The organism is Janthinobacterium darwini (assembly GCF_051380905.1).
GTDB lineage: Bacteria > Pseudomonadota > Gammaproteobacteria > Burkholderiales > Burkholderiaceae_D > Janthinobacterium.
This window is the reverse complement of record NZ_JBNYXX010000001.1, coordinates 2,477,063-2,700,973: the sequence shown is the minus strand read 5'-3', so window position 1 is coordinate 2,700,973 and position 223,911 is coordinate 2,477,063. Positions and strand designations below refer to the sequence as shown.

The following is a 223,911-nucleotide window of genomic DNA, read 5'->3' as shown; positions in this document are numbered from 1 at the left end:
ACCTGGCCGCCATCCAGGTAGCCAAGGGCTTCAGCTCCGTGGCGTATGGCGCCAACACCCTGGGCGGCGCCATCAATCTGATTTCGCGCAAACCCGCAGCGCGCCTTGAGGGCGATACCTCCATCGGTTTCGGCTCGGGCAGCGAGCGCCAGGTGTCGGCCAACGTGGGCACCAACCAGGGCCTGTGGTATCTGCAGGCGGGTGTGTCTTACATCGACAGCGACGGTTTCCCCCTGTCGTCCGACTTCCGTCCCACGGCCACGGAAGACGGCGGCATGCGCAACAACGCCTACCGCAAGGACCATAAACTGTCGTTCAAAATGGGCTACACGCCCGGGGGCGGCGACGAGTATGCGCTCAGCTACTACAAGCAGCATGGCGAAAAGGGCCAGCCGCCATCGACTAATCCCGTCGGCGCGCGCTACTGGCAATGGCCGTACTGGAACAAGGAAAGCCTGTATTTCGTCTCGCAGACGCGCCTGGGCGAGGTCGAGCGCCTGAAATTGCGGCTGTACCACGACAGCTACGACAATGAAATCACGTCCTACACGAACGGCAGCTACGCGACGCTGAAGACCAGCGGCCAGGGCAGCGTCAGCGGCGGGCGCAGCATCTATAACGACCGCACGAACGGCGGCGCAGTGGAGCTCGAATCGTTCCGCCTCGCCACGCACAGCCTGCGTTTCGTCGCCAGCGTCAAGGCCGACGAACACCAGGAACTGGACGCCAGGGGCGTGCGCAATACCTGGTACAAGGATGTCCTGTGGACCCTGGGTGCGGAAGACAGCATCGCCCTCAATGCGGCGACGGAGCTGTCGCTGGGCGTGTCGCGCAATGCACTGCGCCCGGACACCGTCTACAGCGCCGGCAATGCGTATACCTTGCCGAGCAATCAATCGGCCACCGACCTGCAGGCGGGCCTGTTCCACAAGATTGGCGCAGAGGCGCGCGTGTATGCCACCGTGGCGCGCAAGTCGCGCCTGCCGACCTTGAAGGACCGCTACTCGCAGCGCCTGGGCACGTATATCGAAAACCCGGCCCTGCGCGCGGAAGAGGCGATGAATTATGAGCTGGGGTATCAAGGAAACTCGCAGGGCGCCAAGGTGGAAGTTGCGCTGTTCTACAGCGACGTGAAGGACAAGATCCAGAGCGTGGCGAATGTCTCGGGTGTGCGCGCGCAGATGCGCAACGCGGGCAGGGCGCACATCAGCGGCGTGGAACTGGGCTTGCGCGGCCGCGCCGGCGCCTGGCTGGATGTCGGCGGCAACTACACGTATACGGACATGAAGAATGTCAGCGACCGCGCCATCCGCCTGACGGACGTGCCGCGCCACAAGCTGACGGCGCACGCCGTGCTGCATGCTGCGCGCCAGGTCGACGTGGTGGCCGTCGCGGAATCGAACAGCGGGCGCTGGGTTTCGAACACTTTGGCACTCGGTGGTTTTACGACGCTGAACCTGAAGGCCGTCTACCGCCCCTTGACGGACTTGACCCTGGAAGCGGGCGTGGCGAACCTGGGTGACCGCAATTACGCGCTGTCCGACGGCTTCCCCAGCGCCGGGCGCACTTGGCTGGCCAATGCGCAGTACCAGTTCTGATTTTTGACTGTTCAATGAAAGGACTCAGCATGTTCAAGAAAATATTTGCTGCTTGTACAGCGGCGTCGTTGCTGGCGTCGGCACCGGCCGCGTGGTCGGCACCCGCTGGCGCGCGCGACAACATGAGCCACGCGCTTGCCGTGACGGGCATGGTGGAAACACCTTTGATTCTGAAGGTGGCTGACCTGCGCCAGATGCCGCCCGCGAATGGCGGGGAAATCGCCGTCACACGCCATAATGGCGACAAGGCCGAGACCATCACCAGCTATCAGGGTGTGCGCCTGCGCGACATCCTCGACAAGGCGGTGCTCGATGCGCCGGGCCATAACGACGTCAAGAAGATCGCCATCATCGCCACGGCGACCGATGGCTATGCGGTGGTGTTTTCCTGGGGCGAGCTGTATAACGCACCGGCCGGCGAGGGCGTGATCGTCTACTACGAAAAAAACGGCAAGGCGCTCGACGACAACGATGGTGAAATCGCCCTCATCTCGGCGAAAGACATTCGCACGGGGCCGCGCCATGTGAAATGGTTGAACGGCATCGAGGTGCGCAAGCTGGTGGAGTAATGAGAAACGCCGCCGTGGAGCCTTCCCCGGCGGCGTATTTTTTACCGTCGCTGCTTACCTTCCCAGCGCTGTTCGCATCGCCTGGCCCGCCACGTCAAACAATCCCCGCGCCGCTGGCGTCAAGCCCAGCATGTGCATAGCCGCGTGGATCATGCCGTCGAGCTGCACGCATTGCGCCGCGACGCCTTCGTCTTGCAAGCGCCGTGCATACGCCGCGCCTTCGTCATGCAGCGGATCAAATTCGCACACCAGCACGGTCGCCGGCGGCAAGTCCTTCAGCGAGGCGGCCCGCAGGGGCGCCGCGTAGGGATGCGCGCCATCGGCCGGCTCGTTCAGGTACGCCGACCAGCAAAAACGCATCGCTTCGCGCGTCAGCGAATGGCCCTCCGCATAGCGCTGGTAGGACGGCGTGTCGAAAGCGAAATCGAGCGCCGGGTACAGCAGCAGCTGGTGCGCCAGCGCGGGACCGGCCTGGTCGCGTGCCATCAGTGCCGCTGCCGCGGCCAGGTTGCCGCCCGCACTGTCGCCGCCCACGGCCAGGCGCTTCACGTCGATGCCCAGCGCCGCGCCATGCTCGGCGACCCAGCACAGCGCCCCGTAAAAGTCGTTCAGCGGTACGGGGAACTTGTGCTCTGGCGCCAGCCGGTAGTCGACGGAAAAAATCACGCAGCCGGTGGCGTTGGCAAGCGCGCGGCACGGATTGTCGTACAGGTCCAGCGAACACAGGCACCAGCCGCCGCCATGCGCGAAGACGATGGCGGGCAGAGGCTTTCCCGTATCCGCGCCGGCCGGCACGTAGGCGCGCACGGTCAGCGCATGTTCGCCCGGCAGCACGTAATCCTTGATCGAGGCGACGTCTTCCAATGGCCCGTGCAACTGGCGCAGCCCCGTTTCCGTGGCGGCGCGCAGGTCTGCCAGCGAGGCGGGCGGCGGCGCATCGTTTGCCTGTGCCAGGAAGGCCGCTACTTGCGGGTCCAGGCTCATGCCGGCGCTCCCGCCAGGAAGGGCAGCAGGTGGGCGATGAACGCTTGCGGCTGTTCTTCCATGATGAAGTGCCCGCATTCGGCGACGATGGCGCCTTGTAAAATGTCGGCCTTGCCCTGCATGGTCAGCAGGGGCGCGTCATTCGTCGCGTGGTCGGCGCCGATGGCCAGCACGGGCATGGCCAGGCTCTTTTTCGCCCGTTCCAGGTTTTGCCGGATGGTTTCGGGTATGGCCCGGTAGTAGGCGAAGCCCGCGCGCAGGGCGCCCGGCGTGGCGTAGGCATCCGCATACACGTCGACGGCCACCTTGTCGCGGCGGTACGACCAGCGGTCGAAAATGAAGCGGATGTATTCGCGCTCCTTGCCCGCCGTGAGCATTTCCGGCAAGTCCAGTACCTGGTTGAACATGAAATGCCACAGGAAGATGTTGTCGGACGGCGCCACGAAGATGGGCGGCGCCGGCGCGAGGCCGGGAATCACGGCTTCCGTCAGCGCCAGTTTCGTCACGGCCTGCGGGAAGTCGCTGGCCAGTGCATAGCCCACCCACATGCCGATGTCGTGACCGACCACATCGTAGTGCGCGTGGCCCAGGGCCAGCATGGCGCGGTGCAGGGTGGCCGCCACGGTGCCCGTATCGTAGCCATCAGCCGGGCGGCTGGAGTGGCCGCTGCCTGGCGGGTCGATGGCGATGGCCTGGTAGCCATTGGCCGCCAGGGCCGCCATCACGTGGCGCCAGGCATACCAGGTCTGCGGCCAGCCGGGAATCAGCAGCACGGGTTTGCCTTCGCCGGCAATCACGCAATGCAGGCGCTGGCCGTCGATGCGGACGTAATCATGTGTAAATTCGTGGGTAAAATCGTTCACGGGGTTTCCTTGTTTAGTTATGCTCGATGCCGAGCAGGGTGTTGATTTGTTGCGCGCTGACGGGGGCGCCGGCGAAGTCGTCGAAGATCTTGCCCGTCACGGGAATGATGTGGGCATTGATGAAAGCCACGCCCTCGCGCGCACCCACTTCCTGGTCCTTCAGGCAGCATTCCCATTCCAGGGTGGCCCAGCCCGCGTAATCGTTTTGCGCCATCTTCGAAAAGATCGCCTTGAAGTCGACCTGGCCATCGCCCAGCGAGCGGAAGCGCCCGGCGCGGTTTTCCCACGACTGGTAGCCGCCGTAAATGCCTTGCCGTCCCGTCGGATTGAACTCCGCATCCTTCACATGGAACATGCGGATGTGGTCTTTGTAAATATCGATGAATTCCAGGTAGTTCAGCTGCTGCAGCACGAAGTGGCTGGGGTCGAACAGCATCTTGCAGCGCGGGTGGCGTCCCACGCGCTCGTAAAACATCTCGAAGCTGATGCCGTCATGCAGGTCTTCGCTGGGGTGGATTTCGTAGCACAGGTTGACGCCCTGTTCCTCGCACACGTCGAGGATAGGCAGCCAGCGGCGCGCCAGTTCGTCGAAGGCCGTTTCGATCAGGCCGGGTGGGCGCTGCGGGAACGGGAACAGATATGGCCAGGCGAATGAGCCGGAAAATGTGCCCATTTCCGTCAGGCCCAGGCGCTTCGAGGCCATGGCCGCCAGCTTGACCTGCTCGATGGCCCATGCCGTGCGTGCCGCCGGCTGGCCACGCAGGTGTTCCGGCGCGAAGCTGTCGCACAGCGCGTCGTAGGCCGGATGTACGGCCACCAGCTGGCCGAGGATGTGCGTTGTCAGTTCGCTAATGACCAGGCCGTGGCTGGCCAGCATGGCGACCAGTTCGTCGCAGTATTGCTGGCTGTGGGCGGCTTGCGCCACGTCGAACAGGCGCGCATCCCAGGCGGGAATCTGCAGGGCCTTGAAGCCCATGCCGGCCGCCCACTCGGCGATGGCAGGCAGGGTGTTGAAGGGCGCCGTATCGGCGGCGAATTGTGCCAGGTGTAGGCTGGGTCCTTGGATGGTTTTCATATCGGCTCCTATTGTTTGTCGATCGACAAAGAATAGGTGAAATTTTTTGCGCGGTCAAGGTGCAACTGCAAAATAAATCACGAAGGCGGCTTGCATGTCAGGCGTTATACTGGCCGCCAGTTTGCAAGCAGAGGATGAAAATGGCAGGAAGACCGAGGGAATTTGACCGCGCGCTGGCGCTGGCAAAAGCGCGCGACGCATTCTGGACGCGCGGCTACGAGGGTGTGTCGATGGCCGACCTGGTGGCGGCGCTGGGCATCGCCTCGGCGCGCATCTATGCGGCGTTTGGTTCGAAAGAGCAGCTGTTCCGCGAAGCCGTGGAGCTGTACGAGTCGGGTGAGGGCGCGTTTGCCGTGCATGCCTTGGCCGCCAGCTTGAATGTGCGCGACGCGGTGGCGCGCATGCTGGAAGAAGCCGTGCTGCTGTACACGCGCAGCGGCCAGCCGCAAGGCTGCATGGTGGTCACGGCCGCCACGAATACGAGTGCGGAAAACGCCGGCATCGCAGACTGGCTGGCGCAACACCGCCGCGCGCGCACGCAAGCCGTCATCGAGCGCTTGCGCGCGGCGCAGCTGGCGGGAGAATTAAAAAAGGAAGCGGATGTGCAGGCGCTGGGCGATTACTATGCGGCCTTGCTGCACGGCCTGTCGGTGCAGGCGCGCGACGGCATTCCCGCCGAACGGCTGCTGGCGCTGATTCAGCCTGCCATGGCGCCGCTGGCGCTGGCTATGATGTAAATAGTCACAGGGTTCAGGTTTTGACGTCGATCAGGCTACCCAGGGCCTGGTCGGCTGCCTTGACGACATTGGCCGACAGGTTGAAACCTGCCTTGTAGACCAGGTTATCCGTCAGTTCAGAAGCGAGGCCCACGCCGTTCGGCCGGCTGTCAGCCGTCTTGGCCGCAGTCGCATTGGCGCCGCTGACGCTTTCGCCGGCGGCCAGCTTGCGCCCTTCGACGGAGAGGGTGACGCCCGTGCCGGCCGGGCTGGCTTCCTGGAAGTTGGCCGACTGTGGCTGGAAGCCCGGCGTATTCGCATTGGCGATATTGTTGGCGGCCACATCCAGCGCGCGCTGGTTGGCGGTCAGCCCCGAGGTGCCGGTGGTGAGGGCGGATATGGACATGGCAGCTCCTTCAGAATGCACCTAGTTTACTCCTGCCAGCGGGAAAAGTGTGGTGGTGCAAGGCAACAATTTTTCCTGGCGGTACTTGCCGGAAAAGGAGGTGCATGAGGTGATTTTTCATATTCTCCTGTGGCATTTCACTGCCTGGAGTGGCACGGTAGTCTTCCGCCGAGTCCGCCATTTCCTGCATGCATCGTTTCATTCTCCGGAGGTGTGCTGCTCAACTTGTGTCGGCCAGCGGCGCAGCAGCATGCCGTGCCAGCTGTATTCGGTCGATGAAAGCGTTGCTTGGCCAGGCGCCGGCACCAGCGCGAGTACCGCCGCCGATGCGCAATAGGCGCACCGCGCACGATAGTTGTCGCCGAAACGGGGGATGGGCGAATATACTAGGCGAAAAGGGAGGCGTAGCGCTTCCCGTCCGCCCTTATCATCCAGCGAGAATTCACCCTTATGGCGTCATCCCCAGAAAACCTCAGCATGGCCGTGTTTTGCGACTTCGAGAACGTCGCGCTCGGCGTGCGAGATGCAAATTACGAAAAATTCGATATCAAGCCCATCCTTGAACGCTTGCTGCTCAAGGGCAGTATTGTTGTCAAGAAGGCATATTGCGATTGGGACCGTTATAAAAGTTTCAAGGGCACCATGCATGAGGCGAACTTCGAACTGATCGAAATTCCCCACGTGCGCCAGTCCGGCAAGAATTCGGCCGACATCCGCCTGGTGGTCGATGCCCTGGACCTGTGCTACACCAAGGCCCACGTCAACACCTTCGTCATCATCAGCGGCGATTCCGACTTTTCGCCGCTGGTGTCGAAACTGCGTGAAAACGCCAAGCAGGTGATCGGCGTGGGCGTCAAGCAGTCGACCTCCGACCTGCTGGTGGCCAATTGCGATGAATTCATTTTCTACGACGACCTGGTGCGCGAGAGCCGCCGCACGGCCGCCAAGCGCGACGCGCGCGAAAGCCCGGCTGCGGCCACCAAGCGCTCGCCCGACGAAGAAGTGCGCCGCAAGGAAAAATACGAGTCGCGCAAGACGGAAGCGATCGAGATGGCCGTCGAAACTTTCGACGCGCTGGTTTCGGAGCGCGGCGACAGCGGCAAGATCTGGGCCTCGATGCTGAAAGAAGCGATCAAGCGCCGCAAGCCGGACTTCAGCGAGTCCTACTACGGTTTCCGCACCTTCGGCAACCTGCTGGAAGAAGCGCAGGCGCGCGGCTTGCTGGAATTTGGCCGCGATGAAAAATCGGGCGCCTATGTCTACCGCAGCAGCGGCCTGGTGGCCGTGCCGGCCGCCGTGAACGCGGATGCAGCCGGCGAGGCAAGCGGCAATGGCGAGACCGGCGTGACGGCGGAAGAGGGCAACAGCCGCGAAGGCGGCAACCGCCGCGATTCGCGCCGCAATGGCCGTGGCGGCCGCAAGCAGAACGAGCATCGCCGCGGCGAAGCGCCACAGGCCTTCGTGCCGGTGGCCGACGCCGAAGCAGTCGTCGTCGAGCAGTATGCGCCGACGCCGCAGCCGGAAGTGCAGCACGAGGTAGCCGAAGCGGTGGCCGAGGTGGTGGCCGAAGAAGGCAACGCCAAGCGCGGTTCGCGCCGCAATGGCCGTGGTGGCCGCAAGAATAGCGATGGCGCCCGTGAAGCGCGCGCCGAAGCGGTCGAGGTGGCGTCGGTGGAAGCCATGCCTGCGCCAGTGCCTGAACCTGTAGCCGAAGTGATCGTGGAAGCCGTCGCCGAAGCGAAGACTAAGGCCAAGCCGCGCACGCCGGCGCGCAAGACCGCAGCAGCCAAAAAGCCGGCCAAGAAGGCGGTCGACGTCGAGGTGGAAGCGGTGCCTGTCGTTGAAGCGGCGCCGGCGGAAGCGGCCGTCGTGGCGGAAGACAAGCCGGCCAAGGCGCCGCGCAAGACGCCGGCACGCCGTCCCGCGCGCAAGAAGGCGGAAGCGGCTTGATTGAAACCCCAACGCAAGAACTGGGGGCAGACCCGGCGGGTCTGACCCCGGAATTTTGCTGCGTCTTGGCAAAGCGGCATTAGTCCATGTATCACGGTGAACGGTTCAACAGCATTTCCCATACGGTGGGCGCCGCGCTGGCGGCCATCGGCGGCGTCATCCTGATCGTCGCGGCGGCCCGCACGGGCGACCCCTGGAAAATCGTCAGCTGCAGCGTGTATGCTGCCATGCTGCTGACCTTGTACCTCACTTCCACCCTGTATCACAGCGTGCGTGGCAAAGCCAAGGCCGTGCTGCAGCGGCTCGACCACTGCGCCATCTACCTGCTCATCGCGGGAACCTACACGCCCTTCATGCTGGTGACCCTGCGCGGGCCGTGGGGCTGGTCGCTGTTTGGCGTCGTCTGGGGCCTGGCGCTGCTTGGCATCGTGCAGGAATATATGTACGCGAAAGGCGCGCGCATCCTGTCGCTGGTAATTTACGTGGCCATGGGCTGGCTGGTCGTCATCGGCATCAAGCCGCTGCTGGCGGCGCTGGAATGGAACGGCTTCCTGTGGCTGGTGGCAGGCGGGCTGTGCTACACGGGCGGCATCGTTTTCTACGCCACCGATCACAAACTGCGCCATGGGCACGGCATCTGGCACCTGTTCGTGCTGGCCGGCAGTAGCTGTCACTTTATCGCCATTTTGTTCTACGTTGCCTGACGTTGCCTGTCGCCATCACTGTTGCTGCGATTCCTTTATAATGGCGCAATATGTGAAACACGGGCAATAATAAGGCAGCAATGGATATCAATTCGGACGACTTGAAAATCTTCGTCACCGTCATCGACAGCGGCACCCTGAGCGCGGCCGCCGTGCATCTGGGACAAACCACCTCGGGGGTCAGCCGCGCCCTGTCGCGCCTGGAAGACAAGTTGGCCACCTCGCTGCTGACGCGCACCACGCGGCGCATGGAGCTGACGGAAGAAGGGCAGTTGTTCCTGGACAAGGCGCGCGCCATCCTCGCCTCGATGGAAGATGTGGAGGAGTCGATCCGCATCCGCCGCCAGAAGCCGGCCGGGCGCTTGTCCGTGGATGCCGCCTCGCCCTTCATGCTGCATTGCGTGGTGCCCCATGTGGCCGAGTTTCGCGCCATGTACCCGGACATCCGCCTGGAGCTGACCAGCAACGACCAGATCGCCGACCTGCTCGAGCACCGTACCGATATCGCCATCCGCATCGGCGCCCTGGTCGACTCGACCCTGCATGCGCGCCCGCTCAGTGCCAGCCCGCTGCACGTGCTGGCCACGCCCGCCTACCTGGCGCGCCACGGCGTGCCAGAAACGCCGGAAGCGCTGTCCGGCCATGCGCTGCTGGGTTTTGCGCAATATGAACTGGGCAATCACTGGCCGCTGCGCCACGACGCCGGCAACAGCCTGCAGATCGTGCCCGCGCTGGCGGCCTCCAGCGGAGAGACCCTGCGCCAGCTGGCGCTGCATGACCAGGGCATCGTCTGCCTGTCCGACTTCATGACGAAGGACGACATCGCTGCCGGCCGCCTGGTGCAGGTGCTGCAGCCGTTCTATACGGGCTACCGCCAGCAGATCCACGCCGTGTATTACCGCAACACGCAGCTGGCGCAGCGCATCAGCTGCTTCCTCGAATTTTTGCAGCACAAGCTGTAGGCATGATGGAGCGAGGCATGCAATGTCCGACTTGCGGCGAGTATGGCGACCTGCTGCACGCAACGGTCAAGAAAACGGGGCAGGCGGTGATCGTTTGCACAGAGTGCGATTTGCTGTGGGCGCATCCACAACAGGATATCGATCCGGCCCGTGCATCAGATGTGGAGTTGTTTTTGGCGCAAGCGGGTCTCGAACCCGATTGGCAAGAGCTGTAATTGGGTGCCAGGGTGCCGCCGCCCCCTAGTGCATGACGTGCGTTTCTTCCGCCCGCAGCAGAGCTTCGACTTCGTGCGCCGGCAGCGGGTGGCTGAAGTAATAGCCTTGCGCTTCGTCGCAGCCGTGCTGGCGCAGGTAATCGAGCTGCGCAGCCGTTTCCACGCCTTCGGCTACCACGCGCAACTTTAAATTGTGCGCCAGGGCGATGATGGAGACGACGATGGCAGCATCGTCCGCGTCGCGCGCCACGTCACCGACGAAACTGCGGTCGATCTTCAGCACGTCGATGGGGAAGGTGCGCAGGTAGGCGAAGCTGGAATAGCCGGTGCCGAAGTCGTCGATCGACAGCTGCACCCCCAGCGCCTTCATGTCGTGCAGCTGGCTGACGGCCAGCGCCACGTCGTGCATGAACAGGCTTTCCGTCAGTTCCAGTTCCAGGCAGGCGGGCGGCAGGCCCGTTGCAAGCAGCACTTCGGAGATCGAGGCGACCAGGTTCGGCTCGTTGAACTGGCGTGCCGACAGGTTGACGGCCAGACGCAGCTTGTCCAGTCCCGCCGCGTGCCAGCTTTTCACCTGCGCGCAGGCCTGGCGCATGACCCAGGCACCGATCGGCACGATCAGGCCCGTATCCTCTGCCAGCGCGATGAAGCGCTGCGGCGCCACCATGCCCAGGTCCGGGTGCTGCCAGCGCAGCAGCGCTTCCACGCCGACAATGCGTCCGCTGGCCAGGTCCACTTGCGGCTGGTAATACAGCACGAACTGCTCGCGCTCCAGCGCGTTGCGCAGCGCCGTCTCGATGCGCAGGCGCTCCAGGGTGGCCTGGTTCATGGCCGTCGTGTAGAACTTGATGTTGTTGCGGCCCTGTTTCTTGGCGCAGTACATGGCGATGTCGGCTTGCTCGATCAGGTTCTGCGTCTCGCCATTCAAGGTCACGTCGCCCGGGGCGTCGTAGCGCGACATGTCGTAGACGGCCACGCCGATGCTGCAGGTGACGAAAAATTCCTTCCCATCTAACAATACCGGCTGCGCCACGGCATCCATCACGCGCTGCACGATGGCGCCGCTGAGCACTTCGTCGGCCTGTTCGCACAGGATGGCGACGAATTCATCGCCCGACAGGCGCGCCACCGTATCGCTTTCGCGCAGGCTGGCCTGCAAGCGCGTGGCGATGGTTTTCAGCAGCAGGTCGCCGGCCTTGTGACCGAGGCTGTCATTGACGAACTTGAAACGGTCGAGGTCGATCAACAGTACCCACAATGCGCGGTTCTTGCGGCGCGACAGGGCCATCGCCTGGGCCAGGCGGTCGCGCAGCAGGGCGCGGTTGGGCAAGCCCGTCAGCACGTCGTGGTGGGCGATGTGCTGGATTTGCTGTTCGACCAGCTTGCGTTCCGTGATTTCGGACCCCGTACCCCGGTAGCCGCGAAATTCGCCCAGTTCGTTGAACAGCGGTTCGCCATTGATGCTGAACCAGCGCAACTGGCCATCGCGGTCTTTCATCGCATATTCGAGGTTGGAAAAGGGCAGGTGCGCTTCCAGATTGGCGATATGCTGCTTGCCCCAGCGCGAGTTGCGCATCTCCGGGTTGTTTTCCCAGCGCGTCATGCCGATGAAGCGTTCCAGCGGCATGTTCGACTTGTCCGTGAAACCGCTGGTGATGTGGGTGAAGCAGAAGTTGGCATCCTGTTCCCAGTACCAGTCCGAGGACAGGGCCAGCAGGCGGCGGAAGCGCTTTTCGCTTTCCTGCAAGGCGCGCTCCGTGCGCTGGCGCGCCCGCACGTCGGCGCTGAGCAGTTCATTGCTGCGCTTGAGGTCGGCCGTGCGCTGTTCCACCAGCAGCTGTACGCGGCGCGAGCGCTGCGTCAGTGTCTGCACGAAGGCCGCCGTCAGCACGCTGAACAGCAAACCCGTGATCAGGGTGAGCAATGAGCCCAGGTGGTCGGCCAGGAAGGGGCGCGGAAGGGCCACCACGCGCACATGCCAAGGCCGGCCGGCGGAGGAAAAGGCCCGGTCATAATGGCTGTGATAGGCAAATTGCAGCCAGCGTGGCAGCGACTTCCAGGCGTCGCCCGCTTCGTTGGCAGGCGCCTGGCCATGCCGGAAGATCAGCTGCTGCGGATCGGCGCCGGCGTCGGCGTAAACGCTGAGTTCGAGCTGCGGGTCGCCCAGCAGGTCGGCGCCGGCGAGGATCTTCTGCACCAGTTCCCCGGCGCGGACGACGACCGCGGTATCGCCGATCAGCGCCGCGCGCCGCTGCTGCACCGTTTGCAAGGGCACGCCGTGGCGGTACACGGGGCGCAGGATGACGAAACCCTGCTGCGGTCCCTGCGCCAGGGCCAGCAGGCCAGTGGCAGTGGTCTGGCCGCTGATGATGGCCTGTTCCAGCGCGCCGGCCAGCAAGCCGTCAGGGCGCACGTTCAGGCCGAAGGCGGGACGGTTGCCCTGCAGCGGTTCGAGATAGTCCACCACCAGGTAGCTGGCGCGCTTCGTGGCGGGCACGATGACGCCATCGCGCATTTCCGTCATGGCGTAATCGGGGGTGATGCGTCGCAGCTCGGCCTCGAAGGCCGCGCGCTGGGCATGCGGCACGATGCGGTGGAAGTTGAAAGCCTGGATGAAAGGGTGGCGCTGCAGCAGCGGCGTGGTGAAGGCGTGGAACTGCTCGCGTGAGACGGGCACGACGGCGGCAAACAGCTGGTTCGTCGTGGTCAGTACCTCGACCGCGTCATCGAGTCCCTGCTCGATGGCGGCCACGCGCGCGCCGGCGCGCTGCTGCAAGCTCAGGCTCATCTTGTCGTATTCGAGCTGGCTGATGGCGGCGAACAGCATGGCGGTGATGCCGACGCCGCTGGCAAAGGTCAGCGCAGCCGCGGCAGAAATCGACAATGGCAGGCGGCCACGCAGCATGGTTTTTCCTATCTCACTTCATGGACACTTGAATTGGGCGGCGCCTGCCGGCCCCGCGCTGGCCGTAGTTTGTCATAAACCACATTCATCATGCAGATTTTGCACCAAATTACTGCTAATAAGCAACAACATCCATGTCCATGGCGGGGGAAGACGGCAGTCAGTCTCTGCCCGCGCCTGACTGCCGGCGCATACGCCACAACTGCCATGCCGGCAGCCAGCGGTTCAGGAAAGCCATGCCGCACACCCGCCGCCAGCGCACCAGGCGCACGACGCGCAGTGCACGGCCCGCGCCTAGCTTGTCTGGCCTGGCGGCGAAGACGATGCGGTTATTGCCCGCGATGCCGTCGAAGTGGCAGACGGCGCCGCGGAAGGTGAGCATCAGGCGCGCGAGCATGGCGGGATAGTGTTCGTCATAACTGAACAGGTTTGCCACCAGCACGCCGCCGGGCAGCAGGGCGCGCAGGCAGTCCGTATAGAAGCGCGCGCTGCCCAGTGCGGGCGGCAGGCCTGTTTCATCATAGCCATCGAGCAGCAGCACGTCGGCGCAGCCCGGATGCTGGCGGATATAGCTGACGGCGTCCGTTTCGATGATGCGCAGGCGCGCGTCGTCGGGCGGCAGCATGAACTGCTCGCGCAGGGCGATCACGTCGGCGCGCAATTCCAGCACGGTGATGCGCGCTTCGGGCAGGTGGCGGTGGCAGAATTTCAGCAGCGAACCGCCGCCCAGTCCCACCATCAGGATGTGCCGGGGACGCGGCACGAACAAGGTGAAGCACATCATGGCGCGCGCATAGCGCAGCAGCAGGTGGTCAGGGCGAGACAGCAGCATTTCGCTCTGGATCATGCCTGGCTGGAATTCCAGGCGGCGCCGGTCGCCGCAGGTATGCACCTGGGGCGCGCGTACGGCAGGTAATTTGCTATCCGACATAGGACGACTTCGCTGAGTGGACTGGGGGAGATGCTTTGTTGCATTCAGAGAAATCTGATAAGCTCCCGTGAGCATACCCGATTAATCCGCACCGAGCGTCCGTATATGGCAGAGGCGGGCTCGCCACTTGCCGTCCGACGTGCGGTGTGGCGCAGCGCAAGGCAGTCTACGGCACGCGGCGCCACGGCCGCGCAGTCGGGCACCATGGAGACAAGCATGTTTTTGGATCACCCCATCATTACCGCGACGAATAGTTTTACCGAGCCTGACCGCATCGAGCGGCTGACGCGCGTATATGGTTACGCAGCGGCGCTGGCCGACGTGGCCGCCAATGTCGGATTCATTGAAAAAGTGGCCCAGATCCACGATCACAAGGGTACCCTCATCGTGTTCTGGCATGAGGCGCCCAACGAAGTGGAAAAGCAGTATTTCGTGCAGGCGTGGGCCAGCAAGGTGGGCGACGGCAGCACGAATGTCGAACACGAAATCTGACCTGGCGCACCGCGCCTGCGCATCGATAGCGTAGCCCATGGATATCAAGACCCTGGTACTGGCCCTGGCGCTCGGCAACCTGAGCCTGTGCGCGGCCCTGTTCTTCTTCGAGTACGAGCGCAAGAAGTCGCTCAGCATGTCCACCTGGGCGGTGGCCAAGCAATGCCAGGCCGTGGCCTGGTGTTTGCTGTATTTCCGTGGCGTCTTGCCCGATGTGCTGTCCATCCTGCTTGGCAACAGCCTGCTGTTTGCCGGCATGGCGCTGGACGCGGGCGCGCTGTGGCAGGCGGCCGGCCGCAGCGGCTGGCGCCGCACCATGCTGCCGGCGCTGGGCCTGTCGGTGGCGCTGTTTGCCGCCTGCTACCTGTTTGACGTGGCGCCGCTGCTGCGCAGCGCCGGCGGTTCGCTGATCGTGGCCGGTTTTTTCATTGCCGGCGTGGCCGCGTTGTGCCTCAAATGGCGGGAGGCGAGCATGCTGCGCCGTTTTCTCGTCGTCAGCATGGGTATGCTGTCGCTGCTGATCGCCGCGCGCGGCGTGCTCGCTGCCGCCATGCCGTATGTTGACGCCGAGCCGCTGCAGCTGGCCGGTTTTGGCGCCCTGTACCTGATGATGCTGACGAACGCCTTCGGCTATCTGCTGTTGTCGCGTGAAAAACTGGGCGGCGAACTGGCGCGCCTGGAAGTGCTCGACGCGGCCACGGGCGTGCCGAACCGGCGCGGCTTTTACCAGGCGCTGGCGCCGTGGATGGCGCTGGCGCGCCGGCCCGGCCTGCCGACGGCGCTGGTGGTGCTCAATATCGACCATTTCAAGCGCGTCAACGACAGCTACGGCCATCCGGTGGGTGACGCAGTGCTGAAAACCATCGTCGATACTTGCCGCCAGCAACTGCGCGACAGCGACCTGATGGGCCGCCTGGGCGGCGCCGAATTTGCCATCCAGCTGCCGCGCACGACCCTGGCCGATGCGCTGATGGTGGCCGAGCGCATCCGCGCCGCCGTCGAAGTGCTGCCCGTCAAGACGGAGCGCGCCGTGCTGCAACTGACGGCCAGCCTGGGCGTGACCACCATCCGTGCCGAGGACAGCACCGTCAGCCTGTTCAAGCGGGCCGACGAGGCGCTGCAGGCTGCTAAACAGGCGGGCCGCAACAGGGTGGTTGAAGCGCAGGGCGCGTGCACGCTGGACGTGTAGCGCCCCTATTTCTTGGGCGACCCCAGCCAGCTGGGTTCTTTGCCGCATTCCTTGCTCAGGAACAAGGCGTCGAGGCCAGGATCGCAGCGCCTGTCGGGCGCCTTCATGGGCTCCACGCTGAACCATTCACTCCTGGGCAGGATCTTTTCTTCGCGTGACGCCACCGGCGGCGCGGGCGGCAGGCTGTCTTGCCACCTTGGCGCGGCGGCAGGCGCAGGTGGGGTGGCCCAGTTTGCATCAACCTGCACTTCGCGGGCCTGTGGTTTGCTCGCGTCCTCGCGCGGCGCCTGCGTGCTTGCCTGTGCGGCGGCACACAGGACGCTGGCGAAGACGAATAATACGGTGCGCATGGCTGCGCTGCTTGATCGATTCATGGTCTGTCCTTGGTCGGTAGCGGGAGGGTCTGCCCTGCAGTATGACGGAATCTGCAAGCAAAAAGACAAGGAATTGCAACGGCATGTTACCAAAGGGACTATAGTTATGGGTAGCAAGCAGGTGCACTGCAGCAAGGTGAGCGAGGCGCGGGGCGCCGGCATGCGGACGTGTGTATTCCCTAACTTTCATTTAAGCTAAGCAAGTTATGCTGTGGGGTGCACGCTAGGCCCCTCTTGTCGTCCGCACCGCAGTTCCCCTTTTTTACTCTTGCCAGGCCCATAATGAAAATGCTTAAATCCCTGCCTGTTTGGCCGCTTGCCGCCCCCCTTGCCGGCTGGCTGTTCCTGTTCGGTTCCACGTTCAATGTCGGCGGCGCTTACCAGATCCTGCTGGTGGCTGGCTTGATCGGCAGCGTGCTGGCCGCCGTGTACCATGCGGAAGTGGTGGCGCACCGCATCGGCGAACCGTATGGCACCCTGGTGCTGGCGCTGGCCGTGACCCTGATCGAGGTGGCGCTGATCGTTTCGCTGATGCTGGCCGGCGGGCCGGAAACGACGGGACTGGCGCGCGACACCGTGTTTGCCGCCATCATGATCATTTTAAACGGCATCGTCGGCATCTGTTTGTTGCTGGGCGCCGGGCGCCACAGGGAACAGACCTTCGGCCTGCTCGGCGTGAGCGCGTCGCTGGCGACCCTGGCGGCCATCGCGATCCTGACACTGGTGCTGCCGAATTACACCTCCAGCGCCGCCGGACCATATTACAACTCCAGCCAGCTCATTTTCATTGCCGTCATCTCGCTGGTCCTGTACGGCACTTTCGTGCTGGTGCAGACGGTGCGCCACCGGGACTACTTCCTGCCCAAGGAAGCCGTCGGCGACGAAGAGGTGCATGCTGCGCCGCCCACGCCCACCGTCGCCTGGGTCAGCGCCGGTGCGCTGCTGGTGTGCCTGGGCGCCGTGGTGTTGCTGGCCAAGTCGCTGGCGCCCGCGCTGGAAACGGCGATTGCCGCCATGGGGGCGCCGAAAACCCTGGTCGGCATCGTCATCGCCGCCATCGTGCTGCTCCCCGAAGGCCTGGCCGCCGTGCGCGCGGCGCGCGCCAACCGTTTGCAAACGAGCTTGAACCTGGCGCTCGGCTCCGCCCTGGCCAGCATCGGCCTGACGATTCCCGCCGTGGTGGTGGTATCGCTGGCGACTGGCCTGACGATCACCCTGGGACTCGATATCAAGTCGACAGTGCTGTTGCTGCTGTCGCTGATGGTCGCCACACTGTCGCTGGGCACGGGCCGCACCACGGTCATGCAGGGCACGGTGCACCTGGTGATTTTTGCTGTCTATTTGTTTACCACCATCGTGCCTTAAACGTCGTCGCCGCGCGACTTCTTGTCACAATCCTGTCACGCCGCTGTCATACGATGGGGGTAGTGTGGTAGGATTTTTAAATCGTTTAAATGATTTATATAGTTTAGCAACTGAGTTTGCCAACTTTTCCGGTTGGCACAGCAATGACAAGACAAGAGGCCAGTATGTATGCAGCGGTGGACCTAGGGTCCAACAGTTTTCGTTTACACGTCGGCAAGCATGATGGAGACACCATACGCGTAGTCAAGAGCGTGCGCGACCCGATACGCCTGGCCGCCGGCCTGGACGCCAATGGCGACCTGACCGAGGCGGCCATGCAGGGGGCGCTGGCCTGCCTGCAGCGCTTTCGCGCCATCCTCGCAGGCTTCGAACTCGATGCCGTGCGCGTCGTGGCCACGTCGGCCATGCGCGTGGCGCGCAATGGCGCCGTCTTCCTGCCGCTGGCCGAGCAAGCCATAGGCTACCCGATCGAGATCATCTCGGGCGAAGAAGAGGGGCGCTTGATCTACATGGGCGTGGCCAATGCGCTGGCCATTCCTGGCGAACGCCGGCTGGTGATGGATATCGGCGGCGGTTCGACCGAACTGATACTGGGGCGTGGCAACGATATCGAACGGGTCGAGTCCTTCAGCCTGGGCACCGTCAAGCAAAGCCTGTCGTTCTTCATCGGCGGGCGCATCGACGCACCGTCGTTCGAGGCGGCCATCCTGTCGGCGCGCAGCCATTTCGAGGATGCCGCGCCGCCGTACCGCCCGCAGCACTGGAAGACGGCCTACGGCTCTTCCGGCACCATCCGCACGATCGCCGACATCATCGCCCGCAACAAGCTCGGTGATGGCTTGCTGTCCGGCACCAGCCTCGATGCGCTGGCGCGCCGTTTCATCGAACTGGGCCACACCAGCCGCATCGACATGCCCGGCTTGCGCCCCGACCGCGCCAGCACCATCGTCGGCGGCCTGGCCATTTTGATCGGCCTGTTCCGCGAACTGGCCATTCCCGTCATGACGCCAATCGAGGCGGGCCTGCGCATGGGCGTGATGTGGGATTTGTACCTGCGTTCGACCAAGCGCGACCGCCGCGAACAGTCGGTGCAGGGCTGCATGGAGAAATTTCATATCGACCAGCAGCGCGCCGGCCGGGTGGCCGAGCAGGCACTGGCCATGTACGCGCAGCTCAAGCCCACGTCCGACGCCCTGGTGAAATGCCTGCGCTGGAGCAGCCTGCTGCACGAAGTGGGCCTGGCCGTGTCGCAGACGGGTTACCACAAGCACGCATCCTATATCGTGGAAAATGCAGACTTGCCCGGTTTTACCACGCGCGAACAGAAGACCATGAGCCGCTTGATCCTGGCGCAGAAGGGCAACTTGCGCAAGATCGGCGAAGTGCTGTCCGATCCCGATTTCGCCAAGGCCGTGCTGGCGCTGCGCCTGTCGATTCTGCTCATGCATGCGCGCATCGAAGCCGATTTCAGCGAACTGCGCCTGCGCATGAAGAGCCGCATCGAGCTCGACATCAAGCGCGGCTGGGTGGCGCACCATCCCACCGTGTCGTTCTGGATCGAGAAGGAGCAGGAATTCTGGGATGAGGTCGGGGTCGATTTCACCATCCGCGCCAGCGCCTAGGAGGTCATGCCGTGCGCATGACTTGATGTGTAGCATGCAAGATTTTAAAAAACAGTATATATTGTTTATATTATTTGTTAAATTGGAAAATCCATGACCAAATCCACCCCAGTGAAAAAAGCCGAGGGCGCGCCCGTATCGATGTTCCCCACCAGCGCCTCGATCAATGCGGCAGCGGCAAAGAGCGCACCGGCCGCCAAGCCTGTCGTGAAGCCAGCTGCCAAGCCGGTGGCAAAAGCCGCAGTCAAGCCAGTGGCCGCCAAGGCCGCCGCAGCGAAGCCTGTTGCCGCCAAGCCTGCCGTTGCCAAGGCGCCCGCCGCCAAGCCGGCGGCCAAGGCCGTCGTCGCCAAACCAGTTGTGGCCAAGCCAGTCGCCAAAGCCGCTGCCAAGCCGGCCGCCAAGGTTGCGGCCAAGGTTGCTGCGAAACCCGCCGCCAAGGCTGCGGTCAAGCCGGCAGCGAAAACTGCCGTCAAACCGGTGGCCAAAGCTGCCGCCAAGCCTGCACCAGCGAAAAAAGCGCCGCTCGCCAAGGTCGCCGCCGTCAAGGAAAAAGCCCGCAAGCCGAAACTGGTGCGCGACAGCTTCACCATGCCGGAAGCGGAATATGAAGTTTTGGGCCAGGTCAAAAAAGCTTGCCTGAAGGCCGGTTTCGAGATCAAGAAAAGCGAATTGCTGCGCATCGGCGTGGCGCTGATCAGCCAGATCGACCTGGCGACCCTGCAAAACGTGCTGGCCGGCTTGCCGCAGCTGAAAACGGGCCGTCCGAAGAAGGATTGATGACGCGAGCGGAGGGGCCGCCCCCCGCTTGCCCGTTCTGGTTTACCATGGGGGCTGTGATAGTTCCCCCGTGGTTGCCATGTCAGAAGAAACCAGTATTGAACGCGCCGGCTTCGTCGAGCGCGCCATCATCCGCCACCGCGCGCACCAGTCCATTGATGCCATCGACCATGTCGCCGAGGAAATCCCCGTCGCGCTGGTCTTCAATGGCATTTCCCACGTCGTCATGATGGCCACCCCGCGCGACCTGGAAGCATTTGCCTACGGCTTCGCGCTGACGGAAGGCGTGGTCGCTTCCGCCGGCGCTATTTTCGATTGCGAAGTGGTCCTGCGCCCTGACTCCGCCGAAGTGGCTTTGAGCATTGCCCAGGAGGATTTCGTGCGCCTGAAGGACCGGCGCCGCCAGCTGACGGGCCGCACGGGCTGCGGCGTGTGCGGCATCGACAGCATCGACATGCTCGATTTGCAGCCCGAAGCGCTGCCGCCGCCTCTGATCCACGTCGACTTGCCGGCCGCGCTGGCGCGCGCGTCGGGCGGCTTGCACGAACACCAGGCGCTGATGCGGGCAACGGGTGGCGTGCACGCGGCCGCGTGGTGCACGCCCGAAGGCGATATCGTCCACGTGTTCGAGGATGTGGGCCGGCATAACGGCCTCGATAAACTGATAGGCCATTTGGCACTGAGCGGCACTGACATGCGGCGCGGCTTCGTATTCCTGTCCAGCCGCGGCAGCTACGAGCTGGCGCGCAAGGCGGCGCGCATGCGGATCCCGCTGCTGGCGACGATCTCCGCCCCCAGTTCGCTGGCCATTGCCATTGCCACGCAGGCGGGCATGAAGCTGGTCGGCTTCTGCCGCCAGGATGCGTACGTCGATTACACGCCCGGGATCACCTTGTAAGTTCCGCTGCGTTCCAGCAGCACGGGGACAGATTTCGACGTCGGCGTGCCGGCGCCGTCCGCCGTGCTGGCGAGCGGCACCAGCGCGTTCGTCTCCGGGTAATACGCGCCCAGGCAGCCGCGCGGGATGTCGTAGTCCACCAGCCGGAAACCATCGGCACGGCGCGCCACGCCATCGTCCCAGGCGCCGATCAAGTCCACCAGGTCGCCATCGGAAAAGCCCAGCATGGCGATATCGTCCTTGTTGGCGAAGACCACCTTGCGCGTGCCGTACACGCCGCGGTAGCGGTCATCCATGCCATAGATGGTGGTGTTGTACTGGTCGTGCGAGCGCGTGCTCATCAAGACCATCAGGCGCTCGCCGTGGCGCGCGCGGGCGCGATGCAACGGCGTGTCGAGGTCCAGCGGGGCGACGAGGAAGCTGGCCTTGCCGCTGGCCGTCTTCCATACGCGTTCGCGCGAGGCCACCGTCAGATGAAAGCCGCCCGGCTGGGCCACCCTGGCGTTGTAGTCATAAAAGTCGTCAAACACTTTCTCGATGTCGTCACGGATACGTGCATAGTCGGCCGCATACGCGCGCCAGTCCACCAGGCCGTTGCCCAGCGTCGCTTCGGCCATGCCGGCCACGATGGCCACTTCCGAGCGCAGTTGTGGCGAGGCGGGCGCATTGCGGCCGTACGAGATATGCACCATGCTCATCGAGTCTTCCACCGTCACGCCCTGCGCCACGCCGTGCTGCAGGTCGATCTCCGTGCGCCCAAGGGTAGGCAGCAGCAAGGCTTCCTTGCCGATGACCAGGTGGCTGCGATTGAGCTTGGTGGCCACTTGCACCGTCAGCGCGCACTGGCGCAACGCGGCAAAGGTCAGCGGCGTGTCGGGCGTGGCGGCCGCGAAATTGCCACCCAGCGCAATGAATACCTTGACGTCGCCGCGCTGCATGGCTTCGATGGTGGCCACGACGTCGTGGCCGTGCGCGCGCGGCGGCGCGAAGCCATACACCTGGCCCAGGCGGTCGAGGAAGGCGTTGGTGGGCTTTTCCTCGATGCCCATGGTACGGTCGCCCTGCACGTTCGAGTGGCCGCGCACGGGGCATAGGCCCGCGCCCGGCTTGCCGATCTGGCCGCGCAGCATCATCAGGTTCGACAACATGCGGATGGCTGCCACACTGTGCTTGTGCTGCGTCAGGCCCATGCCCCAGGTGGCGATAATGCGCTGGCCCTTGATGAAGATGTCCGTCAGCGCCCCGATCTGCGCGCGCGCCACGCCCGACTCCCGTACCAGCAGTTCCCAACTTTCTGCGCGCAGGTCGTCGCGGAAGGCCTCGAAACCGCTACAGTGTTCATCGATGAACGCATGGTCGATGACGGCGGGCTCGCCGCTGGCCTGCGCCGCATCGTCATGCTCGACGACGCGCTTGGCGACAGCCTTGATCAGGGCGAAGTCGCCGCCCAGGGTGGGTTGCACGAAGAGGCCGGCCAGGCGCGTGCTGCCCAGGGTCGCCATTTCCAGCGCGCTTTGCGGGTCCATGAAGCGCTGCAAGCCCCGTTCGCGCAGGGGATTGATGGAAGCGATTGAGCCGCCGCGGCGCGCGCAATCGCGCAGTTCGCCCAGCATGCGCGGATGGTTGGTGGCGGGATTCTGGCCGAAGATGAGGATGGTGTCGGCCAGTTCGAAGTCGGCCAAGGTCACCGTGCCCTTGCCGATGCCCACGGTGGCCGGCAAGCCGCGGCTGGTCGCCTCGTGGCACATGTTGGAGCAGTCGGGGAAGTTGTTCGTGCCGTACAGGCGCGCCATCAGCTGGTACAAAAAGGCCGCTTCGTTGCTGGCGCGGCCCGACGTATAAAACGCGGCCTGGTTCGGGTCGGGCAGGGCGCGCAGGTGGCGGCCCACGAGGGCGCAGGCGTCTTCCCAGGTGATGGGCACGTAGCGGTCGCTGGCAGGGTCGTACACCATCGGTTCGGTCAGGCGGCCGTGCTGCTCCAGCGCGTAGTCCGACTGTTCCAGCAACTGGGTGACGGTATGGCTGGCAAACAGCTCCGGGCCGGCGCGGCGGCTGGTCGCTTCGGCGGCGACGGCCTTGGCGCCGTTTTCGCAAAAGGCAAACGTGGAAGCGTGGTTGCGGTCCGGCCAGGCGCAGCCGGGGCAGTCGAAGCCGTCCGGCTGGTTTTGCGCCAGCAAGGCTTTCAGATTGCCGGGCGTGACCCGTTCCTGGCGCAGGCTGATGACCACGTGTTTCAATGCATCCCAGCCGGCGGCCGGCTTGGCATAGGGCGTGATGTGGGGCGCTTCGTGTTCGTCCATGGTGGCTTTCCGGAAGGGGCGTGTGGTAATTATGCACGATCCCCGAATGACATTGACTAGCGTCATGGAAATGACATTCGGCTGTCATTTTCCTGACATATTAGGCAAGTACGCTGGAGTCGTCTTGATCACAGGGATGAAACCATGCAAAACATAATCGCATCAAACGAAGCCAAGGCCCGGCCGGTTCAACTGGTGCTGAGCCAGGCCACTACAGCGGCGGAATTGCGCGAAGTCCAGCGTTTGCGTTACAAGGTGTTTATCGAGACCATGGGCCTGACGTCGCTGGCCAACGCCGATGGCCTCGACAGCGATGAATTCGACGCGCACTGCGATCATCTGATCGTGCGCGACGCCGATACCCTGAAAGTGGTGGGCACTTACCGCGTGCTGAGCGCGGCCAAGGCGGCCAAGATTGGCCGGCTGTATTCGGAAAACGAGTTCGACCTGAGCCGCCTGAAGAACCTGCGCGGACGCATGGTCGAAGCGGGCCGCGCCTGCATCCACCCGAAATACCGGGGCGGCAGCGTGATCATGCTGCTGTGGTCGGGCCTGGCCGAGTACATGCGCCGCGAGCGCTGCGACTACCTGGTCGGCTGCGCCAGCATCAGCCTGGCCGATGGCGGGCATAACGCCGTCGCCGTGTACCAGGCGCTGGCGGAAAAGCACATGGCGCCGGCGGAATACCGCGTCACGCCGCACCTGCCTTTCCCCATCCACCAGGTGGAAGCTGCGCACAAGCCGCAAGTGCCGCCGCTGATCAAGGGCTACCTGCGTTCGGGCGCCTGGATTTGCGGCGAACCGGCGTGGGATCCTGATTTCGAAAGCGCCGACATGTTCATGATGATGCCGCTGGCGAATCTGGACGAGCGCTATGCACGCCATTACGGGGTGGTGCCTGGTTAAGGCTGCCGAGGCGAATGCCGGGCAGTGAGGCCAGCTTCGCTACTTCCAGCGCGGCCAGCCAGGCATCGGTCATGGCGCGCTGCGCCGGCGCGCCAATTTCACCGGCGCGCCAATTTCACCTGCGCGCCGCGATGGCCGCTTGCGAGCCCATTTCAATGAAGGCCGTGGCGAGGATGGCGCGATGACGTCGGGGCGCATGTCGCCCAGGAGCGTCGCCGGGCTGCGCTTGAGATCGCTGGTTAAAAGCTGACCTTGATGCCTGCGGGGACTATGCGTGTTGTGTCAGATCAAAGGTGAGTGCTCATGCTGGCTGGCAGAGGGCAATGCGGAGTGAATGCGAGGGGGGGGATGGCGCTGGAGCGGGTGGGCAGAGAAACGGTCAGCATGGTTTGGGCTGGGTCTCTTCGCTATCGTGCTCGGATGTTGTACTGTGAGCGAACTACGCGAATTTCATGGCAAAAGTTCATGGCGCCGGGGACCTGGGTGCCTGGCATGGCATTACAACAGCGGGTGACTCAATGGACTGGCGTGGCGGACAGTTCCTTCAGTTCGCGGATGGTGATGTCCGATTTTTCATGCATGCGCAATAAAATCGTTGCACCGACCGACAGTTTGCCGTGACGAATCTTGCTGATGATGGGGGGCTGGACTTCCAGAACACGGCACAGTTCCGCATCATTTTTCAGGTTCATCTTCTCGATCAGGGTATCGAGCAGCTTGTTGGGCACAAAACTCGATGGCTCGAGCGCCCGCGCCCGGTTCATCGCTTCAATCATTTCCAGCTTCTTTTGCCGAACGTTCATTTACTCCTCCTTCAGGTTATGCAAGGGACGGGACCACACTGATGCGGCCCCGGCTAAAGTTCGTCATCGCAGTACGGCTGTCTGGGTGACGTGACAACATTCGCGTTAAAACATTGATAACCAGGCAAGTGTTTTCAATAATACTACGATAACAAAACTTGTGACAGATGGTCAGTTAAATTAACTGATTGTTTGATCAATTTGGTTGACGGTTGTTGTATTTTGTAAGCCGTTTTTCGTCAGGATCATGGTTCTGTCCGCCATTTCGGCGGCGGCCAGCGAATGCGTGACCATGATCGCGCAACTGCCGTTGGCCTTGATTTCGGCGCGTAGCAATTGCAGGATGCTGTGCGCCGTATCCGGATCGAGGTTGCCGGTAGGCTCATCGGCCAGCACCAATGCCGGCTTGTGCACGAGCGCGCGGGCAATGGCCACGCGCTGCATTTCGCCGCCCGACAGTTGCTGCGGAAAGTCGCCGCCGCGTCCGCCCAGGCCGACCGCTTCGAGCATGCTGGTGGCACGCTCCTGGGGCAGTCCGTTGAGCAGCAGCGGCAGGGCCACGTTTTGCAGCAGGGTCAGGTGCGGCAAGACGTGGAAGGCCTGGAAAATAAAGCCCATGCGGGCGCGACGCAGCCGGGTGGCGGCGGCGTCATCGAGGCTGGACATGGCTATGCCGTCCACCAGGATAGGATGCGCTTCGGTACCCGCATCGGGCGTATCGAGGCCGGCGATCAGGTTCAGCAAGGTCGACTTGCCGACGCCCGAGTCACCCATGATGGCGATGAATTCCCCGGCCTTGAAGCGGCAGGAAATGTTGGCCAGCACGGGACGGGCATGGGCATAGGACTTCGACAGATGGCGCAATTCGAGCATGGTGTTAACGGCTATCGTAAAGGGTGGCACGCGGGGGAGAGGGGGGCCTGGGAACTGCAAAGGGGCGCGGATTGTTTGGCCGGCAATGTGTAGTATACGACAGGCTTATCATTTTTGCTGGCTAATACCAATTTTGTTTGCACACTGTTAGTTTGACCTTAAGTTACCTGTCGCACGGCCGGCTTGTGCGGATTCCGCTATGATGGGAAAAAGTCATCGGCAAAGGCGCCCGCAAACCGCTGTGGCAGGGGCGGCGCCCGGTGGCTGACCGTGCAAGTCCATTGTGAACCTTGATAAACGACGCCAGCCCATGACCATGCCATTCGCCCAACACCAGTCAGAGTTGTATCACCCCAACAACGTCCGGGTGGCCAGCGCCACTCCTGCCACAATAGTCGAGATCAGCAGCGGCCTGCTGGCGCGCGATGCCTGGACCTCGTCCAAGTACCTGTACGACGCCTTGGGCTCGAAACTGTTCGAAGCCATTTGCGCCTTGCCCGAGTACTATCCCACGCGCACGGAGGCCGCCATCTTTGCCCGTCACGGCGCCGAGATCGCGCACGCCGTAGGGCCCGGCAGCACCCTGATCGACCTCGGTGCGGGCAATTGCGCCAAGGCCGCCAGCCTGTTCCCCCTGCTGCACCCGGCCCAGTATGTGGCCGTGGATATTTCCTATGATTTCCTTAGCGAATCGCTGAGCCGCCTGCAGCAGCGCTTTCCGCACATCGAGATGACGGGCCTGGGCCTGGATTTTTCCAGCCGCCTGGACTTGCCCGACAGCGTGCGCGAGGCGCGGCGATTGTTCTTCTATCCTGGTTCGTCGATCGGCAATTTTGCTCCCGAGCAAGCGACCGCCTTCCTGCGCCGCCTGCGCGCGAATGCGGACGGCGATGGCGGCCTGTTGATCGGCGTCGATCTGATCAAGGATGATGCCGTCCTCGACGCCGCCTATGACGATGCGCTGGGCGTCACGGCCGCCTTCAACCTGAACATGTTGCGCCACGTGAACGGCCTGATTGGTGCGGACTTCGATGTGCGCGCCTGGCAGCATCATGGCTTTTTCAACGCCGACGAGCGCCGTGTCGAGATGCACCTGGAAGCACGCAGCGAGCAAGTTGTCCATTGGAAAGGTGGTCAGCGGCGTTTCGCGAAAGGCGAGCGTATCCATACAGAAGACAGCTACAAATACACGCGCGCGACCTTCGTCGGCTTGCTGGAGCAGGCGGGGTTTTCCACAGTGCAAGTCTGGACGGATCCGCAGCAGTGGTTTGCCGTCATTTACGCGCGCGTGATCCGGGATTGAGAAGGAAAAGATGCTGATCGATCATTACAACAAGGTGCGCCAGCACTCGCTGCGGCTGGCCGAACCCCTGTCCGACGAAGATTGCGGCGCCCAGTCGATGTCGGACGCCAGTCCCGTGAAATGGCATCTGGCGCATACCACCTGGTTTTTTGAAACGTTTATCCTGGAAAGCATGGAAGCGGCGTTCGCGCCATTCCACCCCGCCTTTCGCGTGCTGTTCAATTCCTACTACAACGGCGTGGGCGAGAAGCATCCGCGCGCGCAACGGGGCTTGCTGACGCGCCCTGGCATGGCGCAAGTACGCGCCTACCGGATGGATGTCGATGCGCGCATCGCCCGTTTGCTGGCGGGCGAACTGGCGCGACCCGAGCGCGAACGCCTGACCATGCTGCTGGCGCTGGGCCTTGAACACGAGCAGCAGCACCAGGAGTTACTGCTGACGGACGTGAAACACTTGCTGGCGCAGAGCGCCCTCTTTCCCGCTTACCTGGACAGCGCGCTTGCGCCAGCGCAAGAACATGCGCAGCCCACGGTCTGGCTCCCGTTTGACGGCGGCCTGGCGCAGATCGGCCATGCGGGCGATGGTTTTTGCTTCGACAATGAATTGCCGCGCCATCCGCAGTACGTGGCGCCGTTCGAACTGGCCAGCGCGCTGGTGACGAATGGCGAATTTCTCGCCTTCATCGAGGCGGGCGGCTACCGCATGGCGCACTTGTGGCTGGCCGAAGGCTGGGACTGGGTGCGCAGCCAGCAGCTCGTATGCCCGCTGTACTGGCAGCGCGACGAGGCGGGCCACTGGCAGGAATTCACCTTGTTTGGCTTGCGCCCGCTGGACCCGCACGCGCCGGCTACCCACCTGTCGCTGTTCGAGGCGGATGCGTATGCGCACTGGGCCGGCGCGCGCCTGCCGACGGAAGGGGAGTGGGAAGTGGCGGCGCAAGGCGTCGCCGTGGAAGTGGGCCAGCTGCATCCGGCCCCGGCCACCTTGGGCGCAGGCTTGCGGCAAATGTTCGGCCACTGCTGGCAGTGGACCAGCAGCAGCTACGCGCCGTATCCCGGCTACCGCACGGCGCCGGGGGCGCTGGGCGAGTACAACGGCAAGTTCATGTTGAACCAGTATGTGCTGCGCGGCTCGTCGTGCGCCACGCCGGTCGGCCATGCACGCGCCAGCTACCGCAATTTCTTCCCGGCTGGTGCGCGCTGGCAATTTTCCGGCATCCGCCTGGCGCGCCAGGTGGAATAGCTTGCTTACTGCAAGCGCGGAACGGACGGGGCAGGGCGGGGTGGCGCCTTGCGGTCGGCGTTTTGCTCCAGCTTGAACTGGCTGACGAGGGTCTCCAGTTCGCCTGCCTGTTCATGCATCGCTGCCGCCGCTGCTGCCGCCTCCTCGACCAGGGCCGCGTTCTGTTGCGTCGTCTGATCCATCTGCATGATGGCGGCATTGATCTGCTCGATACCTTCGCTCTGCTCGTGGTTGGCGACGCTGATTTCACCGACGATGGCGCTGACCCGGCCCACGCTGGCCACCACTTCTTCCATCGTGGCACCCGCCTGACTGACCAGCTGCGCGCCCTGTCCTACGCGGGTGACGGAGTCGGCAATGAGTTCCTTGATTTCCTTGGCGGCCTGGCTTGACCTCTGCGCCAGGTTGCGCACTTCGGACGCCACCACGGCAAAGCCACGGCCTTGCTCGCCGGCCCTGGCCGCCTCGACTGCCGCGTTCAGGGCCAGGATATTCGTTTGGAAGGCGATGCCGTCGATGACGGCGATGATGTCGACGATCTTGCGCGAGGAAGCATTGATGGCATCCATGGTGCCGATCACTTCCGCCATGGCCGTGCCGCCGCGCTGCGCGATGGCCGACGCCGAGCGGGCCAGGCTGTCCGCCTGGCGCGCATTGTCGCTGTTGCTGCGCACGGTACCCGTCAGTTCGATCATCGACGAGGCCGTTTCTTCCAGCGCGCTGGCCTGCGCTTCCGTGCGGGCCGACAGGTCGGCATTGCCGCTGGCAATCTGGCTCGACGCCACGGCGATGGTGCCCGTGCCGCCGCGCACCTGTCCTACCAGGGTGGCCAGGTTGGTATTCATGTCGCGCAGTGCCTGCAGCAGCTGGCCCGTTTCATCCTTGCCATCGGCCGCGATTTTACTGCTCAGGTCGCCTGCGGCCACGGCTTGCGCCACGCGCAAGGCATACGCGATGGGTGTGGTGATCGAGCGCGTGACCCTCCAGGCGAAGAGCACGCCCAGCAGCAGGGCGGCTGTGCCCAGGCAGGCCATCAGCACATTTGCCGCGGAAATATTCTGCTGGATTTGCTGGCCGCCATGCACGACCACTTGGCGCTGCAGCTCGTTCAGTTGGTTGACCGTTTTTTGCAAGCGGTTCAGGGCGGGCAGGGTATCGTCGCGCACATGCACGGCTGCTTCCGAACGCTGTCCCGCCATCAGCAGCTTGTCGGCCTGGCTGAACGAGACGACATAGGCCTTGCGCTGCTGCTTCAGTGTGGCCAGCAGTTCCTTGCCTTCAGGCAGCACGATCAGGCGGTCGAGGATGGCCAGCGCATCGCTGATGGTGGCCTTGTTCGCGTCGATTTCGCCGTGGATGGCGTTGGCGCGGGCCGGATCTTCATGGATGAACAGCTCCAGCACGAGCGCCGCGTTCGACCGCGTGGTGCTGCGGATGGTGGCAATGGCATCGGCCTTGGCCCAGTCTTTCTCAATGATCGCTTCGCTGAGCGCGCCGATCTTGTCCAGTCGGAAAAGGCCCGTGCTTACCAGCACTGCCATCAGCAACAGCACCACGCCAAAACCGGCACCCAGGCGTACGCCTATCTTCATATCCGTCAATTTCATACTGATTCCCTCGGTAGCTAATGATCTGTCTCCGGTGGTCTTCTTATGAAACGATTATACGGTCGGCGATACCTGATTTGCACTATTAATTGCTCAATAGAAATGAAAAAGCGGCACGGCGATCAAGCCGTACCGCTTTTTCTCCCTATGAGGGATGCCCGAGTCGCGCTCAGGCGGCGCTGGCCGCCAAGTCGGCCGCTGTTGTTTTTTCGGCTTCCGTCTGCCCGATGCGGCGGTTCACGGCCGACAGCACGGCCTTGAACGAGGCGGTGACGATATTGCTGTCGATGGCGGCGCCGAACAGGGTCGGGCCGTTGTCGAGGCGCAGTTCCACGTAGCAAGCCGCTTGCGCGTTGGCGCCTGAGCCGATCGAATGCTCATGGTAATCCATCAATTTGATGTCCAGGCCCAGCGCATTGACGAAGGCATCGATGGGGCCGTTGCCGCCGCCTTGCAGGGCCAGCGGGGTCTGGCGGTGCGACAGGCTGATGTCGATCTGCACGGATTCATCGCTGTTCGTGTCTTCCACCATGCGGTGCGAGGCGTAGGCGTACGGCGCCGTCTGCTCCAGGTATTCCTTCTGGAAAATTTCATGGATATCCTGTGCGGCGATTTCGCGGCCCGTGGCATCGGCCACGGCTTGCACGGCGCGCGAGAATTCGATCTGCAGGCGGCGCGGCAAGACCAGGCCGTATTCCTGTTCCAGCAAATACGCCATGCCGCCCTTGCCGGACTGGCTGTTGACGCGGATCACGGCGTCGTAGCTGCGGCCCAGGTCGGCCGGGTCGATCGGCAAGTACGGTACTTCCCAGATGCTGTCCGGTTGTTGCTTGGCAAAACCTTTCTTGATGGCATCCTGGTGCGAGCCGGAAAACGCCGTGAAGACCAGGTCGCCCGCATACGGGTGGCGCGGGTGGACGGGCAACTGATTGCACTCCTCCACGCACTTGCGCACGGTGTCGATGTCGGAGAAATCCAGACCCGGGTGCACGCCCTGCGTGTACAAATTCATCGCCAGGGTGACCAGGTCGACGTTGCCGGTGCGCTCGCCATTGCCGAACAAGCAGCCTTCGACGCGGTCGGCGCCCGCCATCACGGCCAGTTCGGCCGACGCGACGGCCGTGCCGCGGTCGTTGTGCGGGTGCACGCTGATGATGATGGAGTCGCGGCGCGCCAGTTTGCGCGACATCCATTCGATCTGGTCCGCATACACGTTCGGCGTGCTGCATTCCACGGTCGATGGCAAGTTGATGATCATCTTGTTGGCCGGCGTCGGCTTCCAGATGGCGCTGACGGCGTCGCAGATATGCTTGGAGAAATCGAGCTCGGTGGTGGAAAACGATTCCGGCGTGTATTCAAAGCCCCATTCCGTTTCCGGATGCTGGGCTACCAACTGTTTTACCAAGGTGGTGCCGGTGGTGGCGATATTCGTGATTTCTTCGCGCGACATGCCGAACACGACCTTGCGAAACACGGGCGCCACCGAGTTGTACAGGTGGACGATGGCGCGCTTGGCGCCGACGACCGATTCCACCGTGCGGCGTATCAATTCTTCGCGCGACTGGGTCAGCACGATGATGGTGACGTCGTCCGGGATGCGGCCTTCATCGACGAGTTTGCGCACGAAGTCGAAATCCGTCTGCGATGCCGATGGGAAGCCCACCTCGATTTCCTTCAGGCCGATGGCGATCAGCATCTCGAAGAACCGCAGCTTCTTTTCCGCGCTCATGGGCTCGATCAAGGATTGGTTGCCGTCTCGCAAGTCGGTGCTCATCCAGATAGGCGGTTTGCTGATGATCTGGTTTGGCCATTGACGGTCGGTCAATTTGACGGGAGGAAAGGCGCGGTATTTGGAAGCTGGGTTTTGCAACATCATGATCGGGTACTCCTGAAGATAGGGGGAAATCAATGGTTGTGGCGCAAGCTTGCCGGGCGGCCACGCAACACTAGGCCAGGCAAGCGGTCGGTAGTTTTAGCAGGCAAAGCAGGGCAACGGCGCCAGCGGTGGCGGTCGCGTCAGAAGTTACGGGTGTAGCGGGGGATGGTGCAAACATCATCAAACCTTCCAGGGTTTTTGAAACACGCCGGCGTGTGGCCAGGCGAAGCAATGCGGCAAACTTATGCGCGTGCTAGGTGTAGTCGCGATAGCGACAGCAGGGAAGGGGAGGAATGTTTGAAGGAGGACATGCACTTAATGTACGGGAAGTTGGGCGCGGCTGTCAAGCGTTTCCGTGCTACATGTAATGTACCTGCGTCGCCCCGTCCGGTGCATCGTGCGCCATGCGCGCCAGGATGCGCTGCAGGAGGGCCGCATCGCGCGGCAGCCGCTCTTCCAGCACTTGCCACCCCATGAATTGTAACTGTTGCGGCATATCCACCAGGCCAGTGATGGCATCCCAGAAGGCATCCCAGTTCATGCCGTAATTGGCAGGAAAGGCCAGCGCGGCTGCCAGGGTGGCATGCAGCTGGCGCGCGGTGTTGATATCGCTCAAGTCGATGCTGATATGGGCTGGCCTGTTCACAGTATGCCCTTGAGCAGGTTCTGCAGGTTTTGCCGCATGCCACCCACCACTGTTTCGTGCCGCTCCAGGATGGAGGAAGCATCGTTGAACGGTGCCGGGTCGAGGTACAGGCGCGGCAAGTCGGCCACGGCCACGCCGCGGGATCCGCCGCGCAGGATGTCGTCCACATGCTTGTTGATCGAGTTGACGGCCGCCTGGATGCGCGGCGTCGCTGACGCGGCCAGGCAGGCGGCCAGCGCGGCATCGAGGTGGGCGCGCGTGGGCGCTTGCGGCAGCACAGGCGCGGCAATCTGTTCCAGCGGCGACATGTTGGCGGCTGGTCTGCGGTAGGCATGCAGGGTATCGAGCGCCATCAGCCGGTGCGGGCCACCGCGCTGCAGCCAGCCAGCGATGCGCGGCCAAGGCGTGCCCAGCAGCGCCGCCGCCACGCCCCATTGCCCCGCCACGGGCGAGCCGACATAGTCGTCGATCCAGGCCAGGGCGGCTGGATTGCCCGTGTAGGCCAGCAAGATGGCGTTCGACGAACGCAGCGCGGGCGCCTGCGTGGCGAGGATGGCGGTCAGCCAGGCGAGGGCGCCATCGGGAGGATAGCTGGATAACTGTTGTGCAAATGGGGCGCTCAGGGCGCGGCTGTCGGAAAATTGATATTCGTCGGACATGTCATCGAAGGGTGGGGAGCCAACGGCCAGTCTAACAGCCGGGGCAGCGCGCACGGAAACATTGTCACCGCAATCATTTAAGACAGCCTTCAGTGCGGGCAACCCCGCTTGCGCTACAATCGGAACTCCTTTGTTGCCACTGCCGCGCGCAGTTCTCTTCTGCCATTATGTTTCCTAAACGCCTGACCCTGCTTGCCCTGGCCGCCTTTGTGCTGGCCGGTTGCGATACCACCGCCCCGAAACCCGTACAAGTATTGACGCCACCCGAGCCCATCGTCGTGGTACCGCGCAAGATCAAGATCGGCCTGGCGCTGGGTGGCGGCGCGGCACGCGGCTTTGCGCATATCGGGGTGATCAAGGCGCTCGAATCGCAGGGCATCCATGCCGACATTGTCACCGGCACCAGCGCCGGCAGCGTCGTGGGCGCCTTGTATGCGGCAGGCAACTCCGGCTTTGCCTTGCAAAAGATGGCCTTTGACATGGACGAGGCGGCCATTTCGGACTGGGCCTTGCCCCTGTTCGGCAAGTCGTCCGGCGTACTCAAAGGCGAAGCGCTGCAAGGCTATGTCAACAAGGCTGTCGGCGGCTTGCCCCTGGAAAAGCTGAAGATTCCGTTTGGCGTGGTGGCGACCGACCTGAAAAACGGCCAGCCGATCCTGTTCCAGCGTGGCAACACCGGCATGGCCGTGCGCGCCTCGTCGGCAGTGCCCGGTGTGTTCCAGCCCGTGACGATAGCCGGCCACACCTATGTCGATGGCGGCCTGGTCGCTCCCGTGCCCGTGCGCTTTGCGCGCGACATGGGCGCCGATTTCATTATCGCCGTGAATATCTCGTCGCAAACGGATACGCAAAAGGCCATCAGTTCGATGGAAGTGATCATGCAGACGTTTGCCATCATGGGCCAGCGCATCAACCAGTTCGAGCTCAAGGATGCGGACGTGGTGATCCAGCCAAGCCTGGGCACCATGAAGGGCAACGATTTTAACAGCCGCAACCAGGCCATTCTGGCGGGTGAGCAGGCGACGTTTGCCGTCATGGCGCAGCTCAAGCAAAAGCTGAAAGCCAAACGCGAGCAGTAAGCGATAGCGCTGCTGCGCATTTCGTATACAATTTTGATTCAACATAACAAGGATGCACCATGCAATCGAAACCGATTTTGACCCTGGACGACGTAAAGAAAATCGCTGCCGCCGCCGAAGCGGAAGCGGTCAAGAATAACTGGGCGGTCACGATCGCCATCGTCGATGACGGCGGCCACCTGCTGTGGCTGCAGCGCATGGATGGCGTGGCGCCGATCTCGTCGCACATTGCTCCATCGAAAGCCAAGACGGCGGCACTGGGCCGCCGCGAGTCGCGCATCTATGAAGAGATGATCAATGGCGGCCGAGTATCATTCCTGAGCGCGCCGGAAATCGACGGCTTGCTCGAAGGCGGCGTGCCCATCGTGTTTGATGGTCACTACGTGGGCGCCGTTGGCGTCTCGGGCGTCAAGTCGGCGGAAGACGCGCAAATCGCGAAAGCCGGTATTGCTGCGTTAGTGTAATTAATAAGGGCCATGGCCTTGCAAGCCGCCCCGCGCAAGCCGGGCGGCTTTTTTCATGGGGCGGTGGGTTTATGCTGCTGTGCAAAAAAATGCCGGCCATTCCACATTTTCTTCCTTGTGGAAAAGCTTCCTTTTGGTTATAATTCAAAGGTTTAGCCAATCACACATATACCGTAGCGACTACCCATCCCCTCATTCAAAATGACCGTTGAAACACCCTGAGTGCATCTGGCTCGGGTATCTAGGCGGTCGGTCTGACGTGGCGCAGCTACGGTAACTTTATCAGGAGTTGCCCTTGCCGCCATTTTTTTCTGGCCCTGCCGTTCCAGCCATATTAGCGCTTGCTGATGGAACGATCTTTAAAGGTTTTTCGATCGGTGCCGCCGGTCATACCACGGGCGAGGTTGTTTTCAACACCTCCATGACCGGGTATCAGGAAATCCTTACCGACCCAAGCTATTGCCGCCAGATGGTCACCCTGACCTATCCGCATATCGGCAATACGGGCGTGAATCCGGAAGATGTCGAGTCTTCCAAGGTACACGCCGCTGGCCTCATCATCCGCGATCTGCCATTGCTGGCATCCAATTTCCGTTCCACCCTCTCCCTGTCCGATTACCTGAAAGCTGAAAATATCGTCGCCATCGCCGGCATCGATACACGCAAGCTCACGCGCATCCTGCGTGAAAAAGGTGCGCAGGGCGGCGCTATCCTGGTCGGTACGCAAGGCAACGAGCCATCCGCCGCGCAAGCGCTGGAACTGGCCCGTTCCTTCCCTGGCCTGGCCGGCATGGACCTGGCCAAGGTGGTATCAAGCAAGACTGCCTATGAATACCGCGAAACGGAATGGGCCCTGGGTGCAGGCTACGGCCAGCTGGCGGACGCCGACGCGAAATACCACGTGGTCGCCTTCGACTACGGCGTCAAGCGCAACATCTTGCGCATGCTGACGGCACGCGGCTGCAAAGTCACCGTGCTGCCGGCGCAGGCGAGCGCTGCCGACGCCCTGGCTTTGAACCCGGACGGCATCTTCCTGTCGAACGGCCCCGGCGACCCGGAACCGTGCGATTACGCCATTGCGGCGACCAAGGAATTGATCGAGAAGGGTATCCCGACCTTCGGCATCTGCCTCGGCCACCAGATCATGGCGATCGCTTCCGGCGCGAAAACGCTGAAGATGAAGTTCGGCCACCACGGCGCCAACCACCCGGTACAAGACCTGGAAACCAAGCAAGTCTTGATTACCTCGCAAAACCACGGTTTCGCAGTCGATGCGGCAACCTTGCCCGCAAATTGCCGCGTGACCCATGAATCGCTGTTCGACGGCTCCCTGCAGGGCTTTGCCCGCACGGACAAGCCGGCCTTCTGCTTCCAGGGCCACCCTGAAGCGTCGCCGGGCCCGATGGATGTTGCTTACCTGTTTGACCGCTTCATCAACTTGATGGCTGCGGAGGAGAAAAAGAAAAATGCCTAAACGTTTAGATATTAAAAGTATTCTGATTATTGGCGCTGGCCCGATCGTGATCGGCCAGGCCTGCGAATTCGATTATTCCGGCGCGCAAGCGTGCAAGGCCCTGCGCGAAGAGGGCTATAAAGTCATCCTGGTCAACAGCAATCCTGCGACCATCATGACGGACCCGGAAATGGCCGACGTGACCTATATCGAACCGATCACCTGGTCGGTCGTTGAGCGCATCATCGCCAAGGAGCGTCCTGACGCCATCCTGCCGACGATGGGCGGCCAGACGGCGCTCAATTGCGCGCTGGACCTGTTCAACAATGGCGTGCTGGCAAAATACAACGTCGAGCTGATCGGCGCGTCGCCGGAAGCCATCGACAAGGCCGAAGACCGTTCCAAGTTCAAGGACGCGATGACCAAGATCGGCCTCGGCTCGGCCCGTTCCGGCGTGGCGCACTCGATGGAAGAATCGTGGGCCGTGCAGCGCACGCTGGGCTTCCCGACCATCATCCGTCCATCGTTCACCATGGGCGGTTCCGGCGGCGGCATCGCCTATAACGAAGAAGAATTCGAAACCATCTGCAAGCGCGGCCTGGAAGCCTCTCCGACGAAAGAGCTGCTGATCGAAGAATCGTTGCTGGGCTGGAAAGAGTACGAGATGGAAGTGGTGCGCGACAAGGCGGACAACTGCATCATCATTTGCTCGATCGAAAACCTTGATCCGATGGGCGTGCACACGGGCGACTCCATCACGGTGGCTCCTGCGCAAACCCTGACGGACAAGGAATACCAGATCATGCGCAATGCCTCTCTGGCAGTGCTGCGCGAGATCGGCGTCGACACGGGTGGCTCGAACGTGCAATTCTCGATCAACCCTGTCGATGGCCGCATGATCGTCATCGAGATGAACCCGCGCGTATCGCGTTCGTCGGCCCTGGCATCGAAAGCGACGGGTTTCCCGATCGCGAAAATCGCCGCCAAGCTGGCCGTCGGTTTCACCCTGGACGAGCTGCGCAATGAAATCACGGGCGGCGCCACGCCGGCCTCGTTCGAGCCGTCGATCGATTACGTCGTCACGAAGATCCCCCGTTTCACGTTCGAGAAATTCCCGACCGCCGACCACCACCTGACGACGCAGATGAAATCCGTCGGCGAAGTGATGGCCATAGGCCGTACCTTCCAGGAATCGTTCCAGAAAGCCTTGCGCGGCCTGGAAGTGGGCGTGGACGGCATGAATGAAAAGACCAAGGACCGCGAAAAGATCGAAGAAGAACTGGGCGAGCCCGGTCCTGAGCGCATCTGGTATGTGGGCGATGCGTTTGCCCAGGGTTTCACCTTGGAAGAAGTGCACAACCTGACCAAGATCGACCCATGGTTCCTGATACAGATCAAGGAAATCGTCGACCTGGAACTGTGGCTGGACACGCAGAAGCTGGACAACCTGGACAAGAACACCTTGTACAAGTTGAAACAGAAGGGCTTCTCGGACCGTCGCCTGGGCTTCCTGCTGCAGACATCGGACACTGCCATCCGCGCCAAGCGTCACGAGTTGGGTATCCGTCCCGTCTACAAGCGCGTTGACACCTGCGCGGCGGAATTTTCGACCGACACGGCGTACATGTATTCCACGTACGACGAAGAGTGCGAATCGAATCCGACCGACAAGAAAAAGATCATGGTGCTGGGCGGTGGCCCGAACCGTATCGGCCAGGGTATCGAGTTTGACTATTGCTGCGTCCACGCTGCCCTCGCCATGCGCGAAGACGGCTATGAAACCATCATGGTCAATTGCAACCCAGAAACGGTTTCGACCGACTACGATACCTCGGACCGTCTGTACTTCGAGTCCCTGACCCTGGAAGACGTGCTGGAAATCGTCGCCATCGAAAAACCGGTGGGCGTGATCGTGCAGTACGGCGGCCAGACGCCATTGAAACTGGCGCTGGATCTGGAAGCGAATGGCGTGCCTATCATCGGCACTTCGCCCGACATGATCGATGCGGCCGAAGACCGCGAGCGTTTCCAGCAAATGCTGCACAAGCTGGAACTGCGCCAGCCGCCTAACCGCACCGCGCGCACGGAAGCCGACGCTCTGGCGCTGGCGCAGGAAATCGGCTACCCGCTGGTCGTGCGTCCATCGTACGTGCTGGGCGGCCGCGCCATGGAAATCGTCCATGAGCAACGCGACCTCGAGCGCTACATGCGCGAAGCCGTCAAGGTATCGCACGATTCGCCCGTGTTGCTGGACCGCTTCCTGAACGACGCCATCGAGTGCGACGTCGATTGCATCTCCGACGGCGAAACCACCTTCATCGGCGGCGTGATGGAACACATCGAACAGGCTGGCGTGCACTCGGGCGACTCGGCTTGCTCCTTGCCACCGTACTCGCTGTCGCAAGAAACCATTGATGAGCTGAAACGCCAGACGGCGCTGATGGCCAAGGGCTTGAACGTGGTCGGCCTGATGAACGTGCAATTTGCGATCCAGAAACAAGAGATCGATGGCGAAATGAAAGACGTCGTCTTCGTGCTGGAAGTCAATCCACGCGCTTCGCGTACCGTGCCTTTCGTGTCGAAAGCCACCGGTTTGCAGCTGGCGAAGATCGCCGCCCGCTGCATGGTCGGTCAGTCGCTGGCTTCGCAAGGCATCACGCAGGAAGTCGTGCCGCCATACTTCAGTGTCAAGGAAGCCGTGTTCCCGTTCGTCAAGTTCCCTGGCGTGGACACCATCCTGGGCCCTGAAATGAAATCGACGGGCGAAGTCATGGGCGTGGGCCTGACGTTCGGCGAAGCGTTCGTGAAATCGCAACTGGGCGCCGGCGTGAACCTGCCAAAATCGGGCAAGGTCTTCATCAGCGTGAAAGCATCAGACAAGCCGCGCGCCGTGCAAGTGGCGCGCGATCTGGTCGAGTCCGGTTTCACCGTGGTCGCCACCAAGGGTACCGCCGCCGTGATCGCTGCTGCCGGCATCGCCGTCACGCCAGTGAACAAGGTGATCGAAGGTCGTCCGCACATCGTCGACATGATCAAGAACCATGAAATCGTGCTGGTGATCAACACCGTGGAAGAAAAGCGCAGCGCCATCGTCGATTCGCGGGCCATCCGCACCTCGGCCCTGGCCTCGCGCGTAACGACCTACACGACCATCGCCGGTGCGGAAGCGGCCGTCGAAGGCATCCGTCACCTCGATGAGTTGCGTGTGTACGATTTGCAAGGCCTGCACAAGACCCTGCAGCAAGCTGAATAGTCCGCGTGTCATTTGCAGTGGCCGCCGTTAGGCGGTACACTGCATACTTATCAACCACAGAGTTCCGTGCAGAGCAGCGCGCGGCCTCTGTGGTTTTCACTTGGTAAGTCCGTTAAGCGCGACAAAACGCTGCAACGGCGCCGATAACTAGCAGATAGTAGAGATAACATGACCTCAGTCCCATTGACCAAATACGGCGCAGAACTTCTGAAGGAAGAGCTGCATCATTTGAAGACCAAGGAACGCCGCATCGTCATCGATGCGATCGCCGAAGCGCGCTCGCACGGAGATTTGTCGGAAAACGCCGAGTACGATGCCGCCAAGGAACGTCAGGCCTTCGTCGAAGGCCGTATCGCCGAGCTCGAAGGCAAGCTGGGCGCAGCGCAAATCATCGACCCGACCGCGCTCGACGCGGAGGGCCGCGTGGTGTTTGCCTCCACCGTGAACCTGGAAGACCTGGAATCGGGTCAGAAAGTCACTTACCAGATCGTGGGCCTCGATGAAGCCGACCTGAAAAAGAACAAAGTGTCCGTGACGTCCCCGATCGCCCGCGCGCTGATCGGCAAATACGCCGGCGACGTGGTGGAAGTGCAGGCGCCGTCCGGCCCGCGCGAATACGAAATCCTGGAAGTACTGTACATTTGATGCTGAACCGCGTGCGCCTCCTCGTTGCCACCCTGTGGGCGGGCAGCCTGTGGACCATCGGCTTCATCGTGGCGCCGACCCTGTTTGGCACCTTGAGCGACCGCGTGCTGGCTGGCAATATCGCCGGCAGCATGTTCCGCGCCGAGGCCTGGCTGTCCATCGCCTGTGCCTTGGTGTTTCTGGCCTTGCTGCAATGGGGCGCGGGCGCGCTGGAGCTGAAACGCCGGCGCCTGCTGGCCGCGCTGGTGCTGTCCATGCTGGTGTGCGCGCTGCTCAGCCATTTCGGCATCTCGCCCCTGATGGCTGAACTCAAGGCGCAAGCCCCGTCTGGCATCATGGACGAAGCCATGCGCAGCCGCTTCGGCATGCTGCATGGCGTGTCGACCCTGATCTTTGCCGTGCAAAGCTTGCTGGCGGGCGTGCTGATCTGGAAACAGCAGTAATCGCTGCCGTGCTTGTCGGATTACGCGCTGCGCGCTAATCCGACCTACATGACAATACGTAGGTCGGACTAGCGAGGCCGTAGGCCACGCGTCATCCGACGCCGCAGCGGCAATAAAAAAGCGGAGCAGGGGATATCCCGTGCTCCGCTTCTTGTTTCAAGCCCGGCAGCCTTGCGGTTGCCGGGTGAACAGGCTTACTTGCTGCCCAGTGCGCTTTTCTTGGCGCTTTTCTGACGTGGCTTGGCACGCTTGATGGAACCGCCTTCGGTAACGCGCTCATTGCCCTTGATCATGACTTTCGTCACGCTGGGGCGCTTGGTGCCGCTGGCGCTGGCCTTGACGATGGTCACTTCGCGCATGCCTTTGCCGGCGCTGACCTTCTCCTTAACCACTTCTTTTTTCGGACGGTAGATTACCAGCAGTTTGCCAATATGTTGTACCGGGGCGGCGCCGAGATTGCCGCAAATCGTATCGTACATTCCGACGCGGGCTTCGCGGTCGTCGCCGAACACGCGGACTTTAATCAGACCGTGCGAATCCAGGCCAAGGTCGATCTCTTTGAGGACAGCAGGTGTCAAGCCCGCTTCGCCAATGATGACGATAGGCTTCAGCGCGTGTGCTTCGGCGCGCAGTGCGCTGCGCTCTACGGGTGTAAGTTTTAGCATAATAATATTTAGTAATTCCCTTAAAAGCAGTATTCTACGCGAATGGCAAAGAAGAAATTAAACAAAAACTGGTTGCACGACCACATAAATGATCCTTATGTGAAGTTGGCGCAAAAAGAGGGCTACCGCGCCCGGGCAGCATACAAGCTCAAAGAAATCGATGAAGACGAAAAACTGATCAAACCTGGCCAGGTGATTGTCGACCTTGGTTGTACTCCAGGCAGCTGGGCCCAGTACACGCGGCGCAAGCTGGCTGGCAAGGACGGCGGCGGGGTCAATGGTACCCTGATTGGCCTGGACATGCTGGAAATGGAGCCGATCGCCGACTTCCACTTCATTCAGGGCGACTTCCGCGAGGCGCGCGTGCTGCGCCAACTGGAAGTGGTGTTGCAAGGGCGCAAGGTTGACGTGGTCCTCTCGGACATGGCGCCGAACCTGTCGGGCATCGCCACGGCGGACGCCGCGCGCATGGAACACCTGATCGACCTGGCCATCGAATTTTCGCAATTGCATTTGAAACCATCGGGCGTCTTGCTGGTGAAATGCTTCAAAGACATGGGTTTCAGCCAGATCGTGGAAAAATTCCGCGCTGAATTCAAGGTCGTGGTGCAGAAAAAGCCCAAGGCTAGCCGCGATAAATCGTCGGAAATCTTCCTGATGGGCCGTGGAATCAAGAATCCCCTGAAAAATGCCGTGCAAGAAGATGATTCCGCCCTTGATATTTAAGAGGGAATCCGCACATGGGAACGAGAAGTGCAGTAGCGTCTGATGGCATAAAAGCCTAAATTGTTTATACTGCATTTTTTTTGCGTGAACGCGGTTTTTTCGCGCGCACGGATCGGCGGGCTTTGGCACGGCCCGCTTATTGCGAGTAAAATCGTGTTTCTAGCTATTGGTAAAGAGATGCGCACTGCATCCAAGGAGTCTTCGTGAATAACATGTTTTCCAAATCTGCCATCTGGGTAGTCGTATTGCTGCTGTTGTTCATGCTGTTCAAGCAATTCGACAGTCATGGCGCCACAGGCGGCAGCAAGGCCATCGCTTATTCCGATTTGCTGGATGAAGTCAAAGCCAAGCGCGTCAAGGATGTCGTGATCGAAGGTTCGTCGATCACCGCCAAGCTGATGGACGACACCAAGGTGCGTACCACCGCCACCAGCCTCGACAAGGGCCTGATCGGCGACCTGCGCGACAATGGCGTGCATTTCGATGTGCGTCCGCCTGAGGAAGCGTCGTTCCTGCAAACTATTTTTGTATCCTGGTTCCCCATGCTGCTGTTGATCGGCGTCTGGGTGTTCTTCATGCGTCAGATGCAAGGCGGCGGCAAGGGCGGGGCATTCTCGTTCGGCAAGTCGAAGGCGCGCATGATGGATGAAGCCAGCAACACCGTCACCTTCGCCGATGTCGCCGGTTGCGACGAAGCGAAAGAAGAAGTCAATGAAGTGGTCGACTTCCTCAAGGATCCGAGCAAATTCCAGAAACTGGGCGGCCGCATTCCCCGCGGCGTGCTGATGGTCGGTCCTCCGGGCACGGGTAAAACCCTGCTGGCGCGCGCCATCGCCGGCGAAGCCAAGGTACCGTTCTTCTCGATTTCCGGTTCTGACTTCGTGGAAATGTTCGTCGGCGTGGGTGCTAGCCGTGTCCGCGACATGTTCGAAAACGCGAAAAAGCATTCGCCATGCATCATCTTCATCGATGAGATCGACGCTGTCGGTCGTCACCGCGGTGCCGGCATGGGCGGCGGCAATGACGAGCGTGAACAGACCTTGAACCAGTTGCTGGTCGAGATGGACGGTTTTGAAGCGAACTCCGGCGTGATCGTCGTGGCCGCCACCAACCGTGCCGACGTGCTCGACAAAGCCTTGCTGCGTCCGGGCCGTTTCGACCGCCAGGTCTCGGTCGGCTTGCCCGATATCCGCGGCCGCGAGCAGATCTTGAACGTGCACATGCGTAAAGTGCCTATCAGTACTGACGTGAAAGCCGATATTCTGGCCCGCGGCACCCCCGGTTTCTCGGGCGCCGACCTGGCCAACCTGGTCAACGAGGCAGCCCTGTTTGCCGCCCGCCGCAGCAAGCGCCTGGTGGAAATGGCTGACTTCGAAGATGCAAAAGACAAGATCTACATGGGTCCTGAGCGTAAATCGATGATCATCCGCGAGGAAGAGCGTCGCAATACGGCTTACCATGAGTCCGGTCACGCCGTCGTCGCCAAGCTGCTGCCGAAAGCCGATCCCGTGCATAAAGTGACGATCATGCCGCGCGGCTGGGCCCTGGGCCTGACCTGGCAGTTGCCGGAACACGACAACTTGTCCGCCTACAAGGACAAGATGCTGGAAGAAATTTCCATCCTGTTCGGTGGCCGTATCGCCGAAGAGATTTTCGTGGGACAAATGTCCACCGGCGCGTCGAACGACTTCTCACGCGCCACCAAGCTGGCCCGTTCCATGGTGACCCGTTTCGGCATGTCCGACAGCATGGGCGTGATGGTCTACGAAGACAGCGAAAACGAAGGTTTCTTCGGTGGTGCCACCAAAACGATTTCGGAAGCGACCCAGCAAAAGGTCGATGCTGAAATCCGCAACATTCTCGACAAGCAATATGCTTTGGCGCGTACCTTGCTGGAAAGCAATCGCGACAAGGTCGAAATGATGACCAAGGCCTTGCTGGAATGGGAAACCATTGATGCAGAGCAAATCAATGACATCATGGCCGGCCTGGAGCCGCGTCCACCGAAAGTCATTCCACCACGCCGCAATGCGGGCGGTGATAGCGGCACAGGCGGCATTTCGCCTAACGTGACGGCGCCAGCCTGATAGCGACCACTGCTTGATCGGTGCGTGAAATAAAAGGGTAAGGAGCAATCCTTGCCCTTTTTCGTTGCCGCAGCAGTTTTTTCCCGACGACTACAAAGATTCACATGCGACACTATTTGCAATTCGGCCGTTTCGGTTTCAACCTGCAGGGTACTCAGGCGCTGGTGATGGGTATCCTGAATATCACGCCCGATTCTTTTTCCGATGCCGGCCAGTACCAACACCTGGAATTTGCCCTCTCGCGCGCGGAGCAGATGATAGTCGACGGCGTCGACATCATCGATATTGGCGGCGAATCGAGCCGTCCCGGCGCGCTGCCGCTGCCGCTGCAGGACGAGCTGCAGCGCGTCATGCCGGTGCTGTACGCCTTGCGCGACTGCGGCAAGCCCTTGTCCGTCGACACATATAAACCCGAAGTGATGCGCGAAGCCATTCTGGCGGGTGCCGACATGATCAACGACATCAACGGTTTCCGCGCGCCGGGCGCCATAGCGGCCGTGCAGGATAGCGATTGCGCGCTGTGCATCATGCACATGCAAAACGTGCCAGTAACCATGCAAGCCCAGCCCCAATATGAGGATGTGGTGCGTGAAGTCATCGACTTCCTGCGCGAGCGCATAGCGACGATGACGGCCGCCGGCATAGACCGCGAGCGCCTGTGCGTCGATCCCGGCTTTGGCTTCGGCAAGACGGTGGAGCAGAACTATGCCTTGCTGCGCGCCACGCGCCAGTTGCGAAGCGAGCTGGACCTGCCCGTGCTGGCCGGCCTGTCGCGCAAATCGATGATAGGCGCCGTGACGGGGCGTCCCGTCGAGCAGCGCCTGGCGGGCAGCGTTGCCGGTGCGCTTGCTGCGGTAGCGCAAGGTGCGGAAATTATCCGCGTGCATGATGTTGCTGAAACCGTCGATGCGCTGAAGGTCTGGCGCATGGCGCACTGAAGCTGTAAGATTCATTATAAACAACAAAAAGAGAAATATATGACGCGTAAATATTTTGGCACCGATGGTATTCGCGGCCTGGTGGGCACGGCCCCGATCACCCCCGATTTCGTCATGCGCCTCGGTTATGCGGCCGGCATGGTGCTGGCCAAGTCGCAGGGCGGCAAGGCGCGCCCGACTGTGCTGATCGGCAAGGACACGCGCATTTCCGGCTACATGCTGGAAGCGGCGCTGGAAGCTGGCCTGTCGGCGGCCGGCGTGGACGTGATGCTGGCCGGCCCCATGCCGACGCCGGCGATCGCCTACCTGACGCGGGCGCTGCGCCTGTCTGCCGGGGTGGTCATTTCCGCGTCGCACAATCCGTATCACGACAACGGTATCAAGTTCTTTTCCGGCCAGGGCACCAAGCTGCCCGACAGCGTGGAACTGGAAATCGAAGCGGCGCTCGACGAGCCCATGGCCTGCGTGCCATCCGACAAGCTGGGCCGCGCCAAGCGCCTGGACGATGCCCAGGGCCGCTACATCGAATTTTGCAAGAGCACCTTCCCGAACGAACTGGACTTGCGCGGCCTGAAGATCGTCGTCGATTGCGCGCATGGCGCCGCCTACCATATCGCGCCGCACGTGTTCCATGAGCTGGGCGCGGAAGTCATCGCCATCGGCAACAAGCCCGATGGCTTCAACATCAATGCGGGCTTTGGCGCCACGGCAACCAAGGCCATGGCCGAAGCCGTTGTCGAGCACGGTGCCGATCTCGGCATCGCCCTCGATGGCGACGCCGACCGGCTGATCATGTGCGACGCCACGGGGCGGCTGTATAACGGTGACGAGTTGTTGTATATCATGGTCAAGGACCGCCTGGCGACGGGCCCCGTGGCCGGCGCCGTAGGAACGTTGATGACCAATATGGCGCTGGAAGTGCTGTTCAAGCAGCAGGGCATCGGCTTTGCGCGCGCCAAGGTGGGCGACCGCTATGTGCTGGAAGTCATGAAGGAAAAGGGCTGGATACTGGGCGGCGAGGGCTCCGGCCATTTGCTGTGCCTGGACCGCCACACGACGGGAGACGGTATCGTCTCCGCGCTGCAAGTCTTGTCCGCGCTCAAACGCAGCGGCCAGAGCCTGCAGCAATGCCTGGCCGAACTGGTGCTGTTTCCGCAAACCCTGATCAACCTGCGCGTGGCGCCCGGTTTCGACTGGCAACAAAATGCCGCCATGGTGGCCGAGAAAGCATTGGTCGAGGCTGAACTGGGCGACACAGGCCGCGTGCTGATCCGCGCTTCGGGCACCGAACCGCTGATCCGCGTGATGGTCGAGGCGAAAGATAAAGTGCAGGCCGAGAGCATGGCGCGCCGCATTGCCGATAAAGTCGCCGCGTGATAGGCAAGAACCGATAGTTATTTCCATCTAATTCGTCTATGGCAATTGACGAAATTGGGTGGGGGCGTTATTATCTTGTCTTCGGAGTGTGGCGCAGCCCGGTAGCGCACCTGGTTTGGGACCAGGGGGTCCAAGGTTCGAATCCTTGTACTCCGACCAAAGTCATAAGCGGGCTGTCAGAAATGACAGCCCGTTTTCTATTCCGCGCAGGCATTTCATTGCTAGCGCGCATGGATTAAAATACTGCACCTCTCCGCCCATCGTTCAACGGATAGGACAACGGTCTTCTAAACCGTGAATGGGGGTTCGATTCCCTCTGGGCGGACCAGTTTCATACTGGCCACGGCTTGCGCCATGCGGTGGCATCCTTCTCTCTTCCTGTCTATACGCACGCGGCCTTATGGCTGCGCAAACAGCACCACGCTCAGCAAATACAGCAGCGGCACCGCGCACAGCAGCGCAGACAATACGGACAATACTTTCTTGCTCGCCAGGCGTGCCAGGCGCAGCCTTTCACGCGCAGGCAAATGCTGGCGGATCAGGTCGCGCGCGCGTGGCTGGAATGGGGATTCATGCATGGAAGCTCCTTCGCAAGGGTGGCGGTGGTGCCAGCCAGCATAGCGAGAGAGGCATAAAGACGGTGTAAAGAGTCGGGCGCCGCGTGTATGCGGCGTGTAAACGCTGCGCTTATTTCTCGCTGTCGTCGGGACTCTTGCCAAACAGGCGGTCCTTGGCATTAAGCAGCTTTTGCACCTTGGCGCCCATTTTCATCAGTTGCGCCATCGATTCCGGCGACAGGCGCTGCAAGTCGTCGAACCAGGTGTTGGCCAGGTCGACCAGTTCATACATTTCGCGCATGCGCTCTTGCGCATACTGGTCCACGGGTTCCGTGGCCGGCGCCAGCAGCGATTCGCGCAGCACTGTCAGGGTGGGCGCCACTTCGCGGCGGCGGCGTTCGGCGGCCACCACGCGGAAGATTTGCCACACATCGCCCAGCGAGGAAAAATATTCGCGCCGGTCGCCGGGGATGCGCGACTGGCGAATCAAGCCCCAACCTTGCAATTCCTTCAAACCGATGCTGACGTTCGAGCGTGAAAAACTCAGGTGTTCCGCGATTTCGTCCGCGTGCAAAGGAAGCTCCGAGACAAACAACAAGGCGTACACTTGTCCCACCGTACGGTTAAAGCCCCAGCGGCTGCCCATCTCGCCGAAATGGCTGACAAAGGTCAGGATCAGCGGCGTCATGTGGATATTTTGAGTTTTCATAATTATCTGAATTTTTTCACGCCACACCCGCAGGGTCAATTGATTTATGTCATGTTTCGCAGTATTATACAAAAAATCGAATTTACAGAAAATTCTGAAAACTCAAAAAGTTTAGAGATGCCTTCCACGCCACTATCCTTGCCCCGCTTTATTCTTCCCCGTGTTGCCAGCCTGGCGCAAGGTGGTGCCGCCTTGCTGTGGCTGCCGCAAGCGGCCTTGCTGGCCTGGGCCGTGCAAGACATGCTCGACGGTGCGCCTTGGCGCGCGGCCCTGCTGCCGGCCGCTGGCGTGCTGCTGCTGGGCGTACTGCGCGCCGGCTGTGAAGCGTGGGGCGCGCGGCGCATGTATGCTGCGGCGCGCGAGCACCTGTCCAGCCTGCGCGGGCAAGTGGCGCAGGCGCTGGCGCGCCGTTCGCCGCTTGACCGCCAGCGCGCGCAGTCGGGCCAGGCGGCCAGCGTCATCGCCGAGCAGGCCGAAGCCATCGTGCCGTATCTGGTGCGCTACAAGCCCGCGCGCTGGAAGGTGATGCTTGTGCCCCTCGTGATCCTCGCCGTGGTGACGCCGCTGTCATGGATTGCCGCCTTGATCCTGCTCATCGCCGCGCCCCTGATTCCCGTCTTCATGGCCCTGGTGGGCATGGGCGCGCAAGCGGCCAGCCGCGCGCAGATGGTGGAAATGGGCAGCATGAACGCCTTTCTGCTGGACCGCCTGCGCGGTCTGGCCACCTTGCGCGCGCTCGATGCCGTCGACGCCACGGCCGCAAGGCTGGATGTCTCGTCGCAATCCGTGCGCCGGCGCACGATGGTGGTGCTGCGCATCGCCTTCCTGTCGTCCGCCGTGCTGGAATTGTTTTCCGCGCTGGGCGTGGCCATGGTGGCGGCGTTCATCGGTTTCTCCTTGTTGGGCAGCATCAATTTCGGTACCTGGGGTCGGGAACTGAGTCTGGGGCAGGGCTTGTTCATCTTGCTGCTGGCGCCCGCATTCTTCGAGCCGCTGCGCGAACTGGCCGCCGTCTGGCACGACAAGGCGGCCGGCGAAGCGGGCTTGGCCGGCTTGCACGACTTGGCGGGGGAGGGCGTGCCCTTGCCTGGCGCCGGGGTGGCAGTTGCTGCCGTTTCTGCCGCCGCCATGGCGGTGGCGCCACCTCCCGCCGTCGAGATCCATCAACTGCGCTTTGCCCACCCTGGCGAAGCGCCCGTGTTCGAGCAGTTCAAGCTGACTGTGCGCGCCGGCGAGCACGTGGCGCTGGTGGGCGCCAGCGGTGCCGGCAAGACCACCTTGCTGTCTTTGCTGGCCGGCTTGCTGCCCGTCAGCGGCGGCGAGATCCGCATCGGCGGCGTCCGGCTGAATGACAGCACCGTCAATACCTTGCGCCAGCGCATGGCCTGGATGGGCCAGCGTCCGCACGTGTTTGCCGCTTCCGTCAGCCAGAACGTGACCCTGGGCCGCGTTGGCGCAAATGCCGCGCACGTGACGCAGGCGCTGCACCTGGCCGATCTGGCCGCCGTGGCGCAGGCGCAGCCGGCCGTCATTCTCAGCGATGGCGGCCAGGGCTTGTCCGGCGGCGAAGCCGTGCGCCTGGCGCTGGCCCGCGTGGCCCTGCATCCGCACGCCGATTTGCTGCTGGTCGATGAACCGACGGCCCACCTGGACAGCGAAACGGCGGCACGCGTGACCGATGCCTTGCTGGAATTGGCCAAGGGCAAGACGATGATTGTCGCCACGCATGACCCCGTGCTGGCTGGCCGTTTGCAGCGCACGGTGCAGGTCGATGCGCAGGCGCAAGTGCAGGAGCATAAGGAAGAAGCGCGCGCATGAAAAATTCACTTGTAGCGAACCCTGTCCTGCGGCAATTGCTGCTGGCCCAGCCGGGCAAACTGATCGGTGGCGCCATGCTGGCGGCCCTGACGGCGGTGGCCGGCATGGCATTGCTGGGCCTGTCCGGCTGGTTCATTACGGCCACCTCTATCGCTGGCTTGCACGCTTCGACGGCCTTGCTGTTCGATGTGTTCGGTCCTTCGGCCGGCATCCGCCTGCTGGCCATCGGCCGCACGGGTTCGCGCTATGCGGAGCGCCTCGTCACGCATGACGCCACATTCGCCGCGCTGGCCAGCATCCGCGTGCAGCTGTTCCGTGGCTGGTCGCGCCCGGAAGCGGCCAGCCGCTTGCTGCGCCAGCCGGCCAAACTGCTGTTCCGCCTGACGGCCGATATCGATGCGCTCGAAGCGCTGTACCTGCGCCTGCTGGTGCCAGCTTTCACGGCACTGTGCGCGGCCTTGCTGGCGGGCGTGGCGCTGGGCGCAATGCAGTGGCAGCTGGGCCTGGGCCTGGCCGCGTGGCTGCTGGCCGCCGGCGGGGGCATCAGCTGGCTGGTCGCGCGCGCTGCCCGCCGCCCAGCCATCGTGCGCTCGCGCGCCATCGAAAAACTGCGTTCCGGCACCATCGACCTGGTGGCGGGCCAGACGGACCTGGTCATGGCGGGGCGCATCGACGCCCAGTGCGCCGCGCTGGGGCAGATTGATCGCTCGCTGGCGCAAGCCGATTTCGCCCTGCAGCGCCTGGAGACCGCAGCTGGCGCCGCTTACGGCGTGGCCGGCAGCGTGACCCTGGCCGGCGTGCTGCTGGCCGTGGCCGCGCTGGTGCAGCAGCAGGCGCTGAACGTGCCGCTGGCAGCCCTGGCCCTGCTGATCGCCCTGACGGCCGTGGAGCCGTTTGCGGGACTGCGCCGTGGCGCCCTGGAAGCGGGCCGCATGCTGCTGGCCATGCGCCGCCTGGCGCCGCGGCTCGATGCTCAAGAGATCGCCGCTCTGCCGGTTGACAGCGCGCCGGGCTTGCGCCTGGAACATGTGAGCGCCGCGCATGCGGGCAGCAATGTCGCCATTTTGCATGACGTATCGCTGCACATCGCGGATGGCGAAAGAGTGGCCTTGATCGGTCCCAGCGGCGCGGGCAAGTCCACCTTGCTGGCCATCGCCGCGCGCGAGCTGGCGCCGTTGTCGGGCAAGGTGAGCGCGCCGCGCGCCTGCCTGTTTACCCAGAAAACGGAACTGTTCCAGGACAGCCTGCGCGATAACCTGCGCCTGGCCGACCCGTCCGCCAGCGATGCGCAGCTGTGGGCTGCGCTGCAATCTGCCGGCCTGGACGAGGAAGTGCGGGCTTTCGCGGGCGGCCTCGATACCTTGCTGGGCGAAGGCGGCCTGGGCTTGTCTGGCGGGCAGGCGCGGCGATTGGCACTGGCGCGATTGTTCCTGCACGAATCGACCTTGTGGCTGCTGGACGAAGCCACCGAGGCGCTCAATGCGCAGGTGGCAATCGATGTCCTGCAGCGCCTGCGCGCGCGCAGCGACGGACGTACCTTGCTGATCGCCACCCACTTGCGGCGCGAAGCGGCGCTGGCGGACCGGCTGGTCAGCCTGCGCGATGGCCGCGTCGTGGCTGACGCGCACCGTGGCACGCAAGCCTTCGAGGCGGCGCTGGCCGGCTTGCGCGGCGATTGAAGAAGAATAGGGGAGCCACAGGCGGCGCTGACTGACAATTTTACAACACCGGCGCCAAGCGGACTACAGCAGATAGATGCCAAGTTTACAATCACAGTAGGGACACACCAAGGAAATCATATGGACTTCGATATTGTCGCTTTATCCAGACTGCAGTTTGCGCTGACAGCTCTGTACCACTTTATATTCGTTCCGCTGACGATAGGCCTGTCAGTGATCCTCGCCATCATGGAGACGGTGTATGTGATGACGAACCGCCCCATCTGGCGCGACATGACCAAGTTCTGGGGTGTCTTGTTCGGCATTAACTTCGCCATGGGCGTGGCGACGGGCATCGTCATGGAATTCCAGTTCGGCATGAACTGGAGCTATTACAGCCATTATGTGGGCGACATTTTCGGCGCGCCGCTGGCCATCGAGGGCTTGATGGCCTTCTTCCTGGAAGCGACCTTCGTCGGCCTGTTCTTCTTCGGCTGGGACAAGCTGTCGAAGCGCGGCCACCTGGTCACGACCTGGCTGGTGGCCATCGGCTCGAACTTTTCCGCCCTGTGGATACTGATCGCCAACGGCTGGATGCAAAATCCCGTCGGCGCGGCCTTCAATCCACAGACTATGCGCATGGAAGTGACGGACTTCGGCGCCGTGCTGACAAATCCTGTAGCACAGGCGAAATTCGTGCACACCGTGTCGGCTGGCTATACGGCTGCGGCGATTTTCGTGCTGGGTATTTCCGCCTGGTATTTGCTGAAAGGCCGCCACGTGCAGCTGGCCAAGCGCTCGATGACGGTGGCTGCCTCGTTCGGCCTGGCCGCCGCGCTGTCGGTGGTGGTGCTCGGCGATGAAAGCGGCTACCTGTCGTCCGAACATCAAAAGATGAAGCTGGCCGCCATCGAAGCCATGTGGACCACGGAGCCGGCGCCTGCCGCCTTCACGGCCTTCGGCTTCCCTGACGCGAAAGCGCGCGAGACGCATTACGCCGTGCATATTCCGATGGTGATGGGCTTGATCGGCACGCGTTCGCTGACGACGGAAATCCCCGGCATCGAGCAATTGGTCGATCGCGGCGAGCTGCTGATCCAGGATGGCATCAAGGCGTATGACGCGCTGCAAACCATCCGCAGCGTGGCGCCAGGCAGCCCCGTGCCGCAAGAGGCGAAGGACATGTTCGAGTCGAAAGGCCAGTCCATGGGTTATGCCCTGTTGCTGAAACGCTATGTCGATGATCCGCGCCAGGCCACGCCCGAGCAGATCCGCAAGGCCGCGCTCGACACCGTGCCGCCCGTGGCGCCATTGTTCTGGTCCTTCCGCGTGATGGTTGGCCTGGGCATGTTCTTTATCTTGCTCACTGGCACGTTCTTCATCCTGTCGACGCGCCGCACCCTGGACAAGCACCGCTGGCTGCTGAAGCTGGCCGTATTCGCCATCCCGCTGCCGTGGGTGGCGATTGAAGCGGGCTGGATCGTGGCCGAAGTGGGCCGCCAGCCGTGGGTGATCGAAGGCGTGCTGCCAACGGCCGTGGCTGTCTCTAACCTGGGCGCTTCGACCCTCTTGATCACGATTGCCGGCTTTGCCGCCATCTACACCGTGCTCTTGGTTATTGAAATGAAGCTCATGCTCAAGGCCATCCGCAAGGGGCCGGAAGAGAAGGCGCCGGCCCCCGTGCCAGCGGCCGCAGCCATTCATACTCAACGCGCCTAAGGAGGGCCAGACCATGATTTTGCATGAAATGATTTCTTACGAAACCCTGCGCCTGATCTGGTGGCTGCTGATCGGCATCTTGCTGGTGGGCTTTGCCATCACGGACGGCTTCGACCTGGGCACGGGCATCTTGCTACCCTTCGCCGGCAAGACGGACCTGGAACGCCGGGTCATCATCAACAGTATCGGCCCCGTATGGGAAGGCAACCAGGTGTGGCTGATCCTCGGCGGCGGCGCCATCTTTGCCGCCTGGCCGCAGCTGTACGCCGTCTCGTTCTCGGGTTTTTACCTGGCCATGTTCGTCATCCTAGTGGCGCTGATCGTGCGTCCCGTGGCCTTCAAATTCCGCAGCAAGCGCGAAGACCCGCGTTGGCGTGCCCGCTGGGACGCGGCCCTGTTCGTGGGCGGCTTCGTACCGGCCCTGATCTGCGGCGTGGCGATAGGCAATGTGCTGCAGGGCGTGCCGTTCCGTTTCTCGCCAGACATGCACATCTTCTATGACGGCACGTTCTTTGCGCTGCTCAACCCGTTCGCCTTGCTGTGCGGCCTCGTTTCGGTAGCCATGCTGGTGATGCACGGCGCCACCTGGCTGCAAGTGAAAACGGACGGTGCCGTGTCTGACCGTTCGCGCCGCTACGGCAGCGTGGCGGCGATTGCGACCGTCGCACTGTATGCACTGGCCGGCGTGGCCCTGTGGCTGTGGGTCGATGGCTACCGCGTCACCAGCGCCGTCGTCGTCGATGGCCCGTCGAACCCCATGCTGAAAACGGCGGAAGTGCACGTGGGCGCCTGGTTCCTCAACTTTGCCGCTCATCCGTGGACCTGGATCGCCCCTGCGGTGGGCCTGCTGGGCCCCTTGCTGGCCTTCGCCTTCCTGCGCGCGCGCCGCGAAGTGCCTGCCTTGCTGGCCAGCGCGGCCAGCATCGCCGGCATCATCCTCAGCGTGGGTGCGGCCATGTTCCCGTTCATCCTGCCATCGTCGATCGATCCGCGCGCCAGCCTGACGGTGTGGGATTCATCGTCCAGCCACATGACCCTGTTCATCATGCTGGTCGTAACGGCCGTCTTCATTCCCCTCATCGTGGCTTACACGACCTGGGTATATAGAGTGCTGTGGGGTAAGGTTGACGGCAAAGCCATCGAAGACGAAACCGGTCACGCTTACTAAGAATTAACGAAAAGGAAATAATTATGTGGTATTTCGCCTGGATACTGGGTCTTCCGCTGGCGGCGACGTTCGCCGTGCTCAATGCGATGTGGTATGAAGTTGCCGATGGCGACACGACGCCCGAGCAGTACCGCGACACGCCCAAATAGGCGCGTGTCGGCTTGACTGGCCCCGCCTGGCGCAAGCGTGCGCGGCGGGGCTTTTGCTTTCTATTAAAGCAAAATGAATTCGCCGCGGATGCGCAGCTTCATGCCGCGCGGGGCGTCGGCGCCCGCCGCCACGGCCCAGGCCGTGATCCATTGCGCGCAGCGTTGCCGCTCCGCCGCATCGTGCAAGCGCTGCAAGCGCGCATCGGCCTGGTCGATGCGTTGGGCCAGGTACAGGCGCTGGTTCATGGGATCCGTCTTTTTGCTGTAATGCTGCATGGCAATTCCTTTCCGCGTGGTAACTTCGTTTGCTCATGGCATAGCCATGTACGCGGGGGCGGGGCGTCTGGATTCAGTTCAGGCAAAAAAGCCACCGCAAGGGTGGCTGGTCGGGTGTGCTCTCAGGCTGGCGCCTTGCTGGCCGGTTTGGGGGTGGCAATGGCGATCGGGTCGCTGGCCGGAAAGCTTTCTTTCAGTGCTTCATCGAGCGCTTGTTCGGCATGGCTTTCGCTGGCCGGCGTGGGCGAATCGCGTTCTGGTGGCGGGGTGGGCGTGGTGGCGGCGTTGGTGCTCGAATGCATGGTAATCCCCTTGCGGTGGTGCGCCTCGCGGCCGGGATGACCATGGCGCATGCTGATGTTTCCAGCCTAGCACATCGCGCAAAAAGAGCGCGCCCGCTGCGCCTGCGGAAGGGAAGGATGACGGCGTCTGCTACACTGCGCTCCACATTTATCGACGGAACTGCCATGACTTCGAACTCCCTGCCGTACCGCGCCACCGCCTTTGACGCCTGTGCCTGGCTGGCGCAACAGACGGGCACCCCGTGGACCCTGGCGCGCCTGCTGGAGCAGGGCGGCTTGCCATACGTCTGGCTCGATTACAGCGACGAGTGGGCCGAACTTTTCCATGACGGCGTGACGCGCTACGCGGCGCCCGTCGTGTTCATCGGCGACAAGGAGCACCTGGCCTCGGGTGCAGACGATGTGTGGCTGCGCTTTACGCGCGACTCCGGCAATATCGCCATCGAACTGAAGGCACCGGGCTTGCGCGTGCCGGTAGATGGCTTGCATTTCCAGGAACGCGATCTGCTGCGTTTGCTCAAGGACTTGCAGCATCCGCAGCCGGCAGAGGCCGAGATTGACAAGGCGCCGGTGGTCTTGCCCAGCGCCTTGAAGGGCCTGGGACGCGAACAGATTTTGATTGCCTTTGCCGGCGTGGGCAAGGTCAATCTGGACCAGGGGCTGGCCAGTGGCGTAGGCATCTTTGGCGACGATGGCGCGCGCGTGCGCAAGAATTCGCGGGGCGGCAAGAACAGCCACCTGTGGCATCCGGTGACGTTGGCATTCGGCTTGCACGATGTGCATCGGGTGCCGATGGCGCACCTGAAGAAGGCGTTCGCCACGCAGCCCTTGCTGCGCGAATGGAAGGCGGACTGGCTGGAATCGCTGCGCCTGCTGGGCGAGTGAGCTTACAGCTCGATGGGCGCCACCTCGGTGCCGATGTCGGGTGCCGCGTAATGCATGCTGAAATACACGAAAGCGCCGATATTGAGGGCGACCGTGATCCAGAACAGGATGCGGAACGAGCGCTTGCTGGACTTGTGGCGCAGCCATTGCTGGGCCAGCACGGCCCCCGGCCAGCCGCATAGCAGTCCCAGCAGTAGCAAGGTGCGTTCCGAGGTGCGCCAGCGGCCCTGTTTGGCAGCCGACTTGTCGATCGCATAGGCAACGAAGCAGCTCAGGCTCAGCACGCCATACACGAGGGCGACCAGGGCGGGAATGTGGAAAAAGAACGTGGCCAGTAAATACAGAGCGACAAAGAACAGGATGACAAAGTAGGGCATAGGATGTGCAGACTTGAGCGGAGGGCGTGAGTATCCCACACGGGGAGCGATATTGCCGCCTAAAACAAACAGCCTTGTGCCGTATCCACATGCACGGCGCGGCGCCTGGCGTGGCCCGTCTTCAGCGCTTCGCGCTCGCTGGACAAGGAAATGCCTTCCAGTGCCAACAGGGTTGCCTTGGCATGCAGGCCGCCCGCAAAACCCGTCAGTTCGCCCGTGGCGCCGATGACGCGGTGGCAGGGGGCGATGATGGAAATGGGGTTCTTGCCGTTGGCGGCGCCCACGGCGCGCACGGCGGCGGGGCGGCCGATCTGGCGCGCGATCTCGCCATAGCTGCGGGTTTGGCCATACGGTATCGTCAGCAGCGCGCGCCAGACTTCTTGCTGGAATGGCGTACCGGAAAAATCGAGCGGCACATCAAAGCATTGCAGCGTGCCGGCAAAATAGGCGCGCAGCTGGCGTGCCGTTTCCTGCAGCACGGTGCAACCGTCATCGACGCGCATCTGGCCCAGGCGCACGCGGTTCGGCGTGTCGTTTTCCCACAGGATGGCGGCCAGCGCCGCCCCGCGCGCCACCAGGGTCAGCTCGCCCACGGGCGAGGGCACCACGAGGCAGTCGTATTCCATGTTTCTTCCTTGGATCAGATGGCGCCAGTGTAGCAGGATGGCGGCATGCCGCGTATTGCGTGTAGGATGGCGTTTTTCGGCACGGAGCACTTGCTGTGACAAACATTGCCACTTATGACGCCATCCGCGCGATTGCCTTGCGGCTGGTGCAGGAACACTACCCCACGGCCGTGGCGGCCATCATCGGCGGCTCGTTCGCCACGGGCCGGCAGACGCCCACTTCCGATATCGACTTGCTGCTGCTGTTCGAGCACGTCGATTGCGCCTGGCGCGACACCCTTGTCGCCGAGGGACGCACGGTGGAACTGTTCGGGCATGACCAGGGCACGTTCACGTACTTTTGCCAGGAAATGGATGCACCGGGCGGCACGGTGCCGCTGGCGATGATGGTGGTGGAAGGGGAAAATATCCTCACTGGCAGCGATGCCTACGCCCGGCTGCACGCGCTGGCGCAAGGCATCGTCGTGGCCGGGCCGCCCGTGCTCGAGGTGGACAATGTGCAGCGGCGCCGCTACGCCATCACCACCGGGCTGGAAGACCTGGTCGACAGTCGGCACCCGGGCGAGGCGCTGGCCGTGGCTTGCCAGCTGTATCAAGCGCTGGCCGACCTGCACCTGCGCGCGGCCGGCGAATGGAGCGGCGGCGGCAAGCACCTGTTCCGCCGCCTGCAGGCATTCGACGCCGATGTCGCCGCCCAGCTCGATGGTGCCCTGCGCCTGGTTGCCAGCGACTTGCCGGCCGGCCAGCGCGCCTTCGAGCAGCTGAGCGCCGTCGTGCTGGCGCCCGTGGGCGGACCCTTGCTGGAAGGATTTACCTTGCCCGCACCCGCCCACTGGCGTGCTTAGAGCCTATCCCAGTAGATGAATATATCTCCTGCTGGCGCCCCTCGGAAGCGGGGACTGCGTTGATCGTCGTCGCGTGGCTCGCCACGCTTCCTCCTCACGCCTTGTCCGCGCTCCTGAGGAATTGCCAGCAGAAGACGCTCCCTACCGGGATAGGCTCCTAAAATACCGTGCGCACGGACAGGCTGATGTTGCGCGGCTCGCCCCAGAACACGCCGTCGAAGAAGCCCACGTTGCGGTAGTACTTTTTATCGAGCAAGTTATTCACGTTCAGCTGCACGCTGGCGTGGCTGTTGAGCGCGTAGCTGGCCATGGCGTTGACCAGCGCATAGCCCGCTTGCGGGATGTTGGTGATGGTTCCTGATGGCGGGCGGCCGTACCACGATTCGCTGTAGGTGGCGCTTTGCGCCGTCATGCTGGCGCCTGCTTTCAGGCCAGCCAGGCGGCCGTCGAAGCGGAAGCTGGTGGCCAGGCGCAGCAAATGGCGCGGTTGCGTGGTGGCGGCGCGGCGGCCATCGGCCTCGGCCGCGTGCAGATAGGTGTAGCCGCCGCTCGCTTCCCAGGCGGGCGTGATCTGGCCGGAGACGTCGAATTCCACGCCCTTGGCCGTGATGCCGGCGCCATTGGCCACCATGGCCTGGCCACCGTCGGGCAGCAAAAATCCTGGCGGCACGCTGCGGTCGAGTTCCGCTAGATTCTTTTTCTTCGTGTGAAACACGGCGGCCGACGCGTTCAGCTTGCCTTCATAGAATTCGCCCTTGATGCCCAGTTCCGCATTGTCGCCCGTTTCCGGCGCCAGGAACTGGTTGTTGCGGTCCTTGCTCGATTGCGGGTTGAACAGCTGCGTGAAGCTGGCGTAGGCCGAATATTGCTTGTTGATATCGAACACGGCGCCCACATACGGCGTGACTTCATTGCGCGTTTCCGTAAAGTCGCCGCTGCCCGTGTACACGCCTTGCGTATTGTAGTTGCGCGTATCCGTGCGGTAAGTGCTGCTGCGCGCGCCGATGATCACGTGCAGCGGGTCGGCCAGGCTCAAACGCGTGGCCACATAGCCGCCCGCCAGGCGCGTCACGGTTTCCGTGTGCGCGCCGTCCGGGTGGAAGACGGGGCGGGGGATGTTGCCCGTCCAGCTGCGGTAATCGGGGATAAAGGCCGGGTAATTGATTTCCGCCTCGCCGCCCAGCGAGCGGGCGCGCTGGTTGCCGCCGTTCCAGCCGGCGATGGCCGTATGCTTGCGTCCCAGCAAGGTGAACGGTCCGCTGGCGTAGACGTCGAAATTGTCGCTGGTATTCTTGCCCGCGCCCCAGGCGCCCGTCCACAGGCGCATGCCTGCACCGGTGGCCGGGTCGGGGTAACCCGCGCCCGCGTAGGCGACGGTGGTGCGGTTCGTGCTTTCCGTGCGCGCATAACCGAGGTGCATATTCCAGTTGCCGGGCAGGCGCTGGTCCAGCGACGTGAACAGCGTATGCTGCTTGTTGGCCCAGGTGCTCCATGGCGTCGTGAAACTGGTGTTGCGCGGCAAGTTGGCCAGGCTGCCATCCGCATTCCAATAGGGCACGGCACCCCAGGTGGCGCCTGTCGGCTTGTTGTCCTGGAAGTCGACGCCGGCCGTCAGCAGGGTGCCGGGACGCAAGTCCGCCTCGACGATGAGCATGCCGACTGTCTTGCGCTCGTGATACATATCCAGGTAGGAATCGCGTTTTTGCCAGGCCAGGGCCGTGCGTGCGCGCACGCTGCCTTCGGCGTTCAGCGGCGTGGACAGGTCGGCCTCGAAGCGCTGGTCATCCCAGCGTCCCATGATGAGTCCGGCGCTGGCCTGGAATTCCTTCGTCGGCCGCTTGCGTATCATGTTGATGGTGGCCGACGGATCGCCCGTGCCGCCCATCAGGCCGGTGGCGCCGCGCACGACTTCGATGCGGTCATACAGGATGGTGTCTTGCAGCGGCGCATTGCCGCCGCGCGCCATGCCGTCGATCTGGAGATTGTTGATGCCGAAGCCGCGCGCATAAAACGTCGTGCGCTCCGTGTCGTTCTGGCCTACCTGAATGCCCGTCGTCTGCGCCAGTGCCTGGTCCAGGCGCACAGCGCCCAGGTCGTCGAGCAACTGGCGTGTGATGATGCTGACCGATTGCGGCGTTTCGCGCAGGGACAGGTCCATGCGCGTGGCGCTGCGCGCTTCGCCTGCCGTGTACGATTGCGTGCCTTCCGTAGTCGCCGTCGACTGGCCCAGGACGGTGACGGCCGGCATGGTCACATCGGTCGCAGCGGCGTCGGTGGCCTGTGCCGGCAGGGCCACGCCGGCGGCAAGACTGAGCAGGCTGATGTGTAATAAACGGGGCAGGGGGCGCAAGGCGGGCTGGCGCGAAGTAGAGAGTTCGGTAGTCGATTGCATTATTTTCCTGGCATATTTTTAGTCGTGTTTTCCTATCTCGTCTGGCGAAGTGCGCAGTAGCTGGGGGGTGGCATGACGCTGGCCCGTGGTCTGGCTTGGATAGCAGTTCCACCGCAAGGCCCGGCGCGAACGGGTAGTGGAAAAGAAGGGCGCGCGATTTCCGTCGCATTGCGAATAGGAATCATTATCAATATAGATGATATTTGCTAAATAATCAAGCGAGCGCACCAAAAGAGTGCAGGCAGGCCAGGAGCGGCGCATTGGCTGGCCTTCTGCGATAATGTGGGGCTGATAAAATATTTTCCTTATTGAAAGAAATGCATGCGTACATGGATCGCTTGTGCCGGATGGTTGTGTGTCGTGTCGCTGGGCCAGGCCCAGGAGCACGCGCCGCCGCCAGCTGTTCCCGCGCCGCTGCAGAGCGCCAGCATGCCGCCCGCCATTGATGCCATGCCTGCCACATCTGCTGCGCCGACGCTGCCGACGGTGCCGGCGCCCGCAGAAGACGCCTTGCCCTCGCAAACGGTGACGATCACGGCCAACAGCGACGCCAAGGCGCCGCGCGTCCGTTTCACGGCGTACCGCGAGAGTTATCTGACGGCCAGGAAAGTGTGGCAAGTGTCGAGCGGCAGTGTGGTCATGGCCCTGCGCCTGATTCCGGCCAAGCTGAGCGCCACCATCGACGATGTGCGCGTGGCCCTGCAAGGCAATGGCGCCCCTGTGCCGATCAAGGTGTCCGACGGCGGCGTGTTTGTCGTGCCGCTCAATGAGGACATTGCCGCGCAGGATGGCACGTTCCTGGTGAACAAGGGCAGGGGCGAACTGACGGCAAATATCGTGCTGCAGCCGTCCGTGGCGCGCGATGCGTGGAATGTCACGCGCGTGGGGCAAGTCCTGCGCGACGCGCGGCGCGCCGTGCGGGCCATCACGCCGTGGTACAAGCGGCCGTTCGCCAGCGATGTGCAATCGCTGGCGTTTTGCGCGGCCGAGCGGGGCAGCGCCTTGCAGTTGATGGATGGTGAACAGCTAATCGCTACCTTGCCCATGCACGAGCCGGCCGTCAACGACATCAACCAGCCCGTGTTTTGCAAGATTTTCGACGGCGAAGACAAATACCCGGGACACTACCGCGTGGTCTTGCCCGAGCAAGCCACGGTGCTGCTGCTGTAGTGTCTAGTTCGGCTGGCGCTGTACCAGCTCCAGGGCCGCCGCCAGGGCCAGGTCCATGGTGGCCTGATGAAAGATCAGCCATTGCGGCAAGAGCGATAGCGCATGGCGCCCCTGTTCCAGGTCGCCTTCATCGACGGCGGCCCACGCATGGTGCAATCCGCTGAGCACGCGCGCATGCTGTTCGCGGTGGTTGGCCAGCGAGGGAAAGGCGATTTGCTCCATCAAATCCTCCTCTTCGCGGAAATCGCGTTCGACGGCCGCAATCAGGTCGCGAAACGCCATGCTGAAATGCTGGTCGCTCAACTGCCCCAGCCGCGCAAGTTCTTGAAACAGCGCCTCATGCGCTTCGTCAATGGCGGGAACGCCCAGCGCCATCTCATCCTTCCAACCCGATATACCCATGCCGATGCTCCCGGTTAAGTCCGTCGCGATGTGGAGCGGACTGTTCCAGTGTGGGCGCAGCAAAGGTGGAAATCCATGATCTGGATCAAAAGTATGGCGAAGTGGAGAAAGTGTGGGCTACTGATCAATTTAAACAAAAAGTGGGGAACAAATTCCCACGTGCTACAAGGCGCTTTTGGAACGTGCATGCCACTAGCGAGCGCCGCTGAAAAACGCCGTCAGCAGCGCTTTCTCAGGCCCGCGTATTACTTAGTGCTTGGGCCAGTGGGCCCACAGGGCCTGCGCATCGACATTCGGCACCTGCAATTGCTGCCCGGCCGACAACTGCATGGTATCCCTCAACACGAGGGGGGCGAGCATCAAGGCCGACAGGGCAAGGCAGGCCAGCACTTTAAGCGTCAACATGGTCGTCTCCCGGTGTCCCGGTGGCGGCGCGGGGATGCGGCGCCTGCCGGTCACTTCCTTATGTACTACCATGCTTGCAGTTTAGTTCATCTGATTGTAATTTCAACTTATTGCTGTGATGCACCGCACCAGTTCGCCTATTGCCAGGGTCTTATTTTGCCTTGCGGCGGCGCCGCGGCTTGTCTGTTGGCGGAAGAAAGGAATCGAACCACACCTGCGTCAACTGCTGCGTATTTTTCGCCGCTTCACGCTTGACGGCGGCCGTGGCATGGCCGCGTGCCGTGCTGGCGATGCGGTTAGCGGCGCTCAGGTACATGCTCATCCAGGGGTTCTTCATGGCTAGTCTCGCAGAAAGTGGGTGGGGCGGCGCTTGTGCCGCGATGTCCCTACTCTAATCCGATGGCTGGCGCTGACTGTGCGCCCGCCCACATAGCCGGGCGGCGCCGGCAATGTGCTGAGGCAGATCAATACACGTCGCGGCGGTAGCGTCCGGCCGCCAGCAGGGCGTCGAGACCTTCCTGGCCCAGCACTTCTTGCAGTACAGCATCGATGCCAGCCGCCATGCCTTGCAGGCTGCCGCACACGTAGACGATGGCGCCTTGCGCAAGCCAGTCACGCAGTTCATCCGCGCAGGCGCGCAGGCGGTCCTGCACATATTCACGTTTGCCACCTTCCTTGCCATCGCGCGAAAAGACGCGGTCCAGGCGTGCCAGGTGGCCAGTGTCGAGCCAGCCTTGCAACTCTTCGCCGCAGACGCTGTCAAAAGCTTGCTGGCGCTCGCCGAACAGCAGCCAGTTGCGTGCCAGCCCCGCCCGCCGGCGTGCGCGCAGGTGCGCCCGCAGGCCCGCCAGGCCGGAACCGTTGCCAATATAGATGCAGGGCACGTCGACCAGGGCGGGCGCGAAGGCGGGATTGGCTTGCAGGCGCAGGCGGATGGTGGCGCCCGGCGGCGCGAAGCGCGTCAGCCAGCCGGAACAGAGGCCAAAGCCCTGGTTGTCAATGCCCGCATGGCGTTCCTGGCGCACCAGCAACTGCAGTTCGCCATCCGATGGCAGCGAAGCGAGCGAATAGCTGCGCGGCGCATATTGTGCAAAATGTGCGTCGCCCTCGCTGCCGTCCGCGTTGCACCCGATGATTTCGGCCAGCGCACCCGCTTCCCAGGTGGCTTCGGCCGGGCCTGTCAAGGTGATTTCATGCAGTTCGCCGCCCAGGCTGCCCGGGTTGAGCAGCACGCGGCGCAGCAAACGCCACTCGTCATATGACGCGTCTTCCTGCACGCCGATGGCGTCGATGGCGCTGCCGCTGCAGCGGGCCAGCGCTTGCGACCAGTCGGCCAGCGCGTTCGCGTCGTGTTTGTCGACTTCGATCAGGGGGAACAATGGCGTTGCGCCCAGCGTTTGCAACTGTTGCGCCAACGCATGGCCAAAGCCGCAGAAGGCGCTGTAATGGCGGTCGCCCAGGGCCAGCACACCCACTTGCAAGCCAGCCAGCGGCGTGCCCGATGTTTGCTGCAACAGGCGCGCGAAGCGGCGCGTGCCGTCCGGCGCCTCGCCTTCGCCAAAGGTGCTGGCGACGATCAGGGCCCGTTCGTACTGGCGCAATTGTGCGGGATCAAAGCGGTCCAGCGATTGCACATCGACGGCCACGCCCGCCTGCTGCAGGGCGCGCGCGCTTTCCAGTGCCAGGCGCTCGGCCTGGCCCGACTGGCTGGCGTAGGCCACCAGGGTGACCAATCCAGTATTTTTCTTGCCCGTCGCGCCGGCGCCCAGCATGGCCCGCTGCGCCTGCACAGCCCGTTTTGCCTTGCCGCGGCCCAGGTACAGCATCCAGCCCGTGATGGCGAACAGGGGCAGGCCCAGGCTGGCCACGGTGACGATGATGCGGCCCGGCAGGCCGAAATACGTGCCCATGTGCAACGGATAAATGATGTTGACGAGGCGCGCTCCCAGCGCCTGCTGGCTGTACGGGTCGTTTTCCGTGACCGTGCCATCGGCCGGCAGAATACTCATGCGGCTGCGCGCCCGCTCGTGCGGCACATCGCTGGCCAGCCACGTGAATTGCACGGCTTCTCCGGAACGGGTGGGCAGGCGCACCGTAGCCAGGGTCCAGCCGGGGGCGTGCTGCTGGAAGCTGCTCCAGGCCAGGCCGATGTCGACGGCGGGCGATTGCTCCTTGGGCGCGCCTTTCTTGCCTGGTGCTTGCGCCACCCGTGGGGGCTTGCCTGCCCAGGCGTCGATGTTGTCGCGCACCACGTCATAGCTCCAGTAAATGCCCGTCAGGGTCAGTGCCACGTAGACGAGCAGGCACCAGGTGCCGGCCACGGCGTGCAAGTTCCACAGGAAGGAGCGGCCTTTCAAGGCCGGGTCGACGGTCAGCCAGGTGCGCCAGTCCAGCGGGCGGCGCGGCCAGCGCAGGTACAGGCCGGACAGCGCCAGGCCCAGCAGGCACAGCGCCAGCGCGCCCGCCACTTGCCGGCCCGGATCGCGGGGCAGCAGCAGCCAGCGGTGCAATGACTCCGTCCACTCGAAAAAGCCCGCGCCCGCCAGCGCCGGCTGGGTGGCGCCCGTGTACGGATGTACATAGATGGACTCGCCACGCCGCTGGCCATTCTTCGGCATGAAGAACAGGCGCGGCGCGGCGCCTGCCTGCGCATACACGGTGATGGACGCCACGCGCTGGCCGTGTTCGGCTGCGGCAATGCTGCTCAGCTGGGCGGGCGTCAGCGGCGCGCGGGTTTCCACGGCCACATGGCGCACGCCGGGATTCATGATATCGAGCAATTCCTCCTTGAAGGCCAGGGTGGCCCCGCTCAGGCCGATGATCACCAGCACCGTGCCGGCCGTGATGCCGATGAACCAGTGCAGTTGAAACCAGACCTGCTTCCAGCTCCAGTGCCAGCGCCTTTGTTGCGGCGCGGCGGCAAGCGGGCGCTGCTGGCGGGTATCCGAAGCAGCGTCAGCGCTGGCGCGCAGCTGGGGTTGTGGAAGGGCGGAGGTCGTCATGGCGGCTTTCGATAGCGCTGCCATGCGGGGCGTCAGGCATGGCAGGGAAGAAGGAAGGCTGACATATTAACGCAAACGAGAATCATTCGCAAATGATGGTGTGCATTTTCGCGGGGCGGGGCCGTCGTCTTGCCCATCCCTGTCTGGCCATCCTCCTGGCCATTCTCGTTTGCCTGATCGGGCGCCAGAGGCGCTACAATAGGGATACTGTTCACTAGTTACCATTGCTGCCATGACCACTTCCACACCGAATCTCGTCGTCACTCCATCCGCCCACCCCTTGTCCGACGCCGAGCGCGCCGCGCGCATGGTCAGTCCCGCCTTCGGCCGCATCTTCACGGACCACATGGTGGTAATTCCTTACCGTGACGGCAAGTGGCAGCAGGGCGAACTGAAGGCTTACGGCCCGCTGATGCTGGACCCGTCCGCCTCGTCCCTGCACTATGGCCAGGCCATTTTCGAAGGCTATAAAGCGTTTGCCCAGCCCGATGGCAGCATCAAGACTTTCCGTCCAGAGCAAAATGCCGCGCGTTTCAACCGTAGCGCCGCGCGCCTGGCCATGCCGGCCATCCCTGCCGAGCTGTTCCTGGAAGCGGGCGACGCGCTCATTTCCCAGGATCGCAACTGGGTGCCGAAGAACACGGGCGAGAGCCTGTACATGCGTCCGCTGATGATCGCCACCGATCCTTACCTGGGCGTGCGTCCATCGGAAGAATACCTGTTCGTGCTGTTCGCCTCGCCGGCCGGCGCCTATTTCCCGAAAGGCGTGAAGCCCGTCACCGTGTGGATCAGCGAAGACTTCGTGCGCGCCGCGCCGGGCGGCACCGGTGAAGCCAAGTGTGCAGGCAACTACGCGGCCAGCCTGATGGCCCAGTCGCAAGCACAAGAGAAGGGCTGCGACCAGGTCGTGTGGCTGGACGCCGTGCACCGTGAATTCATCGAAGAAATGGGCGGCATGAATTTGTTCTTCGTCTACAAGGATGGCGAGAAAATCACCGTCGTGACGCCGGAACTGACGGGCACCTTGCTGCCAGGCATTACTCGCCGCAGCCTGCTGGAAATGGCAAAAGACCTCGGCTATGCCACGGAAGAGCGTAAATTGTCCGTCCAGCAATGGCGCGACGATATCGCCTCGGGCCGCATGACGGAAGTGTTCGCCTGCGGCACGGCCGCCGTCATCACGCCCGTGGGCGTGGCCAAGGCCAATGGCTTTGAAATGACCATCAACAACAATGAAAATGGCGCCGTCACCCTGGCCCTGCGCGAAGCGCTGCTGGGCTTGCAGCATGGCACGGCTCCTGATACGCATGGCTGGATGCACACCGTTTGCTAGTAGATGTCACCTGACCAAACCTACTGCGCGTCGCGCTTTGCGGCCGGCGATGCTCACCGTACTAGAGTACGGTTGCACTTCTCGGCCACAAATCACTGACGCTCGCTACGGTTTTGTCAGGTGTCGTGACTGATGTTGTTCGTTTTGACCCCGCCGGCACTTTGTTGTCGGCGTTTTTACATCTTGAAGGAAATACGATGAAAATTCGCTCTGTCTTGCCCGCGCTGGCCGCCATTTTCCTCAGCCTGTCGGCCGGTGCCGTCCACGCGGCCGACGCCACCTGCGCCATTCCCCGCAACGTCAGCTACTACGATTACGACGTCAAGCCGTCGGACGAGAAAAACGCCTGCTACAAGCAAAGCACGAACGTGCCCACGGATTCCTTCATCCTGGCGCTGTCGTGGTCGCCCGGTTTTTGCGACAGCCAGCGCCGCCGAGGCGAAGTGTCGAAAAAAGCCGCCTTCCAGTGCGCCGAGAGCAACCACTTCGGCTGGATCGTGCATGGCCTGTGGGCGCAGTCGGCCAATCCGGCCACCTGCGAGGATATTTCCGTGACGCCGCCGCGCAAGACGGAGCTGCATCCGCGTTACTGCAAGGGCAATCTGCCGAAGCTGGCGCCGTCCGAGATCTTGCCCTACATGTGCATGCAGCCCGGTGAAGCCTTGCTGCAGGGCGAATGGGAGAAGCATGGCGCCTGCGATTTCGCTACGGCCAAGGAATATTTCGAGAAAGAACGTGAATTGTTCCAGGCCTTGAAATTGCCGGACAGCACCATGCCAAAGAATGAGCTGTTCCAGTGGATGAAGCAGCACAACCCGCAACTGAAGGGCCGCTGGCTGGGCTATGAAAAGCACTCGGGCGAGTTGCGCATTTGTTATTCGAAAGACTACAAGGTCATCGACTGCCAGAAGTGATGCAGGGGAATCGGCGGGCCTGCCCGGCAGAGTCCATCCATCCATGCTAGTGTCTTGCCTGCGGCGAGTTGCCGCGCACGCTAGGCATGACGAACAGGCAACATGATGAAGCAGAAAAACGGGGCGCAGCCCTTCCTCGTGGGCGAGGACGGCTTGCCGCCCGATGCCCGGTTATGGGCCATGCTGGCGCTGGCCATTGGCGTGGGCATGGCCTCGCTCGATACGGCGATCGCCAACACGGCCTTGCCGGCCATCGCCAGCGAGCTGCACGCGACGCCGGCCGCTTCCGTCTGGATCGTGAATGTGTACCAGTTGGCCATGGTGGCGACCCTGCTGCCGTTTTCCGCCCTGGGCGAGATCGCCGGCTACCGTCGCGTGTTTATCTCCGGCATGTTTTTATTTACCCTGGCATCGCTCGCTTGCGCACTGGCCTGGTCCTTGCCGTCGCTGGTGGTAGCAAGGTTTTTTCAAGGCGTCGGCGCCAGCGCCATGATGAGCGTCAATACGGCGCTGCTGCGCGCCCTGTACCCTAAAAATTTGCTGGGCCGCGCGTTCGGCAACAATGCGCTGGTGGTGGCTGTCGCGTTCGCCATCGGGCCCACGGCCGCCTCGCTGATCCTGGCGACGGCGTCGTGGCCGTGGCTGTTCGCCATCAATGTGCCGTTGGGCGTGATCGGCTTCTTCCTCGCCAGCCGCATGCTGCCGGCGACAAAACTATCAGGGCACACGCTCGATGCGCGTACGGCGCTGTACAACGTGGGCGCCTTCGGCTTGCTCATTTTGCTGTTTGGCGATGCCGCCCATCACGCGTCCAGCGCCGTCCTGCTGCCGGAACTGGTGGCCGTGGCCGTGTTCTTTGTCTTGCTGCTGCGCCGCCAGGCGGGGCACGTGGCGCCTATGCTGCCCATCGACCTGTTTCGCCGCCCCCTGTTCCTGCTGTCATCGCTGACGGCCATCTGCACGTTTGCCGCGCAAGGACTAGCCTTCGTCTCGCTGCCATTCTATTTTGAAGTGACACTGGGCCGCTCACCCGTCGAGACGGGTTTTTTGATGACGCCTTGGGCCGTGCTGGTAGCCGTGATGGCGCCCGTGGCCGGGCGTTTGAGCGACCGTTATTCACCGGGCGTGCTGGGCGGCATCGGCCTTGCTGCGCTGGCCGGCGGCTTGCTGACATTGGTGTGGATACCGGCCCATCCGAGCGCTTTTGACATCGGCTGGCGCATGGCCTTGTGCGGCATCGGTTTCGGCTTTTTCCAGGCGCCCAATTTGAAAGCCATCATGGGCAGCGCGCCGCCCGAACGGGCTGGCGGCGCCAGCGGCGTGGTAGCCACGTCGCGCCTGATCGGACAGGCCACGGGCGCGGCGCTGGTCGCGTATTGTTTTACTGTTTCCGCCGCCAAGGGCACGACCTATGCGCTGTGCCTGGCGGCAGGATTCGCCGCCGTGGCCAGCATCGCCAGCTTTTCGCGCCTGGTGGTGGCGCAGCCGGCATGGCCGCAAGGCAGGCGCGACTGACGGGGGTGGGTCAGACGTCGATGGCCTTGTCTGACTGCATGCGCTTGCGCAACTCGAACTTCTGGATCTTGCCCGTCGAGGTGCGGGGCAGGGGGCCAAAATAAATGGCCTTCGGCACCTTGAAACCGGCCAGGTTGTTCTTGCAAAAGGCGATCAATTCCGCTTCCGTCACGGTGCCGCCTTCGCGCAGTTCGACGAAGGCGCATGGCGTCTCGCCCCATTTCTCGTCCGGCTGGGCGATGACTGCGGCGGCCAGCACTTGCGGGTGGTGGTACAGCGCATCTTCCACTTCCACGCTGGAAATATTCTCGCCTCCGGAAATGATAATGTCCTTGCTGCGGTCCTTCAGCTTGATATAGCCGTCCGGATACATGACGCCCAGATCGCCCGTGTGGAACCAGCCACCGGCGAATGCTTCCTGCGTCGCCCTTTCATTCTTCAGGTAACCCTTCATGCAGATGTTGCCTCGGAACATGATTTCGCCGATCTGCTCGCCGTCGGCCGCCACGTGCTGCATGGTTTCCGGGTCAATCACGGCGACCGCGCTTTGCAAATGGTAGCGCACGCCCTGGCGCGACTTTAATACCGCCCGCTCTTCCTGGCTCAAAGCCGCCCATTCGTCCTGCTCGGCGCAGATGGCGGCCGGGCCATATACTTCCGTCAAGCCATACGAGTGGATCAGATCAAAGCCCATGGCTTCGATCTTTGCCACCATGGCCGCTGGCGGCGGCGCGCCGGCCACCATGCCGCGCACTGACCAGTCGATTCCTTCGCGCCAGTTGGCGGGCGCGTTGGCCAGGGCTGCGTGCACGATGGGCGCCGCGCAATAGTGGGTGATGCGCAATTCGCGCATCAGGTCGAACACCAGTTTCGGCTCGAACTTGCGCAGGCACACGTTGACGCCGGCGCGCGCGGCGATGGTCCACGGGAAGCACCAGCCATTGCAGTGGAACATGGGCAAGGTCCACAGGTAGACGGCATGCTTGGGCATGTCCCACTCTAATATGTTTGACAGGGCATTCAGGGCCGCGCCCCGGTGATGGTAGACCACGCCTTTGGGGTCGCCCGTGGTGCCGGACGTGTAGTTGAGGGCGATGGCATCCCACTCATCTGCTGGCGGCTGCCAGTCGTAATCGGGGTCGCCGCTGGCCAGCAAGCTTTCGTAGTCGAGGTCGGAAAAAGCCTCCACTTCCGGTCCCAGCACGTCATTGACCTGGATCACGCGCAGACCCGGGATCTGCGCCGCCATCTGGCGCGCCAGCTCGGCAAACTCCGTGTCGGCCAGCAAGACTTTCGCCTGGCCGTGGCGCAGCATGAAGGTCAAGGAGGCCAGGTCGAGGCGGATATTCAGTGCGTTGAGGACGGCGCCGGCCATGGGCACGCCAAAGCTCGCTTCCACCATGGCGGGCGTGTTCGGCAGCATCACTGCCACCGTGTCGCCCGTGCCCACGCCCAGCTTGATGAGGCCGGAGGCCAGGCGGCGCGTGCGCGCATACGTTGTGCGCCAGGTCTGGCGCACGGCGCCATGTGCAATTGCCAGGCGATTGCCATATACTGCGGCTGCCCTGGCGATATAGTCGAGCGGGGTGAGGGCGGCGTAGTTGGCGCTGTTTTTGCCGAGGCCGGTGTTGAAATCAGGTGTCATGCTTGTCTCCTGGTAAATAATATTGGCACTGGAATTCTGTAGCTCCCTGTTTCGGGATTGATACCGGCTAGCATAGCACCGGCACTTGGAAATCACTGTCATCTTAGTGACAGGTCTGAAAGATGGAATGGATAGCAACGATAGTGTAGACCGTGCGGTGCCAGAACTCGATAGCCACGATTGGTTCAAGGCCCTCGATACGCGGCATCAGGCTCTGTTGCGCGCCGGCAGCGTGCTCCGGCATTACGAGGCGGGCGCCTTCATCACGCGGCGCGGCGAACCGTCGGCGCACTGGATAGGCGTGCACACGGGTTTGATCAAGCTGGCCGTCTACAACGCCGATGGGCGCGGCGCCACGTTTTCCGGCGTGCCGGCGGGCGGCTGGTGCGGCGAGGGCAGCGTGCTCAAGCGCGAACTGCGCCGCTATGACGTGGTGGCCGTGCGCGCCGCGAACATCATCCTGGTGCCGGTGGAGCTGTTTCATCTTCTGCTGGCCGAAAGCTTGTCGTTCAATGCCTTCGTCATCCGCCAGCTGAACGAACGCATGGGCCAATTCATCGCCACCATCCAGAACCAGCGCCTGCTGGCCGTCGACGCGCAAGTGGCGCAAGCGATCGCGCAGCTGTTCCACCCCATGCTATACCCGCGCACCTCCAGCGTGCTTGAGCTGTCGCAGGAAGAAATCGGTTTGCTGACCGGCATTTCGCGCCAGAGGGTGAACCTGGCCCTGGGCCGTCTTGCCGAATTGAAGCTGATCAGCATTGCCTACCAATCCATCCGCGTGGTGGACCTGGACGGCTTGCGCCGCTACGGCGTGGCGTCGCTGTGATGACAGACTGCTTGCGCGATGTGTGGCATGCTGATGGCTTGTTCACCAGATTGACCTGACGCATGGCCCTCGTTTCCGATCATCCCTTGCACTTGCTGGGCTTGCGCTTTCCGCTCAGGCTGCGCGTGACCGTGCGCCAGGGTTTTGTAACCTTGCACAATGAAATCACCACCAAAAAACTGGGCAGCGGCGACAGCTTTGTCGTGCCCGCTTTCTTGCGCTTTGCCTGCGACGTGATGCCGGGGCGAGGCAAGCCGGCCGTGTTCACCCTGGCGCTGGAAGGCGACGCGCCGGAAGGCAGCCACGGCGGCGGCAAGCGCTGGAGCCAGGCGCTGGCGCAGCACATCTTTGATACGCCGCAAGGCAAATGGACTGCGGCGCGTCTGGCGGCCCTGTGGCAAGTGACGCCGCACAAGGCCAGGGCGCGCCTGTTTGCCGAGGGTGAGGCTTTGCTCAGCCTGGTGCGCGAACAGCGCCTGGCGCACGCGCTGCATACGGCGGCGCAAGCGGGCGCCGATGGCGAAGGCGGCGAGCGCGACCTGGCGCAAGTGGCGGCCGGTTCCGGTTTCGCCTCGATCCCCGCGTTTTGCGACGCCTGCGTGGACGTAGCGGGCGTGCGCCCCAGCCTGTTCCTGCGGGGACAGGCGGGCGCGCTTGCGCAACGCGAAAGCCATACTCCGCTATAATCGGCGGCATGGGATCTTTATTGAAGCGCAAACAATGGCATCTGTGGTTCGCCTGCCTGGCGATACTGCTCAATGCGCTGTCGCCGTCCCTGTCATATGCGTTTGCCTCGCTGCACGCGAACACGAACAATGCCGCCGTCGAGATTTGCTCGGCCAGTGGCGCCGTCTACACACAGGCGGACCTGGCGCCAGCCGTCAAATCCACCACCGACTCCGTACTGCACCACATCGAGCACTGCCCGTTCTGCATGAGCCATGCGGGTAGTGTGGGCCTGCCACCGTCATCATCGCCGCTGGCCGTCATCACGGGCCACGACCACTATCCGCCCCTGTTCTACCAGGCGCCCCGGCCCCAGTTTGCGTGGCTGGGCGCCCGCCCGCGCGGCCCGCCCGCGCTGGCCTGAGCATCGCTGTTCTACCTGCCGCACTGCGGCAGGGCATCTATCCTTAATTTGTATTCACTACGCCCATTGGGCTGGAATTACCATGAAACGTCGTCTTTTCCTTCTCGCCGGCACGGCGGGATTGCTCACGCTTGCCGCTTGCGAACAAGCACCGAAACCCCATTACAACGGTCTGGACTTGACGGGAGGCGATTACAAGCCCGACTTCAAATTGAGCGGCCCCGATGGCAAGGTCTACACCCTGGCCGATTTCAAGGGCAAGTATGTGATGGTCTTCTTTGGCTTCACGCAATGCCCGGACGTGTGCCCGACTGCCCTGTCGCGCGCGCTGGAAATCCGCCAGAAACTGGGCGCCGATGGGGATAAACTGCAAGTGATCTTCATCAGCATCGATCCCGAGCGCGACACGCCCGAGTTGCTGGGCGAATACATGCGCGCCTTCGACCCCAGCTTCCTGGGCTTGCGCACGGACCCGCAGGCGACGGCGCAGACGGCCTTCAACTACAAGGTCTTCTACCGCCGCGTTCCCAGCGGCAGCTCGTACACGATGGACCACACGGCCATCAGCTATGTGCTCGATACCGAGGGACGCATGCGCCTGGGCTTGAAACACCAGCTGACGGGCGACGAGTGCGTGCAAGACATCAAGACCCTGATGAAATCGAAATACACCTTATAACAACACCGAGGAAATAATCATGACCCATTTGAAAACCCTGCTGGCCACGGCCCTGACCGTGCTGTCTTTCTCCGCCGTCGCACAAAACAGTGTGCAGATTACCGACCCGTGGGTGCGCGCCACCGTGCCGCAGCAAAAAGCCACGGGCGCCTTCATGCAGATCACGGCGCCGAAAGCCATGCGATTGCTGGAAGTGCGCTCGCCCGTGGCCGGCGTGGCGGAAATCCATGAAATGAGCATGACGGACAATATGATGCGCATGCGCCAGGTCAAGGAAATCGCCTTGCCGGCCGGCAAAGCCGTCGAACTGAAGCCGGGCGGCTACCACGTGATGCTGCTGGAACTCAAAGGGCAAGTAAAGGCGGGCGACAAGATCCCGCTGACCCTGGTGCTTGAGGGCGAGGACAAGCACCGCGAAACCATCGAAGTCAATGCCGTGGCACGTCCGCTGGGTGCGACCTCGACTTCACCCGCGATGCCCGCGATGAAACACTAACTCTGCCGCAATGCGCTTGAAAAGCCCGGTGCGCCGGGCTTTTTTGCGTCCATTTGAAAGTTAAACGGCTGTTTGATACAATGGAGGGCAATATTAAACAGCTGTTTAAATAATGGGAATGGCATGACGGAACAGATGGAAAACGATAAGGTCGGCGAACCGGCGCGTGCGCGTATCCTGCAGGCGGCGGCGGACCTGTTTGCCGAGGAGGGCTACAAGGCCGCGTCCGTGCGCAGGATATGCGAGGCGGCGAGGGTCAATGTGGCGATGGTCAATTACTATTTTCATAGCAAGGAAGAGCTGCACCTGGCCGCCTTCGACCATGCGCGCGAGCTGGCGCGGGCCTCGGCCGCCGACGTGGCGGCCGCCAGCGCGAGGGCGCAGCTGCCGCCTGTGGAACAGTTGCGCCTGGCCATCGAGGCGTTGGTGTCCGATATGCTGCGCTCGGGGTCGGCGTCGCTCTTCAGCCGCCTGGTGGCGCGCGAACTGATCGAACCGACGGCCGCCATCCACAAGCTGGCCGAACGTAATGTGCGCCCGCAGCATGCCTTGTTCACGGGTTTGATCCGTGGCGTGGTGGGGCCTTCCATGCCGGCGGACGTGGTGCAGAAATGCGTGTTCAGCGTGATCGGCCAGGCCGTGTTCTATGCCCGTTCGCGCATCGTGCATGAACTGGTGGTGCCGGAAATGACGTATGACGAGGCGGGCATCGCCAGCATCGCGCGCCATGTGTCGCAATTCTCGCTGGCGGCCCTGGCTGGCTTGCGCCGCCAGTGTGACGATGCGCAGGCGGGCGCATGAAGGCCCGCAACCTGACCCTGGTGCTGGCCGGCCTGGCCATGCTGGGCCCGTTCGCCACCGATACATTTTTGCCATCATTTCCCGCGATCGGCATGCATTTCGACGTCGGCAGCGTGCTGGTGCAGCAAACCCTGAGCGTCTACCTGGCCGCCTATGCCTTCATGACCTTGTTCTACGGCACCTTGTCCGACTCCTTCGGCCGCCGTCCCGTGATCCTCGCTTCCCTGCTGATCTTTGCCGTCGGCTCCATCGGCGCCGCGTTTGCGCCCAGCTTTGGCTGGCTGCTGTTCTTCCGTGGCATGCAGGGCGCCTCGGCGGGAGCGGGCAGGGTAGTCGGGCAAGCCATCGTGCGCGACACCCTGTCGGGCGCGGCCGCGCAAAAGATGCTGGCCAATATCATGATGGTGTTCGGCATCGCGCCCGCCATCGCCCCCATCATCGGCGGCTGGCTGCACGTGGCCTATGGCTGGCAATCAACGTTCGTGTTCACCTTTTCCGTCACGGTGCTGCTGGCGTTCGCTTGCCTGAAAGGCTTGCCGGAAAGTTTATCCGTCGAGCAACGCCAGCCTTTCCATCCAGGCAACATCGCGCGCAATTACTGGCTGGCGTTGCGCCACCGGGCATTTCTCTTGCGTTCGCTGGCCGTGGCCTTCGCCTTCGGCGGTTTCGCCCTGTACATCGCGTCCGCGCCGCATTTCATCCTGGAATTGCTGCGCCTGCCGGAAACGGCGTTTGGCTGGATGTTCATCCCCATGGTGGCCGGTTTGGTGCTGGGCTCGGCGCTGTCGGGCAAGCTGGCCCATGCTGTGAAAAGCACCGTGCTGGTGCGCTGGGGCTTGCTGGCCATGGCCGCCACGGGGGCGATCAACATAGGCTACAACCACTGGTTTAGCGCCAGCATCCCCTTTGCCGTCGTGCCGGTGATGCTATACGCCTTCGGCATGTCGCTGGCCTTGCCGGGCATGACCATGTCCACGCTCGACATTTTCCCGCAGATGCGGGGCCTGGCCGCCTCCTTGCAAAACTTCGTGCAAATGCTGGTGTTTGCGCTGGTGTCCGGTTTTGTCGCACCCTTGCTGTTCGACAGTGCCTTCAAGCTGGCGCTGGGACAGGCTTCGGCCGTGGCGCTGGCCGCCGTGTTCTGGTGGCTGGGCAGCCGCCAGGCGGCGGGGCAGGGCGCATCTGCCATTATTAAAACAATATGATAGGCCTTGGAAAATAGTGGCATGCTTCCTGCTTTGTTACACTGTGACAATCAGACCCGTGCTGCGGGCGCCAAAGCACGCGCGCGGGTCTAAGCAGTTTTGCAACTTTACCTTTGGCTATCATGCACTTGATTAACTCCAGTTTGAACCACGCCTTGCGCGTGCCGCTGGCTGCGGAAATCCACTCGCGGCCGTTTTTGCAGCTCGATGCCCCCGAGCTGATCACCCATCTGGCCGTCTACAAGGATGACAGCGCGGCACCGGGCGCGTCGAATATGGCGGCCCAGCACGCCACTTTGGCTGCCCTGTGCACGCATTTCGGCGTCACGCCCCCGACCACCGAAGCCAAGTATTTTTATTACGACTTTGGCCGTTTCCGCCTGAAATGGGAATGCCACACGGAATTTGCCACGTTTACCTTCGCCGAACATGGGGGCGCCGCCTTGCCACTGGAGCAGGCGTTCGAGCGCATGCCGTTGGAACAGTTGCCGCAGCAATGGCTGGCGGGCTTGAAGGGCAAGCTGATGGTGGCCGCGCACGTGGTGCTGGAGCAGGCGACGGAGCCCGCCGAGATTTTCATGCAGGATTTGTCACGCGTATTCGAGGGCAATACCTTGGCCGGCAGCAAGGTGTTGCAGGGGGGCGAATTGTGGACGGACTTCACCATCCAGTCAGACGGCTTCAGCCGTTTCGTCATCCGCGATGCGGGCATGCGCTCGCAGCAGTCGGGCCGTTTGGTGCAGCGCGTGCTGGAAATCGAAACCTACCGCATGATGGCCTTGCTGGGTTTGCCCTACGCCATGCAGGCGGCGCCATCCTTGAACGCCATCGAGAACGAACTGGCGACCTTGGCCGCCGCCATGGTCGACACGGATGACGCGCCGGGCCTGGCCAAGGGCGACGAGGGCCTTGCGGAGCAAGCCTTGCTTGACCGCATCACGCGCCTGGCGGCCCGCATTGAAAAGCTGTCACTTGACAATAGCTACCGTTTTTCTGCCTCGAAAGCCTACATGGGCCTAGTCAAGGCGCGCATCGAGGAATTGCGCGAAGTGCGCATCGAGGGTATTCCCACGGTCGAGGAATTCATGGATCGCCGCTTGACGCCCGCCATGAATACCTGCGAAGCGATGGCCAGCCGACAGGAAGCGATGGCGCAGCGTATCGCCAACACGAATGATTTGCTGCGCACGCGCGTGGGCATCGTGCAGGAATTGCAAAACCGGCAAATCCTGCAATCGATGAACGCCCGCGCGGCGCAGCAGCTGCAGCTGCAGCAAGCGGTGGAAGGCCTCTCCGTGGCGGCAATCTCGTATTACGTGATAGGCCTGTTCAGCTACACGGGCAAGGCGGCCAAGGTGATGGGCTTGCCCGTGAACCCTGAAATCCTCGTCGGCGCCCTGGTGCCCTTCGTGGCGGCCGGCGTCTGGCTGGGGCTGCGGCGCATGCACCACAAGCTGCACGCGCACTGAGCGGGACGACAGGGGGGGCAACATTTTTGCTATCTTCCGGCATTCGACCGTCAGGTGTTCTGAAAAGGAAAATGCGTGCTACCGAATGTTGGAGATGTTTACTGTGTGTTTTCGTCCGAGCTGCAGCAATATGTGGCTTGCCAGGTCACCCGCATCAAGGATGCGTCCTCGTCCAGGCCGCTCGCTGCCGTGCTGGAGCTGGACTGGAGCGGTGACGCCTTGCCCGATGCGGCGGCCGTGCAAGCCATGCAGCCGCTTGTGTGCGACTATTTCTTCTGGAATAAGCGCCACGATCACTGCTATGCCACGGCGAATGTGCCGCCTGGACATACCCTCGTTGGCAATATCGCGCCGCTGGTCGATGTGGAAGTCAATAGCTACCGCAGCGGCTGGAACGTGGGGGACAGCGTTGTACGCCAACGCCGCTGGGAGCGCATCGATCCGGTGCGGCGCCAGCAGTTCAAGGCAGCGTCGCGCGAGCATGAAGTGACGCTCGGCGGCCAGGCCTTCCGGCAGGATGCGACGAAAATCAATGACAGCGTCTTGCAGGCGCTGGGCGACATGTCCGAGCTGGAGCAACTGCCTTGCCTGATGTCGATCGAGACTGGTGACGGCACGCAGGCATTGATGGAGTTTATCCAGGGCAATCCCTTCATCAATGAACTGCACTGGCAATCATCGACAGTGCATGTGCTCGATTTCAGCGGCAGCGGCCTGGAACGCCTGATCCTGCAGCCAGATGGCGTCACCAGCCTGGTCTTGAACAAAGGCTTGAGCCTTCTCGCGCTGCGCAGCGCGCCGTCGCCGTCGTTGCGCATCGACGATGGCGCGGATGGCCGCCATCTGACACTCCAGTGTACGCACGCGCTGCCGCCGTTCCACGGTCTCGACCGGCTGGGTGGCCTGTCGCTGGTGAGCATGAAAGAAGTTGATTTGGCACAAGTGGCACAGCGCTTTCCTCATCTGACGGCCTTGCGGATCTGGGGCAAGCCGGGGCTGGCGTCGCATATGAGCAGCCTTGCGCAGCTGACCCAGCTGCAAATGTTTACCACCTATGATCTGTTCGGTTTCAAGGCGGAGGACTTTCCTCTTGCCACACAATTGCCGAAGCTGGCAACCCTGAGGATGACCAGCTTGCCCGCGGATGCGGCCAAGGTCATCAAGGCCGGTTACAAGAAAGCGGCGGCGCTGGGACTGGACTTATCGGTGACCAAGGCGCGCAAGCCGGAATGGCTGGCTGAAAACCTGCTCAACCCCTTCCGCGACTGGGATGGCCGCGAGCATATTTCTCCCGCGTATGCGAAAAAGGCGGCACTGGCCTACAAGAACATGCTGGCCGTGACGCGCAGCATCGATGCCGCCATGGAGGCAACGGCCGCCACTGCGGCGCTGGAGGCCATGGTCGCCGCCTATGTGGACGCCTTCAACAAGATGGACCGGCGCTCTGGCATCATCGAGACGGTGGAACGCGAGGAAATTTACGTGGTGCTGGTGGCGTTGCTGGCTCAGCTGGTACAGCAGCTGGGAGAGCAGGGTGCTGCGCTCGTCGACGAAGCGGCCTTGCTGGAGTTGTTCGACCATTTGCGCGATTTTTAGCTCCTTTCGCACTCTAGAAAAAAAGTTCTAGACAATCGATTCTAGAATGGGTATTCTGGCTGCATGTTAAAAAATACTTCCACTCCCCATCCCACGGCCGCCGAACTGGACTTGCTGCGCATCTTGTGGCAACGCGGTCCTTCCGACGCCCGGGCCGTGTACGACGCCCTGGCTGCAGAGCGTGCCGACGCCAGTTACGCCACCGTGCTGCGCCAGCTGCAATTGATGCATGGCAAGGGACTCTTGAGCCGCGATGAAAGCCAGCGGCCGCAGTTGTATGCCGCCGTCGACGCGCAGGAAAAGTTGCAAACCAGTTTGCTCAAGGATTTGATCGGCAAGGTGTTTTCCGGTTCCGGCAAGGCGCTGGTGCTGACGGCGCTGCGTGAACACGTGAGCGACGCGGAACGCCTGGAAATTGAAAAGGTACTGCGCAGCAAGGATGGCAAGGCGCCATGAACCTGGACATGCGCTTGGGCATAGATTTGGGCAACCTTGTCCCGGCGCTGGGCTGGGTCTTGCTGTACTTTGTCTGGCAGGGCGTGATCGTCGGCGCCGTGTCCGCTGTCCTGCTCTGGCTGCTGCGCCACGCCAGCGCGCGCTGGCGCTATGCGGTCTGCGCGCTGGCGCTGCTGCTATGCCTGTGTATTCCCTTGCTTCATCTGCTTACTCTCCTGTCTGGCACATCGCTGGCCCAGTTGCCGATGGCCGCGCCGCCCGCCTGGCGCGCCGCGCTGCAAGCGTGGATGCCGGCCCTGGTGCTGGCCTGGAGCGCGGGCGTTGGGCTGATGAGCTTGCGCCTATGCCTGGGCCTGGCATGGGTCGGCAAGCTGCGCCGCCAGGCAGTGGCCGCGCCGGCCATCTGGCAGACGCGCCTCGATGCGCTGGCGCTGCGCATGGGCTTGCGCGGCAGTCAGCAAGTGCCGCTGAAGCTGCACGCGGGACTGTCCAGCCCCGTGACCGTGGGTTTCTGGCGCCCCGTCATCCTGCTGCCAGCCGCCTTGCTAAGCGGCATGCCCGTCGCCCTGCTCGAAGCGCTGCTGGCGCATGAGCTGGCGCACGTGCGGCGCTGGGATTACCTGGTCAATCTGCTGCAAAGCGTGGCCGAGGCGCTGCTGTTCTTCCATCCAGTCGTCTGGTGGCTGTCGGCGTGCATGCGGGCCGAGCGCGAACAGGTGGCCGACGCTCTGGCTGCACAGGCACTGCAAGACCCGCAGCAGCTGGCCACGGCGCTGCATGCGCTGTCCTTGCACGCTGCCACGCCGAGCCAGCCCGGCTTGCTGATGTCGGCCCGGGGCGGAGCGCTGCTGACGCGCATCGAACGCCTGATGGCGCCCGGCCCCGACACGGCCGGCTGGAAACTGGCCGTGCCCGCCTTGCTGCTGGCCTGCGCCACCTTGCTGCTGCAGGTGCAGGGCAAGCCTGCCGTCAGCGGGGCGACCCTGGCCGAGGCCGCCGCCGGCATGCTGGCCTTGCCCGTCAGCGCGAAACATATGCTGGTGTTCGACGACGCCAGCGGCAAGGTATTGATGGCGAAAGATGCGGACGCCGTCGTGCCCATCGCCTCGATCACCAAGCTGATGACGGCCATGGTGGTGCTGGACGCGGGGCTGGATCCGGATGAACAGCTGCGCATCGTGCGCGCCGATGGCGACTCTTCGCTGCAGCGCCACAGCCTGCTTGCCGACGGCGTGGCCGTGTCGCGCGGCGCGCTGTTGCAACTGGCGCTGCTGCCGTCCGAAAACCGCGCCGCCGCCGCGCTGGCGCGCACCTATCCCGGTGGCAGTGCGGCGTTTCATCAGGCACTGCAGGCAAAGATCCACAGCCTGGGCCTGGTGCGCACCACCCTGACAGACCCGGTCGGCAGTTCTCCCGCGAATACTTCCACGGCCAGCGAGGTGGCCAAGATCGTGGCGGCGGCCGCGCGCTATCCGGACATTGCCCGCATCACTAGCCACCCGCAGGCCAGCGTGGCCGTCAATGGCAAGACGCGCACCCTGCACAACACGAATCCGCTGGTAGGCGGCAAGGGCTGGGACATTTTGCTGTCCAAGACGGGCAGCAGCCACGAGGCGGGCAGCTGCCTGACCATGCGCATGCGCAGCGGCGGCAAGCACGTCACCGTGGTGCTGCTGGACGCCGATGGCGCGCAGCGGCGCTCGCTCGACGCCGGACACATCCGCGACACCCTGGCCGACAGGACTGGCCGCATGTAGTGATACCCCCCCCCCCCGGGCGCCAGTGCGGGCGCCCTTCTTTTTACACTCTGGAGATGAAGATGACACTATTGGCGAAGTTGATGCTGGCTACGGTTGCGACCATGGCGGCAGGTACGGTGCAGGCGAAGACGCCGGCACCGGTGCAGGATAAACCGGTCAATTGCGATAATTGCAAAGAATGGAATGCGCCCGTCAAGCCGTTCAATATCCATGGCAACAGCTGGTATGTGGGCACGGCCGGCCTGTCCGCCGTGCTGGTGACGAGTCCGCAGGGCCATATCCTGCTCGACGGCGCGCTGCCGCAATCGGCACCCCTGATCATCGCCAGCATCAAGGCGCTGGGTTTTCGCATCGAGGACGTGAAATACATCCTCAATTCGCATGCCCATTGGGATCATGCGGGCGGCATCGCCGCGCTGCAGCGGGCCAGTGGCGCCACCGTCATGGCCAGCGCAGCGGCGGCCCCGGTGTTGCAAAGCGGCACCAATGGCAAAGATGATCCGCAGTACCAGGCCGATCCCGTCGTGCACGTTGCCAAGATAAGCAAGGTCAGCCTGGTGGGCGAGGGCGATACCGTCAAGGTGGGCCCTTTGACCTTGACGGCCCACATGACGCCGGGCCACACGCCCGGCGGCACGACATGGACCTGGACGTCGTGCGAAGGCCAGCGCTGCCTGGATGTGGTGTATGCGGATAGCCTGAACCCGTATGCCAGCGGCGATTTCCGCTATACGGGCAAAGGCGCGGGCAAGGGTGGCTCACCTGACGTTTCGGCCTCGTTCGAAGCGAGCATCGCCAAGGTGGCTGCCTTGCCATGCGACATCATCATCCCCGTGCATCCGGGCACGACGGACGTGCTGGGCAAGGCCGCCAAGCGCAGCGGCACGAACAATCCCCTGATCGACGCCAACGCCTGCCGCGCCTATGCAGCCGAAGCGGGCGGCATGCTGGCCAAGCGCCTGGCGAAAGAACGGGGCGTTGCGTTACCAGCCGAAGCCAAAGACGCCGCGCACGCGCATTAATCGTTTTACTCTGCCGCCTGCTGCTGTTTTTGCAGGCGTTTCAGGAACACCGTCATTTCCTTGACGGCTTGCAGGTCGCCTTTCTGCTGGGCCACAGTCACGCCCGTCGTCCAGGCGGCCTGCGCTTCGTCCAGCCGGCCCAGCTGCTGCAAGGCCTTGCCCAGCAGTTTCCAGGCGGCGGAATAGCCCGCTTGCTGTTGCGTCGCCTGCGCCAAGTGCAGGGCTGCTTGCCCGGCGTCATGCTCTTTCAGACAGGCGTCGCCCAGGCCGAAGCGCAGCAGGGCGCTGTCGCGTCCCTGCGCCAGCAGTTTTTCCAGCTTTTCACGCATTCCCGGCCTCATCTTGATATGCAAGTATATTCTTGCATATTAACGCTTCGGCCTGCAAGTAACAAGCCGGCGTTCAATTGGCCACATCCACCACCAGCTTGCCGCGCGCGCTGCCATCGATTTGGGCTACATGCGCATCGTGCACCGTGCGCAAGCTAAAGCGGCGTGGATCAAGCCGCACCCGCAGCTTGCCCGCGTCGATCAGCTTGTTAGCTTCGCGCAAGATCGCGCCATGGCGCGCATGGCCCTCGCCGCTCAACAGGGGCAATAAGGTGAACACGCCCGAGTAGCTGGCCGCGCGCGCCGTCAGCGGGCTCAGGGCGAACGTGCCCCAGCCCAGGCAACTGACGACATGGCCACCATAAACCTTCGCTGCCCGGAAACTGGCGTCCAGGGTGGCGCCGCCCACCGTATCGTAGACGATGTCGAAGCCGGCGCCGCCCGTGTGTTCGGCCACGTAGTCATCCACCGTGCTGGTGCGGTAATCGATGAAGCGCGCGCCCAGCGCCTCGATGGCAGCGCGGCTGGCGGCGCTGCCCGTGGCATACACCGTGGCGCCAAAGGTGAGCGCGAGCTGCACGGCCATGTGCCCAACGCCGCCGGCGCCGCCATGCACCAGTACGGTGTCGCCCGCCTTCACATGGGCGCGGTCGACCAGCCCTTCCCAGGCCGTGATGAAAACGAGGGGCAGGGCGGCCGCTTCGCGCATGCTCAGTGCTGGCGGCACGGGCGCGAGCAGGGCAGCGTCGAAGACGCCATACTCGGCCAGTGAACCCTGTACGCCGGCTATGCCGCCCGCCATGCCATAGACTGTTGCGCCAACGTGAAAAGTCGTCACGCCCTCGCCCACGGCCGCCACCGTGCCGGCCACGTCGATGCCGAGGATGGCGGGCAGGCGGGGCCGGGCGTGCGGGGCGGCGCTGGCGGCGATTTTCGTGTCCAGCGGATTGACGCCGCTGGCGGCGATGCGCACGAGGACTTGCCCGGGGCCGGGCTGTGGCACGGGCAGGTTTGCTATGGTCATGGGGGCGGCAAAGCTGGTGAGGACGAGGGCTTGCATGGGGTTCTCCTGTGGTTGATGCCCCAGTCTAGGCGGCGACGGCACAAAGAAAAACGGGGCGCGGCCCGATGCACTATTTCAGTATCGTGGATAATCGCCGGCATCAAGGAGTTCACAGGGAGACAGACATGGACAGGCTGGAAGCGATGCAGGTGTTTTGCGCGGTGGTCGAGGCGGGCGGCTTCAGCAAGGCAGCGCAGCGCCTGGGCATCTCGACCTCGTCCGTGACGAACCAGGTGGCGGCGCTGGAAAAGCACTTCGGCGTACGGCTCTTGCAGCGCACCACGCGCAGCATGTCGCTCACGGCTGAAGGCCTGCAGTGCCATGCGCAGGCGCGCCAGATGCTGGCCGACATGGCGGCGCTGGAAACGAGCCTGCTGCAGGCGGCCGAGCGGCCATCGGGCAGCTTGCGCGTGGATATGCCCAGCAGCATCAGCCGCAACCTGGTGGCGCCCGCCTTGCCCCGCTTTATCGCCGCCTATCCCGACATCGCCCTGCGCCTGACGGTCAGCGACCGCCTGGTCGACATGGTGGAAGAGGGCGTCGACGTCATGCTGCGCATCGGCGAGCCGCAGGATTCATCGCTGGTGGCGCGCAGCCTGCTGGCAATGGATTATCTGTGCTGCGCCTCGCCCGCCTTTGTCGCCCGGCATGGCATGCCGCGGTCGCCACAGGAACTGGATCAGTTTTCCTGTCTGCATTTCCTGTACCCGAAATCGCGCCAGGTGCGGCCCTGGCTGTTCCAGGACGGGGGCGCGGGTGAACCGTATGCCCACACGCCTGCGGCCACCCTGGCCTTCGACCATATCGAATCGATGATCGCCGCCGCCCAGGCCGGTTGCGGCATCGTCCAGGCGCTGTCCGTTTCCGTGTTGCAGCCTTTGCGCGACGGCAGCCTGGTGCCCGTGCTGCAGCCATTTCGCACGGCTGGCCCCGACGTGTGGGCGCTGTTCCACCCGCGCCAGTTGCGCGCGGCCAAGGTGCAAGTGTTTGTGGACTTTCTGGCGCAGGTTTTTCGCGGCCAGCACGCCATCCAGGCCGCATTATGATAATATAAATGAGAATTATTCTCATATGGAGCATGGCGTGGTATCGACTGCCTGGACGCGGCAACTGTCTTCCGAACTGACCTTGTCGGCCGGTTCCGTGCTGTCGCCCACTCCCATCACCGTCAATACGCCCGTGTTCGAGGGCTTGCAAGTCATCGTCTCGCTGAATGGCAAGTTGAGCGGCAGCGTGGATGGCCACGCGCCGTTCCCCATTACCGATGCGGGCGTCTACCTGGTGCTGGCGCGGGGCCGCCACGAAGGCTGCGACCGCTTTGAAGCGAATACCTTGCAGCGCTACGTGAAAGTGGGACTCGACGCCGGCCATGCGCAGCGCAGCGGTTTCGACCTGGAACGCCTGGCCGTCACGGGCGGCCAGCAGCTGCACCGTGATGGCGTGCTGGTGATGCGCCAGGTGTTGACGCCGGCCCTGCGGGCCATCGCCACGCAGATCCTGATGTGCCCCTTCGACGGCGCCGTGCGCGACATGTACATGGCGGGCAAGGCGCTGGAGATGGCGGCCGTGGCCAGCGACCGGGTACTGGGACGGTCGCGGGGCGGCGCTAGCGGCGCGGACTTGAGCGCCTTCGAGATTGAGCGCTTGCAGCAGGCGCGCGAGCTGGCCGAGCAGCATTTCCAGCAACCGCTGGGTTTGCCTGAAATAGCCAGATTAAGCGGCTTGAACGTAAAGAAGCTGACGGCCGGCTTTCGCCAGCTGTTTGGCGTCAGCGTGTTCGAGTATGTGCAGGATTACCGTCTGCAGGAAGCCTATCGCATGCTCAGCGCGGGCGGCTATACGGTGACGCAGGTGGCGTGTTTTGTCGGCTATGCCATTCCCCATTTTTCCACCTTGTTTCGCAAGCGTTTCGGCATGCCGCCCAGCCAGCTGGCGCGCGCATAGCTGGCTGCATCTTTTCCGTTTTTCGTAAGGCGAAGGCCCGATAACGAAAGCAGCCGATGCTTCCGGATTCTATGATGAATGATATTCATTCTCATTTAAAGCCTGGAAGGATTCACCGTATGTCACGCTCGCAGCCCCACCGTTTGCCGCGCCTTGTGCGCGCCGTTCCCATTCCCCTTGTGCTGGTCCTGGCTTGCCGCGCCGCCTATGCTGCCGAAGCGCCTGATGCGCCGCAAGCCATGCAGGGTGTGACGATCGAAGCGCAGCGCTTGAAAATCGCCACGCAAAGCACGACATCGAGCAAGACCGATACGGCGCTGATCGAAACGCCCGCTTCCGTTTCCGTCATCACGCGCGACCAGATGGATGCGCAGAGCATCCAGTCCGTCGGCGAGGCGCTGCGGTATTCGGCCGGCGTGCTGGCCAGTCCGTCGATGGCTGCTTCGCAGCGCTATGATCGTTTCGATAACGTCAAGATCCGCGGCTTCGACGTGGGCAGCAACGGCATGCTGCGCGACGGCTTGCGCGGCACCACGGTGCAAGCCTGGCCCAAGGTCGAGCCGTATGGCCTGGAAGCGGTGGAAGTGTTGCGGGGCCCCAGTTCCGTGCTGTATGGCCAGAATTCGCCGGGCGGCATCGTCAACCAGATCAGCAAACAGCCCCTGTTTCAGCCATACCGAGAGCTGCAATTGCAGATGGGCAACTTCCACCGCAAGCAGGTGCAGGGCGATGTGAGTGGCCCCGTGGGCGAGGGTAGCGACTGGGCTTACCGCATGACGGGCTTGCTGCGCGATAGCGATTCCCAATTCACAGGCGTGCCGGACGACAAGGTGTATATCGCGCCCGCCCTGAGCTGGCGCCCCAGCGCGGCCACCAGCCTGACCTTGCTGGCCGACTACACGCGCGACAAGTTCGGTCCGCCCGCCGTGGTGGCGCCCATCCAGGGCACCCTGTTGCCGAACCGCCATGGCCGCCTTCCCTACAACCAGATGCTCAACGAAAAGGGCCTGGACAATCACCGCGTGCAATATTCGCTGGCCTATCTGCTGGAACACCGCATCGATGACGTGTGGAGCGTCCATTCCAAGTCCCGCTATGGGCGGGTCAACCTGATCACGGAAACCATCCAGGGCCGCCTGCTGGCCGACCAGCGCACCTTGCGCCGCACGCCCTATTTCTTCGATATCGATGGCGAGAGCTGGTCGCTGGATAACAATGCTAAGGCCAGTTGGCGCAGCGGCGGCGCCGAATTCGAGACTCTGGTGGGCCTCGATTACCGTCACACGAAAGAAGATTATGTGCTCAATGGCGGTCCGGCCGGCGCCGAGATTGATATGTACCAGCCCGTCTACCTGGGCCATATGCTGCCCACGCCCGAGCGCTATGCGAGCACCGTGCAAAGCTCGGACCAGTACGGCCTGTACGCGCAGCAACAGATCAAGCTGGCGCGGCAATGGGTGCTCAGCGCGGGCATACGCAAGGATTGGTCGGACACGTCCACGCGCGACCGCCTGGACGGCGTCACGCCGCCGTCGCAAAAGGATGATGCGCTGACGTGGAAGGCTGGCGCCGTCTATCTTGCCGAGAACGGCCTGGCACCTTACGTCAGCCTGATGACCTCGTTCAACCCCGTGCTGGGCAACGATTTCTATGGCAAATCCTACGACCCCACCAAGGGCAAGCAGGCGGAAGTGGGCGTGAAATACCAGCCGCCCGGTTTCGACGGATTTTTCACGGCATCCGTGTTTGACCTGCGCCAGGAAAACGTGCAGACCCTGGATCCGAACAATTCGCTGAATCGTTTGCAGACGGGCGAAATCAAATCGCATGGCGTGGAACTCGATGCGCTGGCCAATCTCACGCGCAATTTCAACTTGGCGGCCAATGTCACGTGGAACCGCCTGGAAGTGAGTAAAAGCAATAACGTCAATGAAGTGGGCAAGCGTCCCGTCGGCATGCCGGAGACCATGGCCAGCGTATGGGGCAAGTACAAACTGGTGCAAGGCCCGCTGGCGGGACTGGGCATCGGCCTGGGCTTGCGCTACACGGGCGCCACCAAGGCCGACTCCGCCAACCGCATCGACGTGCCGTCCTACCTGCTGACGGACCTGGCGCTGGACCTGGATCTGCTGCGGCTGTCGCCGTCTCTGCGGGGCACGCAGCTGGCGCTGAACGTGACAAATCTGAGCAACAAGCATTACTACGACAGTTGTTCATCGAGCAATTGCAGCACGGGCGATGCGCGCCGCCTGCTGCTGACCGTCAAGCATGCGTGGTGATGCCATGAGAAAAATCTTGTCCATGCTGGCCGCCGCGCTGCTGTCCTGCATCAGTTTGTCAGTTGAGGCCGTCACCGTCACCGACCTGGCGGGACGCACGGTGAACGTACCCGACCAGGTGCAGCGCATCGTGCTGGGCGAAGGCCGCCTGATCTACACCTTGTCCATGTTGGAAGGAAAAAATCCCTTTGCTCGCCTGGTGGGCTGGCAGGGCGATTTCCGCCACCTGGATGTGCAGGGCTACGCGGCCTACCGCAAGGTCTTCCCGCAAGCGGAGCAGGTGCCCCTGGTGGGCGCCACCTCGGCCGACAGTTTCAGCGTGGAAAAAGCCCTGTCCTTGCGGCCCGACTTGGCCATCCTGGCCCTGTCGGGCGGTCACGGCCCCGCGCCGGGCAGTGACGCCGTGCGCCAGCTGGAAGCGGCCGGCGTGCCCGTGATCTTTGTCGACTTCAGCAACCATCCGCTGGCAAATACCGTGCCCAGCATGCGCCTGATGGGCAAGGCACTGGACCGCCAGGCGCAGGCCGCCGCCTTCATCGCCTTTTACGAAGAGCAGGTGGGTAAAGTTGCGCGCGCCGTGCAAGCGGCGCAGGCCAGGCCCGGCTTTCGCCGCCCCAGCATCTTTGTCGACATGCTGGCGGGCTTGCAAGGCTGTTGCGGTTCTCCCGGCACGGGCAATTTCGGCGAGATGATTGCCCTGGCCGGTGGCGAGAATATCGGCGCCGGCAAGATCCCCGGCCCCATAGGCACCCTGAACCCGGAATACATTCTGTCGCGCGATCCCGACGTGTATGTGGCGACGGGCGTGTTCGCCAGCGGGCAGGGGGGCGTGACCCTCGGTTACCAGGCCACCTTGGCGCAGGCGCGCAGCAGCCTGCGCGCCGTGGCCTCGCGCACGGAAACGGCCCAACTGAGCGCCGTGCGCGAAAAAAATGGCAGGCGCTCGCATGGTCTGTGGCATGTGTTCTACGACTCGCCCGAACACCTGGTGGCAGTGCAGGCGCTGGCCAAGTGGCTGCATCCGGCGCTGTTTGCGGACCTGGACCCGGCCCGCACGCGCCTTGAAATGTATCGCCGTTTCATGCCGATTCCCGCCATGGGCGTGCTGTTCGTGGACATGCTGCCTTGAGCGCCGTGCTGACACAAGAGCTGCCTGCCATGGCGGCGGGCAGGGCGTACCGCCAGCGCCATGTGCGCCGCGTCATGCTGGTGGGTGCGCTGCTGTGCGCGCTGGCCGTCTCGCTGGCGGCCGATATCGCCACGGGGCCGTCCGGCATGGGCATGTCCCGTTTGTTCCAGGTACTGCTGCAGCCCGATGGCGTGCCGCGCATGGAGCAGGTCATCGTGTGGGATGTGCGTCTGCCATATGCGCTGATGGCCGTGCTGGTGGGCGCTGCGCTGGCGCTGGCGGGTGCCGAGATGCAGACCATCCTCGTCAATCCGCTGGCCAGCCCGTTCACCCTCGGCGTGTCGGCCGCCGCCTCGTTCGGCGCTGCGCTGGCCATCGTCCTGAACTGGAGCTTGCCCGGGGTGCCGCCCCAGTACGTGGTGTCGGCGAATGCCTTCCTGTTCGCGTTTGCGTCCGTCGGCTTGCTGCACCTGCTGACGCGCTGGCGCGGCTTCGGCGTGGAAAGCCTGGTGCTGTTCGGCATTGCGCTGGTGTTTGCCTTTAATGCGCTGGTGGCGCTGCTGCAGTTTGTCGCCAGCCAGGATAGCTTGCAGCAACTGGTGTTCTGGACCATGGGCAGCCTGTCGCGCTCCTCCTGGGACAAGATCGCCATCCTGGCCGCGACGCTGGCCGTGATCGCGCCATGGGCCGTGCGCGACAGCTGGGCCATGACGGCGCTGACCATGGGCGAGGACCGCGCGCGCAGCTTCGGCGTCGATGTGCGCCGCTTGCGCATGCTGTCCCTGCTGCGTATCAGCCTGCTGTCGGCGCTGGCCGTGTCCTTTGTCGGCACCATCGGTTTCATCGGCCTGGTGGCGCCGCATATCGCGCGCCTGCTGGTGGGCGAGGATCATCGCCTGCTGTTGCCCGCGTCCGCGCTGGCCGGCGCGCTGATCCTGTCGCTGGCCTCGATCTGCAGCAAATCGCTGATCGACGGCGTGCTGATCCCCGTCGGCATCGTCACGGCGCTGGTCGGCATCCCGTTTTTCATGGCCATCGTCATGCGCCAGCGGGGAGGTGCGGCATGAGCGGCCTGCTGGTGCGCAATGCCTGCGTGGCGTATGGACGGCGCGACGTGCTGCGCGGCGCCAGCCTGCCGCCCTTGTTGCCGGGCAGCGTGACTGCCCTGATCGGCCCGAACGGGGCCGGCAAGTCGACCCTGTTGCGCGGCATCGCCGGCTTGCAATCGATGCAGGGCGCCCTGCTGCTCGATGGCGTGGACCTGGCCTGCGGGCCGCAAGCCCTGCGCGCGCAAAGCATGGTGTATCTGCCGCAAAGTCTGCCCTCGCGCACGCGGCTGGGCGTGTTCGAGGCTGTGCTCAGCGCCGCGATGGCGGGGCGCAGCGAAGGCTGGCTGGGCGCCAGGGTCGATGCGGCGGCCGTGGCCAGGGTGGAGGCCGTGCTGGCGCGCCTCGACTTGCTGCCCCTGGCCAGTCGCCAGGTCGAGGCGCTGTCGGGCGGCCAGCGCCAACTGGTGGGCCTGGCCCAGGCGCTGGTGCGCCAGCCCAAGGTGCTGCTGCTGGACGAGCCCACCAGCGCGCTGGACCTGTATCACCAGTTCCAGGTGATCGAGGCGATAGGGCGCGCCACGCGCGAACATGCTTTGATTACCGTCATCGTCCTGCACGACATCAACCTGGCGCTGGGCTGCGCCGACCAGGTGATGGTGCTGCACGATGGCGTGCTGGCGGCGTCGGGCGCACCGCATGCCGTGATTGACACCGCCCTGATCGCGCGCGTCTACCGTGTACGAGCCAAGGTGCGCCAGCTCGATACGGGTGCCGTCGTCTGCGTGGAGGGGACATTGTGAGCGACTGGCGCGATTTGTCGGCCTTGCTGGCCCCCGTTCGGAGCCGCTTGCTGGGCGCTGGTGCGCTGCAGGCGCTGGCCGCCCTGTGCGGCGTACTGCCATATATCGCCATGGCGCAGTTGGGCGCCTTGCTATTGGCATCGGATGTCGATGCTGGCCAGGCCTGGAATGTGCTGTGGCTGGCACTGGCTGCGCTGTGCCTGCGTCAACTGACGACGGCGCTGGGCCTGCACTTGACGCATCTGGCCGATGCGGACTTGCAGTGCCAGTTGCGCCTGCGGCTGGCGCGGCAGTTGTCCAGAGTGCCGCTGGGCTGGTACGCGGGCAGCAATGCGGCCAAGGTCAACGAAATCGTGCAGCGTGACGTGGCTGCGCTGCACCGCCTGGTGGCGCATGCGCCGTCCGACCTGGCCGCCGTGGTCGTCGCGCCCGTGGCATGCCTGGCCTGGCTGCTGCAGACGGACTGGCGCATGACGGCCGTTACCCTGGTCGCGCCAGCCCTGGCCTGGTGGCGCTATCGGGGCATGGACGCAGCAGCCTTCCGCGAGGGACAGGCACAGTTGCAGCGCACTGGCGGCGAACTGGCGGCAGCGATGGTGGAACTGGTGCAGGGCATGGCCGTCTTCAAGACGTATGCGCAGGAGACGCTGCCGCAAGCACGCTTCCATGCCGTGGCCGGACGCTATGCGCGGCAGTTTTTGGCCTGGGTGCGGCGCTGGGGCGGCATGGCTGCGCTGGTCGATGTGCTGCTGTCGCCGCCCGTCGTGCTGGCTTTTGTCGTGAGTGGTGCCTGGCTGGGCGCGCAAACCCGGGCGATGTCGCCCGCGCAGATGCTGCCGTTTGCCTTGCTGGGCATGGCCTTGTGCGCGCCTGTCGCCGCGCTGGGGCACGGCGCCGATGACTTGAAGGGAGGTTTGGCGGCGGCGCGCAGGATCGGCGCCTTGCTGGCCGAGGCGCCCATGCCGCAGGCGCAGACGCCGTTGCTGCCGGCTGGCGACGATGTGCGTTATGAACAGGTGCGTTTTGCCTATCCGGGCGGTATCGATGTTTTGCATGGCATCGATTTATGCCTGCCTGCGGGCAGCGTGACAGCCCTGGTGGGGCCGTCGGGCGGCGGCAAGTCGACCCTGGCCATGTTGTTGCCGCGCCTGTGGGACGTGACGGCAGGCGCCGTGCGCATCGGCGGCGTCGATGTGCGCCAGATCGATCCCGCCGTGCTGTATGCGCGTGTGGGTTTTGTCTTGCAGCACACGCAAGTGCTGCGCCTGTCCGCGCGCGACAACATCCGCCTGGGGCGGCCGGATGCGAGCGACGCCCAGGTGGAAGCGGCGGCGCGCGTCGCGCACATCCATGCTCGCATCACGGCCTTGCCGCAAGGGTATGACACCTTGCTGGGCGAAGGCCTGGCGCTGTCGGGCGGCGAGGCGCAGCGCCTGGCGATCGCCCGCACCCTGCTGGCCGATCCCCGTATCGTCGTGCTGGACGAGGCGATGGCGGCCCTCGACCCCGAGTCGGAAGCGCAGGTGCAGGCCGGCCTGTCGGCCTTGCTGGCGGGACGCACGGTGCTGGTGGTGGCGCACCGGCTGCAAACTATCGTGCATGCCGACCAGATAGCACTGCTCGATGGCGGACGCCTATGCGAGCGGGGCACGCATGCGCAGCTGCTGGCCGCGCGGGGCGCGTATGCGGCCCTGTGGGCGGCGCAAAGCCTGGTTGACGAGGTGGCGGCATGATCGCCACCGTGCGTTTGCTGTTGCGCATGCTTGATGGCGCGGCCGCCGGCAAGTTGCGCCTTGCGCTGGCGCTGATGGCGGCCAACAGTATCCTGGGTGCGCTGGCCCTGTGCATGCTGCTGCCGCTGCTGCGCGCCTGGCTGGCGCCGCAGCCGGGGCAAGCGGAAGGTGCATGGCTGGTACTGTTTCTGCTGTCGGCAACGGCCAGCGCCGCGCTGCGCCATGTCACGCGATTGAAAGGCTATGCCGCCGGCGCCCACTGCGCGCATGCGCTGCATCGGCGCCTGGCCGATAAAATCGTGCGCCTGCCGCTGGCCTGGTGCACGCCGCGCCGCGCCGGCGATATGCGCCAGCTGGCCTCTGGCGGCGTGATGGCCGTGATGGGCGCGCCCGCGCACTTGCTGCAGCCCCTGTTCGATGCCGTGCTGGCACCGCTGGTGGTAGGACTGCTCTGGCTGGCCATCGACTGGCACCTGGGTGCGGTGCTGCTGCTGGCCATGCCGCCCTTGTTGTTCGTGTATCGCTGGGCGCTGGCCTGCGGCAGCCGGGCCGAGACGGCGCTGGCGGCCAGCAGCGCCGAAACGAATGGCCGCGTGCTGGAATATATCGCGGCGCAACCCGTGCTGCGCGCCACGGGCCGCTCCGAGCTGGGCAGCGCCATGCTGGAACAGTCGCTCATGGAGCAGCGCCAGGCGGAACGGCGCTCCCAGCATTTGCTGTTCCCCGCCGCCCTCGGTTTTACCGTGGCGGCGCAGTTGGCGTATGCACTCTTGCTGGCCATCGGCTTGCGCCAGGTGTTGGCCGGCACCCTTGATGTGCCGGCGCTGCTGGCGACATTGATCGTCGCCACCGTGCTGGCCGAGGCGATGGCCGCCGTCGTGCATACGGGCGCCGCCCTGCAACAGGTAGCCCACACCTTGCGCCAGTTTGATGGCTTGCTGGCGGAGCGGGAATTGCCCGTGCTGGCGTTGCCCGGCCGTGTGCCGGAACAGGACGCGCCAGCCGTCGAGGCGCGCGATGTCTGCGTGCGGCGCGACGGACGCCCCATCGTCGATGCCGTCTCGCTGGAGATTGGTCAGTGTTCCCTGACGGTGCTGGTGGGCGCTTCCGGCTCGGGCAAGACGACCTTGCTGCAATTGCTGTGCCGCCAGCTGGATCCCGATAGCGGCGTGCTGCTGGCCGGCGGCATCGATATGCGCACCAATGACGACGCCGCGCTGGCAAAACTGGCGACACCGATGTTCCAGCATACCTGGCTGCTGCCGGCCAGCTTGCGCGACAATCTGAGCCTGGGCCGGCAGATTGTGGCGCAGGATATGCTGGCGGCCCTGTCGGCGGCCGGTCTGGCATCGCTGGCGCAGTCCTTGCCGCAGGGCTTGGACACTGTGGTAGGCGAAGGCGGCTGGACCTTGTCGGGCGGGGAGCGCCAGCGGCTGGCGTTCGCCCGCGCGTTGTTGAAACCCGCGCCGCTGATGCTGTTCGACGAACCGCTGTCGGCGCTTGACGCCATCAGCGAACGGCGCGCTATCGCCACCCTGGCCGACCTGGCGCGTACCCATGCCGTGGTGGTCGCCACGCACCGTCTGGCGATTGCCGCACAGGCAGACCAGATTCTGGTGATGCAATCGGGGCGCATCGTCGAACGGGGCACGCATGCGCAATTGCTGCGGCAGGGTGGCGTGTACAGCGGCATGCAGCGCCAGGCGGGCCAGGCACGGGGATGGCATTTGGGAGCTTAGATCTTTATTGAGAGTTGATTATCATTTATAATGCAATTCATTTGCATTTAATTCTCTTTCAGGATTTCCCATGCCCCTCTTTTTACAGCGCCCGATGGCGCTGCTGCTGGTCGCTGCCAGTCCGCTGGCCCTGGCGGACGGACCCGCTGTGCAGGACGTCGTCACGGTCAGTGCGGAGCGCCAGCATTACCGCAGCCTGTCCGCCACGGGCGCCACCAAGACGGATGCCTTGCTGATGGATTTGCCGCAAAGCGTGCGCGTGCTGAACAGCGACCTGCTGCGCGACGCGGGCGTGACGACACTGGCCGGTGCGCTGGACCTGGCCAGCGGCATCGCGAAGCAAAGCCCGCTGGGCGGCCTGTGGGACAGCTACGCCATGCGCGGCTTCACGGGTGACCCGAATTTCGGTTCCGACTACATGGTCAACGGTTTCAGTTCCAGCCGGGGCTACAACGGCATGCGCGACGCCGGCAACACGCAGAACGTGGAAGTGCTGAAAGGCCCCGCTTCGGCCCTGTACGGCCGGGGCGAGCCGGGCGGTACCGTTAATATCACGACGAAAAAGCCGAAGTTCGCGCCCGAATACAGCGCCGATGTGTCCTTCGGCAGTTTCCAGACGCGCCGCGCCGCGCTGGACTTGACGGGGCCCTTGAGCGACAGCTTTGCTTACCGCCTGAACGCGGCGCATGAAGAAGGGCACAGCTTCCGCGATACGCTGCACGTCGAGCGCAGCCTGTTTTCTCCCTCCTTCCTCTGGCTGGTGGGCGAGCACACGACCGTGTCCTACGAAATCGAAGCGGTGCGGCAGCGCGCGCCGTTCGACCGGGGCGTGGTGGCTGTGAATGGCAAGCTGGGCGCCGTGCCCGTGTCGCGCTTCCTGGGCGAACCGGACGACGGCCCCATGACGGTCAAGTCGCTGGGGCAGCAGTTATTTATCCACCATGCGCTGTCCGACGACTGGACGTTGCAGGCAGGTGCCTCTTACCGCGACAGTGCATTGAACGGCTATTCGACTGAGGCGAACAAGCTGTTGGCCGATGGCCGCACCCTGAACCGCCAGCGCCGCCACCGCGATTTTTCTGCCATCGACGTGTCGGCCCGCGTTGAATTACTGGGCAAGTTCAAAACGGGCGCGCTGGCGCACGAGGTGCTGGCCGGTGTCGACGCCTATCACTTCGACGACCACCGGGTGCAGCTGCGGCGCAATCCCACCGCCGCGTATGCGTATGCCATCGATATTTTTGCACCCGTGTATGGCGGCAAGGCCGCTCCGCTGGCCCTGTCCATCGACACGCAGGAAGGGCAACAGGCACGCGGCCTGTATGTGCAAGATCAACTGGACCTGGGCGCGCAGTGGAAGGCGCTGGTCGGCGTGCGCCGCGATACATACACGCAGGACGTCACGAACAATCGCCTGAACGTGAGCAACCGCCAGTCGCTGTCGGCCACCAGCCCCCGCGCGGGCCTCGTCTACCAGCCGTCAAAAATGTGGTCGCTGTATGCGAGCGCGGCCAAGGGCTTCCGTCCCAACAGCGGCATCAGCATAGACAACCAGGCCTTCCCTGCAGAGCGCAGCCGCTCGTATGAGCTGGGCGCGAAGCTGGATACGGGCAAACTGACGGGCACCGTGGCCGTGTACGACATCCGCAAGAGCAATGTGCTGACGACGAATCCCGCCAACACGGACTTCGCCATTGCGGCGGGCGAGGTGGGCAGCCGGGGCCTGGAGCTGGACGTGTCGGGCGAAGTGGCGCGCCGCTTGCGTGTCTCGGGCGCCTATGCGTACACGGACGCCACCGTCACGCGCGGCGACAATACGATTTTGACGGGCAGCCGCTTCGCCAACGTGCCGCGCCACAGCGCCAACCTGCTGGCCACGCAGCAATTCGCGCTGGGCACGGGCACGGCCAGCGTGGGCGGCGGGGTGCAGTACGTGGGCGAGCGCCTGGGCGACGTGGCCGTCAGCAGCAGCTTTACCCTGCCGGCCTATACGACGGCCAGGCTGCTTGCTTCCTATTCGCCGACTGCGAAGCTGCGCCTGGCTTTGAGCGTGGAAAACCTGTTCAGCCGCAGCTACTATGCGAGTTCCTATAGCCAGCTGTGGGTGGCGCCGGGGGCCGAACGCACGGCGACCCTGAATGCGCATTACAGGTTTTGATTTGCAAAATGCCGGGGCATTGTTTAGAACCAGCAGCATAAAGCTGGGGTCAGAGCCGACGGGTCTGACCCCGGATTTTTGCCTGTGCGGCAAGTGACGCCTACGACACTCCAACGCACCAAGGCACCAATACATAGACATAAACTAATGACTGTTTCCACATCCCTAAATTCCCCCGTCACCCTGCGCACCCGCATCGCCGTGATCGACGTCATGCGCGGCCTCGTCATGCTGATCATGCTGTTCGACCATGTGCGCGAAACGGTCTTCCTGCACCACCAGGTCGGCGACCCGATGGATGTGGCCAGCGTCGATCCGGCCCTGTTCTTCACGCGCCTGGCCGCGCACTTTTGCGCGCCCATGTTCGTCTTCCTGACGGGCTTGTCGGCCTGGCTGTATGCGCATCCGGCCGCCGGCCCCCGCAGCGCGGCCGGCTTTTTGTTCAAGCGGGGCTTGCTGCTGGTCGTGCTGGAACTGGTGTTCGTCAACTTCGCCTGGAGCGGGGCGTTTCCGCCCGCCGTGCTGTATTTGCAGGTGATCTGGGTCATCGGCCTGGCCATGATGGCGCTGGCCGTGCTGCACAGGTTGCCATTGAAAGTGCTGGCGCTGCTGGGCGTGGCGATCATCGCGGGCCAGCATCTGTTCACAGGACTGCGCGCGGAGGAGGGGAGCCTTGGCCACTATCTGTTGACGGTACTGCTGCAACGCGGTTATCTGGTGACCGATGGCGCCATGAAAATCAAGGTCAGCTATCCGCTGCTGCCGTGGATAGGCGTGATCGTGCTTGGTTATGCGGCCGGACCCCTGTATGCGCGCAGCCGTTCGCCGGAGGGGAGAAGACGCCTGCTGCTGGCGCTGGGCGGTGGCAGCTTGCTGCTGCTGGCCGTGCTGCGCGGCTTCAATCTGTATGGCGAAACCCTGCCGTGGGTGGCGGACGAGACGGCCGTGCGCACGGCCATGAGCGTGCTGAACTTCACCAAGTATCCGCCTTCGCTGGACTTTTTGCTGTTTACCCTGGGCCTGGGCTTGCTGGGCCTGGCCTGGCTGGAAAGCGTCGACAACTGGTTTACACGGGCTTGCGCCACCTTTGGCGGCGCGCCCATGTTTTATTATTTGCTGCACCTGTATCTGCTGCTGGCCATCGGCATCACCTTGACGGCGGTGCTGGGCGCCAATCATGGTGCCCGCTATGGCGTCGAACATATCTGGCAAGTGTGGCTGATCGCGCTGTCCCTGATGCCCTTGCTGTACTTTCCCTGCCGCGCGTTTGCTAATTACAAGCGCACGTCGAAGCAGGCGTGGGTGCGTTATTTCTAGGCTAGTCTATTGCGTGAGAATGGCTATTTGATCAGCGCCAGCACCTCGCGGAAACGCGGGTGCTTGCAGTCGCGCAGCCATTCAAAGGCCAGCATTTCCACCGTCACCAGATGGGCGCCCAGCTTGCCCAGGCGGGCCAGTGCCGCATCGCGGCTGGCGCCCTGACGCGAACCGACGGCATCGATGGCGATGATCACCTCATACCCCAGCTCCAGCAGGCCGATGGCCGTCTGCAGCATGCACACATGGGCTTCGCAACCCGTGACGAGGATCTGTTTGCGTCCTGGTGGCAGGATGGCTTGCAAGCCGTCGGCACAGGCGCCGAAATGCGTCTTGTGCAAGGTCTGTTCGCACAGGGCGGCGATTTCTTCCACGTTCGGTCCCAGTCCCTGGCGGTTCTGTTCCGTGCCCAGCACGGGCACGTCGAGCAGGCGGGCGATCTTTGCCAGGCGCAGGTTCTGCGCCAGCACCAGGCCCGCATCGTGGATGGCCGGCATCAAGCGCCCTTGCAGGTCGACAATGACCAAAACAGCCTGGTTCGCATCCATCAGCATGGCATTCTCCTTTATTTACGCGGTAAGTGGCGACAGTGTAGCGCGCCGCAGCTTGCTTAAGCGGGCCAGCTGGGGCTGGCCGCGTCTCCCATCAGGTAGGCGTGATTGAGGTCGATGGCGGTACGCAGGTAATTCCACAGGGCGCTGACCCTGGCGATATTGCGCCGTTCGCTCGGTGAAATCATCCAGAAGGCGCGCAGCAAATCGATCTCGCCCTCGAGCACGGGTACCAGTTCGTTCGACTGCTGGGCCACGAAGCAGGGCAGGATCGCCAGCGCCTGGCCCGCGCGCGCCGCGTGGTACTGGGCGATCACGCTGGTGCTGCGAAACGCGCGCAGCGAATCGGGCGCCACATTGTCCATGTAGCGCAGCTCCGCGCTGAAAACCAGGTCGTCCACGTAGCCGATGATGGGGTGCTGCGCCAGCTGCGCCACGCTGGTAATGGGCGCGTGGCGCGCCAGGTAGGCCGGCGTGGCATACAGTTTCAAGCGGTAGTCGGACAGCTTCGTCACGACATACGGGCCAGAGAGGGGGCGCTCGATGGAAATGGCCACGTCCGCCTCGCGCTTGGACAGGCTGACGAAACGGGGTACGGCGATCAGATCCACGCTGATGTGCGGGTATTTCCCGCAAAACTGCGCCAGGTGGGGCGCCAGCACGATGGCGCCGAAGCCCTCGGTAGCGCCCAGGCGCACCTGGCCCGACAGCAGGCGGTTATGTTCGCCCAGTTCCTCGGTGGCGGCAAACACCGTGCTTTCCATCGTTTCCGCGTATTCCATCAGCCGGTGGCCCTCGGGCGTCAGCTGGTAGCCCACGTAGTTGCGGTCGAAGAGCTGCGTGCCCACCTGCTCCTCGAACTTGCGCATGCGCCGCGACACGGTGGAATGGTCGATGCCCAGCTTTTTCGCCGCATCCACCAGGCCAGCGCTGCGCGTCAGTTCCAGGAAGACCCGTACATTGTCCCAATCGAGCATGGCAATCCCTCTCTGTGCATTTTTGCAAAGGAATTATGCATTAATTTCACTTGAGTGCATATTTTTACACATGCAGAATGCATCTAAACATATAAGAAAACCCATCCACCTGGAGACACGCATGAAAAAAACCGTACTGGCCATGGGCGCGCTGGCGCTTTCCCTTTCCTTTGGCGGCGCGCAGGCGCAGATTTCCGATGGCGTCGTCAAGGTCGGCATCCTGACCGACATGTCCGGCCCGTATTCGGCCATGGGCGGGCGCGGCTCCGTCGTCGCCAGCCAGATGGCCGTCGAAGATTGCCTGAAAGCCGAATGCAAGGGCATGAAGATCGAAATCCTCTCGGCCGACCACTTGAACAAGGCGGACATCGCCGCCTCCAAGGCGCGCGAATGGATAGACCGCGACAAGGTCGACGCCATCGCCGATCTCACCAACTCCTCGGTGGCCCTGTCCGTGCAAAAGCTGATGAAAGAGAAGGGCGGCATCGCCATGTTCAGCGGCCCTGCCACCGGGCGCCTGACGAACGAGGATTGCTCGCCGAACGGCTTCCACTGGATGTTCGATACCTATTCGCAGGCGGCCGGCACGGCGGCGGCACTGACTAAATTAGGGCAGAAATCGTGGTATTTCGTCACCGTCGATTATGCGTTCGGCCATTCGCTGGAAAAGGATGCCAGCGAAGTCGTCAAGCGCAATGGCGGCACGGTGCTGGGTGCCGTGCGTCATCCGCTCAACGCGTCCGATTTCTCGTCCTTCCTGGTGCAGGCGCAAGGCTCGAAAGCGCAGGTGATCGGCCTGGCCAATGGCGGCGCCGACACGGTATCCGCCATCAAGCAGGCGCGCGAATTCCGCATCGGCAGCGGCAAGGACCAACGGCTGGCCGCCTTGCTCGTATTCCTCTCCGACGTGCACGCGCTGGGGCTGGAAACGGCCCAGGGCCTGGTCTACGCGGACGGTTTTTACTGGGATTTTGATGACCGCAGCCGCGCCTTCGCCAAGCGTTTCGAGGCGCTCAACAAGGGCGCCAAGCCAACCATGGTGCAGGCGGGCGTGTATTCCAGCGTCTACCACTACCTGAAATCGGTGGCGGCCGCCAAGAGTGACGACTCGAAGATCGTCGCCCAGAAAATGCGCGAACTGCCCATCAAGGATGCCGTCATGAACAACGCCTCCATCCGTCCCGATGGCCGCGTCATCCACGACATGTATCTGGTGCAGGTGAAAACCCCGGCCGAATCGAAAGGCGCGTGGGATTACCTGAAGGTGCTGTCTACCATCCCCGCCGACCAGGCCTTCAAGCCTATGGATGCGGCCGCGTGCAACCTGGTCAAGAAATAATTTTCGGCTGAGCAGCAGAGGGCCGGGGTCAGTTCCTTCGGAATCGGAATTTCCCCCACTGGGGGAAATTCCCCCGGCGGGCCTGACCCCAGTACTCATTTGCTCAGCCGCACCCTATGAATATCGCACACCCGGAGCAAACCATGAACCAAGCACTCACCCAAGTCCCAAGCATCCCCCTGCATATCGGCGGCAAGCACCACGCTTCAATCAGCACCGAGTGGCGCGACGTCGTCAACCCGGCCACGCAGGAAATCGTCGCCAAGGTGCCGTTTTCCACGCCGGACGAAGTCAAGCTGGCCGTCGCCACGGCCAAGGAAGCATTCAAGACGTGGCGGCATACCCCGCTGGCCGCGCGCATGCGCATCATGCTCAAGTACCAGCACCTGATCCGCGAAAATATCGGCACTCTGGCCGCACTGATCACGCGTGAGCACGGCAAGACCCTGCCCGACGCGGAAGGGGAAGTCATGCGCGGCCTGGAAGTGGTGGAGCACGCGTGCTCGATCGCCACCCTGCAGCTGGGAGAAATTGCTGAAAACGCGGCCACCGGCGTCGATGTCTACAATATCTACCAGCCGCTGGGCGTGGGTGCCGGCATCACGGCCTTCAACTTCCCCGTCATGCTGCCGTGCTTCATGTTCCCCATCGCTATCGCCTGCGGCAATACTTTTGTCCTGAAACCGTCGGAGCAGGATCCGTCGTCGACCATGTACCTGGTCGAACTGATGTACCAGGCGGGCTTGCCGGCCGGCGTGCTGAACGTCGTGCATGGCGGTGCCGACGTCGTCAACATGCTGTGCGACCATCCCGACATCAAGGCCGTGTCCTTCATCGGCTCCACCCACGTGGGCACGCATGTGTACCGCCGCGCCAGCGAATCTGGCAAGCGCGCGCAATCGATGATGGGGGCGAAAAACCATTGCGTGGTGCTGGCCGACGCTAACAAGGAACAGGCGATCAATAACCTGATCGGCGCCGCCTTCGGCGCGGCCGGCCAGCGCTGCATGGCCAATTCCGTGGTGGTGCTGGTGGGCGAGGCGCGTTCCTGGCTGCCGGAAATCGTCGCCCGCTCGCAAGCGTTGAAAGTGGGGCCGGGCAGCGACCGCACGGCGGACCTGGGGCCGATGGTCTCGAAAGCGGCCATGCAGCGCGCCGAAAAGCTGATACAGGCGGGCGTGGACGAAGGCGCGGAATTGCTGCTGGACGGCCGTGGCCTCAAGGTGGCCGGCTACGAGGGCGGCAACTTCATGGGGCCGACGATTTTCTCGAAGGTGGCAGCATCGAATTCCGTCTACACGCAGGAAATCTTCGGCCCCGCCATGTGCGTCGTCGAGACGGAAACCCTGGACCAGGCCATCGCCTTCATCAACGCGAACCCGAACGGCAACGGCACCTCGATCTTCACCTCGTCCGGCTGGGCAGGGCGCAAATTCCAGAACGAGATCGACGTGGGGCAGGTGGGTATCAACGTGGCCATACCCGTCCCTGTCGCCTATTTCAGTTTTACGGGGTCGCGCGCGTCGAAACTGGGCGACCTGGGCCCGAACGGCAAGCAAGCCTTGTACTTCTGGACGCAGACCAAGACCGTCACGGCGCGCTGGTTCGCCCCGGACGACGGCGGCAGCGGCGTCAATACCACCATTTCGATGAAATAAGGGGCGGTGATGAGCGCAAACATCGTTTTTATCGGCCTCGGAAACATGGGGCTGCCCATGGCGCAGAACCTGGTGCGGGCCGGCCATGCCGTGACGGGCTTTGACTTGCTGCCGGCCAGCGTACGGCAGTTTGCCGATGGCGGCGGCCTGGTGTCTGATGACCAGGCGGCGGCGATCCAGGCGGCCGACATCGTCATTACCATGTTGCCTGCCAGCCGCCACGTGCTGGGTGCTTATTTGGGTAACCCTTTGGGTGGGACTGGCATCCTGGCGCAGGCGCGGCCCGGCACCCTGCTGATCGACTGTTCGACGATTTCCACCGAAGCGGCGCGCCAGGTGGGCCGCGCTGCGCAGGAGAAGGGCATGCCCATGCTGGATGCGCCCGTCTCGGGCGGCACGGCGGGCGCCACCAACGGCACCCTGACCTTCATGGTGGGCGGCGAAGAGTCCGCGCTGGCGGCGGCGCGACCCTACCTGGAGATCATGGGCAAGGCGATTTTCCACGCGGGCGGCTCGGGTTGCGGCCAGACGGTCAAGATCTGCAACAACATGCTGTTGGGCATACTCATGATCGGCACCAGCGAAGCGATACGCCTGGGCGTGGCCAATGGCCTGGACCCGAAGGTGGTGTCGGACGTGATGGCGAAAAGCTCGGGCCGCAACTGGACCCTGGAAGTGTACAACCCGTGCCCCGGCGTGGCGGAGAACGTGCCCGCGTCGCGTGGCTACACGGGCGGCTTTGGCGTCGACCTGATGCTGAAAGACCTGGGCCTGGCCGTGGAAAGCGCGCTGGCCAGCGGTGCGAGCGTGCCGCTGGGCGCCTTGTCGCGCAATTTATATAGTGTGCACAGCAAGGCGGGAGCGGGCGCGCTGGATTTTTCCAGCATTTATCAACTGCTGGGGGAGAAAGCTTAAGGCTGTTGTGCCTGCAGGGCGGCCAGATCCGCCCTGGCTTTTTCCAGCTTGCCTTCCAGCTTGGCGATCTTTTTCGGCTGCTTGTTCGCTTCCTGGGCCAGGCGCAGCGAACGCTCCGTCTGGTTCACCTTCGCCTGCGCCTTCAGCACCTTCTTGTTGTGACGTTCGACCAGCATGTTGTCGCGGCAGTGGGCGTTGACTTCGTCGAGCGCGCGCGTGAGGCCCGCGACCTTGTCGGACAAGCCCTGTTCCTGCGCCTGGCGCAATTCGCTGCGGATGCTTTCGCGCTTGGCGGCGCAGCCCGTCAGTTGGGTGTCGGCGGCGCTGGCAGTGGTGCTGGCGCTGGCGCTGGCGACGAGGGCGACGAGCAAGGTCAAGGCGGTTTTCGATAGGCGATTCATGGCGTTCCTGGGCAGGTTGGTTTAGTTGATGCAATGTAAGCCTGCCGGCGTACCCTGTCAAACTTCCCGTGCAGTGCGCGCCTCCCGTGCGGGGCATCGGCTACCATGCGTATTTTCTTCCTCCCGACTCCCTCGCATGCACAAGAATTTGATTCCGCTGGCGCTGTTGCTGCCGCTGGCAGTCCTGGCGCAAACTTCCCCCACTTTGCTCGACCTGCAGTTGCTGGCCATCGAAGCGCGTGCCGATGCGCCGGCCAGGGACCCGGCCAATATCGCCGCATTTGCCGAGACACGGCGTGCTGCCGAAGCGGGCGATGTGGTGGCGCAGCTGGAACTGGCACGCAAGCTGCAGCTGGGCGTCGGTGCGCCGCAAAGCACGGCGCAGTCGATGGCCTGGCTGCGCAAGTCGGCCGAAGGCGGCTATGCGCCGGCACAAGGAGACATGGGACTGGCCTATACCGTAGGCGGCAAGGTGCCCATCGACCGCGTGCAGGGCGAGTACTGGCTGCGCAAGGGCGTGGCGCAAGGCGACGTACTGGCGCAAACCATTTTGGCGCTGGAATTCATCGACGGCGGCAGCAGTGCCGAAGAACAGGCGCTGGCCATCATCTGGCTGAAGGCGGCGGCGAACGAACAGCACTTTGTACCCGCCTACAATGCGCTGGGCGAGCACTTGATGCGCACCGCTACCGATGAGCAGCAACGTGGCGAGGCCTTCGCCTGGTATGACAAGTCGGCGCGTGAAACGGATCCGGCGGGCATGCGCAACCTGGCCCGCGCGCACGAGCTGGGCCTGGGTGTGAAACAGTCGGACAAGTGGGCGCTGATCTGGTATGAACGGGCCGGATGGAGCGGCGACCTGCCCGCCATGCGGCGCATGATTGACGTGTATGTCAAAGGCGAACTGGGACAACAGGCGAATGCCGAAGAGGCCGCCGAATGGCGAGGCAAGCTGGCTGAGAAGGAAAAGAAATGAAGACTATCCTGTTCATCTTGGGCCTGACGCTGGCGCAGCCCGTGCTGGCGCAGCAGGCGTCCAGCAAAGCACCGCGCCAGCATCCGGCGCTGGCCGAATTCGATATGTCCGGCCTCGATGACATGCGCGCGCGCGTGCAGGCCGTGATCAACCGCCCGGCCGACCTGTCGCCGGACAAGGTCGCCGCCTTCGAGAAGGCGCGTATCGCTGCCGAAGGGGGCGACACGGTCGCCCAGCTGGACCTGGCGCAACTGCTGCACGAAGGCGAGGGCACGCCGCGCGACCGCGACCTGGGTCTGGCGTGGATGCAGAAATCGGCGGAAGGCGGTTATGGTCCGGCGCAGGCTTTCCTGGGCGTGGCGTACACGCTGGGCCAGGGCATGGCAATCGACCGCAAGCTGGGCGAATACTGGTCGCGCAAGGGTGCAGCGCAAGGCGTGGAGCTGGCCAATTTCACGCTGGCCATGCACTTCGAAAACATCCGCAGCAGCGTGGAAGAACAGGCGCACGCGCTGCACTGGCTGAAGTTTTACGCCGAAAAGGGCTTCATCCCCGCCTACAATGAAATCGGCTACCGGCTGATGATGACGGCGCACGATGACGCGCAACGCAAGGAAGCATTTGGCTGGTACATGCAGGCGGCCAAGGTGCTCGACCCGCCCGGCTTGAACAATGTGGCCTACTCGTACGAAGTGGGGCAGGGCGTGCCGCAGAGCGACGAGGCGGCTTTGGGCTGGTACGAAATGGCTGCCATCGCGAAAAGTCCACCGGGCCAGACGGGCTTCGCGCGCCTGCTGGAGCAGGGCCGTGGCGGACCCACCCGGCAGGGGCCGGCGCCAGCGCCGTTCACGCTGTACCTGCTGGCCGCGAAGCAGGGCGATGTGGAAGCCATGGAACGGCTGGTCCAGGTGTACGCTAAGGGTGAACTGGGACAGCTGGCCGATCCCGCGCAGGCGGCGCTGTGGCGTGAAAAGCTCAGACTGGCCAAGACCCCCTGACTGGGCATGACGGAGTGGGGGCGGCATGCTATCATCATTGTTATCGATAACAATATGAAGAGACATTCATGAATCCCGATTTCCGCTCCAGGGAAATGCTCGAAAAGCATATCCTGCACACAATGCACTTTTATCACCCGCGCGCCATCGATGCGAGCGGCGGCTTTTATCACTTCTTCCGCGATGACGGCACGGTGTATGACGCCAGCACGCGCCACCTGGTCAGCAGTACGCGCTTCATCTTCAATTACGCCATGGCTTACCGCCGTTTCGGCGACGACGATTACCAGGCGGCCCTGCGCCACGGCGTGGCCTTTTTGCGCGACGTGCACCGCGATCCGGTCACGGGCGGCTATGCTTGGCAACTGAAATGGCAAGACGGCGGCAAGACGGTGGAAGACGGCGCCAACCACTGCTACGGCCTGGCCTTCGTGCTGCTCGCGTATGCGCACGCCTTGCAAGCGGGTATGCAGGAAGCACGCGCGTATCTGGACGAGACGTTCGAACTGATGGAGCAGCGCTTCTGGCTGCCCGAACACGGCCTGTATGCGGACGTGGCCAGCGCCGACTGGGCCACCCTGGACGGCTACCGGGGCCAGAACGCCAATATGCACGCCTGCGAAGCCATGCTGGCCGCGTTCGAGGCGACGGGCGAAGCGCGCTACCTGCATCGCGCCGAAACCCTGGCACACAATATCACCGTGCGCCAGGCCGGCCTGGCCAATGGCATGATCTGGGAGCACTACAAGTCCGACTGGTCGATCGACTGGGACTACAACCTGCACGACAAGAGCAATATCTTCCGCCCTTGGGGCTACCAGCCCGGCCACTTCACGGAATGGGCCAAGCTGCTGCTGATCATGGAGCGCCACGCCAAGTTCATGGCTGGCCCGTCCGACTGGCTGCTGCCGCGCGCGCGCGCCCTGTACGACACGGCGCTGGCCAAGGCCTGGGATGGCGTGCATGGCGGCATCCACTACGGCTTCGGCCCGCACGATGAAATCTGCGATGGCGACAAATACTTCTGGGTGCAGGCGGAAAGCTTTGCGGCCGCCGCCGTGCTGGCCGCGCGCACGGGCGACGACGCCTACTGGCGCAGCTACGACAAGATCTGGGACTACAGCTGGACGCATTTTGTCGACCATGAACACGGCGCCTGGTACCGCATTTTGACTCCGGAAAATCGCAAGATCAGCGACGAGAAAAGCCCGGCCGGCAAGGTCGATTACCACACCATGGGCGCCTGCCATGAAGTGCTGAACGTGATTGGTGGTGCCGCATGAACGCCACTTTCCCTCCTTTTGTTTCAGCCGGCGAAGCGCTGACGGATATGCTGCGCACGGGCGCGGATACCTGGAGCAGCCAGGTGGGCGGCTCGACCTGGAACGTGGCGCGCGTGATGGCGCGCCTGGGCGTGCCCAGTGCCTTTGCCGGCGCCGTCAGCCTCGACGTCTTCGGCGATGCGCTGGCAGCGGCCACCAAAGCGTCGGGTCTGGACATGCGCTTCTTGCAGCGCTGTGCGAAGTCGCCGCTGCTGGCCATCGTGCACGAACTGCATCCACCCACGTATTACTTCATCGGCGACGACAGCGCCGACCTGCATTTCGACGCGGCGCTCTTGCCGGCCGGCTGGATGCAGGGGGCGCAATGGGTGCATTTTGGCGGCATCAGCCTGGCGCGCGAACCGCTGGCGGGCAAGCTGGTGGCGCTGGCGCAGGAACTCAAGGCGGCTGGCGTGAAAATCAGCTATGACCCGAATTTCCGCGTCATGATGGATGAGCGCTACGACGCCACCCTGCGCCGCATGGTGGAACTGGCTGACGTCGTCAAAGTGTCGGACGAAGACCTGGCGGGCCTGTTTCGCCACGATGATATCGATGGCGCGTTTGCCGTGCTGCGCGGCTGGAATCCGCAAGCCACGTATCTGTATACGCGTGGCGCGCAGGGCGCCGCCCTGTACCAGGGCGAACAGACATGGCAGGCGGCGCCGCCCGTCATCGAGGTGGTCGACTCGGTGGGGGCGGGCGACGCCAGCATCGGCGGCTTGCTGTATAGCCTGATGTACCGGCCCGATGCCGATGGTGGCCAGCACTTGCGCTTCGCCGTCGCGGCCGGTGCGGGCGCCTGCCTGGCCGCTGGCGGCTCGCCGCCCTCCGTGCAATTGGTGGAATCCTTGCTGGAGCGCACTATATTGGGATGATGTGGGCATGGTGTGTGTATTCAGCAGCGCCAGTGCGCCCTTCTTGCAATAAAAGGCGTAAGATTTGCTTTCTTGCCATGTCAAGAGCCTGTCCCTGGAGTGCATTCATCTGCGGGGACAGGCTGCAAGTCATGGGCTGAAAAATATGCCGTTCCTCCCAGTGCCATGCATGGCGCTACCTGGCCGGATCTGTGCGCTTTACAGAGCATGGGCGCTGAGAAGGAAGTCCGCATGCATAAGGTCCGGAAATTTTTCAATCCCAGGAGCTTCAAATTCAAGATGGCTGTGCTCGTGGGCGTGCTGGTGCTGTGCGCGACAGGTTCTGTTGCGCTCACATCGCTCTCTGTCGCGCAAGGGCAGATGGCATCCGTCATCGGCAATCAGCAATATGCCTTGCTGGCCAGCGCGGCCGCATATATCGACGACGATTTGAATGCGAAGAAAGCACTGCTCAGGGTGCTGGCGGAAGGGCTACCCGCAGACGTGCTTGAACATCCGCAGCGCATGCAGGCATTTATTGAACATCATCCAAGCCTGCGCGAGGAATTTTTCAATCTCGTCGCCTTTGATGCTACGGGAAAATTGATTGCCAGCATGAATGACCGGAGCGTAGTCGGCAAGCTCAATTTCGCCACGCGTGACTACTTTATCGATACCGTCAAATTCAGGGAGGGCGTGATATCGCGTCCATTCAGGAGCATGCTGTCGGGCAAGCCCATCGTGCTGGTAACCGAACCGATCTATGACGAAGCCGGTCAATTGCGGTATATCATCGCTGCCGGTATCAATTTGCAAAGCCCCACATTTTTCGGCCAGTGGGAGCAGCTCAAGCCGGGCAAGAGCGGCTATCTGTTCATGTTGACCCACGACGGCACGATCCTCCACCATCCTGACCCGGCGCGCGTCCTGAAGCGGGTGAGTGAGGAAAAGGGTGGGGCGACGCCTTCCACCGTGGCTGCATTGCGTGGATTCGACGGCTGGATGCAGGGTAAAACCAAGCTGGGCGTGCAGGCAATTATCACGTACAAGCATTTGCGCGCGGCAGATTGGATCATCGGCGCCGTCTACCCTGAAAGCGAGGCATTCACGCCGATCACCGATATTTATGCCAAAGTCATCATTGCTTCGTCAGGCGTCGCCTTGCTGGCCAGTTGTGCCGGCTGGTTCGCGGTGCTGCTGCTCTTGCGCCCCTTGGGCGATCTGGGCCGACATGTTGCGAACATACGCTCAGGCAATGCCGATATTGAGGTTTTTGATATCGCCCGCAAAGACGAATTCGGAAAGCTGAGCCGTGCATTCTATGCGCTGTCGCTGCAGAGGGAGGCTGCGGAGAGCAACCTCGCTGCTTTGGCGCGCACTGACATGCTGACCGGCCTGCACAACAGGCGCATGTTTGACGAGGCGCTGGCTGCGGCATTGACGCGTGCCCGGCGCGCTGGTATGGGCCTGGCGCTGGCTTATCTGGATATCGATTATTTTAAATCAATAAATGACACATATGGGCATGGCATCGGCGACCTGGTATTGATTGAATTTGCCAAACGGCTCAAAGCTTGCATCCGGGCCTCGGACACGGTGGCACGCCTTGCAGGCGATGAGTTTGTGATCATTTTTGAACAACTGACGGATCAGTCCGAACTCGCGATACTGGGCAAGAAAATCGTGCAAGAGATGGTTGTGCGCTTTGATTGCAGCGGTATCGGTCTGCATGTCGCCACCAGTGTCGGCCTGGCGTTCTGCGCCCGGGGCGATACGACGGAAGAGGCTTTATTGACGGCGGCCGATACGGCGCTCTACAAGGCAAAAAGCGCTGGCCGCAACGGTTATGCCATCACTTCGGTCGGCAGCCTCGCCTTGACCGAGGCGCTGTAGGGGCGGGTGCGCCGGCAAGGCGAGTGACTGGCATCGCCTGTTCTGGCAGCGTCAAGGCCTGCGCTGGCCTTTTTCCGCCGGCGGCGCAAATCTACCCGACGATGCCCGCTCTACCAGGGTAAATTCCATCAAGCGATGCGTGGCCGGCACGGTTTCCCCCGCGCGGCGCTGGCGTATCTCTTCGATGACGAGATTGACGGCGGCGCGCGCCATATCGGCAATGGGCTGGTGGATGGTGGTCAGCTCGGGCCAGACGGTGCTGGCGACGGGTGTGTCGTCGAAGCCGCACACGCTCAATTGCGCCGGTACCTGCAAGCCCATGCCGTGCGCCACGGCCAGGGTGGCGGCGGCCATGTCGTCGTTGCTGGCGAAGATGGCGCTGGGGTACGGTTGTTGCGCCAGCAACTGGCGTGCCGCGTCGAGACCCGAACGATAGGTAAAGTAACCTTGCGCCACCCTGTGCGGCGGCACCTGCAAGCCCGCTTCCCGCATGGCGTCCTCGAAGGCCTGGCGGCGTAGCAGGGCGGGCGTATGCGCCGGATCGCCTTCGATGAAGCCTATGTCGCGGTGGCCCAGCGCGAGCAGATGGCGCGTCATGGCCAGCGCGCCTTCGTAGTCGTCGATGCGCACGGCCGACACATCGGGAGAGGGGCGCGCCGTGGCAACGGCGATGGCGGGGATACCCATCTGATTCAGCTGCGCCAGCACTGCGGGCGAATCGCACAGGGGCGGCGGCACCAGGATGCCATCCACGCCGGCCGCCACCAGGCAGGCGATGCCGGCGCGCTGGCTGTCCAGGTCTTCGCAGCGCTCGAGCAGCAGCTGGCCGCCGCCCTGACGGCATTGATCCATGGCGCCGACCAGGAATTCACTGAGGAAGGCGGCGCTGGGGTTGCTGTATAGCAAGCCGATGCGCAGGGTGCCTGTGCGGGCCGCCCTGGCCGCCAGGTTGGGTTGATAGTGCAGGCTGGCGATCGCCGCCTCGACCTTGTCCCGCGTGGCCGTGCTGACGCTGGCGCGTCCGTTGATGACGCGCGATACCGTCATGGCCGACACGCCTGCCACGCGCGCCACGTCATGCACGGTCGCGCCGCTGGCGGTATCGGGGGCGGCGTGCGCCGCCTTATTCGAGGTGGCCACCGAATTTCAGCTTGCCGCTGATGCGCATGCCGTGCAATTGTCCCTCTTCCAGTTCGGCGGCGCTGGTGCGCTGCGCCGTGTCGCGCCGCGCCAGTCCCACCGACAGGATATCGAGCATCATCAGCTGCAGCAGCCGCACGATCATGGGCACGAAATTGAGGTTGCCCTCCGGGTGGTTCAGGGTCAGCAGCACGTCGGCCAGCTTGGCCAGCGGCGAACCGCTGGCGGTAATGGCCAGCACGCGCGCGCCGCAGCCCTGCGCCACCTTGACGGTGCGCAGCAGCTCGGGCAGGGCGCCCGAGCGGGAAATGACCAGCGCCACGTCGCCGGGCTTGAGCATGGCGGCGCTCATTTCCTGCGCCTGCGGATCGGCAAAGAAGCTGCTGATGATGCCCAGGTTGAGCAGCTTCTGCTGCATGTCATCGGCCACCACGCGGGCGCTGCCCACGGCCAGCAATTCCACGCGCTGCGCGCCGCGCAGCAGTTCGATGGCAGCCGTCAGCGCCTTCACGTCGAGCATGTCGCGCAGTGCCAGCGCGGCCGAGGCGTTATTGCCCAGCACCTTGCGCGCCAGTTCGGCGTCGGAGTCCGAAATCTCCACATGGCAGTGGGCCACCGTGATGGCGCCGCCCGTAAGGCCGGAAGCGAGCTTCAATTTGAAGTCGGCCAGGCCCTGCACGCCGATCGAGCGGCAAAAGCGCATCACGGTCGGCTGGCTGACGCCGACCCTTTGGGCGATCTCGGCGATCGGCAGGGTCAGCATGGCGTTTGGCTCCTTCAGCACCCAGTCGGCCACCTTGCATTCCGAGGGGCTCATGCGCCCGCGCGCCTGGCGTACGGATTCAAGCACGGGTGCGCCGGAATGGGCGCGCTTGAGCTTTTGCGCCAGGATGGCGGCGATGCCCAGAAAGGTCGGCAGTTCGGCTGTGATCAAGAAAGTGGGGATCTGCGCCAGGTATTCGTTCAGGCGGCCCTTTTGCTCGAAGCGGGCACGGAACTGCGACTGTTCGAACAGGGGCCCCAGGCGCGGCACGATGCCGCCGCCTATATAGATACCGCCCAGCGCACCGAGGGTCATGGCCACGTTGCCGGCGATGGAGCCAAGGATGGCGCAAAAGCAGTCCACCGCTTCGATGCAGATGTCGCATTCATTGTTCAGGGCACGGCTGGTGATGTCGGCCGCCAGCAGCGGTAGGGCATCGGGCTTGCCGGCGCGCTCTGACAGGGCGCGGTAGATCAGTTCCAGCCCGCGCCCGGAGGCGAGACGCTCGGCCGAGACGTGCGACAGCTCGCGCCAGGCAAAGGACAGCACGTCCATCTCGCGCTGGTCGCAGGGCGCGAAGCTGACGTGGCCGCCTTCGCTGCCCAGCGCGATCCAGCGGTCTTCGGCCGGAATCATGCCCGATACGCCCAGGCCCGTGCCCGAACCGAGCAGGCCGATGACGCTGTCGGCGCGCGCCATGCCGCCACCGATCTGCAGGCGCTGGTCGGGCCGAAGATAGGGCAGGGCCATGGCCAGCGCCGTGAAGTCATTCACCACCAGCAAAGTATCGAGGCCCAGCGCGGCGCGCATGGCCTCGATCGAGAAGAACCAGTGATGGTTCATCATGCGGATATTGTCGTCGTCGATGGGATTGGCGATGGCAATGGCCGCATGGCGCACGCGTGCCGAACCGGCGGCGCGCGCCTCGCTGCTATCCATATAGGCGGTGATGGCGTCGAGCAGCGAAGCATAGTCGTCGCAGGGCAGCACGGCTACCGCTTCCAGGTGGCCCTGGCGGGTTTCGAGCACGAAGCGGGCATTGGTGCCGCCGATGTCGGCCAGCAGGCGTGGCCCTTCACTGAAACGCTCCGCCGGATCGCTGCCTGCTACTTCCATTTTTTCATCAATTTTCATGGCGGTGCTTTGTCTCGTCTGCGTGCGCGGTCGTGGCGGCGCACTATCGTTATGGGCAAAAACCAAGGATTTTAATTCGTATACGTGCCGCGTGCCGAAAAATGCAGGGGGCCTGCGCAAATGCCTGTCCACTGTGCCAGATAGGTGGGCGGCAGTGGAAAAAACAGGGCAGTCAAGCCGCACATCAGTACGCAAATAAAGTGTCGCAGAGTAGTCGTAGGATTACAACATAATATGTTGATATTTGTTCGTAGTATAGTTACTATGTCCCTGCTGGAAAGAATTCTGGCCAGTACATTCGGCCACGAATGACTAGATAAAAAATAACTACTGAGGAGACTTACCATGCTGCATAGCACCATGTTGAAGGCCGTGTTGAAAACGCTGCCAGCTGCCATCGTCTTAGCCATCGCCAGCGGTTCCGCTGCCGCCGACCCAATGTACCCAAGTGATTCCGAAGGCTTCCATGGCTACCTGCGCGCTGGCGCCGGCAGCAATACATCGGGCGACGGCGGTTCGCAAGGCTGCTTCGGCCTTGGTGGCAATACCATGAAATACCGTCTGGGCAATGAGTGCGACGCCTACACGGAATTCGGCTACACCAAGTCCGTCGCCAAGTCCGGCGGCGTGAACTACCTGGCCACCATCTGGGTCAATGCCTACGCGCCAAATTCCGATTTCGGCGACAACAAGCTGGGCATCGTCAAGGCCTATGTCGAAGCGCAGGGACTCGATTTCCTGAACGGCGGCACGGCCTGGATCGGTAAGCGCTTCTACTACCGTCCTGACATCCACATGCTGGATCTGCAATACATCAACATGAACGGCACAGGCGCCGGCCTGGACCGCATTCCTGCAGGCCCGGGTAAATTCTCGTATGCCTTCTTCAAGGACAACGATATCAATACCGTGTCGCCGACCGGCGTCGTGAGCACCAAGTCTGCCGTGCGCCAGAACTTCATTTTCGGCGAAATTCCCGTCAATGAAAACGGCACGCTGGACCTGGCTGCGACCTACATCATCGGTGAAGGCAAGGACAACGACGCTTTTGGCCAGAAACACAATGGCTGGCAGTTGTCGGCATTCCACCGTCAAGGTAAAGTATTTGGCGGCGGCAATACCTTCGGCGTGCAATACGGCGTCGGTCCTGGCACCGGCAAGGGCGCGCAGTTCGGCGCTTCGGGCGACACCAATTTCGGTTCGGACGTGAAACGCACGCGCATCTTCAATGACATGGCGATCCAGCCGATGGCCAACTTCGGCATGGAATTCGTCGCCCTGTGGCAAAAAGACGAGTCGAATGCCACCGGTTCCTCGACCTGGACCTCGGTTGGCGTGCGTCCCGTGTACGCGTTCACCGACAACTTCAAGCTGGTGGGCGAACTGGGCACGGACCGCGTAACGCAAGCGGGCGGCCTGCCAGCCAAGCGTTTGACCAAGCTGACCATCGCACCGACGATCTCCGCCGGCCCTGGCCTGTGGTCGCGTCCTGAACTGCGCGCTTTCGTCACCTACGGCAAATGGAACGATGCGGCCACCGCGTCGGTCAATGCATCGAACAACGGCGGCCCGATCTATAACAACAATACCAGCGGCACGTCGTATGGCTTCCAGGTAGAAACCTGGTTCTAAACACCGAACCAAACCTGTTGCGCGGCGCGCTTTTCGGCCACACATGAGTGCCGCGCGCGACGGTTTTGTTCAGCGTTGATGTTTGTAAGTTCAGATCAACCTGGCGCATCCTTCGCGGATGTGTTTTTGGCGCCGCCCCGTGATATAAATACAATGTAAGCATGTCATGGATCACGGCGCCGTCTTTTCACTGATGATGATGCCCGTTTGCAAGCGGGTCTGAGCACAAGAGCGCCGGTACAGGCGCACTATCACCTTTTTCGGCCACCGTATGCCGAAGCCCCCTAAAAGCTTGATCAAAAAAGGAATGTGGAGATGAAACTGAAATTCAAGATTACCCAACTGGCCGCACTGACCACCCTGGCATTTGCCGGCAGCGCTTTTGCAACCGACGTGGAAGTGTTGCACTACTGGACCTCCGGCGGCGAAGCGAAGTCCGTGGGCCAGTTGCAGCAAATCGTGAAGGAAAGCGGCTTTGGCTGGAAAGACTTCGCCGTGGCTGGTGGCGCTGGCGAAAACGCCGCGACCGCGCTGAAAACCCGCGTCATTTCCGGCAACCCGCCAACGGCCGCTCAGATCAAGGGACCATCGATCCAGGAATGGGGCGCGGAAGGCGTGCTGGCCAATATCGATGATGCAGCCATTCCAGGCAAATGGGATGCCGTGCTGCCGAAAGTTGTCGCCGACATCATGAAATACAAGGGCCATTACGTTGCCGCCCCTGTCAACGTCCACCGCGTCAACTGGATGTGGGTGAATCCGGAAGTGCTGAAAAAGGCCGGCGTGACCACCACCCCGACGACCTGGGATGCGTTCTTCGACGCGGCCGAGAAAATCAAGAAATCGGGCGGCATCGCGATTGCCCACGGCGGCCAGCCATGGCAGGACGCCACCGTGTTTGAATCCGTCGCGCTGGGCGTGGGCGGCACCGAATTCTACAAGAAGGCCATCCTCAAGCTGGACCAGAAGGAATTGACCGGCCCGACCATGCTCAAGGTGTTCGACACCCTGGGCAAGGTAAAGACCTACATCGACAAGGATGCGGCCGGCCGCGACTGGAACCTGGCCACTGCCATGGTCATCAACAACAAGGCTGGCTTCCAGTTCATGGGTGACTGGGCCAAGGGCGAGTTTACGGCTGCCGGCAAGGTGCCGGGCAAGGATTACCTGTGCGTGGCAGCGCCTGGCACGGACAAGGCCTATACCTTCAACATCGATTCGTTTGCCATGTTCACGCAAAAGGATGCGAATGCGAAGAAAGGGCAGATCGCCCTGGCCAACGCCATCATGAATCCGAAGTTCCAGTCGATCTTCAACCTGAACAAGGGTTCCATCCCCGTGCGTTCCGGCGTTTCCAAGGACAAGTTTGACGCTTGCGCCCTGAAATCAATGGAAGACATGGATGCCACCAACAAGACCGGCGGCCTGGTGCCATCGTTCGCCCACGGCATGGCGCTGCCATCGGCCACCCAAGGCGCCGTGACCGACGTCATCGCCAAGTTCATGAATACCAACATGAGCTCGAAAGACGCGGTTGCAGCCCTGGCCAAAGCGGCAAAAGTGAAGTAATCACGCCGGCGCCGGCACTCCCGCCGGCGCCCGCAGTATCGCATGCATCGCAGGCGCCCGCCCTGGCGTTCGTCCAGGCCGGCGCCACACGCAGTTTTACTTCTACGGCTGTCCTATGTCCATACGCAAGCAATTCGACCGATGGATACCGCAGATGGTGCTGGGCCCCACGCTCATCGCCAGCTTGGTATTTGTCTATGGTTTTATCTTTTTGACCGGTTGGCTGTCGCTGACCGAATCGCGGCTGATGCCGAACTACGAGTTCGCCGGCCTGGTGCAATACGTCGAGCTGTTCGACAATGAGCGCTGGTGGACCTCGCTCAAGAACCTCGGTATCTTTGGTGTCCTGTTCATCGGTTGCAGCATCGCCATCGGCCTGTTCCTGGCGATCCTGCTGGACCAGAAAATCCGCGCCGAAGGCGCGCTGCGCGCCATCTACCTGTATCCGATGGCGCTGTCCTTCATCGTCACCGGCACGGCCTGGAAATGGATGCTCAATCCCAGCCTGGGCCTGGAAAAAGTCATGCACGACTGGGGCTGGACGTCGTTTACCTTCGACTGGCTGGTGAACTCCGACATGGCCATCTACACGGTGGTGATCGCCGGCGTATGGCAATCGTCGGGCTTTGTCATGGCCCTGTTCCTGGCCGGCCTGCGCGGCATCGATGATGAAATCATCAAGGCGGCGCAAGTCGATGGCGCGTCCTTGCCGACGATCTACTGGCGCATCGTGATTCCCGCCATGCGTCCCGTGTTCTTCAGCGTGCTGCTGATCCTCGCGCATATCGCCATCAAGAGCTTCGACCTGGTCATCGCTTTGACCGCCGGCGGACCTGGCAATTCGTCGTCCGTGCCGGCCATCTTCATGTACCAGTTTTCCTTCACCCGCGGCCAGCTGGGCCTGGGCTCGGCATCGGCAATGATGATGCTGGCCACCATCGTGGCCGTGCTCGTGCCGCTGATGTACCTGGAAACGCGCAGCGCAAAGGCGATGAGATGACACCTACACGTAATAATCGCCTCACCCTCGGACGGGTGGTTGTATACCTGCTGCTGATTCTGTTTGCGGTGTACTACATCGTGCCCCTGTACGTGACCCTGTCGACGTCGTTCAAGTCGCTCGACGAGATCCGCAGCGGCAACCTGCTGGCCTTGCCGCACGTGTGGCAGTTCGAGTCCTGGTCCAAGGCCTGGTCTTCGGCCTGCACGGGCGTCACCTGCGACGGCATGCAGCCGTTCTTCTGGAACTCGATCAAGATGGTGATTCCCGCCGTGCTGATTTCGACCTTCCTGGGCGCCTTCAATGGCTATGTGTTCGCGCACTGGCGCTTCCGTGGTTCGGAAATCCTGTTTGCCGCCTTGCTGGTGGGCTGCTTCATTCCGTTCCAGGTGGTGATCCTGCCGATGGCGCGCCTGCTGGGTGAATTTGGCCTGGCCAATACCACCACGGGCCTCGTTTTCGTGCATGTGGTGTACGGCACGGCCTTCACGACCCTGTTCTTCCGTAACTACTATATCGGCGTACCGGAAGAACTGATCAAGGCAGCGCGCATCGACGGCGCCGGCTTCTTCCTGATCTTCCGCAAGATCGTGCTGCCGATTTCGGGTCCGATTTTCGTCGTCTGCATCATCTGGCAGTTCACGCAGATCTGGAACGACTTCCTGTTCGGTATCGTTTTCGCCAGCGGCGATTCGCAGCCGATCACGGTGGGCTTGAACAACCTGGTCAACACGTCCACGGGCGTGAAGGAATACAACGTCAACATGGCCGCCGCGGTGATTGCCGCGCTGCCGACCCTGCTGGTCTATCTGGTCGCAGGCCGTTATTTTGTGCGCGGTCTGACCGCAGGCGCAGTCAAAGGTTAAGGAAATAATATGTCCAGTTTATCGATACGCGGTATCCGCAAGGTGTACACGAATGGCGTCGAAGTCCTCAAGGGCATCGACATCGAGATCAAGGATGGCCAGTTCCTGATCCTCGTCGGCGGCTCCGGCTCCGGCAAATCGACCTTGCTCAACATGGTGGCCGGCCTGGAAAGCGTCACCTCGGGCGAAATCCTCATCGACGGCAAGGTCGTCAACGACCTGCCGCCAAAGGACCGCGACATCGCCATGGTGTTCCAGTCCTATGCACTGTATCCGTCCATGACGGTGCGCGAAAACATCGCGTTTGGTTTGAACGTGAAAAAAGTGCCGAAGGCCGAGCAGGAAGAAATCGTCGCCCGTGTCGCCGAAACCCTGCAGATCACACACTTGCTCGACCGCCGTCCGGCGCAGCTGTCGGGCGGCCAGCGGCAGAGGGTCGCCATGGGGCGCGCCATTTCGCGCAAGCCCTCGCTGTTCCTGTTCGACGAACCGCTGTCGAACCTGGACGCCAAGCTGCGCGTGGAAATGCGCGCCGAGATCAAGCTGCTGCACCAGCGCCTGAAGGCCACCATCGTCTACGTCACGCATGACCAGATCGAGGCGATGACCATGGGCGACCTGATCGCCGTCATGAAGGATGGGGTGGTGCAGCAACTGGGCACGCCGCAGGAGATCTATGACAATCCGGCCAACCTGTTCGTGGCCGGTTTCATCGGCTCGCCATCGATGAACTTCATCACCGTCAAGCCTGTCATCGAGGGCAACGAGGTGTTTGTCGCCATCGAGAATGCGGGCAAGAGCATGCGCCTGGCCCTGCCATTTGCCGCCGACAAGCTGCGCAGCTATGCGGGCCGCGACGTGATCCTGGGCGTGCGCCCGGAGCAGATCACGGACATGAGCAGTGCGCACGGCGACGTGGGCCAGGAACTGGGCTGCCTGATCGACCTGGTCGAGCCAACCGGCCCCGATACCTTGCTGACGACGCGCCTGAACGGTGCTGCCGTGACTTGCCGCACGCATCCGCGCGAAGCCGTGCTGCCGGGGCAGACCATGCAACTGTCGTTCAACCTGTCGAAGGCGGCCATGTTTGATCCGGCCAATGGCGAACGCATCGCGTAAGCAGTATCTGCATAGATAACGGCCCGCCTGTCAGCTGACAGGCGGGCCGTTGTTGTTTACGCCGGCGCGCCTATTTGGCCAGCGATTGCTTGTACGCGATGGCGTAGCGCAGCTTGCCCGTCGGCGTGACCAGCTCGTCCAGCGCCCCCTGCTTGAACACACCCGTCCAGCCCAGCGTTTGCGCCGTCATGCCGCCGCTGACGATATCGTTCGCCTTCAGGCCCGCCATCGCCATCGATGCGCTCCTGATGGTGCCCATGTAGCTGCTGGCATCGCGCATGTCGGTCTTTGCCAGGTCAATGCCGGCCTGCTTGCGCAGCCAGTCTGCCCAGTAGAATTCGAGGAATTCCGTGGCCGTCGATGGCACCACGTAGCCGGCGTCGCGCGTGAAGTAGACGAGCGAGCGGTATGGGTCATCCCCCAGGGCTTTCAAGCCGATGGAGGCCGGCAGCTGGCTGGTATTGATGGCCTTGTTGCTGCCATCTTTCAGCCAGACCTTGTTTGCCTTCTTCATCTGCGTCCAGAAATCGTCTTCATTGAGCTTGCTGAAATTGTCCGTCACCTTGACCCACACTTTCAGCTGATGGTTCTGGCCATTGTCTGCATCCCAGAAAGTGGAAAACGTGTGGTGGCCATCGGTCAGGTACAGGGTGCCGTTCGGGCCGATCACGACAGTCTTCATGTCATGCGGACGGCTTCCCACGGCCGCCTTGCAGCGGTAGGCGGCCGGTGGCGCGGCCAGGGTGGCGCCGGCCACATTGGCCGTGTTGGGCAAGACGTCGCCCTGGCCATTGGCTACACACAGGTCGGCGAACTTCTTTGGTTTGGCGATGTCGGCGATGTGCTTTTCTTCGGCGGCATAGCGTCCCAGCTTGTAATACACCTGGTCGTAGCCGATGGCCAGCTGGGTGGGATGCAGTTCATCGAGGCGCACCTGCAGAATGCGCGGATGCGCTGCGCTGCCCACCACGGTGGCCATCAGCGCCTGCTGGCGGGCACTGAGCGCCGCTGCCGTGGCGACGGCCGCATCCCTGGCCCACGCCACATTGCTGAAGGACAGGGCCAGCAGCAGGGCGCTGGCAGTGTGCGTCGTGTGCATGCGACTCTCCATTATCGTTTGCGCCTCATTCCAGCAGCGCGCTGGGCACGCGCGGCGAAGACATCAGGTCACGAAAGGCGGCCCAGTGCTCGGCACGCGTGGCGCCCTGGCGCTCGACATAGGCTTTCGCCATGTCCTGGCCCAGGTTGTAATTGATGACATAAGCACCCATGGCATCGTAGAACTGCAGGCGTTGCGCGGATTTTTCGGCCGGATACAGGCGCACATTGACCAGCCATTCCAGTGCTTCTTCGCGCGTGATGCTACCTTCGAGGTACTGGCGCGCGATGTCGTTGTCGGCGTAGCCGAGTTTGGCCAGCAGCGCATTGAGTTGCGCATAGCGGGGCGCCAGCGCAGGGTCCAGGCCGGCCAGCGGGTATAGCACCTGCTGCTCGAAATTCAGTCGTTCCGTCTCCGTAAAACTCAGTTCGATGCCGTAATTGGCCGTGCCTTCGGCGATCAAGGATTGCGGCGAATACAGCGGATAAATGCAGTACTCCATCCAGCCCTTGCCGCGTACCAGGTCGCGCTCCAGCAGCACATTGTAGACATGGTGGCCCGGATAAGCCTCGTGGCAACCGAGGTCGACCGCACGGTCTATATACACGGGCAAGTCCGTATTGATCTGGATCACGCTCTGGTAATTGCCCTTGTACCAGTTGTAGCCGCTCCAGGGTTTATCTGTCACAAATTCCAGCACGAAATCTTCGCCTTCGGGCAGGGCGATGTACTGCAAGGTGCGCTCGCGGCCCGCGCGGATGGCCGCATCCATGACGGCGCGCAGCTTGTCTGCGGGAATGACGAGTTGCGCGCGCAAGGCGTTGACCCTGTCGCACACCGTGCCGTCGCCGGGCAGCAGGGCATCGATCTGCGCCACCAGCTGTTCGTACCAGGCACGGTCGTGGTGCGGCGAGACAGCGTCGTACAGGCGCGTGCTTTCCGTATCGAAATCGAGGCGTGCGCCTTGCAGCATGTCCACCTTGGCCAGTACGGCTTGCAACTGCTTGCGCAGGTTGAGGGCGCGCAGGCAGTGTCCGTCAGCCAGCAGGGCCAGCGCTTCATGCGCAGCAGCCTTGATGTCGCTCAAACCCTGTTGCTGTTCGACCGCTTCAGCCTGCCAAACGGGCGGGCCGTAATAGGCGTCGACATACGAGGCATCGTGCTGGCCCATGGCCAGGACCAGCTTGACGTAGCGTTCGGCCACGTGGGCAAGAATGGGGGAATGGCTGTCGTTGATCGTCATGGCGGCGCGGCAGGGGCGGAAATGGTCAGGCGCTTATTGTATAGCGCAATGCCAGGGGGCGGTTTCACTGATGGGCTGCGCCTGGCGGTGCAGCCCGTGCAACCATGTCCGCTGGCGGCCTCCTAGAACTCGACCGGGCGTCCTGCGCGCATCGCTTGCGTCATGGCCAGGCCGATGCGCGTCGCCTCTGTCGCGTCGTGCAAGGTCAATGACAGGATGCGCCGGCCCAGCGCCGCATCCGTAAACTCCTGCGCCTCGATCAGAAAAGCGTCAGCGAAGCGGGCATAGAAGTCTGGCGTGCATTCATTGCGTACGCCATGCGCATCCGAGATTTCCACGCGGTTCAGGCGCGGATTACTGCCTACGGCCAGGCGGCCGCCCGTGCCGAACACTTCCGTCAGGGTTTCATGGCCATGCGCCATGGTGCGCGACGCCATGAAGCTGGCCATGCTGCCATCGGCAAACTCGACCGTTGCCAGGCCATTGTCGACGTCGCCGTACGCCTGCAAGCCCGTGTGGATGGCGTTGGTGCCGCTCGCATACACGCGTTTGGGCACGGGGTTGCCCAGCAGCCAGCGCGCCAGGTCGATATCGTGCACGCTGCAATCGAGAAAGATGCCGCCGCTGGTGGGGGCGAAGCGCATGAAGGCGCCGCTGGGGTCGTTCTGGTCGCAGGTTTGCGAACGCACAAGATAGGGCTTGCCGATCAGGCCCTGGGCGATCTTTTGCTGCGCGTCATGGTAGCTGGCGTCGAAACGGCGCACGAAGCCGATCATGATGATTAACTGCGGATGGCGCGCCGCTTCCGCCTCTACTTTCAGGCAGTCGCCCAGGTCCAGCGACAGCGGCTTTTCGCAAAACACGTGCTTGCCTGCGCGCAGGGCGGCGATGATCTGCTCCGCATGCAGCGAGGTGGGCGTGACGAGGAACACGGCGTCCAGGCCAGGGTGGGCCAGCAGGGCATCATAGTCGGCATAGCCGGTGGTGACGCCCAGCTGGCTGGCCGCCCAGTCGAGTTCGGCCGGCACGGGGCTGCAGGCGGCCACCACTTCGGCGTTGGGCACGCGCTGCGCCAGGTTGATGGCGTGACGCTGGCCCAGTCGGCCCAGGCCGACGATGCCGACTTTTAATGTTGGGGATGACATGGTGTCTCCAGATATTTTTATTATTGGTTTATAAATTGACTACGCGCTGTTCGCGCCACGACAGCGTGGCCGCCTCGGCCAGTTCCAGAGCCTTCAAGCCATCATGGACGGTGGTGCGCAGCGGCGTGCCGTGGCTGAGGGCGTCAAAGAAATGCGCCATTTCCTGCGCGTACGCCACGCGATAACGTTCCAGGAAAAAATCTTCCGGCTTGTCCACGCTGACGTTGACAGCACCGTACGCCGTCACTTCCGTCGGCTTGTGGTTGCCCGCCTGCAGCATGCCGGCACTGCCCAGCACTTCGAAGCGCTGGTCGTAGCCATACGCGGCGCGGCGCGAGGCATTGATCTGGCACAAGCGTCCTTTTGCCGTGCGGATGGTGACGACGGCGGTGTCCAGGTCGCCCGCCTCGCCGATGGCCGGGTCGACCAGGCAGCTGCCCGTCGCGTGCACGCTGACGGCTTCATCGTCGAGTATCCAGCGGAAGATGTCGAAATCGTGGATCAGCATATCCTTGAAGATGCCGCCCGAGACCTTGATGTAGCTCACGGGTGGCGGGCCCGGATCGCGGCTGGTAACAATGAGCAGCTCCGGCGTGCCGATTTCGCCCGCTTCGATACGTGTCTTGACGGCATTGAAGGTGGGATCATAGCGGCGCTGGAAGCCCAGCATGCACATGACCTTGGCTTCCTTGACGGCGGCGGCGCAGGCGCGTGCCCGGTCTAGCGTCAGGTCGACGGGCTTTTCGCAAAAGATGGCCTTGCCAGCAGCGGCCGAGCGCAGTATCAGGTCCGCGTGCGTGTCCGTGCTGGAAGCGATGACGACGGCCTTGACGGCCGGGTCGGCCAGTGCCGCTTCCACGGTGGCACTGCTGCCGCCGTGCAGGCCGGCCAGCGCGGCGGCCGCTTCCTGGTTGACGTCAACCACGTATTTGAACTGCACGCCGGGTTGGGCGGCCAGGTTGGCCGCGTGGATTTTGCCGATGCGTCCGGCGCCGAACAACGCTACTTCAATCATCATGTTCTCCTGGGGTGTGGATTTCTTCGATGTCGAGTTCTAATTTGTATGCCAGCGCGATGAATAGCGCCTGGCACAGGCAGATGGTGCTGGTCAGCGAGCGGAAAGCGAAGGCGCTGCCCTCGGTGACGGTCAACAGCGCGTCGGCGGCCCGTGCGAGCGGCGCCAGCTTGCTGTCGGTAATCACCAGTACCTTGGCGCCCTTGTCTTGCGCTGCCTTGATGCACTGCTGGGTTTCCTTGCCGTAAGGCGAGAAACTGATGGCGATCGCCACATCGCGTTCGCGCACGCTGCGCATCTGCTCGCGGTGCATGCCGCCCAGTCCGCTAATCAGGTGCACGCGCTTGTCCGTGTGTTCCAGCGCGTAGGCGATGTAGGAGGCGATCGGAAACGACCGGCGTACGCCGATCACATAAATATTTTCAGCCTTGAGCAGCAGGTTGACGGCCGCTTCCAGCTGCGCGTCGTCGAGGCCGGCGGCCAGGTCGTCGAGGCCGGCACGGCTGGCGCCGACGAATTCGCGCGTCAGGTCGCCTGCGCTGAGCGCGGCGTCGCGCGTGGAAATGAGCTTGCGGATGCGCTGCTGGTAGTCGGGCGTGGCGCCGGCCTGGTCTGTGTATGCCTGGCGGAACACATCTTGCATTTCACTGAAACCCGTGTAACCGAAGCGCTGCGCGAAACGCACGATGGCCGATGGCTGCACGTCGCAGGCGGTGGCGATATCGCTGATGCGCTCAAGCATCAGGCTGGCGCGGTGCTTTTCGATGTATTGGGCGATGACTTTCAACTGGCGCGACAGATTGTCGTACTCGGCGGCAATGTGCTGCATCAGCTGTTCGATGGGGGCGGTGGCTGCCATGTTGTTTCCTTTGTGCTCTATGTACTGACTGGGCCGCGATGGTCGATGCACGCGGCTGGTTCTGGCGAGAATTATAGGAGTGAATGCAGAAAATAGAAATGATTTTCTATTTAAATATATTTTGAAAATTTTATTGCATTTGTCTTTTTTGTGGCCTAAGCTGTGCGCAGTGCATCGGGTCTTGCCGGTTTTCCGGTTCCCCGCTGACACGCGACAAAAGCTGGCAACTATAAAAATTAATCCTTCAAGGAGACATTCATGCAAAGCAATAAGCGTAAGGGATTTCTGAAGAGCCTGGCCATGCTGGGCCTCGGCCTGGGACTGGGTCTGGGCATGAGCGCCAGCCACGCGGCGGGCGAGAAATTCGTGTTGATCAGCCATGCGCCTGATTCCGATTCCTGGTGGAACACGATCAAAAATTCCGTCAAGCAAGCAGGTGAAGACTTCAATGTCACCGTCGACTACCGCAACCCGCCGAATGGCGACCTGGCCGACATGGCGCGCCTGGTCGAGCAATCGGCAGCCCGCAACTACGACGGCGTGATCGTCAGCATCGCCGACTTCAGCGTGCTGCAAAAACCGCTGGGCCTTGTCGCCGCCAAGAAGATTCCGTTTGTCACGATTAATTCCGGCACCCTGGCGCAAAGCGAGCAGCTGGGCGCCGTGATGCACGTGGGCCAGCCTGAGTACGAGGCTGGCAAGGGTGCCGGCGAAAAAGCCAAGGCGGCCGGCATCAAGTCCTTCGTCTGTGTTAACCACTATGCGACGAATCCATCGTCGTTCGAGCGTTGCCGCGGCTTTGCCGAGGCCATCGGCGTCGATTTCAAGGCCGCCACCCTGGATGCGGGCGAAGATCCCACCACCATCGAAAGCAAGTTGAGCGCCTATCTGCGCAACAACCCGAAAACCCAGGCCGTGCTGGCGCTGGGGCCCACCTCGGCCCACGCTTCGTTGAAAGCATTGGAAAAAATGGGCTTGAAGGGCAAGATGTGGTTCGCCACCTTCGACCTGTCCGATGAAATCTCGAAAGGCATCAAGGATGGCAGCATCCAGTTCGCCATCGACCAGCAACCCTACCTGCAAGGCTATATCCCCGTTGCCGTGCTGGCCATCATGAAGCAGGACAAGACCACGGACCTGGCCAAGGTACGCGAAAAGCTGATCAATAACGCCAAGTTCAAGGCGCGCCTGGCCGAATATGGCCTGGCACCATCGTATGGCCCGCGCCATATCGGTTCCGGTCCTGGTTATGTCACCAAGGACAATATCGGCAAGGTGGAGAAATACGCCGGCCAGTTCCGTTAAGCCCCCGCTTTTCAATTCCACCAATACCTTAGTCGTTGTCCCCGCGCGCAGGCCATGCTTGCCGGCGCGCGGGTCCTGCCGCCCTGGAATGGTTGTTTAGGCTGGCAGGTTGCTATAAAACAAGGGAGACATAGCATGAGTACCGTGAAATTAAGCGTGAAGCAGGGTGGCATGGCCGCCTCGGGCACGCCGCCGCAAAAGCAGGGCGCCGATGAACGCGTGGGGCAGGTCAGCTGGCTCAAGCGGCTGTTCAGCCGCCCGGAATTCGCCTCGATCTCGGGCGCCATCCTGGTGTTCGCCTTCTTCATCCTGACGGCCGGCGACTCTGGCATGTTCAACCTCGACGGCGTGATCAACTGGGCGCAAGTGGCCGCCTACCTGGGCATCATCGCCATCGGCGCCTGCGTATTGATGATCGCCGGCGAATTCGACCTGTCGATCGGCTCCATGATCGGCTTTGCCGGCATGATGATCGCCATCCCTTCCGTCTACTTCCACTGGCCCGTGTGGGCCGCCATCCTGTTCGCCTTTGCCGGTTCGATGGCGCTGGGCTGGCTCAACGGCTACCTGGTCATCAAGACGCGCTTGCCGTCGTTTATCGTCACCCTGGCCTTTTTGTTCATCCTGCGCGGCCTGACCCTGGCCCTGTCCATCATGTTTGCCAACCGCACCATCGTCAGCGGCATCGGCGCGCTGGCCGCCGACGACTGGCTGGCCCTGACGCTGTTCCATGGCGAAGTGGGCACCTCCTTGTTCGCCTGGATGGCCAAGGCGGGCTGGATCACGGCGCTCGACAATGGCGCGCCATTGGTCAAGGGCATACCCAAGGTCATCGTCTGGTGGGCCGGCCTGGCGCTGGTGTCCGGCTTCGTCCTGGCGCGTACCCGCATCGGCAACTGGATTTTCGCCGTCGGCGGCGACGCCAACGCTGCCAAGAATGTGGGCGTGCCCGTGAAAACAATCAAGGTATCGCTGTTTGTCTTCACCGCTTTCTGCGCCTGTTTGTTTGCCACGCTGCAAGTATTTGACGTGGGATCGGCTGCCGCCGACCGCGGCATGCAGAAGGAATTTGAAGCCATCATCGCGGCCGTCATCGGCGGCGCCTTGCTGACGGGCGGCTACGGTTCCGTCGTCGGCGCCTGCTTCGGCGCGCTGATTTTCGGCGTGGTGCAGATCGGCATTACTTATACCAACATCAATTCGGACTGGTTCCGCGTCTTCCTCGGCGTCATGTTGCTGATCGCGGTACTGTTCAACAACTTTGTCCGTGCCCGCGTCACGGAAGCGAGATAAACCATGAGCGAATACATCCTTGCGCTGGAAAATATCAGCAAACGTTTCGGCTCCGTCATCGCCCTGCAAAACGTCACCCTGCGTTTGAAACCGGGCGAGGTGCATTGCCTGCTGGGCGACAACGGCGCCGGCAAGTCGACCCTGATCAAGACCCTGGCCGGCGTGCACCGGCCCACCAGCGGCGACTACCTGGTCGACGGCAAGAGCGTCAGCTTCAATTCGCCGAAAGAGGCGCTGGACCTGGGCGTGGCTACCGTCTACCAGGACCTGGCGCTGGTGCCATTGCTGTCCGTGGCGCGCAATTTCTTCATGGGGCGCGAGCCGATCAGGAAAATGTTCGGCGTGCTGCCCGTGATGGATATGGAGTACGCCGCCACCACGGCGCGCGACAAGCTGGCCGACATGGGCATCATGGTGCGCGACCCGCACCAGGCCGTGGGCACCATGTCGGGCGGCGAGCGGCAATGCCTGGCCATTGCCCGCGCCATTCACTTCGGCGCGCGCGTGCTGATCCTCGACGAGCCGACGGCCGCGCTGGGCGTGAAGCAGTCGTTCAATGTGCTGAAACTGATCTACAAGGCGCGCGAACGGGGCTTGTCCGTGATCTTTATTACCCACAATGTGCATCATGCCTATCCCGTGGGCGACTCGTTCACCCTCTTGAACCGGGGCAGGTCGCTGGGTACCTACACCAAGGAAACCGTTTCCAAGGACGAAGTACTCGACATGATGGCGGGCGGTGCGGAAATGCAAACGCTGATGGCTGAACTCGACGGTGTCACGATTTAAGGATAACCATGAATAACCCGACACAATTTGCCCAGGGCCGCGCGCTGGACGTGATTTGCCTGGGCCGCCTGGCGGTGGACCTGTATGCGCAGCAGATCGGCAGCACCCTGGAAGACGTGACGAGTTTCGCCAAGTACCTGGGCGGCTCGTCGGCGAATATCGCCTTCGGCACGGCCAGGCTGGGCTTGCAGTCCGCCATGCTGTCGAAAGTGGGCGACGACCACATGGGACGTTTCCTCACCGATACTTTGTCGAAGGAAGGCTGCGACGTCAGCCATGTGGGCATCGACCGCGACCGCCTGACGGCCCTCGTCATGCTGGGCATCAAGGATAAAAACACCTTCCCCCTGATCTTCTACAGGGAAAATTGCGCCGACATGGCCATCGACGCGTCGTCGGTGGATGCGGCCTTCATTGCGTCGAGCAAAGCGCTCCTGATCACCGGCACGCATTTTTCTACGAGCGCCATGCACGCCGTCAGCACGCAGGCGCTCAAGCTGGCGCGTGCCAACAACGTGCGTACCGTACTCGACATCGATTACCGGCCCGTGCTGTGGGGCTTGTCGGGAAAGGCCGACGGCGAAACGCGTTTCGTTTCCAACGAAGGCGTGACCCGCCACCTGCAGGCGATTCTGCCGCAGTTCGACCTGATCGTCGGCACGGAAGAGGAATTCATGATCGCCGGCGGCGGTGCCGATATCATGGCCAGCTTGCGCGCCGTGCGGGCCGCCACCCTGGCCACACTGGTGGTCAAGCGGGGCCCGCTGGGCAGCGCTGTCATCGACACGACCATTCCGCACAGTCTCGACGAGGCATACAACTACCGTGGCGTGCGCGTGGAAGTGCTGAACGTGCTGGGCGCCGGCGACGCTTTTCTTTCCGGCTTCTTGAAAGGCTGGCTGCGCGGCGAGGATTACGAGGCGTGCTGCCGCTATGCGAATGGCTGCGGCGCCCTCGTCGTGTCGCGCCACGGTTGCGCGCCGGCCATGCCGTCGCCAGTCGAGCTCGACTATTTCCTGGCCCATGCGGCGACACTGACGCAGCCGGACCAGGATGCGACCCTGTCGCGCCTGCACCGCACGACTGTAGCGCGCAAGCAATGGGATGAGTTGTGCGTGTTTGCGTTTGATCATCGCACGCAGTTCTTTGAGCTGGCACAACAAACGGGCGCAGCCGAATCGCGTATCTCGGCTTTGAAGCAATTGATGGTGCAAGCCGTGGCCCAGACGGAAACGGCCTTGCAGCTGGCTGGCAAGACGGGCGTACTGATCGATGGCCGCTATGGTGTCGATGCGCTCAACGATGCGACGGGGCGGGGCTGGTGGATAGGCCGTCCCGTGGAATTGCCGGGATCTAACCCGCTGCAATTTGACTGGGGCCGTTCCATCGGTTCGCACCTGCTCAGCTGGCCAAAGGAACACGTGATCAAATGCCTGGTGCAGCTGCACCCCGATGATGCCGTGGAAAACCGGCTGGAACAGGAAGCGCAGATCAAGGCCCTGTATGACGCGGCGCAAGTGAGCGGTCACGAACTGTTGCTGGAAGTGATACCGTCGGACGCCTTGCCGCAGAGTGACGATACCGTCTTGCGTGCCGTCAAGCGCCTGTATAACCTGGGCATTTACCCCGAATGGTGGAAGCTGGAAAGCATGTCGGCCCGGCAATGGCAAGCCATCGATGCCTTGGTGCACGAGCGCGATCCCTATTGCCGTGGCGTCGTCTTGCTGGGCTTGAATGCTCCGATCGAAAAACTTGCCGCCAGTTTTGACCAAGCCAGTGCCAGCACGACGTGCCGCGGCTTCATGGTAGGACGCACCATCTTCCAGGAACCGAGCCGCCGCTGGCTGGCAGGCGAACTCGACGATGCGGGCCTGATTGCCGCCGTGCGCGCCAACTTCGAACAGCTTATTGGCCTGTGGCAGCGTACGCGCAAGCACCTGGAGCGTGCAGCATGAGCGCCACGATCAGATTGACCATGGCGCAGGCGCTGGTGCGCTACCTGGCTGCCTTGCGGGTGGAAGGGGGCGAACCATTATTTGGCGGCGCCTTCGCCATCTTTGGCCACGGCAATGTCGCTGGCCTGGGCGAAGCGCTGTACCAGTATCGCGACAGCTTTCCCACTTACCGCGCCCACAACGAACAGGCGATGGCGCACTCGGCTATTGCGTATGCGAAAGCCCACATGCGCCGGCGCATGATGGCCGTCACCAGCTCCATCGGCCCGGGCGCCACGAATCTGTTGACGGCCGCCGCCCTGGCGCATGTGAACCGCTTGCCCGTGCTCTTGCTGCCAGGCGACGGGTTCGTCTCTCGCGCACCGGACCCGGTGCTGCAGCAGCTGGAAGATGCCACGGATGGCAGCGTGTCGGTGAACGATGCCTTCAAACCGCTGTCGCGCTATTTTGACCGCATCGTGTATCCGGAACAGTTGCTCACGGCCTTGCCACGCGCCATTGCCGCCTTGACGGATCCGGCCGCCTGCGGCCCCGTGACTTTGTCTCTGCCGCAAGACGTGCAAACGATGGCGTATGACTATCCGGTCGACTTTTTCGAGCCGAGAGTCGTGCGTTTCCGCGCGGTGCCGCCGGTGGAATCCGAACTGGAAGAAGCGGCGCTGCTATTGAAAAATGCGAAACAGCCGCTAATCGTGGCCGGTGGCGGCGTGCTGTACGGCAAGGCCAGCGCCGCCTTGCAGGCGTTCGCCGAGCGCCACGGCATTCCCGTGGCGGAAACCCAGGCGGGTAAAAGTTCCTTGCCGTGGGACCACCCTTTGCAGCTGGGCGCCATCGGCGTGACGGGCTCGCCCGCCGCGAACGCGCTGGCGGCGGACGCGGACGTGGTGCTGGCCATCGGCACGCGCCTGCAGGATTTCACGACCGGCTCGCACTCCCTGTTTGCGCAGGCGCAGTTGCTCAGCCTGAACGTCAACAGTTTTGACGCGCTGAAACGCCGTGGCCTGGGCTTGCAGGCGGACGCGACGCTGGGCTTGCAGGGACTGTCGCGGCTGCTGGGCAGCTGGAACAGCGCGGGCCACTGGCTGGACCGGGCGCAGCAGGCGGGCAATGCCTGGCGCGCGACAGTTGCAGGCATCACCGGCCAGCGGGAAGTCGCCGGCTTGCCGTACGACGGTGAAGTCATCGGTGCCGTGCAGCGTTCATCCAGGGATTCCACCACCCGCGACATCGTCGTCTGCGCGGCAGGCACCTTGCCGGCCGAGCTGCACAAGCTGTGGCGTACCAGTACGCCGGGCGGCTACCACATGGAATACGGCTATTCGTGCATGGGCTATGAAATCGCCGGCGGCCTCGGCGTCAAGATGGCCAAGCCGGATGCCGAGGTGATCGTCATGGTGGGCGATGGCAGCTATCTGATGATGAATTCGGAAATCGCCACCTCCGTCATGCTGGATAAAAAGCTCATCATCGTCGTGCTGGATAACCGCGGCTATGGCTGTATCAACCGATTGCAGCAGGCGTGCGGCAATGCCTCGTTCAACAATATGTTGCCCGACAGCGCACCCGTGGTCGACTTCGCCCTGCATGCACAATCGCTGGGCGCCATGAGCGAACACGTGGACTCGATTGCTGAACTGGAACAGGCCATGCTGCGCGCCCGCGCCGCCTCGCGCACCTACCTGATTTGCATTAAGACGGACGATACGCGCACGACAGAAGAGGGTGGTTGCTGGTGGGAAGTGGCCGTGCCCGAGGTGTCCACCCAGCCAGGCGTGCAAGCTGCGCGCGCCCGTTATGAACTTGACCGCCTGAAACAAAGGAATTGAGATGAACACTTGGAATGTCAAGATCGGCATCAACCCGATCTCGTGGATGAACGACGATTTGCCAAGCCTGGGCGGCGAAACGCCCCTGGAGACAGCGCTGAAAGAGGGCGCCGAGATTGGCTACGTGGGTTTCGAGCTGGGCAACAAGTTTCCCAAGGATGCCCCCGCGCTGAATGCCGTGCTGGGCAAGTATGGCCTGGCGTGCGTGTCCGGCTGGTATTCGGGCCGGCTGGCGCACCGCTCGGTGGAAGAAGAGATCGCTTCCGTAGCCTCGCATTTACGCTTGCTTGCCGACAGCGGCGCCAGCGTCATGGTCTACGGCGAAGTGGCCGACGCTATCCAGGGCGAAGCCCGCCCCCTGTATAAACGTCCACGTTTCCAGACGCAGCAGCAATGGCAGGCATATGCGGACAAACTGACGGCCTTTGCCGCCCACCTGCTGGCGCATGGCGTGCGGCTGGCCTACCATCATCACATGGGTGCCTACGTGGAAACCCCGGCCGACGTGGATCAACTGATGGCCTTGACGGGGCCGGAAGTGGGCTTGTTGTTTGATACGGGTCATATCACGTTTGCCGGCGGCGACGCGGTGGCGGTGTTAAACAAGCATATCGATCGCATCTGCCACGTGCATTGCAAGGATGTGCGCCCCAACGTGGTGAAACTGGCCCGCAATGGCCACTGGAGTTTCCTGCAGGCTGTCATCAATGGCGCCTTCAGCGTGCCTGGCGACGGCTGCATCGACTTTCCGGCGATCCTGAGGCGTTTGTATCTGCACGGCTACGAGGGCTGGCTGGTCGTGGAGGCGGAGCAAGACCCGGCCGTCGCGCCCAGTTACCAGTACGCCAAGATGGGCCACGATTACCTGGCCCAGCTCGTCGGCGCCATTCCCCGCCTGGGCCGGGAGGCAGCATGAGCCCGCTGCTGGTCAAGGCGCGGCCTGGCGCCACCATCGTCGAGGTCACGCCCGAGTCGGCAGGCTGGACGCATGTGGGCTTTGCCGCGCACCGCCTGGCTGCAGGGGAACAGTTGAATCTGGACACGGGCAGCCGCGAACTGTGCATCGTCGTATTGACGGGCACGGTCACCGTCCAGGCGGGAGAGCAGAGCTGGGAGGCCATCGGCGGGCGCGCCAGCGTCTTCGAGGACCGCTCGCCATATGCCGTGTATGTCCCCCTGGAGGCGAAGGTCAACATCACGGCGGTGGACGCCGCCGAAGTGGCCTTGTGCAGCGCGCCAGCCACAACGCACCGCCCGGCACGCCTGATCGAACCGGCCACCATGACGCGCTCCGTGCGCGGCAAGGGCGCCAATACCCGCTATGTGTGCGACATCCTGCCGCAGACGGCAGAGGCCGATGGCTTGCTGGTGGTGGAGGTGCTCACGCCGTCCGGCCACTCGTCCAGCTATCCGCCCCATAAACATGACAGCGACAACGTCCCGCTGGAAAGTTCACTGGAAGAAACGTATTACCACCGCCTCAATCCCGAGCAGGGCTTTGCGTACCAAAGAGTCTACACGGATGACCGCTCCATCGACGAGGCCATGGCAGTGGAAAACCACGACGTGGTGATGGTGCCCAGGGGTTACCACCCCGTGACCGTGCCGTATGGCTACGACGGCTATTACCTGAACGTGATGGCCGGCCCGAAACGCGTGTGGCATTTTAAAAACGACCCGGCCCATGAGTGGCTGATGAATACCAAATAATCGAGGATCCTGCTATGACAACGCAACAGATCGGCCACTTTATTGGTGGCAACCCCATGGCTTCGCGCTCCGAGCGTACGAGCGACGTCTTCAATCCCGCCACGGGCGCCGTCACGGCCAAGGTGTCGCTGGCGACTGCCGCCGAGCTGAACGCGGCCGTGGCCGCTGCCCACGCGGCCTTTCCCGCCTGGTCGCAAACCTCGCCCTTGCGCCGCGCGCGGGTCATGTTCAAATTCAAGGAATTGCTGGAAGAACATGCGGATCAATTGGCCGCCCTGATCACGGCCGAGCACGGCAAGGTGTTTACGGATGCCAAAGGGGAAGTGACGCGCGGCATCGAAGTAGTGGAATTTGCCTGCGGCATTCCGCAAATGATGAAGGGAGAGTACTCGGAACAGGTGGCTGGCGGCATCGATGCCTGGTCCATCCGCCAGGCGCTGGGCGTCTGCGTCGGCATCACGCCCTTCAACTTCCCTGTCATGGTGCCGATGTGGATGTTCCCCATGGCGATTGCCTGCGGCAATACCTTTGTCTTGAAACCGTCCGAGCGGGACCCGTCGGCGAGCCTGCTGCTGGCCCAGCTGTTGACAGACGCGGGCTTGCCGGACGGCGTTTTCAACGTGGTGCAGGGAGATAAGGAAGCGGTGGACGGCTTGCTGCACCACCCGGACGTGCGCGCCGTCAGTTTTGTCGGTTCCACGCCGATTGCCGAGTATATCTATGCCACCGGCTGCGCGCAGGGCAAGCGTGTGCAAGCCTTGGGTGGCGCGAAAAATCACATGGTCGTCATGCCCGACGCGGATATCCCGCAAACGATAGACGCCCTGATGGGCGCCGCCTTCGGTTCGGCGGGCGAGCGCTGCATGGCCATTTCTGTCGTCGTAGCGGTGGGCAATGTCGCCGATCAGCTGGTCGAAGCGCTGGTGCCGCGCATCGCGGCCTTGAAAATCACGCAGGGCATGGATTTACAAGCGGAAATGGGTCCTGTCGTCACGCAAGTGCACAAGGAAAAGATCGCCGGCTACATCGCCACGGGCGTCAAGGAAGGCGCCAGGCTGGTGGCCGACGGGCGCGGCTTCGTGCTGCCGGGCCATGAAAATGGCTTTTTCCTCGGCGGCAGCCTGTTCGACCATGTCACGCCGGAAATGACCATCTATAAAGAGGAAATCTTCGGCCCCGTGCTGTGCATCGTGCGCGTGCCCGATTTCGCCACGGCGCTCGATCTCGTCAATGCGCATGAATACGGCAATGGCACGGCGATCTACACGCGCGACGGCAACACGGCGCGCGAATACACGCACAGGGTGCAAGTCGGGATGGTCGGCGTCAACGTGCCGATTCCCGTGCCGATGGCCTTCCACAGCTTCGGCGGCTGGAAGCGCAGCCTGTTCGGCGACCACCACGCGCATGGCCCGGAATCGGTGCGCTTCTATACGAAGCAGAAGGCTGTGACGCAGCGCTGGCCAGCCTCCACGGCCGCCGGTGCCGAATTTGCCATGCCGACCCTGAAGTAAGGCATAGAGCGCCATCTGGTTCGCTTCTTGCTTACTGCAATGGTTAATTGTTTAGCCATTGCAGAATGCTCCCATGACGTCCAGCCGTACCCAGCCTTTGCGCATCGTTGTCGTCAACACCATCGTCGAGCACGGCGTGCACGCGGATGCGGCATTGGCTGCCCAGGTGCAGCGCGGCAATGCCTTGCGTATCGGCTTGCTGGAATCGGGCTTTGACATCGTCGCCTCTCTGCCAGCCGACCTCTACCTTCCTGAGCGCATTGCGCAGCTGCAGCCTGACCTCATCATCATCGATGCCGAATCGGATGCGCGCGATGTGCTCGAGCACATCGTCATCGCCACGCGCGACGAGCGCCGCCCCATCGTCCTGTTTACGGAAGACGGCGCCACGGCCAGCATCGACGCGGCCATGGCGGCCGGCGTGTCCGCCTATATCGTGGCCGGCTTGCATGCCGAGCGCATCTTGCCCGTGCTGAACGTGGCGCTGGCGCGCTTCCGCCAGGAAGAAAAATTGCGCGCCGAATTGCTCGACACGCGGCACAAGCTGCTGGAACGCAAGGTGATCGAACGGGCCAAGGGCCTGTTGATGACGCATCAGGGCTTGACGGAAGAGCAGGCATACCAGCGCTTGCGCAGCATGGCCATGAACAAGAAACTGAAGCTGGCGGACATTGCCCAGCGCATCCTCGACGTGGAGGATTTGCTGGGATGACCCGTCCATTTCCTGACACATGCTGGTGCAGTGCACCATCGCGGTGCGTTGCCAGCCTTTCTGAACAGGGCGTATATTTGGCTCAGTCTAGGCACGGTCCTTGCTGCTGGACGGGGAGAGCCTTGCCCATGGTGGCGCGGAAAAACAGTATTTATCATCAAGGAATAGTATGACGGCGCAAGTGGGCAAAGAGGCAGGGCATGGCTCTCAGGTGATGCGGACCCTGCCGCCGGAAAAACAGACGCTACGCATCGGCTATCTGCCGCTGACCGATTGTGCCTCGCTGGTGATGGCCTCGAAGCTCGGCCTGGACGAGAAATATGGCATCAAGATCGAACTGAGACGCGAGATGTCGTGGGCCGGCGTGCGCGACAAATTGAACAACGGTGAACTCGACGCCGCCCACGTATTGTACGGACTCGCATATGGCGTGCAGATGGGCATCGGTGGGCAGCAGCGCGACATGGCCGTATTGATGAACCTCAATCATAGCGGCCAGGCCGTGACATTGTCTGCGGCGCTGGCGCGCGAGGGTGCCCACGAAGGTCCCACTTTGGCGCGGCATATGCGCACCGTGGCGCGGCCTTTTGCGTTTGCGCATACTTTTCCGACCGGCAACCACGCGATGCTGCTGCAATACTGGCTGGCCGCGCATGGCATCGACCCGCTGCGCGACGCGCGCGTGATGACGGTGCCGCCATCGCAAATGGTGGCGTCCCTGCGCGCGGGCCAGATGGACGGTTTTTGCGCGGGCGAACCGTGGGGCTACAAGGCCATCGTCGACGGCGTGGGCGTGACGGCCGCCACCAGCGGCGCCATCTGGCCCGACCATCCGGGCAAGGTGCTGGGCACCAGCGCCGCATTTGCGCAGGCGCATCCGAACAGCTGCCGCGCCCTGATCGCCGCCGTGCTCGAGGCGGGGCGCTGGATCGACGCCAGCGATGCCAACCGGCTGGCCATGGCGGCCACCCTGGCCGAGCCCGCTTACTTGAATACACCGCAGGAAATGCTGGTACCGCGCATGCTGGGCCATTATCAGGATGGCCTGGGCAAGACCTGGGACGAGGCGCACTGTGTGAAGTTTTATCAGGGCGGCGCCGTCAATTTCCCCTACCTGTCCGACGGCATGTGGTTCATGACCCAGCACCGGCGCTGGGGCTTGCTGCGCGACGAGCCCGATTACCTGTCGGTGGCAAGGCAGGTGAACCGCATCGACCTGTATCGCCAGGCGGCGGAAATGACGGCCACGCCCTTGCCGCCATCTGCCCTGCGCAGCTCTACCCTGTGCGACGGCGTGGTGTGGGATGGCAGCGCGCCGGAAGCGTACGCGGCATCGTTTGCCATCGGCCATTTTTTCTGATTGGAGAGTGCATCATGGCACAACAGGGTAGCGTGACACTTGTCGGCGCGGGGCCAGGCGATCCGGACTTGCTGACGATCAAGGCCGTGAAGGCCATTGCACGGGCCGACGTGGTGCTGATCGACGACCTCGTCAACCCGGCCATCCTCGCGCATGCGGCACCTGGCGTGCGCGTGGTCGAGGTGGGCAAGCGGGGCGGCTGCGCGTCCACGCCGCAAGCCTTCATCGAGCGCCTGATGCTGGCCGAAGCCCGCGCCGGACTGCATGTGGTGCGCTTGAAAGGGGGCGACCCCTATCTGTTCGGGCGCGGCGGCGAAGAGCGCGCCTACCTGCACAGCCACGGCGTGGCCGTCGAGGTCATACCCGGTATCAGCAGCGGCCTGGCCGCGCCATCGGCCATCGGCGTGCCGCTGACGCACCGCAGCTGGAGCCAGGGCGCGATTTTCGTCACGGGCCACGGCAAGGATAGCGCCTCCGAACCGAACTGGGCGGCATTGGCACAAAGCGGCCTGACCCTGGTCATCTACATGGGCGTGGCGCGGGTGGCGGCCATCCAGGCGGGCTTGCTGGCAGGCGGCATGGCGCCGGGCACGCCGGTAGCCGTGGTGCAGTCGGCCAGCTTGCCGGCGCAGCGCCAGTTGCTGAGTACCTTGCACGCCTTGCCGCACGACTTGCTGGCGAGCGGCCTGGGCAGCCCCAGCATCATCGTCGTGGGCGACGTGGTGCGCTGCGCCGATGCCTGGGATGACCACGGCGCCGCTACCTTGCAGGCCGCTGCCGTCTGACCCTAGCGGATCGGCAGTGCCACTGGGCGGATGGGTGCCGCGTCGCCGCCGCGAAATTTCAGCGAGGCGCCGATGAAGGCAAACTGGTAGACCTTGTCGCGCGACAGCGCTTCCAGGTCGACCAGTTCCATGATGGGCGTGCCCTGCTGCGCCAGCAAATAGGTGTGCACGGGCAGGTAATTGCCCGCCACTTCGGAGGGGAACGCTTCGAAACTGAGGTTGTCCGCCCCCACCACCATGGCGCCGCCATCTTCCACGAGGAATTTCGCCGCATCGAGCGACAGGCCGGGGGGATTCGCCATGTACGCTTGCGCCTGCTCATAGTGCTGCATGCGGCCCGTGCGTATCAGCACCACGTCGCCCTTTTCCAGCGTGACCTTCTGATGCGCCAGCGCCGCGCGCAGGTCCTGCCGCGTCACCCGGTAATTGTCGGGCAGTTGTTGCAATCCCTTGGCCACGGCCACGTCGATCAGCACACCGCGTGCGACGATGGGCGGCAGCTTTTCAGCGCCTGTCACCGTCCAGCCCCGGTCACCCAGGTATTGCGCTTCCGTAAAACCATTCCAGATCTTGCCGTTCAGGCCGAAGTGGTTGAGCGCGTCGATATGCGTGCCCATGTGCGCATACATGGACACGGCCGAGCCCGTGTAACTGACGTGGCGGTTCATCTGTTCGCCCACTCGCATCGAGTCGGCCACCACATTGCCTTTCGGCGTGTGCGTCATCCACATCTGGTAGGGTGGATCGCCGGCCGCCTGCCAGCTGGGCATGCCGATATGGAAATCGACGGCCAGGTCATAGCTCTTGCCGCCATCGATGCGCGCCAGGATGGCGGTGCGCGAGGCCGGCGTCATCAGGTTCAGGCGGCCGATTTCGTCTTTCGGCCCCCAGGGGCTGATGCCCACTTCAGGCAGGGCGGCGGTGGCCGGCGTTGCCTGTGCTGTGCCGGCCAGGAGGGCCAGCAGCAGGGGCACGGTTGTTAACGGGGAAGGGACGGTGAACATGGGGTGCTCCTTGTGTCAGGTGAAGAAAGAAGCCAGCATCATATTGTTTTTCATTTGCATGATAATCAGCGATAAAATAATAAGATATTCAACTGCAAGGAAAGAATGATGGATGTCCTCGCGCACATGCGCGTGTTTCGCAAGGTGGTCGAGCGTGACAGCTTCAGCAAGGCGGCGCTGGACCTGAGCCAGTCGGCGGCGGCCATCAGCAAGCAAGTGCGCCAGTTGGAGGCGCGCTTGGGCATCGTGCTGCTGGTGCGCACCACGCGGCGCATGAGCTTGTCGGACGGCGGGCGCGCCTACTATGTGGAATGCTGCCGCCTGCTTGACGAGGTCGATGCGCTGGAACTGGCTACGCGCGGCAGCGCTGGCAAGGTGGCGGGGCGGCTGCGCGTGAATGCGCCGCTGTCGTTTGGCTTGAAAGTGCTGTCGCCGCTGCTGCCGGATTTCATGGCCCGCTATCCGGAAGTCAAGCTCGAACTGACGCTGGACGACCGCCTGCGCGATGTGGTGGGCGAGGGCTATGACGTGTCGCTGCGCATCCGCGCCGCGCTGGCCGATTCGTCCTTGGTGGCGCGCCGCCTGGGGGACGTCGAGCAGATGATTTGCGCGGCGCCCGATTACCTGGCGCGGCGCGGCACGCCGCTGCGGGCGCTGGATCTGCATGACCACGATTGCCTGGCCTACCGCCTGGCCGACAGCCCCGGCGTCTGGCAGCTCGATGGCCCGGAAGGGGCGAGCAGCATCGTGCTGCCCGTGCGTTTTTCCGCCGACAGCAGCCTGCTGCTGGCCGACATGCTGGTGGCGGGCATCGGCGTGGGCGCGCTGCCATCGTTCGTCGCCGCGCCGCTGCTGGCCAGCGGCGCCCTGGTGCGCGTGCTGCCGTCGCACGGCATGGCCAGGCGCGGCGTGTATGCCTTGACGCCCGACGGACGCCATGTGCAGGAAAAGGTGCGCGCCTTTTGCGACTTCCTGGCGGGGGTGCTGCAGACGGCATAGGGACGCGGTGTTTTCCAGGGCAACCATCGCGCACGCTTTTTTTCGTCCACAAGCGCGTCGTGCAGGGGCTTTGATAGTATCCTCGTACTTGCTGGGCTGCCTGCACGGCCCATTCGAGGAACCGGAATAAGCGATTGACAATGCACACTTTGAGCAAGGGCGGGGCGGGATCAGGCATCAGGATATGGGCAGGCGGCCTGCTGCTGGCGTTGGCGGTGGGCGGCGCCCTGTACGCTGGCGCGGCGCGCACGGTCAATGACGACGCCGAACAGCGTTTCGACAATCTCACGCATGACGCCCAGCATAGCCTGGCCACGCGGGTGAAAAGCTATGCCGACCTGCTGCGCGGCCTCGAAGCCCTGTTCCGCACCAGCGAGCATCTGACGCGCCGCCAGTTCCACGATTACGTGGCCGGCCTCGATATCGCGCGCCAGTTCCCCGCCATCGAATCGGTCAATTATGCGGTGGCGCTGACGCAGGCACAGCGCGCGGCCTATGTCGCCGAGGTGCGCCGCGACTCCAGCCTGTCGCCGCGCGGCTATCCGGCATTCACCATTCGCCCGCCCGGCGAGCGGCCGGAATACACCGTGCTCACTTACCTGGAGCCCGATTCCCTGCTGCCAGAACGCATGGGCGTCGATATCGGCGCCAACCCGCTGGTGGCGCAGGCCCTGGCGCAGGCGCGCGACAGCGGCGAGCTCAGCGCATCGGGACAGGTGATCATGATCAAGGGCCCGCCCGCGCATGTGGGCCTGGGCATGCGCTTGCCTGTGTACCGCAATGGCATGCCGCAAGGCAGCATGGCCGAGCGCCGCGCCGCTTACCAGGGGTCAGTGGGCATCGGTTTTGGCGTGGCGCAGCTGGTGCACAGCGCGCTCGAACGCAGCGCACTGGAACCGCTGCACCTGACCCTGTACAGCGCGGTCGAACCTCTGCCGGCCCAAGGCGTCCTGCGCATCACGCCGCAGGATCGTCTGCTGTTCAACGATGACGGCGATCTGGCGATACCGCCGCCGCAAGCGGGCAGCGATGCCACTTATTTTGACCAAGTCCTACCCATCGTATATCAGGGGGGGCTGTGGAAAGCCCATTTCCGCGTGCGCAAGGTGGAGATGTACAGCGGCTTTGACCGCTATTTTCCATGGCTGGCGCTGGCCGTCGGTGTGGCCGGCACCCTGCTCATTTACGGCTATATTTTTACCCTGTACCGTTCGCGACGCAACGCGGTGGCGCAGCGCACCCTGCTCGATACGGTACTCGACAGCGTCGACGCCTACGTCTACATGAAGGATGCCGACCTGCGCTACCGCTACGTGAATGCGCGCACGGCGAAGATACTGGGCCGTTCGGCGGAGCAGCTGATAGGTCGTCAGGATGGCGAGTTGATGCTCGGCGATGCGGCGGCGGCCGCACAGCTGACCGAACGCCAGGTGTTCGACAGCGGCACCAAGTTCGTCGGCGAGGAGCGCTTCGTCGATGCGCAGGGGCAGGTGCATCACTTGTGGAGCGTGAAGGTGCCGCTGGGATTGCCCGGTCCCGTCACTGGCCTGATCGGCCTGTCCACCGACGTGACGGAACTGCATCGTCTGAAAGAGCAGGCCGACGCGGCCAGCCAGGCCAAGAGCGACTTCCTGTCGAACATGAGCCATGAAATCCGCACGCCGATGAACAGCATCATCGGCATGGCGCACCTGGCGCTGAAATCCGTGGCTGACGCGCGCCAGCGCGACTATCTGCAAAAAATATTCCATTCGGGCCAGCACTTGCTGGGCCTGATCAACGATATCCTCGATTTTTCCAAGATCGAGGCAGGCAAGCTGGAACTGGAAGTGCTGGACCTCCGGCTCGACACCCTGCTGGCAAACATCGCCAGCCAGCTCGGCGATGCGGCCGCCGTCAAGGGATTGACGCTGCAGTTCGATATCGCACCCGAGCTGCCGCAGCGCTGGCGTGGCGATCTGCTGCGCCTGGAGCAGGTCTTGCTGAACCTGACCAGCAACGCCATCAAGTTTTCGGACAATGGCAGCATCTTCGTGCGCGTGCGCCAGTCCGAGGAGCGCGGCAGCCACGCCATGCTGCGCTTCGAGGTACAGGACCGGGGCATCGGCATGAAGCAGGAAGAGGTGGCCCAGCTGTTCCGATCCTTCCACCAGGCCGACCCGTCGACCACGCGCAAGTATGGCGGCAGCGGCCTGGGGCTGGTGATCAGCAAACAGCTGGTTGAACTCATGGGCGGCAAGGTGGGCGTGTACAGCCAGCCGGGCCTGGGTAGCACCTTCTGGTTCACGGCGCGCCTGGAGAAAAGCGCGCAGGCGGGCGACGAGCGCATCGCCGAGGTGGAGCCCGAAGTATTGGGCGTGATCCGCGGCGCATCCATCCTACTGGTGGAGGATAACGTCTTCAGCCAGCAGGTGGGTTGCGAATTGCTGGAAGATGCCGGCGCCACTGTCTGCGTTGCCTGCAATGGCCGCGAAGCGCTGGAATTGCTGGCACACCAGCGCTACGACTGCGTGCTGATGGACGTGCAAATGCCGGAGATGGACGGCTTCGAGGCGACGCGCCGCATCCGCGCCGACCCCAGGCTCAGCGGCCTCTTGGTGATCGCCATGACGGCCAATGCGGGCAGCGAAGACCGTGCCCGCTGCCTGGCGGCCGGCATGGATGAATTCGTGACCAAGCCGATCGCCCCGAATCTGCTGTTTCACCTGTTGGCGAAATGGTTCCGCCTGCGCGGTGGCATCGGCAGCATCGGTCATGCGCGCGCGGGCGACAGGCTGGCGGCAGTGCCGAAAGCGCCGCGATCGGCCGCATCGCTGGAATTGCGCGATACGGCCATCCTTGACCTGGCCACCCTGGCGCTCACATTCAGCAATGACGCCGTGAAGATGCGCAAATACACCCAGCTGTTTCTCGATACGGCGCGCGACGGCATCGCCGAAATGGAGCAGGCCATGGCGCTGGAAGACCTGGGCCGCCTGGCCGACCTGGGACACCGCAGCAAATCGTCGGCGCTGGCCGTGGGCGCCCATGCTTTCGCCAGCCTGTGCACGTCGATCGAAGGCTTGCGCCTGGGCGGCGACCTGCCGCAGGCGCGCGCCCTGCTGACGGCGCTGGAGCCGGCTCTGGCGCAGGTGGCAGAACAAATTTCACTGGAATTTGTCGCCAGCGACTCCCCCTGACGCAGGCAGCGGCGATAATATGCCTTTGACGTTTCTGGCCACCCGGCCGGAGACGCGGCAACCCATCGGATCAGCATGCATACTCCCGTCACACCCGGCCTCCTCATCCTGCATGGCAACCAGCTGGAACAGCTGCGCGCCGCCGTCTTCCAGTGGCTGCGCCAGCATCCGCTGGCGCCCCTGGAAACGGATATCTTCCTGGTGCAGTCGAACGGCGTGGCCGAGTGGCTGAAGATCGCCCTGGCGGAGGAGATGGGAGTCTGCGCCGCCACGCGCATCGCGCTGCCGGCGCGCTTGCTGTGGGAAAGCTACCGTGGCATGTTGGGGCGCGAGCGCGTCCCGCGCGTGTCGCCATTCGATAAATCCCCGCTGACCTGGCGTTTGATGCGCCTGTTGCCCTCCCTGCTGCCCGACCCGGTGTTTGCGCCGCTGCGCTACTTCCTTGCCGATGGCGATTGCGAACGCCGGCTGCAGCTGGCCGAGCGCCTGGCCGACTTGTTCGACCAGTACCAGGTGTACCGCGCCGACTGGCTGGCTGATTGGGCGGGCGGACGCGACCAGTTGCGCACGGCGCGCGGCGAATCTATCCCATTGAAGGAAGACCAGCGCTGGCAGGCGCAGTTGTGGCGTGCCGTGTCGGCTGACGTCGAGGCCTTCGAGCGCGACACGGGCCGCGCCGACATTCACGACGCCTTCCTGGCGGCGATCGCCGCCGGCGAGCCGCCTGCCGGCAAGCTGCCGCGCCGGGTGGTGCTGTTTGGCGTGTCGGCCTTGCCGTACCAGACCTTGCAGGCGCTGGCCGCGCTGGCGCGCCACACGCAGGTGGTGCTGGCCGTGCCCAACCCGTGCCAGTTCTACTGGGGCGACATCATCGACGGGCGCGACTTGCTGCGCGCGGAAAACAAGCGCCAGCGGCAGCGCAACGGCACCGATCTGGCGCAAATTCCGCTCGAAGCGCTGCATGCGCACAGCCATCCGTTGCTGGCCAGCTGGGGCAGGCAAGGGCGCGATTTCATCCGCATGCTCGACGAATTCGACGAACATGCGCAAGCCGAGGGGCGCGACGACAGCCTGCGCATCGACCTGTTTGGCGAGGAAACGGGCGAGACTCTGCTGCAGCAGGTGCAGGTGGCCATCCGCGAACTGCGCCCGCTGGCCGAGCACGAGCAAACGCCGCCCGACGCCGGCGACCGCTCAATCGAATTTCACGTGGCGCACAGCGTGCAGCGCGAAGTGGAAGTGCTGCACGACCAGCTGCTGGCCATGTTTGCGCACAGCGCCGAGACGGGCTTGCGTCCGCGCGACGTGGTGGTGATGGTGCCCGATATCGATACCTTCACGGCCGCCATCCACGCCGTTTTCGGCCAATACCGGCGCAATGACGAGCGTTTCATCCCGTTCGAGATCGGCGACGTGAAGGACCGCAGCGTCAACCCGCTGCTCGTCGCGCTCGAGTGGCTGTTGCAACTGCCGCAGCAGCGCTGCCGCCAGAGCGAGGTGCGCGACCTGCTCGACGTGCCCGCGCTGGCGGCCCGTTTCGGCCTGCAGCCGGACGACCTGGCCACCCTGGGCGCCTGGATCGAAGGGGCGGGCGTGCGCTGGGGCCTGGATCAGGCGCACCGCGCCGGCCTCGGTCTGGGCGCGGCCGGAGAACAAAATGCGTGGATCTTCGGCGTGCGGCGCATGCTGCTCGGCTATGCCAGCGGCAGTGGCGCCAGCTTTGGCGGCATCGAACCGTATGCGGAGGTGGGCGGTCTCGATGCGGCGCTGGCCGGATCGCTGGCGCAGCTGGTCGAGGCGCTGCTGCACTGGCGCACCGTGCTGGCCAGCGCCTGCACGCCAGCCGAGTGGGGCGTGCAGGCGCGCGCGCTGCTGGCCGCTTTTTTCGATGCCGACGACGAAGGCGACCGTTTGACCCTGGCGCAGCTGGAAGGCGCCTTGCAGGGCTGGCTGGAAACCTGCGAGCATGCGGGCTTTGTCGAGCAGGTGCCGCTGTCCGTGCTGCGCGTGGCGTGGCTGGGCGCGCTGGACGAGCCGACCCTGAACCACCAGTTTGTCTCCGGCGGGGTAACCTTCTGTACCCTGATGCCGATGCGCGCCGTGCCGTTCCGCGTCGTGTGCCTGCTGGGCATGAACGATGGCGACTTTCCGCGCCGTGCCCAAAAGGCGGATTTCGACTTGCTGGCGCTGCCCGGTATGGCCCGCCCGGGCGACCGCTCGCGCCGCGACGATGACCGCTACCTGATGCTGGAAGCCTTGCTGGCCGCGCGCGACAAACTGTACCTAAGCTGGGTGGGGCGCAATGTGCGCGACAATTCCGAGCAGCCGCCGTCCGTGCTGGTGTCGCAGCTGCGCGATTACCTGGCCGCCGGCTGGTCGCTGGACCGGCACCTGGCGTCGCTCACCACCGAGCATGCGCTGCAGCCATTCAGCCGCCGCTACTTCGAGGCGGACGGCCTGCTCACGTATGCGCGCGAATGGCGCGTGGCCCATGCCGATGCCGATACGGTCGATGCGGATGCACAGGCCGCCGTGCTGCCGCTGGGGCCTTACGAGCTCGATCCCGGCACGCGCTTGAAACTGGGCGAGCTGGCCAGCTTCCTGCGCCAGCCCGTCAAATATTTTTTCCGCCGCCGCTTGAGTGTGCACTTTGCCGACGCGGCCATGCTGGGCGAGGATGAAGAGCCGTTTGGCCTGAATGCGCTCGAGCGCTATCTGCTGGAAGACACCATGCTGGACGACGGCGGCGCCGTCGAAGCGCTCGATGACGTGCGCGCGAGCCTGGAAGCGCGCGCAGGGAAACTGGCGCGCGAAGGGGTGCTGCCCATCGGCCTGATCGGCCAGCAAGTACAGGCGCAATTGGTCGAGGCGCTGGTGCCCGTGCGCAGCGCGTGGCTGTCCTTGCGCGCCTCGTTCCCGATGGCGGCCGACAAGCGCGCCATCAACCTGCCGTTTGGCGAGCTGCAGATCGACGACTGGCTCGATAAATTGTGCAGCAACGGGCAGGAAACGGCCTGGCTGATGCAGATTTCCTCTAAGGTGACGGACAAGGGCGGCCAGGCGCGCGGCGACAAGCTGATGCTCATGTGGCTGCGCCAGCTGGCCGCCGCCGCCCTCGGCTTTCCCGTCACCGGCTACCTGGTGGCGCGCGACGCCATCGTCAGCATGGCGCCGCTCGATCCGGCCACGTCGCGCGAAGCCCTGGCCACTTTGCTGGCGCTATGGCGCGAAGGCATGAACCATCCCTTGCCCACGGCATGCAAAACGGGCCTGGCGCTGGTGCAGCAGGGTGACCCGCGCGCCGTGTACGACGGCGGCTTTGACATGTCGGGCGAGCGCGATGAACTGTGCCTGGCGCGCCTGTGGCCCGAGTTTTCCGCGCTGGCCGCCGAGGAGGCATGGGAAGACTGCACACGCGAGCTGTATGGCCCGCTGGCCGACTGGCTGCAGCAACATATTACGATTGACCCGATCACGATGGACCCGATCAGCGCGCCCTATGACGGCGCCGGAGAAGAACAATGACGAGCCATTTGCTCAACCCCCTGGCATTCCCGCTGCACGGCTCACGCCTGATAGAAGCCTCGGCCGGCACCGGTAAAACCTGGACCATCGCTGCGCTGTACGTGCGCCTCGTTCTGGGCCATGGCGACGACGACAGCCGCTTTACCCGTCCGCTGCTGCCGGCCGATATCCTCGTGATGACGTTTACCCGCGCCGCCACGCGCGAATTGTCGAACCGCGTGCGCGAGCGCCTGATCGAGGCGGCCGCTTATTTTCGCAATGAGTTCCGTCACGAGTCCGGCGGCAGCGATCCCTTTCTCGATGCCTTGCTCGAGTCGTATCCGGACGAGAGCGAGCGGCAAAAGGCCGCGCACCGGCTGATGCTGGCCGCCGAGACGATGGATGAAGCGGCCATTTTCACCATCGACGCGTGGTGCCAGCGCATGCTGCGCGAGCATGCGTTCGACAGCGGCAGCCTGTTCGATGAAGAACTGGTGAGCGACGAGCAAGCCCTGTTCGAGGATGCGGCCCATGATTACTGGCGCCAGCAAGTCTATCCCTTGCCGCCGCAGGCGCTCGACGTGCTGCTGGCCTGCTGGCCCGACGTGGGGGCGCTGAAGAAAGGCGCGCGCGATCTGGCGCGCCGCGCGGATATCATGGGTATGGCGGACGAAGAACCGGTATCGGCACTGATCATGCGCGAACAGCGTGCGCTGGCCGCGCAGCTGGCCACCCTGAAGGCTGGCTGGATCGAGCGCGTGGACCGGATGGCCGCGTGGATCAACGACCAGCGCGCCGCCAATCCCAAGTGTTTTAACGGCGTCAAGATGAAGCCGGACAACCTGGCGAAGTGGTTCGACGGCTTGCGGCGCTGGGCGCAAGATCCCCTGTCGCTGCAGCCGGCCATCACGGCCAAGGCGTGGGAGCGCTTGACGCCCTTCGGCATCGAGGATGCGTTTGCCAAGAGTTTCACGGCGCAAGTGCCGGAGTGCTTCGAACATACCGAGGCGCTGGGGATCGCCCTGGCGGCTTTGACGCCGCTGGCGCACAAACTGCACCTGCATGCGGCGGCGGCCATCGCGCGGCGCATGGACCAATTGAAGCGCCAGTCACGCCAGTTCGGCTTTGCCGACATGCTGCAGCGCCTGCATGACGCGCTCGCTGGCGAGAATGGCGCGGCCCTGCGCCAGCGCATCGTCGACCAGTATCCGCTGGCGATGGTCGATGAATTCCAGGACACGGCGCCGGCGCAGTACCAGATTTTTAACCTGCTGTACCGCATCGCCGACAACGATCCGGCCCTGGGGCTGTTCCTGATCGGCGACCCGAAACAGTCGATCTACGGCTTTCGTGGCGCCGATATCCAGAGCTACCTGGCGGCGCGGCGCGCCACCGCTGGGCGCCACTACCAGCTGGGCACCAACTATCGCTCGACGGCGCCCCTGGTGGCGGCTGTCAACCAGCTATTCCTGCATGCCGAGCGCGCCGAAGTGCCGGCCGGCGCTTTTCGCTATCGTAGAAATGGCGACAATCCGCTGCCGTTCGAAGCCGTCGATGCCAAGGGCCGCGCCGAGCACCTGGTGAACGCCGGCGGCCCGCTGCCGGCGCTGCTGGCGGCCTGCGCCAGCGATGAAGGGCTGCGCGGCGAGAGCTACCGCGAGTATTTCGCACAGCATTGCGCGGAGCACATCGTCGCCATGCTGGCCGATGCGCAAGCCGGTTTCGCTGGCCCTGACGGCTTCGTGCGGCTGCAGCCGGCCGATGTCGCCGTTCTCGTGCGCGACCGCAAGGAAGCGGCGGCCATCCGCCGCGCGCTGGCGCGCCGCCGGGTCGCCAGCGTCTACCTTTCCGACAAGGATTCCGTCGTCGACAGCGAGGAGGCGCAAGACGTGCTGCGCTGGCTGGCGGCGCTGGCCAATCCCCTCGACGGGGCGCTGGCGCGCGCCGCGTTTGCCACGCGCACCATCGGCCTGTCGCTGGGAGAGCTGGCGCGCCTGTCCAGCGACGAACTGGAATGGGAGCGCCGGGTCGAGCAACTGAAGGCCTTGCACCTGATCTGGCAGCGCCAGGGCGTGCTGGCCATGCTGCGCCGCTTCATCCACGAACTGCAGCTGCCCGCCATGCTGCTGCAGCAGACGGGCGGCGAGCGGCGCTTGACGAATCTGCTGCACCTGGCCGAACTGCTGCAATCGGCCAGCCGCCAGCTCGATGGCGAACAGGCGCTGATACGCTGGCTTGCCGAGCAGATTGCCGGCGAAGGCGAGGGCGGCGACGAGCGCGTGCTGCGCCTGGAAAGCGATGCTGAGCTGGTGAAGGTCATCACCGTGCACAAATCCAAGGGCCTCGAATACCCGCTGGTCTATTTGCCGTTCGCCGTCACGGCGCGCAAGGTGGATAAGCGCAACCGCAGCTTCTTCGAGTATGCGGGCGAAGACGGCGAGCGCCGCCTCGACCTGTCGCTGTCCGACGAGGCGATGGCAGCGGTCGAAGAGGCGCGCATCGAGGAAGACCTGCGCCTGCTGTACGTGGCCCTGACGCGCGCGCGCCATTTCCTGTGGCTGGGCGTGGCCGCCCAGGCGGCGCGCAAGGCTGGCGAGAATACCTTGCACGAATCGGCGCTTGGCTACCTGCTGACGGGGGGCGACAAGCTGCCGTCCGGGCAACTGCTGCTGCGCTGGCAGCAGGTGGCGGGCGATTGCGACGCCATTTATGTCACTTCGCTGGCGCAGCCCGATGCCTGCACGGTGCTGGACCGCGTCGAGCGGCGCCCCGAGTTGCGGCCCGCGCCCGTGTTCGCGGGCGAATTCGAGCGCGACTGGTCGGTGGGCAGCTTTACGTCGCTGACGCGCCAGATCGGCGCCGTGGCTGCCCCCCACGTGCCGCAGCGGGCATTGGAAGAGACCTTGCTGGAAGACGGCGCCAGCGTGGCGGCCGTATCGCCGCTGCAGGCGGGCGACGCCCCGTGGCACCGCTTCCCGCGCGGTTCCGTACCCGGCAATTTCCTGCACGAGCAGCTGGAATGGATGGGCGGCGAAGGCTTTGATAGCGTCCACGACGACAATTTCAATACGCGCCTGGCCGCGCGATGCGAGCGGGCGGGCTGGGGACACCGCCAGGAAGATGCCATCGCCTGGCTCCGGGAAATCGCCATCACGCCGCTGCCCCTGCTCGACGCGTCGCTGTCGCAGCTCGATAGCACACTGTCCGAGATGGAGTTCTGGTTCCCCAGCGAGCATTTGTCCACCGGCGCGCTCGACCAGTTGTGCACGCGTTTGCTGCTCGATGGCGCGCCGCGCCCCGTGCTGCCTCGGCGCCAGCTGAACGGCATGTTGAAAGGCTTTGCCGACCTGGTCATCGAACGCGATGGGCGCTACTGGGTGCTCGACTACAAGTCGAATGCGCTGGGCGCCAACGATGCCGCCTACCACACGCAAGCGCTGGCGTCCGGCATGGCGCAGCACCGCTACGATATCCAGGGCGCCATCTATATGCTGGCCCTGCACCGGCTGCTGAAAAGCCGGCTCGGTGATGCCTACGATCCTGCCGAGCACCTGGGCGGCGCGATCTTCCTGTTCTTGCGCGGCATCGCGAATGCGGATACGCATGGCTGCTACTGGCTGGCGCCGCAGCTGGAACTGCTGGACGGCCTCGATCAACTGTTAGAAGAAACGGAACACCATGCAGCATAATGAGCAGATGGATGCCTTGCAAATGAATGCCTTGTTCAGCCATGTCGACGGCATCGCCGGGGCGGGTCATCTGCGCCGCCTGAGCGCCGCCTTCGCGCGCTTTATCGCCAGCCTGGACGACCATGCATCGGATGCACCCGCCGTGGCCGTGGCCTGCGTGGTGCTGTCCGAGCTGGAAGGGCGGGGGCACAGCTGTCTGATGCTGTCTGACCTGGCCGGCGAACCGTCGCAACTGCTGGGCTGGAGCGAGGAGCTGTGGCATGGCGTGCTGGCCGTTTCCGGCCCGCTGCCCGCATCGCTCGAGGGCTGGCGTGCGCTGCTGGCCGGCGCGCCGCAGGTGTGGCAAGTGGGTGCGCCAGATGTGCGCCAGCCGCTGGTGCTCGACGGCGACCGCCTGTACCTGCGCCGCTACTGGCGCGACGAGACCCTGGTGGGCGAGAAAATCGCCGTGCGCGCGCAGGATTTGGGCAATCCGCCGCTGGCGCAGGTGCGGCAATGGCTCGATATCCTGTTCGACCAGCCGACGCAGGATGGTGGCCCGGACTGGCAAAAGGTGGCGTGCGCCATCGCCCTGCGCGGCAAGGTGGCCATCATCACGGGTGGCCCCGGAACGGGCAAAACCTATACGGTGGCGAGCCTGTTGACCTTGCTGTTTGCCGTTTCGCCGCAGCCGGAGCAGCTGCGCATCGCGCTGGCCGCACCCACGGGCAAGGCGGCGGCGCGGTTGAAACAGTCGATCGACAAGGCCCTCGAAGGGCTGGCGGCGAAGGCGGGCGATGCGCTGCCCTTGCTGGAACTGGCGCGGCGCATGGGCGCGGCGCGTACCCTGCATAGTTTGCTGGGCGCGCGGCCCGATACGCGCGCCTTTGCCCACCACGCGGGCAATCCGCTCGACGTCGATGTGCTGATCGTCGATGAAGCGTCGATGGTGCACCTGGAAATGATGGCCTCGGTGCTCGATGCCTTGCCGGCGACGGCCATCTTGATACTGCTGGGCGACAAGGACCAGCTGGCATCGGTGGAAGCGGGCGCCGTGCTGGGCGACTTGTGCCACGATGCGCAGGCGGGCGGTTACACGCCGTCTACCATCGCGTATGCGCAGGCGGCCAGCGGCGTCGCCATTCCGCCCGCCTTCGCGGGAGCGGCGGGCGCGCTGGCGCAGCAGACGGTGATGCTGCGCCACAGCCACCGTTTCAGCGGCCCGATTGGCGAACTGGCGCTGGCCGTGAATGGCGGCAGGCCCGATCTCGCCAAGGCCTGCTTCGCTGGCGACAGCGGCGGCCAGCTGGCGTGGACGGTGCCGGCGCAGCAGGAGGACGTACTGCGCCTGGCCTTGCGCGGCAGAGTCGACGCGCCGGGCGGCTACCAGCCTTACCTGGCACTGGTGAATGCCGGTGAAGCGGCGTACGCGCAGCATGACGACTGGGTGCGCGCCGTGCTGCACGCTTTTGAAGCGTTCCGCATCCTGTGCGCCGTGCGCGAAGGCGAGTGGGGCGTGGCGGGCTTGAACACGGCCATCGAGCTGCGCCTGGAAAAGGAAGGTCTGATCCGCCGCAGCGAGTGGTATGTGGGCCGCCCCGTGATGGTCACACGCAACGACTATGGCACGGGCGTGTTCAACGGCGACATCGGCCTGACCTTGCGCGACCCTGCGCGGCCCGGTTCCCTGCGCGTGTATTTTTTGGAAGGCGAGAATGTGCGCAGCGTGCTGGCCACGCGCTTGCGCCATGTGGAAACGGCGTTCGCCATGACGGTGCATAAATCGCAGGGCTCGGAGTTTCGCCACACGGTCCTGGTGCTGCCGCAGGAAGGCGGCGCCATGCTGGCGCGCGAACTGGTCTACACGGGCATCACGCGCGCGCGCGACTTCTTTACCCTTGTCTCGCCCACGCAGGCCGTGCTCTTCGACGCGATCTTGCGGCGCACGCAGCGCGCCAGCGGGCTGCGGGGCTTGATCGGCTGATTTACTTCGCCAGCTTCGCCTTCGCCACCAGCGCCTGCACCACTTGCAGGGTCGCTTGCTCCACGCCCTGGCGCGGCAAGCCCGTGTTGGCGCCGGCGACCATCGATGGATTGGTCAGGTAGCGCCCGCCCACGATCAGGGTGGGCGTGCTGTCGACCTGGTAGCCGGCGGCCAGGCGGGGCAGGTTTTTCAGCTTGGTCTGCACGCCAAACGACTGGTAGGCGCCTTCGAAGGCGGCTTTGTCCAGGCCATTTTTCAGCGCCCAATCGAGGTTGTCCCTGTCGCTGGCCAGGCGCTTGCGCTCCACATGCCAGGTGTGCATGACTTGCGCGTGCAGCGCCTCTTCCTTCTTCAGCGCTTCCAGGGTCAGGAACAGATGCGCTTCCGGATCATTTTCCGGCGTGTGCGGTAAATGGATGCGGCGGAACGACACGCTGGCGGCATTCTCCTTGACCCAGCGCGCCAGGCCCGGCTCCAGCGCGTTGCAGGCGGGGCAGTGGTACATGAAAAATTCGATCACTTCCACCTTGCCCGGCGCCGCCTGCACGGGCTGCGGCGTGGCCAGCACCAGATAATCGGCGCCCTGCACGGGAGCTTGTGGCGAGGCTATGGCGCTGGCGGCGGCGAAGCTGGCGCAGGCCAGGAAGACGTGGTGCAAACGCATGGAAGCTCCTTGGAAAAATTGATTATGAGGCAATCATGGTAGAGCATTAATGATTGATGGTGTTGCATTGATGTAATAAACGTTTATTATTCCGAATATTGAATAATAATGTTCCAATTTTTGTGTAAAAATACAAAAACGGGGTGACGGGCGAAAGCGCTGTGTCATACCATCAAACTCAAAAACCAGGAGTCCATCATGTTGTCTTCCCTACGCACGCGGTTGGTGCTCATCTGTGTGGCCATCGTCGTGCTGTCCATGCTGGCCTTGTCGCTCGCCAATTACCTCACCACGCGCAACAGCATGCTGGCGTCGTCCGACCAGCAGATGCAGCAGTTGCTTCAAAGCCAGTCGGCCGTGCTGGCCCAATGGGTCGATGGCAAGAAAAAGGTCATGGCATCCGTCGTCATGTCGGCCGAGACGCCTGATCCGATGCGCGCCTTCCAGATCGCGGAAAAGGCCGGCGATTTTGCGGAAGTGTTCATCGGCTATGCGGACAAGCGCTCCGTGTTTACCCATCCGGGCCGCCCGGCCGATTTCGATCCCACCGCGCGCGCCTGGTACACGGACACCGTCAAGGCAGGCGTGCCGATGCTCACGCCGCCGTATGTGGACGCGGCCAGCCACAAGCTGGTGGTGTCGTTCACGGCGCCCGTCGGCTCGAAAGGGGCACTGGTGGGCGTGGCGGGCGCGGACGTGTTGCTCGACACGGTGATCGCCAACGTGGTGGCGATCAAGCCAACACCGCACAGTTTTGCCTTCCTGGTCGACCAGAGCGGCACCATCATCGCTCATGCCAACAAGGACCTGAGCCTGCAGCCGGTGGCGAAACTCGATGCCACGCTGTCGGCCGCGCAGGTCAACCGGCTGGAAAACACGCGCACGAGCGATGCCGTGCGCCTGAACGACCGCGATGGCAAATTGTATGTCACACGCGTGGCGGGCACCGACTGGCTGCTGGCCGTGGTACTGGATCAGCAGGAAGCCATGCAAGCCTTGCAGACGATGCTGACGGCGGCCACCGTCACAGCGGCGCTGCTGACCGGACTGGCGGCGCTGCTCTTGTCGCTGCTGGTGTTCAAAATGCTCAAGCGCCTGGAACTGGTGCGCGACGCGCTCGACGATATCGCCTCCGGCGAAGGCGACCTGACGCGCCGCCTCGACGCTTCCGGCGTGGATGAGCTGGCGCAGATTGCCGGCGCCTTTAACCGCTTCATCGACAAGATCGCCGCCGTGCTGGTGAAAATCCGCACGGCCAGCGAATCGGTGAAGGTCTCGTCGATGGAAATCGCCGCCGGCAACCAGGACCTGTCGTCGCGCACGGAACAGCAAGCGAGCTCGCTGGAAGAAACGGCCGCCTCGATGGAGGAGCTGACCAGCACCGTCAAGCAAAATGCCGACAATGCGCGCCAGGCTAACCAGATGGCGCAATCGGCGTCCGGCGTGGCCAGCAAGGGCGGGCAAGTGGTGGCGCAGGTGGTCGATACCATGGCGTCGATCAACGATTCGTCGAAGAAGATCGTCGACATCATCAGCGTCATCGACGGCATCGCCTTTCAGACGAATATCCTGGCCTTGAACGCGGCAGTGGAAGCGGCGCGCGCAGGCGAGCAGGGACGGGGCTTTGCCGTGGTGGCGACGGAGGTGCGCAGCCTGGCGCAGCGCTCCAGCCAGGCGGCCAAGGAAATCAAGCTGCTGATCGACGATTCGGTGGACAAGGTCGATTCCGGCGCGCGCCTGGTCGACGAGGCTGGCGCGACGATGCAGGAAATCGTCGACAGCGTGCGCCGTGTGACCGACATCATGGGGGAAATCACGGCCGCCAGCGTCGAACAAAGTTCGGGCATCGAACAGGTGAACCAGGCGATTGCGCAAATGGACCAGGTGACGCAGCAAAATGCGGCCCTGGTGGAAGAGGCGGCGGCCGCCGCGGAAAGCCTGCAGGATCAGGCCAGCACCCTGTCGCAGGTGGTGGGCGTGTTCAAGCTCGATGAAGCACAGGTTGCCGTGGCGCAGCCAGCCAGGCCCGTGGTGCGCGCACCCATCGCGCCGCGCATCGCCAGCCGCCCCGCAGCGAGGGCTGTCGCCAAGCCCGAGCGCAGCGAGGAGTGGGAAACGTTTTAAGGCAGTTTACGTCCGTTTAAGTCAGCGTTTAAGCGCGCCGGGGCGCCAGGGTTGGTGCCATCTGCCGGGCCACCTCGAAGAAGGCATCGGTGGCTGGCGTGTTCTGGCGCCTGTCGCGCACGGCCAGGCCCACCTTGCGGCTGACGGGCGGGTTCAAGGGCAGGGCCAGCAAGTCCGGATACTGCTCGCGCAGGCGCTGCGGCAGGGCCAGTTCAGCCACGATGGACAGGCCGTCGCCGCGGCTGACCATGTCGAGGATGGTGATCACCTGGCTGATGCGGTAAGGAACATTTGGCTGCAAGCCCGCGTTGGCGAACAGCGGTTCGATCAGGCAGGCGCAGCCTGCCTCGGACATGATGAATGGCCCTTCGCACAATTGGGCCAGGGTGATGGTGCTTTCGCTGGACAGCGGATGGCTGCGCGGCACCAGCGCCATCATCTGGTCTTCCACCAGCGGCGCCGTGTCGAAGCGCTCGTCGGGCAGCACGACGAAACCCACATCCACGCGGCGTTCGCGTATCCATTGCACCACCTCATGGTCGGCGCCTTCGTCGATGCGCAGGGCTATGCCCGGATAGCGCAGGCGGAACTGCGCCGTGATGGCCGGCAGCAGGTTTAATGACGAGGTGGGGCCGAAGGAACCGATGCGCAAGCTGCCCTGGCGCTGGCCCAGCACATCGGCCGCTTCCTGGCGCATGGCTTCCGACAAGCCGAGGATTTCACGCGCGCGCACCAGCAGCTGGCGCCCCACGTCCGTCAGTTCAGCCGAGGCCTGGTGGCGCACGATGAGGTCCACGCCCATCTCCTTTTCCAATGCCTTCAAGGCGTGCGAGACGGCCGACTGGCTGATGCCCAGCTGCGCGGCGGCGGCGGAAAAGCCATGCAGTTCGGCCACCAGGGTAAAAATTTCCAGTTGCGTGAAGGTCATGGTGTGGTTTCTTTGTGTTATGAGTATTTACTCATTATTTCATGAGCTGATATTAGTATTAATATATAAGTATACCGCACGTACAGCGTCCGCTGTACAAGCGACATCATAGGACTTTCCATGCGTACTTCCGCCGTACCCTCAGCCGCCTTGCCCTCCGTGCAATCGCCGCTCGTCTATATCAAACTGATTTTCGTCGCCCTGTTCTGGGGCGGCACTTTTATCGCCGGGCGCGTGCTGGCGCAGCAGATGCCGCCCATGACGGCCGCCAGCGGGCGCTTCGGCGTGGCCGTGCTGCTGCTCGTCGTGCTGGCGTGGAAACTGGAAGGGGGCTTGCCACGTCTGGACCGCAAGCAGCTGGCGACGACGGCGGCGCTGGGCCTGACGGGCATTTTTCTCTACAACCTGTGTTTCCTGGCAGCCCTGTCGCGCATGCCGGCGGGGCGCACGGCCCTGTTCGTGGCCTTGAACCCCATCGTCACGGCGCTCGCCTCGGCCATGCTGTTTCGCGAACGCCTCGGTTCCTTCAAATGGCTGGGCATCATGCTGGCATTTTGCGGCACGGCCATCGTCATCACGCGCGGCGACCTCGCTGGCGTGCTGCACGGTACGGGCGGCGGCATCGGCATGGGCGAAGTGTTCATGTTTTGCGGTATTTCCAGCTGGGCCGCCTATACCCTGATCGGCCGGGTGGCGCTGAAGGGCCTGAGCCCGATTGCCGCCACCACGTATGCGTCGATGTGGGGCCTGGCTTTCCTGCTGGTGGGGGCAGTGGTGGAATTCCCGAGCGTGCCGTGGCACAGCTTCGGCTGGCAAGTGTGGGCCGCCATCGCCTATTTGGGCGTGTTCGGCACGGTGATCGGCTTTGTCTGGTATTACGAGGGCGTGAAAGCGCTGGGGCCGTCGCGCACGGCCGTGTTCAACAACCTCGTGCCCGTGTTCGGTATCGTGCTGGCGGCGGGGCTCTTGGGCGAGCCGGTGCTGGCCTCGATGCTGGTGGGCGGCGCGGTGACGATTGCCGGCGTGGTGATGACCAACCGGCAAGCGAAATAGTTACTTTGCGCGGCGGCGCTTGCTCGGTTTTGCCGGCGCCTTCTTGTGGCGGCTGACGGAAGCGCGCATCACTTTCGGCTCTTCGATGCCGTTCTCGGCCGCCAGCATGCGGCGGATGTTGACGGCGTCCATGGCGCGCACGGAATTGGCGCGCGCGTTGAGCAAGATCATGGTGGCAAACTTGCCGGCCGACTTGATGCGCATGATCAGGCAGCGGCCCGCTTCATTCGTGTAGCCCGTTTTCGACAGGCCGATATCCCAGCCCTTGGCGCCCACCAGGCGGTTCGTGTTGTGGTATTCCACGTCGCGTCCCTTGATCTGGATCACGTCCTTCGAATCGGTGGTGATGCGGCTGATTTCCGGGTAGCGTGAGGCGGCCACGGCCATCTTGACCAGGTCCGCTGCCGTCGACTGGTTGTTCGGCGACAAACCCGTCGGCTCTTCGATGACGGTCTGGCGCATGCCCAGGGCCTTGATCTTGGCGTTGACGGCCACGGCAAACGCCGTCGGGCCGCCGGGGAAGGTGCGCGCCAGCGAGGCGGCGGCGCGGTTGTCGGACGACATCAGCGCCAGCTGCAGCACGTCGTGGCGGCTCAGGGTGGCACCCACGGGCACGCGCGAAGTGCTGTGTTTCAAGGTGTCGACATCTTCGCGATCGATGCTGATCTCTTCCTGCATATTGGCCTTGGAGTCGAGCACGACCATGGCCGTCATGAGCTTGGTCAGCGAGGCGATGGGCACCACCACGTTGGAATTTTTTTCAAGCAAGACTTTGCCTGTGCCATCTTCGACCACCAGGATCGACTGGGAACCGAAGGGCACGGCGATGGCCGCTGTCGAAAGCGTCATCAGCACCGCGGCGAACATTTTTTTGAGCATGGGATTGTAATGGGAAGCAGTTTTGGGGCGCCATCGAGGGCGCTGCGCGCAAATCCGGGACAGACCTGCGCGGGAACGCGGCGTGTATCTCGGAGGCAATATTTGCCAAGAGTAGACAATACCATTAAAAATATTGCGATGTCTACGGCACACTGGCCGCGCAAGCCGCTTTGCGGCGCGAAACGTGAAAATAATCGCGATCCGGCATGTAACTATTGCCTCACTGAAAATTGTCGCCGTATTATTGATTTCATTTAAGAAATCTAATATTCTTTCTGCAATCTTGCTGCGCATCATATAAGGCAGGTCGCCATCGTCGCTGGTACCCGCAAAATCGTGCCTGGTCATTTCCCCCTGTGCGCCTGCCCATCCCGCTCCCAAACTGCGTTCATGCATGCTGAACTTATCGAGGAGAACGCAATATGTGGGGAAAAATCAAGCAATTGCACCAGCAAATGGACGACGACGCCATCCTGGTGCTGGAATCGCCCGACGCCGCTGCTACCTTGCCGGCCGGCTACCGGCGCTATATCGGCGAGCGGCTGGCCACCATGTCATGGATAGAACGTCAGCAATTCCGTGAGTTCCTGTTGAAATACCGCTGCGCCCGCTTCTACAAGGCGGCCGCCAAACTGCTCATTCCCTTCACTGCGGTAGGCGTGCTGCAGCAACTGCTGTGGCCGGAAAAGCTGAGCTGGCTTGTATCGCTGGTGTTGAGCAACCTGATCGGCTTTTCGCTCGCTTGTGGCCTGATGGGCGTCTGGTTCAACTACCGCATGCTGGTGGCAAACAGGTCATTCAAGCCCTTGCTGCGCATTTTGCTGGCGTGCATGGGCGGCCTGGCTGTCGGTATGGGCGCGGCGACCATCTTCAGCGACCGGCCCATGCTGCTCTCGCCGGAGAAGCTCGCGCGCAACCTGGGTATCGCCCTGCTGGTGGTGAGCCTGCTTTACTTCGTGCCGCTGGGAATAGTCGCCATGTGGCGCAACCGCCAGTACGAAGCACTGACTCTGCAACTGCAGCAAGGTGCCGAGCGCGACCGCCTGGCGCGCGAACTGAGCGAGTCGCAGCTGCGGCTGTTGCGTGCCCAGATCGAACCGCATTTCCTGTTCAATACCCTGGGTGCGGTGCAGCAGCTGGCCGAGCAGGGTGAGCAAGGCGCCGGCAAGGCCGCAGCGTTGACAGCCGACCTGATCGCATTTTTGCGCGCCAGCCTGGCGGAGATGCGCAGCGAGCAAGTGCCGCTGCATAGCGAATTCGATATGGTGGCCGCGTATTTGCGTGTGATGCAGGCGCGCATGGGCGCCCGTCTGCGCTACACACTGGATTTGCCGGCCGAGTTTGCGCACGCGACGATACCCAGTATGATCTTGCTGACCTTGGCGGAAAATGCCATCAAGCACGGTATTGAACCCTCCTTGCGCGGCGGCGAGATCCGCCTGTCGGCGCTGCTGGTGGATGGCATGCTGCGCCTGCGCGTGCAGGATACGGGCATGGGTTTGCCAGAAAGCGGCGCGGAGAGCGCGCAGGAAAGTGGTCTGGGCCTGGAAAACGTGCGCAGCCGGCTGTTGCTGTCCGATCCGTCCGCCAGCCTGATCGTGCGCGACGGCGAAGAGGGCGGCGTGATCGCTGAAATATTGCTGTCCATCAAAATTGCATCCAGCCTGAAAGAAGCCGCCGCATGAACACCACCATCCTGATCGCCGAAGACGAACCTTTGATGCGCGAGCGCCTGCAAACGATGCTGGCGCTGGCCTGGCCCGAGGCGCGCATCGTACTGGCGGCGGAAAACGGCAACGATGCCTGGGACGGCTTCCTCGAGCACGAGCCGGACGTGGTCTTTCTCGATATCCGCATGCCTGGCCTGTCGGGCCTGGAAGTGGCCGAGCGCATCGGCAAGCGCGCCCACGTGGTGTTTGTCACGGCCTATGACCAGTACGCCGTTGATGCGTTCGACGCGGACGCCGTCGACTACCTGTTGAAACCCGTGCAGGCTGGGCGACTGCAGCGGGCGCTGGCGCGTTTGCGCGACAAGCTCGGGGCCCAGCCGGCCGACATGGCCAATTTATTGCAGTCGCTGCGCGCGGCGCTGCCGGCCGCTCCGCGCGACAAGTTGAAATGGATCAAGGCCAGCGTGGGCAAGCAGATCCGTTTGATCGACATCGACGACGTGCTGTTTTTTCAGGCCGACACCAAGTACACGCGCGTGGTGCTGGCCGGCTCGGAAGCGCTCGTGCGCACGCCGCTGAAGGATTTGCTGGGCGGTCTTGATCCCGACCAGTTCTGGCAAATCCACCGCGGCACCATGGTCAACGTGAAAGCCATCGAGGCGGCCGAACGTATCGACGCCGAGCGCATGCAGGTACTGGTGCGCGGCAGCACGGAAAAGTTGCCCGTCAGCCGCACATTCACGTATTTGTTTCGCGATTAGCCTGTAATGCAAACGCCCCGCACTTGGCGGGGCGGGGCGATCAGCGGCGCTGCTGTGCTTACTGGATCTTGGCGATCGACACTTCCGTCGATTTCACCAGGGCGATGACTTCGCTGCCCACTTTCAGGTCCAGGTCCTTGATCGAGCGCGAGGTGATCACCGAAGTGACGATGCCGTGCGGCGTTTCCACGTCCACTTCCGAGACCACGGGGCCAAAGATGATTTCCTTGATCTTGCCGCGAAACTGGTTGCGTACATTCACTTCCGAGATAGCCATGATTTTTCCTTTGTGCCCGTAATACGCCGTGCGGCGCGACATGGCCAGAGTACGGCGCGCGCACGCTTTTGACCACGAATCGATGCGCATATCGATATGCGCAAACCGGGCGGACATGAAAAAACCGGGACAAGTCCCGGTTTTTGTTGATACAGCGCAAGCTTACTTTTGATAAATCTTGTCGAATTCGCCGCCATCGTCAAAATGTTTCTTTTGCGCTTGTTTCCAGCCGCCAAAGACGTCATCGATGGTAAACAGGGAGATCGGCTTGAAGCTGGCCGCATATTTCTTCGCGACGGCTGCCGAACGGGGACGCAGGTAGTGCTTGGCGACCAGTTCCTGGCCCGGTTCCGAGTACAGGTATTGCAGGTAGGCCGTGGCTTCCTTGCGGATGCCACGGCGGTCGACCACCTTGTCGACGACGGCCACTGGCGACTCGGCCAGGATGGAGATGCTCGGATAGACCACTTCGAAGTTGTCGCCGAATTCGGCGCGCACCAGTTGTACTTCGTTTTCAAACGTCACCAGCACGTCGCCGATTTCACGCTGCGTGAAGGTGGTGGTGGCGCCGCGGCCGCCGCCGTCGAGCACGGGCACGTTCTTGAACAGCTTGGTCACCAGCTCGCGCGCCTGCGCTTCGCTGCCACCTTTTTTCACGGCATAGCCCCAGGCTGCCAGATAGGTGTAGCGGCCGTTGCCCGAGGTTTTCGGGTTCGGCACGATGACCTTGATGCCGGGCTTGGCCAGGTCGTCCCAATCCTTGATGTGTTTCGGGTTGCCTTTGCGCACCAGATACACCATGGTGGAATAGAACGGCGCCGCATTGTTCGGGAACTTCTTGGCCCAGTCGGCCACCACCAGGCCACGGTCGACGAGGATATCGATGTCATTCGCCTGGTTCATGGTCACGACGGACGCTTCCAGGCCATCGGCAACGGAGCGCGCCTGCTTGCTCGAGCCGCCGTGCGACTGCTTGATGGTGATGGTTTCGCCCGTTTTGGCTTTCCAATCAGCAATAAATGCAGGATTCACATCCTTGAACAGTTCGCGCATCACGTCGTACGAGGCGTTCAGCAAGACCACGGGTTCGGCGGCGCTGGCGGCCATCGGCAGGCTCATGGCGGCAGCGGAAGCTGCCAGGGCGCTGGCCAGGAACCAGCGGCGCGAGCGTTGGGTGAGTGTCGCTGCGGCAGTCGATACGGCGTTGGAATGGGTCATGTTGAACTCTTATTGTGAGAATAGACAGTCATAGTCTAAAATTCCGGCCGGAAAAGAAACGAATTTTTCGTAATATGCTTAGATCCGATTCCCGTTTGCGCTGAAAAACAGATATCGATTTTTGAAATGATTCGTGGGCAAGACGACAGTCAAGGCTTAGCCTGCAAGAGGTCCGTCATAGGCAAATCCGTCCCGTGGCGTGGCGCGAAAAAACCCGATCGCGCCGCTTGGTGTATAGTCGAACGGCGCGATACAGGGGCAAAACCGTCTGCATCGGCAACTGGAATATTTTGTGAGCGTACATGAGTCTTGAAATTCGTATTGCAACATCGACCGACGCTTTCGAGGCGTGCAACGTATTACGACGCTCCATCGTCGAATGCTGCAGCCTCGATCATCGGGACGATCCGGTCATCCTGGAAGCCTGGCTGGGCAATAAAACACCGCAGATGGTGGCGTGCTGGTTTGCGTCGCCTACCAATTTTTCGCTGGTCGCAATCGAGCATGGCGCCGTCGTCGGCGTCGGTTTGCTGACGCGCGCCGGCAAGCTGGCCCTGTGCTACCTGCTGCCCGAGGCGCAAGGCCGGGGCGCGGGCAAGGCGCTGGTGGAACAGCTGGAAGCGCAGGCGCGCGAGTGGGGCATCAAGGCCCTGCAATTGCACAGCACGGCCAGCAGCCAGGCCTTTTTCGTCAAGCAGGGATATATCGAGGCGGGCAATGTGCGTTCGCCGTATGGCGTGGAAACGATTTTTTGCTGGAAACAGATTGACCCCGCAGGCCTCTCCAGCGGTGACCCCAAGCGCAAGCGCTTTTGCAACTGCAATTCGGCCTGACTTACCGTTGGCGCCTCAGCCCGCCCATCCGGCGGCGGGCCTTCCCCCTCTTTGAATATTTCCCTTCAGTAACTGATCTGGATATACACGCCTTGTTGCGCGCTATCGTTTGCCGGCAGCAAGGTGCCTCCGGCAAACATTTTCAGTTCGCCGGGCGCGAACGCCAGCCAGTCTTCGTTTTGCGTCAGGGGATGCGTGGCGATCACGGCGATGCGGTCGTCCAGGTGGTTGTGCTGGCGAAAGTCGATGCTGCGCTCGCAGTCGATCAGTTGCGCTACGGAAAATGGGTACTCGCGTATCACATAGTGCAAATGCGTGGAGCAGTGGGCAAACAGCAGTTCGCCGTCCGACAGGATGAAGTTGAAGCTGCCGTGTGCGGCGATGTCCGTGGCGACCTCGGCGATAGCCGCGCGCAGGGCGGCGCGCGTCGGTACGCCCAGGGGAAACTGCGTGCGCAAGTGGGCCAGCAGGTGGCAAAAGGCTTGTTCGCTGTCCGTGTCGCCGCTGGCACGGTAGTAGGCATTGGCGGGCGGGCGCCACGTTTTCAAGTCGCCATTGTGGGCGAAGGACCAGGTCTTGCCCCACAGTTCGCGGGCGAACGGATGGGTGTTTTCCGGTGCGATGCGGCCCTGCGTGGCCTTGCGGATGTGCGCGACGATGTTTTTCGCCTTCACGGGATGCTGCTGCACGGCGGCAGCCAGCGGCGAATCGACGGCGGCCAGGTGATCCGTCAGCAAGGTGCAGCCGCTACTGGAATGATAGGCGATGCCCCAGCCGTCGCGGTGCTCGTCCGTGCGTCCTCCCCGCTCGGCAAAACCGGCAAAGGAAAATCCCAGCGCGGCCGGCTTGCTGCTGTTCATTGCGAGTAACTGGCACATGGCGGCCCTTCCTGATGGTCTTGGTACATGCCCACAGTAAAGGCGGGCGTCTGTGGCGGGAAGGAATGTTTCCGACTATCGTTATGCGCTGTCCATTGCGGTGTTCTTATTTGCTGGCCGCATATCAAAGGGCGAAACCATTCGTTCTCCTTTGCTTGGCGCTGCCTTACTCTGCACACTTTGGCGCCGCCTTCCCCACGAGGGATGCCGGCGCAGCCCGATGAAGGAGCATCCATGCCATTTCCCGTCCTGCAAAATTACCTGGCCCGCTTGTCGCATCAAACCCAGGCCGGCACCAGTGTCTGGCTTGACGGGGAGGGCAGGGCGCTGGGGCGCTTTTTCAATTGCACCATGACCAGCGCTTTCCAGCCGCTGCGCGAACTGGGCAGCGGCAAGCTGGTGGCGTTCGAGGGACTGGCGCGCAGCGTGTCGAAGGCGGACGAGGGCTTGTCGTTGTGGCGTTTGCTCGACCATGCGGCCAGCGACGATGAATCCGTGGAATTGGACCGCCTGTGCCGCATGTTGCATGCGATTAACTTTTTCCGCCAGAGCGAAGCAGAGCAGTCAGACTTGTACCTGAACGTGCACGACCGCCTGCTGAGTGCCGTCAGCAGCAATCATGGCCATGCCTTCCAGCGCATCCTCGACGCGCTGGGCTTGCCCATCGAGCGCATCGTGCTGCAATTGCCCGCAGTGACACCGAACCAGGGCTGGCTGCTCAACTACGTGGCCGACAATTACCGGCGCAACGGGTTCCGCCTGGCCATCAACGTGGCCAGCGTGCACGAGGCAAGCGGCATGCTGGAGCGCTTGCACCCGCATGCGTTCAAGCTTGACGCGGGCAACCTCAGCGACGAGCAGGCCGTTGCCAGCTTCGTCGCCCTGTGCCATGCGGCGAAAATTCGCGTCATCTTCAAACGCCTCGACACGCCAGCGGCGCTGGCTTCGCTGCAGCGCGTCGCCGCCATCACGGGCTTGCCCATCGTGGCGCAGGGCTATTTGCTGGAAAAACCGCTGACGGCACTGGCGCAGGCAAAGCAGGACGTCGCGGCCACCGCAGTCGCCGCGTAGGGTGGCAGATGCTGAAATGAGGGCGACACGATAGGCATTGAGGGTTTTTCTTCGCAGCACAATACGCTATAGTATTCCCATCGTTAAATTGGACTGACTATGGCATCGCGCAGAAATTTTTTACACCACGGTATGGGCTTGGCCGCGCTGGGCCTGGTCGCCACTCCTCTCATCGGCTGCGCCTCGCGCACGGCCGCTCCCGCCTCGGCTTCTGCCAGCGCCAAGCCGCGCGCACCGCGCACGGGCGTGCCACCCCAGCCGACGCAATTGGCCAGCGTCGACCGTTCGATCACTTCGCAGTCGCGCCAGGCCATCACGGAGATGGAACCGCCTCCCGATATATTCGATGCGCAGGCGCTGGATCTGGAATTCTGGCTCAAGCCCCGCACCCTGGAAGTGGTGCGTCCTGCCAGCAATGAGAAGGCCAGGCTGCTGTACTGGAAAGATGGCGAAGTCATCGATTCGGCCTACCAGGAACTGTGCCATTTGCTGCGCGACGTGAACGGCAAGAAGACGGCGCCCATCGACCCGAAACTGCTGGAAACCCTGTGGGGCACGCAAGCGTTCGTGGCCCGCTACGGTATCGAGCAGCCGCTGGAGATCCTGTCGGGCTACCGCACGGCCGAGTCGAACAGCCGGCTGCGCGAAGCAGGCGTGCCAGCCGCGCGCCAGTCGCTGCACATCTCGGGCCGCGCCGCAGACATCCGCGTCGCCAACCTGAACGCGGAAGTGCTCGGTTCCCTGGTGCGCAGTTTCAAACAGGGTGGCGTGGGCTTTTATTACCGCTCCGGCCCCCGTGGCGGCTGGATTCATGCCGATACTGGCTTGCAGCGCACCTGGAAAGGTTAAACACCTGACTAAACCTCGCGCGGCGCGCTTTGCGGCCTGTGATGCTCGCCGTACCTTGGTACGGCTGCGCGTCTCGGCCACAAATCATTGCCGCTCGCGACGGTTTTGTCAGGCGTTTGTTTGATCAGTCATCGTGATATGGCGGTTCGGGCACGCTATCGTGTCCGGTGCGCCGCCATGTCCTCAAAATTCATGGGGCGTTCCCGGTGAATTCCCACTTCAGCTTCCCATGAAACTGTCCAGCCATAACATCGAACTGTTCCTGGCCGTCGTCGACGGCGGTTCGTTCTCGGCCGCCGCGCGCGCCTTGCGCCGGGCGCCATCGGCGGTCAGCATGGCCATTGCCAACATCGAGGCGGAACTGGGCATCGCCCTGTTTGACCGCGGCGCGCGCGAAGCCGTGCCCACGCCGGCTGCGATGGCGCTGATGCCCCACGCGCGCCTGATCGCCGAGCAGTTGAAGCAGTTGCACCTGCACGTACAGGAATTGTCGCAGGGACTGGAAAGCCGCATTTCGCTGGGCATCGCGGCCGAGCTCGACCATGCACCTTTCCTGGCCGCCGTGCGCGCGCTGTCGCAGCGCCATCCGCTGCTCGACATCGAGGTGCTGACGGCGCCGCAGGACGATGTGCTTGACATGCTGCACCGCGGCCGCATCAGCGCCTGCATGGCCTTCGCTGGAGGGCGCATCAATCACGAGGAACAGTTCCAGTTGGTGGGTAGTGATGCCTTGCTGGCAATTATTTCCACCCAGCATCCGCCCAGCGCGGCGGGCCGGCCCCTGTATATCGAGGAATTGGTGAATTTGCGGCAGATCATCGTGGCCAGCCGCGAACTGGACCTGGCCGATGCGCGCCCCGTCGTCGGACTGTCTTATTGGCGCACCGACAGTTTGCCGATGGCGCTGGCGATGGTGGAGGCGGGACTGGGGTGGGGTAACTTTGCCGCCTCGGCCATTGCCCACTCGCTGGCGGCTGGGCGGGTGCGCCGCGTGGCGTTCAAGAATACGGGCAATGGCCTGGTCGTGCCCATCCACCTGGTGTGGATGAAGGACCGGCCGCTGGGCATGGCGGCGCGGTCCTTTCTTCAGTTGCTGACCGAAGTGCCGGCAGTGGCACCCTGAAGTCCGGTCGCTTCTTCCTTCGGCTGCTGCGCCGACAGGGGCACGCCGAACAGGCCATCGAAGAAATAGTTGAAGATGAAGCTGTAGCACGGGATAATCAGCATCAGGGCGAAGTCCAGCAGGAAGGCTTGCCACAGGCTGATGTTCAGCCACCAGGCGATCAGCGGGATCAGGTAGATCACCAGCGTGATCTGGAAGCCGATCGCGTGCAGGATGCGGCGCCAGACGGTGCGCGTGCGTGACACTTGGCGGATTTCCCAGTATTCGAAAGCCGTGTTGTAGAGCAGGTTCCAGATCACGGCAATGGTGGTGATCATGATCGCCAGCGGGCCCGTGCTGGTGGGCGATTCGCCCGAAAGCAGGGTCAGCCAAGCCGTGGAAATGGCCATGCCGATGATTTCAAAGGCGGTGACGTAGACGATTTTGCGTTTGATGCCTTGCATGTAAAGCCTGTAAAGAAGAGATGGCGCGTATTTTAAGTCAGGTATGCTGATGTTAAAAGTTGATAGCTATCAGTTTATCTGATGAATGTGTGCCAGCAATACCATGCTGGCCATGAACGGTGGATAATGGCGGCAGGCGGGCAACCGGTCCCGTCGCACCACCGCAGAAAAGGTCAACGAGCATGCAAGGCGTAGCAGACAGCAACATCCCCGACACCCCCGCCAGCCCGGACGAACGTCCCCGTTTTCGCCCCTGTCCTTGGGAGTACCTGGAAACGCCGTACGACGTGGAAGTGTGGATCGAGGAGCATAACCGCAGCATGCAGGACAATATCCGTGCCACGGAAACGGGCGTGGGCATCTGCTTTACCCTGGCTGAAGGGGGCGATATCTATATGCAGACCAGCGCCGACGGCGCCGTCGTGCTGGACGTGACGCCGGACGCGGCCTGGGTCTCTCCCCTGATCAGCGCGGCGACGGGCTGCGAGGCGCCGGACTCGTCGCTGTGGATCTTGCCTGACGACAAGCTGATCCAGCTGATCGTGGGCCTGTCCAGCCTGGTGGCCAGCACCTTGCTGGTGGTGGGCCATGACTTTGGCTTGCGCCGGCGCAGCATGGGCCGCTGAACCGTTCGCACGGCGGTGGGGAGGGGCGGCCATGCCTCTTGTATGGCTCCGGTTTGCGCTGCAGGACGCGTGCGTTGCAAAAATATGGCATGCCCGCGCCTGGCATGCCTTCCGCCGTACACTCCGATGAGAAGTCCGCGATGCATAATGACAAGCTGGACCTCCGCAACATCAGTCTGGTGTGCGTGGAAACGCGTTATCCCGAGCTGGCCAGCTTTGCCATCGAGCGCTGCCTGGCCGGCGCCGATTTCAAGGAATGCCTGCTCTTCACTTCCCGCCTGCATGACTTGCCCCCGCATATGCGCCAGGTGCTGATCGCCCCCATCGAGAGCGTGGAGGCGTATTCGGCATTCGTGGTGCATGAGCTGGGCGACCATTTCAAGGGCACGCATGTGCTCATCGTGCAGTGGGACAGTTTCATCGTGGATGCGCGTCAATGGCAAAGCGCTTTCCTGGACTGTGATTACATAGGCGCACCGTGGTCGCATCGCCCCGTGGCCGTCGGCAATGGCGGTTTTTCGCTGCGATCGCGGCGCCTGTACGAAGTCTTGCCACAGCTGGCCATCACACAAGTCCATCCCGAGGACTATGCGATCTGCGAGTTGCATGGCGACCAGTTGCGCGAGGATTTTGGCGTGCGCTTTGCCGATGCCAGTCTGGCCTCCAGCTTTGCCTTCGAATGCGTTGTGCCCACCGGTCCCACCTTTGGTTTCCATGGTTTTTTCAACTTTGGCCGGGTGCAGGACGACGTGGCGTTGCGCGACTATCTGCTCATGTGCGACGATGCCATGATGCATGCGGCCGCCGTGCGCAGGCTGGTCAAGCAGCTGTATGGCTCCGGCCGCTACCGGATGGCGGCACACGTATTGCGCCGGCGCCTCAACGGGGGCGCCGCCATGTTCGCCGATGCCTGCCTGCTTGCCCTGCGCGCCAGCTGGCATGCGCTTACGCGTGGCCGCTCGCGCACCGCGGTGCTGCCGGCGCAGGGGGCTTGACGGCCCGTGCTTGTGGTGAAATTGGCCTACCTGCGTGCTTTGCTCGACACTGCGCTTTGCACATGCTAGTCTCGGTACTGCACCCACCTTTTTGCCAGGGCGGCAGTGCAAAGGACAGCCATGGATACGCCACCGCAAGCGGTACCTGTTCCGGATTTCTCTCCACGCTGCCACGACGGCATGCCGCTGCATGCCGCGCCCCTGCTTGATGATGGCGTCTTCAGCCCGGAACGGGTGGAGGCTGAACGCGAGCAAGCCTATTTCAACGATTTATACCTGCTGGCGCCCGTCGCCCATTTCGTGCTGGGACTCGATGGCGTGATCCTGCAAGTCAACCTGGTGGCGGCCGAGCTGTTCGGCCTGCCCCGGGAACGGCCCGGCCACGTGCTGTTCCGCTCCTATGTGCACGAGGCGTTTCGTCACGATTACGAGCGCTTCGTGCAGCGCGTGCTCAATAGCAGCGAGCCCGAGCGTATCCAGCTGCAGGTGCAGTCCCGTCCCGGCGCGCGCGAGGCCGGCTTGCCCGTCTGCCTGCTAGGCAGCGCCGACCCGAACGGCCAGGCCTTGCGCCTGGTGCTGGAGCAGGCCGAGGGCAAACTGGCGGCGCTTGAACGCAGCGAAGAACGCTTCCGGCGCATCGTGCACGGCGCCGAGGAGGGGATTTGGGAAATCGATGCGCAGGCGCTGACCAGCTTTGTCAATCCGAAGATGGCGCACATGCTGGGCTGCCAGATCGAGGATATGCTGGGCCAACCGCTGGTGGCCTTCATGGATGACGAGGGACGCGCCATCCTGGAGCGCAATATTGCGCGGCGCCAGGTTGGCATTGCCGAACGCCACGAATTCAAGTTCCTGCGGCGTGATGGCAGCACCCTGTGGGCCACCTTGGCTACCAATCCCATCTTCGACTCCGGCGGCACCTATCTGGGTGCGCTGGCGCTGGTCAGCGACATCACGGCGCAGCGCGCAGCATCCGAGCGCATCTGGCGGCAAGCCAATTTCGATGAGCTGACGGGCTTGCCGAACCGCCACATGTTTCTCGACCGGCTGCAGCACGAGGCGCACCACGCCAGGCGCGAAGGCACTTGCCTGGCCCTGCTGTTCATCGACCTCGACCATTTCAAGCAGGTGAATGACCGTCTGGGCCACGAGAAGGGCGACATGCTGCTGCGCCAGGCGGCGCGGCGCATCAGCGAACGCGTGCGCGCCACCGATACGGTAGCGCGCCTGGGCGGCGACGAGTTCACCGTCATCCTGGCCGGCGTGGGGCAGTTGGGTGGCATCGAGCGTGTGCTGCAGGAACTGACGGCCGGGCTGACCCAGCCTTTCGTGCTTGACGGCGATACGGTGCACGTGTCGGCCAGCGTGGGCGTGGCGCTGTATCCAGCTGACGGCGATACGCCGGACAGCTTGCTGCGGCATGCCGATCAGGCCATGTATGCGGCCAAGAACGGGGGGCGCAACGGCTACAGCTATTTCACGCCGGCGTTGCAGCAGGCGGCCGAAGTGCGCCGCCATACGGTGCGCGAGATGCGCCTGGCCCTGACGCATGAGCAATTTGAAGTGCATTACCAGCCCATCATCCGCCTGCGCGATGGCGCCATCGAGCGGGCCGAGGCGCTGCTGCGCTGGCGCCATCCGCTGCGCGGCCTGTTGCTGCCCGCCGACTTCATCGCTTTTGCCGAGACGAACGGCCTGATCATCGATATCGGCGAGTGGGTGTTTCGCCAGGTCGTGCGCCAGGCACGGCAGTGGCAAGACGAGCATGGTGCCGCGCTCCAGATCAGTATCAACAAGTCGGCCGTGGAATTTCGCTGCGACGGTGCGCTGTACCAGGACTGGGGCGGGCACCTGACGCGGCAGGGCCTGGCGTCGGGCGCCATCGTTATCGAAACAACAGAAGCGGTGCTGCTCGACAAGGCATGCCAGGTGGCCGACCGGCTGCGCCAGTTTCGCGCCATGGGCCTGGCGCTGGCGCTCGACGATTTCGGCAGCGGGCAAGTGTCGCTCGCGTGCCTGAAAACAGCCGATATCGACTTTCTCAAGATCGACCGTTCCCTGGTCGGCGAACTGGAACGCGACGATGCCGGGCTGGGCCTGTGCGAATCGATCATTGCGCTGGCGCAGCGGCTGGGACTGAAAGTCGTGGCCGAAGGGGTGGAAACGGCGTCGCAGCGCGATCTGCTGCGCGCTGCCGGCTGCGATTATGCGCAGGGGTATTTCTTCTCCCACGCGCTGCCGGCAGGGCAAATGGACCGCCTGCTGGCGGCTCAGGCGGCTGGCTGAACGGTTTCCTGCGCCTGCCCTTCGCCCTCCATCAGCTGTTCCACGGCGGCCAGGGTGTCGGCGTCGCTGACCTTGGCCAAGGTCAGGCCAGGCGCCAGGATGACACGGTAGTGGCGGCTGGCCGGGTAAAACCAGCGGTAGTTATCGGTGCGGATGTAGTAGCCGACGATTTTCTTGTCATACGCCGAGGCGATGTGGATCACCGAGGTGTCGGGCGACAGCACCAGTTCGCAGCGGCGGATCAGGGCCGCCAGTTCGAGGATGTGGCCGGTGGGTGGTGCGGCCATCACGTTGGCATGGCCGGCACCGTCCACGATTTCGGCGGCGCGCGCCTCGGTGCCCGGCGCGGCGATCACCAGCAGCGCATGGCGCGGATAGCGTGCCGCCAGGGTGGCGCAGCAGCGCTGGGCGTCAGCCACGCTGACCGTGCGTTGCGCATTGCTGCCCTGGAAGTTGAGGCAGAACAAGCCTTCATAGCTACGCAGCAGGGTGTCGCAGGCGGCGTCGACCTGTGCCGCGTGCGCATCGACACCGAACAGTTCATAGCGCATGTCGATGTCGCGCAGGTCAAATTGCCCGAACGTGGCAAAAAAGCTGTGCAGAATGTGGCGGCTGCGGTCGCAGGGCACCGTATGGTCGAACATGCCCAGATTTTCCGTCGAGGTGCCATATTTTGGAATGGCAAAGCCCGTCAAATAGCGCGCGCCCAGCCATTTGATGCGCAGCAGCAAGGGAATCGAAAAACGGTTGTAGGGGTTGAAGATGACGTCGTAGCGGCGTCGGCGCAGCTCGGCGATGGTGGTGCGCAAATCGCGCAGCAGCGGCTGCTTGTCCCAAATGAGGATGTCGCTCACATGCGGATTGTCGGCGATGATGTCGCGGTTGGCGCTGCTGGCTGCCACGTCGATCTGCCAGTGCGGATAGTTCTTTTTCAGCTCGCGCAGCAGTGCGGAGGTCACGATCATGTCGCCGATCTTGTCGTTGCGCAAAATCAATACCTTGCGCACCTTGGCGATATCGAGTGGCTGCTTGTCGGATTTGCCCAGCAGGGCGTAACTGATCAGCCGGGCGGCGGTTTTTATCAAGGGAACTCCGGAAATGGATGGCAGGATGCGCTGGCGTATTGGCTAATAAGCAAGCGACACCAGCATCTTACGGATTTCCACCATCCTGGGCTAGGGGGCGTGCCCCGTTTATTGCTGCGTGCGCCAAGATAGCGCACGCGGGGGGGGGGACTTACTCCAGGCCCAGCAGGGCGACGACGCGCTCGCGGCTGATGCCGACCAGCGCCGAACTGATCGCCAGCAGCGACTCATAGCCAGGCTGGCTGGCCTTTTGCGTGAAGTTTTCGGCCAGCGTATCCATGCTGACGCTCACTTGCACCGGTTGCGCCCGTGCCACCCGTCCCGTGGCCTGCGCCAGGGCCAGGCTGACGGAACTGCGCGCCGCCTGCAACCGCGCCAGCGCCTGGACCACTTGCTGCAAGGTGGCGCGCAGGGCTTCCATGTCGCCGGTATGCCATTCTTCCGGGGTAATGGCGGCCGGTTCCGCATCCGTGCGCACGCGGCTCATCTGGCCGGTCGGGTAGCGGATGCCGCTGCCGCGCACCGACAGGCTGTCGCGCACGTTGGCCCAGGCCGCTTCCGACGTGCTGAACACCAGTTCGCCATTCTCGCCCAGTTTGACGCCGATGCCGGACGGCATCAGTGCACGGTCGAAGCGGGAAACGATTTCATTCTCGCTCAGGCCAGGTTCGATATTCACAGAGCGCAAGGCCTGGTTCGCGCCGCCGACGGAAAAGGCCAGCACTTCCTGCGGGCCTTCCTGCAGACTGGCCATGGTCAGGCCGCGGATGCTGAAGTTCTGCTGTGACGCCTGCGGGCTGGTATAGCTGAGCTGTGCGTCCAGCGTGCCGCCCGAGGCGCTGGCGCGCTGGCGCCAGGTATTGCTGAACTGGCGTACTCTTGCCTCGACTTGCCCTTCGCGGCCCAAGCGCGCTGCCAGCTTGGCCGCCAGCTCGCTTTTCAGCGACTGCAACTGGCTGCTGCTGCGTTCCAGGTAGTCCAGGGTTTGTTGTGCGTTAGAAATTTCCCCCTGCAACTGGTGATCCCAGTTGCTCAGGCCGCGCTGCAGGCCCGCCGCCGACCTCCTTGCCGCCGGCGCCTCGCTGCGCGCGCTGGCGCTGCCGCTGATAGCGGCGGACGCGTCATCGACGACGCGGGCTGTGCCGGCGCCTTTGGCATTGACGCCGGAAGTGGAGGAGGTCTGAACGATTTGCATGATGGTCAGAGAAGATCAAACAGGGAAATAGTCCCAACCTTGGCGTAGGCTTTATAGGTTGCCTGCAGGGCCGTCTGGTAGCCGGTCAGTTCAATGGCTGCCGCACCCATGTCGGTCTTTTTCAGGTCCAGCAGGGCCGAATTGTTCGACAGCGACACATTGGCCAGGTTGCCGGAGAGCGTGGTGAGGATGTTTTGCGCGCCGCCGAAGATGGCGATCTTGCCAGAGAGTAAATCCATGCCGTCATCGGTGCCATCGAGCGCGGCGACCACCACGCTGCGCACGGCCGGATCGTTGGGGCTGACGCCCTTCGTACCGAGGGTGGTGATGGCCTGGTCGATCTTGTTCAGCCATACTTCCAGGTTCTTCACGTCTACGTTGGCCGCCTGTGTGACGCCATTGCCCACCACCACGGTCTGCGTGTCGGTATTGCCGATGTAGGTGTAGCGCGAACCTGCAGTTGCTGCCGGATCGTATTTGATGGCGGGTTGGTCGGTAGCGGTGCCGGAAAACATGTAGCGGCCTTCCTGGTCCTTCAGATTGGCCGTGTACAGTACGCTGTCGCGCATGGCGATCAGCGACTGCGTCATCGCATTTAGGTCGTCCGGCGCATTGCCGCCGTCGGCAGCCCACACCAGCAGGTCGCGCGCCTGGCCCATGTCGGTGACCATGCTCGACAGGTAGTTTTCGTTCTTCAGCAGGCGCACTTTCACCGTGGCGATATTGTCCTGGTATTGCGTGACCATGGCTTGCTCGCGCGTCAGGCGCGAAATGCGCACGTTGCCGATTGGATCGTCCGATGGCAGCTGGATGCGCAAGCCCGAAGACATTTGCTGGGTCAGGTAATTGATGCGTTCCTGATTTTGCTGAAGCGATATATTAATCAGCGATTGGTACTGGCTGCTGGCGACACGCATAGTCTTCTCCTTAACCCATCATTTGCAAAGTGGCATCAAACAAGGTGTTCGCCACGGAAATGACTTTCATGTTTGCCTGGTACATATTCTGGAATTCGACCAGATTCATCGCTTCCTCGTCCTTGTTCACGCCGCTGGTGGACTTCCAGTCGTCGATGGCTTGCGCGCGCACCGTGTTAGACGTCTTCAGCAGGGCCTGGTTCTGCTGGCTGTAGATAGCCAGCTTGCCGACGAGTTGCGTATCCGCATCGCTCATCAGGACGGAACCCACCCAGCTGACATTGATCGATTGATTCTTGATATCGATCAATTTTTGCAAGTTGCCGCTGTCGCCTGCCGCACCTGTCAGCGACAGGGCCAGGTCCTTGGCGTTGAAGCCGGGGGTAATGCTCAGCTTGCCGTTCGCGTAGGCCAGCAGGGGGCCGCCGGCGGCGCCAGCCATGGTCTTGCCCAGGGCCAGCTGCGCATTGACCTGGCTGGTCAACTGGGTGGCCATGTCTTGCAGCGACTGTTGCAGCGGTCTCAGGGTGTTTTGCTCGAACTCGCCCAGGCCGCCCATCTGGCCGCCGATGGCTGACAGATCGAGGTTGTACGAGGACTTGGCGAAATCGAGGCTCAGGGTTTGCTGGCCCGTGTTCGTCATGCCGCTGGTCAAGGTGCCGGCCAGGCTGCCGATGACCAGCGGCTGGCCCGACTTCAGCGAAATATTGCGCGAGCCGTCCGGCTGGTCGAGGACGTCGATGCCCATTTGCGAGGCCAGGCCGTCGATCAGCTGGTCGCGCGCATCCATCAGCGATGACACGTTCGTGCCCGAGGCCGTGGAGGTGCTGATGCGCTGGTTCAGCGCGGCGATATTGGCCAGGGTGGTATTGGCTTGTGGCACGATCGCTGCGCGTTGCTGCTGCACCGACAGCAACTGGTTGGCCATGACGGTGCTGATGCTGTTGAAGCGCTGCGCCATGGCGTCGGCGGAGGTGATGATCTGCTGGCGCAGTGGCGTCGAGGTCGGGTCAACGGCCGCCGCGTTGAGGGCGGCGAAAAAGCCGTCGATGCCGTTGCTGATGCTGGAGGCATCGTCGCCCATCACGCGCTCGAGCTGGGTCAGGTAAGGCTGGGTCTGCGAACGGGCGCCCTGGTCGGACGCGGCGCGCCACATTTGCTGGCTTTTATACGCATCGGCAAAGCGCAGCAGGGCGGACACTTCCACGCCATTGCCGGCCGAGCGCACGCCGGCGGTGGCGCCCAGCGATGACAGCAGCACGCCCTGGCGCGTGTAGCCCGCCGTTTGCAGGTTGGCGATGTTCTGGCTGGCCGCATTGAGTGCGGCCTGGGCGGCGATGCTGCCTGACAATGCATTGCTGATGATGCTCATTGGGCAAGTTTCTTTCGTGAAGAGTGTGGCGCGTGCGGGTGGGCAGGCATTGAATCGTTGTTACCTTGTACAGGCGACGCTTCAGACAGATTTATTAAGCGGCGCCGCAATATTGTCGGTCTTGACAGGGCTTTTGGCAGCCACGGGGGCGCCGGCCGCCGGCAGCAGCTGGCGTAGGATGGCGTCGGCGATGCCGAAGGCGCGCTGGCCGGCCATCTTGTCGGCCACCAGGTTGTCGGCCATTTCCAGCATGTCGTTGTTGATGGGGTCCTTGAAGACGCTGTCCTCGCCAGCCATCTCGCGCGTGCCCGAACGCATCTGGCGCAGCATGTGCGAGATAAAGAAGGCTTCGAACTTGACGGCCGCCTCGGTGGCCTTGGCCGCGTAGCGGGGATCGGCCGGCGTGGCCGCGGCAGGAGAGCGGTCGTCGAGCGCCGAAGGCAGGGCGCTGCTGCTGTCATTGATATTAAGCATCAGATTACCACCAGTTCGCCTTCGATGGCGCCAGCCTGGTCGAGGGCTTGCAAAATTGCCATGATGTCATCGGGCGAGGCGCCCAGGCTGTTGACCACATCGATGATAGACTGCAGTTTGGCGCCGGCCGGCCATTTGAACATATTGCCGTTGCCCTGGTCGACGGACACTTTTGATTGCGGTGTGACAGTGGTCTGGCCGCGGCCGAACGGCGCCGGCTGGCTCACTGCCGAGCTTTCGGAAATGACGACCTTGAGCGAGCCGTGCGTGACGGCAGCCGCCTTCACGCGCAAGCCTTCGGCGATGACTACGGTGCCGGTGCGCGAATTGAAGACCACTTTCGGGGTGTCGACACCCACATCGACGCTCAAGGCTTCCAGCTTGGCCATGAAAGCCACGCGCTGGGTCGGGTTTTCCGGCGCCAGCACGTCCACGCTGGTGGCGTCGCGCGTGGTGGCGACGGCACCGAAGCGGCGGTTCACGGCTTCGACGATATTGATGGCCGTCTCGAAATGCGGGTGGCGCAAGTTCAGGGTGACGGAAGGCCTGGTGGAAAAGTCGCTGAGAATCTCGCGTTCGATGTTGGCACCGTTGGGAATGCGGCCCGAGGTGGGCGTGTTGACGGTGACGGACGAGCCGCTCTTGCCGGTGGCGTTCAAGCCGCCGACGACCACGTTGCCTTGCGCCAGCGCATACGTTTCATTGTCGGCCGCGCGCAATTGCGTCAGCAGCAAGGTGCCGCCACGCAAGCTTTTCGCATCGCCCAGGGACGAGACGGTGACGTCGATGGCCTGGCCACGGCGGTATCCTGGTGGAAACACGGCGCTGACCATGACGGTGGCGACGTTCTTGCTTTTCGCTTCGGCACCGTCCGGCATCTTCACGCCGAATTGCTTGAGCATGTTGACCACGGACTGGCTGGAAAATTTTACCTGGGTGGTGTCGCCGCTGCCGTTCAGGCCCACGACGAGGCCATAGCCGACCAGCGGGTTGTCGCGCACGCCCTCGATGCTGACCAGGTTGCGCAGCACTTGCGCGGCGCTGGCGGGCAGGGACAGGCCGGAGAGCACGGCCAGCATGGCTGCCAGGGGCAGGGCGGAACGAAATTTCATGAGCTCACCTTAAAACGGCATCCATGGGCCGACGAAGAAGCGCGTCAGCCAGCCTGGTGTATTGGCTTCGGCCAGGGTGCCCTGGCCGGAATAGGCGATTTGCGCATTGGCGATGCGCAAGGACGATACCTGGTTGTTGGAATCGATGTCGGCTGCGCGCAGGTAGCCGCGCAGGCGCACGAATTCTTCGCCCTGGTTCAGGGTCAGCGTCTTCTCGCCTTGCACGCGCAGCAAGCCGTTAGGCAGCACTTCTTGCACGATCACGGTGATGGCGCCGGACAGCGCATTTTGCTGCGTGCTGGTCGAGTCGCCGGCGAAGTCGCGTTCGGCAGAGAGGTCTATGCCCGTCTTGGGGAAAGTCTTGCCGAGGATGTTGGCCGCTTTCACGCCGACGGACGAGCCCTTGTTGAAGGAGGTACCGGCCTTCTTGCTGGCCTGCGTGGTTTCCTGCAGGGCCACGGTGACGACGTCACCCACGCGGAAGGCGCGGCTGTCCGAGATCAGGTCCAGGCCCGCGTCAGGATTGAACACGCCGCCTCCCACGCCGCCGCGCGCAGCGCTGCGCGGCGCCACGGGCAGCGGCGTATCGGAAAAGCTGGGCGCCACCGGCGCGGCGGGCTGGCTGGCACAACCGGCCATCAACACCAGCAGCGCGGCCGCCGTGGCTTTCATGGCGCCTGTCATCAGCGTGCCGCTTGCGCCAGGTATTGCAGCATATTGTCGGCGGCCGACAGCACCTTGGTGTTCATTTCATAGGTGCGCTGGGCAGCGATCATGTCGACCATCTCTTCGACCACCTGCACGTTCGAGCCTTCCAGCGCAAACTGCTTCAGCTTGCCCAGGGCGCCTTCACCGGGACGGCCTTCGGTCGGCGTGCCGCTCGATGCCGTTTCCTGGAACAGGTTTTCGCCCAGTGCCAGCAGGCCCGTCGGGTTGATAAAGCTGGTCAGGTTCAGCTGGCCCAGTTGGGTGCCGTTGACATTGCCCGGCACGGTGGCCGTGACCATGCCGTTTTCGCCGATGGTGATCGCCGTGGCATTGTTTGGCACGGTGATCTGCGGCACCAGCGGCAAGCCCTGGGCGTTGACCATCACGCCGTTTTCATTGATGCCCAGCTGGCCGGCGCGCGTGTAGGCTGCTTCGCCGTTCGGGCGCAACACTTGCAAAAAGCCGTTGCCGGTGATGGCGACGTCGAATTCGCGGCTCGTCGTTTGCAGGCTGCCGGTGGTAAACACTTTTTGCGTGCCCACCATGTGCGTGCCGTTACCCAGCTGTACGCCCGATGGCGAGAGTGTATTGTCGGCGCGCTGCGTGCCCGGTTGCTGTTCGACCTGGTAAAACAGGTCTTCGAACACGACGCGGTCGCGCTTGAAACCGACGGTGTTGACGTTGGCCAGGTTATTTGCGATGGCTTGCAGTTTGGCATCTTGTGCCTGCACGCCGGTCTTGCTGATCCACATTGCTGGATTCATGTGTTGCTCCTAGTAATAGTTTGGCGTTGGGCTTAAGCGCCCAGCAGGCGGTTACCGGATTCCGTCATGGAATCGCTGGCCTTGAATACTTTCATTTGCATCTCGAAACTGCGGTTCAGGCTCATGGTGGCGACCATTTCCTCGACGGCCGAGACGTTGCTGCCTTCCAGATGGCGGTCGCGCAGGCGCACCGTCGGGTCAGCCTGCAAGTCTTCGCCGCTGCGCGCGACGATCAGGCCCGCCTCGTTCTTGGTCAGTTCGCCCGCTTCGGCGTTGACCAGCTTGAGTTTGTCGACAGTCTGCATTTGCGCAGTGCCCGGCACCTGGATGGAGATCGTGCCATCACCGCCGATCGACAGGCTGGTGTGCTCGGGAATCGTGATCGGGCCACCTTCGCCCAGCACAGGGCGGCCGTTGATGGTCAGCGCGCCCGTTTCATCGAGGTCCATGGCCCCGGCGCGCGTGTAGGCTTCGCCGTTTTGCCACTGTACCGCGAGAAAACCGTTGCCCGTGACGGCCACGTCGAGTTCGCGTCCCGTTTCCTTGATGGCGCCCGTGCGCGTGCCGACGGCGCTCGACTGCGTCTGCGTCATGTGGCGGTCGTCGTAGCCATAGCCGTTTTGTAGCGGCTGGGCAGTGGACACTTCCAGATTGGCGCGAAAGCCGCCCGTCTCGATGTTGGCCAGGTTGTTGGCGTGTACCTGCTGTGCCCGCAGGGCACGGTCGGCCCCGCTCATGGCGGTATAAATCAGCGCATCCATTGCTCTTTACCTTCGCGTATCGTGGATTACAACGCTTGCATCAGCGATTGCAGCATGGCGTTCTCGGTCGAGATGACCTTCGAATTCGCCTGGTAATTGCGCTGCGACGTCATCAGGCCCACCAGTTCGGAGGTGATGTCGACGTTCGACTGTTCCAGCGAGCTCGTCACCAGTTTGCCGGCCATGCCGACGCCCGGACGGTCATAGATGGCGGTGCCGGACGTGGTCGAGGCGACCCAGCTGGTATCGTTGACGGCCGTCAGCGCCCCTTCGTCTGGGAAGGTGGCCAGGGCGATCACGCCGATGCTTTGCTTCTGGCCGTTCGTGTATTTCGCTACAACGGAGCCGTCATTGGCCAGTTCCACGCCCGTGTAGGTGCCCGAGGCATAGCCATCGGCGCGGTCGGTCGAGGTGGTGGCTTCGCCCGCGAACTGGGTCGTGCCCGTGTAGTCGATGGCGATCGACAGCGCCGCGGCGCCGGGCGGCGTGCCCAGCGCCAGCGTGACCGCCGTGCCGGTCTGCAGCTTGCCGGACGTGTCGAAGGTCATGTTTGTCACCGGTGCCAGATCGGCGTTGTCGAGGGTGTAGTGCACGGTCACGCCCGTTGCCGTCTTGACAAAGTACTGGCCCAGCGAGTGCTTGGCACCCAGCGAATCGTAGACGATCGAGGACTTGGCGCTGTTGTAGCTCAGTTCATTGGTCTTGTCGAAAGGCGGGGTCTTGATAGGCCACTCGGACGACATGTTGGCGGCATACGCCAGCTTGGTCGACGCTTCTGCAGGAATTTGGCCCGTCGGAATGTTCATGTCGCCCATGGTGCCCAGGGTGGTGCTGCCCTTGACGGAGGCATAGCCCTGTACCAGGCGGCCGTTCGAATCGATCAGCTTGCCGTCATTGCTGGCCGAAAAGATGCCAACGCGGCTGTAGCTCATGGTGTTTTGCGCATCGCGCGCGACGAAGTAGCCGCGGCCATCGATGGCGGCGTCGAGCGCGCGGCCCGTGTTCAGCACGCCGCCATTGAGCGACATGCTTTGCGTGATCGAGCCGATTTCCGTGCCCGTTGCGCGCGAACCGGCGTACATGGCCGAAAAGTTGGCGCGGCTGCTCTTGAAGCCGTAGGTGCCGGCATTGGCGATATTGTTACTGGTGCTGTTCAACTGTTGGTTGATGGACTGGATACCGGACAGGGCGATGTCGAAACTCATGTTGACTTCCTTTAGTGAAGGACGAGATTAGTGTGCAGGAAACGAAGGGGCGAGCGGATCAGGCCGTCTTGCCGTTGAAGCCGGTGATCGCGCCAGGGTTGACTTCGCCCAGGTTCGACACGCTCAATATCATGCTGCCACCAGACGACAGGCGCACGCTGTTGAGTTTGCCTGCAATATCGACCGATGGTTTTTCGGTGCCGCTGGTGCTGACCTTCATGCTGTAGGTACCGGCAGGCAAGCCCAAGGCCACAGGATCGATGGTGAACGGCACCGTGCCGGGCGATTTGGCACCCAGTTCGATCTTGTATTCCTTGTCGTCCAGCCCTTTCAGGGTCACGGTGGTCTTGGTGGTGCTGGCGGCCAGCGCGATGGTGCCGCTGACCTTGCTCTTGTCGAGCTGCACCGTTTCGCTGTTGACCATGACTTCTGAGCCCACTTGCGCGCCCAATGCCAGCACCTGCATCGATTGCAGCACGCTGGCATTGGCGCTGGTCAGCGCCGACAGGTTCTGCATCGCTTCTGTTTGCGCCTGCTGCGTCAATTGATTGACGAACTGGCTCGGGTCGGTCGGCGCGAGGGGGTCCTGGTTTTTGATCTGCGCGACCAGCAACTTGGTGAACATATCCTGGGTGGCATTGCCTTGCGACTTGACGGCATTGTTGTTGCTGCCGTTGCCGCTGGTGTTGTTTGTAAAGAGATTGGTTTCCATGGATTATGCTTCACCTAATTTGAGGAGCGATTGCTGCATCGACTTGATGCGGCCCAGAACTTCGACATTTGTTTCAAACGCGCGCGACGCCGACATCATGTCGGTCATCTCTGCCACCTGATTGACGTTGGGGTAGAACACCATGCCATCGGCATTGGCCATCGGGTGGCCCGGTTCATACACCTTGCGCAGCGGCTCATCGCTTTGCACCACGTCGAGCACTTGTACTCTTCCACCGGCGCCGCTGGCACCGGGGCCATCCATCACGGCTGCAAACACGGGCTTGCGTGCGCGATAGGTTTCGCCTTCGGAACCGGCAACGGAATCGGCATTGGCCAGGTTGCTGGCGATGGTATTGAGGCGCACGGTCTGCGCCGCCATCGCCGAACCGGCGATCTTGGAAATATCCTGGAAGCTCATGCTGATCCTTATTGTCCGGAAATGGCCTTGGACAGACCCTTCAGTTTCATGTTGACGAAGGTGAGGCTGGTCTGGAAGTCGGTGGCATTCTGCGAGAACGCCGCCTGCTCGACGCCGATTTCGACGGTATTGCCGTCGCGGCTGGGGTGGTAGGGTACGCGGTACAGGGCACTGGCATCGTCATCGGTCGACAGCAGGCCGGCCTCGTTGTCCTGCAATTGCTGCAGGGCGCTGCCGAAATCCATGTCCATGGCCTGGAAGCCGGGCGTATTTTCATTGGCAATATTGGCCGCCAGCACGCGGGTACGGTCGGCACGCAGCGCGAGTGCATCAGCGTGCACGCCCAGCGCATCCTTGAAATTAATCCCCATGGTCATCCTTTGTATTGAATTCGATCGTGCTTTTTGCGGTTCGGGCTAGAAAATAGGTGGTGCAGAGGTAAAATCCCCGCCTGGTCATGTTGACGCATGGTAAGGTCATGCCGCTTCAGTATCTTTGATTAAGGTTAGCAATGATTCATTTCAACAGCATTACGATGATCCGAAACAAGGTGCCACTCCCTCATATACTGCTTCCTGGCCTATTTTTACTGACCAGCCTATATAGTAGTGCAGGTCGCGCAGAATTGCCAGCCGACAATATATTTTCGCGTGTGGAACAGTTGGCGCGAGAGCAATTGGCGCAGCAGGCAGGCAAGGCGGGGTTGCTGGAACCGCAGTTCCAGGTGGCCGTGGTGAAAAGCACGCGCCCCGTGCCTGCTTGCGCGGCGCCTGTTACCCTGGAAACGGCGGACAGCCGTTCGGCGCAGCGCATGCGCTTTGTGGCAGTGTGTCCTGGAAGCAACGGTTGGCGTTACGAAATGCTGGCGCGCGGCAGCATCACGGCCCAAGTCGCCGTCACCAGCGCGCCCGTCACGGCCAATACGCCGTTGCAGGCGGGCGACGTGACGATGGCGCGACGCGATGTGACGATGGTGCCGGACAGTATTTCCTCCCTGCCGGGCGCAGTCGGCCTGTCGAGCCGGCGCAGCTTGCGTGCCGGCGAAGTGCTGCGCCAGGGACAACTGGCAGCGCCCATGCTGATCAAGCGGGGCAGTGCGGTCAATATCGTGGCACGCAAGGAGCAGGTGGAAGTGAGCATGGCCGGCGAAGCGCTGGATCCCGGCGCGCTGGGGGAGGTGATCCGCGTGCGCAACGCCACCAGCGGCACGGTGATACGTGCCAGGGTGGTCGATGCGGGCGTGGTGGAACCGGCCGACATTAGCGGCCGTTAAGGAAGGTCAGTCTGCGGCGGCCGTGCGCTGCAAGCGGGTCGCCAGCTGCGTGAGCTTGGCGGCATAGTTGGGGTCGGTGGCATAGCCGCCGCGCGCCAGACCTTGCGCGAAGGCGCCCGCGTCGGTACCCGTGTTCAGGGCGGCGCGGTAGCGTGGATTGTCGAGCAACACCTGTGCATAGTCGCGGAAGGCGCTGGCCTGGTCCGGATAGCTGCGGAAGCGCTCGGTTTTCTTCAGCGCCGTGCCGCTGCCCGCTTCGTACTCGGTGGTGACATTGCTGGCCACATCGCCCTGCCATTTGCCGCCGGCCTTGATGCCGAACAGATTATTCGTGTCTGCCCCCGTGCCCTGGCGCAGCGGACGCTGGCCCCAGCCCGATTCCAGCGCGGCGTGGGCGGCGACAATTTCCGGCGCCACGCCCAGGCGCGCGCCCGTTTCTTGCGTCCACGGCTTGATCGAGGCGAGGAACTGCTGCTGCACTTCTCCGATCTCGCCACCCTGGTTGATACTGCCCAGTACATTCACGGGCTGGCTCTGCTCCAGGTAGGCGCGGCCTTGCGGGCTCAGGCTAGTGGCGTTGCCGCCACCCTGTTCGATGAAGCGGGCCACTTCGCCCTGTACCTGCTGGAAAACGCTGCCAAAACTGCCAGCGGCCACCGTGGCAGGGGTAGCGCGCATATTGCTCTGCACGGCGGAGGTGGCCAACGTCGACGGCGTCGCCGCCGTGGCGCGGGTGGTGGGGAAATCAGCCTGGCGCATAGGTATCTTCCTCGCCATGCAGCACACGCCGCATGATGCTGTACTGCTCTGTTAATAAATCACTGTTGCGGGCATTCAGGCGCTTGCATTCCAGCACCATCTGCTCCAGCGCTGCCCAGTCGGCCTCCGCCTTGCTGCGCGCGTCTTCTTGCAACAACGCAAACAATTGCGGCATATCGCCTTGCGGGCCCAGCAGGGCAGTGACCAGGCTGACGCGCTGACGGCGGCGTGCATCGAGGGGATCGACCGCGGCGATGACCTGGTCGGCCAGCGCCGTCAGTCTGGTGCTCTGGTGGTGCAAGGTGGCCTGAAATTGTTCTTCCAGCAAGGTTTTCAGGGCGGCGTAGCCGACGCTGTCGTCCGTCATGCCTTGCAGCACGCGGTGCACGGCTTCCTGACGCGTGATGCCCTTGCGCGATGCGGTCATGACTCACCACCGTGGAAACGCTGGATCAAGCCTGCCAGTTTTGCTGGATCGAATGGCAATTCGCCCTTGGCCAGCGCATCGCGCAGCATTGCCACGCGCTCGTGGTCGATCTCGGGCATGGCGCGCAGGGCGGCCATGGCTGGTTGCAGCACGGCCGACTGCAATTCCGCTCCGGCGGACGAGCCGTGCATGGCGCCTGCGGCGCCCGCGTTCTCGGCGATCGCCTCGGCTGGCGCGACGGCGCTGCTGCGTACGGCAGCGCCGGTATTGCCGGAGGAGATTTTCATACGTTGTCCCTTGCCCTTAATTTGCATGCTCATCGCGCTCCTTCTTTGCGGGCAGGCCCAGTTTTTCGCGCAGGCGCTGCAAGGTTCCCGAGTCCGGTTCACCCACTTGCAGCTCTTCGCCTTGCGCCTTTTGCCCCGCCATGCCAAACATGGCGGCGATGCTGTCGGCCTGGCCACGCGTCAATATTAACAGTTCGATGCGGCGGTTGATGCCGGCGCTGGCATTTTTCACGTCCAGCGGCGCGCGGTCGGCCATGCCCACCACTTGCAGCACGCTGTCCGGACTCATGCTGCCAATCAACAATTGCGCGCGCGCCGACATGGCGCGGTTGGCCGACAGGGTCCAGTTCGAATAGCCTTCATAGCCGTTATTGGCGTATTGCATCGAATCCGTGTGGCCGACGATCAGCATCTGGTTGTCCATCTGGGCGAAGACGGGCCCCATCTGGCGCAGCAGCTTGCGGAAACGGTCGGTCGGCACGGCGCTGCCGCGCACGAACATGCCTTGCTTGTCCGTATCGTGCAGCATGACGCGCAAGCCATATGGCGTGATCACCGATTGCAGATTGCTTTTCAATCCCGCTTCGTCGCTGAGCTTGTCGAGTGCGCGCGACAGGGACAGCAAGTCTTCCGGTGACTGGTAGCTGACCTTGGTCTGGTTTTGCGGCGCGGCACCGGCCTTGCCATCGTGCGTTTGCTTGCCTTCCGTGCGCGTGTCGCCCGTGCCCTTGCGGGGCATGGGGAAACGCTCGATCAGGCTGCCGCGCGGGCCGCCTTTCTGTTCCGGCATGACGCCCTGGCCTTCGCCCTGGCGGCTGCCTGCCGACGCGTCCATCATGATTTCCTTCATCGCCTGCTGCTCGCGCGCGGCCATCAGCCACAGCACGAGGAAGAGCGACAGCAGGGCCAGGCAAAAGTCGGCGAACGCTACTTTCCAGGCGCCGCCATGGCCATCGTCATCATGCTTGCGACCGGCACGCTTGATGATGGCCTGCTCATGTTTCTCATGCGGCTTTAGCACGGCGGCCTCCCCGGCCTTGGCCTTGCTCTTGCTCGGCGCCGCCATCTTCCAGCGCATTGATCCAGCTTTCCAGCTGGGCGAAGCTCGGCTTGATGTTCAGCTGCACCAAGCGGCGGCCTGCATCGATGGCCAGCAGGGGCGGCTTGCCCGCCACGTGCGTGACCAGCACGACCTTCACGCATTCCATGGTCGAACCTTCCTCGCCCACCAGCTGTTTCATCATGTTGCACATCGGATCGAGCACGCCGTAGCAAAAGAAGATGCCGATGAAGGTACCCACCATCGCGGCGCCCACTTTTTCCGAAATTTCCGCCGCATCGGCGCCGTCTGCCACGGAATTCATGGCCATCACAATACCCAGAACGGCGGCCAGAATACCGAAACCGGGCATGGCTTCGGCGATCTTGTGCAGGGACTTCGACGGTTGCAGCAGTTCGTCGTGAATGGCCTCCAGTTCCTGCTCCAGCACACCTTCGAGCTCATGCGCGTTGATCTTGCCCATCGCCATCAAACGGAAGTTGTCGACGATGAAGGCCAGCAGCTTCGGTTCTTCCAGCACCAGCGGATAGCGCTGGAACAGGGCGCTTTCGCGCGGTGCTTCGACGTGGGCGTCGAGCGCCTTCAGGCCGCCGGCGGCCGTTTGCAGCAGTTCATACATCAGCAGCAGCAACTGGCGCTGGAATTCCGAACCTTGCTTCTTGTGCGTGACGATCTTGCGCATCTGGTGCAGCATTTCCCCGAGTACATGCTTCGGGTTGCCCAGCACCAGGGCGCCGACGGCGGCGCCGATGATGATGATCAACTCGACCGGTTGCCAGATCGCGTGGACGGTGCCGCCCATCAGGGCGAAGCCTCCGAATACACACCCCATCACGATTAAGATACCGATAATTACCATGTCAACTGCCTTTCTGCGTCATTGTGCTACGTCAATTTGATTGGTGCTTCTGAAACTTTTGCTGAAACCTATGCGTCTTGCAGCATGGCTTTCATCTTGCCCAGCGCCGTCTTGTTCAACTGGCAGACGCGGGCGTCGCTAAGGTCCAGCACGGCGGCAATTTCTTTATAGCTCAGTTCGAATTCGTAATACATCTGGATCACGCGCTGCTCGCGTTCGTCGAGCGCGCGCAGGGCTTGCTCCAGGCTGCGCCGCACCATCAATTGCTCTTCCGGGCTCGGTGCGCTGTCGGCCTGGCCCAGGCTTTCCTGCAGCACTTCGTCGAAACTGACGATCAGCTCGGCGTTTTCCGCCAGCTGGTATTCCTGGAAAGCTTCCGGCGTCAGCTTCAGGGCGGCCATGATTTCCGCATCCAGCGGTTCGCGCCCCAGGCGCCGGGTCAGGGCGCGCACGCTGTCGCGCAGGCGATGGCTTTCCTGCCGCACTGCGCGCGGGCGCCAGTCCTGGCGCCGCAGTTCATCGAGGATGGCGCCGCGGATGCGCAGGCTGGCATAGCTGCCGAATGACTGATCCGGCACGCCGTAGCGGCGCAGCGCCTCCAGCAAACCCATCAGGCCGATCTGTTCCATGTCGTCGCGGTCGATGGCGCCCGACACCTGCGAATTGAGCTGGCGCACGATACGCTTCACCAAAGGGGCATACGCCACCAGATGTTGTTGCTCTTCGGCAACGCTGAGCACGGCCGCGCAAGCGCTGGCGGCGGCATATTCACCGGCGCCATACGCTTCCTGGTACTGCTCTACATAGGCCACGGGGTCTCCCACTAGGTCGGCTGGCGTGTTGGCTTATTCAATGATCAGCTTGCCGACCATGACTTCGGTGTAGGGTTTTTCCATCTGCTCGCGTTCATAGCTGACATTGAAGGCCTTGTTGATCTGCTCGGCATATTGCTCCACCGTCATGGTCTGTGCCTTGTCCATCGGAAAGCTCGACAGGGTGCTGACGGCGATCGAGCGCATCAGCGGCAAGTGGTCCTTGGTCAGCTTTTCCTTTTCTTCGGTGGTGGCGATCACCAGGTCGGCCGACAGATAATGCGTTTCGGTGTCGCCAGGTCCGCGGCGCAGCATCACGATGACCTTGTCCAGCGTGAGGAACTTGCGGGCCTTCTTGCCCGTGGCGGGCGGTGGCGGGGCTTTTGCGTCGGCAACCTCGGCATGGCCGGCGACCGGCTTGGCCAAATACCACATGGCGCCGCCAGCCGCGCAGGCGGCCAGCACGGCCACGGCGACAAAGCCGACTATCAGTTTCAGTTTCATATTCATCAGGCGTTCTCTCGCTCGTGCATGGCGTAAGTGGTGCTGGAAGAAGTGCCGGACGGCGTGCCGTCGGACAGGGCGCGGCCCGGCTCGGCGTCGTCCTGCTGGCGTCCCGGTTGACGCTGGCCGCGCGCATCGCCTTCGGCAAACGCCTGTGCGGCGGGGCTGCGCGGAGTCGCGCTGATATTCACGGCCACGTCGGTAAACTGGCGCTGTGCCAGGTCGCTGCGCATGTTTTCGCCTATGCCTTGCAACTGGCGCAACACCTCCGAGTTCGACGCCGTGACGTTCACCTGCAGCGCGCCGGCCGTGTGGCGGATGGAAATTTCAATGCGGCCCAGCATGGGCGGATCGAGGCGGATCGTCGCGTGTTCGCTGTTGCGCCCGATCTGCGTCTGCAGGCGTTCGCCCAGCGCTTCGCGCAGCGGTTCCTGCCATTGCTGAGCAGGGCCGTTGAGCTTGATGGTGTCGCCAGCCGGGGCCGCCGTGGCGGTATTGCCGACCGTGCCCGACAAGCCCAGGTTGGGCGTGGCTGGGGCCGGCGTTGCGGCGCCACGCTCGCCCTCGCGTGAGGCAGGGGCGGCGACGGCTGTCGCCGGCGCGCCTTGTTGCAGCAACGCTTCGAACGGCTGTGCCGGCGCGTTACCTTTTGCAACTGTCGCCGGATTGGCGGCGGCCAGCGGCTCGCGCGTGTCGCGCCCTGATGCCGGCGCTGGCGCCGTGGCCGGTGCGGCGAGGGTGATCGCCGCAGGATGCACGCTGATGTTGAGTGCCGGGTTGGCTTGCGCGACATTCGCCTGCACTGGTGTCTGTACTTGCGCCTGGGCAGCGGCACGCGCCTCGGCTGCGGCCGCGTCCGTCGGCGGCATCGTCACCGGCAGCATCGCCACCGGCAAGCCAATGAGGGGGGCGGCCATGGCTGGCAGGGCGCTGTCGGCCTGGCTGTCGCTGTCGCTGTCCTTGGCGGGTGCGGGCGTGGGTGCGGGCGTGCCGGCATCGGCCGTTTCCACGGCCGTCACATCGAGCACCTGCGCAAACAGGGGCAGGGCGGAGGCCGCGGCGCCATTGCCGGCATAGCCTGGCGCACCTGGCGTGCCGGGAAAGGCCGCAGCCTGCTCCGACGCTGGCGCCGGTGCTGCTGCAGTTGCCGCTGTGGCTGCCGGTGCCGGAGCGGCGGCCGCCGTGTTGAAGTTCATGATCATGCTTGATACCCTTCAGAGTCGTATTCGCCGAGCGCGGCGTAGGCGACCCAACCTTCTTTATTTGCCTGTAATGCACCCAGGTGTAAGCCCAGGCGTTCTTTTTCCTCAGAGCAAATTTTAACCGCTTGCGCGTGAATTTTGCGCAATTGCAACAATTCTGCGTGTTCCAGCGCAGTCCATGCACCCCGTTCGGCCAAGAGCGGGATGTTTTTCGCCAGGCCGGCCGAGAGTTTTTCCATCGCATCCCAGTCCGGTTGCGCGATTGCCGCGCTCAATTGCCGGCTCAGCTGCTGCAGCGCAGCGCGCCTAGGCATTGTTGGCCTGCACGCCTATCCAGCCGCGCTTGATGGTGGTCATCAAGGTCGTTACTTCATCGATCAGGGTCGGGTCGAGCTTGATGCCGGCCGTGTACAGGCGCGCCACGCAGTAGTCGTACAGGCGGGCCAGGTTGACCACCACCTCGCCGCCATTGTCGAAATCGAGCGAGCTCGACAGACCGTTGATGATCTGCGTGCATTTATCCAGGCTGATGGCCTTCTGTTCGTAGCGTTTGCCCACGATATGCCCGCGCGCGCGCGCCAGTTCTTCCAGCAAGCCATCGGTCAGGACCAGTACCAGTTCCACCGGCGAGGCGCGCGAGGTCTGGGCATCCAGGTTGACAGCATGGTAATTGCCGTAAGCTTCATTGTTTAACATTATTTCTTCTCGCTATGTTAACGTGCGGCGGCGCGGCAGGCGCATCCGCCTTAGGATTTATTGTTGCTGAACATGGCATCGAACATGTCGGACGTCTTGCTCATTTGTTCCTGCAATACTTGCAGGCGTGTAAATTGATCGAGGAAACGTTTGTATGCCGTGTCATATTGGGCCGTGAGGCGCTCTCCGCTCTTGACCAAGCTTTTCTGCAGCTTGTCCGTGGCGGCCTGACGCTGGGTGATCTGGCCCTTGGTGATATTGCTCCACTGGCCCAGTACCTTGTCCAGGCCACCGAGCACGCCGGCAGGGGCGGACAGACTGTTGTTGCCAAAAAGCTTATCGAGGCCCGTCGGGTTGTCGGCCAGCTTGGCCGTCAGCTTGGCGGTATTGAGGCTGATTGTGCCATCGCGCTGGGCCGTAATGCCGTAGGACACGAGCGATACGCCATTGACGTTCAGGCGCAGGGCGTCGCCCATGCTGCTGCGCAGGGCATTCAGACCGGAATCATGGGCGAAGATGCCCGCAGCGATGTTCTTTTCCGGGTTGCCGGGACTGGCCAGGCCATCCATCAAAGTTTTCAGCTTGTTGTAGGCATCGACGAACGCTTGCACGTTGGCGGCGGTGCCGCTGCTGTCGGTGGCGACGGTCAGCGTCACGGGCGCTTCGGCAGCCGTCATGGCGCGGGTGAACGTGATTTTCACATCCTGCACGTTGGTGAAGGTATTCGACGCTTGCGTGATGGCGGTGCCGCCGGGTTTGCCGCCCAGCCAGACGATGGCGTCGTCGGCCTTGACGACTTCCTTGATGTTGGCCGGGGAAATCAGCGCGCCTTTCAGCGCGACGTTGGCCACGCCACTGGCGTCGAGCGTGGCAGCGTTCGCGATGCCCGTCGCATTCGACGTCAGGATCATTTGCGCGGTGCCGCCGATGGTGACGATGGAGGCTGTCACGCGGGAATTGTTCTTGCTGTTGCCATTGATGGCGGCAGCGATTTCCTGTGGTGTCAGTGTGCCGTTGCCATCCTTGTCGGCGGCGGCAAGGTCGATGTCGAGCGTGTTGTCGCCCACGCCATCGCCAATTTTCACTTTCAGCGTACCCGTGCCATCGGCGGTATTGACGCTGCTCAGGCCGCCATACGACATCTGGCTGGCCGTGGCCAGTTTCTCAACAAAAAAGGAATAGGTGCCCGGCGTCGCATTGATGCCGGCCGTGGCAGAGCCGTAGCCAGCGGCCGGGAAGGTGGCAGACTGGCTCAGCACCGATTTGCTGCCGGTCATGGCCGACATGGCGCTCTGGAAGGTCGAGATGGCCGACTTCAGGTTACCCAGCGCCGTGCTGGTGTTATTGGCCAGCGCCGTTTGCGCCGCCAGGGCAGCTTTCTGCCCTGCGACTGCCTTGGTCGCCAGTTTCTCCGCCGTTGGGATCGGATCGTATTGGGGTGCAGTAATTACGTTTGCCATGCCAGACTCCTGAATAAAGGGATATACCGGTACAAGGCGACCCCCATTCCCGTTTTGTGAAGTTTTCCTGAAGGAAACTTATACAAACCTCATTTTACCTGCCCGCGGAACCAGAATTGCGTCGCCAGCTCATCTTGCCGCTTGGCATCGACACGCTGTTGCTCATTTGCAACATGTTTTTGTTTTTGCGTCAGCACCTGGTCCAGCACTTCGCGTTTGGCCCAGGCCGTATTCAGGGCGCGCTGCGACACGGCCATGTTGGCTTCGTGCAGGTGCAAATCGGTACGGTGCTGGTCGGCCATCTGCATCACGGCTTGCTTGAAGTTGCCGCAGTTGACGGACAGGGCCAGGGGCAGGGCGCCGCTGGGGCCGCTATCCGTGTACAGGCCCGTCAGGCGCTCCAGGTTTTTCTGGTAGCGCTCGCGCACGGCCGTCTGCGCCGCCATGTCACTCTGCAGGCGTTCCACTTCAGTGCTGCGCAGGCCGACCAGGGTGGTCAGGTTGCGGATGGTATGCGCGTCGCTCACATATGCTCCTAGGCCATGATCTGTTCAAGTTGGGCTATGCACGGTCCCATCGGCGCCTCTTCCTTGGTGCCCTGGCACAGGAAGGCTTCAATGGGGGCGTGCAGCTGTACGGCGCGGTCGGTAATCGGATCGGCGCCCGGCACGTAGGCGCCCAGTGGGATCAGGTCGCGCACGCGCGCATGGCGCGCCATCGACGCTTTCAGCGCGCGCGCCGCCTGCATGTGCTCGGGCGTGATCACCTGCGCCATGCAGCGGCTGATCGAGGCGGCGATGTCGATGGCGGGGTAGTGGCCCCGCTCGGCCAGTTCGCGCGTGAGCACGATGTGGCCGTCGAGAATCGCGCGCGCCGTGTCGACCACCGGGTCTAGCTGGTCGTCGCCTTCGGCCAGCACCGTGTAGATGGCGCTCATGCTGCCGTCAGGGTGGGCGCCATTGCCGGCGCTTTCCACCAGTTGCGGCAGGTTCGAAAAGACGGACGGCGGATAGCCGCGCGTGGCCGGCGGCTCGCCCAGGGCCAGCGCCACTTCGCGCAAGGCCATCGCATAGCGCGTCAACGAATCGACCAGCAGCAGCACATGCTTGCCCTGGTCGCGGTAATGCGCGGCAATCGAATGGCACAGTTCGGTAGCCATGATGCGCATCAAGGGCGATTCATCGGCCGGCGCGATCACCAGCACGGCTTTCTTCAAACCTTCGGCGCCCAGCGATTTTTCCACGAATTCGCGCACTTCGCGGCCCCGTTCGCCGATCAGGCCGACGACGACGACATCGGCCACCGTCTGGCGCGTGATCAGGCCCAGCAGCACGCTCTTGCCCACGCCGGAACCGGCCATCAGGCCCACGCGCTGTCCCTTGCCCAGGGTCAGCATGCTGTTAATCGCCCGCACGCCCACGTCCAGCGGTTCGATGACGGGCTGTTTCTTCAGGGGATTGATTTTCGGCGGCGTGACTTCCAGAATGTGTTCGCCACCGAGGCGGCCCAGGTCATCGATCGGCTCGCCCAGTCCATTCACCATGCGGCCCAGCCACGACGGGCCGATCTGCAGGCTGGCCTTGTCGGGCAGGGGCAGCACGCGGGCGCCCGTGGTCAGGCCCGTGGCTTTCTTGAAGGGCATCAGGTAGGACAGTTTTTCGCGGAAACCGACGACTTGCGCATCGAGCCACTCCCCGCTCACAGTTTCAATTTGACAACGCTGGCCCGTGTGCAGACGGCAGCCGGCGCTTTCCAGCAGCAGGCCGGACGCGCCGACCAGGCGGCCGGTGGGCGTCGCGACCGGAATGTCGCCGATCTCGAAGCTGCGCAGCGTGTCGGCGATCATGCAGGCGCGCCCTGGTCCGCGTGTTCGGCGGCCAGCGCCAGGTGGCTGCTGACCTGTTCCATGCAGGCCGACAGGCGCTGGTGACAGCCCGCGTCGACTTCATTGTCGCCCGCCTTGATGCGGCATTCGCCCGCGTCGAGGCGGGCATCGGCGATCAGGTTCCAGCGCTTGGCGCGCTTCGGATCGAGTTCGCTGATGCGTTTGAGTTCTTCCGGATTGAGGAAGACGTCGATTTCTTCTCGCGTGGGCGGCATCGAGGCGAGGGTCTCGTCGACCAGGGCCAGTAATTGCACCGGTTGCAGCGCCAGTTCCGCGCGGATCACCTGGCGGGCCACCTTGGCCACCAGGTCGACCACTTCCTTGCGCTGTGCTTCGCGGTAATCGGCGCGCACTTTTTTCAGGTCGCGCAAGATGGCGTCGACGGGGCGCGCCAGGCGGTCCAGCGCCACCAGGGTTTCATTGCGGCCTTCTTCGCGGCCCTGCGCCATGCCATCGCTGCGCCCGGAGTCGTAGCCGTCCTGCTGGCCTTGCACCAGGCCCACTTCGTAGCCGTCGCGCTGGCCCTGCTCGAAACCTTCCGAGACGGACGCCTGCCACTGGCCATCCGTATCCTCGTTGGAGGCGCGCTGGCCGGCGGCGATGAATTGCGACAGGGGCGGGAAACGATACGAGCGGAAGTGTTTCATTCGATCACCGCTTCAGCAAACAGTTGCACTTCGATCTCGCCCGCATCGGCGAGGCCTTTGACGGTGGCCATGATTTCCTGGCGCGTCTGTTCGATACGGGAGAGGGGCACGGGGCCGGAGCGGCGCATCATGTCTTCGAAGCTCTGTGCCTGGCGACGCGGCATGGTTTTCAGCACGGCGTCGCGGATCGACGGTTCCGCGCCCTTGAGGGCGATGGCCCACTGTTCCATCGGCACGTCTTCCAGGATGCGTGTGAGCGTGACATCGCTTTGCGTGGCCAGGATCAGGAAGTCGTACATGCTCAGTTCGATTTCCGAGACGACGTCCGGGTCGTGTGCGCGCAGCAGTTCGACCAGCGCGGCGCGGTTGCCCGGCATGCGGTTGAGGATTTCGGCGGCCTGGCGGATGCCTTCCACGCTGGTGCTTTGCGTGTCGAGCGTGCCCAGGCAGCGGCCTACCAGTTCGTCGAGCTCGACCAGCAGGTCGCGGTCGATTTCGTCCAGGCGCGCCAGGTTCAGCAAAACCAGGTCGCGGCCTTCGACGGGCAGGGCGTCGAGGATCTGGCCTGCCAGCGCGGGCGGCAAAAAGGCCAGGAACACGGCTTGCATCTGCACGTGCTCGTTGACGATGTATTCGGCCAGCCATTTTGGCGAAGCCCACTGCAGGCGCGCCATTTTCGGACGGATCGCGTCGCCATAAATGTTGTTCAGCACGCTGTTTGCGATATCGCTGCCCAGCGCCATGTCCAGCGAGCGCTTCAGGTAGCTGCGCGAGGCGCCGTGCACGCCGCTTTGCTGGCGATAGTCGTCGAAGAAGGTCTGCATGGCCGTTTTCACGGATTCGACCTTGATACCGCTCATGCGCGACATCACTTGCGTGACTTCCAGCAATTCTTCGCGCGACAGGCAGCGCAGCACGTTGGCTGCCTGCTCTTCGCCTATGCTCAGCAGCACGATGGCGGCCTGTTCCACGGGATTCAGGCTGACGCTTTCGTACTCAGCGCCGTCGGAGGGATTATTGTTGTTGAGTTCGGCCATTTTTCTGCATCCATTGTTTGACGACTTCGGCGACACGCTCGGGTTCTTTTTCAGCCAGCACTTTCAGGTGATCGACCATCACGTCGACCGCCGAGCCTGGTGGCGGCAAATCATAATTTTCCAGCAGGGGCACGACTGGCATGTTGCCAGCGCTGGCCTCGCCTTCGAGCGCCAGCGGACTGCCATTCACGCCAAGGGCTGGCGCGCCAGCGGCGGCCACGCCATTCGCGCCGGCGCCGCTGCTGCCGCCCAGTGCCAGGGCAGGATCGAGCTGTTTCAGTGCCGGCGGCGCCAGGCGCGTGGTCAGCAAACGCATCAGCGGACGAAGGATCAGGAAGTAGCCGAGCACGGCGCCCAGGGCGTACAGCAGCCAGCTGCTGAAATCGACAACGGTGTCACGCTCTTCCCACCACTGCGCCACGGGCGGCTTGGCAGGGAAGGTCAGCGCAGTCAGGCTCAGGCTGTCGCCGCGCTGGGCGTTGATGCCCAGGCCGCTGCTCAGCATTTTTTCAATATTGCCCAGTTCGGCAGGGGTCCAGCCGGTTTTCGGATTCGGTGCGGCGGCGCTGTTGAGGACAACGGCGACGCTGAGTTTTTCCAGGCGGCCACGGCTGCGCTTGATCTGCGTGATGCTGCGGTCGTAGGCGTACTGGCGCGTGGTGGCGTTCTTGCGGGCCGTGCCATCGTCGGACGGCCTCGGTGCTCCGTCGGCCGGCGCGGCGCCTGCTGCATCGGCCGGCGCCGGCACGGCGGCCGCTGGCGGACGGTTCGACAGGCTGCCCGGGATGCCGGCCACGGTGCGGTTGCGTTCCTGCTCTTCACGCATCGCTTCGCTGGTCACTTTCGGGGCTTCGCCGTATTTTTCCAGCGTTTCGTCCACGCGGTCGTTGTTCACGGCGGCCGTCACGCTGAGCTTGAAGTTGTCTTCGCCGATAACGGGACCGAGCAAGCCCGTGACGTTGCGGCGGATTTCATCCTGGAAACGCTTCGCGCCTTCATTGCCGGCGGCCGACGCATCGAAGCCGTCCGTCAGGTCGACGTGCGAGGACAGCAGGTTGCCGCCCTGGTCGACCAGGCTCACGCGCGTAGGCGCCAGGCTGGCAACGCTGCCGGCCACCATGTTGATGACGGCGGCGATCTGTTCCGGCGCCAGGGTGCGGCCCGGTTTCAGCGCCACGACGATCGAGGCGGACGATTTGTCGCCGTCGCTGGCGACGAACGACGTCGACTTCGCAATCGACAGATGGACGCGCGCCGAAGCGATCGCGTCCATCGTCATGATGCTTTGTGCCAGTTCGCCTTCCAGGCCGCGGCGGAAGCGTACGTCCTGCACGAATTGCGATACGCCCAGCGGGTCGTTCTTGTCCATCAGCTCCAGGCCTGCCGGCAGTTGCGCCGTCACGCCCTTCGAGGCGAGCAGCATGCGCACCTTGCCCAGCATTGCATCGGGCACCAGCACCTGGCCACTGTCCGGATGCAAACGGTAGGGGATATGCTCGGCGTCCAGGGTTGCCATCATGTCCGTCACGGCCACTTTTTCGCGCGCGCCAAACACCGGCTTGTAGTTGGCCTGGTCGCGCCAGGCATACATGGTCACCATGGCGGTGATGCCGATGGCCAGCACGACGATGGGAACCAGGTTTTTCAGCAGGGCGGGCGGGATGGCGGGCTGGGCACCAAGGCGCCAGCGCGCAAATGCGGACTTCATGGGGGTAATCACTTGGGGTAACTTTCGCTGGGAGGCTGGGCGTGGATCAGGACGTGAAGATTACAGAGGCAGTTTGATGAGTTCGTCGACGGCGCCCATGACCTTGTTGCGCACTTGCATCAACATGGAGAAGGACAGGCTCGCTTCCTGGCTGGCCAGCATGGCGCCGACCATGTCGTCACTCTTGCCGCTATCGACGTCGCTCATTTTCTGCGCGGCCATGCGGTCGTCGCCATTGACCTTGCCGATGGCGTCTTTCATGCTTTGCGCAAAGGAGAAGCCGGATTGTTCCGGTGCGCCGAACTGGGCGGCCGGGGCGATGCTGGCGCCCAGGGCGTGCGCATCATTGCTCAGTGCTGCCAGATCGGCCTTGATCAAACCTGCGAGTTCGTTGCTCATCGTGCCCTCTACTTTCAATATGCGGTGACGTATCAATCAGAATTACTGGTGTTGCCAATCCGGCGGAAGTGCATATGAATGCCTTCCTGCCCGGCCCGATCCGCAAGGCCCATCAGTTTTATCAGTTGCCACACCACCCGCTCAAGCAGATTCAAACAAACCCGGCAAAAACAAGCCGACATGATTTACATGGCCATGACAACTAATAATTATCTGATAAAAGTTTCTGCTAGTGGCAATAAGAGGAACTGGAATTGCCATAAAAACCGGAATCAGGTAAGCGGAATGGCGCACTGCAAATCACTATTTTGTGGCTATAAGCTTACCTCGGGGCAACTATAAAGTAAAGAGAGGATTGCCTCAAGGAATATTGATACATGGCAATATTCGACTTTTTCATGTATTGTTCAGCACCGTAGTCATCTAGCATGCGATACGATGCGCAATCGTTTGCTTGCACACCTGTCGGCAAGGCCAAGATGATGCTGTATTTAATTTCGGGCGATCCGTATAATTTGTTCTGCCACCGCAATACCGACATGACCACTACATGACAATCATTACCAAGACAGATCAAACTGTGCGCCATCAAGTCCTCGATTCCTGTCTGCTTGGACGTCCTGTCCATTTGCTGCATGTATTCGGCGCACAGCTGCGCGACGACCTGGCCGTGGCGCTGCGCCAACCGATGAGCCGTCGCTACTGGGGTAATTTCCAGGTCGACGCCGTGACCTTGTCGCGCGCCGAAAACGAGGACAGCGTGAATCGCTGGCTGAGTTTTTCCACGCCGGCCGGCCAGACGGGCTTTACGCTCGAACGGCAGATACTCTTGAGCGTGCTGAACTATCGCTACGGTAGTGCCGGCGCCAAGGGTGTGCTGCCCGATCCGGCGCAGGTGCGCGTGACGGCCACGGAAGAGCGCCTCGCTGTGGTGTTGGGACAACAGTTGGTGAACAGTTTGTTCGCCCGCGTCCACAAAAACCTGCAAACATTGGGCAAAAGCAGCGACATCGACACCAGTGCCGAGTTTGCCGTGCAGTCGGGCGTGCACCCGTCGCGCGGCAGCTGGATTGTCACCGTGGCGCTCAGCGACGTCGAAGCCGGGCAGAGCGGCCACTTCTGGTTCTCGCTGGACAAGCGCCTGATGACCGACGTGCTGCGCGGCTTGCTGCCCGAGCGCGCGCAGGCGAAGAAGGCGCTGCGCAGCGTGCGCCCGCTCGCTTCGCGCCTGCAAGTGACGCTGGAAGGCCGGCTCGTCAGCAAGCAGGTGCAACTGGGCGCCTTGTTCGACTTGCGCGTGGGCGACGTGATTCCTGTCAGCCTCAGCCGTACTGACGTCATGCTCGACGACTCCCGTCTCTTTACAGCTGCTGTTTCCGAACACAAGGGCAAGCTCTGTTTAACCTCCTTTGAAGATGTCGAATAATATGAATATGACCGATACCAACCAGAGCGAAACCCTGCTGGAAGACCTGGGTGATGACATGATCATCGACCAGGGCGACGTGTCCGACGTGGCCAGCACCCGCGCGCGGCGCGACATTCCGCAGATGATGCGCAAGATTCCCGTCACGCTGACCCTGGAAGTGGGCTCGGCCCGCATTTCGCTGGAAGAACTGATGGCCATCGGCCCGGAAAGCGTGATCGAACTCGACATGCTGGCCGGCGAACCGCTGGTGATCAAGGTCAACGGCACGCCGATCGGCCGTGCCGAAGTGGTGGTGGCCGGCGAGAACTATGGCCTGAAAGTCATCGACCTCGACGGCCTCAATCTCGACCTGATGACAGCATGAAGCTGGCGGTACCCGGTCTGAGCCGGCGCCGCGGCGCGCTGGCTGCCGCGCTGGCTGTCCCCGTTTTGATGCTGTGCTGCAGCGCCGTCGGGGCGCAGGATTTGTTGTCCGGCGTGGTGCCTGGCGCGAAGACTGACCTGTCGGTGAAGATGCAGATCCTCGTCGTCATGACCCTGCTCGGGCTGCTGCCCGTGATGGTCATGATGATGACCAGCTTTACCCGCTTCGTCATCGTGCTGTCCCTGCTGCGCCAGGCCCTGGGCCTGCAGCAGGGTTTGCCCAACCGCATCGTCACGGGCATCGCCCTGATTCTCACCCTGCTGGTCATGCGTCCCATCGGCGACCAGGTGTGGAAGGATGCGTTCGTGCCCTACGACCGTGACCAGATCGGCATGCAGGAAGCCCTGAAGATCGCCGAAGTGCCGATTTCGCGCTTCATGCTGGCGCAGACGAGCAAGGCTGCGCTGGCGCAGATCGCCCATCTGGCAGGCGAGCCGTCGACCATGCGTCCGCAAGACCATAGTTTCACGGTCAAGTTGGCGGCGTTTGTCTTGTCCGAACTCAAGACGGCGTTCCAGATCGGCTGCATGCTGTTCATCCCGTTCCTCATCATCGATCTGGTGGTGGCGTCGGTGCTGATGGCGATGGGCATGATGATGCTCTCGCCGCTGGTGATTTCGCTGCCGTTCAAGCTGCTGCTGTTCGTGCTGGTCGACGGCTGGACCCTGACCGTCAACACCTTGGTTACCAGCATACAGGGCTATTGAACGATGTTTACCCCTGAAGTCGCCGTCGACCTGATCATCGAAGCGCTGCATGTCGTCATGCTGCTGGTGGTGATCCTGGTCGTGCCAGGTCTGCTCATGGGCCTGTTGGTTGCGCTGGTGCAGGCGGCCACCTCGATCAATGAACAGACCATGAGTTTCCTGCCGCGCCTGCTGGTCACCCTGTTGGCGCTGATCCTGGCCGGACGCTGGATGGCCGGTTACCTGATGGATTATTGCGTGTCCATTTTTCAGCGCGCGGCCACCCTGGTCGGATAGCGCCGCGCGCCCATGGATCAGATTTTCAATCAGGTGCTGCCGTTTCTGCTGGCCGTGTGGTGGCCGTTCTGCCGCATCCTGGCAATGCTCAGCGCTTCGCCCGTCATCGGTGACGCCATGGTGCCCGTTCCCGTGCGAGTGTTGCTGTCGCTGGTGCTGGCGATCCTGATGCTGCCCGTGATGCAGGCGTCGGGCATCTCGCAGGACTTGTTGAAAATCGATCCATTTTCCCTGCACGCCGTCGTCGCCACCCTGGAGCAGGCCATCATCGGCTTCGTCCTCGGCCTGGCTTTCCACTTTGCCATGTCGGTCATGTCGGTGCTCGGCTACCTGGTGTCGAGCCAGGTGGGCTTTTCCATGGCCGTCATGAACGATCCGCTCAATGGCACCTCGTCGGACGTGATTACGGGGATGCTCACCATCATGTGCATGATCGTGTTTTTCGCCATCGACGGCCACCTCGTGCTGACGGGCGTGATCGGCGCCAGTTTTACTGCCTGGCCCGTGGGACAGGGCTACGGGCCGCTGTTGCTGCAGACGGTGGCCTACAACGTGGCGTGGATCTTTGCCGCCGCCATGCTGCTGGCCTTGCCCATCGTTTTTTCCACCATGGTGGTGCAGCTGGGCTTTGGCTTCCTGAACCGCGTGGCGCCGTCGCTGAACCTGTTTTCGCTTGGCTTTTCCATGATCACCATGTTCGGCCTGCTGATGCTGGTGCAGATCGTGCGCTTTATCCCGGAACACTATATAGCGATGACGAACCGGGTGCTCGACATGATCGCCGAACAGATGCGGGTGGCCCATGGCGGATAGCAGCACCGGCGACAAGACAGAAAAGGCCTCACAGCAAAAGCTGAAGAAGTCGCGCCAGGAAGGGCAGGTGGTGCGCTCGCGCGACCTGTCGACGGCGCTGGGCATCCTGATCAGCATGAAGGTCTTTATTTACCTGCTGCCGGGCTACCTGCAAAGCTTTCGCGAGCTGTTTGCCATGGCCTTCATGCCGCTCGATAGCAAGGGCGCGCTGGAAAATGCCATGTCGATGGCGTTTACGACGTCGGTGGGCTTGCTGATCAAGATGATCGTACCGCTGTTCTGCGTGCCCCTGTTCGTCGTGCTGGGCTCATTGATCCCTGGCGGCTGGGTCATCAGCTCGAAGAACTGGATGCCGAAAATGGAGCGCCTGAGCCCGGCCAAGAACCTCGGTCGTCTGATTGCGCCCAAGCATGCTTTTGAATTCGGCCTGTCCATCGCCAAGGCCGCCGTGCTGGGCATGGTGCTCGTGCATGTGAGCCGCTCCAGCCTGACGCAGTACGTGGACTTGCAGCACCGGCCCCTGCAACAGGCCATGCTCGATGGCTCGGCGCTGATGCTCGACGGCTTGATGGCGCTCATTTCCGTCTTCGTCCTGTTTGCCATCATCGACGTGCCGGCGCAGGCGTTTTTCTTTGCCCGCAACCAGCGCATGAGCAAGCAGGATGTCAAGGAGGAGCACAAGAGCAGCGAAGGCCGGCCCGAAGTGCGCCAGCGCATCCGCCAGCTGCAGCAGCAGATCGGCCGGCGCAGCGTGCGCAAGACCGTGCCCGACGCCGACGTGGTGATCGTCAATCCCGAGCATTACGCCGTCGCGCTCAAGTATGACCAGGACCGAGCCGAGGCGCCGTTTGTCGTTGCCAAGGGCGTCGACGAGATGGCGCTGTATATCCGGCAAGTGGCGAAGGAACACAATATCGAAACGCTGGAGTTGCCGCCGCTGGCGCGCGCCATCTACAACACCAGCCAGGTACAGCAGCAGATTCCCGTGCAGCTGTACCAGGCCGTGTCGCAGGTGCTCAACTACATATTGCAGCTGAAAGCATTCCGGTCCGGGCAGCGTGCTGCCCAGCCCGTATTACCCACCGAGATGGCCGTGCCATCTCATTTGAGCGAGGTAGTCCCTTCATGAATTTCCTGAACCGGTTGGTTGCCGAAATGCGCCGCCACAAGTTCGCCACGCCGCTGTTCCTGCTGGTGATCCTGGCGATGATCATCCTGCCGCTGCCGCCCGTGCTGCTCGATATCTTGTTCACTTTCAATATCGTGCTGGCTCTGATCGTCATCCTGGTCAGCGTGTCGGCCAAGCGGCCGCTTGATTTCTCCGTCTTCCCGACGGTGATCCTGGCCACCACCATGCTCAGGCTGACGTTGAACGTGGCGTCCACGCGCGTGGTGTTGCTGCACGGGCATACGGGCGCGGACGCGGCCGGTAAGGTGATCGAAGCCTTCGGTAATGTGGTGATCGGTGGTAACTTCGTCGTCGGTATCGTGGTCTTCGTGATCTTGATGATCATCAACTTCGCCGTCGTCACCAAGGGCGCCGAACGTATTTCCGAAGTGTCCGCGCGCTTTACCCTCGATGCCTTGCCGGGCAAGCAGATGGCCATCGACGCCGACCTGAACGCCGGCCTGATCAACCAGGAAAAAGCCCAGATCCGGCGCAAGGATGTGGCCGCTGAAGCCGATTTCTATGGCGCCATGGACGGTGCGTCGAAGTTCGTGCGCGGCGATGCCGTCGCCAGTATCCTGATTTTGATCATCAATATGGTCGGTGGCGTGGCCATCGGCTCGCTGATGCACGACCTGTCGTTCGGCGATGCTTTCCGTCAATACGCACTGCTGACCATCGGTGATGGCCTGGTGGCGCAGATCCCCGCGCTGCTGCTGTCGGCTGCGGCCGCCATTCTCGTCACCCGCATCAGCGATTCGGGCGACTTCGAACAGCAAGTGGCGGGCCAGGTACTGACTTCGCCAACGGTGATCTTCAGCGCGTCCGGCATGATGGTGGCGCTGGCATTGATCCCGGGCATGCCGTGGTTCATGTTCATGACCTTCGCCGGTGTGCTGGCCTTCGTGGCATGGCGCCTGACCAAGCGCGTGAAGGGGCCCGATGCGGCCGGCATGGCGGCCATCGAGGCGGCCTTGCGCGACGACAAGCCTGCCGAGCTGGAGTGGCAGCAACTGCCCGCCGTGCAACCGCTGATGGTGATGCTCGGCTATAAACTGGTGGGCATGGTGGATAAAACGCAAGGCGAACCGCTAAACAAGCGTGTCAAGGGTGTGCGCCAGAGCCTGTCCGAATCGATGGGCTTGCTGCTGCCGAACATCGGCGTGCGCGACGACCTGGCTCTGAAGCCATCGCAATATGCCATCGTGTTGTCGGGCACCGTGGTGGCGCAGGCGGAAGTGCAGGCCGACCGCCTGATGGCGATCCCGTCGCCGAACGTGTATGGCCAGCTCGATGGCATTCCCGGCATTGAGCCGGCTTACGGCATGCCCGTCACCTGGATCGAACCCGGTGAAAAGGCGCATGCGCTTGGCCTGGGTTACCAGGTGATTGAGGCGCCAAGCGTGATCGCCACGCACTTGTCGAAGATGGTGCGCGAGTACTTGCCGGAATTGTTCCGCCACGAAGACGTCTCGAACATGATGGAGCGCCTGACGGCCCTGTCGCCCAAGCTGGCCGGCGCGCTCGACAAGGCCCTCACGCACACGCAGATGCTGCGCGTGTTTCGCGTCTTGCTGGCAGAAAATGTGTCACTGAAGGATATCGTGCCCATCGCCACCACCTTGCTCGACAGTTCGGAAACCACCAAGGACCCGATCCTGCTGGCGGCCGAAGTGCGCTGTGCGCTGCGGCGCCAGATCGTCAGCGGCCTGTTTGGCCAGAAGATGGAAATGCAGGCGTTTAACCTAGGTGGCGAGCTGGAAAACATGCTGCTCGGTTCGCTGAACCAGGCGCGCCAGTCGGGCAAGGTCACGCTGGATAATTACCCGATCGACCCGCATCTGCTGTCGCAGCTGCAGGTGAACATGCCGGTGGCGCGCGAGCAGATGAAGCAGCAGGCTACGCCGCCGCTGCTGCTGGTGCTGCCGCAGATCCGTCCGTTGCTGGCCCGCTACGCGCGCCTGTTCGCGCCTGGCCTGCATGTGCTGTCGTATAATGAAATCCCGGAGAACCGCGAGGTGAGCATTATCGGCACGGTGGGGTAAACGGTGAAATAAACAAAAAAACGGCGCTTCGGGCGCCGTTTTTTATGTTGTATCAATCTTGCTGTATCAATCCTGCTCGTCGATGGGCGGCAGCAGGTCGTGCTCCTGGCCGTCGGCCAGCAGCAGCACGGTGCTGCCTTGCGCTATTTCTTCCTCATCGCCATAGTCGTATCCGAGCGGCGCCGCCACTTCCTTCGAGGTGATGATGGTTTCCTCTTCAGTTTCGCCCCGGGAAGCCGCGGGCGCCTCGGGATCGGCCGCCGCTTCCGCTTCCGGCTGCGTCAGCAGCAGCGCCACTTCGGCCATGGCGCGGAACAGGGGCAGCGACAGCGACGCGGCGCCCGCCTGCATCGGGTAATTGCCATGCACGCGCTGCGCATGAAGCTGGCGGTTCAGGCGGCAGCGCACCACGCGCAGGCCGGCGCGCCGCACGGCGTCGGCGATTTCGGGCAGGGCCAGGCGCACATGGCGCAATGCAGCTTCTTCGTCAGCAGCCAGTTCCAGCAGCACGCCGTCGCCAGCCGGTTCCATCTGGATCACGACCCGGCCGATGCCGATGATGATCAGTTCGACGCGCAGCGCCACCTTGCCGCGCCGCCGGGGTGCCGCATCGTCTTCCTCGTCGCTGGCCAGCACGCGCAGCAGCAGGCGCTGGCCGCCCCAGCCATACACGGCAAAGCGCCACGCTTCGCTGTCGACGCTTAGTGGAGGACGGGCGCCTTCGCGCAGCAGGGCCGGTTGCTGCTCGGCCATGAACAGGTTGCCCGGTACGTGCTGGCCGCGCGCCTGTTCCTGCAGGGCCGCATATTGCTCGCCATACGTCTTGACCATCACGCGCCACGAGGCGGCCAGCTGCGCCGCGTCAGGCGGCTGCCAGACCAGTTGGCGCGTGAAGAACAGCTGATTGACCTGCATGGCGCTGCTGTCGCGCGGCATGGCGCCGCCCGTACCATCGGCATTGGGCTTGATGAGGGATGCCAGGCTGTCCTGTCCCTTCTGTTGCAGCTGGGCGGGCAGGGTGCCGGCGTCCGGCGCGGGCGCCATGTAGGGGCCGATAGGCACCAGCGGCTGCACCACGCCCGGCACCATCGGCGTCGCGGGGCTGACGTCGAAGCGCTGGGTAATCAGGGGAACCGGGTTACCCGATGAAATGCGGTCTATCGCCATGCCACTATGTCCGGAAGAGAGTCTATACGAGCTGGTGAATCAGGCTGTATCAGCCATCATGGCTGCAACAGTGACAGTATCATTTTCTGCATGCTCTGGCTTTGCTTGAGCATCGCCGTGCTCGCCTGCAGCAACATTTGTGCTGACACCATGTTGGCGCTTTCCGCCGCGTAATCGACATCCATGATGCGGCCGATGGCGGCCTTGGTATTGGTGACCATGTTGGCCAGGTTGTTGTGCACGTGGCCGAGGCGGTTGGCCGCCGCGCCCAGGGCCGAGCGCACGCCGCCGACCTGGTCGAGCGCTGCCGCCAGCTGGTCGATCATGCTGTTGGCGCCGCCATTCGTGGCGATTTCGCTGCCGGCCGTGGCGCCTGGCGCAAAGTTGGCCGAAATGGCTTTCAGAACCGTGTCCAGTCCGCCCATCTTGCCTGACACGTCGAACTTCATGGTTTCGCTGCTGCTGGCGCCGATCTGGAAGGTCATCGCCTCCGACAGCGTGCCCTTGCCAAGACTACCATTGCCCAGCAACAGGCTGCCGCCGTAGGTGGTATTCGTCATGACGTTGTACAGTTCCAGCCCCAGCGCATCGTATTCGGACTGCATGGCGTCGCGGTCTGTCTGGTTGGAGGAAGCGTCGGCCGCCTGCGTGGCCAGGTCTTTCATGCGTACTAGCATGCTGGTCACTTCGCCAAACGCGCCTTCGGCCGTCTGCAGCATCGAGGTACTGTTCTGCGTATTGCGCATGGCCACCGTCATGCCGCTCACCTGGGCACTGAGGCGCGTGGCGATTTGCAGGCCAGCTGCGTCGTCCATGGCCGAGTTGATGCGAAAGCCGGTGGAGAGGCGCTGCATCGATGTGGATAACTGGCTATGCGCCCATCCCATCGCGCGTTGTGCGTACAGTGCGGCGATATTGGTGTGAATGCTCAGCACTTGGCGGCTCCGGTGGGCGGTGAGGGTGAAACGGGTCTATCTTGTATAGGCGACTGTGGCGCCAGCATTGTTAAATCGAAAGGCAATATAGTCAAATTAATACGTTTCGCATATAAAAAAAGCCAGACCGCAGCCTGGCTTTGCGTTGCTGGCCGCAAGCGGCCAAGCATAGATTATTGCAGCAGGGACATGACCATCGAGGACATGCTGTTGCTTTGTTTCAGCATCGCGGTGCCGGCTTGCAGCAGCATTTGCGACGATGTCATGTTCGAGCTTTCGGTGGCGAAGTCAACGTCCATGATGCGGCCGGTAGCGGCCTTGGTGTTGGTCGAGATGTTCGACAGGTTGTTGTTGACGTGGTCCAGACGGTTGGCGGCGGCGCCCAATGCCGAACGGATTTCGCCGACGTTGTCGATCAGATTCGACAGTGCGGTGATGGCGCCGTTAGCGGCCGTGCCGGTAGCGATTTCGGAACCGGCTGCTGCTGGAGCGGATGCTTTGTAGGTGCCGATGGCGGTACCCAGTGCGCTTGCCAGCGCGCTCATTTTGGTGGATACGTCCAGATCCATCGTTTCACCGGCGCTGGCGCCGATCTGGAACGTCATTTTGGCAGCCAGGGTGCCGCCGGTCAGCAGGTCGCTGCCGCCGAACGTGGTCTTGGTCATGACGTTGTACAGTTCTTTGCCCAGGGCATCGAACTCGGCTTGCATGGCATCCTTATCATCGGTGTTCGATGACGCATCGGCTGCCTGGGTGGCCAGGTCTTTCATGCGGACCAGCATGTTGGTCACTTCATTGAACGCGCCTTCGGCGGTTTGCAGCATCGAGGTGCTGTTTTGGGTGTTGCTCATGGCAACGGTCATGCCGCTGGTTTGCGCTTTCAGGCGGGTTGCGATTTGCAGGCCGGCAGCGTCATCCATTGCCGAGTTGATGCGGTAGCCGGTGCTCAGGCGGGTCATCGAAGTCGACAGTTGCGATTGGGTTTTAGCGATCGAATTTTGTGCCGACAGTGCAGCGTTGTTCGTGTGAAGGCTCAGCATGGTGTAGCTCCTAAGGGGGTGGATACATTCTGGAGCAACGGTTTCTTGTGCTCTCCCAAGTACAAGACGACTAAGCGGAAGAGTTTATTAAATGCTTTGGAGAAATTTTTTCATTTCTTTATGTGCGCAGCGATATAGGTGGGCAAAACCGGGGGGTAGACATGAAAAAAGCCAGGCAGCAGCCTGGCTTTGTCTCGCTGGCCGCAGGCGGCCAGGCAAAGATTATTGCAGCAAGGACATGACCATCGAGGACATGCTGTTGCTTTGTTTCAGCATCGCGGTGCCGGCTTGCAGCAGCATTTGCGACGACGTCATGTTCGAGCTTTCGGTGGCGAAGTCGACGTCCATGATGCGGCCGGTAGCGGCCTTGGTGTTGGTCGAGATGTTCGACAGGTTGTTGTTGACGTGGTCCAGACGGTTGGCGGCGGCGCCCAGTGCCGAACGGATTTCGCCGACGTTGTCGATCAGGGTCGACAGCGCGGTGATGCTGGTGTTGGCGGTCGTGCCAGTGCCGATTTCGGTACCCAGGGTCGAAGGTGGCGCGCTGGCGTAGGTTTTAACGGCGGCGGCCAGGTTGGTGCCCAAGGTCGTCATTTTGGCCGAAACGTCCAGGGCCATCGTTTCGCCGGCGCTGGCGCCGATCTGGAACGTCATGCTCGATGCCAGCGTACCGCCTACCAGCAGGCTGCTGCCACCGAAGGTGGTCTTGGTCATGACGTTGTACAGTTCTTTGCCCAGGGCGTCGAACTCGGCTTGCATGGCTTCCTTGTCGTCGGTGTTCGACGACGCGTCGGCTGCCTGGGTGGCCAGGTCTTTCATGCGGACCAGCATGTTGGTAACTTCGTTGAACGCGCCTTCGGCCGTTTGCAGCATCGAGGTGCTGTTTTGGGTGTTGCTCATGGCAACGGTCATACCGCTGGTTTGCGCTTTCAGACGGGTTGCGATTTGCAGGCCGGCAGCGTCGTCCATTGCCGAGTTGATGCGGTAGCCGGTGCTCAGGCGGGTCATCGAAGTCGACAGTTGCGATTGGGTTTTGGCGATCGAATTTTGTGCCGACAGTGCAGCGTTGTTCGTGTGAAGGCTCAGCATGGTGTAGCTCCTAAGGTGGTGGATACATTCTGGAGCAACGGTTCCCTGTGCTCTCCCAAGTACAAGACGACTAAGCGCCGACACTTATTAAATGCTTTAGAGAAATTTTTTATTTCTTTATGCGCGCAGTGAGGATAGTGCTGGCGCCAGCGGGGAAAACTTGCGGCTGTCCAGGTAGGCTTTTACCACGCCAGGCGGGTTCCACATCAGTACGTCGAGGATGGACAAGTGCTCGACAAATTCATAGCGCTGGGTGGGGTAGGTGAACGATACCAGGTTGGTGAAGTCCAGTTCGATGCCGCGCTCTTGCCATTCGGCTGGCCGAAATATCTCCCTGCCGCCGGGCGGATTGAGGTAGGCCTGCGCACCAAGCGCATGGGCAATTTCCAGCGCCCAGGCACCAGCGTGCGGTATTTCAGGCAAGGTCAGGTTCAGATCAGATAAATTATCATATTGAAATGGCATATCCAGGCAGGCGCAGATGGCCGCCAGCGAGGCGACGTTCAGGTCACGTAGCAGGCCGCTGGGGGCACCAGCAAAACTTTCGCTGATCATTGAGCTGACCGCTGCATAGCCAGGGGCGCCTGCCGCGCGGTAATGCACGATCTGGCCCTGTATCTTGTCATGTGCCGCCTGCGGATCGAGCAGCGTCACGTCGCTGATCAGGCCGACACCGGCATGCCGGTCGACCGGCACGCTGACATATTGCCACCCTTGTGTCGGATGCAGGATGCGGTTCCTGTTCATCCAACTCTTCGGCGCATAGGATACGACATCGAAAACGATCCAGCGGTCGCAACGGTTGATCAGGTCGAAGTAACCGAGGTAGGGAAAAAAGTATGGCTGCATGATGCCAAGCGTGACTTTTTCCGCCATGTCACGCCCGTGCATGCTGTTCGATGGCGGTGGCGTCTCGTTGCGCGCGCGCCAGCAGCTCGCAGATGCGCGCGATATCTTCCAGCGTCAGCAGTGCTCCTATGGGCAATTGCATGCTGCTGGCACATAGCGTGTCCGTTTGTGGCAGGCGCGACTGGTAGGCGGGGAATTTCTCCGCATAGGGGATGCAGCGGTGAATGCCAGGGTAGAAATAGCGGCGCGCCAGCACATTTTCTGCCTTCAGCAATTCCATGAGGCGGTCGCGCTCCAGGCCGAACCGTTCGCTATCGATGCTGCATACAAGGTATTGATAATTGGAAAAGCTCACGCCGCCCGGTTGCGTCAGGGTAATGCCCGGAATGTCGCGCAAGCCTTCCGCGTATGCCTGGAATTGCGCGGCATTGTTTTGCTGGTTGGCGGGAAAGTCTTCCAGGCTCATCAATGCAATGGCTGCCTGTGCCTCGGACATGCGCCCGTTCGAGGTTTTGACCACGGGCACGGTGTGCCCAGCGCCATAACTGCTACGGATATTGCGCAGGCGCGCGGCCAGTTCGTCGTCATTCGTGCTGATGCAGCCGCCTTCGCTGGCGCTGAGGATCTTGGTGGCATGGAAGGAAAACACTTCCAGCTGGCCGAAATTTCCGATCTTGCGGTCGTCCAAGGCGCAGCCGAAAGCGTGCGCCGAGTCGAAGTAGAGCTGCAGGCCGTGTTTGTGCGCCAGCGCTTCGAGGGCCAATGGATCACAGGCGCCGCCCCACAGGTTCACGCCCATGATGGCGCTGACCTCATCGTCGATCAGGGCTTCGATTTGTGCCAGGTCAATCTGGCCCGTGCTTGCATCCGCATCGCAGAAGACCGGTTCAAGACCGGTCCAGCTCAGCGATTGTGCCGACGCCACAAAGGTGAACGCGGGCAAAATTACCTTGCCACGCAACTGCATGGCCTCGGCCGCCATCATCAGGCCGATGGTGGCGTTGCTGACGCAAATGACGTGGCGTACCCCCAGGAAGTCTTGCAGCCTGGCTTCCAGCTGAGCCGTCAGTGGCCCTTGGTTCGTGTAGTACTGGCGTTCGAAGATATCGCGAAAAGCGCTTTCATAGCGCTCCCATGAAGGGAAATATAGTTGTCCGACAGGCAGCGGGCTTTCAAAGGCGGGCGCTGCGCCGAACAGCGCAAAAGCGGGGGTGTTCATGTAGCCTCCAGCTGGTGTTTGATTGCGGTCGCCTGCTGCGCCAGCATGGCAAGCAATGCGGCAATCTGTTCGATATCGTGTTCGTCCACATGGTGGCCGCACGGCAGCAGCAGGAATTGGTCGGCCAGGACATCGGTTTCCGGCAAGTCGGCGGCGACATGCGGATAGGCCATGGATTTCTGGTGCAGCGCAGGGTAGTAATAGGGGCGGGCAACAATCTTTTCGGCATGCAGGATGCGCAGCGTATCGGCACGGCTGAGTGGCCAGTCGGCGTCCAGGCGCACGACGATATTCTTGTAGCTGGTGGCGTGGTGTTCATCAAATTCCAGCAACTGCATGCCTGGAATCGATTGCAGCAGGCATTGATACAGGCGATAGCGTACGCGGTTGCGCGCGACTTGCTGTTCCAGGTCATCGAGGCTGGCCAGGGCCATCGCCGCATGAACTTCGTTCAGTTTCGCATTCATGCCGCCAGGCACGGCAATATTGTCGGCATGCTTGAAACCAAAACCGCGCATCAGCGACAGATCTTCGGCCAGTTGCCGGTTGTTTGTAGTCAGGTAGCCGCCCTCATACCCGTTGAGCAGTTTGCTTGCGTGCAAGGAGAAGATTTCAGCGTCGCCGAATTGCCCTACCTTGCCGGCCGCCTGGGTCTCGTAGACAGATTCCACCGCATCGAACAATAGGGGAATCTGGCGCTCGCGGGCAAGCGCCGCCACACCTTCGCTATCGCAGCAATTGACGATCGGATGCACGCATAATATCAGCGCGGTATTGTCATTGATGCATTCCTTTGCAGTGGCCGCGCTCATTGCCAGGGTGTGTGGGTCGACTTCGCAGAAGCGCGGCTGCAGCCGGTTCCAGGCCGCGATATCGGCCATGCGGCGATACGTCAGCGACGGCATGACGATTTCGCTTTTTCCCTGGAGGGCCAGCTTGGAAATGGCCAGCACCAGTGCCCAGAATCCACTGCAGAAGGTGACGCAGTATTCGGTCCGGTGCAAGGTGGCCAGTCGTTTTTCCAGTTGCCTGACCAGCGGCCCATTGTTGGTGTACTGGCGCTGGGCATAGAATTGCTTCGAGTAGGCGAGGAAGCCTTCGATGTCGGGGCGCACCAGGTTCGAAGTGGATTTGGGTACGGCAAAGAGACTGTTGCCGCCAAACAGCGCCAGATCGGCTACGGTATTTTTCATGTGCAGGATGGTGCGTGGTTAGCGGCTCAAGAGGACGTCGTAGCGGTAGTGGGCCGCGTAAAACTGTGGATCGGCGGCGACAAACTGCGTGCGCCAGCCGGCCGCTTTGGCCAGCGCCTCGAATTCACGCTTGCTGCGCCAGATGCCGATGCGCGAAGCATGGTCGGACAATTCGGCCTCGCTGGGACGGTTTTCCTTGTAGAACAGGTCGAGCTTGTCGCGGTCTGGCAAGTTGCCGATGTAGACCTTGTTGACGTGGCTGAAGCGCTGGCACAGCAATTCCAGCACGGTGCGTGCCGCGGCTGCTGAAAAGTACGAGAAACTGCCGTAGCAAAGCACTTTTGAAAATCGCTCGGGCCGTGGGTCGGACTGTACATAGCTATCGGCGCTCTGCTCGAGAAAGGTGTAGCGCGGGGCGATCTCATAGTGTTGGCGGGCAACTGAAATCAGATAGCCGGACAAATCCACCCCGACAAATTCCTGACAGCGATCAAACAGGCGGGTCGACAGCGCGCCATTGCCACAGGCCAGGTCGAGCAACACGTCTCCTTCCTGCAGGCCAAGGTTGTTCTTGATCGTCGTGACGATCAGCTGGATCTGTTCTTCCGTGACGGGCTTGCCATTGACGGTGCGCTTGATCTGGCCCCAGAAATCGTCGGCTGGCCGGCTGCGCGCGTACTCGTCATGGTCGAGTACAGGGTAGTCTTTTTCGCGCTCGCTGTCGTGCGTGCTCATGGCATGGATTCCTTGTTTGAAGCCTGTTGCTGTTCGTGATGCATGGCATCAAAGGCGATGGGGGGGAGTTCGGCGCACCAGCGGCGCCACATGATGCGCAGTGCGCGTTTGAGCCCCTGCGTTACCAGTGCGGGCTGGGCGACTGGCGAGAGTAGGAAGCGTTCACGCAGGGTGGAACGCAGCTGGGCAAGCGCTGCAATGTTTCGGGAGAGGAAGATTCCCTTGTTGACGAAATCCGCTTCGTCATGCGCCGCGAATGCGTCCAGGCCCACATGGCCAAGATAAGCGGCTGCGGAACGGGTCGGGATGGTGCTGCCACTGAGGCTCAGGGTTGGCACGCCCATCCACAGCGCATGGCATAGCGTCGTGGTACCCGTGTAGGGGAAGGTATTCAGGCAGACATCGACTTGCTGGTGCAATTGCATGTACTCGGCCATGCTGGCGCGTGCGTGGAAATGCAGGCGCGTATGGTCGATGCCTTCTTCGGCAAACCAGTTGCGCAGATAATCGTCGCGCTCGTCGCCGTCGAGGCCGGCGAGCAGCATGACCGAGTTTGGCAGCGCACGCAGCACTTGCGACCACAGGGCGATTACCTTGCGATTGAGCTTGTTGGCACGGTTGAAGCTGCCAAAAGTGACATGCCCATTGGCCAGTGCCGGCAAGGGGCCGACGTCGGGCGCTTCCGCATAGGGAATGAAAGGTGCGCTGATGGGCAGGTGGACGATTTTTTCCAGGAACAGGTGATCGAACTGGCCCGCCGGCAATATTTTATTGTCACTCAGGAAATAATCCATCGTCCGCAGACCGGTGGTGCCCGGATAGCCCATCCAGCTGACCTGGATGGGGGCTGGTCTGCGCGCGAAGACGGGCAAGCGGTTGGCTGCAGAATGCCCGGAGAGGTCGATCAGGATGTCGATGGTATCGTCTCGTATCAGTGTTTCCATGGCGGTGTCGCTCAGACTCGTCACATTGCGCCAGTGGTCCATGTAGCCGCGCAATATGTGCGTGTGCACTTCTTCGCTGCTCTTGTTGTAGTAGGCGTACAGTTCCAGATCCGGATTGCCCTTCAGCAATGCGAGCACGGGAGCAAGGAAGCTGGCGATAGCGTGGTTGTTGAAGTCGCCGGAAACCATGCCTATGCGCAAGCGCCGCTCCGCTTGCGGCGTATTCGCAAAGGGCAGGCTGGTACTGTCGCCTGCGCTGGTGTCCAGCAATTCGCCAAAACGGCAGTGCTCTGCGAACAGCGTGCCGGCGTCCGCCGTGTTGCTGTGGCTCAGGCTAAACAGCAGATTGCTGTGTGCCAGCGCATAGTGGCCTTCCTTGGCTTGCAAGGCTTGCCGGATGTGCTGCATGCCCTGTTCGCCCTGTCCTTGGAGTTGCAGCAAGCTGCCCAGGTTGACATGCGCTTCGGCATAATCGGGATCACGCTCCAGTGCCGCCTGAAAATGGCCTTTGGCCGCTTCTGTCTGCCTGAGCGCCTGCAGCGAATTGGCTATATTGAAATGCAGCGGTGCATCGTCTTCACCGAGTTCCTGCATCCGGAGGCAGACTTGCAGCGCTTCCTCGTGCCGTCCAAGGTGCTGCAGGGTGGTACACAGATTGTTATGCACTACCAGATAATCGGGCGTCAGGGTCAAGGCCTGGCGGTAACTCGCTTCGGCTTCATCAAATTGTCCCAGTGCCTGCAGGCAGGCACCAAGGTTGCAATGGGCAACGTCCGAATCGGGACTGAGCGTGAGTGCATGCCGCTGATGTGCGATGGCTTCCTCTACCTGCCGCAGGCCCAGCAGGGCGGCCCCCAGATTGTTCAGCGTCATGACGGAGTCGGCATCGATCTCCAATGCCCGGTAATAGCATGCCACGGCTTCTTTGGCGCGGCCCAGGCTTTGCAGGCATGCGCCGTGGCTGAAATGGACGTCGATATCGTGCGGATTCAGGCTGGCGGCATCGCGGTAAGCGGCCAATGCATCATCAGGCTGTCCGGCATGCTTCAGCGCAATGGCCAGCGACAGCATGACGGGGCCATTGTCAGCGTCTATTTCCAGTGCCTGGCGGTAGCAGTCGATAGCTGCATCGGCTTGTCCGAGGGCGCGGTGGGCGTCGCCCAGGCGCGTCAGCAGCGCGATGGAATGCGGTTGGGTGGCCAGGGCCAGTCGGTAAGCGTCCACGGCGGCGTCATATTGCTGCAGCGAGTGCAGGGCGAGCGCCATATTATGATGCAGCATGTCGAGGTGTGGATCGATCTGCGCCGCGCGGCGGTAGCTGGCGACGGCATCTTCCACCTGACCGGCACCCTGCAGTGCAGCACCCAGGCCCGCGTGGGCCCTGGCATCTTGCGGCGTCATCTGCAATTGACTGCGGAAACTTGCGGCGGCTTCGTCGAACTGGCCCAGTGCATGCGCGATTTCGCCGAGTTGAAAATGTGCCTCGGTATCGTACGGCGTCAGGGCCAGCGCGCTGCGGTAGCTATCGCTCGCCTGGACCAGCTTGCCCTGGGTTTTGAGTGTATTGGCCAGGTTGAAATGAGCTTTGGCGTAGTCGGGGCGGAGGGTCAGCGCGCGTTGATAGCTGGCCGCTGCCTCTTGGTGGCGTCCCTGCGCCTGCAATGCGCTACCCAGATTGCTGTGTGCCTCGGCAAATTCCGGATCGATTTCCAGTGCACGCAAATAGCTGTCGATGGCGTTGCTGATGTTGCCGATATCCTGCCAAGCATTGCCCAGATTGCCATGTGCCTGGGCATCGTGCGGTGTGAGCTCGACAGTCTTGCGAAGGGCACACAGCGCATCTTTTCCCTGCACTTGCAGGGCAGTGCCCAGTACGCTCCAGCCAAAAGACGATTCGGGGAATTTTTCCAGCAAATGGTGGCAAGCCATTTCCATCTGTACAAAATCACCTCTGTGATATAGATCAACAATATGCTGCGTTTCTTCCTGTGAAGGCGCCAAGGCCGCATCAGCCAGTGCCTGCAGCGAACGCTGGCGCAGGGCTTGCGAAGTTTCATTGTCGAGGCCGCGTGCGATGGCAGTATCGATGATGTCGAGCGCTTCGGCAGGCTGGTCTGCCTGCAGCAGACCATTTGCGTACGACAGCCAGAATTGACCCTCGTCCGGATCGACCGAAAGTGCTTTGCGCAGGTAGGGTAAGCCAGCGGCATATTGCCCTACCTGACCGGCCAGCAATCCCAGGTTGTGATTGGCGACGGCATGATACGGCTGTACCTTCAAGATGGCCAGATACAGCTCCTCTGCCTGCAAATAGCGACCCGCCTGATGTTCGGCGATGGCTTGCTGTAATTCGGATTCCAATGGCACTACGGGCGGAGCGATGGCGGTCATGGGCTGTAATACACGGAAATTGTTGTCAGCGGGAATTGTAACTGTTAGAAATGCATACGAGAAACTTTCCGTGCAGAATTTTTTTGTAATGCAAGATTTGTTGTTACGATAGATGCCGAGTACAGTGAAATATTGATTTTTTACAAAAAGAGGCTCTGTCCTTATTAAGTAGGGGAGATTCCAGGAATTTTTATCTGCTCCTGCTATCTGAACTGTGCATAGCATACAAAACAGAAGTTTTCCTTCTAGCCAGCCCATTGGGGAACCTTCATTGCCCAATTCGTCGCCCTGAGCCGCCGTCAGCGTCTGGCGGGCATCGCCCTGCTGCGCGGAGGGCAAGCTGTAATCGTGGCATTGGTAGAAAGCGTGGCTAGCCCATGGTTACACTGTCCGGCCTTCAACAGGAGCCATGCTCACAGGCATGGCCACGCGCACAGACTTCAACGCTACCGCTGTGTGCCCTGCGGCCGCACCTCCAATGCGCTCACCGGCACGCCACTGGCGCGCCTGCGCCATAAAGCGCTGTGGCTCGCTTACGCCGATTGCCTGCTGGCATCAGCATCCGTGCGTAAGGCGGCGTTACCGTTGGGCGTACAGCGCAACACCATATTTCGATGGTGGGACCGGTTTTTATCATTGGCAAAGACGGACCGGCCCATTGCCTGCATGGCATTGCCGAAGCGGACGAACTGTTGTATATGATGGAATTGGAAAAGGGCGCGTGGCATCTAACGTGTCGGGCGCGCCACCATGGCGCCCATGCCCGCACACGCGGCATTTCCAACGAACAGGTCTGCATCCAGATTGCGCACGACCGCACGGGACAAACCCTCGGTTTCGTCACCGGAAAAGGAGCACTGACCAAGGCGCAGTTGCATACTTGCCTGCTACCATTCATCGACAGCGATGTTTTGCTGGTGACCGATGGCTACGCGGCCTACCGGACTTTTTCCAGGGAGGCGGACCTCAGCCACCTGTCCGTTAACTAGCGCGCCGGCACTCGTGTGCAGGGCGCCGTCCAGGTGACGAACGTCAACTCTTATCAGAGCCGCTTGCGGGACCGGCTACGGCCCTTTCACGGCGTGGACACGCGCTATCTGCCGAATTACCTTGGGAGGCGCCGGATACTCGACGCTGGGCGCACCCGTTCTCCAGAACCATTATTGAGAGCAACGCTGGGAGCATTCCCAAATTGGACGTTGGCATAGTTAAAAACAACGCGCAACCCAATGGGAGCGCGCTGTTTGGCAGGAGATACAATGTGCGCAGGGTGGAACTTACATATTCGGATAATTCGGCCCGCCACCACCCTCCGGTGTCACCCACACGATGTTCTGCGTCGGGTCCTTGATGTCGCAGGTCTTGCAGTGCACGCAGTTCTGCGCATTGATCTGCAGGCGCTCGGCGCCGTCGTCGTTCTTCACGAATTCGTACACGCCGGCGGGACAGTAACGCGCTTCCGGGCCCGCATACGTGGCCAGGTTGACGTCGACGGGCACGCTGGCGTTCTTCAAGGTCAAGTGGATGGGCTGGTCTTCCGCGTGGTTCGTGTTCGAGATGAAGACGGAGGACATCTTGTCGAAAGTCAGCTTGCCATCCGGTTTCGGATACACGATCTTTTTCGACTGGGCCGCAGGCTTCAGGCATTCGTGGTCGCCATGCGAATGGTGCAGGGTCCACGGCGCCTTGCCACGGAAGAGGATCTGGTCGATGCCCGTCATCAGGCTGCCCAGGTACAGGCCTTTCGACAGCCAAGGCTTGACGTTGCGCGCCACGTGCAGTTCTTCATGCAGCCATGACTGTTCAAAAGCAACAGGGTAGCTGGCCAGTTCGTCGTGCTGGCGTTGTTCGCCCAGCGCGCCGAAGGCCGCTTCCGCCGCCAGCATGCCGCTCTTGATGGCTGCGTGGCTGCCCTTGATGCGGCTCATGTTCAAAAAGCCCGCATCGCAGCCGATCAGCGCGCCGCCGGCAAACACCAGTTTCGGCAGCGATTGCAGGCCGCCGGCCGTGATGGCGCGCGCGCCGTACGAGATGCGCTTGCCGCCTTCGAAGAACTTGCGGATTTCCGGATGTGTTTTATAACGCTGGAATTCCTCGTACGGCGACAGATACGGGTTTTCGTAGGCCAGGCCCACCACATAGCCGACCATGACCTGGTTGTTTTCCAGGTGGTACAGGAAGGAGCCGCCATAGGTTTTGGCGTCCAGCGGCCAGCCCGTCGAGTGGATCACCAGGCCCGGCTTGTGCTGCGCCGGGTCGATTTCCCACAATTCCTTGATGCCGATACCGTAAGATTGGGGATCCTTGCCGGCGTTCAAATCATACTTGGCCATCAGCTGCTTGCCCAGGTGGCCGCGCGCGCCTTCGGCGAACAAGGTGTACTTGGCGTGCAATTCCATGCCCAGCTGGAAGTCGGGACCGGGTTCACCGTCGCGCTTGACACCCATGTTGCCAGTTGCCACGCCCTTGACGGAGCCGTCGTCGTTGTAAAGGATTTCCGCGGCAGGGAAGCCCGGGAAGATTTCCACGCCCAGGTTTTCCGCCTGCTGGCCCATCCAGCGCACCACATTGCCCAGCGAGACAATGTAGTTGCCGTGGTTTTCAAAGCATGCTGGCACGGCGAAGTTCGGTGTCTTGTACGCTTTGGTTTCCGTCAGGAACAGGATGCGGTCTTCCGTCACTGCCGTGTTCAGGGGCGCGCCCAGTTCTTTCCAGTTCGGAATCAGTTCGGTCAGCGCTTTCGGGTCCATGATGGCGCCGGACAGGATGTGAGCGCCCAGTTCGCCGCCTTTTTCCAGCACGCAGACGGACACTTCCTGGCTCTTTTCAGCGGCCAGCTGCTTCAGGCGGATTGCCGCCGCCAAGCCTGCGGGGCCACCGCCGACGATCACCACGTCATACTCCATGGTCTCGCGCGGTCCGTACTGTTCAACTAAGTTATTAGGCTGTGTCATGGTCTCGATTGTTAGTCACTAAATGGGTGGGTGAGGAATCTTCGGATAAATTTAAGCACGAGTGTGCTTGTTTTTGGCGAGGATTGCAACTTTGGCGCCATTTTGCGTGACATTGCCCCTCGCCGCAATCTAAATCCGGCCATTTTGTGTAATGATGGCGTTTACCTTTGCTCAAGTGCGACGCAGGGTATTTTGCCCCTGTGCCAGTGGCACGGTGTAAAGTGTTATCTAAAATAAAACAGGAGTAGCTCGTGGGCATAGAAGTTAATTTCGAGGGCAAGATTGCCCTGATTACCGGCGCATCGAGCGGCCTCGGCGCGCGCTTTGCGAAAGTGCTGGCCCAGGCCGGTGCCCAGGTCGTGCTGGCGTCGCGCCGCACCGAACGCCTGAAGGAATTGCGCGCCGAGATCGAAGCGGACGGCGGTGCCGCGCACGTGGTGTCGCTCGACGTGACCGACTTCGCCAGCATCAAGTCGGCCATCGCGCACGCGGAAACGGAAGCGGGCCCCATCGATATACTCGTCAACAATTCCGGTGTCTCCACCACGCAACGCCTGGTCGATGTCACGCCCGAAGATTATTCGTTCGTGATGGATACCAACCTGCGCGGTTCCTTCTTCGTGGCCCAGCAGACGGCCAAGCGCATGATCGCGCGCGCCAAGGGCGACCCGAAGAAACAGCACCGCATCATCAATATCGCCTCGATGGCGGGCTTGCAAGTACTGCCGCAGATCGGCGTGTATTGCATGAGCAAGGCGGGCATGGTGCACATGACGCGTGCCATGGCCGTGGAGTGGGGCAAATACGGCATCAACACCAACGCCATCTGTCCCGGCTACATCTCGACCGAGATCAACGAAGATTATTTCGCCACCGAGCAGGGCAAGAAGCTGATCGAAATGCTGCCCAATAAACGTCCGGGGAAACCGGAAGACCTCGATGGCCTGCTGTTGTTGCTGGCGGGCGAGGATTCGCACTTCATCAATGGCGCGATTATCTCGGCCGATGGCGGCATGAGCACCTTTTAATCCGTGTAGAGTAACAGGCAGCTGCAGCGTCAGCGCTACAGCTGCAGTCCCACCAGCTTGTGCACCAGCTCGGATGACGTGGCGGCCGCGAACTTACGCATCAGCTTGGCGCGGTGCATTTCCACCGTGCGGGGGCTGAGGTCGATCTGGCGGGCGATGACCTTGCTCGTTTTGCCTTCCACCAGCAGGGCGGCGATTTCGCGCTCGCGCGGGGTCAGCTCCGCCGTCACGGGGCGTTTCTCGCTGACATCCTCGAACGTCCAGATGCCGGCCCCCAGTGGCTGGCCCGGCAGCATGGCGTGGCCCGTCACATGGCACCAGAACAATTCTCCATTGCTGCGGCGCATGATGCGCTCGTCCGAATAGCGGCCCCTGGTGTTCATGATGGGGATGATGCGGTCACCCGTGCGCAGGAATTCGTCGTGCGTGGGGTAGAGTACTTCGAAGGACTGGTTGTCGAGCTGGGCGCGTGCATAGCCGAACATGGCCGCCAGTGCCTCGTTGCAACTGCGCATGATGCGGTTTTCCGACATGCACATGCCCACGGGCGCGTGCAGGAAGATGCTTTCATAATCGATGGCTGACGCGGCGTTCATCTGATACGTATCACTCTCACAGGGGGATGGCTGGCACGGCGCCGGTAGTTCTACGGTATTGTACTTTCCACTCGCGTATTTTATGCTGAGTCGCTGCCTGAGTCATGGACTCAAGACCAAAGCTTAACAAAAGATAGAGGGACACCCATGAATAAAGTTTATCCTGACGCCGCCTCGGCGCTGGCCGGTATCGTCCAAGATGGCCAGACCATCGCCGTTGGCGGCTTTGGCCTGTGCGGCATTCCCGAAGCCCTGATCGCTGCCTTGCGCGACTCGGGCGTGACGGGCCTGACGGCCATTTCCAACAATGCCGGCGTGGACGGCTTCGGCCTGGGCCAGCTGCTCACCACGCGCCAGATCAAGAAAATGATCGCCTCCTACGTGGGCGAAAACAAGGAGTTCGCGCGCCAGTACCTGGCCGGCGAACTGGAACTGGAATTCACGCCGCAAGGTACCCTGGCCGAGAAACTGCGCGCCGGCGGCGCAGGCATTCCCGCCTTCTTCACCAAGACGGGGGTGGGCACCATCGTTGCCGACGGCAAGGAACTGCGCGAGTTCGACGGCGAACAATATGTGATGGAACGCAGCCTGGTGGCCGATGTGTCGCTGGTGAAAGCCTACATGGCCGACCGCGCCGGTAATTTGGTTTACCGCAAGACGGCGCGCAATTTCAACCCGAACGTGGCCATGGCGGGCAAGATTACCATCGTCGAAGTGGAAAAACTGGTGGAAGTGGGCGAGATCGACCCGGACCAGGTGCATACGCCGAGCATCTTCGTGCACCGCATCGTGGTCAACGCGAACCCGGAAAAACGCATCGAGCAGCGCACGGTGCGCACCGAAGCATAAAAAAGAATACGGAGATTAATATGGCTTGGACGAGAGATCAAATGGCCGCGCGCGCGGCGAAAGAGCTGCAAGACGGCTTTTATGTGAACCTGGGCATCGGCTTGCCGACCCTGGTGGCGAACTATGTGCCGGAGAACATCGAAGTATTCCTGCAGTCGGAAAACGGCTTGCTGGGCATCGGCCCGTTTCCCACCGACGCGGAAGTCGATGCTGACCTGATCAACGCGGGCAAGCAGACGGTGACGGCCTTGCCGGGCGCCGCCTACTTCAGCTCGGCTGACTCCTTTGGCATGATCCGTGGCGGCAAGATCAACCTGGCCATCCTGGGTGCCATGCAAGTGTCGGAAAAGGGCGACCTGGCAAACTGGATGATTCCAGGCAAGATGGTCAAGGGTATGGGCGGCGCAATGGACCTCGTCGCTGGCGTCAAGCGTGTCGTCGTGCTGATGGAACACGTGGCCACGGCCAAGGATGGCACGACGTCGCACAAGCTGCTCAAGCAGTGCGACTTGCCGCTGACGGGCGTGGGCGTGGTCGATGTCATCATCAGCGACCTGGGCGTCATCGACGTGACGGAAAACGGACTGAAGCTGGTGGAACTGGCGCCGGGCGTCACCAAGGAACAAGTGCAGGCGGCCACGGGCGCGGAACTGGACGTTTCCGCCGTGTAAACGGCTCGTTGCAGGCAATAACAGGGCGGACAGCGATGTCCGCCCTTTTTTTATGCGTCCGCCTTGCCGCGCAAGCCGTCCAGGCTGTAGGCGCCGGCGCCCGCAACTGCAAAGTACAGGAAGGTGAAGCAGTACATCACGGCCATCTCGCCGCCGTTCAGGATGGGCGGAAAGCCGGCAGGTGCATGTGCCATGAAGTAAGCGGCCGCCATCTGGCCCGACAGGATGAAGGCGACGGGGCGCGTGAACAGGCCCACCAGCAGCAAGCTGCCGCCCACCAGTTCGATGACGCCGGCCGCGCCCATCACGGACAACAGTTGCAGGCCGTCGAACATGGCCACGTGCGGTGCGCCGAACAGCTTGGCAGTGCCGTGCTGCAGGAAGAGAAAACCGAGGATGATGCGCAGCAGGCCCAGCAGGCGTGGGTTCCAGGTGGCGTAGAAGGCGGGCGTGAGGGACATGACGTACTCCATTCAAAAAGGTGGATGGTTCTGTGTCAGGCTTGTATTAACGCAATGTCATTATGCGCGAGCCTGGCGGCGAACAGGTGACAGCACTGTAATAGTTTTTGATTCATTGATCATTATGGTAAATATTGATGCATGATTTACTGTGTGTTGATGATGCAATAAAACGTGCGCGCATGAAAAAAGCCCCGCAGATCGCTCTGCGGGGCTCCTAGTGGAGAGGTCAGCTTACTTGACGATATTCACGGCTGGTGCAATGTAGGCATCGTCGGTCGGGTGGGTGGGATGAGCCAGCTCGCTGTGCAGCTTGTCCATGTCCAGTTCTTTTTCCCATTTCGACACGACGATGGTGGCCACGCCGTTGCCGACGAAGTTGGTCAGCGCGCGGCATTCGCTCATGAAGCGGTCGATGCCCAGGATCAGCGCCATGCCGGCCACGGGAATCGTCGGCACCACGGCCAGGGTGGCGGCCAGGGTAATGAAGCCGGCGCCGGTGATGCCGGAGGCGCCTTTCGAGGTCAGCATCGCTACGCCCAGGATGGTCAGTTCCTGCCAGATGGTCAGTTCCGTGTTGGTCGCTTGCGCCACGAACAGGGCGGCCATGGTCATGTAGATGTTGGTGCCGTCCAGGTTGAACGAGTAGCCGGTAGGCACGACCAGGCCGACCACCGGTTTCGAGCAGCCCAGGCGCTCGAGTTTTTTCATCAGCGCCGGCAGGGCCGATTCCGACGAGCTCGTACCCAGCACGATCAGCAGTTCTTCCTTGATGTACAACAAGAAGCGGCCGATGGAAAAGCCCGTGTACTTGGCGATCAGTCCCAGCACGACGAAGACGAACAGGAAGCAGGTCAGGTAGAACGAACCCATCAGTTTAGCCAGCGGGATCAGCGAAGCCAGGCCGTATTTGCCGATGGTGAAGGCCATCGCGCCGAACGCACCGATGGGAGCGACTTTCATGATGATGTTGACCATGCCGAAGATGGCATGCGACAGTTCATCAATCAGCTTGGTGACCGGACGGCCGCGCTCGCCCAGCAGGGACAGCGAGAAGCCGAACAGGATGGCGATCAACAGCACTTGCAGGATGTCGCCCTTGGCGAAGGCGTCGACGAAGGTCTTCGGGATGATATTCATCAGGAAGTCGACGGTGGTCAAGCCTTCGGCGTGCGTATATTGCGCGATCGACTTGGCGTCCAGGTGAGCCGGGTCGGCGTTGAAGCCGGCGCCCGGTTTCAGGATATTGGCAACCAGCAAGCCGATGGCCAGCGCAAAAGTGGAGACCACTTCGAAGTACAGCAGTGCCTTGCCGCCCACTCTGCCGATCTTCTTGACGTCCTGCATGCCGGCAATGCCGGAGACCACGGTACAGAAGATCACCGGGGCGATGATCATCTTGATCAGTTTGATAAAGCCGTCACCCAGCGGTTTCATGTCGACGGCGTTCGATGGGTAGAACACCCCCAGCAGCACGCCAGCCACGATGGCGAACAGGACCTGTACATACAGGATTTTATAGAATGGTTTTTTCACGAGTGGTCTCCTCTTGCGGGTTGATGCTGCGATCATCCGCCCATTGCCAGGCTGGCTCAATTGTGGATAACCGCAGATATGCATTTTCGCTATATCGGGTATTGCTCCATGGCTGGCGTGCTGCGGCGCAGCATTTCAGGCGCGCGCTTGGAGCATTGCCCGCGCTGCGCTACACTGCCGTAGCGTCGCGCGCGGGATACTCCATGGCAGGAAGGAAGCGGTGCTCTTTTTATATCGAATAAGGAAATCGCATGATCGAAGCCAGCATCAAGTCAGTGCAATGCATCTCGCCGGCGGGCCTGCACAGCATGTCGTATAAAGAGTGGGGCGCGCCCGACAATCCGAACGTGCTCGTCTGCGCCCATGGCGTGACGCGCGTGGCGGACGACTTCGACAGCCTGGCGCGCGCCATGGCCAGCGATTACCGCGTCATCTGCCCCGATGTGGTGGGACGAGGACGCTCGGGCTGGCTGGCCAACCCGCAGTTTTACCGCGTACCGCAATATGTGAGCGACATGGTGACCCTGCTGGCGCGCGTGCTGGCCAATGGCGAGCGCCAGACGGTGGACTGGTTCGGTACTTCGATGGGCGGCTTGATCGGCCTGGGTCTGGCATCGTTGCCGAACAGCCCGATCAGCAAGCTGGTGCTGAACGATATCGGTCCGACCCTGGCGCCGGAAGCCTTGCAGCGCATCGGCGACTACATCGGCCAGGATCTGCGTTTCGAGACGTTCGAGCAGGGTGCCAGGTTTGTGCGCGATGTGTCCGCCAGCTTCGGCCCGCACACGGACGCGGAATGGCATAAACTGGCCGTGGATGTATTGCGCCAGGATAAGGATGGCCATTGGCGCCGTCACTATGACATGGGACTGGCCATGCCGTTCCGCTCGGCCACACCGGAATCGGCAGCCAGCGACGAAGCCATGCTGTGGGCCGCGTATGATGCCGTGCGCTGTCCCACCTTGCTGGTGCGCGGTTCGGAATCCGATTTGCTGTCGCACGCGACGGCGCAAAGTATGCTGGGCCGTGGTCCGAAGGCGGAGCTGGTGGAAATTGCCGGCGTGGGCCATGCGCCCACTTTTGTCCATGACGACCAGATCGCCATCGCGCGCAAGTTTCTGCTGGGCAAGTAAGTAGTGGTAAGAGATAACGCTGTACAGATTTTGAAACAACCGAAAGAAGAAGCATGGAAATTACACGACTGCACGTAGGCAAACGCCTCTCCGAAGTAGCGATACACAACAACACCATCTACCTGGCTGGGCAGATTGCCGAAGACACGACGCAAGATATCGTCGGCCAGACGCGCGAAGTGCTCGGTCACGTCGACCGCCTGCTGATGGAAGCGGGCAGCGACAAGACCTGCATCCTGTCGTGCCAGATCTATATCGCCGACATGAAAGACTTCCCCGGCATGAATGAAGTGTGGGATGACTGGGTCGCGTCCGGCCACACGCCGCCGCGCGCCACGGTGGAGGCGAAGCTGGCCAATCCGGCATGCCTGGTTGAAATCGTCATCATCGCTGCAGAGCGCTAGGTTATTAAGTTATTTAGTTTTTAAGTTTATAAGGCATTACATGGTTTCCATCTCGGCCCCGAATAGCGTCACATCGGAACAACTGGTAGAGGGCTTGAGTGCGCCGGACAGCGCCCGCGTGCTGGACGCGCTCGCGTATGCCACCGAAGCGTATGGTGACAAGCAGACCTTTGCCGGCCGTTCTGCGCTGGACTTCGCCATCGGCGTGGCCACCACCCTGGCTTTCCTGCGCAGCGATGCGGAAACGCGCATTGCCGGTCTGATGTTCGAGCTGACGATGCTGGACCCGGATACGGCGGCCGACATCGAGCCGCGCTTCGGCAAGCAGGTGTGCGACCTGGCCACCGGCGTGCGCCAGCTGATTCGCCTGCGCGCGCTGACCCAGGCACAGCACGGCAGCGCTGCCGGTCGTGGCAAGAACGCGGCGCAGCAAGCCGTGGCCCAGGTGGAAACCTTGCGCAAGATGCTGCTGGCGATGGCCTCCGACATGCGCGTGGTGCTGGTGCGCCTGGCCGCATGCGTGACGACCTTGCGCTATTTTGCCGAATTGAAGCTGTTCAACGAAATGACGCGTGAATACGGCAAGGAAACGCTGGATTTGTACGCGCCGCTGGCCAACCGCCTCGGC

The 223,911-nt window shown here is 62.7% G+C and carries 204 protein-coding genes, 2 tRNA genes and 1 pseudogene (2 of these 207 only partly in view); 117 read left to right on the top strand and 90 right to left on the bottom strand.

The features are described from left to right. Together ACQ4WZ_RS12395 and ACQ4WZ_RS12390 are read left to right on the top strand one after the other, a co-directional pair. Positions 1 to 1,598, top strand: partial view of a TonB-dependent receptor plug domain-containing protein gene (locus ACQ4WZ_RS12395; RefSeq protein ID WP_133992352.1) — the 3' portion only. 394 nt of this gene lie to the left of the window's left edge; 1,598 of the gene's 1,992 nt are visible here — the last part of the coding sequence; its start codon lies beyond the left edge, outside the window; it ends in the stop codon at positions 1,596 to 1,598. A 29-nt stretch (positions 1,599 to 1,627) separates the two neighbouring features. After that, positions 1,628 to 2,167: a molybdopterin-dependent oxidoreductase gene (locus ACQ4WZ_RS12390; protein WP_101480691.1), complete on the top strand. Its 540-nt coding sequence runs from the start codon at positions 1,628 to 1,630 to the stop codon at positions 2,165 to 2,167. 54 nt (positions 2,168 to 2,221) lie between these two features. On the opposite strand, the gene lipP1 is transcribed toward ACQ4WZ_RS12390, so the two are convergent. From lipP1 to ACQ4WZ_RS12375, 3 genes are read right to left on the bottom strand one after another with little or no spacing between them, the layout of a single operon-like run. After that, a complete protein-coding gene (lipP1, locus tag ACQ4WZ_RS12385) occupies positions 2,222 to 3,151 on the bottom strand; it encodes a LipP1 family hormone-sensitive lipase (protein WP_436573538.1) in 930 nt (309 codons plus the stop codon). Beyond that, on the bottom strand, positions 3,148 to 4,014 hold the full coding sequence (locus ACQ4WZ_RS12380) for an alpha/beta fold hydrolase (RefSeq protein WP_436573537.1): 867 nt from the start codon (positions 4,012 to 4,014) through the stop codon (positions 3,148 to 3,150). Before ACQ4WZ_RS12380 ends, lipP1 begins: the two co-directional genes overlap by 4 nt. Before the next feature lie 13 nt (positions 4,015 to 4,027). Further along, positions 4,028 to 5,089 carry a sugar phosphate isomerase/epimerase family protein gene (locus ACQ4WZ_RS12375; protein WP_436573536.1) on the bottom strand — a complete coding sequence of 354 codons (1,062 nt, stop codon included), beginning with the start codon at positions 5,087 to 5,089 and terminating at the stop codon, positions 4,028 to 4,030. Between the two features lie 140 nt (positions 5,090 to 5,229). Here ACQ4WZ_RS12375 and ACQ4WZ_RS12370 point away from each other — a divergent pair, with 140 nt between their 5' ends. Further along, a complete protein-coding gene (locus ACQ4WZ_RS12370; protein WP_101484467.1) occupies positions 5,230 to 5,826 on the top strand; it encodes a TetR/AcrR family transcriptional regulator in 597 nt (198 codons plus the stop codon). Between the two features lie 13 nt (positions 5,827 to 5,839). Here ACQ4WZ_RS12370 and ACQ4WZ_RS12365 read toward each other — a convergent pair whose 3' ends face one another. Beyond that, positions 5,840 to 6,211, bottom strand: coding sequence for a flagellar basal body protein (locus ACQ4WZ_RS12365; RefSeq protein ID WP_436573535.1), 372 nt, complete (start codon positions 6,209 to 6,211; stop codon positions 5,840 to 5,842). 450 nt (positions 6,212 to 6,661) lie between these two features. Here ACQ4WZ_RS12365 and ACQ4WZ_RS12360 point away from each other — a divergent pair, with 450 nt between their 5' ends. The 4 genes from ACQ4WZ_RS12360 (at position 6,662) to ACQ4WZ_RS12345 (ending at position 10,042) form a co-directional block, all read left to right on the top strand. Beyond that, positions 6,662 to 8,161, top strand: a complete 1,500-nt coding sequence (locus ACQ4WZ_RS12360) for an NYN domain-containing protein (protein ID WP_436573534.1) — start codon at positions 6,662 to 6,664, stop codon at positions 8,159 to 8,161. Between the two features lie 86 nt (positions 8,162 to 8,247). Further along, the gene (gene trhA, locus ACQ4WZ_RS12355) at positions 8,248 to 8,865 is read left to right on the top strand and encodes a PAQR family membrane homeostasis protein TrhA (protein ID WP_101480697.1); all 618 of its coding nucleotides are present in this window, start codon (positions 8,248 to 8,250) and stop codon (positions 8,863 to 8,865) included. An 80-nt stretch (positions 8,866 to 8,945) separates the two neighbouring features. Next, positions 8,946 to 9,827 (top strand): LysR substrate-binding domain-containing protein, encoded by an 882-nt coding sequence (locus ACQ4WZ_RS12350; protein WP_436573533.1) that lies wholly within the window; start codon positions 8,946 to 8,948, stop codon positions 9,825 to 9,827. Positions 9,828 to 9,844: 17 nt separating this feature from the next. Continuing rightward, entirely contained in the window at positions 9,845 to 10,042 is a 198-nt protein-coding gene (locus tag ACQ4WZ_RS12345) for a hypothetical protein (protein WP_436573532.1), read from the top strand. 25 nt (positions 10,043 to 10,067) lie between these two features. Here ACQ4WZ_RS12345 and ACQ4WZ_RS12340 read toward each other — a convergent pair whose 3' ends face one another. Both ACQ4WZ_RS12340 and ACQ4WZ_RS12335 read right to left on the bottom strand, forming a co-directional pair. Continuing rightward, on the bottom strand, positions 10,068 to 12,947 hold the full coding sequence (locus tag ACQ4WZ_RS12340; RefSeq protein ID WP_436573531.1) for a bifunctional diguanylate cyclase/phosphodiesterase: 2,880 nt from the start codon (positions 12,945 to 12,947) through the stop codon (positions 10,068 to 10,070). A 160-nt stretch (positions 12,948 to 13,107) separates the two neighbouring features. After that, complete coding sequence (locus tag ACQ4WZ_RS12335; RefSeq protein WP_436573530.1) at positions 13,108 to 13,878, bottom strand: spermine/spermidine synthase domain-containing protein; 771 nt, start codon at positions 13,876 to 13,878, stop codon at positions 13,108 to 13,110. A 216-nt stretch (positions 13,879 to 14,094) separates the two neighbouring features. Between ACQ4WZ_RS12335 and ACQ4WZ_RS12330 the strand changes: the two genes are divergently transcribed. Next, positions 14,095 to 14,370, top strand: a complete 276-nt coding sequence (locus ACQ4WZ_RS12330) for a hypothetical protein (protein ID WP_101480702.1) — start codon at positions 14,095 to 14,097, stop codon at positions 14,368 to 14,370. Between the two features lie 37 nt (positions 14,371 to 14,407). Further along, positions 14,408 to 15,559 (top strand): GGDEF domain-containing protein, encoded by a 1,152-nt coding sequence (locus ACQ4WZ_RS12325; protein WP_133992336.1) that lies wholly within the window; start codon positions 14,408 to 14,410, stop codon positions 15,557 to 15,559. 5 nt (positions 15,560 to 15,564) lie between these two features. Here ACQ4WZ_RS12325 and ACQ4WZ_RS12320 read toward each other — a convergent pair whose 3' ends face one another. Then, the gene (locus ACQ4WZ_RS12320) at positions 15,565 to 15,909 is read right to left on the bottom strand and encodes a hypothetical protein (RefSeq protein ID WP_436573529.1); all 345 of its coding nucleotides are present in this window, start codon (positions 15,907 to 15,909) and stop codon (positions 15,565 to 15,567) included. Positions 15,910 to 16,215: 306 nt separating this feature from the next. Here ACQ4WZ_RS12320 and ACQ4WZ_RS12315 point away from each other — a divergent pair, with 306 nt between their 5' ends. From ACQ4WZ_RS12315 to fdhD, 4 genes are all read left to right on the top strand, one after another. Beyond that, a complete protein-coding gene (locus tag ACQ4WZ_RS12315; protein ID WP_071077959.1) occupies positions 16,216 to 17,298 on the top strand; it encodes a calcium:cation antiporter in 1,083 nt (360 codons plus the stop codon). Positions 17,299 to 17,462: 164 nt separating this feature from the next. Next, complete coding sequence (locus tag ACQ4WZ_RS12310) at positions 17,463 to 18,920, top strand: Ppx/GppA phosphatase family protein (protein ID WP_436573886.1); 1,458 nt, start codon at positions 17,463 to 17,465, stop codon at positions 18,918 to 18,920. Positions 18,921 to 19,013: 93 nt separating this feature from the next. Continuing rightward, positions 19,014 to 19,697 (top strand): hypothetical protein, encoded by a 684-nt coding sequence (locus tag ACQ4WZ_RS12305; protein ID WP_133992332.1) that lies wholly within the window; start codon positions 19,014 to 19,016, stop codon positions 19,695 to 19,697. Positions 19,698 to 19,776: 79 nt separating this feature from the next. Continuing rightward, positions 19,777 to 20,595 (top strand): formate dehydrogenase accessory sulfurtransferase FdhD, encoded by an 819-nt coding sequence (gene fdhD, locus ACQ4WZ_RS12300; RefSeq protein ID WP_436573528.1) that lies wholly within the window; start codon positions 19,777 to 19,779, stop codon positions 20,593 to 20,595. On the opposite strand, the gene ACQ4WZ_RS12295 is transcribed toward fdhD, so the two are convergent. Beyond that, positions 20,571 to 22,895: an FdhF/YdeP family oxidoreductase gene (locus tag ACQ4WZ_RS12295; protein ID WP_436573527.1), complete on the bottom strand. Its 2,325-nt coding sequence runs from the start codon at positions 22,893 to 22,895 to the stop codon at positions 20,571 to 20,573. The genes fdhD and ACQ4WZ_RS12295 overlap by 25 nt on opposite strands. Before the next feature lie 144 nt (positions 22,896 to 23,039). Here ACQ4WZ_RS12295 and ACQ4WZ_RS12290 point away from each other — a divergent pair, with 144 nt between their 5' ends. Continuing rightward, positions 23,040 to 23,801, top strand: a complete 762-nt coding sequence (locus ACQ4WZ_RS12290) for a GNAT family N-acetyltransferase (RefSeq protein ID WP_101480710.1) — start codon at positions 23,040 to 23,042, stop codon at positions 23,799 to 23,801. A 515-nt stretch (positions 23,802 to 24,316) separates the two neighbouring features. Here the strand turns inward: ACQ4WZ_RS12290 and ACQ4WZ_RS12285 are convergent. Together ACQ4WZ_RS12285 and ACQ4WZ_RS12280 are read right to left on the bottom strand one after the other, a co-directional pair. Beyond that, positions 24,317 to 24,604: a hypothetical protein gene (locus ACQ4WZ_RS12285; protein WP_034786045.1), complete on the bottom strand. Its 288-nt coding sequence runs from the start codon at positions 24,602 to 24,604 to the stop codon at positions 24,317 to 24,319. Between the two features lie 180 nt (positions 24,605 to 24,784). Next, on the bottom strand, positions 24,785 to 25,477 hold the full coding sequence (locus tag ACQ4WZ_RS12280) for an ABC transporter ATP-binding protein (protein ID WP_133992326.1): 693 nt from the start codon (positions 25,475 to 25,477) through the stop codon (positions 24,785 to 24,787). A gap of 310 nt (positions 25,478 to 25,787) precedes the next feature. On the opposite strand from ACQ4WZ_RS12280, the gene egtD reads away from it, so the two are divergent. Together egtD and egtB are read left to right on the top strand one after the other, a co-directional pair. Continuing rightward, entirely contained in the window at positions 25,788 to 26,780 is a 993-nt protein-coding gene (gene egtD, locus ACQ4WZ_RS12275) for an L-histidine N(alpha)-methyltransferase (protein ID WP_436573526.1), read from the top strand. Between the two features lie 10 nt (positions 26,781 to 26,790). Next, positions 26,791 to 28,023: an ergothioneine biosynthesis protein EgtB gene (gene egtB, locus ACQ4WZ_RS12270; RefSeq protein ID WP_133992322.1), complete on the top strand. Its 1,233-nt coding sequence runs from the start codon at positions 26,791 to 26,793 to the stop codon at positions 28,021 to 28,023. Between the two features lie 5 nt (positions 28,024 to 28,028). Here the strand turns inward: egtB and ACQ4WZ_RS12265 are convergent, their stop codons facing one another. The 4 genes from ACQ4WZ_RS12265 to ACQ4WZ_RS12250 form a co-directional block, all read right to left on the bottom strand. Next, positions 28,029 to 29,630, bottom strand: coding sequence for a methyl-accepting chemotaxis protein (locus ACQ4WZ_RS12265; RefSeq protein WP_166674815.1), 1,602 nt, complete (start codon positions 29,628 to 29,630; stop codon positions 28,029 to 28,031). A 169-nt stretch (positions 29,631 to 29,799) separates the two neighbouring features. Continuing rightward, positions 29,800 to 31,506, bottom strand: coding sequence for a 2-isopropylmalate synthase (gene leuA / locus ACQ4WZ_RS12260; RefSeq protein ID WP_436573525.1), 1,707 nt, complete (start codon positions 31,504 to 31,506; stop codon positions 29,800 to 29,802). Between the two features lie 358 nt (positions 31,507 to 31,864). Further along, positions 31,865 to 32,152 (bottom strand): barstar family protein, encoded by a 288-nt coding sequence (locus tag ACQ4WZ_RS12255; RefSeq protein ID WP_436573524.1) that lies wholly within the window; start codon positions 32,150 to 32,152, stop codon positions 31,865 to 31,867. Further along, complete coding sequence (locus ACQ4WZ_RS12250; protein WP_436573523.1) at positions 32,149 to 32,811, bottom strand: hypothetical protein; 663 nt, start codon at positions 32,809 to 32,811, stop codon at positions 32,149 to 32,151. The genes ACQ4WZ_RS12255 and ACQ4WZ_RS12250 overlap by 4 nt, the downstream gene beginning before the upstream one ends. Before the next feature lie 167 nt (positions 32,812 to 32,978). Here ACQ4WZ_RS12250 and ACQ4WZ_RS12245 point away from each other — a divergent pair, with 167 nt between their 5' ends. The 6 genes from ACQ4WZ_RS12245 (at position 32,979) to ACQ4WZ_RS12220 (ending at position 40,148) form a co-directional block, all read left to right on the top strand. Next, positions 32,979 to 33,890, top strand: a complete 912-nt coding sequence (locus tag ACQ4WZ_RS12245) for a patatin-like phospholipase family protein (RefSeq protein ID WP_436573522.1) — start codon at positions 32,979 to 32,981, stop codon at positions 33,888 to 33,890. Positions 33,891 to 33,949: 59 nt separating this feature from the next. Further along, positions 33,950 to 34,354: a GlcG/HbpS family heme-binding protein gene (locus ACQ4WZ_RS12240; RefSeq protein ID WP_034757420.1), complete on the top strand. Its 405-nt coding sequence runs from the start codon at positions 33,950 to 33,952 to the stop codon at positions 34,352 to 34,354. A gap of 295 nt (positions 34,355 to 34,649) precedes the next feature. Then, positions 34,650 to 35,828: a glutamine-hydrolyzing carbamoyl-phosphate synthase small subunit gene (gene carA / locus ACQ4WZ_RS12235; RefSeq protein ID WP_436573521.1), complete on the top strand. Its 1,179-nt coding sequence runs from the start codon at positions 34,650 to 34,652 to the stop codon at positions 35,826 to 35,828. Then, positions 35,821 to 39,060 carry a carbamoyl-phosphate synthase large subunit gene (gene carB / locus ACQ4WZ_RS12230; protein WP_101480719.1) on the top strand — a complete coding sequence of 1,080 codons (3,240 nt, stop codon included), beginning with the start codon at positions 35,821 to 35,823 and terminating at the stop codon, positions 39,058 to 39,060. Before carA ends, carB begins: the two co-directional genes overlap by 8 nt. Positions 39,061 to 39,228: 168 nt before the next feature. Next, positions 39,229 to 39,705 carry a transcription elongation factor GreA gene (gene greA / locus ACQ4WZ_RS12225; RefSeq protein WP_010397233.1) on the top strand — a complete coding sequence of 159 codons (477 nt, stop codon included), beginning with the start codon at positions 39,229 to 39,231 and terminating at the stop codon, positions 39,703 to 39,705. Further along, positions 39,705 to 40,148 (top strand): DUF4149 domain-containing protein, encoded by a 444-nt coding sequence (locus ACQ4WZ_RS12220; RefSeq protein ID WP_436573885.1) that lies wholly within the window; start codon positions 39,705 to 39,707, stop codon positions 40,146 to 40,148. The genes greA and ACQ4WZ_RS12220 overlap by 1 nt, the downstream gene beginning before the upstream one ends. A gap of 194 nt (positions 40,149 to 40,342) precedes the next feature. Here the strand turns inward: ACQ4WZ_RS12220 and ACQ4WZ_RS12215 are convergent, their stop codons facing one another. After that, positions 40,343 to 40,813, bottom strand: a complete 471-nt coding sequence (locus ACQ4WZ_RS12215) for a YhbY family RNA-binding protein (protein WP_010397237.1) — start codon at positions 40,811 to 40,813, stop codon at positions 40,343 to 40,345. 42 nt (positions 40,814 to 40,855) lie between these two features. Between ACQ4WZ_RS12215 and ACQ4WZ_RS12210 the strand changes: the two genes are divergently transcribed. From ACQ4WZ_RS12210 to ACQ4WZ_RS12185, 6 genes are all read left to right on the top strand, one after another. Next, a complete protein-coding gene (locus ACQ4WZ_RS12210) occupies positions 40,856 to 41,539 on the top strand; it encodes an RlmE family RNA methyltransferase (RefSeq protein WP_101480721.1) in 684 nt (227 codons plus the stop codon). A 203-nt stretch (positions 41,540 to 41,742) separates the two neighbouring features. Beyond that, a complete protein-coding gene (gene ftsH, locus ACQ4WZ_RS12205; RefSeq protein ID WP_071077941.1) occupies positions 41,743 to 43,626 on the top strand; it encodes an ATP-dependent zinc metalloprotease FtsH in 1,884 nt (627 codons plus the stop codon). Between the two features lie 104 nt (positions 43,627 to 43,730). Continuing rightward, positions 43,731 to 44,564: a dihydropteroate synthase gene (gene folP / locus ACQ4WZ_RS12200; RefSeq protein ID WP_133992314.1), complete on the top strand. Its 834-nt coding sequence runs from the start codon at positions 43,731 to 43,733 to the stop codon at positions 44,562 to 44,564. Between the two features lie 39 nt (positions 44,565 to 44,603). After that, entirely contained in the window at positions 44,604 to 45,941 is a 1,338-nt protein-coding gene (gene glmM, locus ACQ4WZ_RS12195) for a phosphoglucosamine mutase (protein ID WP_133992312.1), read from the top strand. A gap of 82 nt (positions 45,942 to 46,023) precedes the next feature. Beyond that, positions 46,024 to 46,100, top strand: a tRNA-Pro gene (locus ACQ4WZ_RS12190). A 94-nt stretch (positions 46,101 to 46,194) separates the two neighbouring features. Further along, positions 46,195 to 46,269: transfer RNA gene (locus tag ACQ4WZ_RS12185), tRNA-Arg, on the top strand. A 70-nt stretch (positions 46,270 to 46,339) separates the two neighbouring features. On the opposite strand, the gene ACQ4WZ_RS12180 is transcribed toward ACQ4WZ_RS12185, so the two are convergent. Continuing rightward, complete coding sequence (locus ACQ4WZ_RS12180; RefSeq protein ID WP_133992310.1) at positions 46,340 to 46,519, bottom strand: hypothetical protein; 180 nt, start codon at positions 46,517 to 46,519, stop codon at positions 46,340 to 46,342. Between the two features lie 109 nt (positions 46,520 to 46,628). Continuing rightward, positions 46,629 to 47,207, bottom strand: coding sequence for a GbsR/MarR family transcriptional regulator (locus ACQ4WZ_RS12175; protein ID WP_243858160.1), 579 nt, complete (start codon positions 47,205 to 47,207; stop codon positions 46,629 to 46,631). A gap of 117 nt (positions 47,208 to 47,324) precedes the next feature. Between ACQ4WZ_RS12175 and cydD the strand changes: the two genes are divergently transcribed. The 5 genes from cydD to cydX all read left to right on the top strand — a co-directional run bounded on the left by cydD (position 47,325) and on the right by cydX (position 53,719). Continuing rightward, positions 47,325 to 49,025 carry a thiol reductant ABC exporter subunit CydD gene (cydD, locus tag ACQ4WZ_RS12170; RefSeq protein WP_436573520.1) on the top strand — a complete coding sequence of 567 codons (1,701 nt, stop codon included), beginning with the start codon at positions 47,325 to 47,327 and terminating at the stop codon, positions 49,023 to 49,025. Continuing rightward, positions 49,022 to 50,704, top strand: coding sequence for an amino acid ABC transporter ATP-binding/permease protein (locus ACQ4WZ_RS12165; protein ID WP_436573519.1), 1,683 nt, complete (start codon positions 49,022 to 49,024; stop codon positions 50,702 to 50,704). The genes cydD and ACQ4WZ_RS12165 overlap by 4 nt, the downstream gene beginning before the upstream one ends. 120 nt (positions 50,705 to 50,824) lie before the next feature. Continuing rightward, a complete protein-coding gene (locus tag ACQ4WZ_RS12160) occupies positions 50,825 to 52,402 on the top strand; it encodes a cytochrome ubiquinol oxidase subunit I (protein ID WP_101480728.1) in 1,578 nt (525 codons plus the stop codon). Positions 52,403 to 52,415: 13 nt separating this feature from the next. Next, complete coding sequence (cydB, locus tag ACQ4WZ_RS12155; RefSeq protein ID WP_436573518.1) at positions 52,416 to 53,570, top strand: cytochrome d ubiquinol oxidase subunit II; 1,155 nt, start codon at positions 52,416 to 52,418, stop codon at positions 53,568 to 53,570. Between the two features lie 23 nt (positions 53,571 to 53,593). Further along, the gene (gene cydX / locus ACQ4WZ_RS12150; protein ID WP_076570210.1) at positions 53,594 to 53,719 is read left to right on the top strand and encodes a cytochrome bd-I oxidase subunit CydX; all 126 of its coding nucleotides are present in this window, start codon (positions 53,594 to 53,596) and stop codon (positions 53,717 to 53,719) included. A gap of 63 nt (positions 53,720 to 53,782) precedes the next feature. Here cydX and ACQ4WZ_RS12145 read toward each other — a convergent pair whose 3' ends face one another. Together ACQ4WZ_RS12145 and ACQ4WZ_RS12140 are read right to left on the bottom strand one after the other, a co-directional pair. Continuing rightward, the gene (locus tag ACQ4WZ_RS12145) at positions 53,783 to 53,995 is read right to left on the bottom strand and encodes a hypothetical protein (RefSeq protein WP_133992302.1); all 213 of its coding nucleotides are present in this window, start codon (positions 53,993 to 53,995) and stop codon (positions 53,783 to 53,785) included. 122 nt (positions 53,996 to 54,117) lie between these two features. Continuing rightward, a complete protein-coding gene (locus ACQ4WZ_RS12140) occupies positions 54,118 to 54,348 on the bottom strand; it encodes a hypothetical protein (protein WP_101480731.1) in 231 nt (76 codons plus the stop codon). A 114-nt stretch (positions 54,349 to 54,462) separates the two neighbouring features. Between ACQ4WZ_RS12140 and ACQ4WZ_RS12135 the strand changes: the two genes are divergently transcribed. Then, the gene (locus tag ACQ4WZ_RS12135; RefSeq protein WP_133992300.1) at positions 54,463 to 55,182 is read left to right on the top strand and encodes a hypothetical protein; all 720 of its coding nucleotides are present in this window, start codon (positions 54,463 to 54,465) and stop codon (positions 55,180 to 55,182) included. Between the two features lie 2 nt (positions 55,183 to 55,184). On the opposite strand, the gene ACQ4WZ_RS12130 is transcribed toward ACQ4WZ_RS12135, so the two are convergent. Both ACQ4WZ_RS12130 and ACQ4WZ_RS12125 read right to left on the bottom strand, forming a co-directional pair. Beyond that, positions 55,185 to 55,559: a DUF1294 domain-containing protein gene (locus ACQ4WZ_RS12130; protein ID WP_101480733.1), complete on the bottom strand. Its 375-nt coding sequence runs from the start codon at positions 55,557 to 55,559 to the stop codon at positions 55,185 to 55,187. A 59-nt stretch (positions 55,560 to 55,618) separates the two neighbouring features. Further along, complete coding sequence (locus ACQ4WZ_RS12125; protein ID WP_101480734.1) at positions 55,619 to 56,185, bottom strand: methylated-DNA--[protein]-cysteine S-methyltransferase; 567 nt, start codon at positions 56,183 to 56,185, stop codon at positions 55,619 to 55,621. Between the two features lie 95 nt (positions 56,186 to 56,280). Here ACQ4WZ_RS12125 and ACQ4WZ_RS12120 point away from each other — a divergent pair, with 95 nt between their 5' ends. Next, on the top strand, positions 56,281 to 57,030 hold the full coding sequence (locus ACQ4WZ_RS12120; RefSeq protein WP_436573517.1) for a nucleotidyltransferase domain-containing protein: 750 nt from the start codon (positions 56,281 to 56,283) through the stop codon (positions 57,028 to 57,030). Between the two features lie 157 nt (positions 57,031 to 57,187). Here the strand turns inward: ACQ4WZ_RS12120 and ACQ4WZ_RS12115 are convergent, their stop codons facing one another. Then, positions 57,188 to 59,422, bottom strand: coding sequence for a TonB-dependent siderophore receptor (locus ACQ4WZ_RS12115; protein WP_133992294.1), 2,235 nt, complete (start codon positions 59,420 to 59,422; stop codon positions 57,188 to 57,190). Positions 59,423 to 59,743: 321 nt separating this feature from the next. Between ACQ4WZ_RS12115 and ACQ4WZ_RS12110 the strand changes: the two genes are divergently transcribed. Beyond that, positions 59,744 to 60,592: a hypothetical protein gene (locus tag ACQ4WZ_RS12110; RefSeq protein ID WP_436573516.1), complete on the top strand. Its 849-nt coding sequence runs from the start codon at positions 59,744 to 59,746 to the stop codon at positions 60,590 to 60,592. Positions 60,593 to 60,595: 3 nt separating this feature from the next. Here ACQ4WZ_RS12110 and ACQ4WZ_RS12105 read toward each other — a convergent pair whose 3' ends face one another. The 4 genes from ACQ4WZ_RS12105 to ACQ4WZ_RS12090 form a co-directional block, all read right to left on the bottom strand. Then, a complete protein-coding gene (locus tag ACQ4WZ_RS12105; protein WP_101480738.1) occupies positions 60,596 to 60,994 on the bottom strand; it encodes a bacteriohemerythrin in 399 nt (132 codons plus the stop codon). Positions 60,995 to 61,243: 249 nt separating this feature from the next. Then, positions 61,244 to 61,399 carry a hypothetical protein gene (locus tag ACQ4WZ_RS12100; RefSeq protein WP_160309290.1) on the bottom strand — a complete coding sequence of 52 codons (156 nt, stop codon included), beginning with the start codon at positions 61,397 to 61,399 and terminating at the stop codon, positions 61,244 to 61,246. Between the two features lie 151 nt (positions 61,400 to 61,550). Beyond that, a complete protein-coding gene (locus ACQ4WZ_RS12095; RefSeq protein ID WP_133992288.1) occupies positions 61,551 to 61,736 on the bottom strand; it encodes a hypothetical protein in 186 nt (61 codons plus the stop codon). Between the two features lie 127 nt (positions 61,737 to 61,863). After that, positions 61,864 to 64,401, bottom strand: a complete 2,538-nt coding sequence (locus ACQ4WZ_RS12090) for a PepSY domain-containing protein (RefSeq protein WP_436573515.1) — start codon at positions 64,399 to 64,401, stop codon at positions 61,864 to 61,866. A 232-nt stretch (positions 64,402 to 64,633) separates the two neighbouring features. On the opposite strand from ACQ4WZ_RS12090, the gene ACQ4WZ_RS12085 reads away from it, so the two are divergent. The 3 genes from ACQ4WZ_RS12085 (at position 64,634) to ACQ4WZ_RS12075 (ending at position 68,163) form a co-directional block, all read left to right on the top strand. Beyond that, a complete protein-coding gene (locus ACQ4WZ_RS12085; protein WP_436573514.1) occupies positions 64,634 to 65,734 on the top strand; it encodes a branched-chain amino acid aminotransferase in 1,101 nt (366 codons plus the stop codon). Positions 65,735 to 65,931: 197 nt separating this feature from the next. Beyond that, positions 65,932 to 66,648 (top strand): ribonuclease T2 family protein, encoded by a 717-nt coding sequence (locus ACQ4WZ_RS12080; RefSeq protein ID WP_436573513.1) that lies wholly within the window; start codon positions 65,932 to 65,934, stop codon positions 66,646 to 66,648. A 102-nt stretch (positions 66,649 to 66,750) separates the two neighbouring features. After that, positions 66,751 to 68,163 carry an MFS transporter gene (locus ACQ4WZ_RS12075; protein WP_436573512.1) on the top strand — a complete coding sequence of 471 codons (1,413 nt, stop codon included), beginning with the start codon at positions 66,751 to 66,753 and terminating at the stop codon, positions 68,161 to 68,163. Between the two features lie 10 nt (positions 68,164 to 68,173). On the opposite strand, the gene ACQ4WZ_RS12070 is transcribed toward ACQ4WZ_RS12075, so the two are convergent. Continuing rightward, positions 68,174 to 69,808 (bottom strand): acyl-CoA synthetase, encoded by a 1,635-nt coding sequence (locus ACQ4WZ_RS12070; RefSeq protein WP_133992278.1) that lies wholly within the window; start codon positions 69,806 to 69,808, stop codon positions 68,174 to 68,176. 127 nt (positions 69,809 to 69,935) lie between these two features. Here ACQ4WZ_RS12070 and ACQ4WZ_RS12065 point away from each other — a divergent pair, with 127 nt between their 5' ends. The 12 genes from ACQ4WZ_RS12065 to bla all read left to right on the top strand — a co-directional run bounded on the left by ACQ4WZ_RS12065 (position 69,936) and on the right by bla (position 81,211). Continuing rightward, positions 69,936 to 70,637: a Crp/Fnr family transcriptional regulator gene (locus tag ACQ4WZ_RS12065; RefSeq protein WP_101480744.1), complete on the top strand. Its 702-nt coding sequence runs from the start codon at positions 69,936 to 69,938 to the stop codon at positions 70,635 to 70,637. Positions 70,638 to 70,699: 62 nt separating this feature from the next. Beyond that, on the top strand, positions 70,700 to 71,323 hold the full coding sequence (locus ACQ4WZ_RS12060; RefSeq protein WP_101480745.1) for a helix-turn-helix domain-containing protein: 624 nt from the start codon (positions 70,700 to 70,702) through the stop codon (positions 71,321 to 71,323). 20 nt (positions 71,324 to 71,343) lie between these two features. Further along, positions 71,344 to 71,727, top strand: a complete 384-nt coding sequence (locus ACQ4WZ_RS12055; RefSeq protein ID WP_436573511.1) for a DUF2946 domain-containing protein — start codon at positions 71,344 to 71,346, stop codon at positions 71,725 to 71,727. A gap of 82 nt (positions 71,728 to 71,809) precedes the next feature. Next, a complete protein-coding gene (locus ACQ4WZ_RS12050; RefSeq protein ID WP_101480747.1) occupies positions 71,810 to 72,406 on the top strand; it encodes an SCO family protein in 597 nt (198 codons plus the stop codon). 19 nt (positions 72,407 to 72,425) lie between these two features. Then, positions 72,426 to 72,902 carry a copper chaperone PCu(A)C gene (locus tag ACQ4WZ_RS12045; RefSeq protein WP_180338414.1) on the top strand — a complete coding sequence of 159 codons (477 nt, stop codon included), beginning with the start codon at positions 72,426 to 72,428 and terminating at the stop codon, positions 72,900 to 72,902. A gap of 123 nt (positions 72,903 to 73,025) precedes the next feature. Beyond that, a complete protein-coding gene (locus ACQ4WZ_RS12040) occupies positions 73,026 to 73,703 on the top strand; it encodes a CerR family C-terminal domain-containing protein (protein WP_133992272.1) in 678 nt (225 codons plus the stop codon). Further along, complete coding sequence (locus tag ACQ4WZ_RS12035; RefSeq protein ID WP_436573510.1) at positions 73,700 to 74,908, top strand: multidrug effflux MFS transporter; 1,209 nt, start codon at positions 73,700 to 73,702, stop codon at positions 74,906 to 74,908. The genes ACQ4WZ_RS12040 and ACQ4WZ_RS12035 overlap by 4 nt, the downstream gene beginning before the upstream one ends. Positions 74,909 to 75,030: 122 nt before the next feature. After that, on the top strand, positions 75,031 to 76,377 hold the full coding sequence (locus tag ACQ4WZ_RS12030) for a DUF3422 family protein (protein ID WP_101484470.1): 1,347 nt from the start codon (positions 75,031 to 75,033) through the stop codon (positions 76,375 to 76,377). A gap of 105 nt (positions 76,378 to 76,482) precedes the next feature. Next, on the top strand, positions 76,483 to 77,973 hold the full coding sequence (locus ACQ4WZ_RS12025) for a hypothetical protein (protein ID WP_436573509.1): 1,491 nt from the start codon (positions 76,483 to 76,485) through the stop codon (positions 77,971 to 77,973). A gap of 63 nt (positions 77,974 to 78,036) precedes the next feature. After that, a complete protein-coding gene (locus ACQ4WZ_RS12020) occupies positions 78,037 to 78,429 on the top strand; it encodes a BlaI/MecI/CopY family transcriptional regulator (protein ID WP_101480751.1) in 393 nt (130 codons plus the stop codon). Then, positions 78,426 to 80,186 carry a M56 family metallopeptidase gene (locus ACQ4WZ_RS12015; RefSeq protein WP_436573508.1) on the top strand — a complete coding sequence of 587 codons (1,761 nt, stop codon included), beginning with the start codon at positions 78,426 to 78,428 and terminating at the stop codon, positions 80,184 to 80,186. Before ACQ4WZ_RS12020 ends, ACQ4WZ_RS12015 begins: the two co-directional genes overlap by 4 nt. A gap of 62 nt (positions 80,187 to 80,248) precedes the next feature. After that, on the top strand, positions 80,249 to 81,211 hold the full coding sequence (gene bla, locus ACQ4WZ_RS12010; protein WP_436573507.1) for a subclass B3 metallo-beta-lactamase: 963 nt from the start codon (positions 80,249 to 80,251) through the stop codon (positions 81,209 to 81,211). Between the two features lie 5 nt (positions 81,212 to 81,216). Here bla and ACQ4WZ_RS12005 read toward each other — a convergent pair whose 3' ends face one another. Both ACQ4WZ_RS12005 and ACQ4WZ_RS12000 read right to left on the bottom strand, forming a co-directional pair. Next, positions 81,217 to 81,540 carry a tetratricopeptide repeat protein gene (locus ACQ4WZ_RS12005; RefSeq protein WP_180338415.1) on the bottom strand — a complete coding sequence of 108 codons (324 nt, stop codon included), beginning with the start codon at positions 81,538 to 81,540 and terminating at the stop codon, positions 81,217 to 81,219. 73 nt (positions 81,541 to 81,613) lie between these two features. Next, a complete protein-coding gene (locus ACQ4WZ_RS12000; protein WP_436573506.1) occupies positions 81,614 to 82,600 on the bottom strand; it encodes a zinc-dependent alcohol dehydrogenase family protein in 987 nt (328 codons plus the stop codon). 128 nt (positions 82,601 to 82,728) lie between these two features. On the opposite strand from ACQ4WZ_RS12000, the gene ACQ4WZ_RS11995 reads away from it, so the two are divergent. The 10 genes from ACQ4WZ_RS11995 (at position 82,729) to ACQ4WZ_RS11950 (ending at position 96,751) form a co-directional block, all read left to right on the top strand. Then, entirely contained in the window at positions 82,729 to 83,649 is a 921-nt protein-coding gene (locus tag ACQ4WZ_RS11995; protein WP_436573505.1) for a LysR family transcriptional regulator, read from the top strand. A gap of 37 nt (positions 83,650 to 83,686) precedes the next feature. Further along, positions 83,687 to 84,547, top strand: coding sequence for a helix-turn-helix domain-containing protein (locus ACQ4WZ_RS11990; protein ID WP_436573504.1), 861 nt, complete (start codon positions 83,687 to 83,689; stop codon positions 84,545 to 84,547). 119 nt (positions 84,548 to 84,666) lie between these two features. After that, on the top strand, positions 84,667 to 86,826 hold the full coding sequence (locus tag ACQ4WZ_RS11985) for a TonB-dependent siderophore receptor (RefSeq protein WP_436573503.1): 2,160 nt from the start codon (positions 84,667 to 84,669) through the stop codon (positions 86,824 to 86,826). A 4-nt stretch (positions 86,827 to 86,830) separates the two neighbouring features. Continuing rightward, complete coding sequence (locus tag ACQ4WZ_RS11980; RefSeq protein WP_436573502.1) at positions 86,831 to 87,955, top strand: ABC transporter substrate-binding protein; 1,125 nt, start codon at positions 86,831 to 86,833, stop codon at positions 87,953 to 87,955. Between the two features lie 29 nt (positions 87,956 to 87,984). Beyond that, on the top strand, positions 87,985 to 89,022 hold the full coding sequence (locus tag ACQ4WZ_RS11975) for a FecCD family ABC transporter permease (protein ID WP_436573884.1): 1,038 nt from the start codon (positions 87,985 to 87,987) through the stop codon (positions 89,020 to 89,022). Beyond that, a complete protein-coding gene (locus ACQ4WZ_RS11970) occupies positions 89,019 to 89,804 on the top strand; it encodes an ABC transporter ATP-binding protein (protein ID WP_436573501.1) in 786 nt (261 codons plus the stop codon). The genes ACQ4WZ_RS11975 and ACQ4WZ_RS11970 overlap by 4 nt, the downstream gene beginning before the upstream one ends. Next, the gene (locus ACQ4WZ_RS11965; RefSeq protein WP_436573500.1) at positions 89,801 to 91,537 is read left to right on the top strand and encodes an ABC transporter ATP-binding protein; all 1,737 of its coding nucleotides are present in this window, start codon (positions 89,801 to 89,803) and stop codon (positions 91,535 to 91,537) included. Before ACQ4WZ_RS11970 ends, ACQ4WZ_RS11965 begins: the two co-directional genes overlap by 4 nt. After that, complete coding sequence (locus tag ACQ4WZ_RS11960; protein ID WP_436573499.1) at positions 91,534 to 93,276, top strand: ABC transporter ATP-binding protein; 1,743 nt, start codon at positions 91,534 to 91,536, stop codon at positions 93,274 to 93,276. Before ACQ4WZ_RS11965 ends, ACQ4WZ_RS11960 begins: the two co-directional genes overlap by 4 nt. 70 nt (positions 93,277 to 93,346) lie before the next feature. Next, positions 93,347 to 95,434 carry a TonB-dependent siderophore receptor gene (locus tag ACQ4WZ_RS11955; RefSeq protein ID WP_436573498.1) on the top strand — a complete coding sequence of 696 codons (2,088 nt, stop codon included), beginning with the start codon at positions 93,347 to 93,349 and terminating at the stop codon, positions 95,432 to 95,434. 147 nt (positions 95,435 to 95,581) lie between these two features. Continuing rightward, positions 95,582 to 96,751, top strand: a complete 1,170-nt coding sequence (locus ACQ4WZ_RS11950) for an acetyltransferase domain-containing protein (protein ID WP_436573497.1) — start codon at positions 95,582 to 95,584, stop codon at positions 96,749 to 96,751. A gap of 23 nt (positions 96,752 to 96,774) precedes the next feature. Here the strand turns inward: ACQ4WZ_RS11950 and ACQ4WZ_RS11945 are convergent, their stop codons facing one another. Together ACQ4WZ_RS11945 and ACQ4WZ_RS11940 are read right to left on the bottom strand one after the other, a co-directional pair. After that, positions 96,775 to 97,305, bottom strand: coding sequence for an isochorismatase family protein (locus ACQ4WZ_RS11945; RefSeq protein ID WP_436573496.1), 531 nt, complete (start codon positions 97,303 to 97,305; stop codon positions 96,775 to 96,777). A gap of 56 nt (positions 97,306 to 97,361) precedes the next feature. Beyond that, entirely contained in the window at positions 97,362 to 98,279 is a 918-nt protein-coding gene (locus ACQ4WZ_RS11940) for a LysR family transcriptional regulator (RefSeq protein ID WP_436573495.1), read from the bottom strand. Positions 98,280 to 98,400: 121 nt separating this feature from the next. Between ACQ4WZ_RS11940 and ACQ4WZ_RS11935 the strand changes: the two genes are divergently transcribed. The 3 genes from ACQ4WZ_RS11935 (at position 98,401) to mmsB (ending at position 102,191) form a co-directional block, all read left to right on the top strand. Further along, positions 98,401 to 99,618, top strand: coding sequence for an ABC transporter substrate-binding protein (locus ACQ4WZ_RS11935; RefSeq protein ID WP_101480758.1), 1,218 nt, complete (start codon positions 98,401 to 98,403; stop codon positions 99,616 to 99,618). Positions 99,619 to 99,761: 143 nt separating this feature from the next. Then, on the top strand, positions 99,762 to 101,276 hold the full coding sequence (locus ACQ4WZ_RS11930) for a CoA-acylating methylmalonate-semialdehyde dehydrogenase (RefSeq protein WP_101480759.1): 1,515 nt from the start codon (positions 99,762 to 99,764) through the stop codon (positions 101,274 to 101,276). A 9-nt stretch (positions 101,277 to 101,285) separates the two neighbouring features. Further along, positions 101,286 to 102,191: a 3-hydroxyisobutyrate dehydrogenase gene (gene mmsB, locus ACQ4WZ_RS11925; protein WP_101480760.1), complete on the top strand. Its 906-nt coding sequence runs from the start codon at positions 101,286 to 101,288 to the stop codon at positions 102,189 to 102,191. Here the strand turns inward: mmsB and ACQ4WZ_RS11920 are convergent. Beyond that, entirely contained in the window at positions 102,188 to 102,592 is a 405-nt protein-coding gene (locus tag ACQ4WZ_RS11920; protein WP_436573494.1) for a DUF1090 domain-containing protein, read from the bottom strand. The genes mmsB and ACQ4WZ_RS11920 overlap by 4 nt on opposite strands. 136 nt (positions 102,593 to 102,728) lie before the next feature. On the opposite strand from ACQ4WZ_RS11920, the gene ACQ4WZ_RS11915 reads away from it, so the two are divergent. The 5 genes from ACQ4WZ_RS11915 to ACQ4WZ_RS11895 all read left to right on the top strand — a co-directional run bounded on the left by ACQ4WZ_RS11915 (position 102,729) and on the right by ACQ4WZ_RS11895 (position 108,638). After that, complete coding sequence (locus tag ACQ4WZ_RS11915; RefSeq protein WP_436573493.1) at positions 102,729 to 103,568, top strand: tetratricopeptide repeat protein; 840 nt, start codon at positions 102,729 to 102,731, stop codon at positions 103,566 to 103,568. Beyond that, positions 103,565 to 104,566 carry a tetratricopeptide repeat protein gene (locus ACQ4WZ_RS11910; RefSeq protein WP_436573492.1) on the top strand — a complete coding sequence of 334 codons (1,002 nt, stop codon included), beginning with the start codon at positions 103,565 to 103,567 and terminating at the stop codon, positions 104,564 to 104,566. The genes ACQ4WZ_RS11915 and ACQ4WZ_RS11910 overlap by 4 nt, the downstream gene beginning before the upstream one ends. Positions 104,567 to 104,634: 68 nt before the next feature. Continuing rightward, positions 104,635 to 105,849 (top strand): AGE family epimerase/isomerase, encoded by a 1,215-nt coding sequence (locus tag ACQ4WZ_RS11905; protein ID WP_101480764.1) that lies wholly within the window; start codon positions 104,635 to 104,637, stop codon positions 105,847 to 105,849. Further along, a complete protein-coding gene (locus ACQ4WZ_RS11900; RefSeq protein ID WP_436573491.1) occupies positions 105,846 to 106,766 on the top strand; it encodes a carbohydrate kinase family protein in 921 nt (306 codons plus the stop codon). Before ACQ4WZ_RS11905 ends, ACQ4WZ_RS11900 begins: the two co-directional genes overlap by 4 nt. 231 nt (positions 106,767 to 106,997) lie before the next feature. Further along, positions 106,998 to 108,638, top strand: coding sequence for a sensor domain-containing diguanylate cyclase (locus ACQ4WZ_RS11895; RefSeq protein WP_436573490.1), 1,641 nt, complete (start codon positions 106,998 to 107,000; stop codon positions 108,636 to 108,638). Between the two features lie 51 nt (positions 108,639 to 108,689). On the opposite strand, the gene ACQ4WZ_RS11890 is transcribed toward ACQ4WZ_RS11895, so the two are convergent. Together ACQ4WZ_RS11890 and ACQ4WZ_RS11885 are read right to left on the bottom strand one after the other, a co-directional pair. Continuing rightward, entirely contained in the window at positions 108,690 to 109,778 is a 1,089-nt protein-coding gene (locus ACQ4WZ_RS11890) for a LacI family DNA-binding transcriptional regulator (RefSeq protein WP_133992246.1), read from the bottom strand. Further along, positions 109,762 to 111,675: a glucokinase gene (locus tag ACQ4WZ_RS11885; RefSeq protein WP_436573489.1), complete on the bottom strand. Its 1,914-nt coding sequence runs from the start codon at positions 111,673 to 111,675 to the stop codon at positions 109,762 to 109,764. The genes ACQ4WZ_RS11890 and ACQ4WZ_RS11885 overlap by 17 nt, the downstream gene beginning before the upstream one ends. Before the next feature lie 345 nt (positions 111,676 to 112,020). On the opposite strand from ACQ4WZ_RS11885, the gene ACQ4WZ_RS11880 reads away from it, so the two are divergent. The 5 genes from ACQ4WZ_RS11880 (at position 112,021) to ACQ4WZ_RS11860 (ending at position 117,861) form a co-directional block, all read left to right on the top strand. Continuing rightward, entirely contained in the window at positions 112,021 to 113,307 is a 1,287-nt protein-coding gene (locus tag ACQ4WZ_RS11880) for a maltoporin (RefSeq protein ID WP_101480769.1), read from the top strand. A 315-nt stretch (positions 113,308 to 113,622) separates the two neighbouring features. Then, entirely contained in the window at positions 113,623 to 114,876 is a 1,254-nt protein-coding gene (locus ACQ4WZ_RS11875) for an ABC transporter substrate-binding protein (RefSeq protein ID WP_436573488.1), read from the top strand. A gap of 115 nt (positions 114,877 to 114,991) precedes the next feature. Beyond that, entirely contained in the window at positions 114,992 to 115,876 is an 885-nt protein-coding gene (locus tag ACQ4WZ_RS11870) for a carbohydrate ABC transporter permease (protein ID WP_010397323.1), read from the top strand. Then, entirely contained in the window at positions 115,873 to 116,742 is an 870-nt protein-coding gene (locus tag ACQ4WZ_RS11865) for a carbohydrate ABC transporter permease (protein ID WP_101480770.1), read from the top strand. Before ACQ4WZ_RS11870 ends, ACQ4WZ_RS11865 begins: the two co-directional genes overlap by 4 nt. Positions 116,743 to 116,751: 9 nt before the next feature. Further along, positions 116,752 to 117,861, top strand: coding sequence for an ABC transporter ATP-binding protein (locus tag ACQ4WZ_RS11860; RefSeq protein ID WP_101480771.1), 1,110 nt, complete (start codon positions 116,752 to 116,754; stop codon positions 117,859 to 117,861). A 70-nt stretch (positions 117,862 to 117,931) separates the two neighbouring features. On the opposite strand, the gene ACQ4WZ_RS11855 is transcribed toward ACQ4WZ_RS11860, so the two are convergent. From ACQ4WZ_RS11855 to ACQ4WZ_RS11835, 5 genes are all read right to left on the bottom strand, one after another. Then, positions 117,932 to 118,960 carry a ParB/Srx family N-terminal domain-containing protein gene (locus ACQ4WZ_RS11855; protein ID WP_436573487.1) on the bottom strand — a complete coding sequence of 343 codons (1,029 nt, stop codon included), beginning with the start codon at positions 118,958 to 118,960 and terminating at the stop codon, positions 117,932 to 117,934. 25 nt (positions 118,961 to 118,985) lie between these two features. Further along, a complete protein-coding gene (locus ACQ4WZ_RS11850; protein ID WP_436573486.1) occupies positions 118,986 to 120,203 on the bottom strand; it encodes a hypothetical protein in 1,218 nt (405 codons plus the stop codon). Positions 120,204 to 120,325: 122 nt separating this feature from the next. After that, on the bottom strand, positions 120,326 to 121,348 hold the full coding sequence (locus tag ACQ4WZ_RS11845) for a Gfo/Idh/MocA family oxidoreductase (protein ID WP_436573485.1): 1,023 nt from the start codon (positions 121,346 to 121,348) through the stop codon (positions 120,326 to 120,328). A gap of 28 nt (positions 121,349 to 121,376) precedes the next feature. Further along, positions 121,377 to 122,363: an inositol 2-dehydrogenase gene (gene iolG / locus ACQ4WZ_RS11840; RefSeq protein WP_436573883.1), complete on the bottom strand. Its 987-nt coding sequence runs from the start codon at positions 122,361 to 122,363 to the stop codon at positions 121,377 to 121,379. Beyond that, the gene (locus ACQ4WZ_RS11835) at positions 122,356 to 123,222 is read right to left on the bottom strand and encodes a MurR/RpiR family transcriptional regulator (protein WP_071077880.1); all 867 of its coding nucleotides are present in this window, start codon (positions 123,220 to 123,222) and stop codon (positions 122,356 to 122,358) included. Before ACQ4WZ_RS11835 ends, iolG begins: the two co-directional genes overlap by 8 nt. A gap of 300 nt (positions 123,223 to 123,522) precedes the next feature. On the opposite strand from ACQ4WZ_RS11835, the gene ACQ4WZ_RS11830 reads away from it, so the two are divergent. The 11 genes from ACQ4WZ_RS11830 to cobA all read left to right on the top strand — a co-directional run bounded on the left by ACQ4WZ_RS11830 (position 123,523) and on the right by cobA (position 136,471). Further along, positions 123,523 to 124,527: a sugar ABC transporter substrate-binding protein gene (locus ACQ4WZ_RS11830; protein WP_092802645.1), complete on the top strand. Its 1,005-nt coding sequence runs from the start codon at positions 123,523 to 123,525 to the stop codon at positions 124,525 to 124,527. 171 nt (positions 124,528 to 124,698) lie between these two features. Continuing rightward, positions 124,699 to 125,820, top strand: coding sequence for an ABC transporter permease (locus ACQ4WZ_RS11825; RefSeq protein WP_101484474.1), 1,122 nt, complete (start codon positions 124,699 to 124,701; stop codon positions 125,818 to 125,820). A gap of 3 nt (positions 125,821 to 125,823) precedes the next feature. Then, positions 125,824 to 126,609 carry an ATP-binding cassette domain-containing protein gene (locus tag ACQ4WZ_RS11820; protein ID WP_101480775.1) on the top strand — a complete coding sequence of 262 codons (786 nt, stop codon included), beginning with the start codon at positions 125,824 to 125,826 and terminating at the stop codon, positions 126,607 to 126,609. Between the two features lie 8 nt (positions 126,610 to 126,617). After that, a complete protein-coding gene (locus ACQ4WZ_RS11815; protein ID WP_436573484.1) occupies positions 126,618 to 128,564 on the top strand; it encodes a bifunctional 5-dehydro-2-deoxygluconokinase/5-dehydro-2-deoxyphosphogluconate aldolase in 1,947 nt (648 codons plus the stop codon). Then, positions 128,561 to 130,390, top strand: a complete 1,830-nt coding sequence (iolD, locus tag ACQ4WZ_RS11810) for a 3D-(3,5/4)-trihydroxycyclohexane-1,2-dione acylhydrolase (decyclizing) (protein WP_436573483.1) — start codon at positions 128,561 to 128,563, stop codon at positions 130,388 to 130,390. Before ACQ4WZ_RS11815 ends, iolD begins: the two co-directional genes overlap by 4 nt. 1 nt (position 130,391) lies before the next feature. After that, complete coding sequence (iolE, locus tag ACQ4WZ_RS11805) at positions 130,392 to 131,306, top strand: myo-inosose-2 dehydratase (RefSeq protein WP_436573482.1); 915 nt, start codon at positions 130,392 to 130,394, stop codon at positions 131,304 to 131,306. Further along, positions 131,303 to 132,100: a 5-deoxy-glucuronate isomerase gene (iolB, locus tag ACQ4WZ_RS11800; protein ID WP_436573481.1), complete on the top strand. Its 798-nt coding sequence runs from the start codon at positions 131,303 to 131,305 to the stop codon at positions 132,098 to 132,100. Before iolE ends, iolB begins: the two co-directional genes overlap by 4 nt. Positions 132,101 to 132,114: 14 nt before the next feature. Continuing rightward, on the top strand, positions 132,115 to 133,614 hold the full coding sequence (locus ACQ4WZ_RS11795; protein ID WP_101480780.1) for a CoA-acylating methylmalonate-semialdehyde dehydrogenase: 1,500 nt from the start codon (positions 132,115 to 132,117) through the stop codon (positions 133,612 to 133,614). 73 nt (positions 133,615 to 133,687) lie between these two features. Continuing rightward, positions 133,688 to 134,326, top strand: a complete 639-nt coding sequence (locus tag ACQ4WZ_RS11790) for an ANTAR domain-containing response regulator (protein ID WP_101480781.1) — start codon at positions 133,688 to 133,690, stop codon at positions 134,324 to 134,326. A gap of 169 nt (positions 134,327 to 134,495) precedes the next feature. Beyond that, positions 134,496 to 135,686, top strand: coding sequence for a CmpA/NrtA family ABC transporter substrate-binding protein (locus ACQ4WZ_RS11785; RefSeq protein WP_436573480.1), 1,191 nt, complete (start codon positions 134,496 to 134,498; stop codon positions 135,684 to 135,686). A 14-nt stretch (positions 135,687 to 135,700) separates the two neighbouring features. Continuing rightward, complete coding sequence (cobA, locus tag ACQ4WZ_RS11780; protein WP_133992224.1) at positions 135,701 to 136,471, top strand: uroporphyrinogen-III C-methyltransferase; 771 nt, start codon at positions 135,701 to 135,703, stop codon at positions 136,469 to 136,471. Between the two features lie 2 nt (positions 136,472 to 136,473). Here cobA and ACQ4WZ_RS11775 read toward each other — a convergent pair whose 3' ends face one another. Then, on the bottom strand, positions 136,474 to 137,475 hold the full coding sequence (locus ACQ4WZ_RS11775; RefSeq protein ID WP_436573479.1) for a cyclase family protein: 1,002 nt from the start codon (positions 137,473 to 137,475) through the stop codon (positions 136,474 to 136,476). 108 nt (positions 137,476 to 137,583) lie between these two features. On the opposite strand from ACQ4WZ_RS11775, the gene ACQ4WZ_RS11770 reads away from it, so the two are divergent. The 5 genes from ACQ4WZ_RS11770 (at position 137,584) to recD (ending at position 150,809) form a co-directional block, all read left to right on the top strand. Continuing rightward, on the top strand, positions 137,584 to 138,474 hold the full coding sequence (locus ACQ4WZ_RS11770; RefSeq protein ID WP_101480784.1) for a LysR family transcriptional regulator: 891 nt from the start codon (positions 137,584 to 137,586) through the stop codon (positions 138,472 to 138,474). A 140-nt stretch (positions 138,475 to 138,614) separates the two neighbouring features. Continuing rightward, a complete protein-coding gene (locus ACQ4WZ_RS11765) occupies positions 138,615 to 141,653 on the top strand; it encodes a CHASE domain-containing protein (RefSeq protein ID WP_436573478.1) in 3,039 nt (1,012 codons plus the stop codon). 75 nt (positions 141,654 to 141,728) lie between these two features. Continuing rightward, the gene (gene recC, locus ACQ4WZ_RS11760) at positions 141,729 to 145,178 is read left to right on the top strand and encodes an exodeoxyribonuclease V subunit gamma (protein WP_436573477.1); all 3,450 of its coding nucleotides are present in this window, start codon (positions 141,729 to 141,731) and stop codon (positions 145,176 to 145,178) included. After that, a complete protein-coding gene (recB, locus tag ACQ4WZ_RS11755; RefSeq protein ID WP_436573476.1) occupies positions 145,175 to 148,846 on the top strand; it encodes an exodeoxyribonuclease V subunit beta in 3,672 nt (1,223 codons plus the stop codon). The genes recC and recB overlap by 4 nt, the downstream gene beginning before the upstream one ends. Beyond that, entirely contained in the window at positions 148,836 to 150,809 is a 1,974-nt protein-coding gene (gene recD / locus ACQ4WZ_RS11750; RefSeq protein WP_243858153.1) for an exodeoxyribonuclease V subunit alpha, read from the top strand. The genes recB and recD overlap by 11 nt, the downstream gene beginning before the upstream one ends. Before the next feature lies 1 nt (position 150,810). Here recD and ACQ4WZ_RS11745 read toward each other — a convergent pair whose 3' ends face one another. Then, entirely contained in the window at positions 150,811 to 151,473 is a 663-nt protein-coding gene (locus ACQ4WZ_RS11745; RefSeq protein WP_436573475.1) for a thiol:disulfide interchange protein DsbA/DsbL, read from the bottom strand. A gap of 198 nt (positions 151,474 to 151,671) precedes the next feature. Here ACQ4WZ_RS11745 and ACQ4WZ_RS11740 point away from each other — a divergent pair, with 198 nt between their 5' ends. Next, positions 151,672 to 153,597 carry a methyl-accepting chemotaxis protein gene (locus ACQ4WZ_RS11740; RefSeq protein WP_101480789.1) on the top strand — a complete coding sequence of 642 codons (1,926 nt, stop codon included), beginning with the start codon at positions 151,672 to 151,674 and terminating at the stop codon, positions 153,595 to 153,597. 28 nt (positions 153,598 to 153,625) lie between these two features. Here the strand turns inward: ACQ4WZ_RS11740 and ACQ4WZ_RS11735 are convergent, their stop codons facing one another. Then, positions 153,626 to 154,525 carry a LysR family transcriptional regulator gene (locus tag ACQ4WZ_RS11735; protein ID WP_101480790.1) on the bottom strand — a complete coding sequence of 300 codons (900 nt, stop codon included), beginning with the start codon at positions 154,523 to 154,525 and terminating at the stop codon, positions 153,626 to 153,628. 120 nt (positions 154,526 to 154,645) lie between these two features. Here ACQ4WZ_RS11735 and ACQ4WZ_RS11730 point away from each other — a divergent pair, with 120 nt between their 5' ends. Further along, positions 154,646 to 155,578, top strand: coding sequence for a DMT family transporter (locus ACQ4WZ_RS11730; RefSeq protein ID WP_101480791.1), 933 nt, complete (start codon positions 154,646 to 154,648; stop codon positions 155,576 to 155,578). On the opposite strand, the gene ACQ4WZ_RS11725 is transcribed toward ACQ4WZ_RS11730, so the two are convergent. Then, positions 155,579 to 156,457 (bottom strand): serine hydrolase, encoded by an 879-nt coding sequence (locus ACQ4WZ_RS11725; protein WP_035826880.1) that lies wholly within the window; start codon positions 156,455 to 156,457, stop codon positions 155,579 to 155,581. 422 nt (positions 156,458 to 156,879) lie between these two features. On the opposite strand from ACQ4WZ_RS11725, the gene ACQ4WZ_RS11720 reads away from it, so the two are divergent. Together ACQ4WZ_RS11720 and ACQ4WZ_RS11715 are read left to right on the top strand one after the other, a co-directional pair. After that, positions 156,880 to 158,142, top strand: a complete 1,263-nt coding sequence (locus tag ACQ4WZ_RS11720) for a sensor histidine kinase (RefSeq protein ID WP_436573474.1) — start codon at positions 156,880 to 156,882, stop codon at positions 158,140 to 158,142. After that, complete coding sequence (locus ACQ4WZ_RS11715) at positions 158,139 to 158,888, top strand: LytR/AlgR family response regulator transcription factor (protein WP_436573473.1); 750 nt, start codon at positions 158,139 to 158,141, stop codon at positions 158,886 to 158,888. Before ACQ4WZ_RS11720 ends, ACQ4WZ_RS11715 begins: the two co-directional genes overlap by 4 nt. Before the next feature lie 58 nt (positions 158,889 to 158,946). Here ACQ4WZ_RS11715 and ACQ4WZ_RS11710 read toward each other — a convergent pair whose 3' ends face one another. Together ACQ4WZ_RS11710 and ACQ4WZ_RS11705 are read right to left on the bottom strand one after the other, a co-directional pair. Continuing rightward, a complete protein-coding gene (locus ACQ4WZ_RS11710) occupies positions 158,947 to 159,165 on the bottom strand; it encodes a TOBE domain-containing protein (protein ID WP_034757699.1) in 219 nt (72 codons plus the stop codon). A 162-nt stretch (positions 159,166 to 159,327) separates the two neighbouring features. Next, positions 159,328 to 160,383 (bottom strand): sulfate ABC transporter substrate-binding protein, encoded by a 1,056-nt coding sequence (locus tag ACQ4WZ_RS11705; protein ID WP_101480794.1) that lies wholly within the window; start codon positions 160,381 to 160,383, stop codon positions 159,328 to 159,330. 302 nt (positions 160,384 to 160,685) lie between these two features. On the opposite strand from ACQ4WZ_RS11705, the gene ACQ4WZ_RS11700 reads away from it, so the two are divergent. Then, positions 160,686 to 161,216 carry a GNAT family N-acetyltransferase gene (locus tag ACQ4WZ_RS11700; RefSeq protein WP_133992212.1) on the top strand — a complete coding sequence of 177 codons (531 nt, stop codon included), beginning with the start codon at positions 160,686 to 160,688 and terminating at the stop codon, positions 161,214 to 161,216. Positions 161,217 to 161,281: 65 nt separating this feature from the next. On the opposite strand, the gene ACQ4WZ_RS11695 is transcribed toward ACQ4WZ_RS11700, so the two are convergent. Beyond that, positions 161,282 to 162,094 carry a class II glutamine amidotransferase gene (locus tag ACQ4WZ_RS11695; RefSeq protein ID WP_436573472.1) on the bottom strand — a complete coding sequence of 271 codons (813 nt, stop codon included), beginning with the start codon at positions 162,092 to 162,094 and terminating at the stop codon, positions 161,282 to 161,284. 234 nt (positions 162,095 to 162,328) lie between these two features. Here ACQ4WZ_RS11695 and ACQ4WZ_RS11690 point away from each other — a divergent pair, with 234 nt between their 5' ends. The 3 genes from ACQ4WZ_RS11690 (at position 162,329) to ACQ4WZ_RS11680 (ending at position 165,137) form a co-directional block, all read left to right on the top strand. Further along, positions 162,329 to 163,165, top strand: a complete 837-nt coding sequence (locus ACQ4WZ_RS11690) for an EAL domain-containing protein (protein WP_436573471.1) — start codon at positions 162,329 to 162,331, stop codon at positions 163,163 to 163,165. 99 nt (positions 163,166 to 163,264) lie between these two features. After that, entirely contained in the window at positions 163,265 to 164,014 is a 750-nt protein-coding gene (locus ACQ4WZ_RS11685) for a YcbK family protein (protein WP_436505857.1), read from the top strand. 229 nt (positions 164,015 to 164,243) lie between these two features. Further along, positions 164,244 to 165,137, top strand: a complete 894-nt coding sequence (locus ACQ4WZ_RS11680; RefSeq protein ID WP_101480799.1) for a LysR family transcriptional regulator — start codon at positions 164,244 to 164,246, stop codon at positions 165,135 to 165,137. Here ACQ4WZ_RS11680 and ACQ4WZ_RS11675 read toward each other — a convergent pair. Beyond that, positions 165,101 to 165,580, bottom strand: a complete 480-nt coding sequence (locus tag ACQ4WZ_RS11675; RefSeq protein WP_436573470.1) for a PACE efflux transporter — start codon at positions 165,578 to 165,580, stop codon at positions 165,101 to 165,103. The two genes, ACQ4WZ_RS11680 and ACQ4WZ_RS11675, sit on opposite strands and share 37 nt — an antisense overlap. A 182-nt stretch (positions 165,581 to 165,762) precedes the next feature. Between ACQ4WZ_RS11675 and ACQ4WZ_RS11670 the strand changes: the two genes are divergently transcribed. The 3 genes from ACQ4WZ_RS11670 to ACQ4WZ_RS11660 all read left to right on the top strand — a co-directional run bounded on the left by ACQ4WZ_RS11670 (position 165,763) and on the right by ACQ4WZ_RS11660 (position 169,487). Beyond that, the gene (locus ACQ4WZ_RS11670; RefSeq protein WP_436573469.1) at positions 165,763 to 166,206 is read left to right on the top strand and encodes a hypothetical protein; all 444 of its coding nucleotides are present in this window, start codon (positions 165,763 to 165,765) and stop codon (positions 166,204 to 166,206) included. A gap of 140 nt (positions 166,207 to 166,346) precedes the next feature. Beyond that, positions 166,347 to 167,201 carry a DUF5672 family protein gene (locus ACQ4WZ_RS11665; RefSeq protein WP_436573468.1) on the top strand — a complete coding sequence of 285 codons (855 nt, stop codon included), beginning with the start codon at positions 166,347 to 166,349 and terminating at the stop codon, positions 167,199 to 167,201. A gap of 120 nt (positions 167,202 to 167,321) precedes the next feature. After that, entirely contained in the window at positions 167,322 to 169,487 is a 2,166-nt protein-coding gene (locus ACQ4WZ_RS11660) for a putative bifunctional diguanylate cyclase/phosphodiesterase (protein WP_436573467.1), read from the top strand. Here ACQ4WZ_RS11660 and ACQ4WZ_RS11655 read toward each other — a convergent pair. The 13 genes from ACQ4WZ_RS11655 to flgB all read right to left on the bottom strand — a co-directional run bounded on the left by ACQ4WZ_RS11655 (position 169,472) and on the right by flgB (position 180,583). Continuing rightward, the gene (locus tag ACQ4WZ_RS11655) at positions 169,472 to 170,572 is read right to left on the bottom strand and encodes a glycosyltransferase family 9 protein (RefSeq protein WP_436573466.1); all 1,101 of its coding nucleotides are present in this window, start codon (positions 170,570 to 170,572) and stop codon (positions 169,472 to 169,474) included. The two genes, ACQ4WZ_RS11660 and ACQ4WZ_RS11655, sit on opposite strands and share 16 nt — an antisense overlap. 151 nt (positions 170,573 to 170,723) lie before the next feature. Next, on the bottom strand, positions 170,724 to 171,767 hold the full coding sequence (locus ACQ4WZ_RS11650) for a hypothetical protein (RefSeq protein ID WP_436573465.1): 1,044 nt from the start codon (positions 171,765 to 171,767) through the stop codon (positions 170,724 to 170,726). 5 nt (positions 171,768 to 171,772) lie between these two features. Beyond that, complete coding sequence (gene flgL / locus ACQ4WZ_RS11645) at positions 171,773 to 172,684, bottom strand: flagellar hook-associated protein FlgL (protein ID WP_436573464.1); 912 nt, start codon at positions 172,682 to 172,684, stop codon at positions 171,773 to 171,775. A gap of 10 nt (positions 172,685 to 172,694) precedes the next feature. Further along, positions 172,695 to 174,056, bottom strand: coding sequence for a flagellar hook-associated protein FlgK (gene flgK, locus ACQ4WZ_RS11640; RefSeq protein ID WP_133992196.1), 1,362 nt, complete (start codon positions 174,054 to 174,056; stop codon positions 172,695 to 172,697). Positions 174,057 to 174,137: 81 nt separating this feature from the next. Continuing rightward, the gene (locus ACQ4WZ_RS11635) at positions 174,138 to 174,530 is read right to left on the bottom strand and encodes a rod-binding protein (RefSeq protein WP_436573463.1); all 393 of its coding nucleotides are present in this window, start codon (positions 174,528 to 174,530) and stop codon (positions 174,138 to 174,140) included. After that, a complete protein-coding gene (locus ACQ4WZ_RS11630; RefSeq protein WP_101480807.1) occupies positions 174,530 to 175,642 on the bottom strand; it encodes a flagellar basal body P-ring protein FlgI in 1,113 nt (370 codons plus the stop codon). Before ACQ4WZ_RS11630 ends, ACQ4WZ_RS11635 begins: the two co-directional genes overlap by 1 nt. A gap of 9 nt (positions 175,643 to 175,651) precedes the next feature. Further along, a complete protein-coding gene (gene flgH / locus ACQ4WZ_RS11625; protein WP_166674808.1) occupies positions 175,652 to 176,314 on the bottom strand; it encodes a flagellar basal body L-ring protein FlgH in 663 nt (220 codons plus the stop codon). A gap of 11 nt (positions 176,315 to 176,325) precedes the next feature. After that, the gene (gene flgG, locus ACQ4WZ_RS11620) at positions 176,326 to 177,114 is read right to left on the bottom strand and encodes a flagellar basal-body rod protein FlgG (RefSeq protein ID WP_180338421.1); all 789 of its coding nucleotides are present in this window, start codon (positions 177,112 to 177,114) and stop codon (positions 176,326 to 176,328) included. Between the two features lie 32 nt (positions 177,115 to 177,146). Further along, entirely contained in the window at positions 177,147 to 177,875 is a 729-nt protein-coding gene (locus tag ACQ4WZ_RS11615) for a flagellar basal body rod protein FlgF (protein ID WP_133992194.1), read from the bottom strand. A 26-nt stretch (positions 177,876 to 177,901) separates the two neighbouring features. After that, positions 177,902 to 179,080, bottom strand: a complete 1,179-nt coding sequence (locus tag ACQ4WZ_RS11610; protein ID WP_133992192.1) for a flagellar hook protein FlgE — start codon at positions 179,078 to 179,080, stop codon at positions 177,902 to 177,904. A 58-nt stretch (positions 179,081 to 179,138) separates the two neighbouring features. Next, positions 179,139 to 179,792, bottom strand: a complete 654-nt coding sequence (locus ACQ4WZ_RS11605; protein ID WP_436573462.1) for a flagellar hook capping FlgD N-terminal domain-containing protein — start codon at positions 179,790 to 179,792, stop codon at positions 179,139 to 179,141. A 3-nt stretch (positions 179,793 to 179,795) separates the two neighbouring features. Next, positions 179,796 to 180,212 (bottom strand): flagellar basal body rod protein FlgC, encoded by a 417-nt coding sequence (gene flgC, locus ACQ4WZ_RS11600; protein ID WP_034757795.1) that lies wholly within the window; start codon positions 180,210 to 180,212, stop codon positions 179,796 to 179,798. 8 nt (positions 180,213 to 180,220) lie between these two features. After that, on the bottom strand, positions 180,221 to 180,583 hold the full coding sequence (gene flgB / locus ACQ4WZ_RS11595; RefSeq protein ID WP_034758109.1) for a flagellar basal body rod protein FlgB: 363 nt from the start codon (positions 180,581 to 180,583) through the stop codon (positions 180,221 to 180,223). A gap of 254 nt (positions 180,584 to 180,837) precedes the next feature. Here flgB and flgA point away from each other — a divergent pair, with 254 nt between their 5' ends. Continuing rightward, positions 180,838 to 181,485: a flagellar basal body P-ring formation chaperone FlgA gene (gene flgA / locus ACQ4WZ_RS11590; protein WP_101480813.1), complete on the top strand. Its 648-nt coding sequence runs from the start codon at positions 180,838 to 180,840 to the stop codon at positions 181,483 to 181,485. A gap of 6 nt (positions 181,486 to 181,491) precedes the next feature. On the opposite strand, the gene ACQ4WZ_RS11585 is transcribed toward flgA, so the two are convergent. From ACQ4WZ_RS11585 to fliE, 17 genes are all read right to left on the bottom strand, one after another. Next, complete coding sequence (locus ACQ4WZ_RS11585; RefSeq protein ID WP_101480814.1) at positions 181,492 to 182,244, bottom strand: glycoside hydrolase family 73 protein; 753 nt, start codon at positions 182,242 to 182,244, stop codon at positions 181,492 to 181,494. Beyond that, on the bottom strand, positions 182,231 to 182,671 hold the full coding sequence (gene flgN / locus ACQ4WZ_RS11580; RefSeq protein WP_101480815.1) for a flagellar export chaperone FlgN: 441 nt from the start codon (positions 182,669 to 182,671) through the stop codon (positions 182,231 to 182,233). The genes ACQ4WZ_RS11585 and flgN overlap by 14 nt, the downstream gene beginning before the upstream one ends. After that, positions 182,668 to 182,958 carry a flagellar biosynthesis anti-sigma factor FlgM gene (gene flgM / locus ACQ4WZ_RS11575; protein WP_101480816.1) on the bottom strand — a complete coding sequence of 97 codons (291 nt, stop codon included), beginning with the start codon at positions 182,956 to 182,958 and terminating at the stop codon, positions 182,668 to 182,670. Before flgM ends, flgN begins: the two co-directional genes overlap by 4 nt. Positions 182,959 to 182,974: 16 nt before the next feature. Further along, positions 182,975 to 184,036, bottom strand: coding sequence for a flagellar motor protein MotB (locus tag ACQ4WZ_RS11570; RefSeq protein WP_101480817.1), 1,062 nt, complete (start codon positions 184,034 to 184,036; stop codon positions 182,975 to 182,977). Next, positions 183,963 to 184,877, bottom strand: coding sequence for a flagellar motor stator protein MotA (gene motA, locus ACQ4WZ_RS11565; RefSeq protein WP_034757817.1), 915 nt, complete (start codon positions 184,875 to 184,877; stop codon positions 183,963 to 183,965). The genes ACQ4WZ_RS11570 and motA overlap by 74 nt, the downstream gene beginning before the upstream one ends. Before the next feature lie 68 nt (positions 184,878 to 184,945). After that, positions 184,946 to 185,689 carry a FliA/WhiG family RNA polymerase sigma factor gene (locus ACQ4WZ_RS11560; RefSeq protein WP_436573461.1) on the bottom strand — a complete coding sequence of 248 codons (744 nt, stop codon included), beginning with the start codon at positions 185,687 to 185,689 and terminating at the stop codon, positions 184,946 to 184,948. 33 nt (positions 185,690 to 185,722) lie between these two features. Further along, a complete protein-coding gene (locus tag ACQ4WZ_RS11555) occupies positions 185,723 to 186,199 on the bottom strand; it encodes a flagellar basal body-associated FliL family protein (RefSeq protein WP_436573460.1) in 477 nt (158 codons plus the stop codon). Then, entirely contained in the window at positions 186,199 to 187,389 is a 1,191-nt protein-coding gene (locus tag ACQ4WZ_RS11550; protein ID WP_436573459.1) for a flagellar hook-length control protein FliK, read from the bottom strand. Before ACQ4WZ_RS11550 ends, ACQ4WZ_RS11555 begins: the two co-directional genes overlap by 1 nt. Before the next feature lie 2 nt (positions 187,390 to 187,391). Then, positions 187,392 to 187,670 carry a hypothetical protein gene (locus ACQ4WZ_RS11545; RefSeq protein ID WP_436573458.1) on the bottom strand — a complete coding sequence of 93 codons (279 nt, stop codon included), beginning with the start codon at positions 187,668 to 187,670 and terminating at the stop codon, positions 187,392 to 187,394. A gap of 31 nt (positions 187,671 to 187,701) precedes the next feature. After that, positions 187,702 to 188,091: a flagellar export chaperone FliS gene (fliS, locus tag ACQ4WZ_RS11540; RefSeq protein WP_436573457.1), complete on the bottom strand. Its 390-nt coding sequence runs from the start codon at positions 188,089 to 188,091 to the stop codon at positions 187,702 to 187,704. A gap of 50 nt (positions 188,092 to 188,141) precedes the next feature. Further along, entirely contained in the window at positions 188,142 to 189,551 is a 1,410-nt protein-coding gene (gene fliD, locus ACQ4WZ_RS11535; RefSeq protein WP_436573456.1) for a flagellar filament capping protein FliD, read from the bottom strand. Positions 189,552 to 189,640: 89 nt separating this feature from the next. Further along, complete coding sequence (fliJ, locus tag ACQ4WZ_RS11530) at positions 189,641 to 190,078, bottom strand: flagellar export protein FliJ (protein WP_096235040.1); 438 nt, start codon at positions 190,076 to 190,078, stop codon at positions 189,641 to 189,643. A gap of 8 nt (positions 190,079 to 190,086) precedes the next feature. Next, positions 190,087 to 191,397: a flagellar protein export ATPase FliI gene (fliI, locus tag ACQ4WZ_RS11525; RefSeq protein ID WP_436573455.1), complete on the bottom strand. Its 1,311-nt coding sequence runs from the start codon at positions 191,395 to 191,397 to the stop codon at positions 190,087 to 190,089. Further along, positions 191,394 to 192,083 carry a flagellar assembly protein FliH gene (fliH, locus tag ACQ4WZ_RS11520; protein ID WP_077403169.1) on the bottom strand — a complete coding sequence of 230 codons (690 nt, stop codon included), beginning with the start codon at positions 192,081 to 192,083 and terminating at the stop codon, positions 191,394 to 191,396. The genes fliI and fliH overlap by 4 nt, the downstream gene beginning before the upstream one ends. Continuing rightward, positions 192,080 to 193,120 carry a flagellar motor switch protein FliG gene (locus tag ACQ4WZ_RS11515; protein ID WP_035818015.1) on the bottom strand — a complete coding sequence of 347 codons (1,041 nt, stop codon included), beginning with the start codon at positions 193,118 to 193,120 and terminating at the stop codon, positions 192,080 to 192,082. Before ACQ4WZ_RS11515 ends, fliH begins: the two co-directional genes overlap by 4 nt. Beyond that, positions 193,098 to 194,828, bottom strand: a complete 1,731-nt coding sequence (gene fliF / locus ACQ4WZ_RS11510) for a flagellar basal-body MS-ring/collar protein FliF (RefSeq protein ID WP_101480823.1) — start codon at positions 194,826 to 194,828, stop codon at positions 193,098 to 193,100. The genes ACQ4WZ_RS11515 and fliF overlap by 23 nt, the downstream gene beginning before the upstream one ends. 60 nt (positions 194,829 to 194,888) lie before the next feature. Then, complete coding sequence (gene fliE / locus ACQ4WZ_RS11505) at positions 194,889 to 195,227, bottom strand: flagellar hook-basal body complex protein FliE (RefSeq protein WP_096235044.1); 339 nt, start codon at positions 195,225 to 195,227, stop codon at positions 194,889 to 194,891. A 74-nt stretch (positions 195,228 to 195,301) separates the two neighbouring features. On the opposite strand from fliE, the gene ACQ4WZ_RS11500 reads away from it, so the two are divergent. From ACQ4WZ_RS11500 to ACQ4WZ_RS11465, 8 genes are all read left to right on the top strand, one after another. Beyond that, the gene (locus ACQ4WZ_RS11500; RefSeq protein WP_436573454.1) at positions 195,302 to 195,433 is read left to right on the top strand and encodes a hypothetical protein; all 132 of its coding nucleotides are present in this window, start codon (positions 195,302 to 195,304) and stop codon (positions 195,431 to 195,433) included. 344 nt (positions 195,434 to 195,777) lie between these two features. After that, complete coding sequence (locus tag ACQ4WZ_RS11495; protein WP_243858147.1) at positions 195,778 to 196,653, top strand: FliM/FliN family flagellar motor switch protein; 876 nt, start codon at positions 195,778 to 195,780, stop codon at positions 196,651 to 196,653. A 1-nt stretch (position 196,654) separates the two neighbouring features. Beyond that, positions 196,655 to 197,020 (top strand): FliM/FliN family flagellar motor switch protein, encoded by a 366-nt coding sequence (locus ACQ4WZ_RS11490; RefSeq protein ID WP_046684914.1) that lies wholly within the window; start codon positions 196,655 to 196,657, stop codon positions 197,018 to 197,020. Beyond that, positions 197,017 to 197,787: a flagellar type III secretion system pore protein FliP gene (gene fliP, locus ACQ4WZ_RS11485; RefSeq protein WP_133992176.1), complete on the top strand. Its 771-nt coding sequence runs from the start codon at positions 197,017 to 197,019 to the stop codon at positions 197,785 to 197,787. The genes ACQ4WZ_RS11490 and fliP overlap by 4 nt, the downstream gene beginning before the upstream one ends. Before the next feature lie 3 nt (positions 197,788 to 197,790). Beyond that, the gene (locus ACQ4WZ_RS11480) at positions 197,791 to 198,063 is read left to right on the top strand and encodes a flagellar biosynthetic protein FliQ (protein ID WP_034757874.1); all 273 of its coding nucleotides are present in this window, start codon (positions 197,791 to 197,793) and stop codon (positions 198,061 to 198,063) included. 12 nt (positions 198,064 to 198,075) lie between these two features. Then, positions 198,076 to 198,876, top strand: a complete 801-nt coding sequence (locus ACQ4WZ_RS11475) for a flagellar biosynthetic protein FliR (RefSeq protein ID WP_101480827.1) — start codon at positions 198,076 to 198,078, stop codon at positions 198,874 to 198,876. Continuing rightward, positions 198,866 to 200,005 carry an EscU/YscU/HrcU family type III secretion system export apparatus switch protein gene (locus ACQ4WZ_RS11470; RefSeq protein WP_101480828.1) on the top strand — a complete coding sequence of 380 codons (1,140 nt, stop codon included), beginning with the start codon at positions 198,866 to 198,868 and terminating at the stop codon, positions 200,003 to 200,005. The genes ACQ4WZ_RS11475 and ACQ4WZ_RS11470 overlap by 11 nt, the downstream gene beginning before the upstream one ends. Further along, a complete protein-coding gene (locus tag ACQ4WZ_RS11465; RefSeq protein WP_101480829.1) occupies positions 200,002 to 202,089 on the top strand; it encodes a flagellar biosynthesis protein FlhA in 2,088 nt (695 codons plus the stop codon). Before ACQ4WZ_RS11470 ends, ACQ4WZ_RS11465 begins: the two co-directional genes overlap by 4 nt. 66 nt (positions 202,090 to 202,155) lie before the next feature. Here the strand turns inward: ACQ4WZ_RS11465 and ACQ4WZ_RS11460 are convergent, their stop codons facing one another. The 9 genes from ACQ4WZ_RS11460 to ACQ4WZ_RS11420 all read right to left on the bottom strand — a co-directional run bounded on the left by ACQ4WZ_RS11460 (position 202,156) and on the right by ACQ4WZ_RS11420 (position 213,651). After that, a complete protein-coding gene (locus ACQ4WZ_RS11460; RefSeq protein ID WP_436573453.1) occupies positions 202,156 to 203,256 on the bottom strand; it encodes a hypothetical protein in 1,101 nt (366 codons plus the stop codon). 56 nt (positions 203,257 to 203,312) lie between these two features. Beyond that, positions 203,313 to 204,191 (bottom strand): flagellin N-terminal helical domain-containing protein, encoded by an 879-nt coding sequence (locus tag ACQ4WZ_RS11455; RefSeq protein WP_101480830.1) that lies wholly within the window; start codon positions 204,189 to 204,191, stop codon positions 203,313 to 203,315. Positions 204,192 to 204,364: 173 nt separating this feature from the next. Next, complete coding sequence (locus tag ACQ4WZ_RS11450; RefSeq protein WP_436573452.1) at positions 204,365 to 205,231, bottom strand: flagellin N-terminal helical domain-containing protein; 867 nt, start codon at positions 205,229 to 205,231, stop codon at positions 204,365 to 204,367. Between the two features lie 222 nt (positions 205,232 to 205,453). Further along, positions 205,454 to 206,320, bottom strand: coding sequence for a flagellin N-terminal helical domain-containing protein (locus ACQ4WZ_RS11445; RefSeq protein ID WP_278318679.1), 867 nt, complete (start codon positions 206,318 to 206,320; stop codon positions 205,454 to 205,456). 117 nt (positions 206,321 to 206,437) lie between these two features. Continuing rightward, positions 206,438 to 207,211 (bottom strand): WbqC family protein, encoded by a 774-nt coding sequence (locus tag ACQ4WZ_RS11440; protein WP_436573451.1) that lies wholly within the window; start codon positions 207,209 to 207,211, stop codon positions 206,438 to 206,440. Beyond that, positions 207,198 to 208,388 carry an aminotransferase class I/II-fold pyridoxal phosphate-dependent enzyme gene (locus tag ACQ4WZ_RS11435; RefSeq protein ID WP_436573450.1) on the bottom strand — a complete coding sequence of 397 codons (1,191 nt, stop codon included), beginning with the start codon at positions 208,386 to 208,388 and terminating at the stop codon, positions 207,198 to 207,200. The genes ACQ4WZ_RS11440 and ACQ4WZ_RS11435 overlap by 14 nt, the downstream gene beginning before the upstream one ends. Further along, positions 208,385 to 209,581, bottom strand: a complete 1,197-nt coding sequence (locus ACQ4WZ_RS11430) for an aminotransferase class I/II-fold pyridoxal phosphate-dependent enzyme (protein WP_436573449.1) — start codon at positions 209,579 to 209,581, stop codon at positions 208,385 to 208,387. The genes ACQ4WZ_RS11435 and ACQ4WZ_RS11430 overlap by 4 nt, the downstream gene beginning before the upstream one ends. Before the next feature lie 18 nt (positions 209,582 to 209,599). After that, entirely contained in the window at positions 209,600 to 210,316 is a 717-nt protein-coding gene (locus ACQ4WZ_RS11425; RefSeq protein WP_436573448.1) for a class I SAM-dependent methyltransferase, read from the bottom strand. Further along, positions 210,313 to 213,651 (bottom strand): tetratricopeptide repeat protein, encoded by a 3,339-nt coding sequence (locus tag ACQ4WZ_RS11420; protein WP_436573447.1) that lies wholly within the window; start codon positions 213,649 to 213,651, stop codon positions 210,313 to 210,315. Before ACQ4WZ_RS11420 ends, ACQ4WZ_RS11425 begins: the two co-directional genes overlap by 4 nt. A 270-nt stretch (positions 213,652 to 213,921) precedes the next feature. On the opposite strand from ACQ4WZ_RS11420, the pseudogene ACQ4WZ_RS11415 reads away from it, so the two are divergent. Next, positions 213,922 to 214,859: pseudogene (locus ACQ4WZ_RS11415) on the top strand (IS1595 family transposase). A 69-nt stretch (positions 214,860 to 214,928) separates the two neighbouring features. Here the strand turns inward: ACQ4WZ_RS11415 and ACQ4WZ_RS11410 are convergent. Beyond that, the gene (locus ACQ4WZ_RS11410) at positions 214,929 to 216,605 is read right to left on the bottom strand and encodes an electron transfer flavoprotein-ubiquinone oxidoreductase (RefSeq protein ID WP_436573446.1); all 1,677 of its coding nucleotides are present in this window, start codon (positions 216,603 to 216,605) and stop codon (positions 214,929 to 214,931) included. A 251-nt stretch (positions 216,606 to 216,856) separates the two neighbouring features. Here ACQ4WZ_RS11410 and ACQ4WZ_RS11405 point away from each other — a divergent pair, with 251 nt between their 5' ends. After that, positions 216,857 to 217,633 carry an SDR family oxidoreductase gene (locus tag ACQ4WZ_RS11405; protein WP_034752351.1) on the top strand — a complete coding sequence of 259 codons (777 nt, stop codon included), beginning with the start codon at positions 216,857 to 216,859 and terminating at the stop codon, positions 217,631 to 217,633. A gap of 35 nt (positions 217,634 to 217,668) precedes the next feature. On the opposite strand, the gene ACQ4WZ_RS11400 is transcribed toward ACQ4WZ_RS11405, so the two are convergent. Further along, positions 217,669 to 218,229, bottom strand: a complete 561-nt coding sequence (locus tag ACQ4WZ_RS11400; protein WP_436573445.1) for a LuxR C-terminal-related transcriptional regulator — start codon at positions 218,227 to 218,229, stop codon at positions 217,669 to 217,671. Positions 218,230 to 218,376: 147 nt separating this feature from the next. Between ACQ4WZ_RS11400 and ACQ4WZ_RS11395 the strand changes: the two genes are divergently transcribed. Next, positions 218,377 to 219,078 (top strand): CoA transferase subunit A, encoded by a 702-nt coding sequence (locus ACQ4WZ_RS11395; RefSeq protein WP_101480844.1) that lies wholly within the window; start codon positions 218,377 to 218,379, stop codon positions 219,076 to 219,078. A 20-nt stretch (positions 219,079 to 219,098) separates the two neighbouring features. Then, positions 219,099 to 219,749 carry a CoA transferase subunit B gene (locus ACQ4WZ_RS11390; protein WP_101480845.1) on the top strand — a complete coding sequence of 217 codons (651 nt, stop codon included), beginning with the start codon at positions 219,099 to 219,101 and terminating at the stop codon, positions 219,747 to 219,749. 50 nt (positions 219,750 to 219,799) lie between these two features. Here ACQ4WZ_RS11390 and ACQ4WZ_RS11385 read toward each other — a convergent pair whose 3' ends face one another. After that, positions 219,800 to 220,210, bottom strand: coding sequence for a DoxX family protein (locus ACQ4WZ_RS11385; RefSeq protein WP_436573444.1), 411 nt, complete (start codon positions 220,208 to 220,210; stop codon positions 219,800 to 219,802). Positions 220,211 to 220,444: 234 nt separating this feature from the next. After that, positions 220,445 to 221,782, bottom strand: a complete 1,338-nt coding sequence (locus ACQ4WZ_RS11380; RefSeq protein ID WP_243858145.1) for a dicarboxylate/amino acid:cation symporter — start codon at positions 221,780 to 221,782, stop codon at positions 220,445 to 220,447. Between the two features lie 215 nt (positions 221,783 to 221,997). Here ACQ4WZ_RS11380 and ACQ4WZ_RS11375 point away from each other — a divergent pair, with 215 nt between their 5' ends. The 3 genes in view from ACQ4WZ_RS11375 to ACQ4WZ_RS11365 are tightly spaced (at most 53 nt apart) and all read left to right on the top strand, a layout consistent with a single transcriptional unit that may run on beyond the window. After that, positions 221,998 to 222,879, top strand: coding sequence for an alpha/beta fold hydrolase (locus ACQ4WZ_RS11375; protein ID WP_436573443.1), 882 nt, complete (start codon positions 221,998 to 222,000; stop codon positions 222,877 to 222,879). A 53-nt stretch (positions 222,880 to 222,932) separates the two neighbouring features. Then, positions 222,933 to 223,283 carry a RidA family protein gene (locus ACQ4WZ_RS11370; RefSeq protein ID WP_101480849.1) on the top strand — a complete coding sequence of 117 codons (351 nt, stop codon included), beginning with the start codon at positions 222,933 to 222,935 and terminating at the stop codon, positions 223,281 to 223,283. Between the two features lie 40 nt (positions 223,284 to 223,323). Then, positions 223,324 to 223,911, top strand: the 5' portion of a protein-coding gene (locus tag ACQ4WZ_RS11365; protein WP_101480850.1) for a RelA/SpoT family protein. Its footprint extends 1,665 nt past the window's final position; only the first 588 of its 2,253 coding nucleotides appear in the window; its start codon is at positions 223,324 to 223,326; the stop codon falls past the right edge of the window.

Excerpts from the sequence above, each read along its gene's own strand:
- ACQ4WZ_RS12390 (WP_101480691.1), top strand. The coding sequence starts at position 1,628 with ATGTTCAAGAAAATATTTGCTGCTTGTACAGCGGCGTCGTTGCTGGCG.
- lipP1 (WP_436573538.1), bottom strand. The coding sequence starts at position 3,151 with ATGAGCCTGGACCCGCAAGTAGCGGCCTTCCTGGCACAGGCAAACGAT.
- ACQ4WZ_RS12375 (WP_436573536.1), bottom strand. The coding sequence starts at position 5,089 with ATGAAAACCATCCAAGGACCCAGCCTACACCTGGCACAATTCGCCGCC.
- ACQ4WZ_RS12370 (WP_101484467.1), top strand. The coding sequence starts at position 5,230 with ATGGCAGGAAGACCGAGGGAATTTGACCGCGCGCTGGCGCTGGCAAAA.
- ACQ4WZ_RS12365 (WP_436573535.1), bottom strand. The coding sequence starts at position 6,211 with ATGTCCATATCCGCCCTCACCACCGGCACCTCGGGGCTGACCGCCAAC.
- ACQ4WZ_RS12360 (WP_436573534.1), top strand. The coding sequence starts at position 6,662 with ATGGCGTCATCCCCAGAAAACCTCAGCATGGCCGTGTTTTGCGACTTC.
- trhA (WP_101480697.1), top strand. The coding sequence starts at position 8,248 with ATGTATCACGGTGAACGGTTCAACAGCATTTCCCATACGGTGGGCGCC.
- ACQ4WZ_RS12350 (WP_436573533.1), top strand. The coding sequence starts at position 8,946 with ATGGATATCAATTCGGACGACTTGAAAATCTTCGTCACCGTCATCGAC.
- ACQ4WZ_RS12345 (WP_436573532.1), top strand. The coding sequence starts at position 9,845 with ATGCAATGTCCGACTTGCGGCGAGTATGGCGACCTGCTGCACGCAACG.
- ACQ4WZ_RS12340 (WP_436573531.1), bottom strand. The coding sequence starts at position 12,947 with ATGCTGCGTGGCCGCCTGCCATTGTCGATTTCTGCCGCGGCTGCGCTG.
- ACQ4WZ_RS12335 (WP_436573530.1), bottom strand. The coding sequence starts at position 13,878 with ATGTCGGATAGCAAATTACCTGCCGTACGCGCGCCCCAGGTGCATACC.
- ACQ4WZ_RS12330 (WP_101480702.1), top strand. The coding sequence starts at position 14,095 with ATGTTTTTGGATCACCCCATCATTACCGCGACGAATAGTTTTACCGAG.
- ACQ4WZ_RS12325 (WP_133992336.1), top strand. The coding sequence starts at position 14,408 with ATGGATATCAAGACCCTGGTACTGGCCCTGGCGCTCGGCAACCTGAGC.
- ACQ4WZ_RS12320 (WP_436573529.1), bottom strand. The coding sequence starts at position 15,909 with ATGCGCACCGTATTATTCGTCTTCGCCAGCGTCCTGTGTGCCGCCGCA.
- ACQ4WZ_RS12315 (WP_071077959.1), top strand. The coding sequence starts at position 16,216 with ATGAAAATGCTTAAATCCCTGCCTGTTTGGCCGCTTGCCGCCCCCCTT.
- ACQ4WZ_RS12310 (WP_436573886.1), top strand. The coding sequence starts at position 17,463 with ATGTATGCAGCGGTGGACCTAGGGTCCAACAGTTTTCGTTTACACGTC.
- ACQ4WZ_RS12305 (WP_133992332.1), top strand. The coding sequence starts at position 19,014 with ATGACCAAATCCACCCCAGTGAAAAAAGCCGAGGGCGCGCCCGTATCG.
- fdhD (WP_436573528.1), top strand. The coding sequence starts at position 19,777 with ATGTCAGAAGAAACCAGTATTGAACGCGCCGGCTTCGTCGAGCGCGCC.
- ACQ4WZ_RS12295 (WP_436573527.1), bottom strand. The coding sequence starts at position 22,895 with ATGGACGAACACGAAGCGCCCCACATCACGCCCTATGCCAAGCCGGCC.
- ACQ4WZ_RS12290 (WP_101480710.1), top strand. The coding sequence starts at position 23,040 with ATGCAAAACATAATCGCATCAAACGAAGCCAAGGCCCGGCCGGTTCAA.
- ACQ4WZ_RS12285 (WP_034786045.1), bottom strand. The coding sequence starts at position 24,604 with ATGAACGTTCGGCAAAAGAAGCTGGAAATGATTGAAGCGATGAACCGG.
- ACQ4WZ_RS12280 (WP_133992326.1), bottom strand. The coding sequence starts at position 25,477 with ATGCTCGAATTGCGCCATCTGTCGAAGTCCTATGCCCATGCCCGTCCC.
- egtD (WP_436573526.1), top strand. The coding sequence starts at position 25,788 with ATGACCATGCCATTCGCCCAACACCAGTCAGAGTTGTATCACCCCAAC.
- egtB (WP_133992322.1), top strand. The coding sequence starts at position 26,791 with ATGCTGATCGATCATTACAACAAGGTGCGCCAGCACTCGCTGCGGCTG.
- ACQ4WZ_RS12265 (WP_166674815.1), bottom strand. The coding sequence starts at position 29,630 with ATGAAATTGACGGATATGAAGATAGGCGTACGCCTGGGTGCCGGTTTT.
- leuA (WP_436573525.1), bottom strand. The coding sequence starts at position 31,506 with ATGATGTTGCAAAACCCAGCTTCCAAATACCGCGCCTTTCCTCCCGTC.
- ACQ4WZ_RS12250 (WP_436573523.1), bottom strand. The coding sequence starts at position 32,811 with ATGTCCGACGAATATCAATTTTCCGACAGCCGCGCCCTGAGCGCCCCA.
- ACQ4WZ_RS12245 (WP_436573522.1), top strand. The coding sequence starts at position 32,979 with ATGTTTCCTAAACGCCTGACCCTGCTTGCCCTGGCCGCCTTTGTGCTG.
- ACQ4WZ_RS12240 (WP_034757420.1), top strand. The coding sequence starts at position 33,950 with ATGCAATCGAAACCGATTTTGACCCTGGACGACGTAAAGAAAATCGCT.
- carB (WP_101480719.1), top strand. The coding sequence starts at position 35,821 with ATGCCTAAACGTTTAGATATTAAAAGTATTCTGATTATTGGCGCTGGC.
- greA (WP_010397233.1), top strand. The coding sequence starts at position 39,229 with ATGACCTCAGTCCCATTGACCAAATACGGCGCAGAACTTCTGAAGGAA.
- ACQ4WZ_RS12220 (WP_436573885.1), top strand. The coding sequence starts at position 39,705 with ATGCTGAACCGCGTGCGCCTCCTCGTTGCCACCCTGTGGGCGGGCAGC.
- ACQ4WZ_RS12215 (WP_010397237.1), bottom strand. The coding sequence starts at position 40,813 with ATGCTAAAACTTACACCCGTAGAGCGCAGCGCACTGCGCGCCGAAGCA.
- ACQ4WZ_RS12210 (WP_101480721.1), top strand. The coding sequence starts at position 40,856 with ATGGCAAAGAAGAAATTAAACAAAAACTGGTTGCACGACCACATAAAT.
- folP (WP_133992314.1), top strand. The coding sequence starts at position 43,731 with ATGCGACACTATTTGCAATTCGGCCGTTTCGGTTTCAACCTGCAGGGT.
- glmM (WP_133992312.1), top strand. The coding sequence starts at position 44,604 with ATGACGCGTAAATATTTTGGCACCGATGGTATTCGCGGCCTGGTGGGC.
- ACQ4WZ_RS12180 (WP_133992310.1), bottom strand. The coding sequence starts at position 46,519 with ATGCATGAATCCCCATTCCAGCCACGCGCGCGCGACCTGATCCGCCAG.
- ACQ4WZ_RS12175 (WP_243858160.1), bottom strand. The coding sequence starts at position 47,207 with ATGAAAACTCAAAATATCCACATGACGCCGCTGATCCTGACCTTTGTC.
- cydD (WP_436573520.1), top strand. The coding sequence starts at position 47,325 with ATGCCTTCCACGCCACTATCCTTGCCCCGCTTTATTCTTCCCCGTGTT.
- ACQ4WZ_RS12165 (WP_436573519.1), top strand. The coding sequence starts at position 49,022 with ATGAAAAATTCACTTGTAGCGAACCCTGTCCTGCGGCAATTGCTGCTG.
- ACQ4WZ_RS12160 (WP_101480728.1), top strand. The coding sequence starts at position 50,825 with ATGGACTTCGATATTGTCGCTTTATCCAGACTGCAGTTTGCGCTGACA.
- cydB (WP_436573518.1), top strand. The coding sequence starts at position 52,416 with ATGATTTTGCATGAAATGATTTCTTACGAAACCCTGCGCCTGATCTGG.
- cydX (WP_076570210.1), top strand. The coding sequence starts at position 53,594 with ATGTGGTATTTCGCCTGGATACTGGGTCTTCCGCTGGCGGCGACGTTC.
- ACQ4WZ_RS12145 (WP_133992302.1), bottom strand. The coding sequence starts at position 53,995 with ATGCAGCATTACAGCAAAAAGACGGATCCCATGAACCAGCGCCTGTAC.
- ACQ4WZ_RS12140 (WP_101480731.1), bottom strand. The coding sequence starts at position 54,348 with ATGCGCCATGGTCATCCCGGCCGCGAGGCGCACCACCGCAAGGGGATT.
- ACQ4WZ_RS12135 (WP_133992300.1), top strand. The coding sequence starts at position 54,463 with ATGACTTCGAACTCCCTGCCGTACCGCGCCACCGCCTTTGACGCCTGT.
- ACQ4WZ_RS12130 (WP_101480733.1), bottom strand. The coding sequence starts at position 55,559 with ATGCCCTACTTTGTCATCCTGTTCTTTGTCGCTCTGTATTTACTGGCC.
- ACQ4WZ_RS12125 (WP_101480734.1), bottom strand. The coding sequence starts at position 56,185 with ATGGAATACGACTGCCTCGTGGTGCCCTCGCCCGTGGGCGAGCTGACC.
- ACQ4WZ_RS12115 (WP_133992294.1), bottom strand. The coding sequence starts at position 59,422 with ATGCAATCGACTACCGAACTCTCTACTTCGCGCCAGCCCGCCTTGCGC.
- ACQ4WZ_RS12110 (WP_436573516.1), top strand. The coding sequence starts at position 59,744 with ATGCGTACATGGATCGCTTGTGCCGGATGGTTGTGTGTCGTGTCGCTG.
- ACQ4WZ_RS12105 (WP_101480738.1), bottom strand. The coding sequence starts at position 60,994 with ATGGGTATATCGGGTTGGAAGGATGAGATGGCGCTGGGCGTTCCCGCC.
- ACQ4WZ_RS12100 (WP_160309290.1), bottom strand. The coding sequence starts at position 61,399 with ATGTTGACGCTTAAAGTGCTGGCCTGCCTTGCCCTGTCGGCCTTGATG.
- ACQ4WZ_RS12095 (WP_133992288.1), bottom strand. The coding sequence starts at position 61,736 with ATGAAGAACCCCTGGATGAGCATGTACCTGAGCGCCGCTAACCGCATC.
- ACQ4WZ_RS12090 (WP_436573515.1), bottom strand. The coding sequence starts at position 64,401 with ATGACGACCTCCGCCCTTCCACAACCCCAGCTGCGCGCCAGCGCTGAC.
- ACQ4WZ_RS12085 (WP_436573514.1), top strand. The coding sequence starts at position 64,634 with ATGACCACTTCCACACCGAATCTCGTCGTCACTCCATCCGCCCACCCC.
- ACQ4WZ_RS12080 (WP_436573513.1), top strand. The coding sequence starts at position 65,932 with ATGAAAATTCGCTCTGTCTTGCCCGCGCTGGCCGCCATTTTCCTCAGC.
- ACQ4WZ_RS12075 (WP_436573512.1), top strand. The coding sequence starts at position 66,751 with ATGATGAAGCAGAAAAACGGGGCGCAGCCCTTCCTCGTGGGCGAGGAC.
- ACQ4WZ_RS12070 (WP_133992278.1), bottom strand. The coding sequence starts at position 69,808 with ATGACACCTGATTTCAACACCGGCCTCGGCAAAAACAGCGCCAACTAC.
- ACQ4WZ_RS12065 (WP_101480744.1), top strand. The coding sequence starts at position 69,936 with ATGGATAGCAACGATAGTGTAGACCGTGCGGTGCCAGAACTCGATAGC.
- ACQ4WZ_RS12060 (WP_101480745.1), top strand. The coding sequence starts at position 70,700 with ATGGCCCTCGTTTCCGATCATCCCTTGCACTTGCTGGGCTTGCGCTTT.
- ACQ4WZ_RS12050 (WP_101480747.1), top strand. The coding sequence starts at position 71,810 with ATGAAACGTCGTCTTTTCCTTCTCGCCGGCACGGCGGGATTGCTCACG.
- ACQ4WZ_RS12045 (WP_180338414.1), top strand. The coding sequence starts at position 72,426 with ATGACCCATTTGAAAACCCTGCTGGCCACGGCCCTGACCGTGCTGTCT.
- ACQ4WZ_RS12040 (WP_133992272.1), top strand. The coding sequence starts at position 73,026 with ATGACGGAACAGATGGAAAACGATAAGGTCGGCGAACCGGCGCGTGCG.
- ACQ4WZ_RS12035 (WP_436573510.1), top strand. The coding sequence starts at position 73,700 with ATGAAGGCCCGCAACCTGACCCTGGTGCTGGCCGGCCTGGCCATGCTG.
- ACQ4WZ_RS12030 (WP_101484470.1), top strand. The coding sequence starts at position 75,031 with ATGCACTTGATTAACTCCAGTTTGAACCACGCCTTGCGCGTGCCGCTG.
- ACQ4WZ_RS12020 (WP_101480751.1), top strand. The coding sequence starts at position 78,037 with ATGTTAAAAAATACTTCCACTCCCCATCCCACGGCCGCCGAACTGGAC.
- ACQ4WZ_RS12015 (WP_436573508.1), top strand. The coding sequence starts at position 78,426 with ATGAACCTGGACATGCGCTTGGGCATAGATTTGGGCAACCTTGTCCCG.
- bla (WP_436573507.1), top strand. The coding sequence starts at position 80,249 with ATGACACTATTGGCGAAGTTGATGCTGGCTACGGTTGCGACCATGGCG.
- ACQ4WZ_RS12005 (WP_180338415.1), bottom strand. The coding sequence starts at position 81,540 with ATGCGTGAAAAGCTGGAAAAACTGCTGGCGCAGGGACGCGACAGCGCC.
- ACQ4WZ_RS12000 (WP_436573506.1), bottom strand. The coding sequence starts at position 82,600 with ATGCAAGCCCTCGTCCTCACCAGCTTTGCCGCCCCCATGACCATAGCA.
- ACQ4WZ_RS11995 (WP_436573505.1), top strand. The coding sequence starts at position 82,729 with ATGGACAGGCTGGAAGCGATGCAGGTGTTTTGCGCGGTGGTCGAGGCG.
- ACQ4WZ_RS11985 (WP_436573503.1), top strand. The coding sequence starts at position 84,667 with ATGTCACGCTCGCAGCCCCACCGTTTGCCGCGCCTTGTGCGCGCCGTT.
- ACQ4WZ_RS11980 (WP_436573502.1), top strand. The coding sequence starts at position 86,831 with ATGAGAAAAATCTTGTCCATGCTGGCCGCCGCGCTGCTGTCCTGCATC.
- ACQ4WZ_RS11975 (WP_436573884.1), top strand. The coding sequence starts at position 87,985 with ATGGCGGCGGGCAGGGCGTACCGCCAGCGCCATGTGCGCCGCGTCATG.
- ACQ4WZ_RS11970 (WP_436573501.1), top strand. The coding sequence starts at position 89,019 with ATGAGCGGCCTGCTGGTGCGCAATGCCTGCGTGGCGTATGGACGGCGC.
- ACQ4WZ_RS11960 (WP_436573499.1), top strand. The coding sequence starts at position 91,534 with ATGATCGCCACCGTGCGTTTGCTGTTGCGCATGCTTGATGGCGCGGCC.
- ACQ4WZ_RS11955 (WP_436573498.1), top strand. The coding sequence starts at position 93,347 with ATGCCCCTCTTTTTACAGCGCCCGATGGCGCTGCTGCTGGTCGCTGCC.
- ACQ4WZ_RS11950 (WP_436573497.1), top strand. The coding sequence starts at position 95,582 with ATGACTGTTTCCACATCCCTAAATTCCCCCGTCACCCTGCGCACCCGC.
- ACQ4WZ_RS11945 (WP_436573496.1), bottom strand. The coding sequence starts at position 97,305 with ATGCTGATGGATGCGAACCAGGCTGTTTTGGTCATTGTCGACCTGCAA.
- ACQ4WZ_RS11940 (WP_436573495.1), bottom strand. The coding sequence starts at position 98,279 with ATGCTCGATTGGGACAATGTACGGGTCTTCCTGGAACTGACGCGCAGC.
- ACQ4WZ_RS11935 (WP_101480758.1), top strand. The coding sequence starts at position 98,401 with ATGAAAAAAACCGTACTGGCCATGGGCGCGCTGGCGCTTTCCCTTTCC.
- ACQ4WZ_RS11930 (WP_101480759.1), top strand. The coding sequence starts at position 99,762 with ATGAACCAAGCACTCACCCAAGTCCCAAGCATCCCCCTGCATATCGGC.
- mmsB (WP_101480760.1), top strand. The coding sequence starts at position 101,286 with ATGAGCGCAAACATCGTTTTTATCGGCCTCGGAAACATGGGGCTGCCC.
- ACQ4WZ_RS11920 (WP_436573494.1), bottom strand. The coding sequence starts at position 102,592 with ATGAATCGCCTATCGAAAACCGCCTTGACCTTGCTCGTCGCCCTCGTC.
- ACQ4WZ_RS11915 (WP_436573493.1), top strand. The coding sequence starts at position 102,729 with ATGCACAAGAATTTGATTCCGCTGGCGCTGTTGCTGCCGCTGGCAGTC.
- ACQ4WZ_RS11910 (WP_436573492.1), top strand. The coding sequence starts at position 103,565 with ATGAAGACTATCCTGTTCATCTTGGGCCTGACGCTGGCGCAGCCCGTG.
- ACQ4WZ_RS11905 (WP_101480764.1), top strand. The coding sequence starts at position 104,635 with ATGAATCCCGATTTCCGCTCCAGGGAAATGCTCGAAAAGCATATCCTG.
- ACQ4WZ_RS11900 (WP_436573491.1), top strand. The coding sequence starts at position 105,846 with ATGAACGCCACTTTCCCTCCTTTTGTTTCAGCCGGCGAAGCGCTGACG.
- ACQ4WZ_RS11895 (WP_436573490.1), top strand. The coding sequence starts at position 106,998 with ATGCATAAGGTCCGGAAATTTTTCAATCCCAGGAGCTTCAAATTCAAG.
- ACQ4WZ_RS11885 (WP_436573489.1), bottom strand. The coding sequence starts at position 111,675 with ATGAAAATTGATGAAAAAATGGAAGTAGCAGGCAGCGATCCGGCGGAG.
- ACQ4WZ_RS11880 (WP_101480769.1), top strand. The coding sequence starts at position 112,021 with ATGCTGCATAGCACCATGTTGAAGGCCGTGTTGAAAACGCTGCCAGCT.
- ACQ4WZ_RS11875 (WP_436573488.1), top strand. The coding sequence starts at position 113,623 with ATGAAACTGAAATTCAAGATTACCCAACTGGCCGCACTGACCACCCTG.
- ACQ4WZ_RS11870 (WP_010397323.1), top strand. The coding sequence starts at position 114,992 with ATGTCCATACGCAAGCAATTCGACCGATGGATACCGCAGATGGTGCTG.
- ACQ4WZ_RS11865 (WP_101480770.1), top strand. The coding sequence starts at position 115,873 with ATGACACCTACACGTAATAATCGCCTCACCCTCGGACGGGTGGTTGTA.
- ACQ4WZ_RS11860 (WP_101480771.1), top strand. The coding sequence starts at position 116,752 with ATGTCCAGTTTATCGATACGCGGTATCCGCAAGGTGTACACGAATGGC.
- ACQ4WZ_RS11855 (WP_436573487.1), bottom strand. The coding sequence starts at position 118,960 with ATGCACACGACGCACACTGCCAGCGCCCTGCTGCTGGCCCTGTCCTTC.
- ACQ4WZ_RS11850 (WP_436573486.1), bottom strand. The coding sequence starts at position 120,203 with ATGACGATCAACGACAGCCATTCCCCCATTCTTGCCCACGTGGCCGAA.
- ACQ4WZ_RS11845 (WP_436573485.1), bottom strand. The coding sequence starts at position 121,348 with ATGTCATCCCCAACATTAAAAGTCGGCATCGTCGGCCTGGGCCGACTG.
- iolG (WP_436573883.1), bottom strand. The coding sequence starts at position 122,363 with ATGATTGAAGTAGCGTTGTTCGGCGCCGGACGCATCGGCAAAATCCAC.
- ACQ4WZ_RS11835 (WP_071077880.1), bottom strand. The coding sequence starts at position 123,222 with ATGGCAGCCACCGCCCCCATCGAACAGCTGATGCAGCACATTGCCGCC.
- ACQ4WZ_RS11830 (WP_092802645.1), top strand. The coding sequence starts at position 123,523 with ATGCTGGGCCTCGGCCTGGGACTGGGTCTGGGCATGAGCGCCAGCCAC.
- ACQ4WZ_RS11825 (WP_101484474.1), top strand. The coding sequence starts at position 124,699 with ATGGCCGCCTCGGGCACGCCGCCGCAAAAGCAGGGCGCCGATGAACGC.
- ACQ4WZ_RS11820 (WP_101480775.1), top strand. The coding sequence starts at position 125,824 with ATGAGCGAATACATCCTTGCGCTGGAAAATATCAGCAAACGTTTCGGC.
- ACQ4WZ_RS11815 (WP_436573484.1), top strand. The coding sequence starts at position 126,618 with ATGAATAACCCGACACAATTTGCCCAGGGCCGCGCGCTGGACGTGATT.
- iolD (WP_436573483.1), top strand. The coding sequence starts at position 128,561 with ATGAGCGCCACGATCAGATTGACCATGGCGCAGGCGCTGGTGCGCTAC.
- iolE (WP_436573482.1), top strand. The coding sequence starts at position 130,392 with ATGAACACTTGGAATGTCAAGATCGGCATCAACCCGATCTCGTGGATG.
- iolB (WP_436573481.1), top strand. The coding sequence starts at position 131,303 with ATGAGCCCGCTGCTGGTCAAGGCGCGGCCTGGCGCCACCATCGTCGAG.
- ACQ4WZ_RS11795 (WP_101480780.1), top strand. The coding sequence starts at position 132,115 with ATGACAACGCAACAGATCGGCCACTTTATTGGTGGCAACCCCATGGCT.
- ACQ4WZ_RS11790 (WP_101480781.1), top strand. The coding sequence starts at position 133,688 with ATGACGTCCAGCCGTACCCAGCCTTTGCGCATCGTTGTCGTCAACACC.
- ACQ4WZ_RS11785 (WP_436573480.1), top strand. The coding sequence starts at position 134,496 with ATGACGGCGCAAGTGGGCAAAGAGGCAGGGCATGGCTCTCAGGTGATG.
- cobA (WP_133992224.1), top strand. The coding sequence starts at position 135,701 with ATGGCACAACAGGGTAGCGTGACACTTGTCGGCGCGGGGCCAGGCGAT.
- ACQ4WZ_RS11775 (WP_436573479.1), bottom strand. The coding sequence starts at position 137,475 with ATGTTCACCGTCCCTTCCCCGTTAACAACCGTGCCCCTGCTGCTGGCC.
- ACQ4WZ_RS11770 (WP_101480784.1), top strand. The coding sequence starts at position 137,584 with ATGGATGTCCTCGCGCACATGCGCGTGTTTCGCAAGGTGGTCGAGCGT.
- ACQ4WZ_RS11765 (WP_436573478.1), top strand. The coding sequence starts at position 138,615 with ATGCACACTTTGAGCAAGGGCGGGGCGGGATCAGGCATCAGGATATGG.
- recC (WP_436573477.1), top strand. The coding sequence starts at position 141,729 with ATGCATACTCCCGTCACACCCGGCCTCCTCATCCTGCATGGCAACCAG.
- recB (WP_436573476.1), top strand. The coding sequence starts at position 145,175 with ATGACGAGCCATTTGCTCAACCCCCTGGCATTCCCGCTGCACGGCTCA.
- recD (WP_243858153.1), top strand. The coding sequence starts at position 148,836 with ATGCAGCATAATGAGCAGATGGATGCCTTGCAAATGAATGCCTTGTTC.
- ACQ4WZ_RS11745 (WP_436573475.1), bottom strand. The coding sequence starts at position 151,473 with ATGCGTTTGCACCACGTCTTCCTGGCCTGCGCCAGCTTCGCCGCCGCC.
- ACQ4WZ_RS11740 (WP_101480789.1), top strand. The coding sequence starts at position 151,672 with ATGTTGTCTTCCCTACGCACGCGGTTGGTGCTCATCTGTGTGGCCATC.
- ACQ4WZ_RS11735 (WP_101480790.1), bottom strand. The coding sequence starts at position 154,525 with ATGACCTTCACGCAACTGGAAATTTTTACCCTGGTGGCCGAACTGCAT.
- ACQ4WZ_RS11730 (WP_101480791.1), top strand. The coding sequence starts at position 154,646 with ATGCGTACTTCCGCCGTACCCTCAGCCGCCTTGCCCTCCGTGCAATCG.
- ACQ4WZ_RS11725 (WP_035826880.1), bottom strand. The coding sequence starts at position 156,457 with ATGCTCAAAAAAATGTTCGCCGCGGTGCTGATGACGCTTTCGACAGCG.
- ACQ4WZ_RS11720 (WP_436573474.1), top strand. The coding sequence starts at position 156,880 with ATGTGGGGAAAAATCAAGCAATTGCACCAGCAAATGGACGACGACGCC.
- ACQ4WZ_RS11715 (WP_436573473.1), top strand. The coding sequence starts at position 158,139 with ATGAACACCACCATCCTGATCGCCGAAGACGAACCTTTGATGCGCGAG.
- ACQ4WZ_RS11710 (WP_034757699.1), bottom strand. The coding sequence starts at position 159,165 with ATGGCTATCTCGGAAGTGAATGTACGCAACCAGTTTCGCGGCAAGATC.
- ACQ4WZ_RS11705 (WP_101480794.1), bottom strand. The coding sequence starts at position 160,383 with ATGACCCATTCCAACGCCGTATCGACTGCCGCAGCGACACTCACCCAA.
- ACQ4WZ_RS11700 (WP_133992212.1), top strand. The coding sequence starts at position 160,686 with ATGAGTCTTGAAATTCGTATTGCAACATCGACCGACGCTTTCGAGGCG.
- ACQ4WZ_RS11695 (WP_436573472.1), bottom strand. The coding sequence starts at position 162,094 with ATGTGCCAGTTACTCGCAATGAACAGCAGCAAGCCGGCCGCGCTGGGA.
- ACQ4WZ_RS11690 (WP_436573471.1), top strand. The coding sequence starts at position 162,329 with ATGCCATTTCCCGTCCTGCAAAATTACCTGGCCCGCTTGTCGCATCAA.
- ACQ4WZ_RS11685 (WP_436505857.1), top strand. The coding sequence starts at position 163,265 with ATGGCATCGCGCAGAAATTTTTTACACCACGGTATGGGCTTGGCCGCG.
- ACQ4WZ_RS11680 (WP_101480799.1), top strand. The coding sequence starts at position 164,244 with ATGAAACTGTCCAGCCATAACATCGAACTGTTCCTGGCCGTCGTCGAC.
- ACQ4WZ_RS11675 (WP_436573470.1), bottom strand. The coding sequence starts at position 165,580 with ATGCAAGGCATCAAACGCAAAATCGTCTACGTCACCGCCTTTGAAATC.
- ACQ4WZ_RS11670 (WP_436573469.1), top strand. The coding sequence starts at position 165,763 with ATGCAAGGCGTAGCAGACAGCAACATCCCCGACACCCCCGCCAGCCCG.
- ACQ4WZ_RS11665 (WP_436573468.1), top strand. The coding sequence starts at position 166,347 with ATGCATAATGACAAGCTGGACCTCCGCAACATCAGTCTGGTGTGCGTG.
- ACQ4WZ_RS11660 (WP_436573467.1), top strand. The coding sequence starts at position 167,322 with ATGGATACGCCACCGCAAGCGGTACCTGTTCCGGATTTCTCTCCACGC.
- ACQ4WZ_RS11650 (WP_436573465.1), bottom strand. The coding sequence starts at position 171,767 with ATGCAAATCGTTCAGACCTCCTCCACTTCCGGCGTCAATGCCAAAGGC.
- flgL (WP_436573464.1), bottom strand. The coding sequence starts at position 172,684 with ATGCGTGTCGCCAGCAGCCAGTACCAATCGCTGATTAATATATCGCTT.
- flgK (WP_133992196.1), bottom strand. The coding sequence starts at position 174,056 with ATGAGCATCATCAGCAATGCATTGTCAGGCAGCATCGCCGCCCAGGCC.
- ACQ4WZ_RS11635 (WP_436573463.1), bottom strand. The coding sequence starts at position 174,530 with ATGCTTAATATCAATGACAGCAGCAGCGCCCTGCCTTCGGCGCTCGAC.
- ACQ4WZ_RS11630 (WP_101480807.1), bottom strand. The coding sequence starts at position 175,642 with ATGAAATTTCGTTCCGCCCTGCCCCTGGCAGCCATGCTGGCCGTGCTC.
- flgH (WP_166674808.1), bottom strand. The coding sequence starts at position 176,314 with ATGAAAGCCACGGCGGCCGCGCTGCTGGTGTTGATGGCCGGTTGTGCC.
- flgG (WP_180338421.1), bottom strand. The coding sequence starts at position 177,114 with ATGAATCCAGCAATGTGGATCAGCAAGACCGGCGTGCAGGCACAAGAT.
- ACQ4WZ_RS11615 (WP_133992194.1), bottom strand. The coding sequence starts at position 177,875 with ATGGATGCGCTGATTTATACCGCCATGAGCGGGGCCGACCGTGCCCTG.
- ACQ4WZ_RS11610 (WP_133992192.1), bottom strand. The coding sequence starts at position 179,080 with ATGAGTTTCGACATCGCCCTGTCCGGTATCCAGTCCATCAACCAACAG.
- ACQ4WZ_RS11605 (WP_436573462.1), bottom strand. The coding sequence starts at position 179,792 with ATGGAAACCAATCTCTTTACAAACAACACCAGCGGCAACGGCAGCAAC.
- flgC (WP_034757795.1), bottom strand. The coding sequence starts at position 180,212 with ATGAGCTTCCAGGATATTTCCAAGATCGCCGGTTCGGCGATGGCGGCG.
- flgB (WP_034758109.1), bottom strand. The coding sequence starts at position 180,583 with ATGGGGATTAATTTCAAGGATGCGCTGGGCGTGCACGCTGATGCACTC.
- ACQ4WZ_RS11585 (WP_101480814.1), bottom strand. The coding sequence starts at position 182,244 with ATGCGCCAGGCTGATTTCCCCACCACCCGCGCCACGGCGGCGACGCCG.
- flgN (WP_101480815.1), bottom strand. The coding sequence starts at position 182,671 with ATGACCGCATCGCGCAAGGGCATCACGCGTCAGGAAGCCGTGCACCGC.
- flgM (WP_101480816.1), bottom strand. The coding sequence starts at position 182,958 with ATGAAAATCTCCTCCGGCAATACCGGCGCTGCCGTACGCAGCAGCGCC.
- ACQ4WZ_RS11570 (WP_101480817.1), bottom strand. The coding sequence starts at position 184,036 with ATGCGCTGGAAGATGGCGGCGCCGAGCAAGAGCAAGGCCAAGGCCGGG.
- motA (WP_034757817.1), bottom strand. The coding sequence starts at position 184,877 with ATGGTAATTATCGGTATCTTAATCGTGATGGGGTGTGTATTCGGAGGC.
- ACQ4WZ_RS11555 (WP_436573460.1), bottom strand. The coding sequence starts at position 186,199 with ATGAATATGAAACTGAAACTGATAGTCGGCTTTGTCGCCGTGGCCGTG.
- ACQ4WZ_RS11550 (WP_436573459.1), bottom strand. The coding sequence starts at position 187,389 with ATGAACTTCAACACGGCGGCCGCCGCTCCGGCACCGGCAGCCACAGCG.
- fliS (WP_436573457.1), bottom strand. The coding sequence starts at position 188,091 with ATGTTAAACAATGAAGCTTACGGCAATTACCATGCTGTCAACCTGGAT.
- fliD (WP_436573456.1), bottom strand. The coding sequence starts at position 189,551 with ATGGCAAACGTAATTACTGCACCCCAATACGATCCGATCCCAACGGCG.
- fliI (WP_436573455.1), bottom strand. The coding sequence starts at position 191,397 with ATGATCGCCGACACGCTGCGCAGCTTCGAGATCGGCGACATTCCGGTC.
- fliH (WP_077403169.1), bottom strand. The coding sequence starts at position 192,083 with ATGAAACACTTCCGCTCGTATCGTTTCCCGCCCCTGTCGCAATTCATC.
- ACQ4WZ_RS11515 (WP_035818015.1), bottom strand. The coding sequence starts at position 193,120 with ATGGCCGAACTCAACAACAATAATCCCTCCGACGGCGCTGAGTACGAA.
- fliF (WP_101480823.1), bottom strand. The coding sequence starts at position 194,828 with ATGAAGTCCGCATTTGCGCGCTGGCGCCTTGGTGCCCAGCCCGCCATC.
- fliE (WP_096235044.1), bottom strand. The coding sequence starts at position 195,227 with ATGAGCAACGAACTCGCAGGTTTGATCAAGGCCGATCTGGCAGCACTG.
- ACQ4WZ_RS11500 (WP_436573454.1), top strand. The coding sequence starts at position 195,302 with ATGAATGCCTTCCTGCCCGGCCCGATCCGCAAGGCCCATCAGTTTTAT.
- ACQ4WZ_RS11495 (WP_243858147.1), top strand. The coding sequence starts at position 195,778 with ATGACAATCATTACCAAGACAGATCAAACTGTGCGCCATCAAGTCCTC.
- ACQ4WZ_RS11490 (WP_046684914.1), top strand. The coding sequence starts at position 196,655 with ATGAATATGACCGATACCAACCAGAGCGAAACCCTGCTGGAAGACCTG.
- fliP (WP_133992176.1), top strand. The coding sequence starts at position 197,017 with ATGAAGCTGGCGGTACCCGGTCTGAGCCGGCGCCGCGGCGCGCTGGCT.
- ACQ4WZ_RS11480 (WP_034757874.1), top strand. The coding sequence starts at position 197,791 with ATGTTTACCCCTGAAGTCGCCGTCGACCTGATCATCGAAGCGCTGCAT.
- ACQ4WZ_RS11475 (WP_101480827.1), top strand. The coding sequence starts at position 198,076 with ATGGATCAGATTTTCAATCAGGTGCTGCCGTTTCTGCTGGCCGTGTGG.
- ACQ4WZ_RS11470 (WP_101480828.1), top strand. The coding sequence starts at position 198,866 with ATGGCGGATAGCAGCACCGGCGACAAGACAGAAAAGGCCTCACAGCAA.
- ACQ4WZ_RS11465 (WP_101480829.1), top strand. The coding sequence starts at position 200,002 with ATGAATTTCCTGAACCGGTTGGTTGCCGAAATGCGCCGCCACAAGTTC.
- ACQ4WZ_RS11460 (WP_436573453.1), bottom strand. The coding sequence starts at position 203,256 with ATGGCGATAGACCGCATTTCATCGGGTAACCCGGTTCCCCTGATTACC.
- ACQ4WZ_RS11450 (WP_436573452.1), bottom strand. The coding sequence starts at position 205,231 with ATGCTGAGCCTTCACACGAACAACGCTGCACTGTCGGCACAAAATTCG.
- ACQ4WZ_RS11445 (WP_278318679.1), bottom strand. The coding sequence starts at position 206,320 with ATGCTGAGCCTTCACACGAACAACGCTGCACTGTCGGCACAAAATTCG.
- ACQ4WZ_RS11440 (WP_436573451.1), bottom strand. The coding sequence starts at position 207,211 with ATGCACGGGCGTGACATGGCGGAAAAAGTCACGCTTGGCATCATGCAG.
- ACQ4WZ_RS11435 (WP_436573450.1), bottom strand. The coding sequence starts at position 208,388 with ATGAACACCCCCGCTTTTGCGCTGTTCGGCGCAGCGCCCGCCTTTGAA.
- ACQ4WZ_RS11430 (WP_436573449.1), bottom strand. The coding sequence starts at position 209,581 with ATGAAAAATACCGTAGCCGATCTGGCGCTGTTTGGCGGCAACAGTCTC.
- ACQ4WZ_RS11425 (WP_436573448.1), bottom strand. The coding sequence starts at position 210,316 with ATGAGCACGCACGACAGCGAGCGCGAAAAAGACTACCCTGTACTCGAC.
- ACQ4WZ_RS11420 (WP_436573447.1), bottom strand. The coding sequence starts at position 213,651 with ATGACCGCCATCGCTCCGCCCGTAGTGCCATTGGAATCCGAATTACAG.
- ACQ4WZ_RS11410 (WP_436573446.1), bottom strand. The coding sequence starts at position 216,605 with ATGACACAGCCTAATAACTTAGTTGAACAGTACGGACCGCGCGAGACC.
- ACQ4WZ_RS11400 (WP_436573445.1), bottom strand. The coding sequence starts at position 218,229 with ATGAACGCCGCGTCAGCCATCGATTATGAAAGCATCTTCCTGCACGCG.
- ACQ4WZ_RS11395 (WP_101480844.1), top strand. The coding sequence starts at position 218,377 with ATGAATAAAGTTTATCCTGACGCCGCCTCGGCGCTGGCCGGTATCGTC.
- ACQ4WZ_RS11390 (WP_101480845.1), top strand. The coding sequence starts at position 219,099 with ATGGCTTGGACGAGAGATCAAATGGCCGCGCGCGCGGCGAAAGAGCTG.
- ACQ4WZ_RS11385 (WP_436573444.1), bottom strand. The coding sequence starts at position 220,210 with ATGTCCCTCACGCCCGCCTTCTACGCCACCTGGAACCCACGCCTGCTG.
- ACQ4WZ_RS11380 (WP_243858145.1), bottom strand. The coding sequence starts at position 221,782 with ATGATCGCAGCATCAACCCGCAAGAGGAGACCACTCGTGAAAAAACCA.
- ACQ4WZ_RS11375 (WP_436573443.1), top strand. The coding sequence starts at position 221,998 with ATGATCGAAGCCAGCATCAAGTCAGTGCAATGCATCTCGCCGGCGGGC.
- ACQ4WZ_RS11370 (WP_101480849.1), top strand. The coding sequence starts at position 222,933 with ATGGAAATTACACGACTGCACGTAGGCAAACGCCTCTCCGAAGTAGCG.